A 230,686-nucleotide genomic window follows, 5' to 3' on the forward strand; every position below is an offset into this window, starting at 1 on the left:
TTCTTCTAAAAGCGACCAGTCGGGGCAAGGTCAATATCGCTATGTATCGTCTAGCACCATTTCTATGGTTAATGAGTATATCAGTGAAGCTAATATTGATCCCAAAACAAAAGCGCCCCGTCTTTCCTCTGATTTACGAGGAATTCGTAAAGGGGTCCTGTTCAGACGATTAACCAATCATAAAACCGCGCTTTTGCCGTTTAACGAAAACATTCCTAACCATCAAGCAAATGTACTCAACTACTCAAGCATTTACAGAATTTGGCAACGCATTGCCGAGCGCGCAGGCATCACCGAAAATATTACACCTCATAGCGGTCGTGTTGGAGGTGCCGTTTCGCTCGCAGAAGACGGCGCATCGTTACCCGAACTTCAACTTGCCGGGGGCTGGCATTCACCTGAAATGCCTGGTCACTATACAAAACAAGCTAACGTAAAACGTGGCGGTATGGCAAAATTATCAGAAAAGAGAAAACGATAAGTAGTTATAAAATATACATATATTTAAAATCATCGGTTACGCGTAATTTACAAATATACTATAACGTTATCGTTGCTGTCACCATATCGATCATTAGGAATCTGAATCTTGAGGGGGCTCGTACAACTTACATAGCCCGAAATAAAGAGCACTATTTCTCTTTAATTAAGGCTCACAAATTTATTACGCTAGAGTAAAAGGAGAGTTATATGAGTAGCGCAATCAATACAAAGCATGGAAAATTGCTCGCCGAAATGGTTGTTCCCTCCAATTCGTGGAAGCTTCAACCTGAAAAGCAAGACCCATTTACATCACAAAAAGAGGCAATAGAGTATTTAAGCGCTAACAACGAGCCGTTGTATTTGCATGTACCCTACGCTGTTTCACAAGATTACTTGCGTATTTGTGTCACGTCCCGCAGCGATGATGTGGTCTTCACTATTAAAGATATTGAGCAAGGTGGAGAAACTTCTTTGCATTATTCGCATATCAAGAACTTAGACAGTACCATTCGTACACTAGTATTAGAGTGTTGTGACAAAAAGATAACAGCCCTTTAATTTAGGGCTTTCGGCGTTGGTCACGCTACCAGAGAATACTAATCCAGGTAAATCCAGCCAGAAGAAGGCTTATAAATACTGCGGCCGAGCCAATGTCTTTAGCGCGGCCGATCAGTAAATGAATATCTGTACTAACATGGTCACAAAGTTTTTCTATCGCCGTATTTAGCAACTCCGTGATAAGAACAATTAATAAAGTGGCGATCAGTAGTATTCGCTCAACATTTGAAACGTCAGCTAAAAATGCTACTGGCATGAGTACTAGCAGAGTAACAACTTCTTGTCTAAACGCGGCTTCACTGTTGAATGCAGCGCGAAGTCCTTTAAACGAATAATAAGTGGCGTAGAATATCCGCGCAATGCCCGACCGTTTAGTTATCATGATGAATAGGTTTTAAAATTAGTTACACACCCGCTTTATGCTAATCATGTCGCGTTACATCTCGATGACGATTAATCTTTATTGCCAACGAAAATCGCACTGTTTTCAATTTAATTTTCTTATCTTAATGAAACACCACTATACCTGCGCTAGGTCGCCGCAATTATGCACAACTTAAGTTTCATTGAGTGGGTCTTTATATGCCAAACGCATAATTATATTTTTACCGCTAACACGTCTGTTTTGACACCGTGTAAGACAGCATTCGCTGTTGAACCAAGTAAAAGACGCAATCCACTTTGCCCGTGAGTGCCTAAAATAATAAGATCAGCGCTCAACTTATCAGCCATATGATGAATTTCATCCGCAGGCGAACCTATTTCAACGTTTACTTGGTTATGCGGAATATCGTGTTTTGCCGCTACATCTTTTAATAGCCTTAGCGCTTGCACTCTTACCTCTTCAGAAAAATCTCTTTCAAGAAACAAACCATATGGTTCGACATTTGTTTGTGGATAAGCAACGTATAAGAGATGTAACTTTCGACTATCACCTGCTATCGCAACCGCCTTGTTAACTACCAGTTCATAGTCGGAATATATATCAATAGGAACTAAAATTGTGTCGTAGTTCTGCATTTGTGTAACCCCTTAGTATTGGATAAAAGTTAGTTTCACTTTCTCGCACTTAATGCGTTAGCTAAATACTAGGGATACACAAATAAATATTCTTTGCGCTAGGTCAATATTACTATCTCAAAGTTGTTCATAATTAAATTAAGGCTCGTAGCTCAATATTTTCGAGGTATTAGATCATGAACAAAACAATACTGTTAACAATTACACTTCTTCTTTTTGGCTGTGAACAAGGCGCACAATCTCCCCGCGGTTTTAGTTTACCTGAAGGCGATATGGAGAAAGGTTACTTAGTTTTTCAGAAATACCAATGCCAGGATTGCCATAGGATCGCGGGTGAAAAAGAGTCAGAAGACACGCAATATTTAGTGGCTAAAGCTATACCTCTAGGCGGAAGTAGCGGACGGATCAAAACTTACGCAGAACTCGTGACCAGTATTATTAACCCCTCGCACAAACTTACGCCGCGTCAGCCCGCAAGCTTTACGAGTGAGGATGGGGTTTCACTAATGCGAGTGGTAAATGACGAACTCACTGTATCTGAACTTATTGATCTGGTTGCTTACTTACAGCCCAAATATAAAGTAACACCTTATAGAACTAGCGATTACCGACTGTATCAATTACGTGTTCCTAATACACAACCTGATGAATGATTTCGCCTAGATTACTCACATTGCTGCAAATCCAAGGGGCAAAAGTCATGCTTATTGGTTAATTTCAGCGATTATTTTCGCGGTGCCGCCTACGTTACGACACCGCTTTCGTTTCTTTTTCTATTTCGGCTAGTAGACTGCAGGGCATAAAACTATCCGCATTTGCTTCTTCAAGATGCAATTTGAATCTGTCGGGCACATCTTCAGTTAGAAAACTTCCAGTCTTAACCAATGGAAAAATCTCGTCGTACCTGGCCACCTGGCATTGATTCACCCGTCTAAATATATGGGTGCGATTTAATTCACTGGTTTTAGCATGGCCGGTTGAAGACAAAATATCCATTAGTGCGTGAATTGTCTTTTTGTGAAAACGGTATACACGCTCATATTTGTCGTCTACATTCAAGCCCTTGGCCAATTTTGGATCTTGTGTTGCTACGCCAGTCGGGCACTTATTGGTGTTACATGACAATGACTGTACGCATCCGAGTGCCAGCATCATTCCGCGAGCACTGTTACACAAATCTGCTCCCAGGCTTAGGTTTTTAGCTAATTGAAAAGCGGTTATTATTTTTCCAGAAGCAATAATTTTAATTTTATCTCGAAGACCAAATCCGGTAAGGCAGTCATCAACAAATGCCAACGCCTCTCGAAGCGGAAATCCAACGGAATTAGTGTATTCAAGCGGTGCGGCGCCGGTCCCACCCTCACCACCGTCAACCGTAACAAAATCGGGTGTAATTCCCTTTTCTACCATAGCTTTACACATGGCGATGAATTCACTTTTCCGTCCAAGCGCTAGCTTTATACCTATAGGTTTGTACCCGCTTAAAACACGTAATTGACTGATAAAATCCATCATTTCAAGTGGTGTAGAAAAGGCCTTATGTCTGGGTGGAGAATCAACTTGGGTTCCTGGCTCCACGCCTCTTATTTTTGCAATTTCGGGCGTATTTTTGTAAGCAGGAAGAATACCACCGTGTCCAGGTTTTGCGCCTTGGCTAAGCTTTATTTCAATCATTTTCACATTATCTAGCTTAGCTTTTTCTTCAAACTGAACAGGGTCGAATCCGCCGTTTTTAGTACGACAGCCAAAATACCCCGTTCCTATTTGCCAGACAATATCGCCGCCATTTTCAAGGTGGTATGGGGTTAACCCTCCCTCGCCCGTATTATGATAAAAGCCACCTTTAGCGGCACCTTTATTTAGTGCCAAAATAGCGTTTTTCGACAAGCTTCCAAAACTCATCGCGCTTATGTTGAGGACGCTTGCACGATACGGTTTTTTGCATTGCGGGCCGCCTACCGTAATACGTGGATCTTCATTCATATCTTCAACCTCTCGGGCAGATAACGAATGACCTATCCACTCATAGCCATCTTTGTACGTATCGAGTTGAGTACCAAAAGGCACTGTTTCTCTACTGTTTTTCGCACGCTGATAAACAATGGAGCGAAACATTCTAGAGATAGGCGCTCCACCAGTATCCGTTTCAATTATGTATTGTTGGATGTAGGGACGTAATCCCTCAATCGTCCAGCGCATTCGTCCCACAAGAGGAAAGTTTCGCAATATGGCATGTTTAATCTGCATCGCATCATAAAGGCCAAAAATCAACAGCGCGACACTTAGCATTAAAAACCACCAAATTGGGGCCCAAAGCAAACCTATTGCAACGTTAGCAGCAACGAGCAAACCCAGTGTGGTTAATATAGTTAAACGCATGAAGGTTCCTTCTTAAATTCAGCCATGTTTAAACACGATACTATGCCTAATCTGGTGTTCATTACACCGCAAATCGAGAATTAGATTTGTTTCAGCGATAAGCAACTGATTTTAAATATAATAGTGTAAATATACACGACACCAAGAAGTGATTACGCGTAACCATAGCGGTGCGTATCAATACTTTTTTTAGCTGCGAAAACAAACTATCGCATGTTAATCTATCATTTCTGTTCTGAAGAATTAGCTAAACGATTTGTCATTATCGATAGCTAGTAAAAGATGTGTTCTGTAAAACGTAACGTATTCTACGTTCAACAATTTGAAAGGTAATTCATGGAGTATGCATTTCTTGTTTTCGCATTTGTTTGTGGTTTAACGGTTAAACTTATCGGCATTCCTCCTTTAGTTGGCTATCTCGTGGCTGGCTTTTTGTTGAATTTTGCAGGTTACACACTCACTGACGATTTAACCCAAATCGCAAACTTGGGCATCACAATCATGCTCTTCACCATTGGATTGAAACTTAATATCCGTGATTTAAGTCGTCGAGAAGTTTGGGCAGGAAGTGTTTCACATACCTTAATATGGGTAGGCGTTATTACCTGTAGTGTTTATGCAATAGGTACGGTTGCCGCCAATTTCGTTGACGGTCTGACTTGGAAAAGTGCTGCGCTTATCGCATTTGCACTTAGCTTCAGCAGTACCGTGTGTGTAGTTAAAGTGCTAGAAGAAAGTGGCGAGAGTAAAACCCGCCACGGCCGCCTTGCCATAGGCATTTTAGTTATGCAGGACGTTTTTGCTGTCATTTTTCTTGTGGCTGCAACTGGAAAATTACCTTCTGTGTGGGCCCTCGCCTTGTTGGCCTTATTCCCAGCAATGCCTATCATAAACAAAATGATAAATAAGTCGGGCCATGGTGAACTGCTCCCACTCACTGGCTTTATCCTCGCTCTAGGTGGCTATCATTTGTTTGAACTGGTTAATATTAAAGGCGACCTAGGCGCGCTCATCTTTGGTATCATGTTAGCCCAGCATGAAAAAGCATCAGAACTTGCAAAGTCGCTATTAAGCTTCAAGGATCTTTTTTTAATTGGCTTCTTTCTCACTATTGGCCTCACCGCTCTGCCAGACCTTAGTATGATTATACTTGCTGTGGTGTTCTGTTTGTTTATTCCGTTAAAAGCAGTGTTGTTTTTCGGTCTATTTACCTCGTTGAGACTGCGCGGCCGAACGGCGTACTTAAGCAGTTTAGTACTTTCTAACTACAGCGAATTTGGGCTTATCGTAGGGGCGCTTGCAGTCTCCTTGGGTTTAATAGCAAACACATGGCTGGTCGTTATTGCCTTAGCAGTCTCAATATCATTTGTCATTACCAGTGTGCTCTATCGTAATTCACATTCTCAATATCATGACCACAAAGACACGATAAAACGTTTTGAAAAAAACGAACGTTTGAAAGAAGACGTCTACCCCACGCTTCACAATGCTGAATTTCTAGTACTAGGAATGGGGCGTGTTGGTCGTGGTGCATTCAATGCGCTTTCCAAACTCAGCGATGTGAATGTATGGGGTATGGATGCCGACCGCGTAAAAATAAAAGAAATGTCTGATGAAGGATTAAACGTAATTTGCGGTGATGGCGAAGATGTGGATTTATGGGATAACCTAGATATCAAACAGGTACAACTCGTTCTGCTTGCCCTGCCATCTATTCAGGATTCTATCAATATAACGCGCCAGCTTAAAAATGCCGGCTACACAGGAAAAGTTGCAGCGATTGCACGTTATGAGGATGAAGTATCATACTTACTTGAAAACGGCGTCGACAAAGTGTTTAACTTCTTTACAGAGGCGGGGCTAGGTTTTGCTGAAGAAAGCCTTGCTTATGCGCATTCACAACAGTAATGCAGTTCTAAATGCGAACAATGGATGAATTGAGAAACGTTATCGTTTGTAAATAACTGTTTTTCAAAGACTTTTTTGACATATCGCTTTGTCTGCGCTAGTATTTCGATAATTAGGTTAAAAGGGCTTTTCCAATGCAAGGCGATAAACAAGTTGTAGCAAAATTGAATGAAGTTCTGACATGCGAACTTACTTCTATAAATCAATACTTTCTGCACGCTAGGATGTTCAAAAACTGGGGTTTTTCTGAACTTAACGAGAAAAATTATAAAAAGTCCATCAAAGATATGAAGCAGGCGGACGACCTCATCGAACGCATCTTATTTCTTGAGGGCCTTCCTAACCTTCAAGCACTAGGAAAACTTTACATTGGTGAAGACACTGTCGAAATGTTGGCATGCGATGCGCGTTTTCAAAAAGAACAACTTCCCCTATTGCGCGATGCCATCGCGTTGTGTGAAGAAAAACAAGACTACGTATCTCGCGATTTACTAGAAGATCTTCTTGAATATGAAGAAGAACATTTGGACTGGATTGAAACGCAAGAATATCAGATTGATGCTATGGGTATTGAGAATTACCTACAAGCGCAAGTAATGGGAGATGACTAATGAAAGGCAACCAGGCGATCATCAACGGTTTAAATGACTTACTTTCCTACGAGTTAGCCGCGATGGACCAGTATTTCATTCACTCACAAATGTATTTGGATTGGGGGTTCAACAAATTATACGAACGTATCGATCACGAATTTGACGACGAACGTGGACACGCTACCAAGTTAATTGAACGCATGCTGTTTTTAGAAGGCACGCCTGATATGACCAAGCGTACAGGGTTCAAAGTTGGTAAAGATGTTCCAGAAATGCTTGAAAGCGACTTGCGCGTTGAATATGAAGTTGACGCCAAGCTTCGAGAAGTTATCGCACTTTGTGAAACTGAGAAAGATTACGTAACTCGAGATATGCTAATTGTATTACTAGATGATACAGAAATGGACCATGCGCACTGGCTAGAACAGCAGCTCGGTCTCATCAAGCGTCTAGGGCTACAAAATTATTTGCAGTCACAGATGTAAACCGGTAATCGCCGTACTTTACTTTTCATATTAAACGGCAAGGGCAACCGCGCTTGTCGTTTAATTTTTACAAGACCCCGTCCATATGCTGCTTATTATTGCTGCGCAGTAACAAAATAAAGATACGTAGGAGCCTCCTCTCCTTCTATATTCAAACGTAGTTGCCACTTCATAACGGGCTCACTGCAGCTTCCTAACATGAACCACCCCGTCCATGCGCCTTTGCCGTTGGAATCGAGTAACACTGGAATTTTTCCCATGTACATATTTACGCCTTCTATCCACGCGCTTTGTATTTTCATATCTTCTGGCAGCGCTATTGATAATGTGGTCGATTCTTCAGGTAAAGGCTGTACCGAAAATCTTGCAATGGCTAGCTGTTCGTCAATTAAGAATTCGCAAGTTTTGTTGACAAAATTACAGCTATTTCCTATTCCATTAGTAAGGTCACTGCCACCGAACGCTGATGACTGATATTTTTGCGCAAAATAGATACCTATAGCCACAATAATAATCGCTAGCAATGGAAGCTGCTTTTGTAAAATTTTTGTACTTTTATTGTTACCTTTATTTAGCATTTCTTAAATTTTATGTATTTCTTCATTGATGGAGATCAAGCTTCCGTAGTTTATGGTATCTTTTTGTTATCAAAAACCTTATCATCCGCGTACCAACTGGCTTGGAGACTATAATTATTACTCTTTCCAAGCTCGGTGTGAAGTGTTTATACCTTTTTAGTAGCACCCACATCGCACTATTTCGGCGGTTGGAGACCATAGTTCATTTGAAGTGGAAGATTCATTAAAATGAGTGAAATAAGCCAAGCACAACCTGATTACAATTATAAAGTGGTCAGGCAATTTACCATCATGACAATAGTCTGGGGTATCATTGGTATGGGTCTAGGGGTATTTATTGCTGCGCAATTGTTTGCTCCTATGCTCAACTTTGACACACCATGGCTAACATTCTCACGTTTGCGTCCGTTGCACACTAACGCCGTTATATTTGCCTTTGGCGGATGTGCACTTTTCGCGACGTCGTACTACATCGTTCAGCGTACCTGCCAGGTTAGACTGTTCAGTGACAAACTTGCCGCATTTACCTTTTGGGGCTGGCAAGCCGTTATCGTTCTAGCTGTTGTAACCCTGCCAATGGGACTTACCAGCTCTAAGGAATACGCTGAACTAGAATGGCCAATTGATATTCTTTTGGCATTGGTTTGGATTGCTTACATCATCAACTTTTTTGGCACGCTAGTTATACGTAAAGTTTCCCATATTTATGTAGCAAACTGGTTCTTAGGTGCCTTCATGCTTACTGTTGCGGTACTTCACATCGGTAATAGTATGGCAATTCCTGTTTCTTTCACTAAGTCATATTCACTTTATGCAGGTGCGGTAGACGCAATGATGCAATGGTGGTACGGGCACAACGCGGTAGGGTTCTTCCTAACAGCGGGCTTCTTGGGCATGATGTATTACTTCGTACCTAAGCAAGCTGGTCGTCCGGTTTATTCATACAGACTATCTATTGTGCACTTCTGGGCGCTGATTTCTTTGTATATTTGGGCTGGTCCTCACCACCTTCACTACACTGCCCTACCTGACTGGACTCAGTCTTTGGGTATGGTGATGTCCATCATCTTATTTGTTCCATCTTGGGGTGGTATGATTAACGGTATTATGACGCTGTCTGGCGCGTGGCATAAACTTCGCACCGACCCAGTATTGCGTTTCCTCATTGTTTCATTGTCTTTCTACGGTATGTCTACCTTCGAAGGCCCAATGATGGCAATTAAGACTGTTAATGCACTTTCACACTACACTGATTGGACAATCGGTCACGTACACTCTGGTGCCCTAGGTTGGGTTGCAATGGTTTCAATTGGTTCAATTTACCACTTAATCCCAGTGCTATTCGGTCAGCGCGCTATGTATAGCACCAAGCTAGTTAACGTACACTTCTGGTTTGCTACTATCGGTGTTGTTCTGTACATCGTAGCAATGTGGATGTCTGGTGTACTACAAGGTCTAATGTGGCGTGCGGTTAACGCAGACGGCACATTAACGTATAGCTTTGTTGAGTCATTAGAGGCGTCTAAGCCGTTCTATGTAGTTCGTTTCATTGGTGGTTGTTTCGTGGTTGCGGGTATGCTGGTTATGGCATACAACACATGGAAGACCGTTCGTGCACCTAAAGGCAGTATCGCTGCAGATCCAGCGACTCAGCCAGCGTAGTAAAGGAGACGAATAATGAAAAACGCACATGAGTTAATTGAAAAGAACGTTGGCCTGTTAACGGTATTAATTCTTATCGCTATCAGTTTTGGTGCCATGGTTCAAATTACGCCGTTGATGTTTCAACAGCAAGTAATGGAACCGGTAACGGGCCTACGTCCCTATACCGCGCTTGAGCTTGAAGGCCGCGACATCTACATCCGTGAAGGCTGTGTAGGTTGTCACAGCCAGATGATCCGTCCATTCCGCGCTGAAACAGAGCGTTACGGTCACTACAGCGTTGCTGGTGAATCAGTATGGGAACACCCTTTCCTTTGGGGTTCTAAGCGTACTGGTCCAGACCTAGCACGTGTAGGTGGTCGCTACAGCGATGAGTGGCACCGTGTTCACCTGCTAAACCCTCGTAACGTAGTACCTGAGTCGAACATGCCAGGTTTCCCGTGGCTTGCGGAAAACAAACTTGACGGCGATTTAACCGCTGAAAAAATGGAAGTGTTCCGTGGCTTCGGTGTTCCGTATACCGACGAAGATATCGCGGGTGCAAAATCGGCAGTACAGGGTAAAACTGAAATGCAAGCCCTCATTGCTTACTTACAATCTCTTGGCACACATTTGAAATAATATGGATCAAGGAATAGTAGGCAGCATTTTTACTGTCATCGTCTTTGTAAGCTTCATCGGTGTTGTGCTGTGGGCATTTAGCAGTCGCAACAAGAAAAAGTACGATGAAGCTGCAAACCTTGTGTTTGCAGACGAAGAAAAAGAAAAATCAAAAGAAGATTAGCAGGAGTCTTGAACTCATGAGTATGTTTTGGACAATTTGGATTTCAGTGATAACCCTTGGGTTAATCATTGGTTGCTACTTCCTTCTGCGCTGGTGCCTTTCTAACAAGACGGGTGTGCCAGAAGGTGAGTCAATGGGGCACGAGTTTGATGGTATCGAGGAGTTAAATAATCAACTTCCTCGCTGGTGGACAATTATGTTCTACATCACCATCGTTTGGGGTTTTCTATATTTAGCGCTTTTCCCTGGTTTGGGCGCCTACGAGGGGGTACTTGGCTGGAGAAGCTCTAACCAAGACATCCGCTCACTTGAGGAGTCTGCACAGGCTCGCGCTGACGCAAAAGAACAAGGTTACATTGTAAAGTACGATCGTGAGCTTGATTTTGCTGCTGACAAGTTCGACCCAATTTTTGAAGCGTATGCGCAAATTCCTGTTGAGGAACTTGCCAAAGACCCTGAAGCTAATAAAGTAGGTCAGCGTTTGTTCCTACAAAATTGCTCTCAGTGTCACGGTTCTGATGCACGTGGTCAAAATGGCGGCTTCCCTAACCTAACGGACAACGACTGGTTGTACGGTGGTTCAGGTGCGAAAATCGTTGAAACTCTTACGCTTGGTCGTAAAGCAGCTATGCCTGCATGGCTAGATGCTATGGGTGAAGACGGTATCGAAGAAGTGGTTAACTACGTACTTAGTTTAAGCGGTCGCGATGTAGACCCTCAGCTTGCTGAAGCAGGTAAAGCGCGCTTTGCAGCGTGTGCAGCTTGTCACGGTATGGACGGAAAAGGCAACCAAATGCTTGGTGCACCAAATCTTACCGATAACATCTGGTTATACGGCGGCAGCCACAGAGCGGTAACAGAAACGCTTACTTATGGTCGTAACGGTGTAATGCCTTCATTCAAGAAAACGTTGGGTGATGACAAAATTCACGTTGTTGCGGCATATGTTTATAGCCTTTCAAATGATTAATGATTTAAATCATTAAATATCTTAGAAAGCCTCGTTACTACGGGGCTTTTTTTATGAGAAAATACAGCGATATAGAGCGTGCGGTGTGAGCAAGCGTTGTTCACCTTAAATGTGTCTTGCCAACGCTATATTTATCATTATTGCTCGGCTTAACAAGAAGTTTTAGCAGTGAAAATAAATATGTTGTTAGTGAAGTAAATACGAGAAAATATTTCGATGAATAGACCCTGGTATAAAGAGTTCTGGCCCTGGTTTTTAATTGCTGTTCCTATCATTACCCTCATCATGGGTGGCGTGTTGTTAAACCTTGCTATTAGTACTGAAGATAGCCTAGTGGTAGACGACTACTACAAGGAAGGAAAAGCAATTAATGCCCGTCTGGACAAAGAAGCCATAGCCCGCCGCATGAATATCACCACCGATTTAACCATTGACGACGGTAGCATTGCGCTGCAGTTTCATTCAGGTGTTCCACAAGATGGGAACGCGGTAAAATTAAGCTTCTATCATGTAACGCTAGAAGAGCGCGATGTCAGCGTTTTATTAAGTCGTGACGCCAACGGCATTTATCGCGGCTTTGTCGAAGAAAACCTTGACGGTAAATGGCGCATATCGCTGACGCCAATTGATGATAGCTGGAAAATCCAAAACACGGTTTATCTGCCCCACTCTGGCAAAATGAAATTCAACCCATAATGGCGATGCACGACTGTTACCACTGCGGACTGCCTGTAGCAAGTTCCGACGAAGGGAAATTTACTACTGTTATATTAGGGCAACAACGAGACATGTGTTGCCCTGGCTGCCAAGCCGTGGCTGAAGCGATCGTTAGTAACGGTCTTGAAGATTACTATCAGTTTAGAACCGAACCGGCGCAAAAATCTGACGATAGTATTTTAGAAACCCTCGATAAACTTAAAGTCTATGACGACCCTTCTCTTCAAGAAGAGTTTGTTTTTGAAGAAGGTCAACACAAACAAATCCAATTAACCCTCGAAGGTATTACTTGTGCTGCGTGCGGCTGGCTTATCGAAAAGCAGTTGTCGAAAGTAGATGGAATAAAGCAAGTCGCGGTGAACGTTCAAGAGCGCCGGGCACTTGTCACATGGTTACCGCACGATATTAAACTTAGCCAAATACTCTCAACACTTAAGCGCATTGGTTATGTTGGGTCTCCATTTCACCCCGACGAACACGAAGCCAGTTATAAGCGTGAACAAAAAACATTTCTAAAGAAGCTTGGCCTTGCAGGCATTATGACCATGCAAGTGATGATGCTGATGACGGGCCTTTATTTTGATTGGTTTGGCGCCATAGAGTTAGAAACCCGACAATACTTTTATTGGGTTGCCCTTACACTAACCACACCGGTAGTACTGTATTCCGGCAGCATCTTTTATGTTGGCGCAGCCAAAGCGCTTAGCGCAAGAACAGTAAATATGGATGTGCCGGTTACGCTCGCCATATTTGGTACCTTTTTTGCGGGTATTCGCTCTACCGTTTTAGAGCAAGGCGAGGTGTATTTCGAATCTATTTGTATGTTCATCTTTTTGCTTCTGCTTAGTCGCTTCTTAGAGCACCGCAGCAGACACAGAGCGGCGCAAATTTCAGCCAATATGATGCAATATGTACCCGTCTCCGCTACTAAGTTACTGCAGGATGGGAGCATGACTGAGTGCTTAGCAAAGCAGCTAAAAGTAGACGATGTGGTTTTGGTTAAGCCTGGCGAAACCATTCCCATTGATGGCATAGTAATCGAGGGAAACGCAGCGGTTGACGAATCAATGCTTACTGGTGAATTTAATCCAGTACGCAAGTCAAACAATAGTACTGTATATGGTGGTACTGTATGTCAAGACGGCAGCCTGACCATTACAGTTACGCAAACCCTTAAAAATGCACTGGTAAATCAAATAGTAAGGTTACAAGCAAGTGCGATGGCGAGTAAGCCCAAAGCGGCGCAGATAGCGGATAATTTTTCTCGATACTTTGTTACCGCTGTATTGCTGATTTCTGCCTTAACCTATAGCTTTTGGGCATATCAGGGGAGCGACGAGGCATTTTGGATCACCATATCTGTGCTAGTGGCTACCTGTCCTTGTGCATTAGGGTTAGCAACCCCATCGGCACTCACTTGTGCTATGGCCAAATTAAATAGACAAGGTATTTTGCTTAAACGTGCTGATGCACTTGAACAAATTACTGATATTGACACCATCGCACTAGACAAAACCGGTACGTTAACTCAAGGCAAGTTCACCATTACAAACGCGTGGTACGCTGATGGCGTTGATAGTGACAAAGCCTTGTCAATTGCATGTGCGCTAGAATCCCGTTCAGAGCACCCTATCGCCAAGGCGTTTAATGGTGACAATGGATGTGACCAACGCGCCAAAAACGAATTACACAAAGTAACAAATTTTTCCGTAACACCTGGCGGGGGGATCAGCGGCGAAATTAACGATACCATGTTCTCCATGGGATCAGCTGCCTTTAGCGTGAGCGACATCTACATAACGTCTATTGAACAATATCCCACAGCTAACGTTTTTCTTACCGTTGAAGGGCGTATTATGGCAGCATTTGAGGTACGAGATTCACTGCGTGTCGATACAAAAGAAACCCTCAATTTGTTAAAAACAAACCATGAATTGGCTGTTTTAAGCGGAGATACACAACAAAACGTTGATGTGCTCACCAAAACCTTGCCAATTTCAACAGCTATAGGTGGGCTTACACCAGAGCAAAAATACCAAGCGGTTAAAACTTTGCAGCAAACCGGTGCAAAAGTAATGATGATGGGTGACGGTATCAATGACGCACCTGTTTTAGCCAGTGCAGATGTAGCAATAGCTGTAGGCAACGCAACAGATGTGGCTAAAACTGCTGCCGATGTAATATTGCTTGGCGATCAATTGCTTTCTGTGCCGGAACTTATACAAACCGCACATCAAGTGAAACAAAAAATACGTCAAAACATTGGTTGGTCGGTAGGTTACAATGTTCTTATCTTACCTTTCGCAGTCTCTGGGTTACTTTCTCCATGGATGGCGGTTGTAGGTATGTCGTTGAGCAGTATTATCGTTGTTACAAACTCAACACGATTATTGAGCAAATAACATGAGTATTATTTACGTACTAATTCCAATCGCCATCATTATCGTTGCTGTTGCTATCGTGATATTTTTCTGGGCGGTGAAAACCAACCAGTTCGAAGACCTTGATCGTCAAGGCTACAGCATACTATTTGATGACGACCTCTCGCCAGAAGAGAAAAAACTAGCAGAAGAGCGTAAGCAACTTCAAGACAACAAGTCAAACAAGCACAAAGCGCCGCATGGACGGGATTAATTACTTCTCGGCCTTTCTTATTGGCTTGGCAGGTGGCGTTCACTGTGTGGGTATGTGTGGGGGAATTGTTGCCGCACTGAGAATGGTCTCCCCAAAAGATGCAAGTGCACTCCCCTATACGCTTGCCTACAACATGGGGCGTATAGTGAGTTATACCATCGCTGGCGCGATGACCGGAACACTAGGAAAAATAGCAGCAGACTTTATCCCCTTAGCAAACTACGCCCTCTCTTTACTCAGCGGCGTGATGCTGTTGCTACTAGCCTGCTATTTAGGCAAATGGTGGACAGGATTATCAGTGTTAGAAAACGCTGGCAAAGGTTTATTCTCCAAAGTCCAGCCGTTCTCTAAACGTTTTTTGCCGTTCAAAACCCCTTTTAGCGCCATACCTTATGGGTTTATCTGGGGTTGGCTACCTTGTGGCTTAGTATATTCAACACTTACTTGGTCACTTGCGGCAGGTAATGCGCTAGAAGGCGCAGCTATTATGTTTTTCTTCGGTTTGGGTACACTACCTACGTTGCTTGCCGCAAGCGCCGGTAGCCAATATATCGTGCGTAGTTTTCAGCACAATCATTTTAGACAGATTATTGCAGCAATAATGGCCATATATGCCGCTTATCTTATTCATGGCGCAATCGTTTAAAAATGGGTGTATTATTATGAGGTATTCTTTTAGAGAGCGTGCATTATGAGCAAAGGAAGCCAATTTTCTATTCACTGTCAAAACTGTAGTTTTAGTCACTTGTGTTTACCCGTGGCGCTGAATAAAACAGAAATTGAATCTCTTGACGATATTATTGAGCGTAAAAAACCGCTTCATAAAGGTGATACACTTATACATACTGGCGACAAATTCCATTCGCTGTTCGCTGTCAGAACGGGTTCGTTTAAGTCATTCGTTACAAATAACGAAGGCGAAGAGCAAATTACTGGTTTTCATTTCCCTGGCGATATCATCGGCTTTGATGCACTGCGGGAAAATAAACATCAAAGCTACACGTCTGCACTGGAGACGGCCATGGTGTGTGAACTTCCCTATGAAACCCTCGATGAAATGTCGGTACAATTTCCAAAACTTCGCCATCAAATTTTGAGTTTCATGAGCGCGGAAATAAAACAAGATCACGACATGATCATGCTTCTAAACAAGCGAACTGCAGAAGAGCGTTTACTGTATTTTATTTCACATTTGTCTCAGCGATTTGAGGAACGTGGCTTCTCACACAGAGAGTTTCATTTGACCATGACGCGTAATGAAATAGGAAACTATTTAGGGTTGACCATTGAGACTATAAGTCGCCTCTTAAGCCGCTTCCAGAAGGATGGCATCATCAAGGTGGATGGCAAACTCATCTCGATTTTGGATTTTGACAGGCTAAATAACAAGTTAGAAGCGCTCAATGGTCCTAGCGTAGTCTGTGGATAATCACTCCTTACGTTAATATGCAGCGCGCCACGCGCGCTTGTACCCCACACGCCAGTTCATTATTTTAACTTTCTCTCCCTCACGCACTATTTTATTTACGTTGCCAGGTACACATATTTCACGTTGTGAAATTCTTGTTCTAAAACAACTTACGTTTTTCTTAATGTCGTTTATAGTTAATAAAAGCGACATTTAAAACAGTGCAACGTTGTCAGTCGCTACCGAACTTCACCGTTAGGGGGACGTTATGATTGAGTGTAAACGAATTCTAGCTGTTGTTGATGCCGAGCGCGATAACCAACCAGCACTAAGTCGCGCCTTTGAACTTGCATCGAAAACCGGTGCACAGGTTACCGCCATGATGGTGGTATACGATTTGTCTTACGATATGACAACGATGTTAAGCCCCGACGAACGCGAGTCCATGCGGCAGGCTGTCACGAATGAACATGCAAAATGGCTGGCATCCCACCTAAAAGAACAAGGTTTTGATGAAACTAACATTGTTGTTGAATGGAATAATCGCGCGTATGAGTCAATCATCTATTATGCTCTTAAGCATCATATAGATCTGGTAGTAAAAGCCACCAAAAACCATGATGACCTTGCTTCTGTAATTTTTACACCTACAGACTGGCATTTAATGCGCAAATGCCCTCGCCCAGTGCTGCTGGTGAAAGAGCACGACTGGCCGGAAAATGGTGAAATCATTGCCGCTGTAAACGTGGGTAGCGAAGATGACGAGCACGCAGCTCTCAACGATAAACTTACTCACATCGCTAACGACTATGCGTCACTATTAAAAGGAAATGTAAACTTAGTAAATAGTTTTCCTTCAACCCCACTTAACATCGCCATTGAAGTGCCTGAGTTTGACCCCGATACTTATCATGATGCAGTGAAAAACCACCATTTAAAGGAAATGCGCAGTCATGCGCTAAAGTACGGCATTCCTGAGAATAAATGCGTTGTAGAAGAAGGCCTTCCGGAAAAAGTCATTCCGCAGGTTGCTAAAACATTAGATGCCGAACTTGTAGTTATCGGCACCGTTGGACGCGTTGGTCTTTCTGCGGCGCTTATTGGCAATACAGCCGAACATGTTATTGATGAACTCAATTGTGATGTACTTGCCATTAAGCCCGATGGCTTCGTCTCTCCGCTATCGATTTAGCCTTTGAATGTTTTTGCCAACATCATTTATAAGCAGAAAATAAAGCGCCTTTCAGTGGCAGCCGCTTTACAATTTTAACGCCACAAGCGTAGTCGAGAAATAGCGCTTTAATGTATACTGTTGGCTTTATCACAAACCAAGCTAGTTAATTATGAGTGTAGGCACAAACAGTGCTGACGCGTCGCCGTTAAACGCTGCGCAAAGTAAGCAAAAGTACAACTTCAACAAACTTCAAAAACGACTTCGCCGCAACGTGGGTAAAGCTATTGGCGATTTCGGCATGATTGAAAACAACGACAAAGTTATGGTGTGTTTGTCTGGCGGAAAAGATAGTTACACAATGCTAGATATACTTATGTTTTTAAAGAAGATTGCGCCTATTCACTTTGATATTGTTGCGGTTAATCTTGATCAAAAACAACCTGGCTTCCCAGAGCATATTTTGCCTGAATATTTAGATAGCATTGGCGTTGAATACAAAATTGTAGAAGAAGACACCTACTCTATCGTTAAAGATAAGATTCCAGAAGGAAAGACAACCTGTTCGCTTTGCTCTCGTTTACGCCGTGGTATCTTGTATCGTACCGCAAAAGAACTGGGCGCAACAAAAATCGCATTGGGACATCACCGCGACGACATGCTCGAGACGTTTTTCCTAAATATGTTTCATGGTGGAAAGTTGAAGTCTATGCCGCCTAAGCTTGTCAGCGATAACGGAGAGCACATTGTCATTCGTCCGTTGGCATACTGTACTGAAAAAGATATCGAGAAATATTCACAAGCTGCTGAGTTTCCAATTATTCCTTGTAACCTTTGTGGCTCGCAGGAAAACTTACAACGTCAAAACATTAAAGCAATGCTTCAAGACTGGAATCGACGTTTTCCTGGTCGTATAGAGTCGATGTTCCGCGCGCTTCAAAACGTAGCGCCGTCGCATTTAGTTGACAGTAACCTGTATGACTTTAAGGCAATTACCACGCAAGATGGCCCTGTCGAAGATGGTGATATTGGTTTTGATGAGCCATCTTTTACCACAGAAAAGCATGCAGCGCTTGGTGTAAAAGACCATAGTGATGAAGATAATACTATTGATGTTGTAAACATAATGGAACCGAAGTAGATGAAAATAGGACTTGCGTTAGGAGCCGGTGCTGCACGGGGCTGGACCCATATTGGTATCATTGAAGCATTAGAGAAACTTGGCGTTAAAATTGACGTGGTCGCCGGCTGTTCTATTGGTGCTTATGTTGGCGCGGCCTATGCAAGCGGTAAACTAGAAGATCTTAAAGAGTGGGCTTGTTCGCTAAGCGACTGGCAAGTACTGGCGCTTATGGGCGTAGGACTTAGGCGCGGCGGCATTGCCAGTGGACAAAAAGTTTTTGACAAGCTTGCCAGCGAGTTTTGCGCTCCCTCCTACGAAGACATGCTGAAGCCATTTGCGTCGGTAGCTACCGATTTGTATACCGGCCGTGAAGTGGTATTTAACTCAGGTCCTATTGGCGATACCATTCAAGCATCTTGTGCAATTCCCGCGCTCTTCGCGCCCGTAGCACACGGCGATCGTTGGCTAGTAGACGGCGCTGTTGTTAATCCCGTTCCGGTTAACTTGTGTCGTCAGCTAGGGGCGGACTTTGTCATTGCAGTAAACTTGAATGCAGATTTCCGACCACTTCGGCTTGAAAAATTAAGGCAAGACCACGAAGAAAACCAACGCAAAACCGAGGACTTTTTTACTAAAAGCCAGAACGTGTTGCGCCAATGGTTTTCGCCTGATAGCAAGGAAGAAAAAGCACTTGAGAAGACAGACGAAAAAGAGGAAGTTTTGTCTGATACTAACGATGTTAAAACTGAAGAAGGTATTGCTTCTGAAGTGATAGAAAAAGTAGAAGAAGAATTCACTGAGGTTCCAGCTAAAGTGAGCAAGCGAAACCCACCTGGGATCATGAGCGTAATGAGCAGCTCACTTGAAATACTACAAGCTCGCGTTACACGCTCTCGCCTTGCCGGCGATCCGCCTGACATTCTTATTGAACCGCAACTTACTGACGTGGGTATTATGGAATTCCACAGGGCAGAAGAGCTCTGCGCAAAGGGTGAAGAAACCATCGCCCGTGTGGCCGAGCAAATTAGGTATCAGTTGCTCACCTGATACCTAAACCAATGGTACGTAATTAACTTGAAGCCATTGCGGTTACGCGCAGTGGCGCCTTTGGCAGCGTTAAACCTCTTGCGTTATCTATCCAATCTTGTTCTAAGTGCAACACGCCATTATTGATATGTACTCCCTGAGGCGTGATGAAGTCTAATTCCTTGTCATCAAATTGAAGCATTAAGCCTTTTACAGATGGCATCATAAAAGATAAAAAGCTTCCCATCTCATTAAAAAAAGCTTCGTACTGGTCATACAAGAAAGTAAGTTCGTCTTTTGTATAATACTGCTTTAGATATTCCGGTTTGGTCTCTAGCTGCACCGACATATCACATACATTTGCACGCTCATTTAAATCGATACGCACCAGTGCATTAGCGAGCTTCAGAGCCTTCTCTGTGGGTACAGTGAAGCGTCCTTCGCCGCTTACCTCAAGGGGCATTGTTTTTTTATCTGTCACAATTAACGCCTCATTAACCTCGCACAAACGACCCTCACCCACACGGACAAAACCAAATGCAAACTGAAGCGCTTGGGTATCTTCGTTATCTAGTTTTTTCACATGGCTGTAAAAACGGCTGTATTCTACATCGATTGTTTCACTAGCCACAGAAAAACTGCTTACAGCAATAAACAGCGATGAGGCACAAATTAAAGCAGCGCGTATCATTCGGATAAAAACTCCTCGTTAAATAGGATCATAGTTTGTAGCTCTTCAACATAAGCGGCTCCCCGCTCGGAATAGTTCATTAGCCCCTCAGCAAGCGCTACACCAGTAATTGGTATCTGGTTTGCTCGAAGTCGGCTGCGTATCTCTCTTAAATCAGCATAAGCGTCATGGCGATTTAAATTTCGCATGTAGGTATACGTTGCTTGAGATAAACTATCAAATTTAGCGACTTCGTGAGACGCCCCCTCGTTTCGACGGTTTGGTACAAAACCGCACCCTCTAGAGAAACACCACAAGCCAAAAAAGTTATAGCCTTTTTTTGCAAAACGACTGGTGCCCCACGCCGACTCATTAGCAGCCTGCACAAGCACAAGCTCTACGGGTAAAATATCAATCTTTTGCAGCAACGCGAGAAGTTTTGTTTTTAACGGCTGTGTTGGCTTAACACGATACTCTTGTTCTAGCCAATTAAGCCTTGTCATATCTTCATCTGAAAGTGACTCGTTGGCTAGCGCTTTGCGATACAACGTTTGTACGTAATGCCTTAGCGTAAGAAGATACGCATTTTGCTTCTCCACTTCTGGGCGTAGATAATTGAAAAACGCTTCTTTCTTTTCTTTTACATTCGTATAAGCTGAAAAATTGGGAACCGCCTTTTTGGCTTCTACCGTTTGTGGTATGTCCAAAACATCTGGTTCGTCCTTTGTGAAAATAATGGCGTTAATTACAATTACAGCTAAAACGCCCAGCGTTATAAGGACGATTTTAAAAGTTTCACGTTTATGCATCGAAGCTAGACTCATTCACACCGTTTTCAGATGCCTCCGTGCTTTCACCCTGTTCCCCAATCAGTTCCTGATAGAGCAAACCCATCATACTAAAATAAAAAGGTAACACCCAAATAAGTGAAAAACCAAAGGTGAGCGGTGCTGTCGCAAACAATAAGAAAAATACACCAAAAACACTGGCAATTTGAGCCCAGTAAGCATTAAACACACGACACGAGAGAATAATCGCACTGATTGGCGTAAGCTTCCTGTCTGCCACCAACATTAGAGAAAATGAAGACGCCAAATAAAAATATACACCGGGAATAATAAGCAGCATCATACCCAACTGCACAAGAATGCTATTTACCAATTGGGTTAAAGCCAATAAGAAAATAAGAGGAAAAAACTGAAAAACGGTAAATACTGATGTTTTTGTACCACGTGCTACGAAAACCCCCATCATATACAACCCGGTTAGCAGGGGGGCCACGACACATATTGCTACAATCTCAATAATGGACTGATGCTCGAATACGTAGGTCCCATCGTCATTTATTGTGATGTACTGCTGAGCAAATACACCCAACACGACAAACGTCAAAAATAGAACAACACTTCCCTGCAGCAATGATGAAAAGTTTGCCTTTGTTAAACCGGCAGCGCGGCGCAATAGACCTTTGGTATCAAATTGATACTGTTTAGACAACGTATTATTCAGGCGGTCTTGGTTTACGTCTTTCACACAACTCTCTTATCTTTTTGAAAAATCGGCGGGATTATACCAATTCACAAAAACAAATGCCTGTTTGTAAGGTAAACAAACGTTAACCTAGCACTAATTTCGCAGCTAAACCGACGAGTAGCACACCCATCGCACGGTCTAACCAATACCCTTTTTTACCAATAAGCTCAGCTACTTTACTGGTGCTCAAAAGGTATGAAAGAAAACAGAACCACAGTCCAGTAGCTATGGCTAAATAGATACCGTAGCCAAGTTTCACTACAAATGGGGTATCAATACTAATAATTGCAGTAAACAACGAGAGGAAAAACAGCGTTGCTTTTGGGTTAAGTCCATTTGTTAGAAAGCCCATCCAAACTGCGCGCTTTGCCGATATGTGGGATGTTTTCTTTTCAGCGTTAACTGCCTGGTCCTGCTTTACAGGCCCGCTTCTAAGCGCACCAAACGCAAGGTAAAGCAAATAAGCTGCGGCGGCATAGCTAAACGTGCTGAATAACCATGGAGTAGTTGCAATAACCACACTAAGCCCCACTAACGAGTAAGCCACATGCAGTAATATAGCTAAGCCAATCCCGATACTGGTGTACATGGCGATACGTCTGCCATAGGCTACGCTGTTTCGAACAACCACCGCGAAATCTGGCCCTGGGCTAGCAACAGCCACTAGGTGCACCAACGCAATGGTAAGAAACTCATTCATATACTGCATGATATGCGCCTCCTACAGCGCGTACTTTGATATTAATTGATCAACCCATTGTGGGACGATGTGAGAAGCAGGGCCTGTTAGCGATTCATCGAACAATGCATTAGTTACGCCCGGCTCCAAATTTGCCTCTATAGTGTGTGCGCCACTTTCTTTAGCGATCTGAACAAAACCCGCGGCAGGATAGACATTACCTGATGTGCCAATAGCAATAAACACATCAGCCTTCGAAAGCGCATTGTAAATCTCTTCCATGTACATGGGCATTTCACCGAACCACACGATATCCGGTCGTAAGGTTACTCTGCTACAACACGGACATTTAGTGGTGTGATCAAAACTATCTCGCCAATCGAAAGTCTGTTGGCTTATAGCGCATCGGGCTGATAACAGTTTACCATGCATATGATAAACAGACTGGCTGCCACCTCGCTCGTGTAAATCATCCACGTTTTGTGTAACCAGCATTACATTGCTACCGAACGCCTTCTCAAGTCTCGCAAGTGCCTCATGCGCTGCATTAGGATTCACGTCGTCTTGCTGTAACTGCGCACGTCGAGCGTTGTAAAAGCGATAAACTAAACTCGGGTTTTGCTCGAAAGCCTCTGGGGTGGCCACCTCTTCTACGCGATGATTTTCCCAAAGGCCGTCATTATCGCGAAATGTTTTTAAGCCAGACTCGGCTGAAATGCCTGCGCCGGTAAGGATAACAATGTTAGGTAAGGCTTGATTCGCTGACATTCTGCTGTTTTTTCTCTATCGTTGTACTACACATCTTTTACCACAGGGTATTGCGTATCTGCGCCCCACTCTGACCAAGATCCATCATACACTGAAACCTGTGTAGCACCGCACATGCGCGCTGCGACACCGATGACACAAGCGGTAACACCAGAACCACACGTACAAATAATGGGTTTGCGTAAATCGATATTAGCGCGATCAAAAACAACAGAAAGTTGGTCAACGGGTAAAAAACGCCCGCCTTTGAGTAAGGTGTCAAAAGGTACGTTAAACGCGCCTGGCATGTGACCAGAACGCACGCCTTCACGAGGTTCTGACACTTCGCCTTTAAAACGCGGTGTGCTGCGCGCATCGAGTAATTGTGCCTCGGTATTAATTGCCTGAAGAACGGCACTGGAATTTGCAAACCAACCTGGCCGTGGAGTAGCTTGATAAACCAACTTCCCGTATTGCTGCTGCTCAGCAACCGGTAATCCTGCTTTTTCCCACGCGGGTTGCCCGCCATCTAATATTTGCACGTCTTGATGGCCCAGTGCTTTTAGCATCCACCACACTCTCGGCGCAGAATACATTCCACGTGTGTCATAAACCACAATCGGCGTGTTTGCCGTAATACCTTGGCTTCCAAGATATAGGGAAAGCTGTTGTGCAGTTGGCATGCTGTGAGGAAGCCTTGTGGTATGGTCGCTTCCCTCGTTATCTAAATCAAAATCAACTGATGCAGGCAACACCATTGCACTACGTGTATCCAGTGTTTTTGAAACGGGGTCGTCCATTAACGCTCGTACAAGCGTTAACGGCTTTTGTTGCATTGCATTGGCTAATTCACCAGCTGAGAGCAAAACCGATTCCATGACATCCTCCTAGAAAGGCACCCAATTTACGAGTGCCTCGCACTATCTCGATAAAAACCAACCGCTACAAAAGCAAAACACATTCAATACGTTTGCTATTAAATTAGCTAAACGATACTGATGGGTTACCTACCCGAGCGAAGCAATAGCGGCGTCGTAGTTCGGCTCTTCTGTTGTTTCTGCAACTTGCTCTGTATAAACCACTTTACCTTCGGCATTGATAACCACTACTGAACGAGACAGCAGCCCAGTCAGCGGCGCTGACTCGAACGTCACGCCATAGTCATCACCAAAGCTTGAACGGAAAGTCGAGCCTGTAAGTACATTTTCAATACCTTCAGCACCACAGAAGCGACCCGCTGCAAACGGAAGGTCTGCCGATACACAGATAACTGTAGTGTTATCCAATTTTGCCGCTTCTTCGTTGAATTTACGCACTGACATTGCGCACGTGCCCGTGTCGATTGAAGGGAAAATATTCAATACAACATTTTTACCAGCAAGTTCAGACAATGTTACTTCACCCAAATCTGCTTTCACTAATGTAAAGTCTGGTGCAGATGAGCCTACTTCAGGAAGCTGACCTTTTGTCGTAACCGTATTACCTTGAAAAGTAACTGATGCCATTCGCTTTCTCCGTGGTTTGTTAATATAAAATAGTGGATGTAAAACAATACTTTCGCAAATAAAAGTGACACTTTTTAGACGTTACTTTTAACCTGAGACTCGGCAAAGGCAAGCTTGTGTTTCAAATGCGGCTTCCCCTTTAAGTACTCTCGTCTAAAAACGCTGAAGTAATGTGCTAATGTTTGTGCTCCCTGCTTTTGATTTGCAAGTGCTAGTACACTGATACCAACTTCAGCAGTACAGTGTTGAAAATCATGGGTAGATTCGCGTAGTAAGTAATCTGAAGCGACATCCATGCTCACGCCTAACACAGGAAAGTCATGCAAGTAAGGGCTCTTCACGAACATTTTTTTTGCTTCACGCCACGTTCCATCCAAGAAAATAAATAGTAACGTTTTTCCTGTATTCAATGGTGGCGTATCAATACAACGTTCAGTGTCAGCATACTCGTGTGGAAATACCACAATAGGAAAATATTTCTCGTTACGCAATAACGCCAATAGCGCCTCTTCTGGCTCGGTGCGCTTCCACAAAAATGCGTGGTTATCTTTAACCACGTCCGCAATTAAACGGCCAGTATTAGTAGGTTTATAATATTCGCCTTTGTACATCAAGAACAAGACCGCCACATCGGTGCCAGCCTCAGGCTTAAATTCACAAATACAGTTTTGCGTTGGAAGCAGACACGCGTCGCAGCGAATTACTTTACTCCCACGCGCGTGGAATGGACGCTCAGCACGAGATAACTCGTCTAAACGAAGTGACATTACAGAATTCAAAGGCAGTGCTTTCAGTGCAATAATAATGTAGGGAAATTTACCATATCTGAGGTTCTCCACATAGCTTGGTGAAAAGTTTTATTCATACGAGCCCTCAATATTACTGAATATACAAAACCCTTGAGTTCAATATGGCTATGTAGAAACGTAGATGTCAAAATCTTTGTACGTAGCTGTTTTATCGTTTTTTTTTACCCTTCGTTTACCCACCTTCTTGTAACGTAAAGCTCTACCCTTTCAATCAAAGAAGCGAGACAGGTAATGAAAGTTAAAACATTAGCAATAACTGGGCTATTCTCACTAAGTTTAGGTGTGCTTGGAGGCTGCGGTTCAAATAACGATGCTGAAACGCCAGTAACTACACCTCTAACATTGTCGGAAAGCCTACAAACGCTGCTGGATTCAACCGTTGGCAATGATGTTCCAGGGTTGATTTTACATGTAGAAGGACCAGATATTGATTTCACTGGCGTTGCAGGAGTATCCGATATAGACAGTTTTTCGCCTATGCAGCCGGATCACCAGATGCCAGTAGGAAGTGCGGGTAAAAAAGCAACTGCTTTACTCGTAGCTATGTTACATGAAGATCAGATGTTGGATCTTGACGACCCTATTTCGCAATACCTCCCCAGTGAGATCTTAAGCAGGATAGCGCACAGCGATCTAATCACCATTCGCCAGCTACTAAATCACACCGCGGGCGTACACGATTACCTTGACTCAGACACAGCTGGTGAGTGGTTTGACTATGCAATCGAAACGGTTGGCGAACTTAAAACCGACATTGACGCGCTTGCATTCATCTACGATAAACCTGCTTATTTCGCGCCTGGCACAGGTGTAAAGTATTCGAACTCAGGATATCTTCTTGTGGGACTAATACTTGATCAAGTGTTAGGTGAACACCACTCAACAGCTCTTAGAAATCGCGTTTTAATACCGCTTGGACTCAACAACACTTATTACAGCGGAATTGAGAACAGCCTCGGTACAGCAATTTCAGGCTACATAAGGGAAGATGGTGAGATGGAAAACACCAAACCATTTTATGAAAGTGTGGGTGTAGCAGACGCGCCATTAGTTAGTACAGCAAGCGACCTTAGCCATTTATTACGCGAAATAATCACTGATGATTCTGTGGTAACGGATGATATACGCAAACTATTACTCGGTGAATCGAGTGTAGTTGAAACCTCTTACGGATTTAATTTTGGTTTAGGTTTGTTCGTTGATTCAATAAATGGGCAACTTGCTTACCACCATGGCGGCGCAGAAGTGGGTTATGAGACGCGTAACATATACCTTGTAGAGCGTGATACAACAGTCACACTTTTTTCTAACTGTCATGGATATGACGAGTGTGATGATAAAACAGCGCTACTTGTTCAACAGATATTGGCAAGACTTTAGTTTTGCCAAACAGAGCCTTTGACAAATACCCCTATACCGTTCAATTATTATCAACTAACTTGCAAAAAAGGGTCAGTATGAAACGCAACTCGCTTTCCATTTTATTGATTGAAGACAATTTAGCTTTGGCTAAACAGATCTGTCAGTTATTGGAAAGTAAAGGCTGGCTTGTTGATTATGCTGAGACCGGTGAGCAGGGTCTGTTGCTTGCTTTAAGCCATCGCTTCGATGTCATTATTCTAGATTTAAATTTACCTGATATTGATGGACTTGAAGTGTGTGAAAGAATTAAGCAGCAGCAGACCCGCATTACACCTATTTTAATGCTGACCGCACGAGACGCTTTCAATGACAAAGCAAAAGGATTCATGTGCGGTACTGATGACTACCTGACTAAACCCTGTGATTTGAGAGAATTAGCAATGCGATGTGAGGCACTCGGTAGGCGCCATCAATTGCACACGGAGACCACAATAACGAAAGGGCTTCTTACACTTGATACTCGAGCCTTTACTGTTACTTGGGCAAACACACCGCTACATATCACTAAAACCGGTTTTAAAATTTTACAGCAGCTTGCCAAAGCATACCCTTACCCTGTGGCAAGAAGCGATCTGATTAACGAAGTGTGGGGAAATGACCCACCAGAAACTAATTCGTTAAAAGCACACTTGTACAACTTGCGCAAAGCGTTGGAGCAAGGTGATAAGCCGCCAGAACTTCAAACTATCAGTAATATTGGCTATCGTATTGTAGGGCTTGATGAAAAAAATTAGCGGTATTCGCGCTCAATTATTCTTTGGATTTGGTGGCCTTGTTCTGGTTATCAGTCTTTTTTATTCACGATTAACGTTTTTGTTTGTCGATGTTACGCAGGATATTGTGGGCGGTTACGTAGTCAATAGAGAGCTTACCCACCTCAATCCATCACTCGTAACAAACAACCAGGCTGAACACTTCATACATCAGCAGGTTGTTATTGTGGACAGCAAATTTCTCTTTTCACAGGAATCTCTGACAGCATCAGTTCACGACGAATCACTGTATAAATTGTCGATTAATAACGCAGTAGGATACGCTTCGAAGATACCTAATAATGACGATGCCTGGTTGTTGGTCAACTTAGAAAACACAACCCCTTTGTCTGCTTTTTATTCGGTGTTTCATGTATTCCTTTTTAGCATTTTCATCGCTGTTATTATTCTTTCTGTATTAAGTACGTGGTTCATCGCTTCAAAATTATCTCACCCCATTCGAAGTCTCACACATGCAGTATCGCAACAGCGCCGTGACGTTGATTGCGTAATGTATGAGGCCAGTCGTTTAGATGAGATAGGTCAGTTAGCAAATGCATTCGAAGAAACCTATGGGGAACTGCAACGTTCTTGGAAAAGAGAACACGATTTTGCCAGTGACGTTAGCCACGAATTGAGGACTCCTGTAGCCCTTATCAGAAATACCTTAGAGCTGAATCAGTCTACTCGCCTTAAAGCGGAAGAACGGCAACTCATTGAACAATCAACCTCAACATTACAATCTACGATAGAAGTTTTGCTGGCGCTAGCAAGAAAAGAAAACCTAATTTTTGAACGCACTCCCTTGTTGCCAATTTTGGAGCGCGTTGCCCTTGCTATTCACCACATACACCCCGAGCAAGTATTCGATGTTGAATTACATGTATCAGCAGATATACAGGTTTACGGCAATGCTAATTTGATTAGTCTACTTTGCCAAAATCTGCTCAATAACGGCTTTTATCATGGTGATGGGAAAAACATGAAAGTGTACCAGCGCGACCAAAGTATCGTGTTCGAAAACCCATTGGATAAGCATAAGTCTTCGGTATACCAAGGTATTGGACATGGTCAATATTTAGTAAAACGTGTTGCACAGGTCATGGGATGGCACCTAACTATTGAGTATGACCGTGATTATTATCGCGTTACTCTGTCTTCATTTGAATAACGTGTGGTGGTTTTGGCAGCGTTGTCATTATCAAGGCAATCCAAAAGAACCAGATAATTTGCAATAAACCAAACACAACCCCTGCATCTTGAAGTCTTGGAATAATCGTAAGACAACCAATCCCTCCTACAAGGAAACCAAAATAATGCAGCTTTCTAGGCCCTTTCTGGCTTCTGTGCATCTGAAAAGTGATGATACAAAGCCATACTCCCCCAATCCATTCAATACCGTCCCCCATCCCCATTTGAATGGCATAAATGACATACCACACTGAAGACTGTTGATGAGCGGGTAAAGAAAGTAAGTATTCGATGGTAAAAATTGCAATCAAACCACAGCTAAATGTATAGGAGGCCCAAATGAAGCCCACTAGTGTAGCAAAGTGAAAGGTTAAGGTTTCTTCACGCTTCGTCCATTGTTCAAGGCCATTAATTAACACCAGCAGGCTACTGCCAAAGATTACAAAAATAACAAAGTACCACGCTTGAAAGAACCGACCGTGGGACAGAATAAACTGAAGTCGTTGTGTTGGATTAAGATGTATTCCTGGTTCAATCCAAAAAATCATTATAAAGCCAACAACAAAGCACAACGCACAAACAAGCGATGCTATGCCTGTATTTACAAAAGCATATGTTTGTGAGCTGTTTCTAGGTTGTGAAAAAAGCAATGTCCCTAACCTAACGATTGGCATTTTCGTTTGAATAGATTAACACTAACGCAGTGCTCTTCGTATGAAGCAAAAATCTAAATTACCTACACTATGGATATATTGGCACTACAAGCGCACAATAATCTACGCCAAGGCGTATTAAATTGTAAATAATAGCGACACTCAGTATCAACGTACAGATATTGCTCAAAGGGGCTGTTATTAATGCGCAGTGATATAAGAGTCCGTTTTTATAAAGAGAAAGTAGGAAAAAGTGATGACTCTTCTTTCATTAATTCGGCTAGCTTCCTTTTTATTTCATTACGCTGAAATTCGTTGTTCACGTTATTTCTAATGTTCTGTAATGCCATAAAATAGGCTTTATTAAGCGCGTTTTCTGAATTAACACTTACGTGAGGAATAACGCCAACTCCCTCCCAGTTTGTTTCTGTAATTGGGTTTATTGCCATTGCAACAGGTATTCCCGCCCTATATCCATGTTCAATATCAAACCATTGCCACGGATTCGCTCCTCCTTTGCTCGGTTGCCCGACAAGCGTTGCACGCCCTAAGTGTTTAAAGTTATATGCAAATTCCTCTGCTGCAGAAAAAGTATTGTTACTGATGAGAATATAGACAGAGAACGGCGCCGGAAAAACCGTTTCAACATTTTCAAATGTCCAGAACTCCGACGTACTATCTGTCTGCCTAGTGTAAAAGCTATTTAGGTGTGTTTTTTTTGCAAAGAAATGACTGCTCAGATACTGAACCATCTCCGCACTTCCTCCCCCATTATTTCTTAGGTCAAGAATTAGCGCATCGGTATTTGATAAAAACGTTAAGGCACTGCTTACCGTTGCTTTTGACGCCTCGGTCAACGAAGCAAAACCCCAAAAGTCGATATAGCCAATGTTACCTTCTAGCACTTCTACTTTATTGAAGCCTGAGTTGTTTCTATTTAGCCGTTTAAACCAGCTTTCCTGTTGAGGGGCGCTTTGGTTTGTGTCTGAAACAAATTGAACCGTAAAATGTTTATCAAACGTGTTTAGCTCTCGAGTTAATTGAGAGGCTAAGTCGTTCGGCGTTTTAATTGCATAGAACGCTTCGCTATTTTGATAATCGAGTAACGCCTGTTTTATTTGGGAAGTATGGTCAGTTAACACATATTTTTCTTCTATTGTGGTCAATAGAGACAGGAGCACTGCGCTATTAACTCCTTCTTCACGAGCGACAGCTGCTGCACACCAAACACATGTGATGATTAAAAACCAATATTTCAAACCAATTCCTTTTCATTCCCTGTCATTTTTGTAGGCAAAAAGCCTGAACAATTTTAAATCGCTTTGCCGTACCGTCATCGCACTTATTGCAGATTATGGCTTTGTTATGTGAATGAAGACCAGAACCTATCTGGCCTCTTTTGGGTACACGCCTAATATTCGTAACGTACAAATAGACTGATGGCATCTGTATCAGAATATTTTGTATATTCTGCACCTACCAACATCCAATCAAATTCGTACATTGCGCCTAGGTGGTAGGCTTTTTGATCGGCGTTGTTGGGAAGGTTCTGCCATTCAAGCCCACCATACAAGTTTAACTTGTCTGAATAGTCATAATGGATAAAACCGCTAATTCCCTCGTACTTCGGCTTAGAAATAAAGTATTCTGTTGGGCTACTTCCCTCCAACTCTATCGAGCCGTAGTTTGCGCGAATATCCGCTCTAAGGTTTGTTGATAGCTTGTATGAGTACCCAAGACTGATATTCCATCGTTCATCTTCAAGCTTTCGATCTCCTGACGTATCATCTAATTTACGAAAACGAAACTCAGTAAATACATTTTTCCATCCAAAGCCGCCACGCACTTCTGCTCCGCGCAAATCAAAACCGGGTATATCGCCATATGTTGCTTGCATCCCGTGAATTTGAAGAAAATTCAAATCAGATGCCGATGCAGACATACAAAACGCCCCCACCAAAATTAACGAGAGGTTTCGATTACGATAAGACGTCAAACGATTCCGGGCTACCTTCATAATTGTGCTCCATAATATTTTTAATCGAGCACTAAGAATAAAATTAGATAGGTAAATTTAGAGTAAAAACACTACACAATATTGAAAACTTTCATCGCTTGACGTGTCACTTTGCGTAGCCACTTCACACGAATCATTTATTACACTCCAGAAAAAGCATATAAAAATATGAATATAATAACCTTGATGGTTTAGAGCTAAACGTTTGACAATATTCTTAAATGAATTTTCGCTGTGTTTAAATCACAGTAGAGAATAAGTATAAATGCGCTTCCACAACAAAATGGAAATGATATCAGAAAAGCGTATGGTTTTATAAACGTTGATAATTATCGAATAAGAGTGAAGACCCAGTGTGCTAATGCCGGTTACCGGATGGCATGGCGTTATCAATCGTGTAAGGTGAATGCTGATCCCCTTTTATGGGGTAGAAACTTTGAATAAAAGTAAATGGTGCCCGGGGCCGGACTTGAACCGGCACGCTGTTACCAGCGAGGGATTTTAAATCCCTTGTGTCTACCAATTTCACCACCCGGGCATCGGGTTGCTTTTCAGCAAAGGTGTCAGGCGTAGAACCTGATGCTGCGTTGCAGCGTTTGGAGGCGGAACCCGGAGTCGAACCGAGATAGACGGATTTGCAATCCGCTGCATAGCCATTCTGCCATTCCGCCAGATGCGTCTGGCGCGTGATTAAAACTTATCTCTAAGAGATTGGAGCGGGAAACGAGATTCGAACTCGCGACCCCGACCTTGGCAAGGTCGTGCTCTACCAACTGAGCTATTCCCGCACGTCTTAATCGAGCATTTCGTTTGGTTGATGTCCTCTCGAAATGTGGGGTGCATTCTACCTACCCATTCAAAACTGTCAACACAAAAAAGTGTTTAAATTGAGATAAATGCGGTTTTTTATGATCGTTTGCTATTTTTTTATTCACTTTGATTAAACCGCGATCAATTCTACTTTGCCGCGCCACCTCGAAGGTGTGGCCACGCCGCTTTTGTATAAACAAACATTGACCATATAGACAGCACCGCAGAGAAATATAAAAGGATATACCCCAAAGAAACCCAGTAAATAGTTATACCCATAAAGGTTTCTAACCCTGACAATAGCCCAATTAAGGCTAACATTTGTGCCGTTGTTTTTGCTTTGCCTATAAATGATACCTTAACAGCGTCCCTCACCCCGTTCGATCCCATCCATTCACGAAGCGCTGAGACATAAATTTCGCGAACCAAAAGAGCTATAGATGGCAAAGTTATCCAAAGGCTCGCATAGCTATGAGTAATCATGAGAAGAGCAGCACCTACAATAAGTTTATCTGCTACAGGATCTAAGAACGCACCGAAAGGGGTAGATTGCTGTAGTTTCCTTGCTAAATAACCATCAAACCAGTCGGTAATAGCCGCTAGCCAAAAAATAAATGCGCCCGCCTCATGTGCCCAACGCCAATCAAGAAAATAAACAACTACGAATACAGGAATAAGGATTACTCGGAACAAAGTAATACAGTTTGGAATAGTCCACATAAAAAGTACGTCTCGGTGTTATGCCTCTATGGGCGTTTTAGCGCGCAGCTTGCAAGCTCTGCATCTTTCATTTTTGTAACACATTACCCTAATTTGCAATGCATTGCTTGTAACTCGTTTATTTATTGATGAAGGTGGTCGTAAATTGTATCCGCCAATTCTGGGCTGATACCAGGTACGCTTGCAATTTCATCCTTGCTGGCCTTTTTAAGACCCTGTAATCCCCCCATGAATTTAAGCAACGTTTGTCTACGCTTAGCACCAATACCAGGTATGCTTTCTAAACTAGAGGTGGTTTTCACTTTCTGGCGGCGGTTGCGGTGCCCGGTTATAGCGAACCGGTGCGATTCATCGCGAATATGCTGGATAAGGTGTAGGCCTGGCGAATGACTATCCATCGGTAGTACTTGATGACTACCCGCTAATATTAACGTTTCTAAACCCGGCTTACGGGTAGTGCCTTTAGCTACCCCCAATAACATCGGCTTTTTATCATGGGGCCAATCTTCAAAAAATGCTTCTGCTTGGGCAAGCTGGCCTTTACCGCCATCTATTAATAAAAGATCGGGTATCTTTTGTACTTCTTTCACTGACTTATAGCGCCGTTTTAACGCCTGCGCCATAGCCGCATAGTCATCACCTGGGGTAATGCCTTCAATGTTATAGCGACGGTAATCGCTTTTATGTGGCCCTTCACGATTGAAGACCACACAAGACGCCACGGTTTGCTGCCCAGACGTGTGAGAAATATCAAAACATTCCATGCGTTGAATGGGTGTATCAACTTCCAGTGCCGCTTCTAAGTCCAGGTAACGAGCAAACACAGACTTTTGCTGGCTATATTGAGCATCTAGCGCAGTTTGCGCATTTGACTGTGCAAGCTGTAAATATTTGCGCTTTTCTTCCCTCGCTCCTTTGAAAAAGTGGACCTTATGCCCTGCTTCACTACCGAGCACGGCGGCAATAGCCTCTTCATCACTTAACGCGTTGCTTAGCACTATTTGCTTAGGAATCACTTTGTTTCCGGCTAAATAGAACTGTAGAAAGAATGACTCGAACACTTCTTGCTCGTCGGCAGTGTTAGGTACTTTAGGAAAGTACGCTTTACTACCTAACAGCTGACCTTCTCGAATAAACATTACCTGAATACAGGCCATATTGCCTTTGAACGCAAAACCAAAGACATCCATTTCATCTTGTGTTCCGGCAACCCACTGTCGCTCTTGCACTTTACGTAATGCATTTATTTGGTCGCGGTAACGAGCGGCAGCTTCAAAATTTAGTGCCTCGCTGGCTTTTTCCATTTTTTCCACCAGCCCGCCAATGACTTGCTGGTTTTTACCTTTTAGAAATAATCGCGCAAAGTTGACCTGTTCTTTATATTCCTCATCGCTTACGTAGCCTTCAACACAGGGCGCACTGCAGCGCTGCATCTGGTATTGAAGGCAAGGTCTACTGCGCGCGCGGTAATAGCTGTCTTCGCACTGGCGCACTGGGAATATCCGCTGCATGGAGCGCAAGCTTTCCCGCACCGACCATGCGCTAGGGTATGGGCCAAAATATTCACCCTTTTTCTTTTGCGGACCGCGATGGAAAGAAAGACGTGGATGTTCGTGATCGGACAGGAAAATAAATGGATAGGATTTGTCATCACGCATTACCACGTTGTAGCGCGGTTTGTATTTTTTAATAAAATTGTTTTCAAGCAAGAACGCTTCAGTCTCGCTGTTTACAACAGTGACGTCCATGTTCGCAATCTGACTGACCAACGAACGGGTTTTTGCGTTATCAAGATTAGTTCGAAAATAACTCGATACACGCTTTTTAAGGTTTTTGGCTTTTCCTACGTAAATAACCTCTTCCTGACTATTGTACATGCGATACACGCCAGGTTGAGAGGTTAGATTCTTAAGAAATGCTGCTGAGTCGAATGCAGACATAAATAATTTAATTCACGCGTGCTTGCGCTTAAAACGTGTTTGGGCTAATGAGCTTATGGCGATAAGCAAGGTGAGTAAGCTCAACTTCAGATTGCACACCTAACTTCTTAAACAAACGGTATTTATACGTATTTACCGTTTTTGCATTGATACTTAGTTCTTGCGCAATGTCAACGACCTTTTGCCCTTGAGTCAATCGCATAGCAATATTTATCTCTCGGCTAGATAACTCGTCAAATGGATTATCTGACGTTGGCGACAATTTTCCTATGGCGATGCTATTAGCGACGTCGCTATCTACGTATTTTTGTCCCGCCGCTACTTTTCGTATTGCTAGGATAACTTCCTGTGGTTCTGCGTCTTTAGTGAGGAAGCCGTATGACCCCGCTTCCATTACCTGCATGGGTATTGGGCTTTCCTTATGCATAGAAACACAAATAACTCGTGTATTTTCAGACATACGAACGATCTTTCGTGTCGCTTCTAAACCACCGATGCCAGGCATGTTCACGTCCATGAGTACCACATCCGGAGCATTTCTCCTGCACAGTTGAACTGCATCTTCACCATTTTTCGCCTCAGCGAGGATAGTAAAATCGTCAACATCTTCCAGAATTCGGCGTATCCCTGTTCTGACCAAATCATGATCGTCTGCTAGGATTATTTTTATCACTCTAGTATCTCACTGACTTCAGTTTAACTTACTTTAAATCTAAGGTGGTGTTCGAACTACGCTTTTTTAGCAACGACCACCCTAAATAATACTGAAGTCATCATACCATGTGTTTTGAATTCTTGTAGCGTTGATGCAGTGCTATCGAACAAATAATTGCATTTTCAGCCGTCATACGATTTTAGATTAAACGCTAGGCGGGTAATTCGAACCATAAAGCGATGAGCTGACTTTGTGCATGTATCGTAATCTCATCATTGTTAAAAATACCGACGGCATCACCTTTTCCAAGTGCGATACTGTTTTTTTCACTTTTCACGGTTATTAGTGCGCTGCCACTTACCACATGTAGATATCCGCTTCGCTCATTGGTTTGCAAAGCAACAGTGTCGTCGGTAGGCAAATTCAAGCGACTAATCGACGCATCTTGTTTTATGACCAGTGACCCTTTTCTGCCATCATTACTCACCAGTAATTCCAATCTATCTGATGCGCCGTGTGCTTGTGCATTTATATCATTACGTCCAAACGTTTTTTGAGCGTAGCTTGGCTCACCACCCTTTCTGTCGGGAACAATCCAAATTTGAAGAAAGTTGACGTCTTCTTCGGTGGATGCATTAAACTCCGAGTGCATTATACCGCGCCCTGCACTCATAACCTGAATGTCACCTTCTGGCACCACGTATTCATTACCGGAACTGTCTTTATGCTTAAGTGCGCCACTTACTACGTACGATACAATTTCCATATCTCTATGGCCGTGGGTTTCAAAACCACGACCAGGTGATACCACATCGTCGTTGATAACACGTAATGCTGAAAAACCCATATGCTTAGGGTCGAAATAGTGTCCAAACGAAAAGCTGTGTCGGCTCGTTAGCCAACCTAAATTCACGTTTCCCCTTTCGTTTGCTTTTCTCAAATATATCATTTTGCGTTCCTCGTACCGCTAGCCAAAAACCTGCTTCTTTAAGTCACAAGGTAAAACGTGACTCCATTGAAGATTCGATATCGGCTAATTACTCTTGGACCCATTTTAATTCCTTTAAAAAGAATTAAAATGCGAGATATTTGAGCCTATCGTTCTATTTATTAGAACTATAAGATGAGATATCGACGAAATAATCGCTAGACGTTAAAGCATATCCGCTGCAGCGCAGTTTCTATTGCTATTGGATGGCAAGCCAAATTAAGCCTGATGTGATGCGGCGAACCAAAGGGTGAACCATCGTTACCAATAACGCCTCGCTCTATACACTCTTGTACGCTATTCACAGGTGAATACTGAAGAGGTGGATGGTAATTTTGCCTTGAGGAGTGTTTATCCCAATTACCCACTGTTTTTACATGTGAAGAAAATGAAGAAAGATCTAGCCACAAAAAGTAGCCAGCGTTCCCCATTGTGTATTTTACTTGTATGCCATAATGTTCAAAAAAGCGTCTAACAAGCTTTCTGTTAAAGCTTAGGGCATTTTTTACGGTGTCTAACCAAGCACAACCTTTTTCGTAAGCAGCAATAAGCGCCACTTTACCAAGATGACTCGCGTTGAGGTGACGGGCATTAATCGCTTGAGCAAACCTTTCCCTTGTAATTTGGTCTTTTATAATGGCATACGATGCGCCGGGAATACTCGCTAAATTAAAGGCTTTTGAAACACTATTAATATGGATGATGCGTGGCAAGGCGGCAGCAATATCGTTTGCGTATTCATCAATGCCATCCTCTACGCTACTTTGCGCGCCAAACATTGGAATGTCCGATGGCTCATTGGATGAGTTAAACGCAAATTCACTATGCACTTCATCAGTAATTAACAAAATATTGTACTGCGCACAGAAATCTATAATTGTTTTCTGATCTTTCTCATTTAACACGGTGCCGGTAGGATTGTTGGGGTGGCACAAAACAAAAGCTGCTGCCGTTTTGTCCAACGCATTAACATCTATACCGGCACTGTTTTCGTCTACACCATGAGTTAGTGTATGTTTATGAAGATTGGTAGTCGGCTCTTCAGGTAATTTACCCTCAACGGAACATTGCGGCTGTAATAGTGGAAGGTACAAAGGCTGTAAGGCGTTGTTTTTAATCGACTCGGTTAAAGGTGAATAGGTAGGTGTAAGTACCATAACCTTTTGTCCAGGCTCACAAAATGTTCGAAGCGCCACGTCTACTGCGCCTATTACACTGGCCACATCAACTACATCAGTATGCACTACCCTAGACTTGCTGTATTTTAGTATATTGTGATTGTATCGCTTGGCGACTGCTTCTCCGATACCGAGAGATTGATAGCCATATGTAGTGCCAAGGTTTTGAGTGATCGCATTGAGAATGTCGTCACAAGGCGGTATGTCCATATCCGCTATCCACATGGGAATAGGTTCCTGCTTCGACGATTTCTCAGTAGCTTCGACCGAAGACGCACCTTCAAAACGAGATATCGCCGAATACTTAAGTCGGCTTTGGTCAAGCTTCAACTGAGCAGGCGTCTGCCATACATCCCTATATGGCAAAAATTCACGTTGAAGCGCATTAAATACGGAAAAACGTTTTGGCGCTTCGTTCACCTGCTCACAAACCTCTCCGTTGACTTTTTCATTAATAAACATGCTCATGAGCAACGCTTATTTAAACAACCATTGCATAATACGCCCATATCTTAAAGCTGGTACATAACGTCACGTTGTTCGCTTTTTAATTAGCTTAAGCAACGCGGCGCCACCTACTCAACTAAACGTCTTTCACCTTTTCAAACACGTTAAATTCTGAAAGCGTGTGTTGATATTTACGCTTAGTTTCGCGAATAACAAACGGTATCTCGACCGGCTCTCCAACGCGTTTAAAGTCATTTCCTAACGCATTTTCTAACGCTTGGGTAGAGCTAAGTGTTTCTCCATTTTCATCTTTATAACCGCCCAACCACTCATTTTTCTCAGTGTATTCTTCTAACCAAGTGAACGGGCTGGCAACAATAAGTAGGCCGCCTTTGTTTAAGCGTTTTGCCATGTCAGCAAGTACTTTTTTCGGGCTGTACACTCTATCTATTAAGTTGCCCATAAAAATAAGATCGTACCCTGTAAACTGCGGCTTCAAGTTACACGCATCGCCTTGTGCAAAAGCAACCTTTTCCGCACTTTCCGCTAACCCTAACGACGACAGTTTACGCGCCTTAAACGACGTTAATTCACCTTCTTCAATCAGGTTATAGCGAATTTCACCTCGTTCTTGCATATCAAAAGCTGTTTTAATGAAGCGAGCAGAAAAATCGATACCATCGACATGATCGAAGTATTTTGCAAGTTCAAAGGTAGACCGACCAACGGCACAGCCAAGGTCTAACGCTTTAACGTGCTGTCGCTCACCCATAGCATCAATACAGAACTGCGCACTGGCTTTAGCAAAATTAGGCACGCCGTAATATTCATCACCGTAGTGGAACTCGCTGTATTGGGATACCTGGGTATCGCTCTCATAATCAAAATCGTTCACTGCTATAACTCGCTTCCCTTGAACATATCTAAATCCGGCATGCTGGAAGAAATGACGCCTAAATGCGTAACGGCTATCTTTCATTGCCTCATTGCCCGTAGACACCCAACTTCCCCCTTTTATGAGGTTATGCTTATTATCGAATGTTGGTGTAGTGAAATCATCATACAGAGGATGAACTTTAAAGCCCTCAAACGGATAGATGGGTGTTTCTGTCCATTGCCATACGTTGCCAACGACATCATAAAACTCGCCGGACTTATTTACATTAACAGGTTCACTCGACGCATATTTTTGTAGCGCTACGTTGAATCCTTCGCCATATACAGTTTGTGTTATACCCGCCTGCTGACGTAACGCTTGCCATTCGTTTTCAGTAGGAAGACGAATAAGCTCACCTGTTTTTTCACTCAAGTAGTTACAAAACGCTTTCGCCTCATGATAATTCACATCAACTGGCCAATCTAAAGGCAATGGATGCTCTTCAAGCATACTGCGATACGCATAGTCTTCGCCCTTTTTTATCCAAAAGACAGGGTGCTGTGCCTGTGTATATTCACGCCACTTATTGCCTTCACCTTCCCAGTATTTTGCGTTGTTGTAACCACCATCTTTCACAAACGATAAATACTCACCATTACTTACAAGAAATTTAGACGCACTAAACTCGCTAACGGATTCTTGCTGAGCACCATATTCATTGTCCCAACCGTAATAAGCACTATCCCACGATTTATCGTTTATTACTTTCTGCGCCGGAACAGACACTAAAACATTGGCCTCTAACGCTTTAGCATTAGTTTGCATAGTGTTACATGCAGGCCATTCTGGGCAGGCGCGTACCGATGCAATGGGTAGCTGTCTGATTAGAACAGATGAGGTTTCTAAATGAATACGTTCATGCTCTATTCCCATAACAACGGGCCACATTGGACTTTCCCAGTCAATAGGCATGCTGAAAGACATTGTATCTATTAAATCGCATACCAATGTGCGCACTTGATTACGATATTGACGCACCTCTTCCACCTTCGGCCAGTCGTAATTTGCGTCATTGAGATCATCCCAACTCATTTCATCAACACCAATGGCAAATAGCGATTCAAATTTTGGGTTAATGCGCTCGTTTATTGCCTTAGACAGTACTAATTTATTAATAAAGAAAGTAGCAGTATGACCAAAGTAAAAAATTAAAGGGTGGCGCAGTTTTTCTGGACGTTGATAAAAAACATCATCGTTGGCAAGACAAGAAAATAGTGATTCGTATGTATTGAAGGAATCTAAGAAATACGCCTTTATTTCCTGTCTTTTTTGATCATCGGTTCCATCCCGTAAATTAAGTGTGGGCATTGCCTGCATAATGTCCTCTCGAATTCTTTTTATAACCACCAACTGCGTAGGACCAGCGAAACGTGCAAGCACGAATGACGCTTTTAAATGCCGTAATGATTTCAGTTGATTATTAACCTTTTTATATATATCAAGCTTTTGTGAACAAAGCGCGACACAGATAGGTTTTTATGAAATGTTCTGTAATTACAAGATACAGACAGGAAGAGATCAGAAAATATTTCAAACATAAAAAAACCCGCAACTAAGTGCGGGTTTTCGTAATATGGCGGAGAGTGAGGGATTCGAACCCCCGGTGGGTTTGACCCCACGTCTGATTTCAAGTCAGGTGCATTAAACCGGGCTCTGCCAACTCTCCTGAAGTGACGCTTATCTTAATGATTTACGTGACGCTGTAAAGCACTAATTTCAATTAAATCAATCAACTGGTGAAATATTCACCTTTTCGCAAGAATAATAACCATCTTGGTAGAAAATGGCCTGCGTACTCATTATTTAAAAACACTATTAGCGTTAACCTACTATAAATGCACGTAAAACATAAAACGAAGTTTTAAAAGCGATTGAAGTTCTCACTCAAAAGTTCTCATTAGGTATTCTATGCACGTCGACAGTTCATGATGCCAAAATGATAATGTTCGTTTAGCTTTGAACAACATAGTTTTGCGTAGGTTTCACTCTTTGCTATAACCATATACTAAAGCGAGTAAATTTAGCCCATAAAAAAACCCGCAACAATGTGCGGGTTTTTCGTATTTGGCGGAGAGTGAGGGATTCGAACCCCCGGTGGGTTTGACCCCACGTCTGATTTCAAGTCAGGTGCATTAAACCGGGCTCTGCCAACTCTCCTGAAGTGCTGCGTATCTTAATGATATTTTTATGACTGTAAAGCGAAAAATTAAAAAAGTTGTCTAAGTGCCGAGATTTCAATCAAATAAGCGGTTTAGCACGTATGAGAGATGTTTTTATATTCATCTGACACCATTTTCATCTGAAACTACTTGAAAATGGGAACTAAAACCCATACAACATACACTAAATAATTGTGTACCATTTTGGTCATATCATAAGTCCTGTTGGAGGAAACAATGGATCAACGTTCGATGTATTCAAGTGCATCTCAACCATCGGTATTGCAGACGAACAAGGTTCTACGCAACACCTATATGCTGCTTGCGATGACACTAGCGTTTAGTGCAGTATGTGCTGGTATAGCAATGGCGGTAGGCATTTCTCCTATGATGTCTCTTGGCATGACTATCGGCGCTTTTATAACTTTATTTGTTGTTCAGAAAAAGGCTGACTCAGCATCTGGTATTTACTGGGTGTTTTTATTTACAGGTTTAATGGGTGCATCACTTGGTTACACGCTTAATTTCTATTTAGGTGTAGCCGGTCCTGGTCTAATTATGGAAGCATTGGGTGCGACAGCACTTGTGTTCTTCGCGCTTTCTGGCTACGCACTTACCACTAAGAAAGACTTCTCGTTTATGGGCGGATTCTTGGTAGTAGGTCTAGTTGTAGTGCTTGTAGCTGCTATTGCGAACATCTTCTTCGCGGTACCTGCGGTAAGCCTAGCAATTAGCGCAGCGATTGTATTCATTATGTCAGGTTTCATCTTGTTTGATACAAGCCGTATCATCCACGGTGGTGAAACAAACTACATTCGCGCGACAGTTTCGCTATACTTGAACATATACAACTTGTTCACGTCTATCCTTCACCTTCTAGGTGCATTTGGCGGCGACGATTAATTTAGCGTTAAAGGTTAAAAAGATAAACACCCCTTAACCGGGGTGTTTTTATTTGTATGGCAGAATATTCAATACTTATTACCTCATCCCCATTTCAAGGCGATACCGCGTTACGCGCCCTCGCATTTGCGCAAGGTGTTATTGATAATGGTGATGTAATAAACAATGTTTTCTTCTATAGTGAAGGCGTACACCACACTAACAGCTTGATGCTGAAAACAGGTGACGAGCTGCATGCGCTTGAAGGTTGGAAGTCACTCGCAGCTGAACACAAAGTAAAATTACTTGTATGCATTACCGCTGCCGTTAAGCGTGGCATTGTGAGCGAACAAGAAGCAATGGAAAATGGCTTGGCTTACGCCAACCTAACCGCGCCGTTTGAACAGGCAGGCTTAGGTGAGTTTTTCACTGCACTTCACGAGTGCAACAAGCTGGTACAATTCTAATGGCACATTTATTAATTAGATTTACGCAAAGCCCCTTTTCTAATGCAAAAAGCCAAGACGGTTTAGATTTTGCGCTTGCTGCAACCAACTATGGGCACGACGTAAAAGTGCTCTTTGAAAACCAAGGCGTACTACAGCTTGTAAAAGCAGCGTCCATGAAGGGGATAAAGAATCATACGAAGCGGTTGGCCACTATGCCCTTCTTCGACATAGAAGATTGCTTTGTATGTAAAACCAGCGCTCATACATACAATATTGAAAGTGTACTTGCTAATACTGATTTAATCGACACGTTAGACTGCCAGTGGGTTACCGCTGTTGATAAACTCGCGCTTTTACAAAGCGTAGACCACGTGGTGACATTTTAATGCTTATTACTATTTCGACACCACACCTAAGTGCTACAGACAAACAATTTTTAACTGCCGCCTTTGAACAAACTACGTCTGACATTAGGGTTATTTTTAATGGCGACGGCGTATACGCGCCTACGTTGAATGGGACATTTTTTGATACACTAGCACATTTAGAAGAAAATGAATCAGCGCAACGCTTCGCATATGTTTCTAGTGATGCTGTTACACGAGGCGCATGCATCCCAGAGCATATTACACCAATTTCCTACTCAGAATTTGCGGCAATCTCGACTAAACATAAACACTGGGTATCCCTTTCATGACACAAGAAACCTATAGCTTCAATTACGATGGACAAGAGATCCCTACGGATAAAGCAGGCTATTTACTCGATTACACGCTTTGGGAAGAAGGTATGGTTGAGTTGCTCGCGCAAGAAGAAAACATTGAATTAACTGACGCTCACTGGGAAGTGGTGCGGTTTGTCCGTGCATTTTATGAGGAGTATGAAACCAGTCCGGCAATTCGAGCACTTGTCAAAGCTATGGCCAATAAATTTGGCCCTGAAAAAGGTAATAGTCGTTATCTACAGCGACTATTTAAAAAAGGCCCTGCCAAGCAAGCTACCAAACTAGCTGGATTACCTAAACCAGCTAAATGCCTGTAAAGTGAATAAAAACGATTTAAAAGGATGCTGCTGCATAATGTTAATTGGCTAATAAAGCATATTAGCCTTTTGCTTTTAGCGTATTTTATTCAACTTCTTTTAACGCTTATATCCATTATTTATCGCTTTTGCGTTGGTGTCGATATTGCAACCTTCCTGTTACATTAGCGTTTGATATAGGGTTTTAGGCACATTTTTCATACTCGCCAATACAAAACACCATAAACGTGAATGTTTTACATTAATGGACATAGGAGGCTGTATGACAGTTCAAAAACACTACGTAATAGTAGCCAACCACGACAACGCCAAAGCTTACACCTATACCAACCACGGAAGTGCACTCATTGAAGTAAAGAAATGGCACAACGAGTTTAGTGGCGCGAGTGACCAAGATATTTATACGGATAAACCCGGTAGACAGTCGGCTCCCGCTTCACAGGTGCAGGGCGTTGATAGCATGAACCGAAAAGATGCCGCTGAACTCGAAGATGAACGATTTGCCAGTGACATTGCTGACTGGCTAGATGGCGAGCGTAAACGAGGTGCGCTAGGTTCAATAGATATTATTAGCGGGCCAGGTTTTCTTGGCAAATTGAGAAACGGAATGTCATCTCAATGTGCAGATGTGGTCGATAAAGAAGTGAAAAAGAATGTTTTCGGTGCCAACGAGGAAACCTTGCTTTCCTACCTTAAATAAAATGGGATTTAGCCGGTAGCTTATCACAGGCGGCTGTTGTTATTGCCGCCTAACTTTACTAGCTTGTAAGCTTAAGTTATAGGTTTTCGTCGCCCTTTAATATATTACCTTCACCCATTGGCTCGGCGCTTTTAAACGTCTTTACTCGCGTGACTTCAAGGTCGGTATAAATACGAGGGTTATTCAAAATATACTCCACTTCATTATTCAACGAGCCATGTTTGTCTGCGGTTAGCCATGCATTAATCGCGTGACTATCGTGAGGAAGAAAGCATGGAATAGATTTTTCATGATACTGACTAAAGCCATATATTGGCGGTCGTGTCACCACCGCACAGGAAAACAGCCCATTACTAAACCGCCGGTATACCGCGCCAATAAGTAAGGCGCCGCTTGTGGCCTTCATTAAATAATGTGCTTTTCCTTTTCCAACCGGGTTAGACTCGCCCACGGCTGTTGCCACGACTATAGCCCGCCGTTCACGAATAAACTTTCCCCAATAAGGACTATCTAAGTTTCGGGCGTTAAATGTTGTTCTGTTACCAACCTCTAATGTGTTGCCAACGGGCTTAGCATCAAACCACCACGTTGCATCTATTGTGCTATCACTAGATACAATTAAATTGGTTATTCGCCGTTCAGCTGCTTTTCCAAATGCTGGATAAAAGTTAATGACATTGTTCGAGGAAGACTCATTGGCAAAAAGCGGTATCGTTTGTGTGAGCCCCACTTCTTCAAGCAGCGCGATAACATCAGGTGAATCAGTGATACGTTGTATAAATCCGCACATAAACCCACACTTTGCGTTAAAAAAATCCGATATGAAATCATATCGGACTTTAAGTTAACGTTTACTCAAAAGCAATGTAACGCGCAATGCGTTACTTGCTTGCTTTAATCACCTCTTGCCCAGCCATATAAGGCACAAGCGCCTTCGGAATTATTACGCTTCCGTCTGCTTGCTGATTGTTCTCTAAAATAGCTACAAGCGTACGCCCTACCGCTAAACCAGAACCATTCAATGTGTGAAGAAGTTCAGTTTTATTCGTCTCTGGGTTACGGAATCTAGCCTGCATGCGTCGTGCTTGGAAGTCCAACATGTTTGAACATGAAGAAATTTCACGATAGGTATTTTGCGCAGGCAGCCATACTTCAAGATCGTAAGTTTTACATGCACCAAAGCCCATATCACCAGTACAAAGCAACACTTTGCGGTACGGTAATTCTAGCTTTTGAAGAATAACTTCTGCGTGTCCTGTAAGTGCTTCTAGCGCGTCAAAGCTATCTTCCGGCTTAACTAACTGCACAAGTTCTACCTTGTCGAACTGATGCTGACGAATAAGGCCACGGGTATCTCGACCGTACGAGCCCGCTTCTGAGCGGAAGCAAGGCGTATGCGCTGTCATTTTCACAGGCAGCGTTTTCGCATCTAATATTTCATCGCGTGCAATATTAGTTAGCGGAACTTCCGCCGTTGGAATTAGGCTAAGCCCCTGTCCTTCTTCGGTGGCTGGCTTGGTGTGAAATAGATCTTCACCAAATTTAGGCAACTGACCTGTGCCGTAAAGGCTGTCAGCGTTAACTAAGTAAGGCACATACATTTCTTGATAGCCATGTTCTTGTGTATGGGTATCAAGCATGAACTGAGCAATTGCACGATTTAGGCGAGCAATATCGCCGCGCATCACTACAAAGCGGCTTCCTGTAAGCTTACTTGCGGTGGCGAAATCTAAGCCATTGTTTAAGCCTTCAGCAACATCTACGTGATCTTTAACTTCAAAATCAAATGTGCGAGGCTCGCCCCAACGGGAAATTTCCACGTTGTCGTCTTCGTCTTTACCTTCAGGTACAGACTCATGCGGTAAATTAGGAATGCCTTGAGTAAGGGTATTTATCTCTTCTAACAGTTCGCTAAGCTCAGCCTTGGCTGCATCTAGCTCGTCACCGAGCTTACCCACTTCAGCTAAAAGCGGTGCTATATCTTCGCCCTGCGCTTTTGCTTTACCAATGGACTTACTTCGTACGTTACGCTCGTTTTGCAGATCCTGTGTTCTGGACTGAAGTGTTTTTCTTTTTTCTTCAAGCGAACTGAAAGCTGCTACATCGAGGTTGAAACCGCGGGCAGCTAATCGCTTAGCTGTTTGTTCTATATCGCTTCGCAAACACTTTGGATCTAACATGTGTTTCTAATTATCCTTTCATTAATTGAATGGCCAGCCAACCTGCTACTAGGCAAGCGCCAACGTTAAGAAATACATTCGCTGCGGCTTTAAGCCACAACCCGTTTTCTAATAAAGTTAAGGTTTCAACAGAAAATGTTGAGAATGTAGTAAAGGCACCTAATAGGCCTACACCGATAAGCGCTCGGTAAGGAGAGTCGCTTAATTCATGACGTTCAATAATGCCGTACAGCAACACAAGTGCAAACGACCCAACCACATTCACCGTTAGTGTACCAAACGGCATGTGTTTTCCAAATAAGGAATCAACACTTGTGGTAACAAAATAGCGTAAACAGGCGCCGGTCGCCCCGCCAGCGGCAATAAAACAGTACAAAGCTAACCCTTGAGGCACGAAAAACTCCCTAGCGCGTTATTTTTATAGATAAATCCATGTCGCTCAAATGCGTTGAGGTACACCTTAACAACTTTACCTTTTATTGTTGCTTCTCGCATTAAGTGAATCGAGAAATTCACGCTTGGCTTTTAACGCTTTTTCTAAACCGCGTTCGTTAGGGTTGTACAGTCGCGTTCCAGCAAGGCTTTCTGGAAAATAAGACTCACCTGCTGCAAAAGCGTTAGGCTCGTTGTGGGCATAGCGATAGCCGTCACCATGACCCAATTCTTTCATAAGCGAGGTTGGTGCATTGCGTAAATGCATGGGGACCGGAGCGTCGGATGTTTTACGCGCCAATGCTTTTGCTTCATTAAATGCCATGTAAACCGCATTACTTTTTGCCGCTAACGCACAATATACCGCAGCTTGCGCAATAGCCCGCTCACCTTCTGCCGGCCCTACACGGTGAAAAGTATCCCATGCATTAACGCAAAGCTGCATGGCTCTGGGATCGGCGTTACCAATATCTTCTGACGCGATTGCCAGAAGCCGTCTTCCTACATATAGTGCGTCCCCGCCACCATCGAGAATTCTTGCGTACCAGTAAAGTGCGGCGTCAGGGTCTGAGCCTCTTACAGATTTATGAAACGCGGAGATTAGGTCGTAGAAGGTGTCGCCTTTGTTGTCGTAACTGGCAACCTTCTCGCCTACCGCATGCTCTATGTCAGTTACGGTGATATTGTTAGCACTTGTGAAGTCGGCAGCTAGCTCTAAGTAGGTAAGAAGGCGCCGGGCGTCACCGCCACTTAAATCGATAAGCGCGTTTCTGGCTGTGTCGTCAATACCAAGGGTCCTGTCGCCCAAGCCTTTTTCACTATCGCTTAGGGCTCTGCTCACTAATTCCGAGAGCGCATCGTGTTCTAAGGTCTTTAATACATATACGCGAACACGAGATAACAACGCTTTGTTTAATTCGAATGAGGGGTTTTCTGTGGTTGCGCCAATAAAAGTCACCACACCAGACTCTACAAACGGAAGAAACGCATCCTGCTGGCTCTTGTTGAACCTGTGTACTTCGTCAACAAACAATAAGGTTCGCTGGTTGTAACGGGCGTTTTCCTCTGCCGTATCCATAGCGGCTCTAATGTCTTTCACCCCAGAGGTAACCGCAGAAATACGCAGCACAGACGCATTCGTGTACTGTGCGATAAGCTCTGCAAGAGTGGTTTTGCCGGTGCCGGGCGGCCCCCACAAAATCATAGAGTGGCAGTGACCCGCCTCTAACATTTTACGAAGCGGCTTACCTTGGCCAAGTAAATGCTCTTGACCGCTGTACTGTTCGATGGAAACCGGGCGCATGCGCGCCGCTAGCGGCGCGAAGTCTTGATTAACGCTGGTCATCAATTATGAAGTTATCTGGAACATCAACTGCAAACGTATCCGCTGCCACAGGAAAACGGGTTTCAATATTGTTAAACACTAACGTACTAATTTGCTGTTGCGCATCAAGCATATTTAGTGAAGCGAGCTCGTCATCCTGATTAAACGTTAAGGTAAGCGTAACAATTTGGCCGCCCTCTTCCTTAGGCGTTATTTGGTAACTTTTTGTACCACTAACACTATTAACGTTGTTTGATGCGCTTGTTTCAAGTTTGACAGCCGATGGCCCGCTATTCATTTGACTAATAGTAAACTTCGACCACGTTGCTTCATCTGTAGACGTCAGCAAAACGATAGGATTATCTTTAATTGCAGCGGCTTGTGACAACACCGTTACTTGCTCTACGAAAGTATCAACGTTCCAAACCGCTTCACCATCGGCAACCAGCAACGTTTCGTCGGGCAACGTTGTCTCCCAGCGTAATTTGTTGGGGCGGGTCATAGTCAGCTTACCCTGAGCTTCATGCACAATATTTTGTTCGGCATCCACTACCGTTTGCGCAAAGGTTGCACGAAACTGTTTCATGTTCCCAAGCAGGACCTGTAATGCTGCGCTGTTGGCTTCGTTGGTGCCGGCAGCATTATTAGCATTGGTCACATCGACGCTGGTATTTGCACCTAAACTGTCAAGCTCTGCAGATGCATTGGCATTACTCACTACCGTATTAGACAATGCCAGTGCACTGACAAAATAAATCGAAACTGCTTTATTCATTATTCAATCCATTCTTTATTCTTTGTGGGGCGGCGGTGCAAGCACCTCACGGTTCCCGTTATGCCCCTGTGCACTTACGACACCGCTCATTTCCATTTGTTCAACTAAGCGTGCCGCACGGTTGTAACCAATTCTAAATTTGCGCTGCACACTTGAGACACTCGCGCGACGGGTTTCAGTAACAAACGCAACAGCTTCGTCGTAGAAAGCATCGAATTCTTGGTCTTCGCCCTCAGGTTGCTCACCTGGCAGCAGCACCTCAGCGGTTGCCTCCCCGTTAAGGATTTCATCAATGTATTCCGGCTCTCCACGCTTTTGCCAGTCAGCTACGACCGCATGTACTTCGTGATCATCAACAAATGCACCGTGAACACGGGTTGGTACAGGGCTTCCTGGTGGTAAGTAAAGCATATCCCCCATACCTAACAAGGTTTCTGCCCCCTGTTGATCAAGGATAGTTCTTGAGTCTATTTTACTGGAAACTTGGAACGCACAGCGGGTTGGAATGTTCGCTTTGATCAAACCAGTAATAACATCTACAGACGGACGCTGGGTAGCGAGAATAAGGTGAATACCGGCAGCACGCGCTTTCTGCGCGATACGCGCAATTAGCTCTTCTACTTTTTTGCCCACAATCATCATCATGTCGGCAAATTCATCAACTACTACCACAATAGCGGGAAGCTTGGCTAAGTCTGGTGCTTCAGCATCCATACTTTCTTCATTCTTCCAAAGCGGATCTTTAATCGGCGTGCCATTAGCAATGGCTTCTTCTACCTTGGCGTTATAGCCCTTTAGGTTACGTACACCAAGAGCGCTCATTAGGCGATAACGACGCTCCATTTCGCCCACACACCACCTAAGGGCATTGGCGGCTTCTTTCATGTCAGTAACCACTTCAGCAAGCAAATGCGGTATACCTTCATACACCGAAAGCTCTAGCATTTTAGGGTCAATCATTATCATGCGAACATCTTCTGGCGTACTCTTATAGAGCAAACTCAAAATCATTACGTTCACACCCACAGATTTACCTGAACCTGTAGTACCAGCAACCAAAAGGTGCGGCATTTTAGCTAAATCTACCACTACTGGCTGACCCGAGATGTCGGCACCCAATACCATGGTTAATGGCGACTTGTTCGACTGGAACGTATCGCAGCTAATCACTTCGCTCAAACGCACCATTTCACGTTTTTTGTTAGGAAGTTCTAATCCGATAACCGACTTACCCGGGATAACTTCCACAACCCGCACTGATATTGCTGACATTGCACGGGCTAAGTCTTTCGATAGCCCTGTAATTTTGCTCACTTTAACACCAGGCGCCAAATCAAGTTCGAAGCGCGTGATAACTGGCCCCGGATAAACACCCACTACCGTTGCTTCAATATTGAAATCAGCCAGCTTCTCCTCTACCAAACGAGAAATACCTTCAATTTCTTCCGGCGTGAGCGGGTTTTCATGTTTATCAGCGCGTTCAAGCAAGTCAAACGACGGCATAGGCGGCAGGTCAGGGTCTATTTGCCCAGCTCTGGCTTTAACAGGCTTCGCGCCAAGTGCAGCAGGGGTAAATGACTGCGTGCTACCTGCTACTTCGCTTTGCGAATACGTTGGTTGCACTTGAGAAACAGGCTCTGAAGACTGACTATCATCTGCTGTGGAAGTCGTATTGTTTACCGAAGCCACTGGCTTACTTCCTGTTTCGTAGGGCAAATCTTCGTCAAACTCTTCTAAATCGTCAAAATTAATATGCGGACTTTGCTGGCGTTGCTGAGCGTGCTCACTTTGTGTACCTTCAAGGTTTGAGTGCGCTTGCTCTTCATCATCTGATTTTCCCAGGCCTACTTTGTCTTTAATGCTACCGGCTACGGCGTTGCGCATTCCCGAAAAAGAAAAAGCCGACTTCTTGGTGTCAGCGTCATTATCAACCAACGTACTATCTTTCTCTTCTGCGATAGATTTATTATTAGTCTGATTTTGAACGGGTTCGTCTCTGTCATAAGCATAAAATGGCGGCTCATCTTCTCCGTCATCAATGCCGAAAGACGGCTCACTACGAGAAGACGTAACTTTTTGTGTTTGCTGTGGTTGGGCCTGTGCGGAAGGCGCCAAAGGCTCAGCGCGCATACTGGTAATATCTAACTCTTCGCTTTCGCCGCCTTCTTGTTTGGAAGACTTATTAGCTAACGCCAAACGCGGCATTTCAAGTGCTAACAAACTTTGAGGTGCTGCTAGGGTCTTGCGACCTAGCCACAACGTTCCCTCGCCTAAGCTGTCGATAATCGTAAGCCAGCTAATGCCTGTTAACAGAGTAAAACCAGTACAGAAGAAGCAAAGCAACAATAAGATTGTTCCAGCAGTGTTAAAGTAAGGTATAAGTGCCGAGCTAATGACGTCACCAACAAAACCGCCCGCTGAAAAGTTGTAGATATCATCGAAATTAATACTTGCGATACCCGTTGCACCGAGGGCCATAAGTAACCCACCAATAATGCGTAAACCAATGGTGAGATAATCGAATTCGTCTAGCTCTTTGATATGTTGAAATAAGAACCAGCCTAAGAAGGCAGAACCGAATGGCAGAAGATAAGCAAGAAAGCCAAACGAAAAAAGCAACAGGTCTGCAACCCATGCTCCCGTTGCGCCTACCCAGTTGTGTATGTCTAATTGTAAACCAGCCTGACTCCAGCCTGGGTCGCCCGGATGAAAAGATACTAGTGCCAGCAATAAGAAGAAGGCGAAAACACAGGCGATAATCATGCCTGCTTCCCACACTCGCTGAACCCCTGTTAATCGCGCCATAACCCTAAAAAACCTTAAAATTCTATCGCATGTAGTTTTGTATAAACGATTGGTATTAGCCTATACGTGCTATCTTTGCGCTAAACGCAGCAAAGAGCTTAGCGAACTCTTTGCAATCCCTACATTATTGTTAATTATTTAATTTATGGTAAGTCGTTGAGCATAGTGATAAAACTATTGGTCTACTCCCCTACCCTATGCCTGTGCAAAACAACAACTCCTTCGTTGTACACAAACACTGTATTTTTGCACAGCCTACCACAAAAATACGCTATTGAGCCACGCTTTCATTACTTCAAATTAATGCGAAGAGATGAAGTACTTTTCACTTCCTCCATTACCACATAGGTTCGCGACTCGCTCACGCCAGGCAGACGTAATAAAGTATCGCCTAGTAATTTCCGGTAGCTGCCCATATCAGCAACACGCGCTTTTAACAAAAAGTCGAAATCTCCAGACACTAAGTGGCATTCTTGTATATCGTCGTGCAGTTTTACGGCAGCAGAAAATTCTGCGAAGATATCGACCGATGTCTTTGTCAACGTAATTTCAACGAAGACGAGCATTGCTGCACCGAGCTTCTCAGGATCTACAACCGCATGGTAGCCCTTTATATAGCCCTGAGCCTCTAATCTCTTAACCCTTTCTAAGCAAGGACTTGGGCTAAGTCCAACTTCTTTGGCAAGCTCTACATTAGAGATTCGGCCGTTTTTTTGCAGCTGAACCAGTATATTCCTGTCTATTCGGTCAAGGTGTTTTGGTGTCTTTACCAGCATATTTAATTTCTTTAAAGAAGGCTTACTCAGAATTATATGCTACAAATATCTTTTCTTCAGCAGATAGTTCGCTTTTTTATCACGTATACTCCGCAAATATGTTCATTGGCGTCTCGGCCGAAAACAATCAATAAAAGTTCAACCAGAGCCATTAGAAGCTCACTGTAAAATTGAGGACTATGCATGTTAGTTGGTGTACCAAAAGAAATTAAGAACCATGAGTATCGTGTTGGCTTGACGCCTGCAGCAGTAAAAGAGTTTGTTAGCCACGGTCACCGTGTACTGGTTGAAACAAAAGCCGGTGAAGCTATCGGTTTCACTGACGAAATGTATGTAGAAGCCGGCGCTTCTATTGCACCTTCTGCTGAGCAAGTGTTTGCTGAAGCAGAAATGATTGTGAAAGTAAAAGAGCCTCAGCCAAATGAATGTAAGATGCTGCGTAAAGGCCAAACCCTCTACACTTACCTTCACTTAGCCCCCGATCCAACGCAAACAAAGTTACTTGTTGAGTCAGGTGCAACGTGTATAGCATACGAAACGGTGACTGACGACCGAGGCGGCCTTCCACTTCTTGCGCCAATGAGTGAAGTAGCAGGCCGTATGTCTGTTCAAGCAGGTGCGCATTATCTTGAAAAAGCGCACGGTGGCAGCGGAACACTACTTGGCGGCGTACCAGGTGTAGCGCCAGGTAAAGTATTGGTTATCGGTGGTGGCGTTGTTGGCACTAACGCTGCAAAAATGGCACTAGGCCTTGGCGCAGATGTCACTATTTTAGACCGTTCACTTCCACGTCTTCGCCAATTAGACGACATCTTTAACGGTCAAGTTAAAACCGTTTATTCTACAGTAGATGCTATTGAGCATTACTCATCTAAAGCGGACCTAGTTGTGGGTGCAGTACTTATTCCTGGTGCAGCCGCGCCTAAGCTTCTTACTCGCGAACAAATCAAGGCCATGAAGCCTGGTTCAGTGCTTGTCGACGTTGCTATCGACCAGGGTGGGTGCTTTGAAACCTCGAAAGCCACCACGCACCAAGACCCGGTTTATGTTGTTGAGGACGTGGTTCACTACTGTGTTGCAAACATGCCAGGCGGCGTTGCGCGTACGTCTACAATGGCACTAAACAATGCTACGTTGCCATTCGGCCTAGCCCTTGCGAACAAGGGCCCTGCAAATGCAATGCTAGAAGACAAGCACTTGCTTAACGGCCTAAATGTTCACGAGGGTAAAGTAACTTACAAAGCCGTTGTTGACGCACTTGGTGAAGAGTTAGGTTTAACGTATACGCCTGCTGAAATAGCGCTTAAAGGCGAATAAATTTTTAATATTATTTTCTGGTGGACGGTCACCCCTCTACCTGATTAAAAGGCCTTAATAAAAAAGCTCGGTATGTGAACACATCCGAGCTTTTTTGTATGTGAAGGTCAAAGGTCGCTAAATAGTCGCTGCTACACAAATGGAATGAATTAGCGTAGAAGTTAATAAACCTAGCCGTTTATCGACGCGTTAACCGCCCTCAGTACTGCAATCGGATCCTCTGCTTTAGTGATGGGTCGTCCCATAACTAAATAGCTCACACCCGCTTTCATTGCATCATTTGGTGTCATTACCCGCTTTTGATCGCCGGCATCTGCTCCGGCTGGGCGAATACCAGGAGTAACAAGCAGAAAGTCCTCGCTATGTTTTTCGCGTAACGCGCGGGCTTCTTGGGCTGAACAAACGATACCGTCAAGTCCTGCTTTTTCTGTTAACGCTGCTAAGCGCAACACCTGTTGCTCTGGCGTTACGCCACCTACCACATCAGCCAGTTGCACGTCATCCATGCTGGTAAGCACGGTAACCGCAATGAGCTTAGTTTGAGGGTTACTGCTTGAAGCAATTGCTTCTTTCGCTGCTTGCATCATAGGTAAGCCGCCTGATGCATGCACATTTACCATCCATACACCTAGCTCAGCCGCCGCTTTACACGCCTTGGCTACTGTGTTGGGGATATCGTGAAATTTAAGGTCAAGGAAAACATCAAAGCCTTTGGCGATGAGCGCTTTTACCAACTCTGGTCCAAATAAGGTGAACATCTCCTTGCCCACTTTTAGCTTACACAAGCTTGGATCTAATTTATCAACAAACGCCAATGCCGTGTCTTTATTGTCATAGTCTAATGCAACAATAACGCGTGGGTCATGCATGTTCTTTTATTCTCCGTCTAGCCCTTTAATAGGTTTTACAACGCCCCACTTCTTACAACTAGGGCATAGCCAATATAATTTTCGGCCTGAAAAGCCGCAGCTGCCACAGCGATATTTAGGGCGCTGCAACATTTGCTTTTCTACTAATTCTTTTAATAAGCGTAGGCTATCAGCTGTGGTTTTATCTGAAAGCTGGTCGATATAAAGCCCCATAAGAGTTTTAAAACCGCGCATGGTTGGACGTTTGCGAAGCTGCTCAAGTAAATACTCTGCCGCTTGTGCTGTTTCTCCGCGCTTCATTAAAACATCAACCATGGCCAAATAGGACGTGGCGCACTCTTGCCAGTGTGCTTCTAAGTTTTTTTGAAAACTTTCCCAGTTGTCTGTTTCATCAGCAATTTTCTCAAGACTAGGCACAGCTTCGCTAAACCAATTGATATCCCGTTCGGCCACTTGTGTAAAGTAAGCATTGGCATCGGTAAAACGTTTTTGATTTAGCGCGATTTCACCTAACATGAGCCAAGGTCTTACCGCACTTTCGTCAGCATTTACCGCTTTTTGCAATAGAGTGAGTGCTGCGCCCTGGCTGTCATTCTTAAGCTCTACGGCTGCTTGCTCACAGTAGAAGTGCGCCAAACGTTCGCACAAATCGTCGTTGTCACCATGGCACTGCACCATGCGCTCCGCTAATTCAATTGCCCTTTCCCATTCTTTCGTAGTTTGATAAATGCTAAATAATTGCTGTTGCGCAACAAGGTAGTGTTTTTCACTATTAAGCAATTGTAAAAATGCATTTTCAGCACGCTCTAGAAAACCAGCTTGTGTATAATCGTGACCAAGTTCTCTTAGCGCGTTCTCGCGTTGAGCAGGCTGTAGCTCGTCACGACTCACTAAGTTTTGGTGAACTTTAATTGCACGGTCAATTTCTCCACGGTGGCGGAAAAAGCTGCCCATAGCGATATGCGTCTCAACCGTATCGCTGTTCACGTTAATCATCTTGATTAACGTGTCTACCGCTTTATCAGGCTGGTCTGATAGAAGAAAATTAAGGCCTTTATAGTAGTGCTTAGATAGGATACTTGACTGTTTTCGCTGCGCTTGACGGACACTATTTCGGCCCATTATCCAACCGTACCCTGCCGCAACAGGTAAAAGGAGAAACAGCAGTTCGAGCATTAGTGGTCTTGTTCCAAACTCTGTATTTTAGATTGAGCCGACATAAGCTGCACCCGAAGATGTAGCCAACTAAATAGCATTATCAACACACCTATTCCTATGCCAATTGATAAGGTAATAGCGATAAGTGTGGAAAGTCGTAAATTAGCTTGAGCAATCAAATAATTTACAGTAACTAGCGACTCGTTTTGTGAACCAACAGTAAAAGCAATAGCCAATAGCACTAAAATAATTAAAAACAGTAGGATCCCTTTCAACACGTAAGCCTTTTTTATTAATTTACGGGTAAGAATAGCAAAATGCGAAAAGAGATAACACTAAAAAGCATGCATGAGGGCGTTTTACGCAACCCCTTCATCTTCCTTAATAGGTTTTTCCAATTTAGCAATGAGATCGTCAATGACAAGATCGTGATGAAGCGCCGACATGTTGGTTATAAAAATGCAGTGCGTATAGCCAGCCTGCATAGTTTCAAGCTTGTCATACATGGCTTTATCAAGCTTAGAAAGCTGAGCGAGTCGCTTTTTAGTTAGAGGAGTAATAGCGCCATGGCAGCGAATAGCAGTCACGTCTGTAGCGCTTAACTGAATTTTGTCTTGCTCCAACTGCGCTTTTATTTGCAAGCGCAGCCTTGAAAATAAAAAGTCTCGCTCTTTTATGTAAACCAAGCGGCTATCGCTCTTTCTTACGCAGTGGACAACCAGAGCCTGTTCACTCGTCTCTTTGAACATGGCCTCTAGTATTTGAGACTTCGGTTTCGCGTTGCCTTTGTCTGCAAAAAAGCCGTGCAGTGGAATAATATTCTGGGTACGAGAAAACGGGTAAAGATCGTCAGATGAATCACTTTGATATACGGTTTTTAGCCTATCTAATGTAAATCGATTCATAACGCAAAGCACAGCTAATGACGGCATATGTCTTACTGCAATTTCCCAAATGAAGCGGTGAGTTGAGCGTTGAATTCGTGCAATATCTCTTATTTTAAAATAAGCGGAGTTTTCCTCTACGATATGATCTACGTTAGAAACTACCTTTGCTTTTCGCGTGTCTTCGACAAGACAGAGCCTTAACACGCCAGTTTCGGCTTGATAATGGACAACCGTATACTTCTCAGCCTTTATCTTCAATTCAGGCACCGAAACGCGGATCTCTTTTTGCAAGTCGCTATATGGCGAAACCATTAACTTCATACCACTAGCACTCAAATCTACAACGCGGGCTTCCAGTGATGTTAGCAAGCCCACTTTGATAGACGCGGGCTTATCCATTAAATAGCGCGTTTCACTTCGTCTATCTAAATCCTCTTCCATCACATAATCTATTCGCCAGTTATCACCGCTTGCCCTTAGCACTTTAGACAGCGGTTTGAAGTCGCATTTTGCAGAGAGCGTTAAATTTGCAAGATAGCTTGAGACATCCTTGCAATACAAAACGTGTGAAACTTGCGATAAGTGCTCAAACTCTTTGCTTGCAATATCGTGAATAGCAAAAGCCTTTTGCTTATCTTCTCGAGTAACTGAGTCTAATCGACAATGGGTACAGATAAAATCGCCGCCCTTGGCCAGCAGATAAACCAAAGCATTGAGCTGCTTCAAGGCAAGGAGTTGTCTGTGCGTTGCCGTTATCTGAACATTGCCATTTTTCGTTTTAATGTTGCCATGAAATATGTAGGCTTCGTTATACTTACGCAACTCATCAACCAACGTCGCGAAGATCGGCTTGTCTTGCAAGCTAGCCAATAGCTTTTTAGCGTCATTGTGTTCAACGTTCGCCTTGGTAAAAAGTGCAATGAGTGGTTTAAGCGTATTCTTTTCTGGCGCGAGAAACACGGGCAACCATGGGCTATTTTCAAGGATACGATCGCGCTCTAATTCTTGCATAGCGCGTTCTATTTCCAAATCTCTCTGTAACGGTTGCTTGTATGACGTAAGCGTTATGTAGCGTTTTACCGTTTCTAAAAAGCCTTTATCAACATCATCTTGAAAGACAAATGACGTTTCGTACTTCCCTAAGTGCTTATTGTATTTTACTGACTCAAGTTCTAGCGTTATAAAAGTAGGCTCCTTAGTCAACCCTTTCACTTCTGGTACGGTAAAGGTAATAACGTCACCCGTTGATGCATTGGGCGGCCTCTTGGTCTCAAGCGCAAACCCACTATGCGACATAGAACTTATTGAACAGTGTCGACCTTTTTCAAATTCAGGGGAAGACAGCGTAAAGTTAGGACGAATAGCAATGTCATCACCAAAGTCGATATCCGTAAACGACTGACTTTCTACATTGAAGGCGTCAACTATTTTTTTGAACTGCTCTTTTTTAATTTGATTTTGATAAAAATCTGAGTTCATAACAGACTCAAAAACGCCAACCGTATAACGGTCTTGATAGAGCGAGGTTTCGTTTTTGAGAATTTGGGCGCCAACCTTATCTAGACGCATTTGCACGCCAAAGTGTTTGAACTTCATTACGGGGAATTGAGCGAAGGCTGAATTGTCAGCGGGGGCGTCCGTAAGCGATGTGAGCCTAACAACTTCTTCTTTAATTATTTTGCGGATATTGCTCGGCAGACGCTTTGAAAACTTATTTATACCCTCTAACAGCTTGTTTTGCTGTTCATAAGGAATAAGTGCGCGAATTAACGGCTGATATTGTTTTATTATTGCTTCTTCTTCGCCGGCTGACATCAAAACTATGAATACCGTTTATAATTATATGAATAATATATAATCGTTCGTAAGTTATGGTCAACATGTAATCATTTTTGATGCAATTTAATATCAATCGTATAGTTAATACCGTATATGGTATTGGACCAACGATGCTTGACTCATGCAAACAAAAAAGCCGCTTTTTAGCGGCTTTTAAAAATGCATTATGCGATTGAGGCGTCTACCCTTTCTCGAAGCTCTTTACCAGGCTTAAAGTGCGGTACATATTTACCGTCAAGTTTCACCGTTTCACCCGTTTTTGGGTTTCTACCGACACGTGGTGCGCGATAGTGAAGAGAGAAACTTCCAAAGCCTCTAATTTCAATACGCTCGCCCTTTTGCAGAGTTTGCGCCATTTGTTCTAGAAGTTCTTTAATAGCCAGTTCGAGTTCTTTCGCCGGAATATGACGCGCTTGATCCGCGAGCCGTTCAATTAATTCAGACTTGGTCATGCTTAACCTCATTGTCAATATTATTGTTTAAACAGCTATCGCGAATTGGGTGTGCAGGTGCACACCCACAAAAGCATTATTCGCCTTTAGCAGCTTTAAATGCTTCTGCCATCGCGTTAGCGAAACCAACATCTTCTTGCTGGTTAACTTTATCGATAGCTTCTTTTTCGTCAGCCTGATCTTTCGCTTTAACAGATAGGTTAACAGTGCGGTTCTTACGGTCAACGCCCATGAACTTCGCTTCGATGCTATCACCAACGCTTGCCGCTTCTGTTGCGTCTTCAACACGCTCTACAGCAAGATCTGCAACGCGGATGTAACCGTCAACTTCTTCAGCTAGGTTTACAGTAACGCCTTTCGCATCTACTGCTGTTACTGTACCAGTAACGATAGCACCTTTCTTGTTATCTGTCAGATACTTGTTGAAAGGATCTTCTTCAATTTGCTTAACGCCAAGAGAGATACGCTCACGCTCTGGGTCGACTTGTAGTACAACTGCAGAGATTTCGTCGCCTTTCTTGTAGTCGCGAACCGCGTCTTCACCAGACTTGTTCCAGCTGATGTCAGAAAGGTGAACTAGACCGTCGATGCCGCCGTCAAGACCGATGAAGATACCGAAGTCGGTGATTGACTTGATCTTACCAGACACTTTGTCACCTTTTTCGTGTGACTCAGCAAATGTTTCCCAAGGGTTAGCAATGCATTGCTTAAGACCTAGAGAAATACGACGACGCTCTTCGTCAATTTCAAGAACCATTACATCTACAGTGTCACCTAGGTTAACAACTTTAGATGGGTGGATGTTCTTGTTAGTCCAATCCATTTCAGAAACGTGTACAAGACCTTCAACGCCGTCTTCAATTTCAACGAAGCAGCCGTAGTCAGTAAGGTTAGTAACCTGACCGTTGATCTTAGTACCTTCTGGGTAACGAGATGCAATTTCTTGCCATGGATCGTTGCCCATTTGCTTCATACCAAGAGAAACACGCTGCTTATCTTTATCGAACTTAAGTACTTTAACGTTGATTTCGTCACCAACATTCACGATTTCACTTGGGTGCTTAACACGCTTCCAAGCCATATCAGTGATGTGAAGAAGACCGTCTACGCCACCAAGGTCAACGAACGCACCGTAATCGGTAAGGTTCTTAACGATACCCTTGATTTCATGACCTTCTTCAAGGTTAGCAAGAAGCGTTTCGCGCTCTGCGCTGCTTTCTGCTTCGATAACTGCACGACGAGAAACAACAACGTTGTTACGCTTAGCGTCTAGCTTGATAACTTTAAACTCAAGCTCTTTGCCTTCAAGGTGCGTAGTGTCACGTACTGGACGTACGTCAACAAGAGAACCTGGAAGGAACGCGCGTACACTGTTAACTTCAACAGTGAAACCGCCTTTAACTTTACCGTTGATAACGCCTTTAATTGTAGCTTTATCTTCGTAAGCTTTTTCCAGCTCAACCCACGCTTCGTGACGCTTCGCTTTTTCGCGAGAAAGGATAGTTTCACCGAAACCATCTTCAACTGCATCTAGTGCTACGTCTACTTGGTCACCGATAGCGATTTCTAGTTCGCCTTCAGCGTTCTTAAATTGGTCAGCTGGGATAGCACTTTCTGATTTCAAGCCTGCATCAACAAGAACGATGTCTTTGTCGATAGAAACAACAGTACCTTTTACAATTGAACCAGGACGTGTTTCTAGTTCTTGTAAGCTTTCTTCAAAAAGTTGTGCAAAATTTTCAGTCATAAGTCTCAAATAACTTTTAAGTTGATATCCACGCTTCTTATCCGGATAACGCGGGGTTATTAAAATTAGTTGCCACTTCCTGTAGCAACACTGCTTTGGATGCGATCAGCTCTCGTCATTAAAGGCGTGAGGAAATAATATCCATCGCTTTTTCAAAGACTTGGTCAATATCCAAGTCCGTTGAATCTATAATTACTGCATCTTGTGCCGGTACCAAAGGAGCCACTGCACGTTGTGTATCGCGCTCGTCTCTTGCCTTGATATCGGTTAAAAGGCGCGCAATATTAACATCCATGCCCTTTGCTTTCAACTGGCTATAGCGTCGCTCAGCACGGGCTTCTGCGCTTGCTGTAAGGAAAATCTTTACAGGCGCATCAGGAAATACCACCGTACCCATGTCGCGACCGTCAGCAACAAGACCTGGGTCTTGTTGGAAAGCGCGCTGTCTGCGAAGTAGTGCTTCGCGAACCCGGGGTAATGCCGCAACTTTTGACGCCACGGCGCCAACTTCTTCGGTGCGAATATCGTCAGTAACGTCTTCGCCTTCCAAAATAATGCGAGTGGTATCGCCATTCGTCTCGAAACTAACATCAAGACCGGTTGCTAGAGGAACAACACATTCTTCATCATCACACGGAAGGTCGTGGTGTAGTGCAGCAACTGCTAATACGCGGTAAATTGCGCCGCTATCTAGAAAGTGCCACCCTAATTTTTTTGCCAGCAAGCTACTTAATGTACCTTTGCCAGCACCACTAGGACCGTCAACCGTGACTACGGGTGTGGAATGCATACCTGCTCCATCATTTAAATTACTAAAAATCGCGCGCAATTATACGCTTTAGTGAGAGATAAGCAATGCCGCCTCGTATTGGCGGCATTGGACATTAGAATAAATCGCTTAGAATAATTGGGTTACAGAGGCTATAGCTCTTTCGCCTACCGCGATTTTTTAAGAGACATTTACCAAACTTTACGAACTATACAGCGTTTTAAAGCGAGTAAAGTAGTCAGGGAAGGTTTTACGCGTACAACCTGGGTCGTTTATTGTTACCGGCGTATCGCTTAGTGCAACTAGCGAGAAACACATGGCAATACGATGGTCGTTATACGTGTCTATTTCAGCGTGCTTCAACGAATCAGTTGGCCACACTTTAATATAGTCGTGCCCTTCTTCCACCTTCGCACCCAACTTTTGAAGCTCAGTGGACATAGCCGCAAGACGGTCTGTTTCCTTCACGCGCCAATTATAAATATTGGTCATCGTAGTTGGACCTTCAGCAAATAGGGCTGTTGTGGCAATGGTCATAGCCGCGTCTGGAATATGGTTCATATCCATGTTCACGCCTTTAAGCGGCGCACCGGTTATTTCAACATACTCATCGTTCCAAACCACCTTTGCGCCCATCGCCTCAAGCACATCAGCAAAGCGGATGTCACCTTGAATGCTGTTTTGCCCAATTCCGGTTACGCGTACCGTTCCGCCTTTAATAGCACCGGCTGCAAGGAAGTAAGATGCTGACGATGCATCGCCTTCAACCATAAATTTACCCGGCGCAATATACTTGGCGTCACCAGAAACCGTAAATGTTTGGTAGTTGTCGTTTTCAACAGTAACGCCAAACTTTTCCATGGTATCTAACGTGATATCGATATAGGGCTTAGAGACCAACTCACCTTTTATACGAATAGTCACATCACCTGAAAATAATGGTGCAGCCATTAAAAGCGCAGTCAAGAATTGGCTAGATACACTGCCGTCTACCGACATTTCGCCACCGCTTAATGTCTTGCCCTTAATTTGAAGCGGCGGGTAGCCTTCGTTTTTAAGGTAGGTGACGTCAGCATCAGCTTCTAAAAGCGCATCGACTAAGTCGCCAATTGGGCGCTCTTCCATACGCGGCTCACCAGTAAGTACGGTGTCAACGTTACTTGCAGCAAGTGCTGCGCATAAAGGACGCATTGCGGTACCGGCGTTACCTAAGAACAGCTCTAGTGGTTCAGCTACGTTAAACGCGCCACCGTTACCTTGTACAATGCATAGGGTTTTGTCCTCGCTTAAGCGATAGCTAATGCCTAACTTTGTTAGTGCGTTAAGCATATGCTCAATGTCTTCGCTATCTAACAAGTTTGTTAGTTCAGTTTCGCCTTCAGCTAACGCGGCAAGCAGTAGTGCGCGGTTAGACAGACTTTTTGAGCCAGGTACATTGACCTCTCCCGATACTTTTGCAATCGGGTCTAATGTTAACTGCTCCATTTTATCCATTCACTCTTTCAAATTCGCGCATAAATTCAACTAGCGCAACAATGCCCTCTACTGGCATTGCATTGTAAATACTGGCACGCATGCCCCCTACTGAACGATGCCCTTTAAGTGCAAGTAACCCTGCTTCTTGTGACTGCTTAAGGAACAGCCCATCAAGTTCGGTATTGGCTAAATGAAACGGCACGTTCATTTTTGAACGGTTGTCAGGGTGAACTTTGCTTGAATAAAAGTCAGAGCTGTCGATGGCTGAATATAATAACGCTGCCTTTTCAGCATTGCGTTTAGCCATAGCGTCTACGCCGCCCATATCTTTAAGCCATTCAAATACAAGCCCCGCTAAATACCATGAGAACGTTGGCGGTGTGTTGTACATAGAGTCAGACTTTGCCGCTAATGCATAATCAAAAATTGACGGCGTTTCTTTGCGTGCTTTGCCAACTAAGTCTTCGCGAACAATTACAACTGATAAGCCACTTGGGCCGATATTCTTTTGTGCGCCGGCGTATATGACGCCATGCTTTGCTACATCTAACGGCTGAGACAATATTGTCGAAGACATATCAGAAACCAGTGGCACCTTGCCCGACTCTGGTAGCCAATCGAAAGCAATTCCGTCAACGGTTTCATTTGGACAAAAATGGTAATACGCGGCTGACTGGTCTATGTCGCTCAACTGAGGTGGCGCAATATAATGTAGGCCATCTTTTTCAGATACTTCACCTACAACAACGGCACGATTGTATTTATTTGCTTCGTCTACTGCTCCCTTTGACCAAGAGCCACTGACTAAATGCAGACTAGTGTCATTGACAGTAGATAAGTTAAGAGGAACAGCTGCAAATTGCCCTCGCCCACCACCGTGCGTGAACAGCACATGGTAGTTTGACGGAATAGATAGTAGGTCGCGTAAGTCCTGTTCTGCTTTTGCGGCTATCTCAATGAAGTCTTTGCCACGGTGGCTCACTTCCATTACAGAGCAGCCTAGGTCGCGCCAATTTGTAAATTCTGATTGTGCTTTTTCCATGACTTCTTTTGGAAGCATGGCGGGGCCAGCACTAAAGTTAAAAACCTCTTTCATCGCGTTTTTCAACACCTGTAGATAATTACCGTTTAACTCGCTTTGTTTTCAACGTTTTGCGGGTCTATTAGGTAAACAAGCGGCTTAAGCCGCTTGTTTGAAAGAACACTGATAATGCGCAAGTATGAATACCTGCGCCCTATCCCTACTCTTCTGTCGTTGAGCCGTCACCGTCTTCTGCGGTGTTCTCTTGCTCTTGAACAGCAGTTTCTGCTTGTTCTGGCGCATCGTCTGAAATGATTGGGTTACCGTCTTCGTCGAATTCTTGTAACTCTTCCACTTCTTCAATACGCTGTAACCCTACAACGTGCTCACCTTCTACTGTACGTATCAAGCGAACGCCCTGTGTGTTACGGCCTACTACTGACACTTCGCCTACACGGGTACGAACCAGTGTACCTTGGTCACTAATAAGCATAATTTCGTTGGTCTCGTCTACCTGAACCGCACCAACCACTTTACCGTTACGCTCAGACACCTTGATTGACACAACACCTTGTGTCGCACGGCTCTTCGCAGGGTAATCTTCAAGCGGAGTACGCTTACCGAAACCATTCTCTGTCGCTGTTAGGATTGGGCCGTCGCCTTTTGGAACAATAAGTGATACCACTTTTTGTCCATCTTGCAGACGAATACCGCGAACACCTGTTGCCGTTCTTCCCATTGGACGAAGTGCCAGAAGCTCTTCACCCGTCTCTGGGTCACGCTTAACTTCACCGGTTTCGCTGTCGCGAAGCTTCTCGTTAAAGCGAACTACTTTACCCGCGTCAGAGAACAACATGATGTCGTCATCACCGTGGGTAATATCAACACCAATTAGCTCATCACCTTCATTTAGGTTAACAGCGATAATACCGCTTGAACGAGGGCGAGAGTATAGGCTTAGGTCAGTCTTTTTAACTGTACCGTTTGCCGTTGCCATCAGTACAAACTTGCCTTCTTCAAATTCTTTAATAGGAAGAATAGCAGTAATACGTTCGTTTTCTTCAAGCGGTAGAATGTTAACGATTGGGCGTCCGCGCGCATTACGGCTAGCAAACGGCAATTGATACACTTTCAACCAGTACAAGCGACCACGGGTTGAGAAGCAAAGTATGTGATCGTGGGTATTCGCTACCAGTAACCTTTCAATGAAATCTTCATCTTTCATCTTGGTTGCTGATTTACCACGGCCACCACGACGCTGTGCTTCGTAGTCTGTAAGCTTTTGATATTTCACATACCCTTCGCGAGAAAGCGTTACAACAACGTCTTCTTGCTCAATAAGATCTTCAATATCGATATCGTGACTTGCTGCCGTAATTTCAGTACGACGCTCATCACCAAATTCATCACGCACTTTTTCAAGTTCTTCTTGAATCACTTCCATCAAGCGCTCTGGGCTATTTAGGATGTGAAGAAGCTCTGCGATGATCTCTAGAAGTTGCTTATATTCTTCTAGAATTTTCTCGTGCTCAAGGCCCGTTAGCTTGTGTAAGCGCAGGTCAAGAATAGCTTGCGCTTGCTGCTCAGTAAGGTAGTACTTGCCGTCGCGAATACCAAATTCTGGCATTAGCCAGTCAGGGCGTGCAGCGTCATCGCCTGCGCGCTCAAGCATTTGTGCTACGTCGCCTAAGTCCCAACCTTGTGCCACAAGCGATTTCTTGGCATCTGCTGGGCTTTGTGACGCTTTAATCAACTCGATAATCGGGTCGATATTTGCAAGCGCGATTGCCAAACCTTCAAGGATATGAGCACGGTCACGGGCTTTACGTAATTCAAAAACAGTACGACGAGTAACCACTTCACGACGGTGAAGGATAAACGCTTCAAGCGTTTCTTTAAGGTTAAATACCTTTGGCTGACCGTTATCAAGCGCAACCATGTTAATACCGAATACCGTTTGAAGCTGGGTATTCGCGTATAAATGATTCAGTAGGACTTCGGCAGATTCGTTGCGTTTAACTTCGATAACAATACGCATACCGTCTTTATCAGACTCATCGCGCAGTGCAGAAACGCCTTCAATGCGTTTTTCTTTTACCAGTTCAGCAATCTTTTCAATAAGACGCGCCTTGTTAACCTGGTAAGGGATCTCGTGAACAACAATGGTTTCTTTGCCGTTGCTGTCAGTCTCAATTTCCGCTTTAGCACGAAGATAGATTTTACCGCGACCTGTGCGATACGCATCTTCAATACCTTTGCGACCGCTGATCATTGCTGCCGTTGGGAAGTCAGGACCTGGAATGTGGGTCATTAGATCATCAATGGTTATTGATGGATCTTGAATCAACGCTACGCAACCGTTGATCACTTCGGTTAGGTTATGAGGCGGAATATTCGTTGCCATACCAACCGCGATACCCGACGAGCCATTAACAAGAAGGTTAGGCACCTTCGTTGGCAACACTTCAGGGATATGCTCTGTACCATCGTAGTTAGGTACGAAATCAACGGTTTCTTTATCTAAATCGGCGAGTAATTCGTGCGCGATTTTTGCCATGCGAACTTCGGTATAACGCATCGCAGCAGCTGAGTCGCCGTCTACTGATCCGAAGTTACCCTGACCGTCTACTAGCATATAACGAAGTGAGAACGGTTGCGCCATACGAACAATAGTGTCGTAAACTGCAGAGTCACCGTGAGGGTGATATTTACCAATTACGTCACCTACCACACGGGCAGATTTTTTGTATGGCTTGTTAAAGTCGTTTTTCAGTTCGTTCATTGCGAACAGCACACGACGGTGCACTGGCTTCAAGCCATCTCTTACATCAGGCAAGGCTCGCCCGACAATAACGCTCATCGCGTAATCAAGGTAAGAATTTTTTAACTCTTCCTCAATATTAACGGGGAGGATTTCTTTAGCGTTATCAGACATAAACTGCTTAATCCCTTTATCTTGGTTTGTTCTGCGTTATCCAGCGCTTAGCTTCACATCATTGTGAAAACAAGGCATGGGCGCGCACTGTTATTATTATGTGGGTCATAATCGTACTTCGAGTGTACCACTTGATGACAGAATTATGTAGCGCTTAATTACGCTTATTAATCAACTAAAAGGCAAGCGATTATTTTTCACTCACACCTTGTTATATTTTGTCTATTTCTGATTAAAAACAGTAAAACGCAGCGTCAATTTACGATAATCTAAAAAGAGATGTATTAAGGATTAGTTTACTCATGACGAATGTCGATCAACAAGAAATTAATAAGTTCTCAGAGCTCGCTTCTCGCTGGTGGGATCCAGAGGGAGAGTTTAAGCCATTACACCTTATAAACCCGCTTCGTTTAGATTTTATAAACCAACACAGCAAAGGCTTGTTTGATAAAAGCGTTGTTGACATCGGCTGTGGCGGCGGCATTTTAGCAGAATCGATGGCACGTGCGGGAGCAACAGTGACAGGTTTAGATATGGCTGAGGCGTCGTTAGAAGTGGCAAAACTTCACGGTTTAGAATCGGGCGTTAAGGTTGATTACGTATGCTCTACGGCTGAAGCGTTTGCAGAAGCAAATGCAGGTAAGTTTGACGTAGTTACCTGTATGGAAATGCTAGAACACGTGCCTGAGCCAGCTTCTGTAGTTATGGCCTGTGCTAAATTAGTCAAACCCGGCGGCCATGTTTTCTTTTCCACACTTAATCGGAATCTCAAATCTTATCTGATGGGGATCGTAGGTGCGGAATATATTCTTAAATTAGTGCCTAAAGGAACTCACGATCACAGCAAGTTCATCAAACCGTCTGAACTTATGTCGATGACCGACAATGCCGGCCTGCTTCCACGCGACATGACAGGTTTGCACATGGACCCAATTTCGCAGGGCTTTTATCTTTCGTCTAATAATGTAGACGTTAACTACTTGCTATATACAGAAGCGCAAAGTTAATTTAACACTACATATTGGGTTGCGGCGATAATTTAAACACCATATATCGTGCTTGTATAAAAACTGAATTCTAAGAATAAATTAATTTTTACGTCGAAGATTTTGATTAAAACGCTTGCAATCCAGATATTTTACGCTTGTAGAACGCTAAAAAGTTAGCTGTTACTAACATAAATTTCGTGCCAATCTGAGTGCTGGAAATACCACCAGATATTGGGTTGCATTAAGTCTAAAACCTCACTATCTTGTGTTTAGTCCAGCGACGGATCCCAGATAAAAAACACCGGGATCGGCAGAGAAACAGATCTGCTGGAAAACCACTAGCAGTAAAAATTTATAAGCAGTCTATACGTATTACTTTCCAGTATGTGTTTGGGCCGCTTTTTTGCGAGTTGTTGATCTGGCGTGAGCCAAAAACGATAGCAAGTTCGCAAGGTAATAAAGCAATAATTTAAATATAAATGGGCACAAATAGCCCACGCATCAAGCGCTAACAGAGAAACGGCCAGTAACATGAACAACAACTTATTCGTCACCAAACGCAATGGTGAAAAAGAGTCCATCGACTTAGAGAAAATTCACAAAGTCGTTACATGGGCAGCAAAAGGACTTAAAAACGTTTCTGTTTCACAAGTCGAAATTAAAGCTCAAATCCAATTTTACGATGGCATCAATACTAGCGAGATCCACGAAACCCTGATCAAATCAGCGGCAGATCTTATCTCTACCGACGCGCCAGATTATCAATATCTTGCTGCACGCTTAGCCATTTTCCACCTTCGCAAAAAAGCGTACGGACAATTTGAGCCGCCTACTCTGTTAGAACATGTAGGAAAGATGGTTGATATGGGTAAGTACGATAAACACTTGCTTGAAGACTACACGCCTGAAGAATTTGCTGAAATGGACACGTACATTGATCATTGGCGTGACATGAACTTCAGCTATGCCGCAGTTAAGCAGCTTGAAGGCAAGTACTTGGTTCAAAACCGTGTTACTGGTGAAATTTACGAAAGTGCACAGTTCCTGTATATCTTGGTGGCGGCATGCCTTTTCGCAAATTACGATAAATCTACACGTATGGACTACATACGCCGCTTCTACGATGCAGCGTCAACGTTCAAGTTGTCACTGCCTACACCTATAATGGCTGGCGTACGTACACCAACTCGTCAGTTCAGCTCTTGCGTACTTATTGAAACGGGCGACAGCTTGGACTCAATCAATGCAACGGCAAGCGCCATTGTTAAGTACGTAAGTCAGCGTGCGGGTATCGGTGTAAACGCAGGCCGTATTCGCGCACTAGGTAGCCCTATCCGCGGCGGTGAAGCATTCCACACAGGTTGTATTCCGTTCTATAAATACTTCCAGACCGCAGTAAAAAGCTGTTCACAGGGTGGTGTTCGTGGTGGCGCTGCTACGCTGTTCTATCCTATTTGGCATATGGAAGTCGAATCACTGTTAGTGCTTAAGAACAACCGTGGTGTTGAAGAAAACCGAGTACGTCACCTAGATTACGGTGTTCAGTTCAACAAACTCATGTACCAGCGCATGATGAAAGACGGCTATATTTCACTATTTAGCCCGTCTGACGTACCGGGTCTTTACGATGCATTCTTCGCTGATCAAGATAAGTTCGAAGAGCTATACGTTAAATACGAAAACGACGACAGCATTCGTAAGAAGCAAATTAAAGCGATGGAGCTATTCAGCTTGTTCATGCAAGAGCGTGCAAGCACAGGTCGTATTTATCTTCAAAACGTTGACCACTGTAATACGCACAGCCCGTTTAACCCAGAAGTTGCGCCAGTTCGTCAGAGCAACCTATGCCTTGAAATTGCGCTACCTACTAAGCCGCTTCAGCACGTTAATGATGAGAACGGTGAAATTGCACTTTGTACGCTGTCAGCGTTCAACTTAGGTGCGATTAAGTCACTGGACGAGTTTGAAGAGCTGTCTGACCTTGCAGTACGTGCGCTAGATAACCTGCTTGATTACCAAGACTACCCTGTTCCTGCTGCGTATAACGCAACAATGGGGCGTCGTACACTGGGTGTTGGTGTTATCAACTTTGCATACTACCTTGCTAAAAATGGCGTTAAGTATTCTGATCACAGCGCGAACGGTCTCGTTCACCGCACATTTGAAGCAATGCAGTATTACCTACTTAAAGCGTCGAACAATCTTGCCAAAGAAAAAGGTGCGTGTCCTAAGTTTAACGAAACCACCTATTCTCAAGGCATCATGCCAATTGACAGCTACAAGAAGGATCTTGATAGCGTATGTAATGAACCACTTCATTACGACTGGGATACACTTCGTGAAGAAATCAAAACTCACGGTTTGCGTAACTCTACGCTGTCAGCATTAATGCCGTCAGAGACTTCTTCTCAGATTTCTAACGCGACAAACGGTATTGAGCCGCCACGTGGTTTTATCAGCATTAAGTCGAGTAAAGATGGTGTTCTTAAACAAGTTGTACCTGAGTACGAAACGCTAAGAGACCAATACGAGCTACTTTGGGATATTCCTTCAAACGACGGTTACCTGCAGCTTGTTGGTATCATGCAGAAGTTTATTGACCAAACTATCTCGGCGAACACAAATTACGACCCAAGCCGTTACGAAGGTAACAAAGTACCGATGAAGCTTCTTCTTAAAGATCTTCTAACTACGTATAAACTGGGTGTTAAAACACTTTATTATCACAATACCCGTGACGGTGCTTCTGACACTTCAGCGCTAGATGCAAAGGCAAACGAGCCAATGCCACGTCAAGAGGAAGTAGTTGTAGAGGAAGACGATGATTGTGCAGGCGGCGCGTGTAAAATATAAAGCACGCCCTTCTGTTTAGGTGGCAAGTGTGTAGAGAATGTATCTGCGCTTGCCATCAAAAGTTTTGAAGCAAGAACACAAACAATAATACGCGTTAATCACTAAGTTTTTAGTTAGGCCATCATGAAATACACTACGTTTAATCAGCAAAGTACTAATCCATTGATCGAGCCGATGTTTTTCGGAAATCCCGTAAACGTTGCGCGCTACGACCAGCAAAAGCATTCCATTTTCGAAAAGCTTATTGAAAAGCAAATTAGCTTTTTTTGGCGCCCGGAGGAAGTTGATGTGTCTCGCGATCGTGTTGATTTTCAAAAATTAACCGACCCAGAAAAGCACATTTTTATTTCGAACCTTAAGTATCAGACTCTGCTAGATTCGGTACAAGGCCGTAGCCCAAATATCGCATTTTTGCCTATTATTTCACTACCAGAGCTAGAAACTTGGGTTGAAACATGGTCTTTCTTCGAGACTATTCACTCACGTTCGTACACACATATTTTGCGTAACCTATTCTCAGATCCAAGTGAGATATTCGAAGATATCGTAGTGAATGACGAAATTAAGCGACGTGCTGCCGATATTTCTAAATACTATGACGATCTCATTTTTGCCACTCAACTATGGCAGACTCAGGGTGAAGGCATTCACACTGTTGACGGCATTGCATACACCGTTAACATGTACGAACTCAAAAAGAAGCTTTATCTGTGCATGAACTCTGTAAACGCACTAGAAGCAATCCGTTTCTATGTGTCATTTGCTTGTACCTTCGCTTTTGCTGAGCGTAAGTTGATGGAAGGTAATTCAAAGATCATTCGCTTGATAGCTCGTGATGAAAACCTCCACCTGTCTTCTACACAGCACATTCTAAACTTGTGGGCTAAGGGTAAAGATGACCCCGAAATGGCGCAAATTGCAGAGGAGTGTAAGGAAGAGGCTCGCGCTATCTTTATGAATGCGGTTGAGCAAGAAAAGCAATGGGCAGACTATTTATTCCAAAATGGTTCAATGATTGGTTTGAACAAAGAGATTCTTTGCCAATACGTTGAGTACATTGCTAATCAGCGCATGTCGGCCATTGGTCTAGACACCCCGTTCGAGATAAGCAGTAATCCACTTCCATGGATGAATAACTATTTGAATTCAGACAACGTGCAGGTGGCACCTCAAGAGTCTGAAATCAGCTCTTATCTTGTTGGTCAAATCGACTCTGCCGTGAGCGAAGACGACTTTGCTGATTTTGAGCTGTAACGCCGCAGCTTAATGAGCAGTAATGACAAACCCCTCCGCATCGACGTTGTCGACGTGGGGGCGGTTGTTGCCCCTTCCGATACAACCATTTTAAACGCCCTCGAATCAGCCGGCGTTCATATTCACTACCATTGTCGTGAAGGTTTTTGTGGTGCTTGCCGTACGAAACTTATTGAAGGCGAAGTTGAGTACACTACTGATCCCCTTGCCTTCATTGACGACGATGAAATTCTTCCTTGTTGTTGTATTGCCAAGTGTGCGCTGAAAATAAAAGTATCACTTTAGCGCTTAAACCGAATGGAAAATTGACCTCTCTCTTATAGCCCTTACGTATAAGCACTGTGCCTCTTTTAAAGTACAGATTATTTTTCTATTGCGTACAAGTCTTCATCAATCGACTGAATTCGTCTTTCTAGTACGGCTCGTGCGTCGGCTATTCCTTGGTTATAAACCGCGGGGCCAACTTTCTCAATTATAAAATCGAGTAGAAACTCTCCATCAAACTGGCCCAACTCTACATTTAACTCAGAATCAAAATAGTTTTGAAGCTCTCTGACAATGGTTTCTTTAATCGTTTTTTCTAACGTAATGTTACTCAAATCAATCTTCCCTATTTATCATTTTTGCGAAATTTAATAATCCAGTTAAGCATTTGCACGTAGCAATTTAACATCAATCAAACGTAAGGATAATGTTATGAGTGAAATTTCAGGAAAAGTCGTCATTATTACAGGTGCAAGCAGCGGTCTTGGCGAAGCTACCGCAAAGATGCTGGCCAACAAAGGCGCTAAACTTGTTTTGGGTGCGCGAAGAGAAGAACGCTTGAAGAAGCTAGTTGATGATATTGAAAGTAGCGGGGGCTCTGCCATTTACAAAACTGTCGATGTCACAAACAAAGATGAAGTGAAGCAACTTGCTGACGCTGCAGTTGGTGCATTTGGCCGCATTGATGTGCTGGTCAATAACGCCGGTTTGATGCCGCTAGCGCCCCTTGACGAATTAAAAGTTGATGAGTGGGACCAAATGATCGACGTCAATATAAAAGGTGTGATGTACGGCGTTGCGGCTGTGCTTAAAACAATGCGAGAGCAGAAAAGCGGTCACATTATTAATTTATCGTCCGTTGCAGGTCATGTAGTGTTCCCCGGCGCGACCGTATACTGTGCTACAAAGTTCGCCGTTAAAGCTATCAGCGAAGGTATTCGAAAAGAGTCAAATGGAGAAATTAGGGCCACAAATATTTCCCCAGGTGCTGTTGCAACAGAGCTTACCGACCATATTTCTCACAAAGACTCAAAGCAAATGGCAGATGATATGTATGATGATGCTATCGATGCTGATGCTATTGCTCGCGCTATAACGTTTGCCATTGAGCAACCTGGCGATGTAGACATAAATGAAATGGTTATCAGACCTACCAGTCAAGAGTTGTAGTTTAATATTGACTAATCCCACCCCCTAAAAGACCTGGCCTGTTTTCTAAACAATACAGGCTAGGTTGTTACTAAAGGCAAACAGAGCATGAACCACAATGGGGTTTGCACTATTTGTATTTAGAGGGTGGTTCGTTATACCAACTTACAAAAGCTCGCCGAAAATTCGAAGGGTCGGCATATCCAAGCTCTTCAGCGGTTTGCTGAACGCTCAACTGTTTTACGTGCAGCAGTTCGTAAGCCCTTAACTTAAGGAAAGCATCCCTTTCGTTTTTAAAGTTTGTCCCCTCTTTCAATAGCCTACGGTGCAACGTTCGCTTACTCATATTTAGCGCATAGGCAGCATCAGTTAGCGACAAAAGTGTCTTGTCACTTTGTTCAAAAATAAAGCGCAATTTGTTTTTAAGCGCTTCATGAGGCGCTCGTTCTCTTTCTTTTTCACAAATCGCTAGCGCATACTCATAGCTAACTGGGTCGCCACCTTTTAACAGAGATGTTGCGTTTTCTTTATTAAGTACAACGCCGCACATTGGTTGACTGAATCTGCATGTTATGTCGGCAAAAATGTTTTCTATAAGCGCGTTGTCACACGGTGAATAATCGAAAGAAAACGCTGTAATGATGGGGTTGTTTCCCGCTTCAATAATACTGCGTTGCAGATTTGCAAACGCCGACGTTAACACATCGACAAAAAACCGATGAGATTCTGGCGTCCAATATTCATCTAACAAGGTGACTACAATGCTTTGGCCTTCTTCACTCACCTTCAACGCGATGCCGGGTACAAATAAAGTGATAAAACGTTGAACCAGTAAAAGGCTATCTAACCCCGTTGGACTATTCATTATTGCAAGACCAAAAGAGCCATGATGAATGGGTTTCAATGCGTTTCCTAGCAGCAAACCCGGTGAAACAATCCCTTTATCGGAGACAAGGTCAGATATCAATGCATCAAATTTATTGGAAGGTATTACTGCGTTCGGTGCAGAGAGTGTCTGAATGTCTGTACCAATTGCATGCAGACAATCACTAAGAGAAAGCCCATGAGCTGCCAACACATTGCTAAACTGCATAATGTAAAACGTTGGTACGTTATAAATTTGCCTGCTCATATTGCTAACTCTGTGAAAAATGTCTTTTTCAAAAGAGTAATGTAATGACCTAGTCCTGGCAATAAATGACCGAACAATGACCTCTTTTACGCTCTTAAATTTTAAAAGCTTCAGTCACACTTATCCCTTGTAACCTTTGTATCCCTTTATAATTAAGAGGACAAAACAGTGTGGCATTATCTAAAATTTTTTAACTTTTATATCGCCGTATTGCTGGGCTTGTCATCAATATGGCTCGGTAACTATTTTATTGTGTATGGATACGCACTCTATCTTGCGCTCTACATATTGGGCGATGCACTATTAGGTGACGATATTTCAGAGCCGCCCTTGCTCAATCAACGCCTGCTCAGATATATGTTATATGGCGCTATGCCGATAGCTATTATGATTTATTTGTCAGCATTGTGGCTGGTATTGCCGCTTCACAGCACAACCGGTCAATGGATTATGTCTAACCTTCCCCTATACTTTGTAAATGCAAAACTAGATACATCGTGGTGGCAACTCGTCATTGCGGTTCCTTTCCTGGGGTTGATGTTAGGTGGAGTCGCTACTGTTGTAGCTCATGAACTTGTGCACAAGATCGGCAACCCTATAGCTGTTGCGGTAGGAAGATGGCTTCTTGCTTTTAGTTTTGACGCAAACTTTTCAATTGAGCATGTATACAACCACCATATCAAAGTAGCCACACCTGAAGACCCTGCTACTGCGCCGAGAGGCCGCAATGTTTATGTTCATTTTGTGAAGGCGTTTAGTGGTACACAAAAAGCAGGATGGCAAATAGAAAAAAAACGCCTTAAGCGAAAAAGCATCTCCATTTACAGCTGGCATAACGCCTTTCTTCGCGGTTGGGCTATGAGTATTATCTTGCTTACATTAGCGTATATTCTGTCGGGTGTCTTTGGCGCACTTATGTTTGTTGCAGTAGGCTTAAGCGCAAAATTTACGTTAGAGATTGTCAACTATATGGAGCATTACGGTCTTGTGCGCCACCCAAAGCAACCTGTGCGACCACGCCATTCATGGAACTCAAACCGCCGCGTAAGTTGTTGGACTATGTTCAATTTACCACGCCACAGCCATCATCACGCACAAGGCGCAGTACCATTCGAAAAGCTTAAGGCCATGCCCGACTCCCCAGAAATGATCGGTGGTTATATCTCAACAATGGCAATAGCACTGATCCCGCCTTTATGGTTTAAAGTTATGGAAAAAAAACTGGCACATTGGGATGCGAATTTTGCCAACAAAGAGGAATTAGAAATAATTAAACAGTTATAGTATTAAGAGACCTCAAGATGTTTCATTTATAACAATCCATCAATAAAGGTCAATTGACTGACTTAGTACATCTAATACACTCGTTTATATCTTAAAATAAAGAAATGAAACGTTAATGAATAAAACTACTCTTTTTTCCGATTTTAAATGCAAAAGCCTTTCATTAGACAACCGCATCGTTATGGCGCCAATGACTCGCCAGTTTTCTCCCAACGGAATTCCAACGCCTGACGTCGCAGGTTACTACAAACGACGCGCCGAAGGTGGAACAGGCCTCATCATTACTGAAGGTACAACAGTTAATGACAAGGTCGCTACTATGGATGCTAACATTCCACGATTTCACGGTGAGCAAGCCCTAGCTGGTTGGAAAAAGGTGGTAGAAGAAGTCCACAAAGCAGGAGGTAAAATAATGCCACAGCTGTGGCATGTTGGTATGGCACGTGTTGCAGAAAAGGCGCCCTACCCTGAACTTCCTAGCGCAGGTCCATCAGGGCTATTCAAACCTGGGAAGCAAGGCGCTGAACCAATGAGCGTCTCACACATTGAATCGGTAATCGAAGCCTTTGCCCAAGCCGCCAGTGATGCAAAAAGCATTGGAATGGATGGTATAGAAATTCACGGAGCTCATGGCTATTTAATTGATCAATTCTTTTGGGAAGGTACCAATCAGCGAGACGATAGCTGGGGTGGTAGCATGGAAAACAGAGGGCGCTTTGCTATTGAAATTATTAAGGCAATTCGCGCGTCAACGGATCCAGACTTCCCTATCATCTTACGCTACTCGCAATGGAAACAGCAAGATTATACCGCTCGCTTAGCGACTACACCTAAAGAACTAGAGCAGTTCTTGCTTCCACTTAGTGATGCGGGCGTAGATATATTTCATTGCTCACAGCGCCGTTACTGGGAAAACGAATTCGAAGGTAGTGAACTTAATCTGGCTGGATGGACCAAAAAGATCACGGGCAAACCAACAATTACAGTAGGGTCTGTAGGCTTAAGTGATGACTTTTTCGGCGCATTTAAAGGGCAAGATTCAAGCACTCGCTCGGTTGATGATTTACTCGAACGGCTTGATAATAAAGAATTTGACTTAGTCGCGGTAGGCAGAGCACTCCTTCAAGATCCAAATTGGGCTAATAAGATAAAAGAAAACCGAACCGAAGAATTAGCCACATATTCTGGGAAGGCCCTCGCTACACTTTCATAACTTCTTGTCGGTAATCAAACTTTACTTTCACAGGCTTCCATCTTAAATTGTAAAAACGTAGAGCCCTGTGCTCTACGTTTTTACATTGTGTAGTACCATAGCGCTACAAAATTACTCAACGTAAATTTCGTATCAACAGTGAGGATGTCCTTGTCGACTCCACATATTCAAAGTACGCAGAACGTCTTAATAAATGACTATTTTCAGAAAGTGGTGAAAAATTGACTATAAAAAAACACAACCATGCTGTAAGCGTTAAAAACGCGATAAAAATATCGATCGGCATTTCAAGCTTAGTCGCATTTCAATGTGCACAAGCACAAGAAGAACTTATACAATCAGCAACCAATGTAATTGAATGCAAAGCGCTAAGCTCTGATGAATTAAGACTAGCTTGTTTTGATAGTGCTACAGAAGCGCTCGAAAAAATTGTACCGGCATCGCTGCAAACGCCCAAAGTTAATGCTAATAGCACAACGCCTACTCTGGCGAAAAAACAACCTGATGCTGTGGTAGCAACAAACCCTAAAAAGGAAACGGATACAAAAACTTCAGCAGACGACCTGCCGACGTGGGCAGCAGGGCCAAGATATACAGAAGAAGAAGTAAAACAAGATGTTGCCGACTTCGAAGCGACCATCGTGAGGATAACGGTTAACGCAAAGGGCAGACATAAGTTTTACACGGATGACGGTGCGATATGGGAGCAGACACAAAATGTGAGATTTATAGCACCTGATGCACTGCCTGCTAAAGCTACATTTAATCGAAACTATACTGGTAATCCATCAATCAGTTTTGATGTTTCCAGACGAACATATCGTGTTAAGAGAATTAAGTAGTCGATTTGCGCCTAACGATGAACCAGCCATAAATACATGGCTGGTTCATTAGGAGACTTACCTAAACTTTATATATTACCTTTCAATTGCCGTTAAAACTTACACTTAGTATCAAAGAACTCAAACAGCTGTGGAAACCACTGCATATTTTGCTCGTAAAAATACGGACTGTGTTCCATATCTTCTATTTCAATATATTCAAAATCAGCATTAGCCTTTTCCAAGCCCTCGACATACATTCTGCTATGTTCAACTGGTACCGTACTGTCCAGATCGCCATGCACAATAAGCATTGGTACTTTAACCTTACTGGTTAAGTCTACGGGTGAAACACCATCAATGGTTGGCTTTTGGAATACACGCTGGAATCGACTTCCCGATATACCGCCGCGAATACGTGTAAGGTCAGAAACACCCGCTCCTGAAACAATACAATTGAACATGTTGTTTTCACGTGTAGCGGCAGTGAATGCTGCGTAGCCGCCGTAGCTCCAGCCAAACATCGCAAGCTTTTTAGGGTCGGCAATACCTTTTTTAATCAATGCATTAACGCCGTCTTCGATATCGTCTTGCATTTGATAGCCCCACTTCTTGTCACCGGCTAACCAATGCGATCTTCCTAAATCAACAGATCCTCTGTAATTAGGTTGGAACACCGCGTATCCCTTGTTTGCAAGCATTTGCGCCCAACGATCGTATCCGTAGCTATCTCTTACCCATGGGCCACCATGAGGCATAGCAATTAGCGGATACGGACCTTTAGTATTGCTTGGGATTGTTACGTACCCAGACATTTCTAGGCCATCGCGTGCTTTATACTTCAAGACTTCTACGGGTGAAAGTGCTGCACTTGTTATCTCGGTAGAGGCCGAAATAATTGGCGCCACTTTGCCATCTTTAAACAAATACCAACTTCCTGGATCTTGAGGGCCAGAGGTATAAATTAACGTGGTTTTTCCGTCTTTCGACACACGCTGCAGCGTAACGTTTCTGCCCGGAAATGCTTGCTGTAGACCTCTATAAAGTGGGCCATATGTGTCGTCAGTATAATATTTCTGGTACCCCTCTTCATCGGCATAACGATACCCGACTACCTTTGTACCATCTGCCAATCGCGGTGAAAGTACAACGCCAGTGGCATCGTAGTTTTCCGTTCTAAATACCATTTCTTTTGAGCCATCACGTATGTCCACAGTGTAAATAGCCGTGTACTCGCGATCATCAGTTTCAGCAACAACTGTCGCTAAATAAGGCTTATCTGTGTCGTAAAACCCTAATACTTCAAAACGGTCTCTATCAGCTGCTCTTAATCGACCTACTTCTTTCCAGTCATCCTCATCAGACTCTCGTGCTAACGACACAATGGCAATATCACCTGAGTCATATTCCATAGCGGCACGTGCCTTACCGTCTCTATCCCAAATATAGCCACTTAATCTGTAGTTACCTTTTAGAACTAGGCTACGTTCACCGGTATCAAGGTGAGTCTTGTAGTAGTTAGGCGCACTACCCCGCTCTTCGTTGTGCTCAATAAGTACATATTCTGGCTCATCAGGTAGAATACTTACAACGCGACCTATACCCAACCGGCTAAACAGATTACCGCCAGTATCACGAATATTTTTACGCGTAGTCGTTCTAATGAGGGGGGTCCATTCTTGCGTTTCAACGTTAAAAGACGCAGTACGGCTAAGTCGAACAGGAGTTCCCGCATCTTCTGTTTCAAAATAAAAGTTTACAACAAGGTGCTTTTCGTTTGCCCATCTAAGGGATGTAGGTGTCAGGCCTTCTGGTTGTATCGCTTGAAGTGTACTTTTTATATTGCTGGTTTCAAATATGAAAAGTTCAGGATCTCCACCGCGCTCTCTGCGCATTAGCATTGCAATACGTTTTGCATCTGGAGACATGTCTAGGTTACTGACTTGTAGAGAATCAGACCAAACTTCTACTGGTACGCTAGCAGGTGTGGCATGTAACGCTGTTGACGCAGAACACATCAACACAACTGCAGTGAGGGTCTTAATAAACTTCATTTAAACCTCCGTTTTATAACGAGTTTAATTTAATGTGCTGTCTTAATCAGATGAGAATAAATTCAATCTGTGACAGTAATAAAAAAGGGACCCCAGATGTTATCTAGAGCCCCTACTATAAATATTAGATTTTACTTGAAAGCTTCGTTTGAAGTTTTCTAATAATTAGAACCCAATAGTGATGTTACCGAACAACGTACGGCCACCGATGTCGTAACCTAGACCACCAAGTGAACCAAGGTTGTTGTTGTTAGTGTAAGGAGGAGCATCGTCAAATACGTTGCTGATACCAACACGAACAACAAGGTCATCACTGCGCCATGCTACCGTAGCATCATGAACCCAGTATGGGTCAAGGTTGTCATACTGAAGACAAGGACCGTCACCCGCTTGAACACATGGGTTAAAGCCTGATGTCGTTTCATCTTCTGGATCATCATTATCTTCAATCATCGAGCTGATGTAGCGCGACTGAAGTAAAATTGTCCAATCACCAAAGTTGAATACGTTTGTCAGGTTAACACGCCATTCAGGGTTACCGTATTCTCTTAACTGGTCGTTAAGGAAAGTTTCCGTTGCACGGAACTCTTCTTCTTCGTCAGTAAGAGAGTGCGTAGCACGAACAATAAAGTTGTAGTTAATTTGATCTTCTAGATCAAACGGGTTGAAGTCAGTACCAAACTCAAGGTTGTAATCGATACCTTCAACGCGCTGCTCACCAAGGTTTTGCTGAAGTGCTTCAACGAAAACAATTTCACCCGAGTTTGAGTCGCCGCTTACACGAGGCTCACGAGTAATAAATTGACATGTTTGATCGCTCAGACCTTCAGAGTTGTAACAACGCGCAACGATGGTATTAGCCGTTAACTGATCAACTTCGTCCTCGATTTGAATGTCGAAATACGTTGCAGATAAGTTAAGCGTGAAGTCGTCAGACCAAGGCTGCTCGAACACTACGCCAAACGTGAATGATTCAGACGTTTCTGCTTGAAGGTTTGGATTTGACCCTGAAGCAACCTGTGTTGGAGAGCCTAAGAAAACAGGGTTTTCTGTACCTAGGCCGCGAATACCCAACTCTGTAGGATCAGTACCCGGAATTCCGAAGGGACCACCACCTGCTGTACAGTTTGCAAGGATTGCTGGCTCACGATTATCCAAGTCTGGGTTGTATACGCGAATATCTGGCGTGTTAGGATCGTTATCGTGGTCAATGAACGGTACCGCAATACCAGGAACACGACATGGATCTGCTGGGTCAGCAAAACCTGTTACCTGACCACCAAACTGTTCGCCTAGGTTTGGTGCACGGAACGATGTACCAAATGAGCTTCGAACACGGAAGTAATCAACTGGCGCGTACTGACCTTGAATACGGTAAGTAGTCTCGCTGCCGAAGTTTTCTTCTTCAGTGTAACGTGCTGCCAAGTTAAGAGACAGGTCGCTAACAAGTGGCATATCGCCAAGTAGAGGTAAGTCTAGCTCGGTAAATGCTTCTTTGAACCAACGCTCACCATTAGAACCTGGGTCGCCAAAGAACCCTAGGAAATCACCACCAGATGCACCTGCATCAGTATCAGTACGAATAGCGTCTTCTCTGTACTCGAAACCAACAACTAAGCTAGCTGGGTAGCCAGAAGGCAGTTCAAATAGTTCACCTGCAACATAGGCGTTGAATACCGTCTGCTCTACTATCGTATTCGTCATACGATTTGGGAACAAGAAATTGTTGTCTGCTTCATCTGGGAAACGACCGGTCAATAGGAATTGAGGGTCAAAGAAGTTAAGCGGACGACAGGTAGCCTGCTGGCCTTCGCCTGGAACAACTATCGGATCACATACAGCTTCACCGGTTGTTTCATCTATACGTGTATTGTTAAGCGTTTGCGCTAAACGTGGGAAGAATGGGATACCGCCAACCAAATCTTGTCCGCTTGAGCGTGAGTAGCTTGCATATGCGTCGTACGTCCAGTTCGCTACAGAACCGAAATCTACGAACGGAAGGTCACCCTTAATACCACCAACTAAGCGCGTTTGTGCAACTTCAGTTTTGTTAACGAAACGGCTTGAGAAGAATAACGTCGCTGGCTGACCGCCAAAGTTACCTAACGCGTAGTCACCAGGTAGCTCGATAGCGCCTTGGCCTGCTGTGTTAGTGCTTGTGTCACGAGATGACCATGACGCCTCGAAGTAAGTAGTTGCGTCGCCATACCAACCCGGAGCATATTCACCGAATGTATAGAACGTAGTACGCTCGAAGTCTGGTGCAAATGCAGCGTCAAGCTCTTCTGGGAATAGCAGTAGCGCCTGACCATTTACACTGTCTGGCAATAGTAGGTCAGAACTAATTGGAATGCGGAAGAAGTTCTCTGGTAAACCGTCTTCTTTACGGCCTTGTTCAAAACCTAGGAAGCCGAACGCGCCCGAGCTAACTGAACCCGCACCAAATGAACCGGTACATGCTTCGTAAAGTTCGCCGCTTGCGCCTTGCGTTACCGTGCTACGACAGTTGCCAGCGTAAGGGCTGTAGAAATCTGCGAAAGCACGCTCGTTGTAACCTGAGCTTCTGCTGTGTTCAACAGCAAAACCCATAAAACCACGGTCAGAGTTCATACCCCACGTAGCAGAGATAACGTCTTGACCACCACCGTCAACGGTGCGAGGGCTGGTGCTGAAAACGTCTAACTGAAGACCGTCAAAGTCATTTCTTAAAACGTAGTTTACAACCCCTGCTACCGCGTCTGAACCGTAAACAGAAGATGCGCCGTCAAGAAGAACGTCAACACGCTCGATAAGAGAGCCTGGGATCAAGTTAAGGTCAGGTGCACTTGGCGCACCACGTACACCGGCAGGTGCCAGACGACGACCGTTAACCATAACAAGCGTTCTGCCTGGATCAAGGCCGCGTAGTGACGCTGTAGCAGAGCCTGGACCGCTATCAGAAAGTAGACCAGCAGAAGTAGAAACACCTGTTGTGAACTGTTGACCCTGAACAACGGTTGTTTGTGCAAGTAGATCAGCCGCGTCAACAAGGCCTAGGTCACGAGCAAACTGACCGTCAATTACTTGTACTGGAGATGCTGATGAGAATTCAGCACGAGCAACACGAGAACCCGTTACGACAACGCGTTCGGTTGTTTCCTCTTCTTCTACTACCTCAACTTTCTTTTCTGGCTCCTCAGGAACTTCGATTTCCTGAGCGTAAGCAAAGTTCATACTGACGCCAGTTGCTAGCGATGCCGCTACTGCAGAGTAGAGCATCTTTTTTTTGAATTTTATTGTTTTAGACACAATTTTTCTCCCAGCACATTCAGTTTGAATGAGAAAACTGTCTGTGACTGATTAAATTATAATTAGTTTCCCTGGATGCAAAAAGTACCCCTTGTAACAAAGTGAACTTTTCACACGTTGAAATTAGCACAAGCCCACACTTGTGTAAAGACATGTAAAGACGATAAACAATAAACCAAGTTACTGATTATTGGGGAAATTTTTATTTTTTCGACAAAGAGCGTCTGAAGCTATTACAATTTGTTACAACTTTGGTCAACAATTACACTGAACTTTTAAGCAACTTTTCGAACCTTTGCCTGTTTACCGGTTTAGAGAAAAAATAGCCTTGACCATAATCACATCCCATTTTCTTCAATATAGTTAGTTGCTCTTGACTCTCTATTCCTTCAGCAACGACTTTTATTCCCAACTTCTTGGCCATAACGATGATGGCTTCACACAGTACTTTGTCATTGCTCACATCTGTCATACTTTGTACAAAACTTTTATCAATTTTAATGACGTCGGTGGGATATTTCTTGAGATAAGAAATAGAAGAATACCCCGTTCCAAAGTCATCTAATGCGATCCCTACTCCCGCCTGCCGAAATTGATAAAGCTTGTTCGCTACATGTACATTTGCACCCATGAAAAGGTTTTCGGTTATTTCTAACAGCACTGCGTCAGGTGTTAAGCCTATATCTAACAAATAGTTGAGCCAGAATGTAATATCTGATTCAGAGCTATTGTATTGGCATGGAGACGTGTTGATAGTTAGCTGTAGATTTTCAGTGTATTTCTTGCGCCATAAGAGCGCGTCTTGACAGACTTGTTCAAAAACCCAGTTACTAATATCCAAAATTAGCCCAGATTCTTCAGCCAGCGGAATAAAGTCATCTGGGCTGATGAGTCCGTCTAACGGATGTTGCCAACGAATAAGCGCTTCTGCTTTTACTATTTTGTTCGTTTCTAGGTCGATTATAGGCTGATATTCGATAAAAAACTGTTTGGCAGATAATGCTTCACGCAAGTCACTCAATACACGTATACGCTTCATCGCGTCATCTTGCATTGACTTTGTATAGTAATGATAACTATTTTTTCCCTGCGCTTTAGCGCCATACATCGCTTGGTCTGAATTCTTTAACAAACTTGAAATGTCCGAACCATCGTTTGGATAAAGTGAAATACCGATGCTGGTACTACTATGAATAAGTTGATGTTGAATAGAATATGGCTCAGACACCGTTTTCAGCAGGCTCTGTACCAATGCCTCAAGTGAATAGGCATCGGTAACTCCCCCTACAATAATGACAAATTCATCGCCACCAAGCCTAGCAACAGTGTCTTCTTCCTTTAAGATTGTTTTGATTCTTCTAGAACACTCGATTAGGAGTTCATCACCGGCTCCGTGGCCTAGTGAATCATTCACATCCTTAAAATTATCAAGGTCTAAAAACAAAACGGCAACCTTGTTACGCTCTCTATCTGCCACTTTCAATGCTTGATTCAGGTGGTCTTCCATAAGGTTTCTATTCGGAAGACCGGTCAATGTATCAAAATTGGCTTGTCGCCAGATGAGTGCATTAGCGCGCTCTCGTTCGATCGCTATGCTCGCAATATGCGCAAACTGCTCAATCTGAAAAATTGCTTCTGCGCTTGGGCTTGATATACGGTCATGATAAATAGCAAATGTCCCTAAAACTTGGCCGTCTGCCCCTCTAATCGGTTGCGACCAACACGAGGCGAGCTGCGCTTGGGCAGCCACTGATTTCCAACCAGACCAATATGGATGCGTTTGAATATCATCTACGATGGTAAGTGCGTTGGTGAACGCGGTGTTCCCACATGAGCCGACGCCAGCGCCAATCTCGACGCCATCTATAGCGTCATTATAAAACGCAGGCAAAGATGGTGCAGCCCCCATCACCAGGCGATTTCCCTCTAAAAGCAATACGCTACACTTTCGGCCTTCGTACTCACGCTCAACTGCATTAACAATATCCGTTAATATGTTTTCAAGCGAAACTGAGATAACGATCTTTTCAAGTATGTCACTTCTAACTCTTGCTAATTTCTGCGCTTCCTCAAGCTGTTTGCGAATACACGTTAAACCTTTATTCGTTTGTAAAATTTGATCTCTAGCCAGTTCAGACTCTACAAGCGCCCCAAGGTCCCTCAGAGGGTTTTCATGTTCGTTAACGATGGCTTTTTCGCTTCTATCGAATGCGCAGAGCATTCCAATAACGCGGTGATCCAAATAAAGTTTAATTGCTGAAAAAAATACAATATCAGGTATACAGCTTATTAGTGGAATATTATCAAACCGCACGTCGCGATTTACGTTGTTAACAGATAAGAAATTATCTTCTATACGGTCGAAAGCATGGAAGGCTTCTATGATCGCACTCTCAGTTAACTCGAAATTACCACTAGACTTAACCCATTTTCCTGTCGCATCAACAACAAACAAAGCGGCGTTTTCACAATCTAGTGTTTGCTTCGCAAGCCTTATAATACGGTCTAAACACCCTACTGTTTCAGGCGCCAAATTACCTAAGCCGCTAAGCGTATTTAATTCCTTCTTTTCATTAGGCGAATGTGGAGGGTAAATCAATAGAACCTCTGACTAATCCGTATTTCTCCCCCATTATTAGACAAAGTGAATACATTTTATAGTATAAATTTTTACAAAAAGAATTAAGCACTAGTTTTTTGTTTTTGATTTTATGGTCAGAGATATTCCACCTAAGGTCACTAGTGACGCAATCACTATTTGCAACGTTAACTTTTCGCTTAATATGATCCACCCCATAAATGTGGCGATGACCGGAACGCTAAGCTGAATAGTAGCAGCTGTACTGGATGTTAATAACGGTAACACTGAATACCAAATAGCATAGCCACACGCGGAGGCGAACACGCCTGAGAGAAGCGCCAACGTAAGGCCATTGATATCGTAACTCAGTGAAAGTGTGTTCGTAACGAATAGTATAATTAGCATCAGTGCACACAATACGCCTGCATAAACAAAATTGCCGGCAGTGGTTATCAACGCATATTTACTTTTCTTACCCTCGATGGAATAAATGCCCCATGCAATTCCCGCTAACACCATCATGACCGCAGAACCTAAAGGTGGTGTAGTCGTGCTTGGAAACAAAAGTATAATGAGGCCCACAAACGCAATAGCTATCCCTACAGACTGAATACTGCCAAATGCTTCTCCCTTCATTTTTCCAGCACTTAACATGGTTAATTGAACAGAGCCGAATAACAGTAGTGCACCAGCGCCTGTGGACATATTGATGTAAGCGAAAGAAAACAGCGCAGCATACGCGAAAAGCGATATGCCTCCTACAACACTCGCACCTCTTTGCAACAAATCAATGGTAGAAAGACCTTTATTTTTTGCGAATTGTCTGTAAAAAATAAAAGATAAAATTAGCAGCGCCCACGCACCACCCGCAATGCGCGCTACAGTAAAGCTTACTGGATCAACATCAGTGTGCACCAATGCCATACGGCATAAAAGCGAGTTAGCGGCAAATGCAAACATTGCTAATGTAACAAGTGAAATAGTCTTTAACACATCATGCCTTTTTACGTTAACCCCGTTATTGAATATCGTTGAGCGTAAAATTTGATTGCAATTAATAGTATGGTTTTGAAAAAACAAAAAAGAGGACGTATAAGTCCTCTTTTAATGATTCAAAACTACCGTATTACAGCGATAAGCCTAAACGTTCAGCCACTTCGATGTATGTTTCAACAACGGATCCAAGCCCCTGCCTGAAACGGTCTTTATCCATTTTTTTGCGCGTTTCTTTATCCCATAGACGACAGCCGTCTGGAGTGAATTCATCGCCTAAAACTATGTTGCCCGCTTTATCGACACCAAACTCAAGTTTATAGTCAACCAGCAACATACCCGCCGCATCGAACAATGCTTTTAGCACATTGTTTACTTTAAACGTTAGCGATTTCATCTCCGCAATTTGCGCCTCGGTTGCCCAACCAAATGACAAAATATGAAAGTCATTTACCATCGGGTCGTGAAGCGCGTCGTTTTTGAGAAAAAATTCAAAAATCGGTGGATTGAGTTCTTTGCCTTCCTCGACACCAAGTCTTCTAACTAAAGAGCCAGCAGATAAATTTCTCACCACACACTCGACCGGTATCATATCAAGCTTTTTAACTAACGACTCAGTATCAGAAACCAGCGCCTCAACCTGTGTTGCAATACCAGCTTCCTCAAGTTTTGTCATGATAAAGTGGTTAAATTTATTGTTTACTTCACCTTTTCGGTCAAGTTGCTCAATCTTCTCACCGTCAAACGCTGAGGTGTCGTTTCTAAAGTGAAGTATCAGCTTATCACTATCATCAGTGTGATAAACCGTTTTTGCCTTACCACGGTAAAGTTCGTCGCGTTTTTCCATTCTCAGTCTCAGTTATATATCAAGGTTATCTTCTGACATGACCTCAGCAAATGCACTATAAAGGTCGGAAACTTGATTTGCCTCAAACGGTTTACTTTCATTATCCATAAAAGTGATAGATGTGCGCTCTACACCCGCTTTAGCAACTTTTAAGCGATAATCGCCTTTCTTCAAAAGTGCGTCTTCGCTTGAAAACAAGCCGTCCCACCAGCTAGCATCGCTACCTCGATAGGTGACAAACAAAAGTCCGTTAGACTTATCTAAATCTTTAACGTCAAATCCAAGCTTACGCAAAACAAGTAATGTTCGAGGCCAGGCTACATCGTACTTTGCTTCAACTAAATAAGCGGAGTCTCCATTGTCGTTGAAACCCATTTCAGTATTGATACCTTTTCTGATACGCGCAATACGTCGCGTTTCAGCAAGCTGAATTTGATATTCGTAGTGTCCAATAACCTGATTGAGTACTTCCACTTCTTCTCGGTGCATTTGCATTGCGTTCAGTTCAGAAGTTGATTTACCCCGTGTATTCTGCTTGTAGTCTTTAAGGTGAACGGTAAGCGCAGCGCTTCGTCCGTGGGGTTTAACATCAAGGTTAAATTCAAAACGTCGTGAAATCTCAGTCTCTTCACTTGAAAACTTATACCACGCGGTATCCACTTCTTTTTTAACGCTTATCCAATCAGTGAGGAGCGTTTTGTCTTCAGTACTAAACGACGCTACACCAATAGACTGTTCATCTAAATAACTCAGTAAAGAGTTCCAAACCGCTTGGCTGAGGGGCTGACTGTCATCAACTTGGTCAAACCAAATCGTCGCTGTATTTTTACCCTCTTCTACATGCGAACCAGTCACTAAAGGCAATACCAGTGATGGAGATTGAACAGGAATAGCCTTACCAACCAACGATGTATCGGCGGCATCACCAAGTTCAGGAATGGCGAATTCTCGTGCTTCTTCGGGGCGGTCTAAACCAGTTGGTACTTTAAAGCCGTTTTGCTCTTTTGTCTTGAGATATTCATAGCTGCCTGATGCAGCTTTTCTATCTGATTGGCTTGAACAACCTGCAAGTGCCACTATTACTACTGTACTTGCTATAGCCAGCGTTCTTTTCATCTGTGTTCCTTATTAACCAGAAATCAATTCGTATTTTTTTAATAGTTCTTCGATACGTTTTTGGCTTGAGAGTTCCGGAAGCACCATAGGTAATCGCATAACCGCACTTTCCATCATTCCCATTTTATATAACGCCCATTTCGGCATAACAGGATTAGGCTCTATGAAAAGTTCGCTATGAAGTAAGTTGATAGTACTGTCGATGCTTCGGCATTTTTCAAAGTCATTTTTCAACGCCGCTTCACACATTTGCGAAATCGCCTTCGGTACAATATTCGCAGTAACGGAAATGACACCGTGTCCACCTTCACACATAAACTCGCTGCTTGAACCATCGTCGCCGCTAAGCAGAACAAAGTCCTCAGGCACAAGTTTTTGGGTTTCTTTTAAACGCTGGATACTACCTGTAGCATCTTTTAGACCAACGATATTCTTATGGCTCGCTAATTCTGCCACCGTCGCCGGCAACATATCTGCTACAGTTCTTCCTGGAACATTATAAAGCAAAATAGGAAGTTCGCTGGCATCCGCAATCGCATTGAAATGCGCAACCATCCCTGCCTGTTGAGGCTTATTGTAATAAGGAACTACACTCAAAAAACCGTCAATTCCTAATTTGCCCAGTTGTTCAGTCAGGAAAATAGCTTCAGCCGTTGAGTTGGCGCCGCTTCCCGCAATAACAGGGATCGCACCTGAAGCCATCGCCACAGTTTCCTTGACCACATCGATATGTTCGTCAAACGGGAGTGTTGCTGACTCACCAGTCGTCCCAACCGACACAATGCCATGAGTCCCCTGCTCTATGTGAAACTTTACGAGCTTTTCTAAAGACTTGTAATCGATATCGCCGTTTTCGAACATCGGCGTGACCAGTGCTACATAACTACCAGTAAACATAATCTCTCCGCAAAATGTGAGCGCACATGGTAATTAGGTATATGCTTAAACACAAGTAAATGCGTGGGCAAAATGACAAGAAATTGACAATATCTTATTCTGCTTTGTTAAAAAGGCGCTGACTTATAAAAAAACTCTGTGCTAACATCGCGCCAAAGAGACTGAGTAAGTGAAATAAATGTCAAAACACCAACTTATCGTTACCATTGTAGGTACAGACAAGAGCGGTATTTTAAGCGAGATCGCAACTTCTGTAGCCGAGGCACAATGCAACATACTCGACAGCCGGCAAGCGATTTACGGTAGAGAATTTTCACTCACAATGATAATTGAAGGCACGCAAAGCGCGATTACCAAAGCTGAATGTACGCTCCCCGCGCTCTTCCAACGGCTCGATCTCCTATCTATGATGAAGCGCACAAGCCATCACGAAAAACAAAACTTAGCGAACCTGCTTAATGTTGAATTTAGCGGTGAAGACACCGCTGGGTTGATTAAAGCAGTAACGGGGTTCTTTGCAGAGCGTCACGCAATGATAAGTGCTTTTAGACAACGTACGTTCAAAGATAAAACGTCAGGAAAAGATACGATGCGCTGCAAGTTTGTTGTGTCTTTGCCTGCTTCTGAAGACTTATACGCGTTGGAATCTGATCTAATGGCCCTGTTTGAAACGTTAAACGTGACAGGCAAAGTAGTAAATAAACAGAAAAAGGAACACAATGAAAACGTTACAAGCTGGTGATAAAGCGCCACAGTTCTCATTACTTAATCAAAACGATGAAACCGTTTCATTAAGCGATTTTGCTGGGAAAAAAGTACTTATATATTTTTATCCAAAAGCAATGACGCCGGGCTGCACGGTTCAAGCACAAGGTCTACGAGACGTTAACGACGCACTTCTCGCGAAGAACGTAGTAGTCTTAGGTATCAGCCCTGATCCTGTAAAGCGGTTGCCAAAGTTCATCGAAAAAGAAAACCTTAACTTTACATTGTTATCTGATGAAGACCATGCTGTAGCAGATATGTTCGGTGTGTGGGGCCCTAAAAAATTCATGGGCAAAGAGTACGACGGTATTCATCGACTCACCTTCTTAATCGATGAATCTGGGACTGTTGAACATGTATTTAATAAGTTTAAAACAAAAGACCACCACACCGTTGTATTAGACTATTTGAATAGCTAATACCCGTGTGAATGGCCACGATGAATTAAACAAACCTAGTATCAAAGCCCTCATCAAAATGAGGGCTTTTTTGATAGTATTGTACAATATGAGTGCTTGACGATTTTCGTAAATTTATCTAGGTATTTTAGTTATTCAGGTACTTGAATTGGATTACTTGACCACGCAGTCACTACCGCTTTGACCAAAGTAGCTAATGGTATTGCAAAGAAAACACCCCAAAACCCCCATAGGCCACCGAACACCAACACCGCAATAATGATGTATAACGGGTGCAAGCTTACCGCTTCAGAAAACAATAGAGGAACGAGGAGATTTCCGTCAAGCGCTTGAATAATGCCGTATGCGACCATTAAATACCAAAACTCAGGCGATATTCCCCATTGAAACATAGCAACGACAGCTACTGGGATTGTCACTACGGCCGCACCAATGTACGGGATGAGTACGGAGAACCCTACCAACACTCCGAGTAAAATAGCATAACGCAAGTCCATCAACACAAATGTGACGCAACTTACTACACCCACGATAATTATCTCAATGACCTTACCGCGAATGTAATTGGCTATTTGCGCGTTCATTTCATGCCCTACTTGGGTAATAAGACGGCGTTCTTTGGGCAGCAGTTTTGAAATATTATCAAGAAAAAACAACTTATCCTTGAGCATAAAAAATACCATTAGCGGTACAAGTACCATATACACCAAAAGCGCTGCTACATTGGCAATATTACTAAATGATGCAGAGATAAGTGTTTCACCAACTTCGACAAGTTTATCGTTAAGTCCCTCCATCATTTGGTGAATTTGATACACCTGGACGTAGTCTGGGTATTTATCTGGCAACGTAAGGATCCATTCCTGCGCTTTTTGCCATATAAGGGGCGTCTCTTGAATCAAGTTTACACTTTGCTTAGAGATGATAGGGACTAAACCAATTAGCGTTACGATTGTTACCGTTACAAAACCAAATAGCACAACGGTACTAGCAAAGGTGCGCCCTATCCCGACATTAACAAGTCGAGTGACCAGCCAATCGAGCAAATAGGCAATAACCGCCGCGACTAACACAGGCATTATCAACTCGCCCCAGATAAGCAGTACTGCGGTTGACAAAAGAATAAGGATAAGAAGCATCGCTGCATCAGGGTCAGAAAATTTTCGCCTGTACCAACGACCAAAAACGCTAATCATAATAACGCCTAGAAATAGTTGTAGGGCATGCATGATAGTTGATTGGGACGCTCATTAGCAATAAGTTGTACTTAATATTCGTTCAAAATCAAACTGGTATGATGTTTTAAAAGTATAAACAGTAATTCTAGAGCCTGACTGCGCATGAATACTGCAACGAGCTTAATTTTTCTTTGCAAAAATACGAACGGATCATTTGCTTCGTGCTTAAAAAGCGTGTCAGGTTTGATGCACACTGTGACAACGTGATGTAATATCATTTAAATAAAGGCAGGTTTTAAACCACAAAATTGAAACTGTTTTGATACTTTGTGTTCTAACTTAAAAACCAATAACCACATGTACAATTATTGAAGGTTCATGATTAAAACGTTTTCTGCATTAGTTGCAGCCCTCTCTTTTGTTCTCTCTGGTAGCTTAGTAGCCGTTGCTCAAGACGCAAACTATAGCAATAAAAATGCTTTACCAGAAATCGGTGTTGTAGCGTCTGACGCCATTTCCTTAGACAAGGAAATGATTGTTGGCGATGCCGTCATGCGCCAAATGCGTGGCCAAAGTCCGGTTATATCCGATCCCGTTCTCGACGAGTACCTGCAGGATTTAGGCAACCGCCTTGTTATACATGCCGAGAATGCGAAATTTCCTTTTGAATTTTTCTGGGTAAACAACGATGCAATTAACGCGTTTGCTTTTTTTGGCGGCCATATAGGCGTGCATACCGGATTGATGCGACGTACTGAAAATGAAAGTGAATTGGCTTCGGTATTAGCACACGAAATTTCTCACGTTACTCAACGGCACATCGCTCGTCGAATGCAGGCCCAAAAGCGGTCTTCACCGCTTGCATTAGCATCACTTATTGGCGGTGTTTTAATCGCTCTTGCTAACCCAGAAGCAGGAATTGCGGCAATGCAAGCAGGCAGCGCAGCAAGCAGCCAACTACAAATTGACTATACCCGTTCTAACGAGCAAGAAGCCGACAGAATTGGTATCACCATGCTCGCTCGCGCGGGCTTCGATCCGAACGGTGCCGCAAGCTTTTTTGCAACAATGGCTGAAGAATATCGAATGGTGTCTCGTCCACCAGCCCGTTTGCTTACACACCCACTTACGGAATCACGGATTGCAGATGCCAGAAGCCGAGCAGCCAGTTATCCGCGGCGGTATCTGCCTATGAATAACCAGTATGAGCTGGCAAAAGCTCGTATCAAAGCGCGGTATGCGTTCGATACCAATTACGCAGTCGATTACTACGAAGCCGCGGTTAAGCAAAATAACAGGCGCAGTGCCAGTGCACAGCAGTATGGCCTGGTATTAGCCTACATGCGTGCAGAAAGAATAGATGATGCGGAAAAAATATTGCTTCCACTCATAAAGGAAGATAGCAGTAACCTATTTTATATCGATGCGTTAACCGATATCTATATTGCCCAAGGGAACGCGACTAAGGCGGTAGAAATGTTGGCACCTCACATTGAGCATAACCCTAGAAATCAAGTGTTGGCGCTAAATTATGCCAATGCGTTAATCAGTGCGCAGCAATATGATGAGGCTATTGCACTGTTGAAAGACTTTTTGTTAGTGCGTAAAGATTACCAAATAGCTTATCAGCTTATGACCGAAGCCCATCAAAAGGCGAAGCAATTTTCTCAGATGCATCAGAGTAAAGCGGAGGTATACGCGTTGTATGGTGCATACACGCGTGCGGTTGATGAGTTACAGTACGCGTACAACTTTGCAGGCGATGATCATCTGGAAAAGCAAAGGATACGGGCGCGTATTAAACAGTTCAGAGACCAGGAAGAGCGACTACAGCGTCTTTAATGATACAAGCCGGCGAGTGAGCGCTTCCTGTGTTATCTCGCCCATGATCGTGTCTACCACGGTCCCTTCTGGCCCCACGATGAAAGTAGCCGGCAGATATTGAGGTTTTTCCATTGGCATTCGCGTACCTTCATTTGCGAAAACGACCGGCACCTTAATATCAAACTTTGTCACCATTTCTTTTAGCGCTGTCTTTGTTTGCCTGTCATAATTCACAGCAAAGATATGCGTATTTTCTGGTAGATTTTGACTGAATTTTGCAAGCTCGGGCATTTCACGCAAACATGGAGCACACCAGGGAGCGAAGTAATTTATTACAACCCACTGCCCCTCGAACGACTTCCATTGATATTTAACGCCATCAAGAGTTTCAAAATCACTTGCATTCACTCTATTTAACGCCACGTTTGTTTGCCAACCCGCGATAATAGCAAGCAAAACCACACCACCAAATACTGTATATCTCAAAACCGTGCTCATCTTATTTGCCCTATCGCCAATGCTATTGTCCAATTGCAGCAATGGAAAGATATAATACTGCCAGAACATAATGCCAGCCTCCACAAGAAGCTGTTAATATCTCATTTATTGAGTTTATCGCTTGATCTTCCATAGTAAAAACGCAATAGTCTGCGCCCTATTACTCTATGAAAGAATAAGAAGCTAAACATGGAAAAAGTATCGATTATTCATAATCCACGCTGCTCTAAAAGTCGTCAAACACTTGCCCTTTTACAAGAAAAAGGCATTACCCCTGAGGTGATTGAATATTTGAAATATCCTCTAGATAAGCCAACGCTGATAGATATATTTAAAAAACTTAACCTTGAATCGGTTCGATTGATGATGCGTACAAAAGAGCAAGAGTATAAAGACGCGAATTTGGCGGCAGATTCAGTCTCTGACGACGAGCTATTTAACGCAATGGTGACAACACCAAAACTCATTGAACGCCCTATCGTTATTAGTGGCCAACATGCTCGTATCGGGAGACCGCCTGAAAACGTATTGGACATTTTATAGTGAAACCTGTACTTATTCTCTATTATAGCCGACATGGAAGTACAAAACGCCTTGCGAATGCCATCGCTCAGGGAGTGACGAGTGTCGACGTGCCCGTTATGGTGCGAACTGTTAATGCGTCGGATGGACAAGCTAGCGATGATGCTCCTGTTGTCACAAGTAAGGAGTTAACCGAATGCAGTGCACTTGCGCTAGGCAGCCCCACACGTTTCGGCAATATGGCTGCCCCGCTAAAAAGCTTCTTAGATTCAACAAGTGACTTGTGGCTCAAAGGCGCGCTCATCGACAAGCCAGCTTGTGTATTTACCTCATCAACGTCCATGCACGGTGGGCAAGAGTCAACGTTACTTTCAATGATGCTACCGCTTTTGCACCATGGTATGGTGATGTGTGGTGTTCCTTATAGTGAACCTGAACTTCACAATACTACAACAGGGGGAAGCCCTTATGGTGTTACGCATGTGGCCCACGCTTCTTTTGACAATCAGCATCAATTAAGTGAAGACGAAAAGAACCTTTGCCTAGCACAAGGCAAACGGTTAGCTCAATTTGCAAAAAAATTAGCGCAGTAAAACTGGAGATAAAAATGGCACCCGATACGCGTTTTTTTCGCTATCTCGCATTAATTTGCCACACGCTACTTATAGTGTGGATAACGTTATGGCAGTTTACATTCACAAAAGAGCACACCTATTCGGTGGCGTTTATTCTGTTGTTTTACATTTTGCCACTATTACTGCCCTATTGGGGCGTTTTAAAAGGTAAGCCATATACTCACGCATGGGCTAATTTTGTTGTACTTTTTTATTTGATCCACGGCTGCACTGTTGCCTACGCGGTACCGGCAGAGCTGTGGTTTGCCATCGTTGAGATAATCTTATGCACCGGTATGTTCGTGGGTTGTAGTGCTTTCGCCCGAAAACGTGGAAGAGAACTTGGCCTAGGATTGAAAAAATTAAAAGACGAAATGAACGAAGAAAAAGCACGCTTTGAAGGCGGCCAATAATTCATAAGCAAACCATGAATGACTGCTTCGCAAGCGTAAAAACCCCTGTTTTTGCGCTTTATCTGACCTTTATAGGTTTAACTCCCGCTTAACCATCGCTACGGAAAGGCGTTTTTTCTCTTGAAGGGAGCGAGTATCCAATCTGGCTAGCGTTGCCATAAGGCTTTTTAAGTCTCTTTTACTATGATTAAGTAGAAAATGAAGCGCCTGATCGGACAGAGAAAGACCTCGCTCATTTGCCCTTCGCTTTACTGCTTCTTCACGGCTCATGTCGTCGAGTTGGTTCATGTGGTAAATAACACCCCATGCTAACCTTGAGCGCAAGTCTGGCAGAGTGAACGCTTCGTTGGACGGCCCCATATGACTTGTACAAACAATAATGGCATGTTGCGTCTCTATCACTCTGTTAAACAGATCAAAAATTGCTTCTTCCCATGCAGTATCCCCCGCAATCGCATGAATATTATCAAGTGCGATCAAGGTTAAATTTTCTAACCCTTCTAGGATATCGAGTGACCAAGAAGAATAGTCATTCAAATTAAGATAAAGATGACTAATTGATTTACGCGCCAACTGGTGGCACGCAGCAAAAAGCAGGTGACTTTTGCCCGTTGACGCGCCTCCCATTAGTGTAATTAGCGGTAGCTGAAGGGTCGACAAATGCCCAAGTACGTTTGACTTTCGCCACAAAGGCAGCGCTTTCACGATATGTTCTAGTACGTCAACAACTTCTTCATTACCAGTTGACACAAAACTGTCAAAGTTTTCATCTACCGGCAATGTAACGGGCAAAGGCAACTGCATTACGCTTAATTACTCCAATAAAAACTGTGCCCTTTTACTTTCTGTCCATTGGCATCAGTAACACGCTTTAATTTGCTTTCAAGTTTAATGCTGTTGAGAAAGTCATCTATTGTCCCTAAAAGCGTTACGGAGTAAGTAGCGACAGTTCCTTGTTGTTCCACTAATGTGGCGCTGTCTATCACACTCAAGCTATTGAGGTATGACGTAGCGCTGGCATAACTGCTAACAGAACCGATATTAGCGACCGAAATTTCAACAACTTCTCTTTTTGATTCTTCTATTCCGACGATAGCATACAGTGAAGAAAGATAATTTGAATACGCTTCAATTAATTGAAATCCCAGTGCTTGCGGAGAGTCTCCGTAAATGCTGCCATAACTAACCTTCTTTTGTCCGATAAACACCCAATCTAAGGCATATTCACCGTGGTCAGCGCGTTTGGCATGTTCAGCAAATTCATCCATGCTGAAGGGCATAATGTTTGTCTCTGTTTGCTCGGGATCTTCACCGTTGTCGCCGCTCTCTTCACGTATTTGTACGCTTGCGACGCCCTCGGTCGCCCCACTTTCTTCAACGATAGACGATACAGCGTTTCGCTGCTTCTCCTCCTGTTCTTTCTCTAACGCAACGGCTAATGTTTCAACAGTGCCCGGTGTAACATTGTCATTGAGCAGTTTTGGTACGTTGCTCGGATCATTGCGATAGATGCGTGCCCCAATGATATTATCAACAGTGTATCTCACTGACGCATTGCGAAGCGGTTCAATAAACCGTCCCCAAACGTCGTAGGTGGTTATATTTACGCTGTCAGTTAAATCCATAAGCGGTAGGCTGACCGGCACTCCCCTCTGTTTTGCCGTTTGTATCAGTGAGTTTTTTAAGTCGCTATCCATTGATTCATCTAATATGGTGCGATTATCACTAGCGCCTTCTTCTACTAACCAAACAATGGTTTCAGGTCTGCGGTCGCCCCACAATGGCAACAATTCTTGCTGTATTAAGGTTGTCAGTTTTTGTTTGTCAAACTCCGCAACGTAATATGTTTTGGCGTTCTCAAACGCAAATCGGTATGAACGAAGAAACGATTGAGGAGAAGATAGTGCAGCACGTATCCCTTCATTGTTTAAGACTGACGAACTGCCTGTCATTTTAAGGAAAACTTGGCTTAATGCTTGTTTAAGCGCTTTTTGCTGTGTACGCTGTGATTGGTCATCTACCATTACCTGTGCTTCATTGACCATGACTTGTTGCGCTGCATTCACCGCCCCGGAAGCGAAAAGTACTGTGACACTGAGTGCCCAAAGAACTTGAATAGTCGGTTTAAACGACGTCCAGTTAATAACAAACATTTTTTTTACAGCTGCTAACATTCTTACTCCATCGACTTCTACATTTCCTTTCACTTTGTAAATTAACGTGGTTGATTAGCGACCGCATTCAACTGATAAAGTGATACTCTGTCTAACTACAAGCAAAAATAACATCCCAACTTGTGGCATGTATTCTCTTTTATATCGCGTTTAATTTCATCCTTAAAATAAAAAAGATCAAAAAGCGCATAAAATAACCCCCACAAATTGGACTTGTGCCGACTTGCTGGTAGAATTCGCGGTTTTCTACCTCTTAGTTCCAGGGCCCAACCGTGAGCGAAAATAAAACCTCTTTAAGTTACAAAGATGCAGGCGTAGATATCGATGCAGGTAATCAACTTGTCGAACGCATAAAATCTGTCACCAAGAAAACCCATAGACCTGAAGTAAAAGGAAATCTGGGTGGTTTTGGCGCACTTTGCGAACTTCCTACAAAATACAAAAAACCGCTACTTGTTTCGGGTACTGACGGCGTGGGTACAAAATTGAGAGTAGCTATGGATGCTAATCGTCATGACGGCGTGGGTATCGACTTAGTAGCAATGTGTGTAAATGACCTCATCGTACAGGGTGCTGAACCACTATTTTTCTTAGACTATTATGCCACTGGCAAACTTGATGTAGACGTTGCAGCTTCGGTTGTTACGGGCATTGGCGCTGGGTGTGAACAGGCAGGTTGCGCGCTTATTGGTGGTGAAACTGCCGAAATGCCTGGCATGTATCACGACGGCGACTACGATATTGCGGGTTTCTGCGTAGGTGTTGTTGAAGCAGATAAAGTGATTGACGGCACTAACGTTAAACCAGGTCAAAAACTAATTGCGCTCGGTTCCTCGGGTCCTCACTCAAACGGTTACTCATTAGTTAGAAAGATTATCGAAGTTAGCGGTGCTGATGTGAATGCAAACCTCAACGGTAAGCCAATCATCGACCAGCTTCTTGAGCCAACTCGCATCTATGTCAAATCGGTATTGGCACTACTCGAAGAAGTTCAGGTAAGTGCCATCTCCCACATTACAGGTGGTGGTTTCTGGGAGAACATTCCTCGCGTGCTACCTGCAGATGCGAAAGTAATTATTGATGAAAGTACTTGGAAATGGCCTGCTGTTTTCTCGTGGTTGCAAGAAAACGGCAACGTTACACGTCATGAAATGTACCGTACCTTTAACTGCGGTGTAGGCCTTGTGATCGTGGTAGATGAAAACGACACTGACACGGCGTTAAATATCCTTAAGCAACATGGTGAAAATGCATGGGTAATTGGTGATATTGCAGCTAAAGACGGTCAAGATCAGGTAGAGATTATCGCGTGAGTAACAGTGTAACCCAACTATGTGTACTTATTTCGGGTAACGGCAGTAATCTACAAGCCATTATCGATGAAATTAAAGCAGGTCGCCTTAATGCACAAATTAGCGGTGTAATTAGCAATCGCCCTGGCGCATATGGCCTTGAACGCGCAAAAGAAGCAGGGATTGATGCAGTATGTCTAGATCACACGGATTTCGACAAGCGAGAATCTTATGATGAAGCGTTAAAGGCACAAATTGAGGCGTTCGGCGCAGACTGTGTTGTCCTTGCTGGTTTTATGCGTATCTTAACACCAGAGTTTGTTGATAGCTTTGCTGGAAAATTAGTGAACATTCATCCATCTTTGTTGCCAAAGTACAAAGGCTTGAATACACATCAACGTGCAATCGACAATGGCGACAAAGAGCACGGCGTAAGCGTGCACTTTGTCACACCTGAACTCGATGGCGGCCCAGTTATCATTCAAAGCCGTGTGCCTGTGTTTGACGAAGACACAGCAAGCGAATTGGCTGAACGGGTTCAGGAACAAGAACGCCGCATCTACCCGCTTGTACTATCGTGGTTCAGTGCGGGGCGACTATCGATGCGAAACAATAAGGCAGTTTTAGATGAGCAAGAACTACCAGAATCTGGCTATGCGAGCGATTAAACCATTCTCGCTATGCGCATTGGTACTGACATTGACGGCACCCGTGCAAACGTTAAATGCAGAGGAGCTTAACCTTCAACCATACAAAGCCAGTTACACGGCATATAAGTGGGGTGATGATGTTGGTGAAGCTAACATTGAGCTTTCAAAGTTAAACGAGAATCAATATTCGCTTATTTACACGTCCAAAGTTTCTAAGTTTTTCTTATCAGACAAACGCAGTGAGCACTCAATATTCTTAGTTCACGACAATGAAGTAGTACCCTCGCAGTACTTTTATACACGGACAGGTACCGGCCCTGACAAAGAGTTAAAAGTATCCTTCAGTTCTGAGGGCAAAGGCGCTATTTCTGTTGATGGAAACCAAGCGTTTGAATGGAACGGTGAATATGACAATCAAATTTACCGTTTAGACCTAGCAAAGCAGCTTGCTGGAGGCAAAAAGTCATTAACCTACGATTTTGTTAATTATCGAGGTGAGTTACGCCAATATGGTGTTGAAGTTATTGCTGATGAGACGCTCGCTTTACCGTTTGGCAGTATTGAGGCAGTGAAAGTAAAGCTCATTCGTGACTCCAAGAAACGCGAAACCTTTGCGTGGTTTGCTCCTTCTTTAAATTACGCGCTTGTTAGGCTTCAGCAATTCAAAGAAGGCGATGAACAAGGTGATATAAAACTTAAGTCTTTTGAAATACTTGAGTAACGATGTTGACAAGACATCATATTAAGAGAGCAGCATTTACGTGCTGCTTTTTTGTTTCTTTTTAAAACAGCTATCCACGCTACCTTCTTTTTACAATAGCAATGGCACAGATCATTGGTAAGTTCGACTATAATTTATACACAAGAAAGCGGCGGGAATTATTAACGTCGTTGTTAATACATTATTCATGTAAAAATCTTGATCTTTTATGTATTAAAATATAGGTTTACAGCAAGCTGGTCTGACCTCAGTTGAAGACTGTTTTTGGGGTATTTCTCACTAACGATTAACATTGAGCAGATTGGCGAAACGTTTAACGCCTTTTCAGGAGTGAAGTATGGCAGATTTTATATGGTTTTTACTGGTCGTCCTGTCACTAGCAGTCGCTAGTTATCAGCGTACCAGTTTGGCAACTGCGGTTGCCATTGGCGCAGGTGTCATGATACTCGGCACCATTTTCGGGGATATCGGCCTTGTTGGTTGGGTAGTCTACCTTGCACTAACACTTCCTTTCACATTGCCAAATGTTAGACAACAGCACATTTCCAAAAAGCTTTTAGCTTTTTATCGCAAAGTAATGCCTGAAATGTCTAGTACGGAACAAGAGGCAATTGACGCTGGTACAGTATGGTGGGACGGTGATATATTCAGCGGCAAGCCAGACTGGGACAAGCTGCACCGCATCCCAAAAGGCCGTTTAACGGCGGAAGAGCAAGCCTTTTTAGATGGTCCTTGTGATGAAGTTTGCTCAATGGTAGATGAGTGGCAAATTAACCATAAAGACGCCGACCTTTCTCCAGAAATCTGGCAGTATCTAAAAGACCACAAATTCTTCGCCATGATCATTAAAAAGGAATATGGCGGCCTAGAGTTCTCTGCGTATGCGCAATCACGTGTTCTGCAAAAACTTGCAGGCGTGAGTGCTGTGTTATCAAGCACTGTTGGTGTGCCTAACTCATTAGGACCAGGCGAGTTGCTACAGCACTATGGAACGAAAGAGCAGCAAGACCATTACCTGCCTCGACTAGCGGCTGGTGAAGAGATCCCCTGCTTTGCGCTAACTGGGCCGGAAGCAGGCTCTGACGCTGGTGCAATTCCCGATGTAGGCGTTGTGTGCAAAGGTGAATGGAATGGCGAAGAAGTGTTAGGCATGCGTCTGACATTTAACAAGCGTTATATCACCCTCGCTCCTGTTGCAACGGTTATCGGACTTGCGTTTAAACTACAAGACCCCGACGGTCTTCTTAGCGACAACAAAGAGCCAGGCATCACTTGCGCTCTTATCCCTCGCGATACAAAAGGTTTAGAAATAGGGCGTCGTCACTTCCCTCTTAATACACCGTTCCAAAATGGACCTATTAAAGGCGAAGAAATTTTTGTGCCCATCGATTACATTATCGGCGGTCCTAAAATGGCCGGTCGCGGCTGGCGCATGCTTGTTGAATGTCTGTCGGTAGGACGTTGTATTACGCTTCCTTCGTCTGCTGCGGGCGGAGCAAAGTCAGTGTCTCTTGCAACAGGCGCATATGCGCGTATTCGTCGTCAGTTCCGCATGCCAGTGGGCCACATGGAAGGTGTTGAAGAGATGCTTGCACGCATTGGGGGTAACGCATACCTGATGGATGGCGTAACGCGTTTCTCTACTGTGGGCGTTGATTTAGGTGAAAAACCTTCGGTTATCTCCGCCATTTGTAAGTACCATTTGACTGAAAAAATGCGCCAAATCATCAATGATTCGATGGATGTGCATGGTGGTAAAGGCGTTATGCTTGGGCCAAATAATTACCTGGGCCGCGGCTATCAGGGCGTTCCGGTATCTATTACTGTTGAAGGGGCGAACATTCTGACCAGAAACATGATGATATTCGGTCAAGGTGCGATGCGTTGTCATCCGTATGTTCTTAAAGAGATACAAGCTGCGTCTATTGATGATAAAAAAGAGGCACTTCAAGCGTTTGACAAAGCCGTATTCGGTCACATTGGATTTGCCGTTGCTAACACCGTTCGCAGCATTTGGTTCTCGTTAACCAATGGTGCATTTAGCAGCGCACCCTTTACCGATGAAACCGCCCGTTATTACAAGCTACTTCAGGGCTACAGTGCGAATTTAGCGTTACTGACTGACGTGTCTATGGGCGTACTCGGTGGCGATTTAAAACGTCGCGAACGTTTATCTGCGCGCTTGGGCGATATTTTAAGTGGCCTTTATATGGGTAGCACAACGCTTAAGCGTTTTGATGAAGAAGGCCGATTGAAAGAGGACCTTCCGCTACTTCATTGGGCAATGCAAACCACATTGCACGACATCGAGACAGCGATTGATGACTTCCTCGCTAATTTCCCGAACCGTGCAATTGCAGCAGCACTTCGTGTTATGGTACTTCCGTTTGGCCGCCGTATTGGCAAGCCGTCGGATAAAACCGAACATGCTATTGCTCAGATGCTTCAAACGCCTTCAACGGCTCGCAGCCGTCTTGGCTACGGTCAATACCTAACGCGTGAAGAAGGTAGCCTGTTCGGTGACCTTGAGCAAACGCTTGACGATGTACTTGCAAGTGAGCCAATTTTTGAGCGCATCTGCAAGCATAAGAAAGCTAAGCTTCCGTTTACACGCTTAGACGTACTTGCTGACGAAGCACTAGCCGATGGCATTATCAACGAGGAAGAAGCGACCCTTCTGCGCAAGACTGAAGCAGGAAGACTTCGCACAATTAATGTGGATGACTTTGACCATGAAGAGCTTGTAGCGAAAGTGAATTCTGCAGCCACAGCTAAAAAGCGCCGTACTAAGGCAGCCTAAAGGAATGACATAGTTAAATGCTATGTTTAAGAGGTCGGGTTTTTACTCGACCTTTTTTATAGGCAAAAAAAACCGAGCAACTTTGCTCGGTTTTATTAGTTACGACGCTACAGCTTTTAATTAAGCTGTAATTTATCCATTAGCAACACCGCTTGAGTACGCGTGTTAATCTCAAGTTTGCGCAGTATAGCGCTAATATGTGCTTTGATAGTTGCCTCTGTTACGTTCATCTCGTGAGCAATTTGTTTATTCATTAGCCCAGCGCGAAGGTAAGACAATACTTGAATTTGTTTTGGCGTGAGTTCTCTAAAGCGCTGAAGCAATACTTTGAGCTCGTCGTCCACTTTCTCAAGCTCTTCTTCCATCCCCTCTGGAAGCCATTTTTTACCGCCAATAATATCGATAATGGCTTGAGCAATTTCGCGTGTTGCTGATACTTTTGGTATAAAACCACTAGCACCTAAACTCATTACCTGGGCAACAACTTCAACCGTGTCGCTTCCCGATACCACTGCTACAGGTATATTTGGAAATTGCTCACGAAGGCTTATTAAACCATTAAAGTATTCACCACCTGGCATGTTCAAATCTAGAAGAACCAGTTGAACGCCGTCAAATTCGTTTAACTTTTCAATCGCTGTATCTAAGCTTCCGGCTTCGATAATTTGTGCATTGTCAAAGTAAGGTTCCAACGCGCCGCTCAATGCTTCGCGAAACAATGGGTGATCGTCTGCTACTAGAATTCTGGTCATTAGCGTTACTGCTTCCTTATAGTGTTATAGATCATAGATTAATACTTTAGATTAGCAACGAAAAGCCCTAATCCGCAAAAATGGTACAAATATTTACAAAATCTCGGTTTTTCGTTGGCATTTTCGAATCAAAAGGTAAAATTGCCCCCCATAAGACACTAGGAAAAATACAGTGAAAAAACACGACAACATATACGCAAACCCGCTTGAAAAAGTAGCTGACTTTACATTTGATGAGTCTGTGGTCGATGTTTTCCCCGATATGATCCAGCGTTCTGTTCCGGGATACGAGACCATCATCCACACCATTGGTGAACTCGCTAAATCGTGGGTGTCGGAAGGTTCAAACGTGTATGACTTAGGCTGCAGCCTAGGTGCCGCAAGTTTATCTGTCGCTCGCGCCACCCAAGACAGAAAGTGCAATATCGTTGGCATAGATAGTTCAGGTGCGATGGTAGAAAGGTGCAAACGTGTTGTGCAAGCTTTTACGTTAAATAATCCTATAATTATTGAGCAACGCTTGGCTCAAGACGTAACTATAGATAACGCGTCTATGGTAGTCATGAATTTTACACTTCAATTCATTCCGCCATCTGATAGAGAAGCACTTTTAAAAACAATATTCGACGGTCTGAACCCGGGTGGCATTTTGGTATTGTCTGAGAAAATTCGCCACCCCACTCTCTCAGGTAATGAAATTCTGATTGATCTTCACCATCAGTTTAAACGCGATAACGGCTACAGTGAACTTGAAGTAAGCCAAAAACGTGCAGCACTAGAAAAAGTGATGCTAACAGATACGTTCAATGAGCATGAACAGAGACTGAAATCGGTGGGCTTCTCAGACGTCGTTATGTGGTATAAGTGCTACAACTTCACCTCAATGATTGCCGTAAAACCTTAGTAAAGCAATGCTATTTCTCACTAGTTTGTAAAATAGCAAAAGAGAAGATTCATGAGTAAACTTGAAAACACATGGTTTAACGACTGCTACAAATCGTTATTAGAAAGTCCTCTTTCTCATTGGCTACAAACGCTGCCCGCCCAAATGAATGAGTGGCAGGGCAACGCAAAGCACGGTGAATTCGACAAATGGTGTCGAATTCTAAGCAAATTACCAACGGTAAAAACGTCCTATAGCGACATTGAAACACGTGTATCAGTCGGAAGCCATGATGATGTTGATGAATACACCCAAAAGCAAATTGAAGGGTTATTAAAAAATTTTATGCCTTGGAGAAAAGGCCCTTTTCATATTCATGGTGTCCACTTAGATACTGAGTGGCGCTCTGACTGGAAATGGGACAGAGTTGCTCCACATATTACGCCCTTAAAAGGACGCACTGTGCTAGATGTAGGTTGCGGCAGTGGCTATCATATGTGGAGAATGCTGGGAGAACAGGCTTCGCGCGTAGTAGGTATTGACCCAACCCAGTTGTTTTTTATTCAATTTCAAGCCATAAAACACTTCTTTAACGCTACCGATACGAAAACAGAAAACATTCATTTCTTGCCACTTGGTATTGAACAAATGCAGCCTCTGAAAGCGTTCGACACTGTTTTTTCCATGGGTGTGCTCTATCACCGAAAAGATCCAATGGCGTTTCTTACGCAATTAAAAGACCAACTTCGAAAAGGCGGCGAATTGATACTTGAAACCCTGGTGGTAGATGGTGATGAAAATACAGTGCTTATGGCGGGTGAGCGTTATGCCCAAATGCGTAATGTTTGGTTTTTGCCCAGTACAAGTGCGCTTAAAGTGTGGTTATCTCGTCTTGGCTTCGAGGATATTCAGGTCGTAGACGTCAATCATACAACCCTTGATGAACAGCGTGCTACACCGTGGATGGAGACACAGTCTTTGAAAGATTTTCTCGACCCGGAAGATATTACTCGTACGATTGAAGGATACCCTGCACCACAAAGAGCCGTTTTAGTTGCGCACAAGCGATAATTTGCGCACTCATTCTACCTCGCTTTTTTGGCATAAATGTTGTTACCTTAATTAAGTTAGCATGTGTAAAAACTGCATTAATTAAGGTGACAACATGGACATAGATGGTTTTCTCGCTACTCAGCAATTACCGAAGGATTATGCAGATACCGCACTAAAATGGTTCACTCCGTTATGTGAACATCTACTGGCGCACCATAATGATGCAAAAAAACCATTCATTATTGGCATTAATGGGTGTCAGGGCTCGGGGAAGTCTACTCTGACCAGTTATATTGAGGGGTACTTGACGGCGGTACACAAAAAACGAGTGGTGTCGCTGTCGATCGACGATTTTTATTATGATAAGTCCCAGCGCCATGCACTGGCGATTAAAGTGCATCCTCTGCTGTCAACACGAGGTGTTCCTGGTACCCACGACGTTGCGCTTGCGATAAAAACTATACAAGATCTTAGTGATGGAACGTCAACGGCTCTGCCTCGGTTTAATAAAGCGACAGACAATCCATTTCCCCGCAATCAATGGCCAGTAGTGAATGAAACACCCGACTTCGTGATATTAGAAGGTTGGTGTGTAGGTGTTCCTTGCCAGTCGGCACCTGAACTCAGACAACCGGTTAACACTCTAGAAGAAACTGAAGATCCCCTTGGAACATGGCGTTCTTTCGTCAATACTGAACTTTCTCGTCAATACCAACAGCTCTTTCAGAAAATTGACTATCAAGTGATGCTTAGAGCGCCAAGTTTCGATTGCGTGTACCAATGGCGTTTAGAACAAGAACATAAATTGCTGAAAAACGTGAAAGGCAATCAGGACGCCATAATGTCAGATGAAGAAGTGGCAAACTTTGTGCAACACTACCAGCGACTTACAGAGCACGCGCTTCGCTGTTTACCTGAGAAGTGCGATACCGTGTATTACCTTGATGATAAAAGAACCATAACAAAAAAGGACGGTAAACCATGACCAAAACGCTTGTTTTCACCGACATGGATGGCACGTTATTAGACCACCATACTTACTCTTTCGAGGCGGCGAAACCAGCTTTGGCAGCGTTGAAAAAACACGATATACCTGTCATACCGACTACCAGTAAAACCTTTGCCGAGCTGCAGCCGCTTCGTGAAAACATAGGACTAGACGGGCCGTTTATTATTGAGAACGGCGCTGCCATTTTTATTCCACATGGTTTTTTTAAGCAAAAACCCAGTGGTACTATCTGGATTGATGGGTATTGGTGTAAAGCATTCATCTCTAATAAAAATTATTGGATAAAACTGCTCGAAAAGCTCGGCAGCGAATTCGATGGCAAATATAAACAGTTTTCTAAAATGTCGATAAGCGAAGTTCAAGAAGCCACCGGGCTGGATGAGCATTCAGCAAGCTTAGCGTCGAAGCGACAATTCGGTGAACCTATCTTGTGGTTGGGCACTGATGAAGAAAAGCTTCGTTTTATCAAAGTGGTTAAAGATAGAGGCGCTTATCCACTGGAAGGTGGACGGTTTATTCATGTTTCTGGTAACTGTGATAAAGGCCAAGCCCTTAAGTGGCTTGCGAGTGAATATCAAAAGCAGCATACCACCAAAGTTAATACTATCGCCCTTGGCGATGGTAAAAATGACGTAGCAATGCTTGAAGCAGCGCACGTCCCCATTCGCGTTTTATCACCGGTAAATCCTCCACCAGAAGTACAAAAAGAAGAGGTATATACCAGCACCCTAACCGGCCCTGAGGGTTGGAATGAAATGTTAACTCAATTGCTTTCCCTATGATCAGGAGGACACATGGCTGATTTTTATCAAAATGGTGTGGTTACTACGTTACATAATTTGGCTCGTCGTCCTACCGAAGAGCTCGAAGCTGAACTTTTACAATTTTCTCAAAAACGCCCTATGGCACTGATATTGCCGTCGTTGTTTTCTGAACTTGAAGGCGACGCACTACCTCATATAGTGAACGAGCTAACTGATGTTCCCTATCTTTCAGAAATTGTTATAGGCTTGGACCGCGCAAACGAGGCGCAATATAAACACGCACTAAAGTTTTTTGGCAAGCTACCTCAGCACCACAGAATTTTGTGGAACGACGGCCCACGGCTTAAAGCTCTCGATGAAGAGCTTCAAGCACAAGGGCTGGCACCTAAAGAGTTAGGAAAGGGACGTAATGTATGGTATTGCATGGGCTATGTGCTTGCATCTAACCGTGCAGAATCTGTAGCGCTGCATGACTGCGATATCGTGACGTATGAGAAGGATCTTCTGGCGAAGCTCATTTACCCTGTTGCCAACCCCATGTTTAACTATGAATTCTGTAAAGGTTACTATGCGCGTGTCGCAAATGGAAAAATCAACGGGCGCGTTTCACGGTTACTTGTTACACCGTTACTTCGCGCGCTAAAGCGCATTATGGGTGACAATGAGTACCTAGAATTTATGGACAGCTTCCGCTATCCGTTAGCAGGTGAATTTTCCTTCAGACGTGATGTACTGAATGATATACGTATACCCAGCGACTGGGGTCTAGAAATTGGCGTATTGTCAGAAATGCATCGAAATTATTCACACAACCGTCTGTGCCAAGCTGACATCTGTGATATTTACGACCATAAACATCAAGATTTATCGTTGAATAACGACCAAGGTGGCCTGTCGAAAATGTCAATCGACATTACGAAAGCAATCTTCAGAAAGCTAGCTACCCAAGGCTACACATTCAGCAACGAAATGTTCCGCTCAATTAAGGCCACTTATTTCCGCATAGCACTAGACTTTATTGAAACCTATCACAACGATGCGGTCATGAATGGCTTAAACTTAGACATTCACAGCGAGGAAAAAGCGGTAGAGATGTTTGCGAGCAATATCATGAAAGCGGGACAAAACTTCTTGGAAAATCCCATGGAAACACCGTTTATCCCTAGCTGGAACCGAGTAACCAGTGCTGTACCTGACATTTTGGAGCGACTCTTAGAAGCCGTTGAAGCCGATACCGCAGAATATATGGAGTAAGTAATATGGCATGGGACCATCTCCATGACAAAGTGAAACACCATTTAGAAAGTATTTACGCAGATGTAGCGCTAGACGTCTCCTTTGAGACGCTAGCGACTGATTTGATGAATACAATAGGTATTCAGCAGCAAACAGACATTGCTTCACCTCAGTCTCATTACAATTATTGGAATGAAGAAGACATCATCATGATTACCTACGGTGATAGTGTTATTGATGAAGGTGAACGCCCTTTGGTCACGTTGAACAAGTTCTTGCACCGCTATTGCAAAAACACCATTAACAACGTGCATATTCTACCCTTCTTTCCCTACAGCTCTGATGATGGGTTTTCGGTTATCGATTACTCAACCGTGAATGAAGCATTAGGTTCATGGGACGATATCGAGGTTATCGCTGAAGACTATGGTTTAATGACCGATTTGGTAATAAATCACTGCTCTGCAAGAAGCGTGTGGTTTGACAATTTTGTGAAAGGTGAAGGTCCAGGTTCTGACTTTTTCTTTACGGCAGATCCTACCGACGATCTTTCTATGGTAACCCGCCCTCGTGTATCTCCATTACTGCGTGAGACGGAAACCGCCAACGGCACCAAGCATGTATGGTGCACCTTCAGCCACGATCAGGTCGATTTTGACTTTAGAAATCCAAAGGTGTTGTTAGCGTTTATCGATATCATCAAGCTGTATATTGACAAGGGCGCTAAACTCTTCCGTTTGGACGCCGTGGCTTTTCTTTGGAAAATTGTTGGCACAAGCTGTATTAATTTGTCCCAAACCCATGAAGTCATACGTCTGATCAGAACGCTCATTGAACATGTGGATCCGTCAATCATAATCATTACCGAAACTAATATTCCAAACAGGGAGAACCTAACGTACTTTGGTAATGCTAACGAGGCCCATGCTATTTATAACTTTTCGCTTCCGCCGTTACTCGTAAATACTCTTGTAACGGGTGATTGTACCTATTTAAAAAGTTGGATGATGAGCATGCCACCAGCACAAAATGGCACAGCCTATTTCAACTTCATCGCCTCGCATGACGGCATTGGCTTGCGCCCGGCGGAAGGTCTGCTTAGCGATGAAGAAATTTCAGAGCTAGTGCATACAATGCAGCATTTCGGTGGCAAGGTGTCGTGGCGGGCTTCCGATCACGGACAGCAAAAACCCTATGAGATAAACATCACCTTATTCGATGCTCTGCAAGGAACCATAAAGGGGCCAGATAAGTACCAGGTTGACCGTTTTATTTGCGCTCATGCCATAATGCTAGGTATGGAAGGTATTCCAGGTATTTACATTCACAGTTTGCTTGGTACGTCGAACGACTATGAGAAGGTGGCAAACACGGGGCAAAATCGTTCAATAAATAGAAAGCGATGGGACTTTAACGAACTAGAGGCTTTATTAGACTCACCGTTCTCACAGCATCATAAAGTACTCACTCGAATCTCGCAGCTTATACGCATACGTAAAGCGCAGCCTGCGTTTCACCCCAACGCTACACAATTTACGTTGCAGCTTGGTAATCAAATATTTGGATACTGGCGTCAAAGCTTAGATAGAAAACAAAGTATCTTCTGTATCAGTAATATTTCAGACGAAGAACAAACTATTTTGTTGTCTGATATCAACCTTATCGGTACAGATAACTGGATCGATCTCATTACCCGAGATGAGATAGCTCTTTCTAGTGGTTTCTTACAAATGAAACCTTATCAAGTTCTTTGGATAAGCAACCAGGATTTTGAGTAAATACTTGAGATTAAACACTTCGATGACAAAAATATACCGCGGTAAGGACACTGTGGTGTTATCCTTCGGCAATAAATAGTTAAACACATTTACAATGCAAGAGATTAATACCTTCTTTTTCGACTTGGACGGAACCCTTGTCGACTCTGTGCCCGATCTGGCGACCGCCTTAAATCAGATGCTAAGCCATTATCAACTACCGACTTATGACGAACAGACAATTAGACACTGGGTGGGAAATGGCGCCCGTGTTTTAGTAGAGCGTGGGTTGAGCGGCAGCGCAGAAGCAACCCACAAGTACACGTCGAACGAAGTTGATGCCGCACTAGAAATGTTCCTTCACTTCTACCGAACGTTAGAAATAAAACGCACCGCACTGTACGACAGTGTCTTCGACACGTTACATGCGCTTAAACATCGTGGTTCTACGCTAGCATTGATCACTAATAAACCTGCAGAGTTTATTGCGCCTATTTTGTCTACATTTTCACTGTCTCCACTGTTTTCGCTAACCATAGGCGGAGATAGTTTACCGGAGAAAAAGCCGTCGGCCCTGCCCCTTCTTTATGCCTGCCAACAATTTAGGGCCGCGCCTTCACAGTGTGTAATGGTAGGTGATTCTAAGAACGATATTCTTGCCGCTAAAGCCGCCAAAATTAAAAGTATCGGACTCACCTATGGATATAATTACGGTGAGTGCATTTCGACCTATCAGCCTGACTGGGTATTAGAACGTTTTGGTGAAATACTAACCTTGAATTTGTAATTTCGTTTTAATGATAACGTTACGCCATTACACCGCAGCACTTGCGATACTCATCGCGCCTTCTTTCTTTTAATTCACGCTTTAACCTTTGGTATAACAACGCTTTTTTCTGTAATATTCGTGCGTTGAATTATTTTTAGGAGTTGTTGGTATGTCATCAAAATGGCTTTCACTCGAAGAGGCCCTCACCAAAGCGTTAAACGCCGCACAAGCGATAACCGAAATCGAACAAGTGAGTATTTTTGACGCCAACAACCGCATCTTGGCGGAAGACGTTATCGCCCATGTTGACGTGCCGCCATGGGATAATTCAGCCATGGACGGCTACGCTGTTAACGTAGAAGACCTTGCACTTAGCGCTGAACTCGACGTACAGGGCGTTATTACCGCAGGCATGAGTGCTGATGTGCCGCTTGAAAAAGGCAAGGCATTTAAAATTATGACCGGCGCACCAATACCACTTAACGCCAATGCAGTTGTGATGGTAGAAAATACTGAAAACCGCGACAGCGCAGTCGTCATAAAAAAACGTCCTTCAGCTAACGAGAATATTCGCAAAAAAGCCAATGATATTGCCTGTGGCGACACGCTAATTAGTAAAGGCACGTGCCTTCACGCTGAACACCTTATGCTGCTCTCCTCACAGGGAAAGAGCACCGTAGCAGTTTACCGAAAGCTACGCGTTGGTGTGGTAGCAACCGGTTCTGAACTCGCTGCCCCTGGTGATACTCTAAAATCAACACAAATTTTCGAGTCGAACCGCGTTGGTGTAAGTAGCATCTTAGGCAACGAAAACGTAGAGCTTGTTGATTTTGGCATTGTAGAAGACGACGAAACCTCTCTGCGTAAGCTATTTAATGAGGCCAGCGAGCGTGTAGACGTGATGGTAAGTAGCGGCGGCGTTTCAGTTGGTGACGCTGATTACGTAAAAGATATTATCGCTGAATTAGGCGCTATCGATTTTTGGAAAGTTGCGGTTAAACCGGGTAAACCTTTTGCTTTAGGCAAAATCAATAACACCCTGTTTTGTGGTTTACCGGGCAACCCCGTGTCGTCTTTTGTTACCGCCAAGTTACTGGTTGTGCCCGTTATTAAAAAAATGCAAGGCCAAGTTCAAAGCCATGAGCCTTTCTTCGTTAACGCTACAATTACCACGCCGCTTAAATGTCGTGCGGGCCGACGGGATTTCCAGCGTGCAACTATGGTAAGAAACGGCCAAGGCGAATGGGAAGTTACCCCGTTTAAATCTCAAAGCTCTGGTGTTATGACGTCAATCACCTCTGCCAACTGCCTTATGGTAGTGCATGAGGATATAAGTGAGTTAAACGTTGGCGACAAGGTTCCCGTTATGCCGCTTCATTTTTAGAACGACTGGTTCTAAGCGCGTTGCACTACAGTATGTCTTTTCAATGTAGTTTTGCTGCTTTTCCTAATTGAAGGCGTGATCGCAACATTACCCGAAGCAATTAGTCATTATTTTCGTCACCGATGGCGACCCGTATAGAGACACATTACCGTGAATAAGAAACGCTTTCTTTTAGAAGGAAGAGACATTTTAAAACTAGCATGGCCTCTGCTAGTTGCGCAGATAACACAAATGCTTATGGGTGTTAGTGATACCATAATGGCAGGGCGTTACAGTGCTACCGACATGGCAGCAGTGGCGCTTGGGTTTAGCATAACCGTGCCGCTTCTTTGTTTTATTCAAGGTATAGCCCTAGCGCTTCCGCCCATTATTTCCCGGCTACAGGGTAATAAAAATATAAGCAGCATTGCAGATGCGAGTCAGCAGGCTGGCTACCTCATTTTCTTCGTAGGCATTATAGTAGCAGGGTTCATTCCTTTTACCGAAAATATGGTTGCCTTATTCCCTATGGCGCCTGAGCTGCACAGCATTACTGTAGACTACGTGCTATACGTGTTGTTCGCTATGCCCGGTTTCGCGCTTTATCAATGGCTAAGAAACTATTGTGAAGGCTTAGGAAAAACCAAACCGACGATGATCATTACCGTCATCGGCTTAATGGCAAACATTGTTGGAAACTATCTGTTTATTTATGGTATTGGCCCACTGCCCGCCATGGGTGGTGCAGGTTGTGGTATTGCTACGGCTATTGTTATTTATACCATGCTGATTGCGACTTTCATTTACGTACGTTTTGCCCCAGCCCTGCAAAAATACAATTTGTTTGGAAAGCTGTATAAACCAAACATGGTGACCATAAGCCGAACCTTTAAGATGGGTTTACCTATCGCCATGACGATTTTATTTGAAGTCACGCTATTTTCAGTGGTTGCGCTGTTATTGGCTCCGTTCGGTGCTACAACGGTCGCAGCCCACCAAGTGGCACTAAATTTCTCAGCGCTTATGTTCATGTTTCCTATGAGCATTGGTATGGCAGCAGCAATTCGTATTGGATATCGCATAGGGCAAAATAACCAGCGTCAGGCAAAAATTGCGGCCCGTACGGCAATTTTAATCGGCTTTTTTACCGCAGCCTGCACGGCTAGTTTCACTCTGCTGGCTAAAAGTTTCATTATTGGCTTGTATACCAGTGACGATGCTGTTTACACACTAGCGAATGCGCTTTTAATTTATGCGGCCTTATTCCAGCTGTCTGATGCGGTTCAAGTCATTTCGGCGAATGCATTACGCGGTTACAAAGACACAACAGCGATGTTTATTATTACCTTTGTGTCCTACTGGTTAATAGGTCTACCTACAGGCGTTATTTTAGGTAGAACAAACTGGATAACTGCAGAACCAATGGCCGCAGCAGGGTTTTGGATTGGCTTCATTGTAGGTTTGAGTGCCGCAGCAGTAATGCTTGGGGCGCGCCTTCTATATATTCAACGACCAACTGCAGCCCATCGCATAGCGAATGCGTAAACGCGTTTAACGTTTTGACTAAATAAGAAAGGCGGGGCCGTCAATTCCGTCTTTTGAATTTTTCCCAATCTTGCGGGGTGTCTATATCAAATTGTGCATTGGGTATAGGCACAGCCGTTACTTTTCCTAACTTCGCGTACTTTTCAATGATTGGTTTAGCACCGGTATCCCCTCTTAGCGCCAATAGTTCACTAAACATGGCCTCAGGAAATATGGCAGGCACAGTAAGACGGTTATCGGTATCGCCTTCCTTGACCCATTCACTGCACACTATATGGTCCGGGGAACCTTTAGAAACATCGATAAGGCGACCAAAGTCATGTGCACTAAGACTTGGCAAATCGGCCAGCGTAAAGAGTACGTGAGTAAGATTTGCACTCAACCCATCTGCTAACGGAGAAACTGATGTCGGTAGTGCTGAAAGGCTTAATAGATGCTCGAGTCCAGTGCGAATACTTGATGCAAGGCCTTCATCCCAATTAGCGTTGTGAACGATACTGATGGGTAGTTCAGAAACCTTACAAGAAGATTGTTTTAGCTGCGTATTTACGGAATCATGCCATTTACCCGTAACAACAGTAATGGGTAATTCACTAGTTAACGCTATGTCATTGCGCGCACTAACTGCCTCCCCCACACTGTGTTGTATAAGAGAAAGTGCAGAAATTGGGTGTTCCGATAAAAGCTTATTACCCTTGTAGCGAGCGCTCTTTCCGCCCGCCAACACCACAAGTGCTACCGCATAATTTTCCGACTTCAATTCAACATCCGTTAATTCAAAGAAATAAAACGTTACACGTCAAAGGGCTTAGCGGCTTCTGCTAAGCCCTTTGATTGCAGCCGTTAACCCTTCAAGCGTGAGCCCATACATTCTGTCTTCCATTATGTCGCGAATAATTTTGATAGACGAATAATACGGCCAATAATTCTCAGCCTGCGGATTCAGCCACACAGCATTGTTAAAGTGGTTAAGCAGTCGCTGCATCCACACGCTGCCTGGCTCTTCGTTCCAATGTTCTACACTGCCCCCTGGGTAGGTTATTTCATAGGGCCCCATGGTAGCGTCACCTACAAAGATAACCTTATAGTCTTTTCCGTAGCGATGAATGATATCCCAGATAGGAATGCGCTCCTTATTACGGCGAAGGTTATCTTTCCACACCTCCTCATACACGCAGTTGTGGAAATAAAAGTACTCTAAGTATTTAAACTCGCTTTGCACCGCAGAGAAAAGCTCTTGAGTACTTTTTACGTGTGGGTCCATAGAGCCGCCCACATCAAAAAACATCAACACTTTTACCGCGTTATGACGCTCTGGTGCCATATGAATATCGAGTAAACCGCCTTTTTTTGCGGTTTCACCTATGGTTGTCGGCACATCAAGCTGCTCGCTGGCGCCAGTGCGAGCAAACTTGCGTAGCTTCCTAAGGGCCACTTTTATATTACGCGTACCCAGTTCTACATCAGAACTTAGGTTTTTAAACTCGCGTTTATCCCACACTTTTACTGCCGAAAACTTTCTATTGCCCTTTTGCCCTATTCGCACACCTTCTGGATTGTCGCCATAAGCGCCAAACGGCGATGTTCCGCCGGTGCCCACCCATTTATTTCCACCTTGATGACGCTTTTCTTGTTCCTCTAAGCGCTTTTTCAACGTTTCCATCAGTTCTTCAAGGCCACCGGCTTTACGCAGTGCCTCACGCTCTTCAGGGCTTAAATTTTTCTCAATTTCCTTACGCAGCCATTCTTCGGGAATGTCTTTACCGAACAAGTCGATAGACTCCACCCCTTCGAAGTACTCTGCAAACGCCCTATCGAACTTATCGTACTGAGTTTCGTCTTTCACCATAATGGTACGAGCCAAGCTGTAGAAAGCTTCAATGTCGGCATATACCACGTGATGCTCTAACGCTTTAAGTAAATCAAGTAATTCGCGCAGCGTGGTTTTAACCTGATATTTTCGCAGCGTATAAAAAAACTGAATAAGCATTAGCGACGCGCCATAAAGACCAGTTTTTCAAACAGATGTATATCTTGTTCGTTTTTAAGTAATGCGCCGTATAATGGCGGTATTGCTGCTTTACCGTCTTTTGAATGCAGCGCTTCTGGCGGAATATCTTCAGCAACTAAAAGCTTCAACCAGTCGATAAGTTCAGAGGTAGAAGGCTTTTTCTTAAGCCCTGGTACATCGCGAATTTCAAAGAAGGCCTTCAATGCTTCATCAAGCAACTTTTTCTTTAGATCTGGGAAATGTACGTTAACAATTTCTTGCATTTCCTCTGGATTCGGGAACTGAATGTAGTGGAAGAAACAGCGGCGCAAGAAAGCATCTGGCAGCTCTTTTTCGTTGTTCGATGTAATAATAACAATGGGACGCTGCTTCGCGACGACACGTTCTTGGGTTTCGTATACGAAAAACTCCATTTTATCGAGCTCTAGCAACAGGTCATTAGGAAATTCAATGTCTGCTTTGTCGATTTCGTCAATCAGCAGTACCGGGCGCTTTTCTGCGCTAAATGCTTCCCACAACTTACCTTTTACAATGTAGTTGCTGATATCGTGAACGCGATCATCGCCTAATTGAGAGTCGCGAAGACGCGACACCGCGTCGTATTCGTACAAACCTTGCTGTGCTTTGGTGGTTGATTTAATGTGCCACTGAATTAATTCAGTACCTAAACTCTCGGCCAACTCTTCAGCAAGCATGGTTTTACCCGTGCCCGGCTCACCCTTAATTAAAAGCGGACGCTCTAGCGTAATAGCTGCATTAACGGCCAGCTGTAAGTCTTTAGTTGCGATATAATTAGACGTGCCACTAAAAGCCATTATTGTTGTACTCCGTATAATTTTTCGTCTTTGCAATTTTAACTATAATATCAAGGCCTTCTCATGATTGCCCATAGATATAACATATAGCTAAAAAGCACTTTGCATTTTACTGATTGGGACCAATGATATAGGGGTATGACGAAATCCCCTAATTCAGGCTGTGAATTATTAACTATCACATTCGTTGAATTATTAACTACTAAAAAGGTCGTACAGATCACGACAGACGGGGTTTCCTGTAAAATAAGGAACAAGGTAAGGATTTATAATGAACGTATTTGACGACAATTCCCTATCTATTGGCCGCACGCCACTAGTTAAGCTAAATCGCGTAACATCAGGTAATGTATACGCAAAAATTGAATCGCGTAACCCAAGCTTCAGTGTTAAGTGCCGCATTGGCGCAAACATGATTTGGGATGCTGAAAAGCGCGGTGTCCTTACCGAAGGCAAAGAAATTGTAGAGCCTACCAGTGGTAACACAGGTATTGCATTAGCTTTTGTTGCAGCGTCTCGCGGTTACAAGCTAACGCTAACTATGCCGAGCAGCATGAGCCTTGAGCGTCGTAAACTTTTAAAAGCACTGGGCGCAAACCTTGTTCTTACCGAAGCGCCGAAGGGCATGAAAGGTGCCGTTGCCGCTGCACAAGAAATTGTGGCATCAGATCCAGACAAATACGTATTGCTTCAACAGTTCGACAACCCTGCTAACCCAGCTATTCACGAAAAAACCACTGGCCCTGAAATTTGGGACGACACAGACGGTAAAGTTGATGCGTTTGTAGCAGGTGTGGGCACAGGCGGTACTATTACGGGTGTAAGTCGCTACCTTAAGAACACAAAAGGTAGAGCAATTACCTCTATTGCCGTTGAGCCTACAGACTCTCCAGTAATTACCCAAGCGCTTGCAGGTGAAGAACTAACCCCGGGACCACACAAAATTCAAGGTATTGGCGCAGGTTTCATCCCAGGCAACCTGGACCTAGACCTAATCGACGAAGTTGAACAAGTTACCAACGAAGAATGTATGGAAATGGCGCGCAAGCTAATGACCGACGAAGGCATTCTAGCGGGTATTTCTTCTGGTGCTGCCGTTGTTGCTGCCAAGCGTTTTGCTGAACGCCCAGAAAATAAAGACAAAGTAGTTGTCGTGCTTCTAGCAAGTGGTACAGAACGTTACCTTAGCAGCCCTCTTTTTGCTGGTGCGTTTGACGAACAAGAAGAAGTTCAATAGTTGCCAAAATGTTTTCAATCATTTAGAAACGAGGCCTTGCGCCTCGTTTTTTTTGAACATAAAAAAGTTGTTTCGTTTCCACGTCCCTTTAGCTATTGGCTAAACGTTTCGTATAAAAACTTTTTAACGCTGTCACCACAGTCGAAGTCGTGTAAACACAAAGGCAGTACTGTTAGTTAGCATCACCTCTAGCACGAACAGTTTAGCTGTCCCGTTATTTAACAAAGTGAATTTCAAATGGAACTATTACTCGGCATTCTTGTCTGCACATGTGTGGCTGTGTGTATATACATTGAAATACAGTTTAGAAACCATATTATATCTAAGCACCCAGAAATATGGCTGGCTTTAAGTGAAGAAAAGATGGGTGTTAAAGCTTTTTTAAGCAGGCCTATTGCAATAAGCGATTCCGCCAGATTTGGTGCACTATCTAAAACGAAAGACAAGGAAGTGAAAAACTACGTTTCCTATCAAAATTCGGTTTGTGTTGTGCTATTTCTACTTGGCTTGGTCTCGTTAATTTTAAACTAAAAATTGTAGGGTTTGTTTGAAAAAAGCACCGAAAGAGAAGCCGTGTTTTTATATTGTCTATACTTAAAACGCGCATGTTAGTCGGTATTTCGTTCAAGTTAAAACATGGTAAACAAGCTGCGACAGTCGCTCGCGGACATAGATAGGGAAAATTCTACATGAAAGGCATATATCGAATTCTCATCGCTGTGATTCTTCTTATGGCAGCCATTGCATCTTACAGTTTTGGAATTCAATCGGGCGTGTTTTTATTCGTTGTCTTGGGCTTCATTTTAGAAGGCTTGTTTTGGCTTGGTTTATTTCCCACCAAAAGACAAAAAAAGCTTAATCCTTCCTGAGAATTATTCGTTAGTCGATAAACAACATTTTTGATGTGGCGTGCTTGAGCGGCTTCATTTATTCGCTCTGTAAGCCGTGGCGCTACTTTTCACGCTAACACCAAACAATGCAGCGCGGCTTTGATACGTTCGCGCCACCTCATCATGTGTACTTAACTACCGGCGCCGCAAGGACTACGCAAACAATGTTGAAAAGGACTTTCTTACTTGCAAGCTTAATGGTGATTTGTTTTGTTGCTTCTGTGATAATTCATGAAGCGGGTCACGCTGTTGCGGGAAAACTATTCGGGCTTGGTAATCCCATTATTAACGTCTGGCCTGGCATTGAGCTATTTCCTAGTATTGGAAAAACAGTGTCTACAAATCCATGGCCAGCAAATGCTGTTGCCTACGTCACTTTTATTCCCGAGACACCTACTTTTGCAGTTGAATTCCCTGCCTCAACGCAGTCTTTGCTTCTCGATGCGAAGTTAAAACTGATCGATACACATACTTACCACGATAACATTTTCCTTCCAATTGTCGGGCTCATGGGTAGCGGTACTACCTACATAATGTCACTTTTTTGTACTCTTTATCTGTACCTACTTAAACCTAAAGGCGTTTTAAGAGCAGTTATTGCAACTGGCACATTTCTTTTTTACGACATTCTTTGCTACACGGTGTTTCCCGTATTTTTCGGCATGTCGCACCTTGTTTTCATCGGTGGGGCTCAACCAGAGCCAATAATCAGTCTCGTAAACATGGGAATGTCTTTTAATATCGCGGTGACGTTAATTTTGGGAGTCTGTGGTGCTCACATTTTGGCAATATATTACGTGGCGAGAAAAAAAGGGCTTTTTTTCGCCAAAAGCACCTAAAATTGATATGCCACACGAGGCAAAGAATGAAAGGCAGAAAAATGCTCGCGCCACATGAGTTATTGCCTACATAGCAGCAACGCTTAATTAATTATTGACTGTCTTTAAAATGCATGGCAATTTCATGTTGTTGCTATAGCCTACGAAGCTATAAATCAAGACAAATAAGGGAGATGTAAACATGGATTCAACGGTTAAAAGAGAATTATATCGCCAGAAGACGTTCATTGCTGGCGGCGTTTGTTCTGGTTTGGCTGAACGCTTCAATCTTAACAAAGGTGGCATTCAAGCTGCTTTTGTCTTAGGAAGCTTCTTTTTAGGCGCAACTATTCTTATCTATTTATTGCTGTGGATGACAATACCTAAAAATCCCTCTCTTTAAACGACTAATGTAGCTAAAACATGTATCTACGCGGTAAATGCCCCATGATGCCTCGCACTGCTGTTTAAAAAGATGCGCCTGTCATTTAAAAATTAGGAACAACCTTAAAAAAGTTTAGATTAAGTCATCTCTATTAGATAGATATTATAGAATGGCTGCTTCTGCCACCGATTAAATGACGTGTGATGCATAACAAAACCATTGTTTTTGCTTTAGTAATTTCAATAGCGATCTTCATATGGGTTGCTTCTCTTGCTGATGCACCTGTTGAGCATAAGATACATCATCCAGATAGTCGTGAAATGAAAATCGTTCACCCTGAAAAAAGTAATTATGCACTAACTTCCACGAGAGAAAACAACAGCAAAGAAATACAAGCACCTATCTCTGGGATTGCGCTTAGACAATGCAGAAATATTCCACACACCAAAGATGCCCTAAATTCATTCCTAAATCATGCCAATGAGGGTGGTGAGCCCGCACAATACATAAACGACGTAGTAAATCGCTTTGAATTCTGTAAAAAATTTGCAGATATCAAGGTAAACTACATTCAACGCTTAATAAACGAAGCAGAGCAAGGTTCAGTAGAGTCACTCAACGAGTTTTGGAAAATTCCAGAAACAGAATATGCTGATGTTATGGGGCTAGATCCTCAATCTAGAAGCGACTTTATTGTCAATAGGCGGACATTTTTAAGTACGAAATATAGACTAGCCGAAAAGCTTGCGTTATTGGGTAATGAAGATGCGACCTTAAAGCTGGTTAAGTCTTATCAGAGTTACGATCCCGCCAGTTTGAAGCCTAGCTATGTTAAGTCGCTCGCCTACGCAGACTTCGGGCTGCAAACCACTCAAGATAATGAATATTATCTGAAGCTAAATTGGTTCAAACAAAGGCTCTTAGTTAGCGCTACACCAGACGAAATCGAACTGGCGAACTCAATAACTTACCAGCTATTGAGTAAAGCCAACAATGAAGTAAAAAAACAAATAGATTAAAGGTAATTTCTTTGTTTACCTAAAAGTAAAACAGTTAGGGATCTTGTGAAACTTCACAAAACAGCGTTAAGGCAGAAAGTATTTGAGTTCAATGGTAATTTGACGCGCTGCACAATAGCAGCTGCATGCGATTATCACGTAGTTTTCTCACTGAACAATAGCTTATATTGAGGTAACATCGAAACTTCTGTCTTGCTTATTATCACTGAGCGTTAATGTGACTCTCCTCTTATTCGAGGAACAATAGTAAAGGAAAAACATGGTAGTTATTTACGGGATCGATACTCAACTAAACCCTATTAAACGTAAACTGTCAGATGTGATCCACACCTGTATGCAATCGGTGTTAGGCATGCCTGAAGACAAACGTGCTCACCGATTTGTTCCTCTTTCGGTTGACGACTTTTTCTACCCCGGCGGGCGCTCAGATGCATATACCGTAATTGAAATAAACATGATGAAAGGTAGAGAACCGGAAACTCAAAAATTGCTCATAAAATCTCTATTTAACGAGATTTCCTCGACGTTAGGCGTTAACCCCATCGACATCGAAATTACAATAAAAGAACAGGAAAAGTATCAATGGGGATTTCGTGGTATAACAGGAGACGAAGCGCAAGATTTGACGTACAAAATAGAAGTGTAGTAGCGTAAAGGGATAGGTTCGCCTTGTCCTAGAGGCGTGAAGCGTAGCGCGCCCTATCCAGCAAAGCGCTGCAATGCCGAGTAACAACGCAGGGAAATACGATGAAAAAGGAAGTTATTGGAAAATATGTTGCGGTTCTGGGCGTCGTTTTTTTTTGGGCGCCGCTTTGGGGGATTGTTGAGAGCTACCTTGTTTTATCTCCTTCATTTCAAGAGATATCGTTATTTTCAAATAATCAGCCCGAAATTTCACAGGAAGAATTGTCATCAGCATCGCTGTCTTTTTTGATAGGAACCTTCTTGTTCTTAGTGGCACTCTGTCTTTTAACTTTTTCAGTGGTGGGTTTACATTATCGAGCAAAATGGCTTTATTGGGTGTTGGTAATCTATTCAACAATGTTAATCTTTGCGTTTCCCATTGGTACATTTATCGGAATAGCTGTATTGGCGACACTAGTATTTAGTCGAAGAAAGTTTGGGCAAAGCGAAGACGCTTTGCAACAAAACTTCTGAAACACCTCTGCTGTAGCAGTATCTTTTACAATCTTTTGCGCCGGTAGCACTGTATGTACACCGCACCTTTTAAAAGATTGCCCTACATAAGTTCGTAATTTATGAGAAATAAAATAGGTGTTGTTCTTTTGCTGTTAGCGGCATCAATTGCAATATTGACGGCAGTAGCGCATCTGTCCTGTATTTTCTTAGGTGCTCAATGCTACGAGGCCCAGATGGCACCGCTCATTATCGTTCAGTCAGCGCAAGCTGGTACGCTACTGGCTCCGCTTGCCACGGTGGTAATAGCGGCAATATTTATTCTCTTGGGTTGTTACGCACTATCAGGTGCGCGATTAATTAAGCAACTCCCATTGCTTAGCGTTGGCATATATACAATATCTGCTGTATGCATTACGCGCGGTATATTACCTATACAGCTGTGGTTCAGACACCCTAACAAGGTCACAGCCATGGTATTAGCAATAGGTTTAGCGTGGTTATTTGTTGGTCTGTGCTATTTGCTTGGGTACAAAGCAATGAAACCGAACCGTTTACAGCCAAAATAAGCGCGCGTAAACATACAAACATTTCAAGATGCTCTGCAATTACATACTATGTCATGCTGCGTTAACACGAGAATTTTGATAAACCTCGACATTTAAGCTTAAAACCGTCGCGAGTTTATATTATGTTGTAGAAGGGCATTGAGGATAAAAGGAATTATTTATGGCAATTAATGCAACATTTGCAGGACAAATTGGCGCTATCTTAGCTGTTTTTATAGTTTTTTCGAGCTATTATTTGGGAACGCGTAAAACAGAAAGTCCTAAGCTAACCCTCGATTTGGCTTTTATCTTGGCTTTCGTCCCACCATTAGCGCTCATATTTTTAGCCACCTTAGTACTTAAAATAGACATCGCACCTCCTCCATATAGCTAGCGCTATAATAACGGAACGGAAAAACGTCCTCACTCTTAGTTTAAGCGCTATACTTTAATTATTATCAAACGATAGGTATTACTAATGAAAACGTGTAAGTGGTTCACCCTACTAGGGATGTTTACAGTTTTAATTTTAACTGCATGTGGTAAGAAGGAAGAAGGAATTGGCCGCTATGGTATGCTTGATAAAAGTACACCTGAATATACAACTGTCATGTTTTTAAAAAGCATTTACGAAGAAGACAATCTAGACAAAGCAATTAGTTTATCAAGTGACAAAATGGCAAAACTCCTCACTCGATACCACACCAATAGTAATGCGCAACGTCATTTGCTTAACCTAAAATATGACACTGTTGAAATTACGCCACAGGCAGCAGGCAAAATTGGGCGCAGTGAATTTTCTGAGAAATCGACAATTACAGTGTTCTTAAGCGGTACGTATGGTGAAGATAAAATAGAAGACCTTCGCAGTATTGACCTGATAAAAGAAGATGGGGAGTGGAGAGTAAATAAAATTCACCCCGACACTTACCTCTAGTGAAATCAATAGACGTGCTGTAACACTACCGCCCCTTTCAATCTGTACAGAAGTAGAATAGGTTTGACATCACGTACAATTCTGTTTCATTTATTGGTAGTTTTCTTCGCAAGAAAAGGGAATTTATATGCGCTGTACACTGTTTTTCACTTTCACTTTCTTTTGTTGCTTTGCATTTTCAGAGCAAGAGCTACGGCCGACTAAAGCAGGAATGTTTGACGTAGGCGGCTTTAGCCTTTATTTGGAATGTTATGAAAATGACAACCCAGTCTTAATTTTAGAACAAGGTTTTGGACGCGCAGGTTCAGACGGCGCGTGGATAAGCAACATCAAGAAGCTAAAAGAACACTATAGTGTTTGTCTTTATGACCGTGCTGGACTGGGCAAAAGTGAAAAAGGCTACGTTCCTTTCACAGTGAATGATAACGCTGAACGCCTCCACACATTACTCTCAAAAGCAAACGTTTCTCCTCCCTTCTACTTCGCTGGTGGCTCCTATGCGTCTTACATCATTACTGCTTACAACAATTTATACCCTAATGAAGTACTAGGCGCAGTTTTTATAGCGCCACCAACGCTTGGTTATTTTTATACAATGGGAACGCGCTGGCCCGAAAACTTTAAGTCTGAAAATAAAGAACTTATACGTTACAGAGACTTTGAGCGAAGTGTGTTAGACCCAATGTACAAAGGTGTTCCAGAAAACGTCGACCATATGAAAAGCTACCAACAATTGCTGAACGCTAAAAGTTTTGGCGAAAAGCCAATAATTGTTGTTCGTTCAAAGCCATCTGAAGAGCCTTACGACCCTGCTTTTGTACCCGAAGTAATTGCTGAAAAAATGGATCATTTGGAGCAAAAGTCTGAACATTATTTTAGCTCACTTTCAGCTAACGTTGACATTGTCTATTCGACATCGGAAAAACATCATTTGCATTTAGCAGACTCAGACTTGGTAATTGCTAACATTAAAGCGCTAAAGTTAAAGCGCTAGAAATTAAAATGCTAACCGCACCGTGAACTGCGACTGATAGCATTTAAAACGCTATACAGCAACGCGTCACTTGCACTGACCAGGGAGCGTTATTAACGCTCGATAACATCGTCACGCTTGGAAATTTCATGCGTTTAGGCTGAAGGAATTATATTGAATATATCAATAAAACACTGTGAAAATCTTGAATGCGCCGCTGATATCACGTTTGATAACATGCGTATTTATTATGAAAAATATGCACCGCAATGGACTGCAAAAAAAGTACTAGAAGTGACAGAAACACTCGATAATTACGACGTTGTTTACAATGATAACGTAGTCGGCGTAATGCGATTGGACTTTGAACAAAACCATTGCATTTTGCGTGACCTCCAAGTTTTGCCAGTAATGCAAAATAAAGGAATTGGGAAGACATTGATAAATAAGGCCAAAGAACTGGCCGTTGAAAAAGGCTACGCTAGCCTCACTTTGAGAGTGTTTAAAATAAGCCCCGCAGCAAAGCTCTATCTTCGCAACGGATTTCTTATACAAAGCGAAGACGATCGTTTCTACTCTATGCTGGCAAAATTAACGTGACTTCGTGCATGCATATTTTCATAACATACTAGTAGGTAACAGTTGCGTTTATGTTTTACTGTAAATTCGAAACTAAAAATGCAGTATCACGCTGTATCGTTAAATGAAAAATAAATGGCTAGGAACACAAATTGAATCTTGCGCTCTTCGATTTTGATGGAACAATCACAACACACGACACGTATACGAAGTTCGTGTTATCCCATACAACCACCTTTAGGTTAATTTGCGGAGCAACTATTCTTACCCCTTTTATACTCCTCTACAAATGTAAGCTCTTACCGTCCTCCTTATTGCGAATTTTAATCACAAAAACTGCATTCAAAGGCGTAAAGGTCAATACATTAGCATCAAGAGCTAAAAAATATGCGAACGAATATCTTCCAACCGTAATGCGAAATGAAATGGTCGAAAAAATAAAAGCGCATCAAAAAAACGGCGACCGTGTCATTATAGTTTCTGCATCGCTTTCGCCTTATTTAGTGCACTGGAGTAGCAATATGGGAGTGGAATTAATCTGTAGCGAATTAGAGGAAAAAGATGGCAAATTTACTGGCACTTACGTCAATGGTGACTGTAGTGGTAAAAGAAAGGTGGTAAACATTAAAAAACATGTAGACCTTTCCTCTTTCGAAAACATCATCGCTTATGGAGACACAAAAGAAGACTTAGAAATGCTTGCGCTCGCAAACATTAAGTTTTATAGAGGCGTAAAGATGTAATTTTTAACTACCTGTCATTATGTTTTTCACAGCTTTCGATTTTCATTTATTACGACACACTAATACAAGTTCGCCAAAAACACCCGCCTGTCGGCTTTTTGTCGTTACCGACAGAAGCATCTGTAATATATACTCTAAGACAAATAAGCCTATTAGAGCAGTACTAATGAAATCTTTAAGACTTAAACACCGCTGGTCGCAAGAAGAAGTGGCACAATTGAGCAATTTGAACGTGCGCACCATACAAAGAGTTGAAAAAGGTGAAAAGGTGGGCAGCGAAACGTTAAAAGCTCTGGCGTCCGTTTTTCAAATTTCAACACAAGAACTTGTAGAGACAATAAGGTGCGACACATCTGGCGATTGCAACAACGAAAGCAACCGCGAAACCGTCGATAATCGACAAGAAAAAGCCCTCGAAAAAGCAAAAGCAATTAAATATTTTTATGCTAATGCCGTGTTTTTGCTAAGCACCTTCGTGCTGTTTATGTTGCCGAACTATAACGGTGGAGAAAATGCAGGTGCATTGTTTGGTGTGTTTCTATCTTTTAGCGCTATTGTGATCATGCACGCCCTATTTGTTTTTCAGCCATTTGGAAAAAATTGGGAAAAACGGAAAGTGGCAGAGTTGCTAGAAAAGGATAACGTTTCAAGTCATTCAGATCCGAATGAAAAAACATGACGTTGTCGACGCCGCTGGTTTAAAAAGCACTATTAAACAAACAGTTGAAACATCAGGCTTGGTTGATTATTATTCAATAACTAGCTTAATACCACATACAGTAGTGATCCAACGCACTTTAGGACACATGAAAATAAGGAAGTTCCCTGATGCAGCGTATTGTCGAGTTTAAAGCGCGCAACTTTTGGTCAAGTAAAATTGACATCTCTGAGCTTAACGAGAAAATCCAACAGTATAACAGTGAGGGTTGGCGTGTATTACAAGCTACGCCCATCTCAACTTTTGCAGGTGTTGTTGCAGGATACAGTCTTCTTCTTGAGAAAAACTAAAATGCGTTTGCAATAAAAAAGCGGAGAATGCTCCGCTTTTTTATTGCATGACGCTAACGCCCCACCGCTATTCCCTCACGCCGTGGATCTGCCCCACCAATCAACTTATCCGACTTAACTTGGATACCATGTAAACCACTATTTAAGTCGATAATCTTCACTTTGTGACCAAGCGCCTTTAACGGTTCTTCCAAAGCCGTAATCGCCGTGCCTTTCTCAAGTGCCGTGTAGTCGTTTCTGTTGGTAATTTTAGGAAGGTTGATGGCTTGTTGAACGTCCAACCCAAAATCTATTATACCAATCAACGTCTGGGCAACATAGCTAACTATACGGGAACCACCGGGAGAACCAACCACAACCTCTAGATTGCCTTTTTTATCAAATACCATCGTTGGACTCATTGCGCTTCTTGGACGTTTTCCAGATTCAACGCGGTTGGGCACAGGATAACGATTGCGTGTTGGCGAAAAAGAAAAGTCAGTTAACTGATTATTGAGCAAAAAACCATCAACCATAATACCGGAACCGAACATAAACTCGATACTTGTGGTCATTGAAACAGCGTTGCCCTCTTTATCTACAATAGAAACATGCGACGTATTGGGCAATTCGAAAGCACTCCCAATGGCAACATTCGCGTCAGCATAGGGCTTACCTGCGCGAGCTCTCTGCCAATGCTTATCTACCGCAATATTTTCTGCACGCCTTTCTAAGTAAGCGGTGTTTATCATTGCTGCGAAAGGCAGGTTGGTGAAATCACTGTCGGCGATAAACTTATCCCTGTCTGCGTAAGACATTGCACTTGCTTGAGAATATAAATGTGCAAATTCGACTGATTCTGGAGAAATCTCGCTCAAGTCAAATTTCTCTAACATTTTTAAAATTTGATATACATTAACACCACCAGAACTGGGCGGTGCCATGCCGCAAATACGCTTTTCCCTGTAAAGCCCACATACTGGCTCACGCTTGACCGGCTGATAGCTAGCTAAATCTTCAAGCGTCATACTTCCCGGATTGATTTGAGCACTATTGACAGCATCTACAATCTTTTGCGCAACCTCTCCCTTCAATAAATAATCACTGCCCTCTTCGGCTATCCCCTGTAATGTTTTTGCGAGCTTCTTATTTCTTTTAATTGTCCCCTCTTTTAACGGTTCTCCCGCAGGAAAAAAATAAGTAGCACTTGAGGGAAATTGCTTTAAACCAGGGTGATAATCGAGCGCCACAAGTTTTGCTAGTCGAGGAGAAACTTTAAAGCCTTCTTCAGCCGTTTTTATAGAGTCATCGAAAAGCGTACGCCAAGGAAGCCGACCAAATTCTGACTGTGCAAGCTCCAATGCTTTTACTGCACCAGGTACGCCAACCGATTTCCCCCCTACCACGGCATCTAACCAGCGCATTGGCTTGTTTCCCTCGATAAACCAATGCGCATTGACTGCTTTAGGCGCGGTCTCGCGGCCATCATAGGTGTGTAAAACCTTGTTTTTATTATCCCAGTAAAGAATGAATGCTCCACCACCTATACCAGATGATTGAGGCTCTACCAACGAGAGCATTGATTGAACCGCCACCGCTGCGTCTATCGCACTGCCGCCTTTTTCAATCACATTTTTACCTGCCCATGACGCGTAGGGGTTAGCCGCCACAACCATATATTCTTTTGCTTCAAAAGCCTTTTTAACCGAAAAACCGGTGGCAGCCTCAGGTTCACCCACTTCGCGCGTTTGCTTTCCAAAAGCGCCAAATGATAGAAAACTAATTAACACTAACGATAGTACTGACGTACTCATATAAGCACTGCGTCTCAAAATTACTCTTCCTCTTTTTCGAACCTGCTTCATTTAAATTTTTCTGGGTTGATAGGACGTTTATTTAAAAATGCATCAAACGCCTCTTTCGCCGCGCCTCTCCCCAATGCTTCTAAAAATATATCAAATTCCTCATTAATTTGCTGGCTGACATTGTCAGCATCGCCTTTTAGCAGAGATTTAGTTTGGCGAAGTGAGAATGAAGGTTTAGCAATTAACTTTTCAGCGGTCTGATTAACTTTTTCATCAATGGCACTTTGTTCGACTATTGCGGTTAAAAGACCAAATTGATGCGCTTCAGATGCACCGAAGGGTTCGCCTAATAAAAGCCATTCTGACGCTTTAATATGCCCAGCAATTTTCGGTAAGAGATAGCTAGATGCGTATTCGGGAACAAGCCCTAAGTTTATAAAGGGAAGTACAAACCGAGTGTCAGGTGTTGCGTAAACGAAGTCACAGTGTAAAAGCAGCGTAGTACCAATGCCTACTGCTAAACCGTGAACTTGAGCAATTACAGGAACCTCGCACGCAGCAAGGGCGCGCATGAACGCTGCCGTTTCAGGAACTTCCGCATTGTCACCTTGTTTAGCAAAATCATTGATGTCGTTTCCGGCAGTAAAGCAGTCTCCATCGCCTTTAATTATCACCGCTTTTGTCGAACCATCATTTTTAATCGCTATAAGGCTATTTGCCATATCCTGATACATTTCTCTTGTTAACGCATTTTTCTTGTCCTTGCGACTAAGCGTAATGGTAAGGCAGTGTTGGCGTATTTCAGTAATAATATGAGACATCGTGACTCCTTGAATGATGTTGTTTTTATTTTCGTCTTACTTCGGTTTTCACCCTTCAGGCAATTTCTGTATCATAGCGAGCAAATATGGAATTAAGAAATAACTAACACTGATGATATCACTGCCGTTTTCGCCTAAGTATAGCGCAGGCCCCTTACTCGTTGCGCTTTGTTCTATTATTGCGTTTTTCTTAGAACCAATGTCCGGCGATTATTTAGCCTACGACCGCTATGCCATTCAAGGCTTAGAAACATGGCGATTGTTAAGTGGAAATATCGTTCATACCAACGGTTATCATTTACTTTTAAACCTCGCAGGCCTGGTGCTTTTATGGGCATTGCACGGCGAACACTATCGCACTGGCTTGTACTTAAAAGTATTTATATGGTGCTGCCTTGGAACAAGCGCAGGGCTTTATTTCTTTTCATCAGATCTTATTTGGTATGCCGGTTTATCAGGTGCCCTGCACGGCATTTTTGCATGGGGGGCGTGTGTTGATATCAAAGAATCTATGAAGTCAGGCTGGCTGCTGCTTATTGGATTGGCATTAAAAGTGGGGTACGAACAACGAGAAGGAAGCAGTGAACAAGTTGCAAATCTCATTGATGCTAACGTTGCCATAGACGCCCATTTATTTGGTGCTTTGACTGGGGTAGTCATTTTTATGCTCATGTTCATAACCGCAAAACGCAATTAACTTTTTCCGCCTTTATTAGTTTAGTATCCGCTACTTCTGCCTTATACCAGTCACGCTTTACACAAAAGCCCAAATGTGATTTGGGCTTTTGTGGTTTTAGCGTAACCAACACTTCATGCTCATTGTGCATGTCGCACATTGCATGTCGCACATTACGCGTTTATTTTTTACAAGTTTTCCTCAAACAACTTATAAATTCTACGGTATTCATCGAGCCATGAACTAGGCTGTACGAAACCATGCGGCTCTACCGGATAAATAGCTGTTTCAAAATCTTCTTTTTCCAGTTCGATTAGGCGCTGAACAAGTCTTACCGTATCGTGGAAAAACACATTGTCATCAACCATTGGTGCGTTAATAAGCAATGGTTTCTCCAGCCCTTCTGCGAAATAGATTGGCGAGCTACGCTCATAAGCGATTGGGTCAATATTTGGAGTATTCAATATATTTGCTGTGTACGGCGTGTTGTAGTGTGCCCAGTCAGTCACCGGACGAAGTGCAGCTCCAGCTGCGAATAAATCCGGAGCAGTAAACATGGACATGAAGGTCAAAAAGCCTCCGTATGAGCCACCATAGGTACCTATGCGGTTTCGGTCTACATTCGCATTTTCAACTAACCAATTCACACCGTCGCGCAAATCTTGTACCTCAGGGGTGCCCATTTGACGGTAGATAGCGGTGCGCCAGTCACGTCCATAACCAGCACTTGCTCGGTAGTCCATATCGAGTACTACGTAGCCTTGTTGTACCAGCATACTGTGGAACATATATTCCCTGAAATATCCAGACCATCCCATATGGGCGTTCTGTAAATAACCTGCACCATGATTAAACACAACGGCTTTATTCGGTGCTGACTGGTCGTAGTTCTCTGGCAAATACACACGAGCGTAAATAGGCGCTTCAGCATATGACGATTCAATGGCAACAATATTAGGGACCGCCCACGGCAGTGCGTTAAAGTCTGCACTGGTGCTTTGCGTAATTTGCGTAGCCGCTGCCGATTCATATGCTGGCTTGATGTAGAGTTCTTGTGGTTTATTTACCTTGCTATGACTTAAAAGCAAGTGTTTTCCGTCAGGGCTAAGTGAATAGTCAGTCATGCCGTTCAAGTCCGACAAAGCGTCAACGGTATTATCAGTTAAATCTGCTCGGTAAATTTCATAAAGCCCTGGATGCTCCATATTAGCTTTGAAATAGATAAACCTGTCATCACTTGAAAGCGTTAAATCATCTACGATAAAGCGGCCGCTGGTAAGTGCCAAAGGTTCCATACCTGGGGTTTGAACGTACAAATGAGAATAGCCAGTATGCTCTGACTGATAAAATAGCTTTTCACTGTCATTTAGCCAGCCAAATGCATTAAAACGATAGTTCACCCATGCGTCGTCATGCAGCCTGTGTTGGTTGTTCAATTTCTTGTTCGCCAAGTCAACGGTAGCAATCCAGCGATCTTTGTTATCCCACGCTTCAAGCATCACCGCAACAGCATTGCCGTTTTTATGCCAGCGTATCGACGGCTTAGTCCAGTACCAGCTTTGCAACAGAGTAATGTCTCGGGGCAAGCGGTTAATTTCATAAGTCTCGCCTTTTGCCTTGGCGTTTTCTGCTTTTACATTAGCCAGCACATCATCATTATATCCGGGTAAATCGAAATATTTGAGTTCGCTTTTCTCACCCGTTTTTAAATTTAAAAGCCACAAAACATGGTTTACAGACTCTGCATCTGCCACACGTTGGCGCACTGGTTTTGCCGCAATACGGCTGTCTTCTTGAATATAATGAGGCATGATATCGCTATCATCACGGGTAGGTTTGCTTTCAGTAGTCGCGACCACAGCAAAATTGCCCGCTGGCGATACACTTATTCCAGCCAGTCTGTGTGATTTGTCAAAGTAAAAAGGCGTCGGCGCCACGCTATCGTTTTCCTTTGCCAAGGCTTGTTGCGCCTCTTCCCTATCCTGCCTATTTTTGCGCTGCAGTTTGATGTATTCAACCAGAGACTGCTGCTGCTCAGCAATGTAGTCTCTGGGCGCTTCAACTGCTTTCGGCTTGTCGTTAAACTCCCAACTCAGCAGTTCTTCACGCATGCCGTTAGACAAATTTATAGCGATGAACTTATTTGCGCTCAATGCCATTAAACGGCCATCGGTCATAAACGAAAGGGTAGATAATTTATTCCCTCCCTTCACAATGCGCACTGTTTCGCCATTATTAAACTGCACATAAACACTATCTTTGAATGAGTAGGCAACGACGCCGTCGTCTCTTACTACTCGCTCGTCATAACGATACTTGTGCAAATCTGCTAGTGGGGCTTTTACTGCATTTGCAGGGTTAGATAGTTCAGCGATGTAGACGTCTGTTAACGTGCTATTTTGTCGCTCTTTCTCAAATACAATTTTATCGCCAGTGACTGACCAGCCCATAGACGTGGGCAGTGCTCCAATCCACTGTGGATCAGCCATAATCTGCTTTAGCGTAATTTCATCGTTTTGAGTACTACTCACCGCGGCAACATCGGGGGTTACAATTTGTTGAACAGAGGCAGTGGAAGGCTCTATAGACGCCGATTTGGCAGACGGTGCGCTGGATGTACTGGCACACCCGCCTAAGGCAACCGCGACACTAGTCGCAATGAGTAAAGAAGCATATTTTTTCATTATTTTAAATCATTGTTATGTGAAAATCGTTAACATTATACGCAGAGCAGCTGCTAAAGCGCCATCGTTCATCGATAGTGCTAGTGAACCAAACGTAAAGTATCCCCGTTTATGCTTGTGGGGAAAGGGTCAATTGACCTTTAACAAAATAACAAAAATTAACGAATGAGGTGAATCACAATGAAAGCAAAAGGTATTGTACCAGTGTTACTCGCACTTAGCTTTTTCACATCAACAGGCTTTGCCAACGAGTGCCCTAGCGTGTTGAAGTTTATGAAACGTAAACTCAACTCACAGGAAACGGTTAACCTGTGTAGCGAATATGCCGGAAAAACTCTGCTTGTTGTTAACACTGCAAGCTACTGTGGGTACACGCCACAATTTGAGGGGTTAGAAGCGCTTTACAGTGACTATAAAGACAAAGACTTCGTTGTACTTGGCTTTCCGTCACACGATTTCAATCAAGAAGACAGCGATGAAGGTAAGACCGCCGAACTTTGTGAACTCACCTACGGTGTTAAGTTTCCTATGTTCGAGCCTATTTCGGTAAAAGGTGAAGACGCAGACCCAATGTATCGGATGCTTAAAACTGCCACTGGCAAAGCGCCATCTTGGAACTTTAACAAATACCTAATCGATAGTTCAGGAAAGCAAATCACCCACTACCCTAGTTCTACAAAGCCAACAGACCCTGCATTTATCGCTGACGTGGAAGCTTTGCTTAACGGCGAATAGCGCCAAGTATTTTTATATTTAATCGTAGCTGTGCCCTGAAACGCCGGACTACATTGCATAAAAAAGCCCCGCGTACTACGCGGGGCAAACAAGCACACTCAACTTGGAACACACTTTAGCCAAAACCTTATTTCCTATGTTTTCGCTAACTGCATTAATTTAGTGTGTCTAACGGTTAGTTAGTTCAATAATTTTTTCATTTGCTTTTGCAAAAGCGCTATTGGCTTGTTCTTCGCCCATGTTAAGTCCCTCAGCATAAACGAAATTTACATCGCTGATACCGATAAAATTTAAAAAATGTTTTAAATAAGGCGACTGGGTATCAAAATCAGACCCAGCGTATACGCCACCGCGAGCAGCAAACACTAGGGCTGACTTATTCTCTAATAACCCAACGGGACCAGTCTCGGTGTACTTAAATGTAATGCCCGCTCGCGCAACACGGTCGAAGTAAGCCTTAAGACTTGAAGGGATCCCAAAATTATACATTGGCACCGCCAGCACAATCTCGTCAGCCTCTTTTACCATCTCAACAATGTCATCAGATATTTTTGCGAGTGCGGCTTGTGAAGCGTTTCTTTCTGACGGTTGAGTCATCCACGCCTGCATTTCTTCACCGCTTAAGTGAGGCAATGCTAGTGAAGCAACGTCTATGCGATTTACACTTACATCGTCGCCCTCTATTCTTGATAGATAATCATCTGCAAGTTTTGATGAATTACCGTTGCTTCCATTTATACTTGAAAATAGCGCTAGAACCTTCTTCATTTCATTTTCCTCAAACTGTTAAGTTTTCTTACACACCTCTAATGTTAATCAAACTTACAAGAATAAAAATAAGAAAATTACGCAACATTTGTTCTATTTTATAGAACGATGTTGAGGAAATATGTTAAACAAAAGGTGTAATTACATTAATTTAATGTTTCTTTTATGTTGAACTTTTCGCATCGACAGGGCGTAAATCGAATGGTTATTACACTCACACGAGGATCTACCAAATGAAAAGGACCAAAGCGCTCCTTGCAAGTGCAATCTTGCCAATGTTTCTGATAGGCTGTTCCGACGACGATGACAATGTGGTTGTTGAACCAACACCTAGTCCTGAATTCGCGAACGTAAGAGTTATCCATGCGGCCTCTGACGCGCCCAGAGTAAACATTACCGCAAACGATGCCATTTTAAACAATTTAGAGAACATCGATTATCAACTTGCATCTTCTCGATTTGAAGTTGAAACAGGGTCGTACGACATAGGCGTAACCGGTATTTTACCCGATGATACCGCAGAAGTATTACAAGCCGACGTCGTGTTAGACGCTGATGTTAACTACGACATTTTTGCCGTTGGTAACGTGAGTGATGGTTCGCTGGCACTGCTTACTGTAACCAGTTCGGAAACAGCGGTTGAATCAGGAAATGCACAAGTTCAGATTGTTCATGCAGCATCAATGGCGCCAGCAGTAGATATTTATGTAACTGAACCTGGTACCGAACTTTCGTCTGAGCAACCCTTAGTAACAGCGTCGTTTACAGATGCCACCGATTTGCTTCAGGTCACAGCGGGCGAGTATCAAATTCGCATCACCGTCGCTGGCGAGACCACTGTCGTATACGATTCTGGGACAGTTTCGCTGGATAATGGTGCAGACCTGCTCATCGCTGCGACAAACAATGTAGGAGCAGGCGATTCTCCCGTCACATTGCTTGTTGCTAATGGCTCAGAAAGCTTTAAATTGTGGGACACCGATGCTGGAGCAGACATCCGTGTCGTTCATGGCATTAGCGATGCGCCAGCAGTAGACATACTCGCTAACGGTGAGTTGTTGGTTGACGGTATTCAATTCCCTCGCGCTACCGGGTATGTCAACGTACCCGAGGGCGATTATCTTATTGATGTTGTTGCAGATGCCAACAACGATATTGTTGCAGTTAACGATGCAGAGTTAACACTGGACATAGGTATGTCATATACCGCTATCGCAAACAACACGCTAGACGCTGCCGAACTTGATGTGCTGGTCGACATCCCTCGTTCTATTGCTACAGAAGCACAAGTGCGCATTATTCACGCGTCTCCTAGCGCGGGCAACGTAGATATTTACGTTACTGCCGATGGTGAAATCGACAACGTTGAACCTGTCTTTACTGATATTGCTTATTCAACTGAAGAACTGGCTGAAACAGGCTATGTAAGTCTTGTAGAGGGCGATTACGTTGTGACCGTTACGCCAACAGGTACCAAAACTGAAGCCATTGAAACGGGCATACTACGTTTAGAAAACGGTGGTATCTACACCGCGATAGCGCTTAACGGTAACGTAGAGGGCGACCTTCCTCAGCTTGCGCTACTGGATGACTTAGCACCACCTCCTCCTGCTTTCAACGCTGACATTACTTACAACGTACAACTTAGCGGTGCTCAGGAAGTGCCTGTGGTTGATACGATGTCAACTGCTACCGCGGTAGTTGAAATTGATGAAGACTTACCAGCGTTTTCTGTGAGTGTAGATGTCTCTGGCCTAACCGACGTCACAGGTGTACACGTTCATGATGGCGGGATTGGTATGAATGGTCCGGTTGCGTTCCCACTTAGCGATGCAGGAAACGGAACATATACGCTAGATGAGACTGACATCTCACCAAGCAATTTAGCAGCCCTCACTAATGGTGAATGGTACTTAAACGTCCACACAGCAGCAAATCCAAGCGGTGAAGTACGTGGTCAGATTGTTCCAGACACGACTGCAGTAGTTACATTCCCGTTAAGTGGCAATCAAGAGGTACCCGCTGTAAATACCATGGCGATGGGTTCTGGTTATGCCTTGTTTGATACCACCAACAACAATGTATCACTGGTAGCAGTAACCACAATTGAGAATGCAACGATGGCCCATATTCACAGTGGCTTCGCTGGTGAAAACGGCGGTGTTCTTGAGACCTTAGTTGAAAGTGCATCTACACCGGGTGTGTGGATGACCGATGGTACCCTTGCTTTGGATGAATCAACAGCAGCACAATTACTGGCTGGCGGTCACTATGTTAATGTGCATACCGCCGCTTTCCCTAGCGGCGAGATTCGTGGCCAAATCACGCCTAGCAATATACAAGTCTATGGCATTATCGCCAGTGGCGCTCAAGAAGTTCCGGCAGTTACAACAACAGCAAGTGGCGCTGGCGCATTCACACTAAACACATCGACAGGTGCATTATCTGGCAGCGTAACCATAACCGGCATGACCGCTAACATGGCGCATATTCACGAAGGTGTGGCGGGTGTAAACGGTGGCGTATTACTGGGTTTAACTGGTGGTAACGATGGAAAGTGGTCAGTGCCAGCAAACACAGTGCTCAGTGCCGAAGAAATGAGTGTGATGGCAGAGAGTGGTTTGTACACTAACTTTCATTCAGATGCATTCCCAAGTGGCGAAATTCGCGGTCAAATTACACTAGGTTTTAACTAATATAAAGTTGAGTAGATTGGCTTAAAAAACGAAAGGGGCTAAAGCCCCTTTCTTGTTTACATCCAGTAAGCTTAATTAAATGGTTTTTAGCGCAGCTTCAAAATCGGCAATCAAGTCTTGGGTATCTTCTATTCCAACCGATATGCGTAACATGGAATCAGAAATCCCCATTAGTTTGCGCTCTTCTGCCGTATTTTCGAAGTAAATGGTAGGTGCAACAGGCAGTGCAAGCGTGCGATTATCCCCCAAATGTGTAGCGCAAATTACCAACTTCATCTCATTTAAAAACGCGACCGGATCTGCTCCATCGACAAGATCAAAACTTAAAATAGCGCCATACCCACCATTTAAATAATCTCGCGCCATAAAATGTTGAGGGTGATCGGCAAGACCAGGATAAAACACCTTTGATACCTTTGGATGGTTAGCTAAAAACGTGGCGAGTTGCATCGCATTATGCTGGCTTCGCGATAAACGTAGCTCTAAGGTTTCCATGCCAAGTGCGATAGCCGTTGCTGACTGCGGTGCTAAAGTTGCGCCAAGATCGCGCAACCCTTTCTTTTTGATCTGGGTAATACCCCATTGTGATTTGTCTGCAACTTGATAAGCAGGCTTTAGATTGTCAAACTTCGACCAGTCAAAGTTACCAGTATCGACAACCGCGCCTCCTAATACGTTCCCATGACCCGCTATGTATTTTGTCAATGAACAGAACACGAGCGACGCATTAACGTCTGTTGCATAAAAAACAGGGGGCGGGGTCATGGTATTGTCAACCATGAACAACATGTTTTTCTCTTTACAGAATTGGCCAATGGCGTGAAGGTCAGCAACTTGAGTCACGGGGTTAGCAACTGTTTCGGTGTAAACACCTTTTGTATTTGGCTGATACGCGTCTTTTATTTGCTCGATGTCCGTTACATCGGCGTAAGTAACCTGCACACCAAAGTCTTTGATGGTTTCAAAAAAGCTTCGCGTATTGCCAAAAAGGTATTGGCTAACAATTAAATGGTCGCTTGACTTTAAAAGTGCAAATAAAGTGCTACTGATAGCTGCCATGCCAGTTGCATAACACAGGGTGCCTACCCCCCCTTCTAAATCATTGAGCATATTTTGCAGTGCAGCTACAGAAGGCGAAGAAGAACGAGAATAAACATGAGCTGCTCGTTTCCCCTGAAACGCATCAATTATGCCTTGTGCATCTTTAAACTCAAAAAGCACTGAATTAGATGTGCTGCTGTGAACACCACCATGCTCTGGGGTATTTAGCATACGATCAGAATGAACCTGACGGGTTGTGAATCCCAATTTTGTCACGGGTGAAGCTCCGAAAATAGATGTTTGCGACTGAGCCAAGTGCGCATAGGTACGTTAAACTGGTACCGGTGCGTATTTACCATTTCAACGGAAATGATTATGGCTTTGTTATGCAGTTTTTTGGATATTTTGCGCAAACATTATCATAAAATGTATAAATAGTTTGCATTTGTTCATCTATATTAGTCACTTTCTGAATAATTGGCCCAAGTACAATTACCTTTCTTTCATAGTCTAACCCTATGACTTGTAAAGGGATTTCGGCTTCTCGCGCAATGTGCAAAAACCCTGTTTTCCACGGATAAATAGGGCTACGTGTACCCTCTGGCGCCAACGCGAGAATTAATTGGTCAGCTTCTTTTATCTTATTTGCTATAGACGTGACTACCCCGTGTGCTTTGCTTCTCTGTATGGGAATGCCGCCTAACCTTTTAACAATAGCGCCTAAAGGCGGTACAAAAATGGTGTGCTTTCCGAAAAAACTAATATTCAGCCTAAATGAAAAGACCACGAATAGCCCAATAAAGAAATCCCAGTTCGATGTATGCGGCGCTACCGCAAGAATAGCTTTTTTTTGGTTAATGAGTTCGCCTTCTACACGCCAACCTCGTTTTGTAAGCACCCATGAAGCAAACCGTGACAGCCATATTGGCCATTTCCGAGCAATATGCTCCCCTACAATAACGTTAATAGCTAATTGATGATCGATGTTAGTGTGTGAAGAGTCTGTCATTATTATTTTGCTCTTGGTTACTGCGTTCAATTATTTTTAGCGCGGTTGGATTGCTATGGTTTCAATTTACAACCCGCTATAAATAAACTTCTGGCTTTGCGCTTTTTTGCACTGATTGCGAAGTTCACTAAAAGGATCACGAGGGTTAAGTCCGCAAATTTTGGCGAAGAGTAATAAAAAAAAAGTTGTAACGCAATTGTTAACAGCTTTTAAGCTGTCACAAAAGATACTCGCGAACTCAACTCCGAAGTGTCCCACCTCTTAAACCCGGTAGCCTTGCGTAATTCGTCGAATACCACTGAAGGTTGTCTTAAGCCTATACATTTTCTCAACAAGCATTTAATACCCGGTTAAATGTCGTAGTTCTGTTTACCGTTACAGCGCTTAAATCAGTACCTTTAAGTTTATCGTCGCAGTAATGGTAGTAACGTGGCCCTGAAAATTTCACAGCATGCTAACCATAGCGCGGGCTACATCAGCCGCTCTTTTCGCTGGCACTTTTCATATCAAAATATGGCGGATAATAATCCTATCTAAAAAACGATGATTAAAATTAAAGGTATCAATTAAAAAATAGGGTAAATTATTGAGCCGCTTAATTAAGAAAAGGTCTCACCGTCAGCCATGTGTATTTTATTTATTGCAAACAATATGCGAGAAGACTACCCATTAATTATTGCTGCAAATCGAGATGAGTTTTACGCTCGCCCCACTGCCCCATGTTCATTTTGGAAGGACCACCCGCATGTACTTGCTGGGCAGGATTTGGAAGCTAACGGCACATGGATGGGTGTTACACGCAACGGCAATATTGCAGCACTTACTAATGTGAGAGACCCGCACAACATCAATAAAAATGCAGTATCCCGCGGCGAATTAGTTGCTAACTGGCTAAAGCAACGCCCAGCTCAAAAGGAATATACTGAACAGTTAGCATATCTTGCTAAGCTTGAAAGTACTCGTCACCAGTACAATGGCTACAACTTACTATTTGGAAACGTAAACACACTTCGCATTTACAACAATGTAAACAATTCGACCCATACGGTTGATACCGGTGTGTATGGGTTGTCAAATGCTGATATTGCTACTCCTTGGCCAAAAGTTACTCAAGGGGTCACTGCTTTAAATGATTATGTACAGCAGCAAAGTACCATCAATTCTGACGATTTATTTGATATTTTACGCCACGACAATAAAGCAGAGGATGGCCTGCTACCCGACACGGGTATAGGCTATGAATGGGAAAAAGCATTGTCTTCAATTTTTATACAAACCGAAAAATACGGAACGCGCACGTCCACACTGCTAGTAGTCGATAAAAATAATACACTCACTTACAAAGAGCGCCGCTTCTCAGAAAGTGGCAAAAACTTAGAAACTCGTACTTTTTCTCTTTCAATTTAGCTTATTTTAGAAATGAAACTTTCGTTTACGGCTTATAAAGCAGATTAATTGAAATATTTTCAACCTTAAGGGGTCGTTTTTTCTACCATCAGTGGCATAATGCCTGCCTGCAACCTTTTGCACACCAACGTAACGTGAGGAAAAAACGTGTTTGAAGTATTACCCCATCTAGCCCCAGATCCTATTCTTGGCCTGTCAGCTGCTTTTCGTGAAGACACCAACCCAAATAAAATCGATTTAGGTGTTGGCGTATATAAAGATGAGCAAGGTAATACCCCTATTCTTACCAGTGTCGCGAAAGCACAAAAAGTACTTTTAGACACGGAAACCAGTAAAACCTATATCACGCCTCAGGGAAACCAAGGTTTCATTGACGGAATGCTATCGTTGCTTCTAGGTAAGAATAGCCCTGTTCTTTTAGCTGATCGTGTTGCTGCTGTTCAAGCACCCGGCGGTTGCGGCGCGCTGCGTATTCTTTCAGAACTACTTGCCCGTTGTAACGACAATGCGAAAGTATGGGTAAGCGATCCAACATGGGCAAACCACATTCCACTTATCGGCTCTGCAGGCCTTAAAATCGAAACCTATCCATACTTCGATAAAGCGTCAGCAAGTATTCGCTTTGACGCTATGATGGAAACCCTTCGCAAAACTGAAAAAGGCGATATCGTTCTCCTTCACGGTTGCTGTCACAACCCTACAGGTGCTGATCTTACTAATGCACAATGGGATGAAGTACTAGAAGTAGCGAAAGAGCGCGAATTCCTGCCTTTCATCGATGTGGCTTACTTGGGCTTTGGTGAAGGCTTAGAAGAAGATGCGTACGGCATGCGCTTGTTGGTAGAAAACCTACCAGAGGTTATTGTTGCAGCGTCTTGCTCCAAAAACTTTGGCCTTTACCGCGAGCGCGTTGGATTAGCAGCCATCATTACTGAAGATTCAGCTACCCGTAAAATTGCACAGGGCCAAATTCAGTCAATCGCTCGCGGAATTTATTCAATGCCACCGAGCTACGGCGGCGCGTTAGTAGACATCATCCTAGCTGACGAAGCGCTTAACAACGAGTGGGTATCTGAAGTAAATGAAATGCGCGATCGCATGAAATCACTACGCGCAATGCTTGTTCAAAACCTTCACGACAACGGTTCCCCTAAAGACTTCAGTTTTGTGAATGACCAAAAAGGGATGTTCTCATTCTTATGTATTACACCAGAGCAAGTACGCGAAGTACGCGAAAAGCACAGCGTGTACTTTGTTGATTCTAGCCGTGTGAACATTGCGGGCATCAACCAAGAGAATGTAGAAACACTAGCGAAAGCATTAGTATCGGTGCTTTAAGCCCATTTTAAATAGTTTTAAAGAACACAAAGGTAGAGTGAAAACTCTGCCTTTTTTTGTTTTTTCACTTCGTTCAACCTTATTAAAACCTGCCTCATTTCCGACGAAATCCCGTTACACTAAAATTCACAAGCCTTTTTACATTGTGTGTACCCGTATGGTAAACCTGTCTTTCAGCACTTCTATGTGCACGCGATAACATGCGGTACTCCGTATGATTTTCTTGCGATGAAATACATTTAAGTGCTTTAAACGACGCTCAGTTACACTTGTTAACAAATTTACAGTCGTAGATCCGCGCTTTTTCGTATGGAGAGCACACAATAATCGTTAAACTAACGCAATGTTGACGTTCACGTTAACTTAGTATTTATTAAGACGAGTTTATAATAATTAGGCTAACGACAAGAATAAGGAATACCAATGTCTAAAGTAAGCACACTGTGTATCACGGCTGCTCTGGTAGGCGCTGCGATGCAGGTTAACGCAAAGGAAGGCATGTTCACACCAGAACAGCTCCCTTCAATTGCAGGTGATTTAAAAGCAACAGGTTTAGCTATCCCTGCCGATAGTATCAACGATTTAACAGCGTTCCCTATGGGGGCCATTGTTTCACTAGGCGGGTGTTCTGCATCATTTGTGTCAGAAAAAGGCTTAGCTGTAACTAATCACCACTGCGCACGCGGCTCGGTACAGTACAACAGCACTCCTGAAAACAACTATCTAAAAGATGGTTTCTTAGCAAAAGAATTTGGCGAAGAACTTCCTGCAGCACCAGGAACACGTATGTATGTTACGGTGGATTTTTCTGATGTTACCGACCGAATCATTGGTGGAATAAAAGAAGACGTTCAAGGCCGTGAACGTTACGACCTTATTGCAGCGAATCGAAAAGCGCTGATCGCTGAGTGTGAATCTGAGCCAGGCTTCCGCTGTTCAGTTCCCTCTTTTTTCCAAGGTCTTGAGTACAAACTCATAAAACAAATGGAAATTCGCGATGTACGTATCGCCTATGCGCCCGCGGATTCTGTCGGAAAATACGGCGGTGATGTTGACAATTGGATGTGGCCTCGTCATACAGGCGACTTCTCTTTCTACCGCGCTTACGTTGGAAAAGACGGTAAACCCGCTGATTTTAGTAAAGACAACGTTCCGTTTGAGCCGGAACATTTCTTAAAAGTGTCTGCTGCTGGACTAAAAGACGGGGATTTTGTTATGGCGGCCGGGTATCCTGGCTCAACTAACCGTTACGCGCGTTTGTCACAAGTATCTTATACATTCGATTGGCTCTATCCCACCTACCTAGAGTTAGTTGATACATGGATTAAGACTATTGAAAGTGCATCTGAAGAAGGTAGCGATGCGCGTATAAAGTACGAATCCCTTCTGGCGGGGTTAAATAACTTCCATAAGAACACACTTGGTCAGCTATCTGGTGCAAAAAGAGTTGGCCTTGTTCCTCGTCGTGCAGAGCGTGAGAAACAACTTGCAGCTTGGTTAGACAAGAATAACAAGGGTGAATTAAAACAGGCACTTGCAGATTTGGACGCCGTAAGCGCTGAACAAATGCAAATGAACAAACAAAACTTTTGGTACAACAACTTAAATCGCGCTCAACTTTTATCGTCTGCGCAAACGTTGTATCGAAACGCGATAGAAAGGACAAAACCTGACGCTGAACGTGAAGCTGGATTCCAAGAACGTGACCAAATACGCTTGAAAGAAGGTATTGAACGTATTGAACGTCGCTACGACCCTGTAGTCGACCAAGCTGTTTGGCAAAAAATGATAAGCATGTATCTTGAACAGCCTGAAGAAAACCGTGTAGCAGCTTTTGATAAAGCGGTGGGTATTAACGGTGACACAGATAGCGCAACACTTAAGAACATACTGACGTCGTACTATGAGAATACCTCACTCACCAGCACAGAAAGTCGGTTAAAATGGCTTACCGCTAGTCAAAAAGACTTTGAAGAAAGCAGTGATCCCTTCATTCGTTTGGCGGTCGCTTTATTCGATACGGAAATGGCGATTGAAAACAAAAGCAAAGCGCTAAGTGGCAAAGCAGCGGCACTTCGTCCTAAGTACATGAGTGCTATTATTGAGTGGCAGAAATCTATGGGTAGCCTGGCTTATCCAGATGCTAACAGCACCTTACGCGTGACTTATGGCAACGTAATGGGTGGTTCACCAAAAGATGGCCTCATCTATGAACCCTTCACTCGCCTTGAAGGGATAACGGAAAAGGACACCGGTGAAACGCCATTCGATTCACCGAAAAAACAGCTTACACTAATAGAAGAAAAACAATACGGTCCGTATAAACTTGATGCTATTAACAGTGTACCTGTTAACTTCCTTACCGACTTAGATTCGACCGGTGGTAACTCAGGCTCTGCAACACTTAATGCCAATGCTGAACTGATTGGACTACTTTTCGATGGCACATTTGAAAGTGTAAACTCGGACTGGGATTTCGACCCGAAAACCACGCGGACTATTCACGTAGATAGCCGCTATATGTTGTGGGTCATGGAATATGTTGACGGTGCGACGAACCTCATTGAAGAGATGACTATAGTCAAGTAGTCATCAAAATTCAGACTAGGGCAGAGTCCATACTCTGCCCTTTTTCAATAAAAAAGGTAAGTGTTATGAAGCTACTAGTAAGGCTCGTGAGTGTCGCAGTTGCCGCATACGCTTTGTATGTTGGCGCAACAACTAACGAGTGGAAGGGAGCTATCGCTACTGTTTCTCTCTGTGCGTTGGTTGTTTTAATTTCATTTGTCACCCAGCGTGTCGGTAGCAAGCCGGGCTCACATGGTGATAGTGGTGCAGCCATTTACCCGTCAAGTATCGACTCAAGCTCATCGTGTAGTAGTGACGGTGGCGGTGGCGGTGACTGCTAAAATTCGGGTTGGATCAGAGCACTTTTTCAGTGTTTACGTACTCTGATCCCGTCATCTTGTTTGAGGGCACGGAGTCCTTGAGTTAGGAGCCGGTCTAACGCATTGGCGAAGTTTTGTTTGTCTCGTTGCGAAAAGGCTTTTGGACCACCAGTATGTTCACCGCTTGAACGCATCGTCTCCATGAAATCTCGCATACCCAATATCTGCTTTATAGACGACTTGTCGTATTCTTCACCACGGTTATTTAACGCTAACGCATTTTTCGCTAAAACATCAGCGGCTAATGGAATATCGTTGGTTATAACCAAATCGCCAGCGTTGCACTTTTCTACGATATAATCATCCGCAGCGTCAAAGCCTGAAGGTACTTGTGTTAAGGTTATATGTCTGTCCGGAGGAACAGACATGGAATGATTGGCCACCAAAGACAAAGGCAGCTTAGTTCTTCTGGCTGCCTTAAATAGTATGTCTTTGATCACTGCAGGGCACGCGTCTGCGTCAACCCAAATATGCATATTCTTGTCTCTTTAGCGTATCGTGTTATGCAAGCATACCACCATCTACCACGACTGTCGTGCCGGTCGTATAGGTTGACGCATCAGATACCAGATATAACACTGTACCAGCCATTTCATCAGGATCAGCAACACGCCCAAGCGGAATTACTTTTAACGCGTGCTTCAAAATTTGTTCATTAGTGGTTAACGCAGAAGCAAACTTTGTGTCTGTCAGACCAGGCAATAGTGCATTAACACGGATATTCAATCCACCACACTCCTTTGCAAACGACTTGGTCATACTGATAACCGCCGCTTTCGTAATAGAGTAAATCCCCTGCATATCGCCCGGCGTGACACCATTAACTGACGCCGTATTTAAAATGACACCGCCGCCCTGCTCTTTCATCATTTTTCCTGCCTCAATAGACATGAAGAAATAACCTCGAATGTTTACATCTACTGTTTTGTTATAGGCGCCTAGGTCCGTATCTAAAATATGGCCGAAATATGGATTAGCCGCTGCATTATTCACAAGTATATCCAGTTTACCGAAATCACGCTTTATAGCGTCAAATGCCTGGGTAATTTGCTCCATTTCACCCACATGACAAGCAAGTGCCGTAGCCTTTCCACCCGCATCGCGAATTGATGATGCAACCGCTTCGCAGCCATCTATTTTGCGGCTTGACACTATTACGTGGGCGCCGTATTGCGCGAGCAAACGAGCAATAGACTCTCCGATACCGCGGCTTGCTCCCGTTACTAGTGCAACTTTTCCAGTGAGATCAAATAAATTTTTCATCATCTTATCCTTAATTCTTGTTTTCAACCTGCGTTATGTTTGGTTCTAAAACGTTGGTGAGAGGTAAGAACGCGGCTACTATGCCAGCATTCCACCATCAAGCACTACCGACTGCCCCGTCATAAAAGACGACTCATCACTGCATAACCACGCAATAGCGTTAGCAATCTCTTCGGGCTTGCCCAATCGTTTCATTGGATTTGCGCCAATCAACCCTTTTTGCCCGCGTTCATCGAGTTTTGAAAGCACTCCTTGGACCATCGGTGTATCCACAAAACTTGGGCAAACCGCATTTATGCGAATGTTTGCTCGCGCATATTCTACCGCTGCTGACTTCGTTAAGCCCACTACCCCATGCTTCGATGCACTGTAGGCACTTATCATAGGCGCCGACCGTAATCCCGCTACTGAAGCAATGTTAATAATGTGCCCACCTCCCGTTGTAGTCATATGCTTAAGCGCATTCTTCATGCAATACCATACGCCAGCTAAATTGACGTGAATATTTTTCATAAACATCGCGTCGTCTACTTCTGTAAGGGGGGCTGGAAAATGGTCAATACCAGCATTATTTATGATTACATCAATTTTTTCGTGATGTGATAGCGCAGTATCGAACATAGCCTTGACTTGCGTTGGATCAGTAACATCTACCGACACCGCATATGCTTTACCGCCAGAAGCAATAATTTCTTTAGCCAAAACGTGCGCATTATTATCATTTAAATCTGCGATACCAACGATTGCACCTCTTGCGCTCAACACTCTCGCAGATGCGGCGCCTATACCTGAGCCACCGCCAGTAATAAGAATATGTTTACCTTCAACATTTGCAGCTACATTCATTAGCCCTGCTCCAATTTAGTGAACATTCGCAGCCCCTTCATCAAGTGGTCACTGCGTGTTTTTTTGGTTTTAACGATTAGAAATAACTCGCTTTAACGTTATTGCATGTCGCGTCACGAGAAGACAGGACTTCAATGTCGCGGCTAACAAGCGGCAATTCCCAATTTAAGAAGTACTCTGCCGCTGCTAATTTACCTTCATAGAAATCAGTATCCTGGCCGCTGACACCGTTAAAAAGTGCTTGTTCAGCAACATTTGCTTGGCGTAGCCAAATCCAGCTAACAACACAACTTGAAAAGATGTTCAAAAAGCAGCTCGCGTTGGTAAGAAGCACCGGCTGTTTATCAGAGCGTAGATCTGCGGCTGCTTGTTGAATTAAACCGCCAAGCTGATCGAGGTATGGTTTTAGTTTCCCAGCCAGCACTTGTGCTCTTGGCGTTTCTGCGCGCTTCATATCGGTAGTGACACGAGACAGTAACACTTGGAGACCTTTACCCTCGTGCTGCCATAGTTTTCTGCCAAGTAAATCTAACGCCTGAATACCGTTCGTCCCCTCATGAATAGGGTTTAAACGGTTATCACGCCAACATTGCTCCACTGGGTATTCTCGTGTGTAGCCAGCACCGCCCAAAATCTGAATGGCCAAATCGTTTGCTTTAGGGCCAAATTCCGAGGGCCATGCCTTGAACACTGGTGTGAGTAAATCTAAGAGTTGAGAAAGTTCAGCGCGCTTTTCACTGTCCGCTTCTGTTTCCATTTCATCAATCAACATACTGCCGTATAAACATAGCGACATTCCACCTTCACAATAGGCTTTTTGTGCAAGCAACATTCGGCGAACGTCACCATGATTGATGATCGGCGTTGGCTCGTCCTCTGGTGCAAGGCGGGGTGCAGCCCTTCCTTGAGTGCGATCTTTTGCGTAGTCTAGTGAATAACGATACCCGCGATACCCTATCATGGCAGCGCCATATCCAACGCCAATGCGCGCTTCGTTCATCATCATGAACATATAACGCAGCCCTTGGTGTGGTTCACCTATCAGATAGCCATGACAATCACCATTCTCACCAAACGTGAGCGCCGTTGACGTTGTACCTCGGTAGCCCATTTTATGGATAAGACCAGCAAGGGTAACATCGTTGCGCACGTCTGGATTGCCGTCAGCGTCAAGGCGATATTTAGGTACGGCAAACAAGGAAATGCCCTTAACGCCAGCAGGACCTCCCGGTATTTTCGCTAACACCAAATGCACAATGTTGTCCGACAACTCATGCTCGCCGCCCGAAATATAAATCTTGCTACCTTTGACTCGGTACGTACCGTCTTCTTGAGGTCTTGCTGTGGTACGAATATCGGCAAGTGACGAACCTGCGTGCGGTTCGGTTAGCGCCATAGTGCCGGTAAAGTCACCTGTTAGCATTTTGCCTAAAAACGCATTTTTAATGTTTTCTGACGCAAAATGCTTAATCACATTGGCAGCCGCTGCCGTTAAAAATGGATAAGCCGTAGAGGAAGGGTTTGCTGCTAAAAAATAGCCTGCGCAGGCATTCATGACAGTAACAGGAAGCTGCATGCCGCCATCTTCAAAATCAAAATGCCCCGCAATAAAACCCGATTCTCTATATGTATCGAACGCAATTTTTACGTCATCGATCATAGACACTTTATTGCCATCGAAAGTGGGTTCGTTTTTGTCAGCAGTCGCGTTATGGGGGAGAAACAGCTCTTCTGCCATTTTTTCCGCCATATCGATCACTGCATTGAAAGTCTCAACGTTGTGCTCTTCAAAGCGAGGTTTTTCACATAGTGCTGCGGTATTTAACACTTCGTACAGTTGAAATTGCATTTCACGGCGGGGGATCAATTGGTCAGCCATCGTGTTACTTCCTCTAAATATAGGTGTTAACACATTGTGTCATATTCGTTACTGTGCCATTATTGTCATTAATGACACATTTATGGCCATTCCTGCCATCTATTAATTTTAGTAATAAATAAAAATAAATAACATTATTTCAATGAATGAGAGACCTTTCACCGTAACTGTATTTGGGTTCGAGCAAGCGCTTGCGTCGGCTATAACCGGAGCACTCGATGTCTTTGCATTTGCCGGAGTAAGTTGGCAGCGCATTCACAGCCTACCTACTGTGCCGAAATTTAAAGTACAGCTAGCGAGTGCCCATGGTCAGCCGTTCCTTTGTTCAAATCAAGTAACACTCACACCACATATCGCCATTGAAGACGTATCTCATACCGACATTTTGTTGATCCCAACCATTGGTGGCAACATTGACGATGTATTAGCTGACGCTCAGCCACAGCTTGTTCACATAAAACGTTTACACAAAATGGGAGCGGATATAGCCGCAAACTGTACGGGCACATTTTTACTAGCAGAAACAGGTATTTTAAACGGTAAAGTCGCAACAACTCATTGGGGCTATGCTGAGAAGTTCACCGAGCAATTTCCCCATGTGTTGTTGCATCCAGAGAAAATGGTGACTGAGCAAGATGCCCTATATTGCGCCGGCGGTGGAATGGCATGGATTGACCTTTCAATTTTACTTATTGAGCGATATTGTGGTCATCAAATCGCAAGCGATACCGCAAAATCTCACGTGCTTGATTCATCCCGTACGAATCAGACGGCTTATGCCAGTAGCCGCCAAAGACGCTTTCATACCGACAAAGATATAATTTCCGTGCAAAGCTTTCTTGAAGAAAACTTTGAAAAGAAGATTTTATTGGCTGATTTAGCGCACCGTCACAACATGACTGAGCGCACCTTAATGCGAAAATTTAAAAGCGCATGTGACACAACGCCTTTACAGTATCTACAATCGTTGCGAATTGAACACGCAAGAAAACTGCTCGAAACTACGGCCCTGCCGTTAGAAAATTTAATCAACAAAGTGGGCTATGAGGACACAAGCTCATTTACGCGATTATTTAAAAAAACCACTGGCCTTTCTCCATCCCAATACCGCATAAAATTCAAACGTCATTAAGTCGCTACTCAATAGCCCATCTCATATAGTTAAAATTTGTACACTTGGTCAAATACTTGCATTCGTTCTATTCTTTTATTTTCAGCAGGTTAAGTGAATACAAATAAAAACTGTAACAAATTTGAAGTTTTTAAATTTAACTTTGTGTAAAATGTCGCGCCAAGCATAGATCGTCAAATTTTATGCCTAAAACACTACAAAAGTATAAATTTACAATCATCTTGGTGAAAACATGAGAACTTATAAAATTGCTTCACTAGCGCTTGCAGTTAGTGCAGCGTTCAGCTCATCCGTTCTTGCACAAGAGGCCGCTACGACAGAAAAAAAAGAAGCCTCTCTCGAACAAATTACTGTAACCGCACAAAAACGAACGCAATCTATTCAAGAAGTCCCTATTTCTGTTGCTACGCTCAGCGGTGAAAAATTTGAAAGCCTTTTTTCTGGTGGCGAAGACATTCTCGCTTTGGCTGTTCGCGTACCAGGTCTTTACGCAGAATCATCAAATGGACGTGTAGCGCCGCGCTTCTATATCAGAGGCTTGGGCAACACTGATTTCGATCTAGCGGCATCACAGCCTGTTTCTATTATCATGGACGAAGTGGTAATGGAAAACGTGGTACTAAAAAGCTTCCCTCTTTTCGACGTACAGCAAGTTGAAGTTTTACGTGGCCCTCAGGGCACGTTATTTGGCCGAAATACCACTGCGGGTATTATTAAATTCGATACAGTTAAACCAACTCAGGATGTTGAAGGCTATGCGAAAGCAGGCTTCGGCTCTTACGGCACCATGAATTTTGAAGGTGCTATTAGTGGTGGACTGACTGATGAACTGTCTGCTCGTCTATCGGTACTATCTCAAGAGCGCGACGACTACATTGATAATGCTTTCACAGGACAAAATGACGCTATCGGTGGCTATGACGAAAAAGCATACCGCTTGCAGCTACTTTGGGAGCCTTCAGCTGATTTCTCTGCATTACTTAATGTTCATGGTCGTGACCTAGAGGGCACCGCATCAATCTTTAGAGCGAATATCTTCGACAAAGGTAGCAACAAACTGAACGCGAATTATGATCGCACAACAGTGTTTTACGATGGTGACCTTGGCAACAACGGTATCGATAACAATCCTCAAGAATATGACGGATTTGGAACGTCTTTAAAACTTGAGTATGACATGGATGACGTAACCTTCACCTCCATTTCAGCACTTGAAACAGCCGAAGGTTCTAGCTTAGGTGATATCGATGGCGGTTTTTTAGTAGACGTTGATTTTGATGGTGTTGCAGAAGAGACAGGGCCAGGCTTTATTCCTTTTGGCGCAGTGACACAAGACCGCCTTAACGACCTTGAGCAATATACACAAGAGTTCCGATTTGCTAGTAACACTACCGATGCGCTTAACTGGCAGGTAGGTGCTTTCTATTACGATGCATCGTTCAACGTTACTAGTATTGACGGGCTGTTCGGCGCAAGCACCGTGTTTCATGAAAACCAAACGTGGGCCCTATTTGGTCAAAGCTCATATCAGGTAAATGAAAAGCTAAATGTTACCGGTGGTATTCGCTACACACACGACTCAAAAAGCCTTGTTGTGGGTGATCAAAATGTTAACGGTCCATGCTTAACACTAGACTTCAACAATGACGGAATAAAAGAGTGTCAAATTCAAGACTATGACGATATCAGCGTAGATGATGGTCAATACAGTTTTGAGTTAAGCGCAAACTATCGCGTTACAGACGACATGTCAGTATTCGCGCGTTATGCAAATGGTTTCCGCGCACAAACTATTCAAGGCCGTGATGTCGCCTTTGAAGGTGCGCCATCAGTTGCCGATGCAGAAACAATCAATTCATTCGAACTTGGTATTAAGTCAGATCTCCTTGACGATACTCTACGCCTAAATGCAGCGGCGTTCTTCTACACTGTAGACGATATGCAATTCTCAGCTATTGGCGGCGGTAACAACTTTACATCGTTAGTAAATGCAGACAAAGGCGAAGCGTACGGATTTGAGGTGGATGCACAGTGGCTAGCTACAGATGAGCTTACGTTTACTGCAGGCTATAGCTATAACCATACTGAAATTAAAGATGATACGTTAACAGTTTCGCCATGTGGTACTAACCCTACCTTCAATTCTACAGGCAACTGTACAGTGACCGACCCTCGCCCAGACGGATTCGTCGCATCTATTGACGGTAACCCCTTCCCGCAGGCGCCAGAGTCAATCTTCAACTTCACGGCTCGTTACACCATTCCTATGGGTGATGACGGTGAGTTCTTCGTGTTTACCGATTGGGCATTCCAAGGCGAGACAAACATCTTCTTATACGAAGCTGTAGAGTTTACTACCGACGATAACTTTGAAGGTGGCTTACGCATCGGCTACGAAAACTTCGCCCACAACTACACTGTAGCGTTATTTGGCCGTAATATTACAGACGAAGATAACGTAAAAGGTGCTATCGATTTCAATAACCTTACAGGTATTGTAAACGAGCCTCGTATTTGGGGTGTTGAATTTAAGTACACGTATTACTAATCGAGAAACCGACAATATCATTTAAGATACTGTTGATATAAACCGGTTAAATAAGTAGAAGCGGTAACGTTTAAAAGCGATACCGCTTTTTTGTAACTAAAGCGCCCCTTGATAGAGGCTGCTTTTTAGGCTGCTAAATTAAAGTTGGTAACACTGTGCTTTTGTACTAACACTTGCAGTTTCCGGCATACATTAACCCACCTTACTACGCGCTGATAATATACCTGCTCCACAAGCTGCCCTTTTGCATCAAACAAAAAACTCGCCAGCCTGTTTTTAGTACCCGGCATATAAAAGTGATGAACCGTAAAAAAATGAGACATCGGCGCATTCATTATTTTTTGATACATACAAAAAGGTAGCGAATTTGCTCGCTCATCACCACCTGGTAAACGCGCACGACGTTGAAAATCGTCAAAGCCTGATTCAGTCAAAATGCCATGCTTTGATAAAAGTTCGTCTACTGCTTTTACACCTGTTTGCATATTTACACTCCTAGCTGGACATGCCGAAGATAAGATTTATTTTAAACCATACTGATATTTATACAGTATATTGTCATTTGTTTAAAATGCAAACAAAAAAGCCGCTAAAAATAGCGGCTTTGCAAAATTAGTGCTTAAGTACAGGATTAATCGAGTGCTGCCTCAAGGAAAGCCCATTGGTCGGCATATCCTTCTATGCGCATCCAAGTTGGGGTGCCTGCACCGTGCCCTGCTCTCGTTTCCACGCGTAGAAGAATCGGATTATCACAGCCTTGGTCGGCTTGTAACTGTGCAGCAAACTTATAACTGTGCCATGGCACAACTCGGTCGTCATGATCACCTGTAGTTACCAATGTTGCAGGGTAACATTTACCCGCTTGAGTATTGTGTAAAGGTGAGTAAGCATACAATGCCTCAAACTCATCCTTATTCTCACTCAGTCCATAATCTGACGACCACGCACGCGCATTTGCACTGGGCGTGTGATAACGCAACATGTCAAGCACGCCTACCGCTGGCAATGCCGCACCAAATAAGTCTGGGCGCTGTGTTAATGAAGCAGCGACAAGCAAACCGCCATTTGAGCCACCTTGGATCCCAAGTTTTTGTGACGACGTGTAGCCTTTGTCAATTAAAAATTCCGCTCCGCTAATAAAATCATCGAAAACGTTTTGCTTACGGAGTTTTGTTCCTGCTGCATGCCATTGCTGACCGTATTCACCACCACCGCGTAAATTGGCAATCGCCAGAACATTTCCCTGCTCAAGCCAAACCATCCGTGAAACCGAATAACTCGGAGTAAGTGAAATATTAAAGCCGCCATAGCCATACAACAATGCTTTATTGCTACCGTCTAGCGTTAACCCTTTTTTATGCACAATGAACATCGGGATTTTTGTACCATCTTTACTCTGGTAAAAAACCTGTTTGGTGATGTAATCCGCATAATCTACACCGGTATCAATAGTCTTGAACAGGGTGGACTGACCGCTCTCAACATCGTAAGCATACACTTGTCCTGGGTTAGTGAACCCTGTCAATTTGTAGAAGGTCGTATCGCTGTCGGCGCTGCCGTAAAAACCACTTACGTTACCGATGTCGGAAAATGCGATGTCGTCGACTTTGGTACCATCTAAGTCAAAAACACTCACTTGCGCTTTTACATCTTTTAAATATTGCGCAAACAGTTTTTCGCCCATTAGCGACACATTTCTTAAGGTTTCTTGCTTACTTTCAATTACGGTGGTGGTTTTTTTAACCTCAGCATCAAAACGAACCTTTATCACCTTTCCGGTGGGCGCATTTGCTGTGGATGTAAAAAACAAATCGTTTTCTTGCTCTCCTACCAGATCGTAACGACCGTCCCAACGGTCAAATATAGGAACGATTTCTGCGTTCGCCTCAGTCAACGATTTCGCATACACGCCATTGGCTTGGTAACCTTCAAATACCGATATAAGTAACGTCTTGCCGTCCTGGATCACCGACGGATAAGGATTCCACGTTGGTTTGTCGTCAAACGAAAATACGTGAGTATCCTCGCTTTGCAGCGTGCCTAGTTTATGAAAATAGATGGAAACACTTTGGCTGTCATCGTAGCCCGCCTCACCATTCTCAGGATACCGAGAATAGAAAAAGCCTGTTTCATCGGGAAGCCATGCAATATTTGAAAACTTCACTCCCTTGATAATATCAGGCAAATCGCTTTTGGTAGCGGTATTTCTAACATGTATTGTCTTCCAGTCAGTGCCGCCATCTGAGAGCATATAAGCAAGGTAAGATGCCTCAGGGCTGACTTCACTCGACGCTAACGAAACCGTTCCATCGTCGCTCAACGTATTTGGATCTATTAGTACTTCTGGTTCAGCGTTAATACTGTCGGCGATGTAAAGAACATATTGATTTTGCAAGCCATCGTTATAGCTGTAGAACAATTTATCGTTAACCATATACGGCGTTGAGTACTTTTCATAATCCCAAAGCTCAGTTAATCGGGTTTTATATTGCTCTCGCGTATCAAGCGTACTGAGATAAGGGCGTGCTAATGCGTTTTGCTCACCAACCCATGATTTCACTTGCTCAGATTTTTCGTCTTCTAACCAACGGTATGGATCAGCGACTTTAGTACCATGATAATCGTCAACGTGGTCCACTTTTTTAGTCGTTGGATACCCCGTTAATATTGGCAATGCTGCACTATCTTGTTGCATGCTAGTTTGTGAAGCACTAGGTACAGACTCATTATTTGCACATGCCAATATTAGCCCCGTTGCAGCAGCACACACTGCCCCCTTCAACAATGTCTTTTTCATAACTATTCCTTTAAAGGTAAAACGTATTTGCTAACCAGCATTTTCAGCTTCAGTATTGCCAGCCGCTTGGCTGTTTTTTCTGCCCTTGAGCACATTTTTTAAATCATTAAGGATCAAATACAATGCTGGAACTAATAACAGAGTAATCACTGTCGCAAATAAAATGCCGAAAGCGAGTGATATCGCCATAGGAATTACAATTTGCGCTTGTAGACTTCGTTCAAAGACAATTGGCATAAGGCCCATAAAGGTAGTCAATGAAGTAAGGATAATTGCCCTAAATCGTTGCGTGCCGGCACTAATCGCCGCTTCCATGAGTGATAAGCCTTCTTTTCTTGCACGGTTGACAAAGTCCACCATAATCAGACTGTCATTCACCACAACACCAGAGAGCGCTATAATGCCACAAATAGATAACACACTTACGGCCATTCCAAGGACCCAGTGACCTACAATGGCGCCTACGATACCAAAAGGAATGACTGACATAATTATCAAAGGTTGACTATATGAACGCAGCGGTATCGCTAACAAGGCATAGATTGCAAACAGCGCAAAGAAAAAGCCTTGAAGCAAGCTAAAAGTAGCATCATCTTGCTCTTTCGCATTTCCCTGCAGTTGGAACTCAACATTAGGATATCGCTCAAGCAATGTAGGCATCACATTATCGATTATCTCGCCGGTTATCTCAGAGGGATCCATGACGGCTTTATCAACAACACCTGTTACCGTAACTGAACGCTTACCGTCTACGCGAATAATTGAGTCAAAACCCTTTCCGATGACGAAGGTTGCCACTTCCTCGAACGGCACGTCCTGTCCGTTAGGTGCTCGAACCCTCATGTTCTCTAGGTGTTCTATTGAACTGCGCTCGGTTTTCGGATATCTCACCATCACGCGAATTTCTTCATCGTCACGCTGTATACGCTGCACCTCTGCGCCGTAAAACCCAAAACGTACCTGCTGTCCAAGCTGCTGCAGCGTGATGCCCAACGCATCGGCTTGCGGTTTTAGGGCCAGCTGTATTTCTTCACTACCACCAGAAAAGGTATCATTAATATCTGTTACACCCTCGTAAGTATCCAGGGCGTCTTTCAATTCTTCGCTTACCGCGCGAAGTGCAACAATATCACCCGAGCTAAACACAAAGCTCAAATCCGAACCACCACCTGGGCCGCCTGGAGAGTTTATGTTGAAAGACTTTACACCAGGTATTTCGGGCAGTTCTTCTCGCCACATTTCTTGTACTTCAAAATCAGTCAATGCACGCGTTTCGCCTTTCGTGAGTTCAGCGAAAATCTCACCGCCTAAGTTGCCGTTATCAAATGCGATAGCGTGCTTTATAACGCCCTCGCCTGTATCAGCCGCCACCCTCTCATCCATTCTGCGCATTGCTTCGCGCAATGTGGTTAATACTTTATCTCGTTGCTCGAGAGAAGATCCTGGTTCTAGCTCAAAGCTCGCCACCATAAAGTCGCTCGGAATGCTCGGGAAAAACACAAACCTCACAATGCCACCACCAAACAACCCTATGGTTAATATAAGCATAGCGAGGAATACCGCTACGGTGGTATAGCGGTTACGAATGGCTTTTGCTAAAAATGGCGCATACTTAGTATTGATAAAACGTTTTATGCCTTCGCTGAAAAAATCGCGAAACTTTTGAAAGCCGTTAGCCTTTTCAGGGTCGTATGGCTTGAGTTTCATGTGCACTAAATGTGCCGGCAGGATCAGTTTGGACTCAATTAATGAGAAAACTAAGCAAACAATTACAACCACGCCAATAGTTTTCCACACAACGCCGAACGGCCCTGAAACCATTAACATTGGTGAGAATGCTGCTATCGTTGTTAGCACCCCAAACGTGGCGGGCATGGCTACTTTTTTTACGCCTGCAATAACATTGTCGGCACTATGCCCCTTCTTATCGATTTCCGAATATGCTGATTCCCCCATGATAATGGCATCGTCAACCACTATCCCTAGTACCAATATAAACGCGAAAAGCGACAACATGTTGATGGAAACACCAACCATGTCTAGCGGCATAACTAATAGTGTCCCCAGAAAACAAACCGGTAATCCTACAATGACCCAAAAGGCGAGCTTAATTTTTAAAAATAGTGACAACACAAAGAACACGAGTAACGCGCCGAAAAACATATTTTCAAGCATCATGTTAAGGCGGTCAGCTAGATAAAACGAGCTGTCTCCCCATGTATCTACACTAATATGCGCTGGAAATTCGCTTCTATTGTTTTCAACATAGTTGTTTACCTGCTCGGAAATCTCTAGCGCGTTCTGATCGCCCACAGCTTGCACACGCAAGCTTACTGCAGGTTTACCATCAAACAAGGCATACTGGTTGTTCTCAATAAAACCATCGTTGATATAAGCCACGTCGCCTAACGTTACGCGAGTGCCATTGGCATTGGTAAGTAAAACAATTTGCGAGTAATCCCAACCGGTATAAGCCTGCCCCTTTGTGCGCAGTAGAATGTCGCCATTTTCAGTTCTTATGGATCCACCAGGTAAGTCAATACTTGTCTGGCTAAGGCGGGAAACCACATCGGCAAAAGTAAGGTTGTATTTTTGAAGGTCAACTTCGGAAAGTTCTACCGAGATTTCATAGTCTCGAGCACCAACAACTTGTACGCTTGAGATACCAGATAAGTTAGCGATGTCATCACGTAACGCCTTCGCAAACTCTTTTAACTCGCGTTCTGTTGCGTCACCATAGACCGAAAGCCAGATAACGTCTTGTTGCATTTTTTGTCGATATACAACCGGTTTTTCTGTGTCGCCAGGAAACGTTGGTATGGCGTCAACTTGTACTTTTACCTCATCAAGCAAAGACTGAACATCGTAGTCTTCTTCCACCTGAATGCTAACTGTTCCCATACCTTCAACAGCGGTAGAATTAATTTGCTTTATACCATCAAGGTCTTTTATCGCCTCTTCTACCTTAAGTAGAACACCCTCTTCAACTTCCTGAGGTGCTGCTCCTAGGTAAGGCACTCGCACATTTATGACATCAAATTCAAAATTAGGGAAAACTTGTTTTTGGATACTAAATGCGCCGAATATGCCACCAACTATTAAAAGCCACATTAATAAATTAGCAGCGACATTATTGCGTGCAAACCAAGCAATTAAGCCTCTTTGTGTATCAGTGCGACTCATTGTTCGCCTCCAGTTGAAGCTTCACTGACAACAGCGCCTTCGTCATTGGTATTGTCTTCACTGTCTTTAGAAGAAATCGGAGCATCACCAGGCAATCGGACCTTCATGCCATTAAACGGGTTGGGAACCGCACTTGTAACAACAAGGGTGCCTTCATCAAGTCCGCCGCGAAGATACACTTTACTGGCAGTTGTGCGCGCTACTTCTACATCCTTTATTTCAATTTCACGCTCATCGTTAACTGTTAGCACAGTATTATCTAGTCGAAGATTGTTACGCGGTATAACAAACATTTTTTCAGTTTGACGAGACGTTATCTCAGCTTCGACAAACTGACCAAACCTTAAAGGTGCACTATGCGATGCTTGAAGGTTGTACGGATCCTCGACTTCGACAACAGCATAAATAACACGACTTTGGGTGTCTAATACCCCTTCTGAACGGATAAGCGTGCCTTGCCATGTTCGTTTTACGCCTCCAACATTTGCACTAAGCGCAACAGGTGCACCTTGCTTTGATTGTCCAGCGATGTCTACAAACATTAAATCGCTGTCTGTAATCGGAAGCCTCACTTCTGCCGTGTCCGTTGAGTATAGCGTTCCTAAAGTTGCGCCTGTCGTTACGAACTGGCCTAAATCAATGTTACGTTCAACCACGATGCCGTTGTAGGGCGCCTTAATTTGCGTTCGAGATAAATTCCGCTTGGCGCGTTCTAGTTTTGCCTCTGCAGCTTTAACATTTGCCTGCTCTTTGGCTAGCTGAGGTTTTCGCAGTCCTAATTCTGGTGGCGCGACGTTTCTAACGGATAGCCACTCCTGTTCTGCAACTTTTCCTCTTGCAATCTCTTCTTGCAACGCGGCTTGCGCTTGCGCGAGTTCGGCTTCGGCTAGTTTTAAATCGGTTCTGTAGTCATCTTGCTCGAGCGTCGCCAGAATTTCACCTTTTTTAAACGTACCACCAGCGATAAATGCGTCAGATAAACTGACCAATTGCCCACTTACCTGAGAACTCAGTGCTGTGCTATTTTTCGGTACGACATTGCCTTGTGATTTAACAACGAAGCTTACCTCTTCAGCTTTTATGGGCTTAGCATCAACCAAAAATGCGGGGACCTCTACCGGGAGCTGTTCAGGCGGTTTGCGTGATTTGATCATCACAGCAGCAGCGACGAAAGCGACGATAATAATCAGTAACGGGAGGCCACTCTTAACCAATATGGAGTTTTTCATTTACTTTCCCTGGAACAGCGTGACAGTAGAATTTGGACGCATAGATACAGAAGCGATCCAAATCATTGCCAAGCAAAAATTGTAGTTGTTATGTTCGTTATTTTATCGATTTTTATTCATTGAAGCGCTAAGAAGTTTGTTAGATTTTGTGAATGATATGTCATTCATCGCGACTTAACGTTCGGTTAACCTAATATAAAAAAATACCAAGAAATTACCAACTTAAGTTTGCCAAATGATTGCTTTTCGATGATTATTTAAACACCTTTAATAAAAAAGGTAATCAATTCGCAGTAGCCGCAAGCGGTTTAGTTGATTTTGTTCGTTCTGTTTTCAAGTCACATTGATGAATGGGAATACTCATGAGCCTCAAGAAGCAATATTTAAAGTCTAAACCTTTGTGTAAAGTCACATTTCGCCTTAATGCAGAAGCAGCGAAAGATGCGCAAAAAGCAGAATTATGTGGCGATTTTACTGACTGGAAATCACAGTCCCTCGATATGAAAAAATTGAAAAACGGTGATTTCACACTCACCGTAAACCTCGAAAAAGATCGCGACTATCAGTTTCGTTATCTTTTAGATGGAGAGAATTGGGAAAACGATTGGGAGGCTGATGCGTACATGCCATCTTTTGTAAGCGTAGAGGAGAACTCTGTCGTTCGCGTATAGAATATAACGCTACCACAATTTCGCTTAAGAATGCATTCATCCTGCTAAACGAAAAAAGGCTGCTTTAAACAGCAGCCTTTTAATTTCGATACGATTAGCGACGCAATTAAAGCGAGCCTTCCAGTTCTGGAAGTACATCGAACAAGTCGCCTACTAGCCCGTAGTCTGCTACCTGGAAGATTGGTGCTTCTTCATCTTTGTTGATAGCAACAATAACTTTAGAATCTTTCATACCTGCAAGGTGTTGAATAGCGCCCGAAATACCTACAGCAATGTAGAGTTGAGGCGCAACAATTTTACCGGTTTGACCGACTTGCATGTCATTCGGAACGAAGCCTGCGTCTACAGCAGCGCGAGACGCACCAATTGCAGCACCTAACTTATCTGCAATACCTTCAAGAAGCTTGAAGTTGTCGCCATTTTGCATACCGCGGCCACCCGAAATAACCACTTCCGCCGCCGTTAGTTCAGGACGTTCTGACTCGGTAAGTTCAGCCGATACGAAGTCAGACTTATCACTACCTTTCACAACATCTACAGAAGCAACCTCTGCACTGCCGCCCGTTGATGCAGCGTCAAATGATGCGGCACGAACTGTTATCACTTTTTTCGCATCAGATGATTGTACAGTAGCGATAGCGTTACCCGCGTAAATTGGGCGAACAAAAGTATCTTCACTCTCAACGCCAATGATATCAGAGATTTGAGCAACGTCTAAAAGCGCAGCTACGCGAGGCATGAAGTTTTTGCCGGTAGTGGTTGCTGCAGCAACAACATGGCTGTAATCGCCAGCAAGTTCTACCACTAGGTCAGCCGTATTCTCAGCAAGCTGGTGCTTGTACGCAGCGTTATCGGCAACCAATACTTTTGAAACACCGTCAATTTGAGATGCTGCTTCAACTACCGCTTGGCAACCTTCACCGGCTACAAGTACGTGGATATCACCGCCCATTTTCTGTGCGGCATTTACAAGCTTGTGCGTTTCTGTCTTTAAGCTTGTATTATCGTGTTCTGCATATACAAGTACGCTCATGAGATCACCTTTGCTTCATTTTTTAACTTGTCTACCAGTTCAGCAACGTCTGCCACTTTGATGCCACCCTCGCGCTGAGGTGGTGGGGTGACTTTTAGCACTTTTACGTTCGATTCTAATGAAACACCAAAATCTGCCGCTGCTTTTACATCGAGCGGCTTGCGTTTGGCTTTCATGATATTTGGTAATGATGCATAGCGCGGCTCGTTTAGGCGAAGGTCTGTGGTCACTACTGCCGGAAGCGTCAGAGCAACGGTTTGAAGACCACCATCGATTTCACGAGTTACATTTACTTTTTCGCCGTCTACGACTACTTCTGATGCAAATGTTCCTTGCGGCATGCCGGTTAACGCAGCAAGCATCTGACCCGTTTGGTTATTGTCAGAGTCAATGCTTTGCTTACCAAGGATAACTAGCTGAGGTTGCTCTTCTTCGACAACTTTAGATAGAAGCTTCGCCACTTGAAGCGAATCAAGATTTTGGTCGGTATCAATTTGAATACCGCGGTCGGCCCCCAAGGCAAGTGCAGTTCGTATTTGTTCTTGGCAGCTTTTATCACCAATTGAAACAACAACGATTTCTGTGGCTACGCCTTTTTCTTTAAGACGCACGGCTTCTTCAACCGCAATTTCACAAAAAGGGTTAATCGCCATTTTCGCGTTAGTAAGGTCTACGCCTGTCTCATCGGCCTTTACTCTTACCTTAACGTTGTAATCGATCGCGCGTTTGACCGGTACAAGTATCTTCATATTTACCTCAATTGTTGAGTTCGTCGGTGACTATTACGTTTCATTAATAATTAACTATTAAAAATTAAAAACGTATTACTTCACCACGCTTTTAGAAACTTTAACAATGTACTCTACGTTAAAAATATGCCGTGGAACGTACGTTTTCTATAGGCTAGCCTCAAAACGACGTTAACACCACGTTTACGAGCGTATATAATGCATCGTCAGTTAACGTTAACGTAAATTGCCCTGCAATGTACTTACTGTTGACGTAAACGTCAACCTGCATTACCTTGCAGGTCGACAATTAATTTACATGTTTTTGACACAAAGCATTATTTGTTTCATCTATAGTGCATTATAAAAATATCAACAAAAGGAGCCTCCCGTGGAACGAGAATCGATGGAGTTTGACGTAGTCATCGTCGGTGCCGGCCCAGCTGGATTATCAACCGCGTGCAAGCTGATGCAGCTTGCGAATGAAAAAGACCAAGAACTAATGGTTTGTGTGGTCGAAAAAGGCTCCGAAGTAGGTGCGCATATCTTATCAGGTGCCGTATTCGAACCTCGCGCTATGAATGAACTGTTTCCCGATTGGAAGGAGAAAGGCGCACCACTTAACACACCCGTTACCGAAGACCATATTTATCTGCTAAAAGACGAGGCTTCATCGAAGAAATTACCTAATGGTATTACGCCAAAAACCATGCATAACGACGGTAATTATATTGTGTCGATGGGCAACGTGTGTCGATGGTTAGCCGAACAAGCAGAGCAGCTAGGTGTAGAAGTATTTCCTGGCTTTGCAGCGTCTGATGTTATTTACAATGAGGATGGTAGCGTTGGCGGCGTGCTTACCGGCGACATGGGTGTGGGCGAAAATGGCGAGCCAAAAGATGGTTACATGCCGGGGATGGAGCTTCGTGCAAAATACACCGTTTTTGCGGAAGGGTGCCGTGGCCACTTAGGCAAAGAATTGATCTCTCATTTCAAACTTGATGCAGACAGCTCGCCGCAACACTATGCTATTGGCTTTAAAGAAATCTGGGATATCGACCCTGCGAAACATCAGCCGGGTCTTGTAGTACATAGCGCAGGCTGGCCGTTAGATGACGCCACCGGAGGAAGCTATCTTTACCACGCCGAGGACAATCAAGTTTTCGTCGGGCTCATTGTTGACTTAAATTATGACAACCCTTATTTGAGCCCATTTGATGAGTTCCAACGTCTTAAGCATCACCCTGTATTTAAACAATACCTTGAAGGTGGAAAGCGCGTCTCTTACGGAGCCCGAGCTATTGCCAAAGGTGGTTTCAACTCCCTCCCTAAAATGACGTTTCCAGGTGGGTTATTAGTTGGATGCGACGCGGGCACGCTTAACTTTGCTAAAATCAAAGGCAATCACACTGCAATGAAATCTGGAATGCTTGCTGCAGAAAGCATTTTTGAGGCCTTATCGGAAAATGCAGAAGCACCAACGAAAGAATTAACGAGCTTTACTGAGAAATTTAAATCGTCTTGGTTATTTGATGAGTTATTCCGCTCTCGCAATTTTGGCCCTGCTATTCACAAACTAGGTAATTTCTGGGGCGGAGCGTTTAATACGCTAGAACAAAACTTCTTTAATGGTAATTTGTTTTTTACTTTGAAAGATGAACACAAAGACTACGCACAGTTAAAAGAAGCGAAAAATGCCAAAGAAATTAACTATGCAAAGCCAGACGGCGTTTTAAGCTTCGACAAATTATCTTCTGTATTCTTATCAAATACGAATCATGAAGAAGATCAGCCTTGTCATCTGCAGTTAAAGGACCCGTCAATACCGCTACAAGTGAATCTACCCAAGTATGCCGAGCCAGCGCAGCGTTATTGCCCAGCTGGCGTTTACGAGGTAATTGAAGAGGAAGGTGAGAAGCGCTTCCAAATTAATGCGCAAAACTGTGTTCATTGTAAAACGTGCGATATTAAAGACCCTAGCCAAAACATTCGCTGGGTTGTACCCGAAGGGGCTGGTGGTCCGAATTATCCAAATATGTAAATTACAGAAAACGTTATTAAACGTATAAATTTCAAAAGCGGGCGTTGCCCGCTTTTTTTTTATGCTAAGTTTAATTATTATGCCATCAAAATTCAGTACACGTATTTAAGGTTATATTATGAGCGAATTTACAGATATTTTAACTCATGGAAGACGTTTGCAAGGTGCTGTAAAGGAATTAAGCATTGAAGAACTCGAAACAGTGGTAGAAAAACTAACTAACATTGTCGAAAAACGAAAAGAAAAAATGCTTGAAGAAGAGAAAGCTAAAAAAGAAAAGTTAGAAAAATTAGCAGCAATTAAAAAACAAATGGAAGATGCCGGTCTAGAAATAGAAGATTTTAAGGCATTAAATACAGAAGCTACAAAGAAAACGGGAAAAAAGCGCCCTGTAAAATACAAGCTCGTAGATGAAAATGGTGAAGAGCATCTATGGACTGGCATCGGTCGCATGCCTCGAGTTTACAAAGATGCGCTTGACGGCGGCAAAACGCTCGATTCGTTTGCCATCAAATAAAGCGGATCGAATGTGCAGTTAAATTATACATTATCAGAAACCGACTTATCGAAGCCATGGCTCGTACTTATTCATGGTCTGTTCGGTAGTGCAGACAACCTTTCAATTGTCAAAAGGCATTTTGAACCTCGCTTCAACATACTAAGCGTCGATTTACCTGATCACGGCGAATCACCGTGGACGGAAGCGTTTGATATTAGCAGTGCTGCAAACTCAGTGTTTAATATTTTACAGTCTTTAGACATCAAAAAAACGGCGATTTTGGGGCACTCTCTAGGCGGCAAGGTGGCCATGAGACTGGCGTTATCTCACAGCGAAGCTATTACCCACTTAATCGTGGCAGATATCGCCCCATCCGCTTACAACCATAGCCACCAAACGGTGTTCGATGGGCTAAATGCGGTACCACTCGATAGTATAAATAGCAGAAAAGAAGCCGACGCCATTATGGCGGAACATATAAGAGAAGCCGGTGTTCGGCAATTTTTGCTCAAAAGTCTATTTAAAAACGATGACGGCAATTGGGCATGGCGATTTAATATTAAAGGCCTCATGAAAAGTTATGAGCATATTATTGACTGGGAAACAACAGACCAAACCTTTACGGGTATTACGTTGTTTATTAAAGGCGCTGAATCAGACTACATTACGTCGGCCAACCGTCAAGACATTGCCAAATACTTTCCCAATGCCAAAGCTCATATTATTGAAGGTACGGGACACTGGCTTCACGCCGAAAAGCCCCGCGCTTTCAATTCGGTGGTAGAACGTACGTTAACCACAGAATAAGTAAAGCAGGCGAGACAAGCTTGTGAAACACCCACATTGTCTCGTTTTAAGACATTAACAATTACATTATTTTGAACGTTTAGGACTCTGACACACGTATATACTGTGTTATAGTTGCGCCAGAATTATTTAAGTAACAAAACTATGCTTGCAGAAAACTACGAACTCTTTGAAACCATTATGCTATACGGCGGATTGTCGATACTGTTTGTACTAATGGGTTTTGCGGTTCACGACGTTCTGAAAAAGAATGACGTACCGTTCATTGGGCGTGTGGTGACGTATGGTGTACTTGGGTTAGGCGCGCTTGGCTTCCTAGCTAAAGGCATTATCGAATGGTTCTGGTTAAGCACAGGCGTTTAGTACATAACGATTTATAGAGGTTTTATATGGCAAGCGTTGGCCTATTTTTCGGAAGTGACACGGGTAACACCGAACATGTTGCGAAAATGATCCAAAAGGAATTGGGTAAACAGCTAATTGATGTAAAAGACATTGCCAAGAGCAGTAAAGAAGACATCGCAGAGTTTGATTTGCTTATCTTTGGAATACCTACCTGGTACTACGGAGAAGCACAATGCGATTGGGATGACTTTTTCCCTGAGCTTGAACAAATAGATTTTGATGACAAACTTGTTGCTATTTTCGGCTGTGGCGATCAAGAAGACTATGCTGAGTACTTCCTTGACGCAATGGGCATGGTGCGCGACATAGTTGAAGCAAAAGGTGCTATTTTGGTGGGCCAGTGGTCAACAGAAGGTTACGATTTTGAGGCATCTAAGGGTATGGCAGACGACAATCATTTCGTTGGCCTAGGCATTGATGAAGATCGCCAACCTGAGTTAACAGAATCGCGCGTTAAAGCATGGTGTAAACAGATACACGATGAACTTTGCTTAGCTGAATTAGCATAAATAAAAAAGCCGCTGACGTAAGCGGCTTTTTTTTCTCATAAATTTACTAGCTATAACTGAAAACGTTCTACTGCCTTCCTCAGGCTTTCTGTTTGCGCATCAAGCATCATTGTAGATTCATTAGACTGCCTAGTACTTTGTGCACTCGCGTCTGCCAACCCAACTATTTTATTGAGGCTTTCAGCGACATCGCCTAATAAAATATCTTGTTGCTGTGTATCAGAAACAATAAGTTCATTGATATCGCTTAACCGCTGAATAATTGTGCGAACATCATCAACCTGCTTTGCAACTTGTTGCGTTATCTCAACGCCCTCTTGCGCTTGTTCTCTACCAGACTTTATAGCGCCAACGGCTTCTGCGGCATCTTTTTGTAAATTACCAATCATTTGTTCAATCTCTTCCGTTGAGTCATGTGTCCTGTTGGCCAACGTGCGCACTTCGTCGGCAACAACCGCAAACCCCCTTCCCTGTTCACCGGCTCGCGCTGCTTCAATTGCCGCATTCAATGCTAATAAATTTGTTTGCTCTGCTATCGTTTTGATGACGTCTAGAATACTCCCAATGTTACGGGAGTTATCTTCTAGCCTACCGATGATTTGCGCCGACGTGTCAGCCTGTTTTGCTTGGCTATTCACTTGTTGTCGATTGCGCTCTACCAGTTGCCCTATATCTGTACTTCGCTGAGTAACATCCCTAAGAGACTCCATCGCATCATTTATCTGCGCAAGGTTGCTTCTACTTTTGTCTTGGACATCTTTGGTATTGCTTGACGTGATAGTGACGAGTTCTTGTTGTTTATCAACCTCTGCCAAGCTTTTATTGCCGAGCTCTACACTTTCCTTTGTGATTTCTATAAGGCGTTTTTCTTGTTCAAGAATATTGCCGACCAATTCACGTAAACTATCAGTAAGGCTATTCACTTTTCCCGACAGCGCAGAAAATTCATCATTTCCTTCTTCAGGCAGCTTCGTGCTCAAGTCGCCTTTACTCAACAAACTTAGCCCTTTATTGATACGCCCAAGCGGTTTTGAAATGCTGCGCGTCACAATGACCGCCAAAAATATCGCTGCAACAAGTCCTAATACAGCAACAATCATATTTCTGACCAAATTAGCTTGAACCGACTCTAAAATGGCGTTTTGCCCCTGGAGCGATTGTAGTTGCACCGTTTCAAACAAAGAATTAATGTCCTCTAACGCCGTTTGCAATGCGCTGTTTGCCGCGTTTCTTGCATTTGAAGCTTGAGCGATAAAGTCGAGCTTTTCATTTTGTAGTGCGACTAACCCAGCGCTTCCATTAATTGCCTCAATCAACAAATCGTATTGCTCGTTAAATGCGCTCACTGTACCGCCGTCATCTACGCCAACCGCAAGTCGATTTACGTAGTCTTTATCAACTTGAAGATTGCTGATTTGGTATGAAAGATCTTCGACAATATTATCTGTTTGTGTCTTGTCATTAGACGCCGCCAACTCAATAAATGAATCGTTCATTGTAAGGAGTTTATTGTCGATAGCGGTTCCAGCGCCAATCAGTGTTTCGATGCTTGGGTCACTACCTTCTAGGTATGACAAATCAAGCATAAGCGCACTTGCCTCATCGGCAATAAGCAATACGCTTTCTAATTTGGCTTGTAAGGATGTCTCAACCGACATTCTGCTTTTGATAGCGTTATACATCGCATTGCTGTTATCAACATACGACGTGCTTACCTCGATAGCGTTAAGCGCTGTTTTATTATTAGGGATGTGTGACTTTAGCGTGGATAAATCGTCGCGAAAAATCGCAGATAATGAATCAAAATTACCTTTATTCGATGAAAGCGCCTGTTCATCTTCAACGTGGTAGCCATTGGCGGTAATGACAGATAAAGACAGGATCTCTGTTTTCACTTTAACCATACTAGTTTGTACTGGCATTTTTTGTTCTACGACATCTCGAGCCGAGTCTTTGATACTGCTTAGGCCAAAGTAAGAGAGGACACTTGTAAGTAATAGCAAACAGCCAAATAGCCCGAAGCCTAACGTGATTTTATTTATTATTGTCAACTGCATGAGACATCCACCAAAAACATGCTAAAAACCAATTAGTTTTATCGACCTAATCCCAGTTTAGTTTAACAGAATGTTAATACAATACTTCATTAGTTTTATTTATCCCATTTATTCTTAACTATTTTTCAAAACGCGGATCCGATTAATTCATTGTTTGAAGACAAACAAACAACTTGTCCATTTCATCCGCTTAACGTGTGCGCGAATTTTAGACGAGGGGGAACAAGAATCCACGGTTTTACTTTTAAATTGTGTCAACTTACCTATAATAGCCAGCAAATGAATATTTAATCGTTCTCAGTAGGTCGCAATGGATCAAAATAAAGAATTGAAAAAAGCAGGGCTGAAAGTCACTCTGCCTCGCCTTAAAATTTTACAAATTTTGCAAGAGCCAGAAAACCAGCATATTAGTGCTGAGGACGTGTACAAGATCCTTATTGAACAAGGCGAAGAAATCGGTCTTGCTACTGTATACCGCGTCCTAAACCAATTCGATGATGCAGGCATTCTAAACCGCCATCATTTCGAAGGTGGAAAATCTGTTTTTGAAATCAGCCATAAAGATCACCACGACCACCTTGTATGTTTAAAGTGTGGCAAAGTGATTGAGTTTGAAGATGAAATCATCGAAGAACGCCAAGAGATGATTGCAAAGCAACACAAGATGAAATTGACGCATCACAGTCTTTACCTATACGGTGAATGTACAGACGGTAACTGCGACAACTTACCTGAATAAGAAACATATAATTACAGCAAAAGGCCCGCATCATGAAGTGACCCCATAAAGTTGGACTCATTTCTAAGCAGCAACTAAGGCCTGATTTCGATACTGTATCGGACTCAGGCCTTTTAGTTTCAGCTTAATACGTTCATTGTTGTAATAGTCGATGTATTCTTTGATGTTTTCAATGAGTTCATTTGCGTCCTTGAACGTCTCATTGTGATACATCTCAGTTTTTAATATGCCGAAGAAGTTCTCGGCAACGGCATTGTCTAAGCAGTTTCCTTTTCTGGACATACTCTGAAGCAGTCCATGTTCTTTAATATGCTGTTGGTATCGTTTGTTTTGATATTGCCAACCTTGGTCGGAGTGTATGAGCGGTCTCTCATGCTTCAGTAGCTTTGCTGTTGCGGCTTTAAGCATATCAGTGACTAAAGGTAACGTTACAGATGTCCGTACCTCATAGCTGACCACTTCTTGGTTAAACAGGTCTATTATCGGCGACAGATATACCTTCTGGCCATTGACCTTAAATTCAGTGACATCGGTCACCCATTTTTGATTAGGCTTCTTTGCCGTAAATTCACGTTGAAGAACATTTTCAGCGATTCTACCGACTTCACCTGTGTAAGACTTGTAGCGTTTAGGTCTGACTTTTGATTTCAAACCAAGCTCGCCCATCAAGCGCTGTACACGCTTATGGTTAACCACTAAGCCCGCACCTCTTAGCGCACAAGTAATCCTACGATAGCCGTATCGCCCTTTATGCTTGTGATAGATATCACGTATTTTTACGCGTAAGTCAGCATTGGAACAAGGCCGATTCAGTGTATTACGATGGTAGTAATAAACGCTCTTGGGAAGCCCTGTGACCTTTAATAAGTGTTGTAAGCTGTATTTTGCCTTGAGCTCTTCGACAACTATCGTTTTGTCTTTGTTTTTTTCTTTCTGGCTTGAGCCAAGGCTTCTAACTTTTTTAAGACTGCGTTCTCTGCACGTAGATAATCCAATTCTTCTCTGAGTTCTTTTTCAGTCATCTCAGATGACGGTTTAGGAGTAGAAGAATGATTAATCACGCGAGGCCTACCTATTTTTTGTGGTTTTAGACGGGTTATACCTTCGTGAGCATAAAGCTTTTGCCATTGAAATAAAATACCAGGGGATGATAAGTCGAAATAGGCACTGGTATAAGTAAGAGACCAATTATGCACTGACATAGTTTTAAGCACATGAATTTTAAATTCGAAAGAGTAAGGACGTTGCTTGTGAGTAAAACTCTCAGCGCCATTGATGCGATAAACTTGAGACCAATAACGAATAAGGTTAGGCCGTACTTCAAACTTTGGGCCTAAGGTCCCTGAACTCTCTTCTTGCGCTAGTCGCGCTAGTTTTAACTTAAATGCTTTGTGATATTTGGACATAAAAAGACCCCCAGTAATTGGATTGTCCAACTATTGGGGGTCACTTCATCAAGCGGGCCTTTTTTGTTACGCTTTAAATTTATATGCATGGTAAGCGTTAATTGCTTTCTCCCACACGTCACCGACTTCTCCTGTGCCGATAGGTTTACCGTCTACTTCAACAACAGGAGCGACTTCTTTGCTTGAAGAGGTTAACCATACTTCTTCGGCTTCTAGCAACTCATCTTTACTAAACCAAGTTTCGGTAACAACCAAGCCTGTCTGTTTAAATGCTTCAATGGCAATAGCACGCGTAATACCAGGAAGCAGTTCATGATTTAATGGCGGCGTATAAATACACCCTTCTTTCACCATAAATACATTGCACGAACTGGCCTCGGTTATCATGCCTTCATTGTTGTACAAAATAGTCTCGTTAACACCAGCATCCACCCCCGCTTGATAATGCATGACATTGCCTAGCAAAGACGTAGATTTAATATGGCAGCGTTGCCACCTTTTATCCTGCTGCAGCGCAACTTTGAACGGCTTTGCATCCGCTTTTGTAGTGGGCTGAGGCGGTGCTATTTCAAAGGCGAAGCCAAATACTGTAGGGGCTATATTCTTGGGGTATGCATGAAAACGCTTTGTATCGGTTCCTCGACTCACATGGAAATAAACGCCTATATTTCCACTTTCAATACATGCTCTGTTTTTCTCAACCAAACTAGACAAAATGCCTTGCCATTCATCTGCTGTGTAAGGGTTGGCGATTTCAATGGCTTTAAGGCCTTGTGACATACGGGCAGTGTGGCCTTTGAAACCTACCGCTTTGCCAGCATAGGTCGGAATGACTTCATAAATACCATCCCCAAAAAGAAAGCCTCTGTCCATCGGAGAAATCTTCGCCTCAGAAAGAGGCATATACTCACCGTTTAAAAACGCAATTGTCACAATATTTCTCCTTGTATGCGGCGCCTCCGGCTTGTCATCAGTAGCCAGTCTGCCCTTGCTTCTTCTTCATGTTGAAAAACAAAATTCACTTTTTCACCCGGAACGGCTTGGGCCAAGCGACTTATATCGCAGGGGCTTACGCAGCCAAGTTTTGGATAGCCCCCCAGTGTTTGTCTGTCGCGCATCATTACAATAGGCTGCCCATCACCGGGGACTTGAATAGCGCCTAAATGAATGGCTTCAGAGCGCATATTTTCTATATCGGCGGTGACCGGTTCACCAGTAAGCCTAAACCCCATACGATCGATAGCTGAAGAAACCGTATAACTACTCGTTTCAAAGGTACGCATGGCAACAGTACTAAAACTCGAAAACTGATACCCTGGAATAACGCGAATAGACTCTAAGAATCCATAGTCATCGATATGTTGCTGAGGAAGCGTGCGCATTTTAGCGCTATCTTGGTTTCTAGTGTTAGCTAAAACCTCTATGCAGTCTCCCACTTTTAACACGCTTCCCTTGTTATCTAACCCGCCTAACTGTTCACGAACCACGGTACAAGCACTGCCCACCGCTTTCGGAACCTGCCAGTTTCCACCAACCGCTAAATAAGCTTTGCAACCAAGTGATGTACTGCCAAACGTAATAGTTGCACCTGCCGGTACTTTTTGACTTTGGTATGTTGTTTTTGCGTGTCCATTTATATCAAGCGAGGGGTTCCTGCCAGTTACCGCAATTATACAATCTTCATCAACCCGTAATCGCATTTCACCAATGGCTTCAATGCATGGCGTGCCATCTAAATTGAAGGCAAGAAAATTGGCCCAGTCATAGGCGTTACTATCCATAGGACCAGATTCACAAAAACCATCCCGTTGTCGCCCTACCCGTCCGTTATCAATGATAAGGCTAAACAGTCCTTTACTGAGTACTTCGATTCTCATCGTTCAACCTGCAATCCTGCTCTATATTCCTGTTCAGTAACTGAAACAAACCTAACCTCATCACCTGCTTTTAAACGGGCTTCAGTTTGCTCTTTTTTATGAATGAGCATGTCGAATGCCGTAAGCCCCAATAGATTCCATCCTCCAGGCGATTCACTGGGGTAAACGGCAGTTTGCCTATCAGCGATTGCGACCGCACCTTTGGGTACTCGTTTGCGCGGTGTGCCTAGTCGCGCACATTCGAGCGCTTCTGGAATATCGCCCATATAGGCAAAGCCCGGGGAAAACCCCACTGCGTATACTTTATAAGTCGTGCTTGTGTGCAATTCGATAACTTCTTCAATAGACAGTGACGTTTTTTTACTCACTACACTCAAATCACTTGCATTAGGTGCACCGTACCAAACGGGAATATCAATCACTGCGCTACTTTCGTTTTCTTTTGCTTGTGAAGAGTCTGACTGCTGGTATATGTCTTCAGTACTTAAGTTGCTTAGGGCACGGTACACACCGTGGCTATCAATTAATGTCATGTCAAAAACAATTAATAAACTGTCGTAGGACGGCACACATTCACGCAGCCAAGCCCACGAATTGCTTCCCTTTTTGCTATCTATCGCTGCCAGCATGTGATGACAAGCGTTATTGGCGTCATCCAGGTTTGCGCCATCAAAATACAAAATAATGGCGTCTGCACTTGCTGTAACTATTCGCTTAATGCGACCGAACGCTTGCATCTGCTGTCCTTGTTGTCTTAACGGCCATAACTATTGCTAATGAGCGCTAGATAATAGGTATCTAACACCTGGTACAACAAAGGTTAACAGCCTTTTATATTGTTCTTTTAAATTGTGTTTTTAATGAGGCAAATTTATAGAAATGTTCTGATTTTTTTTGCAATACTCACCGCCCCTTTAGTATCACCATGTACACACAGAGAATCCGCTTCTATTGCAAGTGTTGCTCCCGAAGCTGTGGTTACCGTACCCGACGATATAAGTTGTTTAGCTTGAAGTAGTGCGTCGCTCTCGCTTAACACGGCACCTTCAAGTAAGCGAGATTGTAGCAAACCTTCATCGGTATAACGTCTGTCTGAAAATGCTTCAAAATACAACGGCAGTCCCCACTCTTGCGCAGCGTCTTTAAGCGCGGCATTGTGCGACGTAGCCTGCACCATTAACGCAAGGGGCGAATTTGAAAACTGCATATTTATTTCAGCGATGCTTTGCATGACGGTGCGCATGACTGCAGTATCTTTCATCATGTCGTTGTAAAGCGCACCATGAGGTTTGACATAGCTCACTTTAGCTCCGCAAATTTCTGCCATTCCACTTAACGCGCTTACTTGATATTGGATCATAGCGCTAAGTTCATCGGCGGCAATCGCCATACTTCTGCGGCCAAAGCCCTGTAAGTCTGGATAGGCTGGATGTGCTCCTATGACCACGTCATGTTGTTTAGCTGACAGAATAGCCTGCTTCATGACTAATGGATCGCCCGCATGAAAACCACATGCAATGTTAGCCTGATCAATTTCTGCCATAATGGACGATTCCACCGGCATAGACCATGCGCCAAAACTCTCACCTAAATCGCAATTTAACTTCATAATGGTTTAGCTCTTACGTTCATTCCAGTATCATGTTACCTGTTCTTTTTAAAAAGTCAGTGCTGATGATACATATTGGAAAAATTAATACATTACGCGTGGTAGCCCAATACCCTTTTGGCTACGCTCTAGCGCCACTTGTCGAAAACGACAGCGTAATAGAAATAGATGATACTGAAGAGGTACAAACTGTTACCCTTGCTATTGACGAAGTAGAAACTTCGCTCACCGAAGGCCAACAGGTAGACGTATTTGTAGCCACAGATCAGCGCGGCGATCTTTATGCCACCCTGAAAAAACCGTTGATTCAAGTTGGTGAAACCAAAGTACTTAAAGCGGTATCTGCCACTAATTTTGGTGCATTTTTCGATTGGGGCTTAGACAACGATCTTTTAGTGCCTAACGATTATCAAGCCCAACCTGTTAACCCAGGTATGTTCTACGTAGTTCACACCTTTTTCGATGATAAAACCCAGCGTATTTTAGGGGCAACCAAACTTCACTATTTTCTAAAGGAAAGTAGTGCCTATCTGAATGAGGGCGACACGGTAGAATGCTTGGTGTACGCCAAAACTGATTTAGGTTTTAAGGTAGTTATCAATGAGAAAAGCTTAGGTCTTATTTTCCATAGCGATGCCTTTAAGCCACTTAAAGTCGGGCAAGCTACTGAAGGGGTAATTAAAACCATTCGTGACGACGGCAAAGTGGATGTAGCCCTTCAGCGCATAGACAAAGGTGGCCGTGATGCACTTCAACAAGCTATTTTGGATGACTTAGACGCCCACGGTGGGATTTCTACGTTAACAGATAAGAGTGCGCCAGAAGCCATTTACTCTCATTTTAACGTGAGTAAGGCGGCGTATAAAAAAGCGTTAGGGGCGCTATATAAGCAAAAGAAAATCACGCTTAGCCCAGATGCAGTTCGCCTTAACAAATAAACGCACATGTTACAGCTGCATTGAAGCGCTAAACTAGCCTGCCTTGCAGCTTCCTTTTTTTATTCTTATGACATTAGGACAAACAATGAAAGCACGTGTTTCTTGGGACCAGGATTTAACGTTTACCGGTACAACAGACAGCGGATATAAAACGGTAATGGACGGCAGCGGTAAGGCCGTGTCACCAATGGAATCAGTACTGTTGGCAGTGGGTGCGTGTTCAAGTATTGACGTGGTAGATATCCTTAAAAAAGGACGCTTTAACATTGAAGCCTGCAACTGTGAACTAGAGGCTGAACGCGCTGAAGAGCCACCACGTGTATTTACTAAAATCCATGCACATTACACGGTATCAGGTGACGGCATTAGCGAAAAGGCGCTTGCTCGCGCTGTTCAGCTTTCTGCAGAAAAATACTGTTCCGTTATGCTGATGCTTACAGGTAATGTTGACATCACTACAAGCTATACTTTGGTTTAATCAACTTTAGTGTAAAACACCTCTGGTTAGCAATTATGACTAATCAATCGCGAATAAGGCTAACCTGTAGGGATAGCCTTTTCTTTTTTATCGCCAATATGACGCCTATCTTATTGATTAATAGAGGATTTAACAAAATTTAAAAATTTGGCACACCCCGTGCTGTAAGAGGTCAATATTGTACAAAGACTATAATGTCAGGGTTATTGACCATGGAAACTACAACTCGCCGCTCTTCCGCTTTACCACTCAACGTTCGCCTACTTGCTACAGCAGGCCTAATATCCTTATCTTTATCAATGACAGCCTGTTCAGATGCTGACGCTGTCGACGCTAACGACCAAGCCAATGAAATCGACGAGGTCGTATTTGCGGTTCCCGTTGAGACTGAAACAGTGGCAACGGGAGACATCACCTCAACTTACGATACCACAGCCATACTTGAAGCTCGTGAAGAAGCATTTGTAGTCGCAAGAGCTTCAGGAATAGTGGAGGAGATATACGTAGAAGAAGGTGATTTTGTTGAAAAGGGTCAAGTATTAGCCCAACTTGATAAACGCCGTTACGAACTAAACTTATCGAAAGCACAGGCTGAGCTTACCGGAATAGAGCGCGAGCTAGAAAAAATAAATAAAGTGTATTCGAAAAAACTCATCAGTGACGATACATATGACAAACTCACATCTCAATTTGAATCTGCTAAAGCATCGGTGCGTCTTGCCGAGCTAGACCTAAAAGAGGCGACCATCACAGCTCCAATTAGCGGTTTTGTCGCCGAGCGAAATGCAAAAGTTGGAAATTTAACCGAGTCATTTCAACGAGAGCGCATGTTCCACATCGTTCAACAGCGCAATCTTCAAGGTATTGTTTACCTACCAGAGAACGAGCTATCAAACGTTACTGTGGGTCAATCAGCCATGCTGACTGTTGCTGCCCTTAACGATCGCGCAATTACTGCAACAGTCGAGAGAATTAGTCCGGTAATTGATGCTACCACAGGTACTTTCAAGGTCACTTTAAAAGTGCCTAATAATGATAATCGCTTGAAAGCCGGAATGTTCACCGATGTATCGCTTGAGTATGCCACACATGCAAACGCCACACTGCTGCCACGACGCGCCCTTATTACTATTGACGACAATCATAGTGTCTTTGTTGTAGATAACGGAAAAGTCAAGAAAGTGGACGTTTCCACAGGGTTTGAAACCAATGACGTTGTTGAAGTTATTAGAGGGTTAAGCGGCACGGAAGAAGTGGTCACGGCAGGTCATCAAAATTTAAAAGACAGTGCACCTGTTGAAGTTGTAAACAGCTAACTCCGCTTTATCATCAAGGAATAAAACAATGCGTATTGTAGATATTGCTGTAAAGCGCCCTGTTGCCGTGAGTATGTTTACGTTTGCGGTGTTACTTTTCGGTATGGTCTCTTTAGGTCGCCTATCTGTTAACCTTTTACCCGACCTATCTTATCCAACCCTTACTATACGAACAGATTACGATGGTGCAGCGCCAGGAGAAGTCGAACAACTCGTATCAAAACCTATTGAAGAAACTATTGGCGTAGTCAAAGGAGTACGAAAAGTTACGTCTACGTCGCGTGCTGGGCAATCTGATGTTGTCCTGTCATTTTCATGGGGTACTGATATGGACTTCGCAAGCTTAGAAGTTCGAGAAAAATTGGATGTACTACAACTTCCTTTGGACATAGATAAACCAAGACTTCTTCGCTTTAACCCCAGTTTAGACCCTGTGATTAAGCTTGGCCTTACTGCAACATCAGAATCAAACTCGTTAACTACACCAGAAATCAAGCGCTTACGTCTATATGCTGAGCAGCAAATAAAACGGAATCTAGAGTCTGTGGAAGGTGTCGCGGCTGTGCGCGTGGGCGGCGGCTTAGAAAATGAAATTCATATACTAATAGACCAACGAAAAGCAAGTCAGTTATCAATTCCTATTACCCGTATCATCGAACGCGTCAGCGCTGAAAACATTAATGCTGCTGGCGGCCGGATAAACAACGTTGCTCAAGCTTTTCTGGTAAGAACATTGAATCAATTTGAAACGCTATCCGATATTGAAAACCTCTATATTGGGCGTTTCGAAGGTAAAAACATTCAGCTTAAAGACATTGCGACCGTAGAAAATGCGTATAAAGATAGAGATGTAATCACCCGCTTTAACGGGAGTGAAGGGGTTGAAATTGCTATATATAAAGAAGGTGACGCTAATGCTGTAACTGTCGCAACAAAAATCGAAACTAGGTTGCAAGAAGTCAACCAGAATCTGCCAACAGGTTATGCACTAACCAAAGTTTACGACCAAAGTTTGTTCATTGAACAAGCCATCGAAAATGTTAAATCTGCGGCTGTAATTGGCGGTATCCTTGCCATGCTTGTGCTTTATCTTTTTCTTAAAGATTTTTGGGCAACAGTCATTATATCAGTTTCTATCCCCGTTTCTGTTATCGCAACTTTCAATTTAATGTACGCCAACGATATTAGCTTAAACATGATGAGCTTAGGTGGGATTGCGCTGGCAGTTGGTCTATTAGTCGATAACAGTATTGTCGTGCTTGAAAATATTGACCGACACAAAAAACAAAAAGTACCAAGAACGTTAAAGCAAGACGAAGATGCCGTGGACACTGCTGCACGTAAAGGTACCAAAGAAGTATCCGGCGCTATCGTTGCCTCTACCCTTACTACGATGGCAGTTTTTGTACCGCTTATTTTTGTTGATGGAATTGCAGGGCAACTATTTAAGGATCAGGCTCTAACCGTTTCGTTCGCGCTAGCTGCCTCGCTCATCGTAGCACTGACAATTATTCCGGCGATGGCTCACAGAAAGAAAAAGCCGAACTTAGACCATGAAGATGTATTTACCCCAACAGCGGTAACTAAGCGCCCTTCAAACTTTTTCGGCAAATGCGTATTTTATCTTACGCTTCCTCTTCGCTTTGTCTTTAAATTTGTTTTTGTTTTTCTGCCTGCAGCATTGTTTACGCTAGTCATTGGCGCGTGGCACTTGGCTGCGAAGATTTTGGGTTTTGCTTTTAAACCTTTCGTACTGACCTTCAATAAAGCATTTGATCTACTATCGCGAGGTTACGAAAAATTACTCTATTTCAGCCTGAATGCGCGTTTACTGGTCGTAGGTATTGCCATGGTATTTGCAATAGGTGCGGTAACTTTAGTTCCTAGGTTGGGCATGGAGCTTATTCCGACGTTGTCACAAGGGGAATTTTCGGTAGAGGTTACATTACCAGCAGGCTCTCCTCTTGAGCGTACCGATGAGGTAATAAGCGACCTTGCTGCGTTTACAATGGCTCCCTTGGAAAACGCAGATTCAACAAAGGTTGCACGTACTTATGCAATGTCGGGTACAGGCAGCCTGATAAGTGCTGCACCCAACCAAGGCGGTGATCACTGGGGTAAATTAAACATAGTTATGGTACCCGGCGCTACTGAAAGCGACATGGAAAACTTGAAAAATGAACTCCGAAAGTACCTTGCATTAAAACCACAGGTTCAATCGGTTTTTACCGAGCCCGAGCTTTTTAGTTTCGCCTCTCCTATTCAGATTGAACTGGCAGGTTACGATTTGAAACAGCTACAACAATATGGCGATGCCATAGCTACGAAGTTAGCAAGTTATCCAAATTTTGCTGATGTAACAACGACGGTTCGAGACGGTAATCCAGAACTTAAAATTACATTTCAAGACGCGAAACTAGCACGACTTGGATTGGATGCTGCAACGGTATCTGAATTAATTAGTGCCAAGATAGGCGGACGTGTGGCGACGCAATACAGTGTCGGCGATCGAAAAGTTGACGTTTTAGTTAGAACCATTGAAAGCCAGCGAGATGATATTGCAAGCGTGCGTGCTATCGTTGTAAACCCAGGCTCTTCTCAACCTATACCATTAAGTGCAATAGCAGACGTTTACATGAGCGTAGGCCCTAGCGAAATAACAAGAGTGGGGCAACAGCGAGTAGCGCTTGTCTCGGCCAATGTACGCCAAGGAAAATTAGATGAGGCCGTTGCTGTAGCACATGATATTTTGCAAGATACCGCGCTTCCTTTGTCGCTTACGGCAACAGTTGCAGGACAAAGTGAAGATATGCAAAACAGTTTCCAAAGCCTTCAATTTGCTCTCGCATTAGCCATATTTATGGTTTATGTCGTCATGGCTTCACAATTTGAATCACTTTTGCACCCACTGCTTATTTTATTTGCGGTTCCACTTGCAGGTGCTGGTTCAGTCTATGGGTTATGGCTTACCAACACACCGCTTAATGTCGTCGTTTTCATCGGCCTTATCATGCTTTGCGGTATTGTGGTAAACAACGCAATAGTGCTGGTAGATAGAATAAATCAGCTACGCCGCTGCGGTATGGATAAGCACAGCGCTATCATTGACGCAGCAAAAACGCGCTTACGTCCAATTGTCATGACCACGCTAACGACAATATTGGGGTTATTACCAATGGCATTTGGTTTGGGTGAAGGCGCTGAAATACGCACGCCCATGGCGATAACCGTGATATATGGTCTACTTTTTGCGAGCATGCTTACGCTAATCTTACTGCCGGTTTTATATAGCTTGTTCGATACTAAGAAGCGAGCAGTGAACGTTACGCACAACGCAGAAACCGTTCAAGCACGAGGTGTGCTATGAATACTCCGCATCAATCAAAAATAGCAGGTTTTGGCGCTAGCTTAGCTCGTCTTGCACTTAAAAAGCCGGTCACGGTTGGTATGCTGTTTCTTTCTATGTTGCTATTTGGAATAGTGTCCAGCCGTTTATTGCCGCTAGAAAAATTTCCAGGGATAGATATTCCACAAATGGTCGTGCAGATACCCTACCCCGATGCAACACCCGTTGAAATAGAAACGATGATTACCAGGCCCGTTGAGGAAGCCGTTGCTACCATGTCAGGTATTAAGCGTTTACGTGCGCGTTCGTATGACAACATGGCAGAAGTTATCGTTGAATTTGATTGGGATGAAAATCTAAAAGCAAAAAGCATAGAAGCACGAGAGAAAATTGACGCCATAAGACACGAGTTGCCCGACGATATTGAACGCATAATGGTATACAAGTTTAACACCAACGATATGCCAATTTTTCAGCTTCGCGTGTCGAGCGACCGCGACCTATCGAGCGCTTATGATCTTCTCGAGCGAAACCTTAAACGCCCTCTTGAGCGCGTGGCGGGGGTATCTAAGGTTGAACTGTACGGCACGATGAAGCGGCAGATTACTATTAGGCTTGATCCTAAAAAGCTTGCGATGTACAAAATAGATGCGGGGAAACTCGAACAGAAACTCCAAAAGGCTAACTTTTCTTCAACAGCTGGCTACATGTTTAACAATGGTGAAAAAGTGTTGGTCAACCCAACAGGTGAATTCACTGACATAAACGACTTTAAAACAATGTGGGTCAGTTCCAATGTACGCTTATCTGACGTCGCAAGCGTTAACTACGAACTTCCTCAGCGCAACGAAGGCCGTCACCTCGATAGAACGTTTGCAGTAGGTTTCAATATTTTCAGAGAATCAGGTAGTAACTTAGTTGACGTATCAAACGCCGTATTAGACGTCATTGAGAATGCAAAGGAAGACCCCGAATTTAATGGCATTAATTTGTTTATCATGGATGATACAGCAAAAAGTGTTACCTCTTCGTTGAGCGATTTACTGTACGCAGGTTTGATTGGCGCATTACTTTCGGTCGTTGTGTTGTACTTGTTTCTGCGGCAATTGACGACAACATTAATCGTTGTTTTATCCGTTCCATTTTCAATTTGTATTACGCTAGGCGCTATGTATCTTTTAGGGTATACGCTTAACATCCTGTCGCTAATGGGCTTAATGCTTGCGGTTGGTATGTTGGTTGATAACGCAGTTGTGATTACAGAAAGCGTGTTTCAAGAGCGGCAGCGAAACACGAATACAAATGAAGCAACACAGATTGGCGTGAACAAAGTAAGTTTGGCGGTCATCGCTGGGACTGCAACCACCGCTATCGTTTTTTTACCCAACATTATTGGCGTAAAAATTGACGTAACCATTTTCCTAGAGCACGTTGCGGTAGCAATATGTATTTCGTTATTCGCTTCGCTTTTTATCGCTAAAACACTCATACCGCTTCTGACAACAAAAGTTAGAATTCCTATAGTGAGAACGCCGACAATACCATGGTACATTCAAGGCTACAGTAAGGCACTTCATTGGATGCTTAAACATCAACGCACGACGTGTGTAATTGCTCTTTTATTGCTTTGTTCTACGGCAATTCCTATGCAAGCGGTCACCTCTGATGACGAAGGCAACGACAACCGTGAACGTATATGGCTCAACTACCACGTTACGCAGAACTTTACCTTAGAAGAAGTAGAAAAAACCGTCGATAAAATGGAAGCGTATTTATATTCCAATCAACAGCGGTTTCATATTAAACAAGTCTACACGTACTTTACAGCAGGACACGCGGTAAGCGGCATAACGCTTAACGATAACTTACCTGTTAGCGTGGCAGAAATTAAAGAAAATATCCGTAAGGATATGCCTGCATTTGTTAGGGCAAGGCCTTCTTTTCAGTGGGACAGCGGCAACGGTGGTGGTGTCAGAATTACCCTATTAGGAGAATCTTCTGATACGTTACTTACACTTTCAGAACAAATTGCACCGATACTTGCTGCGGTAAAAGGACTAGAAGACGTTAAAGCTGACACGGGTTCAACGCGAGACGAAGTACAGATCCGTATAGATAGAGAAAAAGCCAATCGATTTGGGATCCAAGTTAACAGTGCCGCTAACTTAATATCTACAGCACTGAGAGGGAATAACTTACGTACGTTTCGCTACGGTGATGCCGGTGAGGTTGCAGTACAAGTTAAGTTTGGAAGTAACGTAGATTCTTCCCTTCGAGAACTGAAAAATATTAATATTGGATTTGCACAAGGTCAGTCGATCACGCTTGATATGATTGCCGACTTTTCTGTAAAGCCGCAACTTTCCCAGATCAATCGTAATTATCGCCAAACTGCACTCGCGATTGGCGCTAATTTAGCTGATGAAACGACCACCGAAGAGGCACGTGAGCGAATTGAGAATGCGCTAGCAAATGTTTCCCTTCCGACCGGATACACATGGACGTTAGACGGGAGTTTTTCCCGACAAAACGAAGCGAATGCGGTCATGCAAATGAACATGTTGCTTGCATTGTGTATGATTTATGTTGTGATGGCAGCACTGTTTGAATCGCTCATTCTGCCTACCTCTGTCATCACTTCATTATTGTTCTCTTTCACCGGCGTGTTCTGGGCATTTTTTATCACAGGCACCCCGATGTCAGTAATGGGAATGATCGGCATGTTGATTTTGATGGGGATAGTGGTAAATAACGGAATTGTTTTGGTAGATAGAATTAATCAGCTTATCAATGAAGGTTTATCGCTTTACGATGCAGTAGTTGAAGGTTGTTCAACACGTATAAGGCCTATTTTAATGACAGTAGCAACGACAGTACTGGGCTTAATACCACTTGCATTAGGCAGCACACGTATCGGTGGCGACGGGCCTCCATACTCTCCCATGGCCATTGCCATTATCGGCGGGTTGGTATTTTCCACGCTTACCAGTTTGTTCTTAGTGCCGCTTGCATATGTTCTTCTTCTAAAAGTTAGATTTAAAACGCAGCGTTTAATAAAACAAAGTAAAGCGCGAGTTGCCACGCTAACCAATTTGACACAATAACGAAAAACGCGGGCACGACATTCAGCACAGTGCAAAAAATTATGCTGTATTTGTGCCCGCCACACGTGACCTACTGCTGGCAATATCAACGCCTTAACTACGCGACGTTAGATATTCATATACAGCGTTTGCATCTCGCTCAACAGAAAATTCAATTAAGCTACTACCGTTACACGTTAACCCTTCATCTGCAGTAACTAACCGCAGTACTTCTCGTTGACTAGCGCCAATTCTGCCAACGTTTCGAGAAAGGCTCGAGCGAAGCACTCTTACATCGTCATTTACCACCGCTTTGCAAAAACCAGCAAATTGAGTTTCTCCGGTAAAGCGTATGGCCTTTTCAGGTTCTGCTGCATTCACGTTAATACTCAATACCATGGTTGCTGCTGCGGTGGCCGCGTTCAATAAATTCATTCGTTTCATAGGTTAATCCTCAAACTAGATGGTAAAACAAGCTTTTATGCGACAACACTTTCTACACACTTGAGCCAACGCTTTGATGCGTCGACATCTTGTTTATGCATCAGTTTTGAGAAATTTTCTGTTGAAATATTGTACAAGGGGAGTAAACACAACGTGAATGAGGATGTAACAAGAATGTCAAAACATAAACCTATGATTTATATGCTTTTTTTAAATTCTATATTTCTAATATTTATATCAAACGGGCTGCTCAAAAACAATTATTCTAATACTAAAGACTAAAAGAGGCGCTGTTACGCGCCTCTTTTAGTAAATTTAACAAAAAAGCACACCAAATTGATAAATGTTGAGCAGATAAATCGTATGGTGTAGCTAGATTTCATTTACTCGTACTTTCTTTCCCGCTTGGTTTCTATAGCGTCAATGTAGGCGTGCCAAGACGCATAGCCAATGATGGGCATAAGTACTACAAAGCCGATAAAGTACGTGACAAAGCCTATCGCTACGGTGCTAAAAATGATTGCGCCCCAAATTAACATGGGTACTTTGTTTAGCCATACCGCATTAATGCTGGTGAGCACGGCAGTTGCTAAGTCGACTTTTCGTTCCATCAAAATTGGTTGTGTAAACGCAGTTATGAAAAGCATCACGAGTGTAAAACCTGCCCCGACAATGGTACCTAAAGCGAGAAATGGTAATAGGCTGGTTAAATCATTCTCGATGTACGGTGGATAAAGCGCGTGAATGAGTGATGCAACACGCAGCCAAAATATCATCATAACCATAAGTAATACGGCGAAGCCCCACTCGTTGAACGCGTTTCTACGCATTGCTCGCAACGAATGTCGCAATGTCGGTTTATGACCTTTTTCCATTTCCCAACTTACGTCATATAAACCTGCCGCTAAAAAAGGTCCAACCAACATAAAGCAAACAATTGCAGGTAATATAACGAGATGCCAACCGGTCATTTGAACCAAATACATGATAAGCCAAGGAATAACTGCAAATAAAACGCCATAAAATACGGTTAATACCGGGGCTCGCGTGGCGTCACGTAGCGCCAATGACAACCACTTAATAGGGTCGCCAATATCAAGTTCTTTACATGGAATTACTCGGGCAATGCCACTTTGCGTTATTGCGTTTTCAGGTGTCTCTTTAAAATGGTGCGACATGCTCTACTCACCTCTGCTTGTTAGCCTGTTTATTATGAGCGCGTTTTCAACACGCCTTACTAGTACGATAGGCGCAGATTGAAAAGTTCACAAGAAATTAACATTATTTTTATATTCCATCGCCATTTGAAACAAACGTGTTTTTTTGTGGCTATTAATTCATCAATTAGATAAAAAAATAATGTCAAAGAAGAAAATACTGCAACAATGTCATCGCATAAGGTGCGCGATTGCGATAATCTCAAGGTACGTAAATCAACCAGATAGACCATGAAAACTGTATCTCGCTCACATAAATTAGATAACGTTTGTTACGACATTAGAGGCCCAATCGCTGCGCAAGCCCGCAAGATGGAAGATGAAGGACACCGCATATTAAAGCTAAATATCGGAAACCCTGCCCCGTTTGGATTTGAAGCCCCTGACGATATCGTAAAAGACGTTATTCATAACCTGCCTACGTCACAAGGATATTCAGACTCGACAGGAATTTATGCCGCTCGTGTAGCCGTAATGCAGTACTATCAACAGCGCAATATTAAAGACATCCGTGTCGACGATGTTTATATCGGTAATGGCGTATCCGAATTAATCATGATGGCAATGCAAGCCTTACTTAATCATGGCGATGAAGTACTTATTCCAAGCCCTGACTACCCCCTTTGGACGGCTGCAGTTAGCCTGTCATCAGGTTCACCCGTTCACTATCGCTGCGACGAGCAAGCAGGCTGGTTCCCAGACATTGACGACATTAAAAGTAAAATCACCAGCAAGACTCGCGCAATCGTGCTTATCAACCCCAATAACCCTACTGGTGCAGTATACGACAAAGCCCTTCTGCAAGAGGTGGTCGAAGTAGCTCGTGAACATGGACTGGTAGTATTTAGCGACGAAATTTACGACAAAATTCTTTACGATGAAGCAAAGCACACCAGTATTGCTTCACTGGCTGATGATGTATTTTTTGTCACCTTTGGCGGCTTGAGCAAAAACTATCGCGTGGCCGGATTTCGTTCAGGTTGGCTAGTTGTCAGCGGTAATAAGCGCTTAGCCTCGGACTATATTGAAGGGCTTAACATACTGTCTTCAATGCGGATGTGCGCAAACGTGCCTTGTCAGAGCGCTATTCAGACAGCGTTGGGCGGCTATCAAAGTATTGACGATTTAGTAAAAGAAAACGGACGCTTGCGTATTCAGCGCGATGTTACAACCGATATGTTAAACGGCATTGATGGTATTTCTTGCGTCAAACCTAAAGGTGCCATGTACTGTTTTGCTAAGGTAGACGAGAAGAAGTTCAACATTCATAACGATGAGCAAATGGTACTTGACCTGCTCAGTTCCGAAAAAATTTTGCTAGTCCACGGTAGAGCCTTTAACTTAAACGAAGGTACTTATTTCAGGCTGGTATTTCTACCTCACAGCGATGTTCTGGTTCCTGCACTGCATAGGATTGGAAATTTCTTTAGAACGTATAAGCAAGGAGCGTGACGTGTCGGATAAAAGTCACTTCTTCGCCCACTTAGCGCGCATGAAGCTTATTAATCGCTGGCCGCTTATGCACAATGTTCGCACGGAAAATGTTCAAGAACACAGCTTGCAGGTGGCTATGGTAGCCCACGCGCTTGCTTTAATTAAAAATAAATTTTTTGGCGGCACATTAAACCCTGATCGCATTGCCACCATGGCAATTTTTCACGATGTTTCTGAGGTACTCACGGGAGACCTCCCTACCCCAGTGAAATACTTCAACCCTGCGATTAAAGAAGAGTATAAGAAGATCGAAAAAATTGCAGAGAACAAGCTCATTGAAATGGCACCAGAAGCGTTTCGAGAAGACTACGCAGCGCTTATTGATCATCACTACCACAGCGAAGAAGAAGCCTTTATCGTGAAAGCAGCAGATGTGCTTTGCGCCTACCTTAAAACACTTGAAGAATTGGCTGCTGGCAACCAAGAGTTTAAGTTGGCAAAAAAGCGGTTAGATAAAACCCTAAAAGAATATCACTCTGAAGAGGTTGATTACTTCTTAACGCGCTATGTTCCGAGTTTTTCTCTTAGTCTTGATGAAATCGCGCTAGACGATATGTAATGATCTCATCGCCAGTTTAAACATTACAATGGGCAACATGGAATAACGAGGTAGCAGTGGCAACAAGTAGGTGGGAATTAGCATTACACGAACGCCGTTTGCCCCGCAGCGAAACGCGCGACGGCGATCACCGCAATCCGTATCAACGAGACAAAGCGCGCGTGCTTCACAGCGCTGCATTTCGCAGATTACAGGCGAAAACCCAAGTGCTCGGCGTGGGGCTGAGTGATTTTTATCGTACGCGGCTCACGCACTCTCTTGAAGCGGCTCAAATTGGTACAGGTATTACCGCCCAGCTTTGCGGAAAATTTCCGGATATTGCTACAACGTTAGCACTCGACGCTACGTTAATCGAAACCCTTTGTTTAGCGCATGATATTGGTCACCCACCTTTTGGTCATGGTGGTGAAATTGCGCTTAATTACATGATGCACCAATACGGCGGCTTTGAAGGAAACGGGCAAACTTTCAGGATCATAACTCAGCTAGAGCCCTACACCGCCGAACACGGTATGAATTTGTGTAGAAGAAGCGTATTAGGCTTAGTTAAATACCCGAACTTTATTGACGCTCTTCATAGCGAAGGGCCTGCGCCCGAGCGCCCTGTTTCACTTCGTCAGGTTAAAGCCCACGACTGGCTCCCTCCCAAAGGGCTTTTTCGCTGCGACGAACCTTTATTAGACTGGCTTCTCGCGCCATTTAGTAATGACGATAAAGATACGTTCATGCAGTTTCACGCTAAACCCAATGGCCATAGTAAAACGCAATTTAAATCGTTCGACTGCTCAATTATGGAGCTTTCCGATGATATCGCTTATGGTATTCACGATTTGGAAGATGCCATTGTAATGGACATGGTCGACAAGCAACACTTTGTCGAAGATGTAACTACCCCACTAAAATCTCTTGATGTACCGTGGCTGTCAGACAATATAGAAGTGCTAACCAATAAGCTGTTCAGCGCTGAACATCACGAACGGAAAAATGCAATAGGTGCTCTGGTAAACAGCTTTATTACAGCCATTGAAATACAAGGCGTTGAGGGTTTCGCACACCCTCTACTTGCGTTCAACGCGGTAATGCCTGAAAAATTTGCACACGCCCTTGAGCTTTTCAAACGCTTTGTGTTTAACAAAGTAATCCGCCGACCTGATGTTCAGCTTCTTGAATATAAAGGACAACTGGTAGTTATGGAACTTTTTGAAGCCTTTGCATCAGATCCCGACCGCTTACTTCCGGAAAACACCCAAGTTCGCTGGCGTAAAGCCTGTGAAGACGATAATGGAATGCGCGTTCTCGCCGACTATATATCGGGTATGACGGATGAATTCGCATCTCGCCTATACAGCAATATCTTTTCACCAAAACAAGGCGGTATTCAAGATAGTTTGCATATGTAGAATATTTTCACCTAATTATTTGAAATGAAAAGGCCGTATTCTCGGTCTTTTTTATTATGTTGAACTTACTCGTTACATTAACGTAGCTAATAGCACTGGGCGAAGTGACGACCATTTCTTATAGTCTCATCATAATTTAGGTGACGTGATGCCAAAACCATTTAAACCCTCTGTAAAACTAACTGATAACGACGTAACTAATGAAGACGTTTACAAAAGTCGTCGCTCATTGCTCAAATCTATGGGCTTTTTGGGAGCATCTACGTTACTTGCGAAATCGGCAGGCGCTGCTGGTTGGTTTTGGGAAGATGAGGAAGAGAAGGCAGCATTTAAAAGAGAAGCGCTTGAGTTTAGCCAACCGCCTAAGTTTCAAATCGCACAAACCCGAACGCCTGAAGATAAAGTCATCAGCTACAACAATTTTTATGAGTTTGGCACATCTAAAGATGCACCAGCCAAAAATGCGACTGAATTTCAAACTAATCCATGGACGTTAAAAATTGACGGAATGGTGAAAAACCCCATTGAGCTTGATCACGATGCGTTAACGAAGCGTTTTCCCCTTGAAGAACGTATCTACCGTTTGCGCTGCGTTGAAGCGTGGTCAATGGTAGTGCCATGGATTGGGTTTGAATTGGGAGCGTTATTAAAACAAGCCGATCCGTTGATGTCTGCCAAGTATGTGGCGTTTGAAACCTTATACGACCCTGAGCAAATGCCCGGTCAACGAAGCCGCTTCACCGGTGGTGGTATTGATTATCCATACGTGGAAGGTTTGCGCCTTGATGAAGCCATGCACCCGTTAACGCTCATGTCAGTTGGCCTTTACGGGAAGACCTTGCCACCTCAAAACGGCGCGCCTATAAGGCTTGTGGTACCGTGGAAGTATGGTTTTAAAAGCATTAAATCTATAGTGAGAATTCGCCTTACCGATAAGAAGCCACCTACTACGTGGAACAGACTGGCCGCCAATGAGTATGGCTTTTATGCCAACGTGAATCCGAACGTATCGCACCCTAGATGGAGCCAAGCCAGTGAGCGTAGAATAACCACAGGTGGGCTACTTGCCAGAAATCGAATCGACACCCAAATGTTTAACGGCTATAGCGAAGTCGCGCCGCTATACAAAGACATGGATTTATCTCGTTATTACTAGGTGGTATTTTTTTATAGGGCTACGGGCAAATAGCCAGCCCTCCATAACCCATGCTTCTCAACTGAAGTTTTTAACCATTATTATTGAGTTGTTCATTTAATGTCATTAAGAAAAAAACCGTTTCGGTTCTCTGTTTGGCAACGCCGTAGTTTGAAAGGTCTTATTCACCTTTTCGCATTAGGTTATATCGCCTGGTTGTTTTTTGCTGGCGTTACCGATCAGCTGGGTCCAGACCCTGTAAACACGCTCATCAATGAAACTGGAACCTGGGCAATTCACTTTCTTTTACTAACGCTGACTCTTAGCCCACTTGCTAAATGGCTACCAAGCCCAGAACCGATGCAATTCAGACGTATGATTGGCGTATACACCTTTGTTTACGCCTTTGCACACCTGCTCACATACATTGTGTTTGAACTTCAGCTTGATATGGCACTGGTGGCTAGCGAGATAGTAAGCAGGCCCTACATAATTGTTGGCATGGCAGCGTTACTTCTTCTTTTTGCTCTCACTGCTACGTCGTTTAAGCGAATCCAGCGCAACATGGGAAGAAAGTGGCAGAAGCTTCATAACAGCGTTTACCTGATCCTGCCTCTTGCACTACTTCATTTCAGCTGGTCGCAGAAGACGTTTTGGCAAGAGCCCGTATGGTACTGGATGATTGGACTACTATTAATGAGCCCAAGAATGAAGCAATGGTATGTGACGTATCAGAAGAAAAGCCAAAAGAAGTCGAGAGACAAAAACGCAGTGGCGTGAGAAAACTAACGCCGAAGAATCGTTTAAACAAGTACGTAAAGCAGCGCGGCATAACGCGCTGTTTTGCTAAGCGTTACCGCGAGAATAAAAAACCAAAGCGGGCTTCTAAGTACACCTGCTACTAACGTAATAGGGTCGCCAATAATAGGTACCCAGCATAAAAATAAACTCCACTTCCCCCACTTCGTAAAGGTATGACTTGCACGATCAAACGTCGCTTTGCTTACCTTTAACCTTTGCGTCGCAATTTCTTTTCCAAACTTAAAGCCCAATGCATAGTTAACCGCAGAGCCGAGCACGTTACCGAGCGATGCAACAATAAGCAGTGACAAACCATTCAAGCCACTACTGTATAAAGCACTAAGCACAATTTCAGAGCTAAAAGGCAATATAGTGGCAGCCAAAAATGCCGATAAAAACATCCCCAAGTAGCCTAAGTGTATTAACGCGCTCAACGCTCCTCCAGCTTTATACAGTGGTTTTTTATGTAAAATTCGCACGCATCTTACCTCAATCGGAGTCTTAATACTTCCTTCAGAATTCGATAGAACAAAAAAACTATTATTTTTTATATGGTTACTAAAAAAACAACAGTTTGTGTGAAAAAAGTACAACTAAATACTTGCCAAAGACCTCTTTTACGAATACTGTATAGACATACACACTGTATATGAAACCAGTATCAATTAACAGTTCTCCTAAAGTCCGATTTATGAACTTTAGGGCAATGCATAAAGGGTTTTACTATGAACACTTCTTCAGTTTCACGATTCAATGCTTTGCGCGCTTCAGTTTCAAATGTTGTTCAACTACCTTTACCGATAGAAGGCTTTCCTAGCGAAAAATCAGGGAGTGGGAAAGGAAATAACGACAAAGGTTGGAATTATTTGCTTTCAAACACGGTGTCGTTTTCGAAGAACGTAGATCACGCTATCCGTATTCAAAAACCTGAAAAAGAAAAAATGCCCGAATGGATCAGTAAGCTGATTACAGGTGGCCAGTGTAGAACATTGTATGTAGAAAATATCGATTTGGACCTTCAACCAACAGACAGCGACATGATCAGAAAACTGTGTGAGCTTTATTCTGTCAGCTTGGTGAATGTGCGCGTTAACAATAATAATAACGAGCAAAATGTTGCATTAGGTCCTTGGTAATTCTTAACCTTTTTAGGGTTAACTCCAGCTCTGGGCGAAAGAAAGTGACACAAGCCAACACTCAACGCTTATTTTAAAACAGCTTGTTGGCATGGACTCTTAGGCACATGCAGACATTAACGTATTAAACATCGCGAACCTTACGCTTAAAAAAACTTGGGGCTCTGGCCACTTATACTTATACTGTCGCGCTTCGTTATACTCATAAACTGCGAGTTATCTTATGCGCTGTTACTGTTGTTCATCAAAATCTTTCGACGAATGCTGCGAACCTTTCATTAAAGGCGATAAACGCCCTATTTCAGCAGAACAACTTATGCGCTCGCGCTTTGCAGCCTACGCTACTGCACATTACCAGTATGTTCTTAACACCTATATCAAAGAGAAACAAAGAGCTCTTTCTGTAAAGGACTTGGCGCAAGGCGCAGAAGGAGCAAGGTGGTTTGCGCTTAAGGTACACAATTCTGAGATTGCCCCTACGCCCCGTGACAAAACCAACATGGCCGTTGTTGAATTCACAGCTTATTACTTTGAAAACAAAAGCGTATTCCAGCTTCACGAAACATCGAGCTTCATCGTTGAAGAGGATGAATGGCGCTATCGCGACGGTGTGTTACATGACGACTGTGGAAAAATTAAATATGGGCGGAATCTGCCCTGCGTTTGTGGAAGCAATAAAAAGTTTAAACAATGTTGCGCATTAAAGCAGCGCTAAACCCAAATGATGTGCATTGAAAGTGCAAACTAATGCACGAAGCAAAGATAGGCTAACCACCTACAGCATTTCCACTAACTACAAAAATGTAAATAGCTTTTTTTGTTCTTGCCGCTCAAATGCCGTTTGAGCGAACATGACCAATTATCGCGCGTACGTTACTTTCACATCGGGTCGGTTTGAGCAACATACAGCATGCCCTTAAATCTGTTAATAATGTAATGATGCTCCCCTATATCGTTTTCAGAAATAACGCTTTATAGTAGTGACTAGATGTATTTAAAAGTTAAGTAGTATGTTAAAAGTTGCTTTGAGTTTAATTGTTGTAATAACCGTTGCCCTGTTTGTTTTTATAAAGATGCACTCAGCCCAAGATATCCCCTTGGAGCAACTTAAACCCCGCTGGGCATCTTCAGCATCATCATTTATAAATATTGACGGACTGACGTTACATGTACGTGATGAGGGCCCTAAAAGTGACACTACACCTATCGTTTTAGTCCACGGCACGGGCGCCTCTCTTCATACTTGGGATGGCTGGGTAACAGGGCTAAAAGGCGAACGCCGCATTATTCGTTTTGACCTGCCAGGATTTGGTCTAACAGGGCCTGAACCTCAAAACGATTACACGATAGAAAAGTACACTGACTATCTAGTTAAACTGCTCAATCATTTGGATATTGAGCACGCCATAGTGGCAGGCAATTCACTAGGTGGCTACATTGGGTGGGCAACTGCAGTTCGTTATCCTGAAAAAGTATCGCAGCTAGTGCTCATTGACGCTTCTGGTTATCCCTACAATGCGGAATCTGTGCCTATTGCATTTAAGCTATCTCAGAACAAATTTGCGAAGTTTTTTTTGAAAGACTTCATACCAAAATTTATCGTAAGAAGTAGTGTCGAGAATGTATATGGAGACCCATCATTGGTTTCTGATGAATTGGTCAATAGGTATTATGAACTCGCACTTAGAGAGGGCAATCGAGCGGCTATATCGGAGCGTTTTGTGCAAACCCAACCCGGAAAGCTTCGCCATGAACTCAATACATTGTCTGTTCCTACGTTATTAATTTGGGGTGGCAAAGATAAGCTGATACCGCTTGAAATGGGTAAACAGTTTGAGCGCGATATTCCCAATAGCACACTCGTTGTTTTCGACGATTTGGGGCATGTGCCCCACGAAGAAGATCCCGAGGCAACGCTAGCAGCTACCCTAGCTTTCATAGATAAGCATTAGAAGTCTAAAATACTAAATGTTTTTTCTACCAATAAAAAAGCGCTATAGACATTGTGTTTGTCTATAGCGCTCGACTGTTATTTTATACAAAACGGTCATTTTCAAATTGTTAGGGCACAAGCACCATTTTGCCTTTCACCTCTCGACCCATGACTTTTGCCATAGCCTTAGTTGCTTGTGCCAATGGTAATGCTTCATCCACGACAACTTTGACCTTACCTTGTACATACCAGGTTAAAAGCTCTTGCATGTTTTCAGCAAAGCCTTTTGGGTCGTGTTGCGTAAACGATCCCCAAAACACACCCATAACAGAGTAGCCCTTTACCAGTGCTAAATTAACGGGAAACTTCGGAATTTCTCCCCCCGCAAAGCCAACAACCAATAAGCGCCCCTCCCATGCCATGCTTCGGCTACACGCATGGAAGGTATCGCCGCCAACGCATTCATAAACTACGTCAACACCTTTACCGCCGGTTACTTCTTTAAGCGTTTCTTTTAAGTCTTTTTCTTTGTAGTTGATTAGAACATCAGCACCATATTCTTTGGCAAGGGCTAATTTTTCTTCTGTCGAGCAAACCGCAATAACTTTAGCGCCCATGATCTTGCCAATCTGCACTGCTGCTAGACCAGTACCACCAGCTGCGCCAGTTACAACCAAGGTTTCACCTAGCTGTAGTTTTGCACGCTGCTTCAACGCGTGATGCGCCGTCGCATGGGCAGTGACAAGTGCAGCCCCCTCGTTAACATGAATGGGATCAGGTAGCGGCATAACGTGCGAGGCGGGGATCAGCGCCTTTTCTGCGTAGCCACCTAAGTTAGACAGCGCAATTACTCGTTGCCCTTCTTTTAAATGGCTTACGCCCTCACCTACTTCAGATATAGTGCCCGCCACTTCATTGCCAGGAATAAACGGAAAATCTGGCTGCATTTGATACAGGCCTTGCACTAATAGGCCGTCTGGAAAGTTTACCCCTGCCGCTTCAACGTTTACGATTACATGCCCTTTTTTAATTTCAGGGTCTGCAACGTCTTTAAATTGAAGCTCTTCAAGTGGCCCAAAAGATTCGCATACAATTGCTTTCATACTGTCTCCAGTTGCTTTGTTCGACGTTCACGCTAATCAATAGCGTGGCATGTCATTAAGTACGTTATATGGCGCTTATTCGCTTTGGTGTATAGTTTGATTTGCAATTTGCGCTAAAGGGCGCACCATCGCACCTAACTGCATAGCCTTCTCGCTCGACGCATTGCCATCGTGAGCACGTTTTACTACACCTTGTAAAATAGCGGCTAAACGGAAAAAACTGAACGCGAGGTAAAAAGTCCAATTGCTAATGCCATCAATACCCCTTCGCTCACAATACGCGTTAATATATTCTTGCTCGCTCGGAATGCCTAACTGCTTTCTATCTAACCCCCCTAATCCAGCTGCATGCGCAATATCAGAAGGAAGACGCAACTGCATGCATTGATATGCCAAATCGGCATAAGGGTGTCCTAATGTTGACAGTTCCCAGTCGAGTACCGCAACTACTTTTGGATTTTCAGCGTCAGACATATCAAACATCATATTATCTAATCGAAAATCGCCATGAACCAAGGAGACTTGTCCATCATCTTCAGGGAGATTCTCCTCTAGATACTGAATAAGGCTTTCAATTTCTTCTATATTCTCTAGTTCTGACGCACGATATTGCTTTGTCCACCTACTTAACTGACGTTCAAAGTAGCTGCCGGGTTTGCCGTAATCACTCAGACCTGCGCTTTCAATATCTACACTGTGAAGCGCTGCGAGAACACGGTTCATCTCTGCGTACATGGCACCGCGTGTTTTTGAAGAAGTTACTTCGGGCAGCGCGCTGTTCCAAAAAATATCCCCTTCTACGAACGCCATAATGTAAAACATGCTGCCTATGACGCTAGCATCCTCACATAAGTGATACGCTTTTGGCACAGGTACGTCAGAGCTTTGCAACGCGTTTATGACGCGAAATTCACGATCTACCGCATGGGCAGATTTTAGTAGCTTACCCGGAGGTTGACGGCGTAATACGTACACGCCGCTATCCGTAGTAAGTTTAAATGTCGGGTTCGATTGCCCACCGGCAAATTTCTCAGCGTTTGTAACGTGCCCTATGCTCGGACACGCGGTAGATAAGTATGAATTCAGCACTGATAAATCTATTGCGTGTGGGGCTTTCGCATTGTCTTGAGACACATCCACTCCTTACCCGTATTTTCTGTATTGTTAAGGCTATGTAGCTAGCTACTGAGCTACTGCTTTTTCTGCAATAAGATTGCGACCTAACTGCATCATATGTACTTGATCAGGTCCATCTGCCAGCTTAATTGTGCGCGCATAAGCGTACATGGCTGACAATACAAAATCTTGACTCGTCCCGGCAGCGCCGTGCATCTGTATAGCTTGGTCAATAACATTACAAGCCATCGTAGGCGCCACAATTTTGATAGCCGCAATAAGGTCGCGAGACACTTTGTTTCCGTAACGGTCCATCTTGTCAGCCGCTTTAAGCGTTAGCAATCTTGCCTGCTCGATATCACAATGCATCTGCGCAATACTCTCTCTAACTGATTGCTGCTTTGACAACGGCTTGCCAAAAGCCACACGACTTTCAACGCGTTCGCAAGCCATATCAAGCGCGCGCTGCGCACAGCCAATAAGACGCATGCAGTGGTGAATACGGCCTGGGCCCAAGCGACCTTGCGCAATTTCAAAACCACGCCCTTCGCCAAGCAGTAAGTTTTCAGCCGGAACCCGTACATCTTCAAATAAGACTTCAGCATGTCCAATCGGCTCATCGTAATAACCCATTGCAGCCATAGGACGAACAACGGTTACACCCTTGGTATCCATTGGCACTAAAATTTGTGACTGCTGCTGGTGACGCGGCGCATCAAAGTCAGTTTTTCCCATCACCACCATAATTTTACAATTTTCGTTCATGGCACCACTGGTGTACCACTTTCTTCCATTGATGACATATTCGTCACCATCGCGCTTAATTGAAGTTTCTATGTTTGTCGCGTCACTCGATGCCACCGCAGGCTCTGTCATAGCAAAAGCTGAGCGTATTTCACCGTTTAGAAGGGGCTCTAACCACTGCTTTTTCTGACTTTCGTTGCCATACTTGGCCAATACTTCCATATTGCCAGTATCTGGCGCGCTACAGTTAAAAATTTCAGAGCTAAATAAAACTCGGCCCATTTCTTCGCAAAGTGGGGCATATTCAGCATTCGTTAAACCTGCACCATACGGTTTGTATTCTTCAGGTAAAAACAAATTCCAAAGGCCCGCGTCTTTTGCACGCTTTTTCAAAGTATGCATCATTTCAGGCGTTTTCCAACGACCTTCACCATTATTGGCTGAGCCATTTTCTACTGCATGAATGTATTCCTTTTCAATGGGATACACTTCTTCATCCATAAATGCTTTAAGTTTTTCTAAAAGGCTTTGCGTTTTTTCATTATATTCGAAGTTCATAACTGCCCCATTTAGCTGTAGGTAATGGCGTGTAACCTGTCAATCACATCCAGGTGAGGTACGCTGTTGAAGTTATTTAAGTGAATGCCCCGCGGATTAGCAAAGCATTGAGAAAAACTGGCGTTGCGAATTTGTAAATTCATGTTGATGACCGTAGACGAGTCATAACCTAAGATGTGCTTTAGCATCATTGCGATAGCGCCGCCAGACGTCACAACGAGTATGCGCTTCGCGTTTGTGCTTTGCATTTTTTCTAATACGGACTTTGTTCGAAGCGAAAACTCTGACCATGTTTCATCAAGATGAGCGTGCGCCAACTGGTCTTTTGACCACGCCAGCATCGCTTTTTTCAAGAGTCGATAATATTCAGAGGAGGCAGCACCATCGGCAACTTTATCTTGCGGATGTTGGATAAGGTAAGCCTTTGCAACAGCCTGAAAGTTAAATTCATTCAAGGCGCTATCTACTGTAGCTTGAGGGAGCTTTTCCTGTGAACTGGCAATTCCTTCAGCAATGCCTTCCTGCGTTTCGCGATGGCGGACCATATCCCCTCTGTAAACAGCATCAAAGCGAATATCCCGTTGTTTAAAATAATCACCTAACCAAATAGCTTGTTGTCCACCCAATTCACTTAGCTTGTCATAATTAGCTTTACCAAAGGAAGCTTGTCCGTGGCGAACTAAATAGATGTCTGTCATTGCGCTGCCTGATGTTATCAACATGTTAAAACCGTAAGCGCTCATACTAAGGAAATCAGAGATATAAGTTTAATTGATATTTTGAATAACCATTCATCATATCAAACTATTTGGAAAGCAAGCTTGAACAAGCAAATTAGATGACAACGGGTGATGTGCTTTGAGACGAAGCCCATGTAGTCAGCGAATACAATTGTAGATTGAGGACGGGTATATTGTCAGTGTTCTGACCTTTGTATCACTAAATTATACCAGTCCTCAAACAAAGAAGGCAGATAGAATATATAAACGTGGCAGTTGTCTTCGCTATCACTTCATTAAATGAGACGACTTTCCATGAAAAATTGCATGACACTGCGCAATTACTGAAAGCGCAATGTGTTCCGGTAACTCGCCGCCAATGTCATAACCTGCCGGACTGGCAAAATACTGGCAGAAGTCCGTATTATCTAGGCCGGCTAGTTCAAGTATTTCCCGTTTTCTATGCACAGGCCCTAACATTGCCACGTATTCAAGCGAATACTGACTTAGTGTGTTAAGTGCTTTAGCGTCAACTTCTCTATGATGAGACATCAATACCGCGGCCTGTATATTATGCTGTGCAATGTGGCGCGCCAGTGCATCAGGAGAAGGGTCGTCAACAAGATAGTTAACTTCAGTAAAATGCTCTACTCTTGCCTGGGCTGGGCGAGGATCCCATAAACTGATTAGCCACCCTTGTAAATTTGCTAGCTTTGTCAAAAATGTCGCATCGTATCCACCGCCAATAACGAGTATATGGATGGGTGGTTGTAAAAAAAGCGTGAGCGTTTGCAAACCGCCATTATTTGCCAGTGAGGCCCGTTTAGGTATTTGAGAAACCACCGAACTTTCAGCATACGTGGCACTTAAGCCTTTAATGTCCGCGGTCCACTCGCATGCTTTACCTTTTGAAAGTAATGCACAAGCTTCATGCAAATACAGGTAATTATTTTGTTCACTTATAGGTACGAGCGCTAAATGAACCACACCACCGCAGCCAACGCCCAGCTTAAATGCAATGTCTTCTTCGTCTTCATCGTCATAAACTGCCGTGCGGCTAACGCCATCTGACATAACGCGCTGTGCTTTCTTCACAATATCACTTTCAAGACAACCACCGCTTAAGATGCCTAACTGGTGGCCAGCACTGCTAAATAACATCATAGCACCCGCTTTGCGATAGCATGAGCCTTCAGTTTTATAGATGAAACCTAGCACCCATTTATGCTTATCTTTTAGCGGTAACCATTGTGCTAGCAAGTGGTTAATATGATTACTCATTGCCATACCTTAATTTTGCGTTAATGTTGCATGCTGTTCACTAGCAGCTTGTTGAATAAATGCAGCTAATGTAGAGGGCTCTTGAGCGCCTGCTACGCCTTGGTTTCCAATGACGAAAGTGGGCACGCTCTGAATGCCTCGGCGCATCCAAAGCTGCTCGTGTTCGCGAACAACCTCTGCATATTTGCCAGTACTAAGCGCACTTTCAACCGCTTGTTTATCAATTCCCACTTTGGCGGCTTCTGCAATTAAAATTGAATCGTCATTGATATTCTTTGATTCAGTAAAGTACGCGTGAAACAGACGCAGCTTCATTTCTTCTTCGAAGCCATATTCAGCCGCCAAATGAACAACTTGATGAGCTTTAAACGTGTTTTGCATACGAGAGTCATCATTAAAATTAAAAGAGAAACCCAATGATTCGCCAGCCTCTACTAACCTTTTTCGGTTCTCAGTGCTTTGTTGCTCGCTTATCCCATATTTTTCCATTATGTGCTCGCGGAGATTTTGTCCCTCTTCAGGCATGTTCGGATTTAACTCGAACGGATGAAACTTGATGCTTACGTCAACATCCTCAACCATTTTTACCGCTTCTTGTAAACGTTGATACCCAACAATGCACCACGGGCAAACAATATCGGAAACAATGTCCACTGTTACTTTTCTCGTCACTTTACTCTTTCCATTTCTTTTGATGGTCACACTTCAAGATAAGGTTACAAAAAGAAACTTCAAGTGAAAAACACGAAACAAAGCTCAACGCGCAAATTTTATCGACCGACGTCACGTCAACGTCAGTTAGCGTTATCAGCTACGTGTTTAATGCGCTCAGCAACTTGCTGTGCCCATAACGTGTAGCCTTTCGGCGATGGATGAAACCCATCTTCTGCCATCAGACCACTTTTATGCAGCTGGTTTACATCCATATCAGGCCGCATGAGTTCTACATTCAGTACCTCTGCTTTTAGGAATGAATTTACATGACTTTCTAACACGAAATTCAATAATCGAGCTCTTGCACCCAGCACATAACGAAGAGGTTGAGGAATAGCAGGAAACGCATGCATAGGAGGCAAAGCTGAGAAAATTACGTGCTGACATGAAAATTCATTGTGTAAAAGATGATAAATAGCACGTATATTTTCACTAAACTGACGAGTGGAAATGAACTTTGTCACATCATTCACACCAACTGACACCAAGGCTACATCGACGGGTTTCGGCGCCAGTAGGGACAATCGTTGTAATACATCGCTACTGGTAAAGCCTGTTGTAGCTTCAACGTCTAGGGTTACCATAACATCTGAACAGTAAAGGCCGGTTAAACACCGAAACAACGCACCAGATAGCGCGTCATTTTGATGCGCTGCACCGACGCCAGCAGCGGCTGAATCACCTATGATTAATACGTCGAAATCTTTACCTGCTTGGCTAACCGCTGGTGTATTACATGCAGTAGATTGACAAGGGACCCCGGGCACTTGAAACTTTCTGCTACCTTCAGCTTCGGGTAACCGCAATGCATGGCTTCTCACCCACAATGCCTGCGGAATAAGAATGGGAAGCATGGCTAAAAGCGCTAAATTAAGTGCAAATAGTTTGAAGTAGATCAATACCCCTTCCTTCTAGGCAACATAAACTGTGAGCATAAACCGTATCATCATGGTATTGCAAAAGCGTGCGCGATTATGAGGCCGAGGTATTATGAGCACAATTGAAAAAGACAACGTTACAACAACAACGATTACCAAATATGCTCAACACGCGCCGCGTTATACTTCATACCCTACTGCACTGAAATTTGAACCAGTACAAGACGACATACTGACAATTGCCAACCATCAATCACAAAATAAGGTTGCTAGCCTATACGTACACATACCTTTCTGTAAAACGCTTTGCTATTACTGTGGGTGCAACAAAATAGTAACTAGGCACAACAGTAAAGCGGACGAGTATTTAGACTACATCGAAAAAGAGATGCTAGCTAAGCGCCAGTTGACCGAACAAAAGCAAGTGGTAGCGCTGCATTTAGGCGGAGGCTCTCCCAGCTTTTTAACTGCTCTTCAGCATACTTATCTCATGTATTTACTCAAGAAGCACTTTGCCTTTACAACGGATGCCGAGTTGTCAATTGAACTTGACCCACGACATGTCGACGAAGCGTATTTAGACAACCTCAAATCGCTAGGCTACACACGTATTAGCTTTGGCTTGCAGGATACTGATTACAATGTACAGCACACAATAAATCGCGTTCAAAGCACATCCCACATCGCGAAAATGGTGTTCCATGCACGCACTATTGGCTTTAGCTCTATTAACTTAGATTTGATTTACGGTTTACCTCACCAAACAGAAGAAACATTCACACAAACCGTTGCTGCAACGAAAGCAATGTTGCCAGATAGAATTTCTTTATTTAGCTACGCGCATTTACCTGAGCGATTTGCCGCTCAACGAAAATTTTCAGACGACATTTTGCCAAACGTAGAGCTAAAGGCAACGCTGTACAAGCAGGCAGTGCGTAGCCTCACTAAAATCGGTTATGTGATGATTGGCTTAGATCACTTTGCACTTCCCAATGACAAGCTTGCAATAGCCAAAAAAGAAGGTCAATTACATCGCAATTTTCAAGGCTATACCCTACGTGGCGACGCAGACTTAATAGGCTTAGGAGTGTCAGCTATCAGCACCGTAGGCAACGCGTTTGCGCAGAATCCTAAGGAACTAAAGCACTATTTCGAAAGAATTAACAATGCTCTACCGTGTGCTACCGTAGGGCTTAGGTTAAGTGAGGATGACCTAATTCGCCGTGATGTGATTTCAAGCTTGATGTGTAATTTGGCAGTAAACAAAAAAGAAATATCGCGAAAATATCATATAAACTTCGACGAATATTTTGCTAGCGCACTGGACAATTTAACGCCCCTGCTTAAAGACGGTGTTGTTATCTTATCGGAAAACCGAATTGAAGTGCCGGAACATGCACGCATATTCATCCGTGCTATATGCGCACGGTTTGATGCTTATTTAAATGATAACCAAGCGTTTAATCGATACTCTAGAGCAATTTGAAGCGCGCTATCACCTGCATACCCGTTTGTAATTTGAGTCGCTTAGCTGATATCTCACTAATGCTTGCATAAAGGCTTTGCCGTGAATGTTGAAGGGTCATAAACAGTAAAACTTTTCCGCTATGCAGTGCAGATATTTTAGTAATTATACAGGGCAATGCATTTAAGATACTTGACGTATTTAGCACTTCAACATTTTCGGCCATGGACGTAGTACAGATATCAACACTCACATCGCACGCCTTAACAACAAACTTAACCTTCACTGAGGGTGAGAAAGCACTCGAAGAAGAATCGCGTGCCTCCTCTACAAGTGCGCTGCTTTCAGAATCATTTGTGCGTAACGCCGCGCTTGAAACATACAGCTCGCTGTCAGCCACTGCCACCCTAAACACGTCAGGCCCCCTCGCATGCGCAGCCGTTAGCTCTTTACTTTCTTTCTCGCCGTCTTTGGTTACCACAGTTTCTAAAAGATCACCTTCCAGCACACTACTAGGGCTATCGTTTTCCAGTTCACTAAACACACTGTTTAACACAGCACTTGTGGTTCCTTGATAAGACACCTCTCCCTTTTTTATATAAATAAGGTGGTCGCTGTAAACCGCAAGGTCGTCAAGGTCGTGCGAAACAACCAAGCACTTTATGCCATGCGTATGCGTGAGGCCTTTTAAGAACTGATAGATCTTCGTACGTGTTTGTCTGTCGATGGCACTTAACGATTCATCTAGTAATAAGATCTTAGGGCCGTTGATTAGCGCCCTTGCAATTGCCACTCGCTGTGCCTCACCGCCCGACAATTCACTTACCTTCTTGTCAACGAGGTGTGCACAGCAGCATCCTTCTAGACTCGCCTCAACAGAAAGCGCATTATCACCTGGGTGACACCTAGCTAGCGCAAAATTCCCTCTGACATCGGTATGGGTAAAAAGCATTGGCTGCTGAAACACCATACCCACTTTCAACTTGTGACTATTACCTGGATTTACAGCCCAATCGACTTTTACCACTGCATTTTTTTCTGCGCCAACTAAACTGCGGAAAAAACTACTCTTACCGGCGCCAGACGGCCCAGCAACCCCAATAAAGCCTGCATTTTTGCTTATATCTACACTGATATTTATTCGATTTGGTATATAAACTGAAAGCTTCACATGAGTTACCTTAGTTTGATTGGCTATCAACGTTTTGACGTTGCGCTTCAGGAGACGTTTGCGTCAGTCCAGCACTATTAAATCGATACAATAAAGCAAGTAAGACAAAGGAAAATATAAGTAGCGCGAAAGACAACCTGTGTGCACTTTCATATTCGAGGGCTTCAACTTGCTCATAAAGTGCGATGGAAAGCACCTGAGTTTCGCCAGGTATATTGCCACCAATCATTAGCACCACACCAAATTCTCCGATGGTGTGCGCAAAACTGAGGCCTAGCGCTACAACAATAGGTGCTTTGCACATTGGCAGCACAATTCTAAAAAACGCTTCAGCTGTTGAGAAACCAAGGGTACGGGCCACATCGAGATAGCGCTTATCTAGCTGCACGAAACCGCTATACAGCGGCTGCATTGCAAAGGGCAATGAATATATGACAGACCCCAATACCAAGCCTTCGAAGCTAAACGCCAAAGATGTACCAAAAACTGCCTGCCACCCTTGACCAATAAAATGTTGCGGTGAAAACGCTACCAGTAAGTAAAACCCTAAAACAGTAGGCGGAAGCACTAGAGGCAGTGCCAGTATAGCCATGACAAGTGGCTTAGCTCGGCTTTGCCAGTTTGCCAACCACCACGACAAAGGCAGCGTAATAGCCAGCAGTAGTAAACTTGTCACTATGGCTAGCTGTAATGTAAGGCCGATTGCCCCCAGCGTGGTTCCGCCAAAAAAAGACGACAGCCATGCCATTAGCAACTTACCTTTTCAGGCACTGCATCACCGTTTTCATGCATTGTATTTCTCACAGCCATAGCAGGCTTGTAGCCCCATTTGGGCAACGCACACTGCATGAAGTCAGACAAAATAAACTGTACAAACAAACTCGCATTATCAACTTCACTCGTAATCGCTATGGTGTTATCGCCACTATTTTCGTTAAACCAATTAGGCGTTAGCACCGCGGGTTGTTTACGGTTTACGGACAGCCCTTGCATAATAGGAGAATAAAAATCGACGGGTACCGAGACCACCGAATAAGCGGTCTCAAGTTGTTGCTCAAGCCCTGGTAACACAGATTTGGCAATAAATGCGCTGCTTGCACTGCCAGTGGTAAAAAACTGTAGCGTTTGTAGAACATTTTTTCCTGTTACTCGACTAGGTGACGTTGCGCTGTTATGCCACAAAGAAAGGTTTTCAAGGGTTTGCTTTGCTGCTAAACCATAGGGAGCTAGCTTAGGGTTTGCTATCGCGACCTTGCCTTGCTGCTGCACCAGTGCATCAAGAGTTGAACGAAGCACATCCTCAGGGCTCTGCATATCATCGTTCATATGGTCACGACGACGGTATATGTAGACCAACTCACCCTCTGCATAATTCACCACATTGCCTGCGTGAATAACACCCTTGTCGATGAGCGCATTTGGCCGGTTAACATCGGCTGATAAAAATACGTCAAATGTTGCGCCATGTAAGATTTGTGCGAACAACGTACCACTAGAGGACACCGTTGTAACAACGTCTACCCCAGTAATCTTTGTAAAGGCTTGCGTAATGCTGGCAAGCGGTTTGGCAAAATTCGCCGCAACACCAACGTGAATACGTCCCTGCCTTTTTGGCGTAAATAACGCTGAAAATTCCGCCTCTTGTTGTTTACGCTCTGCCGTGTTTGTATAGACATCGGTATCGTCAGCTATTTTGGCCTGTGTATTATCAACAATGAAAATACACAGCACTATGACGAAGGCAACAAACATGTAGGTGTGTAACTTACACATTATTGATGTTCAACGTCTTTTTCTGGCTCAAGAGCATTTTCTTGCGGCGAAGGTGACATCCACTTTAGCGCTGCTTTATCGTCAGACGCTTTTGCAGCGACCCATTCAGATTTATCACCCTTGAACTCTTTCTTCCATAGAGGCACAGACTGTTTGAGCATGTCCATTAGAAAGCTGGCTGCGTCGAATGCCGCCTGACGATGGGGAGCTGCAGCGCCTACCCATACGATATGTTCGTTATTGTATATGCGCCCTACTCTGTGTAGTGCGCCAGCACTGTTAAGTGAAAAGCGTTCGATAGCTTGTTCAACAAGCAGCATCAACGCTTTTTCAGTCATACCCGGATAGTGCTCTAATTCAATACCGTCTATATCGCCAGTATTATTAAAATCTCGTACTAACCCCGTAAAACTGACGATAGCGCCGGTGTTGCCGCACGCTTTTTCTTCTGCCGACTGTTTTAGCATGGCGTACAGCTCGCCTTGGTCGAAGTCTTCAGCTTGAACTAACGCAAACATAGCTAGCCCCCTGTTACAGGTGGAAATAACGCCAATTCATCACCGTCGCTCAGTACGGTTTTAATATCGCAAAGCTCTTGGTTGCGAGCAGTAAGTACACTGCCCTCTAGCGCTAACGCCCATTTGTCGCTGCGTGTTTCAAGCTGCATAATCGCGTTTTCAATGGTGCTGTTCTCGCTGAGGCTAAGCACGATGTTATCCTCACCCGTAATCTCTCGGGTTTGTGCGAATGTTTTTACTGTTATCTGCATACTTTGCCTTATCTATACTCTGTTAGCATCGCAACGTATATGTTTGCTGATGAGTCCTATCTGACAAACCAACGTCGTTGAATTTAACATGCGATTTCTCACGCCCAATGCCTATTAGGCGCGACGCTTTTTGCACTATCAGCAATTCAGGCTTACTAGGTGCTTGATTGCCAGTGGCCTGTTTTACCGCCCTTTTTCTCAAGTACTCGTATCCCTTCCATATGCATAGCTGGATCAATGGCTTTACACATATCAAACAAGGTTAACAGCGCAACATTTACGCCCGTTAGTGCTTCCATTTCAACGCCGGTTTTACCGCTTAGCTTGCAATAGCACGTGGCTTTAATTCGGTTTTGGTCGGCTTGAATATCAAAGTTAATGTCCACCTTGGACAGCGCTAATGGATGGCACAGTGGAATCAGGTCTGCGCAGCGTTTCGCCCCTTGGATACCCGCTACTCGGGCAACCGCAAATACATCACCTTTGGCAATTCTTGCTTCAGAGATTTGGCGAATAACGTCTTCGCTTACGTATAAAAAACCCTCTGCTGTGGCTTCTCGTTTGGTAACGTCTTTGTCGCTAACGTCAACCATGTTGGCTTCGCCGCCAGCGTTCAAATGGCTAAAAGAACTCATGCTTCCACCAAATGTTTTACAAAGTTACACGGTCTAAAGTCGGCATCAAGTTGGCTAGCAATAATCTTTTCCCACGCCGTACGACACGCGCCTGTAGACCCTGGTAAACAGAAAATAACCGTATTATTAGCAAAGCCCGCTATCGCACGAGATTGAATGGTTGATGTACCAATCTCTTCATAGCTAATTTGACGGAATAGCTCACCAAAACCGTCGACTTCTTTATCGAACAATACGCTAATGGCCTCTGGCGTTGAATCGCGGTGGGTAAAGCCTGTACCGCCGGTAATTAATACCGCGTGAATGTTTTTGTTGGCAATCCATTTCGACACCACGGCGCGCTGCTGATAAATATCGTCTTTCACCAAATCGCGGTCGTAAAGGTTATGGCCAACCGAGGTAAGCGCCTCTTTCAGGTAGTCTCCCGACTTGTCGTTTTCGAGGGTGCGCGTATCTGAAATAGTGAGTACGGCAATATTGAGGGGTTGGCTAACAGCTGACATATGAAATCCTAATTTGATATGCGACATTTTGGTGGTTTTTGATAAAGTACCAGCCAAAATACTATTTGGTAATCACTTTATAAGGGTGCATGCCATGAATTCAACAACAAAGTTGGCATAAACTATGTCTAAAAGCCTAACGCATCAGCAGGCTATGCGCTATAACCGCCATATTGTGCTTCCCAAAGTAGACCTAGATGGTCAAGAAGCGCTGCTAAACGCAAACGTGTGTATTATTGGCATCGGCGGGCTTGGCACCGCGGCCGCTACCAGTCTATGCGCCAGCGGCGTAGGTTCACTCACGCTTATCGATCACGACACGGTTGAGGCCACCAACCTGCCAAGGCAAACCTTGTTTAGCGAACAAGATGTAGGCACAAGCAAAGTAGAAGCTGCTAAAGCAAGGCTTAACGCTGTAAATAGCGATTGCAACGTTACTATAATGGCAGAGCCCTTTTCAGCGTCTAGCGCTGACCAGCTACCCCCTTCGCTTAAGAAAGCCATTGAGCGCGCCGACGTTGTGCTAGATTGCACCGACAATACAGACGCGCGAGATTTGATTAACGTAATGTGTTTCAAATTAAATACTCCGCTCGTATCGGGCGCGGCCATTCGCTTTGAAGGTCAGCTTTTTGTTGCTATTCCCGGTAAAAGCCGCTGTTATGCCTGCTTGAGAACGCTATTTGAATCACCGGATTTAAGCTGTGTTGAGGCAGGTATATTCTCGCCTGTCGTAAACATTGTTGGCACTTACCAAGCCATGTTAGCGATGCAAGTATTGATGGATTTCGACAACATTCCTACAAACACGTTAATGACATTTGATGCGCTTTCTCATGAATGGCGAAACTGGAAGCTACCTAAAGGCGTAGATTGCACGCTTTGTGCGTGTTAACGGATTTCGTAAACGGGCAACGCGAACAAAAGTTGAGCCGGAAACAACGCAACGTAGTAACGGCTCATTTCGGTCAGAAAACAAGACCACCTTTTTGGGTGCAACCTTTTAATTAGTACTTAAAAACTATTATGTATCATTTGCCCTTTAACACTTCTTGGCGCTCACGTTCATAGGTGTCATAGTCTTTTTGATACTGCGCTTCACATTCATCTCTTTGTGCGCCTTGTAATTCACTGCATTGCTGTAGACGGTTCTGCTGTGCAGCATTGTACAACTGTTTTGACGTGCACCCTGATACCGCAACCAGCAAAGCCAAAACCAGCAAATGAGTTATGGGCGTTATTTTTGAGAGCTTCATTACCATTTCATCCTTTATATAATTTGCTTTTTAAGACGCTTCGATTTGGAAATAGTTTCGCTGAACAATCGGCAAAATGTTACGATTTGTTTATGTAAAGCAAATATTTGAAAACGCTGGTTCTTTGCCTGAACGCCAGCCGTAAAAGAAACCGCGTTTTTTTAAAACAGACAGATAATAGGTTGAGTTACATGACAACCCAAGTTGTAAAAAAGCATATGGTAGTGGCGCAAAACGCGTCTGGCCGTAACATGAACGTGCCCATATATCGAATGAAAGGAGCGCGCCCAGGCCCTACAGTGTATATTCAAAGCTCTATTCACGGTGCGGAAGTTCAGGGTAACGTGGTTATCTATCACCTTATACAACGCCTGAAGGATATGGATATTTGCGGCGAAATTATCCTTGTGCCTAACTGCAATCCCATCGGCACTAACATTAAAGCAGGTGAATACACATTAGGCCGTTTCGACCCTGTAAATGGCACAAATTGGAACCGAGGCTATTTTTTTGACAAAAATGCGGTAGAGCATTTTGCTAAAACGGTGACCCGCGAAGAGTCGATTGACGGTATAAAGCAGCGTTTTCGCGCACACCTATCTAACGCTATAAACAACAAACTTGCCGAACCGTGGGGGTTAGGCCTAGCACAGCAGCTAAACCTTAAGTTACAACAAATAGCGGTGAATGCAGACTTTGTGCTAGACCTTCATAATGGCCCGGTATCTACTCGTCACATTTACATTCCTGAGTATGCTAAAGACAGTGCAAAGTTGTTTAATATTCCCCACTGTATTTTTATACCAAATGTATTTGCAGGCGCGTTAGACGAAGCGACATTCTGCCCATGGTGGACATTGCAAGAAAGTATAAAAACCAATTTAGATCGCGAAATAAACTTTAACGTTGAAGCCTTTACTCTGGAAATGGGTAGCCAAGAAGTGATCGACTTTAATGAAGGCAATATAGACGCCACTAGCATTCTTAGCTACCTAAATGCCAAAGGCGTGCTGCACGAATGCGATATTAAACCGAAAGCAATGCCGCGCTTAGGTGTGTATTTGAAAGACTACAAAACCCTATTTACTAATTGGGGCGGCATGGTGGAATACATAGCAAAACCGGGCCAAACGGTGAAAAAAGGCGAACCGCTGGCGCAAATTCTAAATATAGACGATTTAGACACCGACAGCGGCAGCAGAACCCTAGAAGCGCCTTGCGATCTGATCCCTATTTTGCACTTTCCTTCGGCTTCAGTATTAAGCGGAACACAGCTTTATAAGGTGTTTACAAATTATCAGGAACTGTAGTTTTTGTATGCAAATTGATAGAGTAAAGTTTCAATTACAGCATGGTTGATAAGGGTACGTAGAAACGTTTCGCGCAAGCTACTGGTTTATTCTTTGAATTCCGACCTGCCGTTCAATTTAGTTTATTGAGCGGCGGCGTATTACGATAAGCTGACAATGGATAATTGTAGTTTAAGCGGCAGCTATGAGCGTGACGCGGACCTCGGGACAAGGAATTTTTCCACCTCAAACGACAGTAGACCAAACCCAACTTCATCTGCACATTGAAATACCAATCCTTGGCAAGGATGCATTTACTAGTAGCTCAATACTCCACCTATAAACGACACCGGCCAGAGCAGACATTGCTGTATCAATTAGTCGAAAGTCACTATCCAGAATTTATAAAGCAGCTTTCGGATCAAGGAAAATCGTTACCACGCCATGTGGAAAAAGAGTTTGCCGAATTTCTTGAGTGTGGTCGTCTTGAACACGGATTTTTGCGTGTTAATTGTGACGACTGCAAACATGAGAAGCGGGTCTGTTCAGTTGCAAAAAAGGCACCTGTTTAAGTGCCTTCTAACGTTTGAGTTGTGTTTATAAACGTTACTCAATCATTCGCTCTCATTTAAAGAGTAGGAACGGCTTGTATACGCAGCAAAGCTTAACTGCCCACATCAAACTCAATTGTTCCTCCGGCTGTATTGTTCATAAAGCCGTAACTTAGAAACACACTTTGTGGCCCAGAAAATGAGTGGAACCGCCAATCCATCAGACTGCTGCCTTTGGGGGCTTCATATTCAACATAAATAAAGTCTGTTGGTAACGCATAATCTACTGGTGTTATATCTTCATTTTGTTCAGAGCTGATGCTCAGCACCATTGAAGATTCAGTTTCGACACGACAAGCGTTAAACTCCCAATTAGTAGAGCAATATGTATTCAGCTCCCCGTTAGCATCACTTCGTTTGGCGCTACTCATACTCGGAAACATTCCTTCCAGTTCCCACCTGTAATAACACGGGCTAGGCTCCAAATTACCAAATTCATCTAAATATTCGCCAGGGAATAAGTTGGCTAACGTGGAGCTAAATTCGGCTCCATCTTCGAGTGCGTTATATTCGGCATAAATTTCATCTACGCGTTCGGCGGAAATATTACTCGGAAATAAGTTAATAAACAGTTGAACAAATTCATCTCTTTTCACGAACGTTTGAGCGTCTTTTAGAATATCGCCACCAGGTAGTGTAGCGGTGACTTCTAACCGGTATACCCACGGAGTGGTATCAACATTAAAGGCAAGTGTTTGTGCTTCAACCTCGGTTAAACCAGACATAGCGCCAATCTGATCATCATGGAGTACGTCAAATTCTTCTGTGGTGTTATTCCACTTCAACAAACGATAAGCCACATTTTCTAGTACAACACGTTCACGGTGAGGGGTAATGCCAGGGCCAAACTGAACAACTTGCTTAATACCTTTCACTTCATGTGACGGGTCGGTTGTGACATCGGCCCCACCATAAATAGTATTTACAAACATGCGGACATTTATGTTAGTGGCGCGCTCAAATGAAAGCATTAAGCTTTCACCAACACTCTGGGTATTTCCACTAACCGTTACCGAATCAAACGTGTTTTCAGTTAAACGCGAGACTTGCTGTACAGAGAATTCTTCAAAAGGAAAGCTGTCGCTTGCTGAAAAGATAACTTGTGCTTCGTTGGTAGCAGGGAATCGAACTCGTCCGGTGCCGCTGGAAAATTCACCATCTTTTGTTTGAATGGTGGCAGTTACTCCGGTATCTAAGCTAAAGTTCACACCGTCAATGGGTGTGTCAGCCAAAAGCGTACCGTTACAGGTAGACACACCACAAGCATCACTTAATAAATCCAAGCGGGCATTCGCCAGCGGTACTGTAAATTCAACGTCTGCGGTGGTATCTGCCGAATAAGCTGTACCATTAACGATAAAGATATCAACGCCTAGAGTGAGCGTTTCTCCAACGGAGTGAGTCACGTACAACTTAAATGACTGACTGGCCGTAAAGGTAACCGTTCCATCGGTCTCAACAGGCACGCGTTCGCCGTCTATATCAACTTCTGCGCTATCGACACCACCTAAACTCAAAGTTGCCCCGGTAGCCCTTTCACTTGCCTGAGCACTTAGCACCAGACACTCTTTGCTTACTTCACAAGAGCTGTTTTCTTGCGTAACAGTGATTGTTGGATCGGGTTGCGATTGTGCTGGAGGAGGGGTCACAGGCACAGGGGTACTGCCACCACCTCCGCCTCCACCACCGCAGGCCGTCAGGATAAATGAAAACGTCGTAACGACCAGCGATATTCTAATTCGATTTATACAGTTCATTGGGCTATCCGTAGTGTTTGTTTTTGCAACTCAGCAAAGCTGATTAATTAATTTGCTATTAAAACATCAGGATGAAAATCAATCCTTCCCTGCATCGAACATTAAAAATTTTTTTTATTGGAAAAATAAACGCCATTTTCGGGGTAGTTAACATTTGCTACATACCAACAATAGAGTGCATTCATTAAACACGGGTGTATTTTCTATGGCCAGGCCAAAACGCTTTAACACAGCACAAGACTTTGAGTTGCAGCTAAGCCGCATTATTGAAGGGCTTATTGACTACCACAGCCGTTTGCCGGAGCTAGAGAGGAAGGACATACAGGTTGCGCAAATCGCTGAGAAGCTTGGTGTTTCAATCAATACGCTCAGGCGCTGGTGCCAAGAATTTTCTGGCGTTTCAGCGCGAGAGTTTTTGGCTATCTATCGCGTAGAGAAAGCAAAATTACTACTTAAAAGTGGCTTCAAATCTTCTGATGTTGCTCACCAGCTTGCTTTTACTGAACACAAAACGTTTTCAGCTTTGTTTAAGCGTCATGCTCATAAAACGCCATCAAATTTCGCGAATTATTTGTTTAGTGCTGAGACATCTTTTCTCCTTAGTACACGTAATTATAAAGCAATTAAGTGTCTAGAGTAGTCTGGTCGATTCAGGGTGAATCGACCAACCTTTTAAAACATGGAATGCAAGCATATATGCCCATCGGCATTGTGGACAAAGGCACCACATCTGAACAGCGTGTCATCACGTCAACTTTAGCAAAACTTGATGCATCGGCGGTTTTCGCTCAGCTTCAAGAGCCGGCTTTAGTCTATGTAGGCGAAGTGGTAAATCAGCGTCAACCAGTCGACTTAGCGATGCTTGAAGTGGGTGCGCAATCACTTAGCATTTAATATTGAATGGGCTGAGCTTTAGCATCATCTTCGGTTGCTGCCAATTTGAACTGTTCGAGCACTTTCTCGTGTTCGGGCGTCCAGCTCTCTGCCATCTTTTCTTTTAAAGAGTAGGCTTGGGCAAGGGCCAAGGCAGCATCACCCTTTACTAGCGTTAAATGCGCATTGATAAAAACGTAACCAGAGCGTTGATCACTCCACTCTCCCTCCAACTGGGTCAGTAATGCTTCTGCTTTGCCGGCGTTACCCAACATTAAATAAGCTTTTGCGCCCAAGTGGATAGCATGATTCTTTAAGTAAGAGAGTTCAGTTTTCGCTAGGTTTTCAAGCGCTTCCTCCGCTCTTTGTGCAGCTTGTTCATAGTTCTCTTGTACCATGCTAACCAAGGCTAAATCGTTGTAAGCCGTCATTTCGCCTTCCATATCACCATTGCCTTGGTAGGCTTGAATCAGTAACTTGAGCTCGTTTTCGACGTTTAACACATCACCGCGCTGCAAATTTGTGGTTGCTATTTGATGACGGGCGAACAAGGCATAGCCTGTTAAGCCATAACGGATAAACACGTCTTTCGCCTGTTGATAGTGATCGACGGCACTTTCCAAATCCATTTGCGATAAATACACATTGCCCAAGTTAAATAACACCTTGCCTTCACCACTGCCATAGCCCGCGGCTTGATAATACTCTCTGGCTTTGACCAATTGCGGGATTGCATCGTCTAATCGGCCAAGCGCTTGCATACTGCTGCCTGAATTAAGGAATTGATTACCCATAATTAAAGGGTCTTTCATGACAAAGGGGTTTACTTGTAAAGCAAGCGTGATGGCCAGTGAGTCGTTAAGTTTGCCTTCGCTGTAGAGAATATTTGATTGTATGTTTCGTATAAAAAAGGCCTGAGCATCGGTTAACTCAATCATCTCCAACTCTTCGACAAATGCGCTAGATTGCTCTAGCTCTCCGGTCCTATAGGTGAGGTCGGCTAAGTAGGCTTTTGCCCAGAAGAATTCCGGCTCTTTTTCTAGGGCCATGTTCAAATAGTTACGCGCATCTTTAAGTTCGCCACTGAAAAGCTCATGCACACCGATGGCGTAGTCGCGGTTGGCTTTTTCATTGCTGCTGAAAGTGTTTGCCAATGGGATGATGTCTTGATCTCTTGGAATTAAATTAGCCGCTAGTACTTCAAGCATTTTGTTGGCACTGTCTATGACATCCACGCCGACAAATGGGATAGACAAAGACTCGCCTTTCTCGTCGGTGAGCACAAATTGTATTTGTGGTTGGTTGTTGTCTAAAGAGAAGGTCATGGCGACCATCTTAGAGCAACCTAGTTGTCCACATACATCGTCAAAGGTTGCCGTTGTTGAATCGGGTACCAAGGCGACCACTCTGTCCACTGGGATGATTTGTATACTGGGGTATTGGCTTAACTGTTCAGCAACCAATGCCATAACACCATATTCCACCCAATTGTGTACATTGGAGTCTGCTTGACTGGCTACGGGGAGCACGGCAATCCGTTCAGGATTATTGGCATTCGCCATTCCCTGTTGAGGATCTAAATAAAAGTGTGCAAATGCAGCGACAAAGAGTATTGCGATAACACCAACACTGGCTACCCATTTGAATATTTTAGCAGGAGGCTGCTTAGTTTTGGTTCTCGATGTTGTGTTGGTAGTGGCTGGAGGTACTTTGGGCGTCACTTCTATTTGAGGTGAGGCTTGGCTCACCGGGGTATTCATTCTAAATCCTTTGCCCCTGACTGTCTTGATATAGCCTTGATCTTTGCCATTGTCGCCAAGCACCTGGCGAATCTCGGAGATCAGTTTAGAGACAGACCAGTCTGTGACGACTTGCGATGGCCATAAGGTTTCAAGCATGAGGTCTTTGTCGACAGCTTCAGGGTAATGCTCACAAAGTAGGTTGAGCGCTTTGACAATTTTGTCATCGTTAGACACCACTACCCCGTCACGAATAAGCCGAGTATTCCCCATATCCAGCGAAAAATCGCCAAATTGAAAATGTAACGAGTCTTGCATGGTGCTGATGTCCTATCGGCCCTAGAGGAGCGGTCAAAAAGTAATCTATAGGGTACTGCTAAATGGATGTGAATCGCAAACTTTTCGCTGAAACATTTCAAAGCTATTACCAGTAACGTACTGAATCTAAAAACTTTCAAGTTTCTTCAAACTGTTTCCAAACGAATTCAAGCTACTTGATTTGTATACCACTAATCTAAATCTCGACAACGTGTGCCTAGTTCAAATTGGCATAGGGTTTTTATCGACTTTACTAGGAAGTTTGTTCATGAAAATTATGATATTTACGCTAGTGTTTTGCTTATTTTCATCGGTTAGTGTTGCTCAGCTTAGTAAGCAGGACACCAACAAACTTACCAACACCCGAGTGAAAACTTCACCAAAAAGTTCGCTCAAGATTGAATATGTGGTGCCAGGTAATGTGGCGATTGCTGCTGCCAAACGCTACGGCTTTGAATTTGACGCCAGTAATCCGATGAATGCTGCGATGCGAGCCAATTGCAAACAAGAAGGCTATCACTGGACGGCAAAGGAAAATTGGTGCTTCCTTACTGGTTTTTATCACTCGGGTCCTGGTCGGTGCAAAATCTTAAAAGAGGGGTGGACGATTAAAGAAATCGTGCTGTCCGGGGGCCCAGTTACGTGGGAAGTTCGACCACGAAATAGCAACTATCCGTTTTTCAGGGTCAAAACCATGGCAAACGGTAAACGCGTTAATACCTACACGATTAAACAAGTCAAAATGATGGGGCCTGAAGGACCGTTTAAGAGCTTTGAAGAGGCATTTAAACGATGCGCCTAATAGGCTTTAGACATTCATAAGAGATAAACATAAGTTCACTAAGCCCTGATCAATAGAGGTCATTAAAATTTTTCTTCGATTTTAAATGGCCTCTATCTTATTGATAAATGTGCATTTCAAACTTCTTCAAACTCTTTCCAAGCTAATTCAAGCACAGATTTCTGTGGCTTTCTAATCTAGAGCTCGACATCAACCAACAGCGTTTTTTTACCCAAAGGACAGGTTATGAAAATCAACGTAGCACACACACTCGCAATGCTTTTTTTGTTGTTCCCGATGACAAGCATTGCCCAAGAAGAAAGACATATTCATGTAAACGGTGAACATCTGAATGAAGAGGAAATTCAGTTGATGGACACCTTGTTTGAGCAACAGGTTCCCAGTGGCTTTTATTGGCTGAATTTCAACGACGCTACTTGGGGCTATGAAGGCAATGATCAAACCCAAGGTTTAGTACCACTAATTGCAAGGCAGATTCAGGCCCAAACACAACAGCAGTCGCAGTCAGGTTCAAACGGGGGGTATACCCGAGGCGAAATTAATCAGTCTCAAAACGGCAGTGTAGTGACAGGCAACATTGACGGGAAGTCGTGCACTTTCGCTTCTGTGGGTGGAACCACAGTTAAGTTGTGTGATTAGGGGGCGGGTATGAAAAAGCATCGCCTGGCATAGGCCATTGCACTGGGCTTGTCATCATATTCGGCGGCCGCTACCAGTGCTGCACTATATCAGTTGGAAGGCGTGGTACCTGACAGTGAATCGCAGCAGGCCATTCAGTTTTACAATCGTGGAGAGCGAGCCAACAAATGGGATATGCCAGACTATTTGATACAGATGCAATTTGGTCAGCATCAGTTCAACTTGGCCACACCTCTTATGGTAATCACAGCCTACTGATAGATATCCTGTCTCGACGGGGGATAAAGTGGCAATAGGATGCCACTGGCAACATGCAAATTAGCCGTGCTTTGTTAAGTGGTAGCTACTGGTTGGGGTGAAAAATTTCACCGGTCTGGATGATAGTAGCAACAACTATGTTCGCGGTGCAGGCATGAACGCCAAGATCTTTGAGGGCGAACGTTTTTCTATGGACATGGGCGTGACCTATCTGGATGCGCAAAAGCAAACCATTGATGACTTTGCTACTGCTGGTATTTTGAGTGCAGAGAAAAACCAAGGCGCAGGGTTCACCGCATCATTGAATGGTAATCTGGGAGTTTGGCAGGCTAATCTTGCCTGGAGTACCAGTTGTTATGAAAATCCCACCGACGAATTTGATAGTGATGATCTGGGTTTGGTGGAGCTTATTGACGGTACGGCCAATGCCTATACCTTTGACTTTTCTTATGTGGAGTATGAGTAACTTGAGCTCAGCAAGGACCTCTATTTTTCATTGTCACTCTTTGCCAACCATAAAAATGTAGCGCCGCTTTATCAGACGTTAACGTCTTATGTGCAATCGAATATTCGCTCTAGCGAGGCGGGCGCCAGTTTCCAGCTAGGTAATGTTAACGGAGGGGCTGTCTTTAGCACCGCCAGAGACAATCTTGATGACATAGCCAGCCTACTTACAACACAAACCAAACAACGCAGCTTTAATGTATCAGTACCATTGGCTCAGATGTAGCAAGAGGTCGCTTACCTGCCGTCATTGTCTTATCAATACTTTGCGACGCACCAATATGCGATTAGCAATCCTGATCAGCAGGAAAGAAGGATCCGCACCGTAGTAAAAGATAGTGTGCTCGTAGAGCTCATGTCCGATGACGTCCGCCAAGCCACGCTTGACTTAACTGGCTATACCTACATCACGAGGGTTGATGTGCTTCCTATGAGTGAATATTTAGTCGTTTTAATAAAACTTAGGGCCACTTCAAGAAGATCAATGCTCTATCTATTCAACACAGAATTTAATGTTATTTATCAAGAAATGTTGGAAAGATGCAACGGTCCCCACCAGCTCATTGGATTGGTAAAAAAAGGTGGATCAGACAAATTACTTATTGATTTGTGCGAGCCATTCGAAATAACAGGCCATCGCGATTAATGACCAAGAAGCCTAGCGCAAGCCCCTGCCCCGCTATAGGTCTGCAAGATAAAAACTATTGGTCATTGCCGTCCCCATTCTTGTCCACCCATTTCTACCAGTCTAGACGCTGCTCGCCCAAAGGAAAAAGCGAGATCATTGGCAGACGAAAATTGTGCCAACGACACGCCCACTCGCCCCGTCGCCGACCACTCATAATATTCCCCGTTTTTGGTGCGGATCATAGTCGTCGCGAAAGAGCTCGAGTTGCCCCCCTTGTCACTAACAATCAATTCTCCGTCGCCATCGCTACTTTCAACATGTGCTTCGAAATCAACAAACAGCTTGTTGAGCGGGACTTGTGCCGACAGCACTAAGCGAGTGCGAGATTCATAACATGCATCAATAAGGGTCACGAACCGTCGCGCTTCGTTTAGGTAATTGGCGTCCAGTTGCGGGACGCGCTCTATGATGATGACCGGAAATCGGTGGCAAAGGGAAATATAATCGGCTGCTCCGAGCGGTTGGTAACATAACTCTGAAAAGTCAAACCAAGCGCACCGATCATTTAATCGGGCAACCTTAACAGCGCGACCAAACAGAACAGGAATGATCTCGGCCTCAGCTTCAGACGCAGGGCCACCAAATATTTCTTCCAATTGCGCCTGTATATTGTCATTAACACTGTCATCAGCATCGTTGTTCGACCAAAAGTAAGATTGACCATCCGCTCGAGTTTCGAGTCGATAATCCACACTGGAATCGTCCATTGAAACAATGTCGAATGTGTCTTTTAACATGTCGATGAAAGGCAAAAAGAGGGAGCGGTTGATACCCCCTTCATACAATGTCTCAGGGGAGCGATTAGAGGTGGCTACCACCACAACGTTTAAATCCAATAATAGTGAAAACAGTTGCTTCAAAATCATGGCATCGGCAATGTCTGTCACTTGAAATTCATCGAAACAAAGAAGCTGGGCTTCTTGTGCCAATTGTTGTGCAATTATCGGTAGTGCATCATCTCTTGGGTGCTGTTGGTTATATACAAATATTCGGTGATGGACGTCTAACATGAATTCATGAAAGTGGACGCGGCGTTTGGTTATTCTTGCGTGTTTGTAACTACTGTTGTTACAGCGATAATTATCATCAGAAACAACAACCGACGCGAAAAAAAGATCCATTAAAAAGCTCTTACCAACCCCGACAGGGCCATGAATATAAATACTTCGCGGTGGCGAACCGAAATACCACAAACCGCATTTCTTTCGAAAAAAGGACTGGGCAGATATCAAGGCTCGCTGCAATGACATTAACAGCGAACTGCGGCCTTTAAACCTGCTTGCTGGTTTATTGAAGCGCACTCGTTTTGGTGGGAGCGAGGCTAGAGACTCGTGCAGAATATCGAGTTTTGCCGCCAGAGCAACTTGAGCGTTGTCTCGTCGCACCTCGCCAGCATCAACCATACGTTCATACGCTTTTGTCACTGGGCCTTTAGGAAGTAACTGCCGTGCGGCGCGATGTTGTACTGCTATATTCTTCACAACCGTCTTCATCATGAACCTGAAGAGTTTATCAACATGGCAATGTAGTACGTTAATTTTCTTTATGGGTATCAATTAAGTTTGCAACAAAACCTCAAATTTCCCCCTTGGAAAAGGAGGTTAATAAAGATGAAAAGCTTGTTATCGTCACCTTTTGCCTGGGTTTAACGTTCTTTTTTGATGCTCTCAATACCTCTTTTCTACCCAAAAGTAACTCGATAAATACAAGACTGCGCCGCAGCATTGTTCTGCGGCGCTAGCTACTCATCAACATTGCTCTACACTGCCCCTCACCCACTCTTATATGGGCGAACCTGGCGGTAGCGGCTCTACGTTAAAGGTACTTGGCCATGCCTTGCTAGCCCAATAAGTATCGAACTGTTCTTTCAGTATTTCATACTGATTGTTGTCAGCTTCATCATCTAACCACTCGTTGAATTCAAGTAAAGCAAGTTCTGCTTCCATTCTTACTTCTGGCGCCAGCTTTTCGTTCGTTATCGCTTTCATCACTGCGTTTAACGCTACTAGCTGTAAGCGTTTTGCTAATGGGCTTTGTGACTTATTTTTATACCAGTGAACGTTAAGTATTTGCTTCACAAGCATAGAAACGCCTACTTTTTTACGTCTGTCGTCGGCACTTTTAGCTTGCCACTCTAAACGGTTTAAGCGCTCTGGGTGCAATAGTAATTCAAACGCAAAGTTAGATGCTGAAGCAGCGGCGGACAGAGGATCTAACATTAAGCCCATTTTGCCTTTAAAGTGCTCGCGAGTTATATCGTCGCCATAAGCTGTTGGTGGAATAAGGGCGAGTACCGATTCAGGTATGGTCAGGAAATCAGCGGTAGTAGCAGTAATTAATTGCTGCATCGCGCGCTGTTGCACCGCGGGTGCTACAAACTGCTGGCCCTGCGCTTGGGTGTAGTCACCTTTGCGCTCGTATTCATACACTAAACCGCCGACCTGTTTTGCAACGGCTTCTAACTGATAACGGTGGAGCAAGTAAATAGGCACTAAAGCATTTTCAAGTGACGACAAGCTGCTGTTTGGGCTTAAGGTGTCTAGACCTAAATTGCTTAACGCCAGCTCGCGCACTTGGGAAATGTCATCGAAGGCATCTAGCGGGTTGCTTCCATTTTCCCACATATGACCATTTGCCGATGCATGGCGACTGCTGCGGGTATCGGGGTCTGACTTAAAGCTTAAGCCCTCGTTGCGACCTTTTACGATAATCTTTGCTAAGGCTTCGGCTTCTTCTACGTCGCTGGCAAAGTCTTGGTAACCATATGCTACGGCGTGTATATCCCATGCGCCTATGCCTTTATCATAAGCGCCCTCCAAGCTGATTTTGCCGTTTTTAATACTAATTTTAGGGTGAGGATAATCCATTACCGACGCACGGTTGTTTTCACTTGCCGCAAAATTATGTGCTATGCCTAACGTATGCCCTACTTCGTGGGCAGACAGCTGCCTAATACGATCGAGTGCCATTTCTTGCTGCACGGTGGTGTCGGTATTACCCTCTTTAAACGGGCTGGTTAGGCCAAGGGCAATTAAATAATCTTGTCTTACGCGCAGTGAGCCTAACGTGACATGGCCTTTAATTATTTCGCCCGTTCGCGGGTCGACAACCGACGAACCATACGACCACCCCCGTGTTGCGCGATGCACCCAGTTAATAACGTTGTAGCGCACGTCCATTGGGTCGGCCCCTTCTGGCAATACTTTTACCTGAAACGCATCTTTATAGCCTGCGGCTTCGTAGGCTTGGTTCCACCAGCTCGCTCCTTCTTTAAGCGCGGTCATTACCGGCTCTGGAATACCTGGGTCTAGGTAATACACAATAGGCTCTACTGCTTCACTCATTGCAGCATGCGGCGTTTTTTTATGTAAACGATGGCGGGTAATAAAACGCTGTTCAGTAGGTTCACTAATAGGCGTGGAATAGTCAAAGTAGCTGAATTTCCAGTAGCCTGAGTATGGGTGGTACTCTCTAGGCGTGTAGTTATCATCAGGCAATGCAACGAACGAATGATGCAAATGCACGGACACGCTCTCTGGGTCGGGCGTAACTTGCTGCACGTATTCGCCCGCCTTTTTACCTGCAAAAGTGACTAAAGCTTCTAACTCAGTATTTTTTTCAAAGCCTTTAGTTTTAGGTAAGTACACACCGCTTCGCATTTTATCTACGCTGAAGCTGCCTTGATTGGTGCGTGCCATACGGTTTCCGATACCGTGAATATCACTTAACAGAAAAGGTGTATAGTCGATAAGGCTAGCACTATCGCTTTTAGCTACCAGCGTAAAACCGGCAATAACCGAATCAGCAAAGGCTTCATCAATACTCTGCTTTTCAGCGTCACTGCCGTGGGCCGCGCGGTATTTGGTGTTGTGCTGCTTTAATAAAATCTTGTTGCCAAATTTTTCAAAGCTGACTAAGCGCGTATCGCCCAACTGGCCGCGATCAAGGCCAATGTCATTTGAGCCTACACCATAAGGCAAACTGCTTTGAAACAGGTATTCGGCGTTGTCTGTTGGTACCGCCAAGTAAACTTTGTCGCTTTCATCGTCATAGTAAACAGGAATTAACCCCTCTTTTTTGGTCATATCGCTGGTGAATTCACCAATGCTTGGCAGTGCAGCCAATGCGGAAGACGTAGACACGACAAATAATACCGTAATCGCAATGGCTGATTTAGCCGATGCTTTTACTTGTCGCGCCGCTTTATGAAAAATGTTCAATTGCAGCATGCAGTTAGTCCTTATTAGTGTGAATTTCTAGCCTACCCTATGTGGTGAGTTTTGCCCATGTTAATTCATCGTTTAGTGCGCTCTTTTGGCTTGTTATTTAGCTGTGAACGGGCTTGGTTTTTACTACCGAAGGTAATGCACTGATAACGCAACCATATGGGATAAAACAGCTGGCATTGACTCTGCTCAATTGCCGTTTAAACGTTCAAAAACACAAGCGACAACAAATTATTTGATCTTGGTCAACACCAAGCTTTGTTTGAGTTGTAGAGGTATTTTACCGCTTATAAAATCCGCCGCCTTGTTTATAGCGTCTAGTAGCGGTTTTTATCTATGACTTCAAAATTATCACCTAATCGCAGCTCTTCTAACCTACATGAAGACCCAGATTCAACATTACCAAACCAAATGTTAATCGCGCCAGAGCTACTTGCACCTGCGGGTAGCTTACGCAACATGCGCTACGCTTTTGCCTATGGCGCCGATGCTGTTTATGCTGGGCAGCCACGCTACTCACTTCGCGTAAGAAACAACGAATTTAGCCTTGAGAACTTAGCGATAGGCATAAAAGAAGCACACGCTCTAGGTAAAAAGTTCTACGTAGTCAGCAACATTGCCCCCCACAACAGTAAGCTAGGTACCTACTTGAAAGATATTTCACCAGTAATTGCAATGAAGCCCGATGCGTTAATTATGTCAGACCCAGGGCTTATTATGATGGTGCGCGACGCCTTCCCTGAAATGCCTATTCACTTGAGTGTACAGGCCAATGCGGTGAACTACGCCACGGTGAAGTTTTGGCAGAAACAAGGTATTGAGCGCGTTATTTTGTCTCGAGAGCTCTCTTTGGAAGAAATTGAAACAATTCGTGAACATGTTCCAGACATGGAGTTAGAAGTGTTTGTGCATGGTGCGCTTTGTATGGCGTATTCGGGCCGCTGCTTATTGTCTGGATATATGAATAAACGCGACCCAAACCAGGGCACTTGTACCAATGCTTGTAGATGGTCTTACGATGTTAAGACGGGCGAAGAAAACGAAACCGGTGAAATTGTTCAAGCTATTCAGATTGATAAGGCAGGTGAAGCGCCTGAAATTGTAACTCCTACCCTTGGCGAAGGCACGCCAAGTACGCAAGTGTTCATGTTAGAAGAAAGGGAAAAGCCCGGTGAACTGATGCCCGCTTTTGAAGACGAACATGGCACCTATATTATGAATTCTAAAGATTTGCGTGCCGTGCAACATGTTGACAGGTTAACCCAGGTGGGCGTGCATAGTTTAAAAATAGAAGGCCGCACTAAATCGCATTACTACTGCGCTAGAACAGCACAAGTTTATCGCAAAGCAATTGACGACGCGGTAGCAGGAAAGCCATTCGATAGTGCATTAATGGGAAGATTGGAAACTTTAGCTCATCGAGGTTATACCGAAGGTTTCTTGCGTCGCCATGCGCACCACGCGTATCAGAACTATGAGTATGGCCACTCAGTCAGCGACAAACAGCAATTTGTTGGTGAAGTGATTGATCGTTGTGAAGAGTCTGGCTATGCAATTATAAACGTTAAAAACAAATTCTGTGTAGGTGACTCACTCGAGTTGATGACGCCAAGCGGCAACATTACCTTTACTCTAAATGAGATGCTGGATAAGAGGAACCATTCTATTACAGATGCTAAAGGTTCAGGGCACCTAGTAAGAATACCGATACCCAGCGATGTGTCTTTAAATTTTGCCCTACTGCTGCGAAACCTCGATGAAGGCGTTGATACCCGCAATCCGTTTCAAAAAGCACTTAATACAGTAACACCCGAAAACGTGAGCGAGGCATAATTTATGGCACTGCTTATTCTTGATAGCTGCATTAACTGCGACATGTGCGAACCTGAATGCCCTAATGCCGCTATAAGCATGGGCAATAAAGTGTATGAAATAGACCCGTTACGCTGCACAGAATGCGTGGGGCATTACGATGCGCCAACTTGCGTAGCGGTATGCCCTATTGATGTTGTTAAGCCCGACCCGCACAATAAAGAGTCACTAGACGAGCTGGCCGAAAAGTTTGTTCGTTTAAACAGTTAGCAAAAAGTAATTCAGCGAGTTAGTTGTACTTCTCGAAGAATTCCCTTGAATCATAACCAAGAGTGATCCCTAATTGCGGTAAAGTTTGAATTGGCACTACTAATAAGGGGTTTATTTTGAAGTTTGCCTCTCGCGCTACGGCGATTTCTCCGTTTCTTGCTATGACCTATGGCGAAAAAGCCACGGCACTAGAACAGCAAGGTAAAGATGTTATAAGACTTAATTTAGGCGAGCCTGATTTCGGCGCACCCGCGGCAGTGCTCGCGGCAATGAAAGAAAGCTTGAGTGCCCCAGATTTTCCCTATACCTCGGCGCTGGGCATGCCTGAACTACGTGAAGCCATTGCACGCTTTTATGAATTGAAACATGGCGTAGCGGTAAGCCCTTCTAGAGTGGTAGTGACCGCTGGGGCTTCTGGCGCTTTACTTTTGGCAAGTGCTGCCTTGGTTGAACCAGGCGACAACGTGATATTGGGCGACCCTTCTTACCCCTGTAACCGACGTTTTTTAAACGCATTTGGCGCAGAGGTAACGTTGGTGCCAACACGCAGCGAGGATAACTTTCAGCTAACCGCTGCAAGTGTCGCCGATAATTGGAAGCACAACACAAAAGGTGTACTTATTGCCACACCGGCCAATCCTACAGGCACGGCGATAGAGACAGACGAGCTGATTAAGATTGGACAATACTGCAAAGCTAAAGGTGGCTTTTTAATTGTTGATGAAATTTATTTAGACCTAGCACTTTCATTGGATGGTCGAATCAATACTAGCGAATCTCAACCCAATGAGAACAAGGGAGCAACACTCCAAACTGTACTTGCATTCGAAGAACTGCAGGACACTGTGGTAGTCATAAACAGCTTTTCAAAATACTTCGGCATGACTGGCTGGCGTCTTGGTTGGTGCGTGGTGCCTGAGACCATGACCCCAATAGTCGAAAAGCTCGCGCAGAATTTGTTTATTTGCCCCTCTACCCTTTCTCAAAAAGCCGCACTTGCGTGCTTTAAACCTGAAGCGTTGACGCAGTGCGAGCAAAACCGCCATACGCTGATAGAGCGTGCATCTCTTGTTTTTAATGCGCTCAAAAATATGGGGCTTGGTTTGGATGCAAAGCCTGACGGCGCGTTTTACGCTTACATCAACATTAAGCATACGGGCTTAAGTGCTATCGAATTCTGTGATGCTCTGCTGTCGCAGTATTATGTGGCGCTAACACCAGGCAATGATTTTGGTGAGCACAATGCCAACCATTACGTAAGGCTGTCTTTTGCCACCAGCATTGAACGCCTTAGCGAAGGGCTTTCACGACTGGCTAAGTTTATCGAGTCACTAAGATAGCTCGTTTTATCGGCTGCTATTTAATTTTGTGAATAGACAAATATTACCGAAAAAAATGATAGATATCGTTGCTTGTGCGTATATTGGGTAATACATATTGATGACACGTGTCGAAACGATATAAAACAGGACAAAACAATGAGTAACGAACGGGAATTTGATGTAGTTATTTTCGGTGCCACTGGTTTTACGGGCAAACTAGTAGCTGAGTATTTTCAGGCTCAATATGGCAGCGATAGCAGCGTTAAATGGGCAATAGCAGGCCGCAACGAAACCAAGTTGAACGACGTAAAACAAGAGTTAGGGATTAGTGACAATGTTGAAAGCATTGTCGCCGACGGTGATGATGCCGATGCACTTGACGCTATGACAAAGCGCACGGCGGTAGTACTTACCACTGTAGGTCCATACCAAATTTACGGCGAAAAGTTACTTTCTGCATGTGTCGATAACGGCACCGGCTATACAGATCTTTGCGGTGAGCCTGCCTGGATGCACCAAATGATCAACAAGTACGAAGCGAAAGCTAAAGAAACCGGCGCAAACATTGTATTTTCTTGCGGATTCGACTCAGTGCCGTTCGATTTAGGTGTTCACTACTTACAAGAGCACGCTAAGAAGCAAACCGGCGATGTCATTGAGTATGTAAAGGGTCGCGTTCGTAAGATGCAGGGTACGTTCTCTGGCGGCACCGCGGCCAGCTTGAAAGCAACCATGGCGGCTGCGCACAAAGATAAGTCTGTGATGGCGGCGCTTATTAATCCGCACTCATTAACCGATGGCGCGTCAAATCAGCCACAACCCGACGGCAATAAACCTTACTTCGATGAACAATTAGGCACATGGGTGGCACCATTTATTATGGCGGCTATTAATACGAAAAACGTTCATCGCACCAATTATCTGGGCGGATATAGCTACGGCAAAAACTTCCAATACGATGAAATGATGATGACTGGCCCAGGCGAGAAAGGTGAAGCCATGGCGAATCACGTTGCAAAAGATAAGTCACTTGCAAGTGATGATGGTCCTAAACCTGGAGAAGGCCCAAGCAAAGAAGAGCGTGAGAACGGTTTTTACGATGTAATGTTCGTAGGCACAGCCACCAATGGCGATATGCTAGCTGTGTCGGTTAAAGGCGATAAAGATCCGGGTTACGGCTCTACTAGTAAAATGATTTCTGAATCAGCACTGTGTTTATGCAAAGACGTGCAGTTGTCTGGCGGATTCTTCACGCCTGCGTCCGCACTTGGTAATAAGCTTATTAGCCGATTGGAAGCAAATGCAGGATTGTCATTTGCAATAGAAAAGTAAAGTAGAACAAAAGGTTAAGCACCGTTTGAAAGGCGGTTGCCGCTTTAAAATAGCAGTTTAACCTCAAATTCGCGATAAGAAGCGACACGCACTACAGAGAAGGCCAAGTACGTTTGTATTTGGCCTTTTACGTTTAACGGCCGCGCAAAGGGCTAAATATGCGCTTCGAAAAAGCAGCGTCATTTTCTTAAAAAAGCGAAGATAAACATAAACCAACCTCACAGTCTCGGCGTACCAGATGTAAGAATAAAATGAATGCATCGAACACATCTACTTTTAAAGTACAGGAGTAAACCATGTCGAAGGATCACGGTAACCAAATAAAAAATGATGATACATATGAGGCATTACGAGACGAAGGTTACAGTAAAGAAAAGTCTGCGCGAATTGCCAACGCACAAGCAAACAGTACACAAACCCCTTCTCGTGACGGCGGAAAGGGCAAGCCCTACGAAGACCGTACAAAAGATGAGTTGTACGACAAAGCAAAAGAAATTGGTATTGAGGGGCGCTCTAAAATGAGTAAAGACCAACTGATCAAGGCACTTCGAAACCACTAACAGTGCCAACCTGAAGCGTGGTACATGCCTATTTACTTATGCCGAAACTCATTGCCAATCACATATAGCTAAAAAACGACGCCTCCTTTCACAATTAAAAATCTACGCGGGGGCTAAGTGACATCGAACTCTCCCTATAGAAAACACGTGGTGCCTTTGCATTAATAGAGGCTTCAAGATCATTTAAGGGGAATGCCACAAAAAACAAACCTTTTAGTCCCCCCTATCAACAAAATACAAGCAGCGTTAACAAACCACACAAATAATTAGTGCTCAATCAATATGCATAGAATTACTTATCAATTGCGAATAATTCATTAACCTAGAAAACACACAAAAATAATAAAACCCTCAATTTATCAGATACATATCCGACACCCATCCGTTATTTCACAAACAAAGAGACGTACAAATAAATACCACTTACATTCAACTCTAATTTTTATTTATTAACAACGGGGTGCGTTAGCCGTTGAACTATTTGAGCTATTGTCATATCATTTATTTTAATTGAACGTCCATTTAACAAAAAATAACAATTTCTAACGAGCCGCAAACAGGCTTAGTGGAGCAATAGCGACACTGAACGTTATTAGATTAGATCAAGTTCATTCTGGCTAATGACGATTTGTTGGAATTATGGATTTATCAAGGCAAGTGTTAACACCAACTTAAACAAGACACGACTTATAAACGATAAGGAAAACACATGACAATTTATGTGCCGAAGAAGATAAACATTATTGCTTTATCTGTGCTTTCTGCCATATCGCTTTCTGCGACTCACGCTTATGGCCAAGAAACCACGACAAAGGGTCAAATAGAAAAAGAAGAAAAAGATGTTGAAAGCATTGTTGTAACTGGTCGAAATGTTTCTTATGCCAACAGTGCCGCGTCGGAAGAAATGAAAAAGCAACAAACATCGATGACAAGCGTTTTAGCGCTGATTGATAATCTACCCGGCGTGCTTGTGACAGAAGGCGACCCGTTCGGATCTGATGAATGGTCTACAAGCATATCTATCCGTGGTTTCCAGCTGAACTTAGAATCTCAGCAAATTGGTATGACTGTTGACGGCATCTCAAACGGTAACTCGAATTACGGTGGCGGCACAAAGGCAAGCCGATATATAGACACTGAAAACCTGCGCAGCACAGAAGTGTCTCAGGGTACCGCTGACATAAGCTCCCGGTCAAATGAGGCACTAGGTGGAACAATGGATTTCACCACTATCATGCCTGCGTTTGATGAACAGTTCACCGTTAGCACAACGTTGGGCGAAAACAATGCGAGTAAATACTACGTTCGTTATGACACTGGTGAGGTGGCTCCAGATACATTCGCTTGGATTTCACTTTCTTCACAACAGAACGATGATTACATGGATGGTTCAATCACCAACACACGTGATCATTTAGAAGGAAAGTTGATATCAAGAATTGGTGAAACTGATATTACCGCATATGTATCTTATGATGATGCGCAAGAATACACCTACCAAAGAATTTACGGATTAGCGCAGTATGAACAGAATTCAGAATGGGATGGTTTAACAGAAGATTGGTCTGGCATTCCATACCAAGATCAGGTTTTTCGTGAGGGTTGGGTAACCGAGCGAGAGAACTTTTTCACCTATTTGAAAGCCGATTTCACCGTTTCAAATATAGACTTCAGCACTAATGTTTACTACCACAAAAACAAAGGTGCCGGTAAATGGATCCCCTATTACATTGCAGACGTGACCGATGATGGCGCGGGGAACCCTAACTCAGAATTAGACGCATCAACGACTGCATATGGCGGTTCGTCACAAGGCTTTATTTACTTCGTTGACCGTAATGGTAATACCCTTTCTCCGATTGATGGATGTACAAGCTCTATTGGTTTTCCGTATGGCGGTGGCGGCCCTGAAATCGATCCTGGTTGCTATGAGCAAGGCGCTATACCCGTAAGCTCACAGCGTCATACGCATTATGACAAAGAGAGATTCGGTATTAATGGCGATTTTGTATGGTATACAACCGTCTCTGATATGGACAATGTGCTTCGTGGTGGATTTTGGTACGAAGATTACGAACGCTCTGAATATCGTGACTGGCATAAGACCATTGACGCCGCTACTGGGCCCCGCGCTGAAAAAAATCCTTACTGGATCCAGTATGATCGAGAGTTCCCTGTTGAAACATTAATGTACTACATAGAAAATGAGCTTGATGCCGGATTTGCTAAGCTTCGCCTTGGTGCCAAACAGTTCAATGTTGATGTTTCTAAAGAAGACCAATTTGTTCCCGAGAACGACCTGAATGTATCGTCAGATTCTGATGTTCTTATTTCAGCTGGTTTCGTTGCGCCGCTGCCAGTAGAGGGACTTGAACTATTTGGTGGTTATGCCGAAAACTTCGCGGCAGTAAAAGATGCTGTACTTGAACGAGATGATACAGACGTTAGCGTTGTTGAGCCTGAAACCGCAGACAATATTGATATAGGTCTTCGCTATTCAACCCCTGGCTTTAACGCAAGCTTAACCTATTACAACATTAAGTTTGAAAACCGCATTACGTTCGTAAGTAATGAA

The 230,686-nt window shown here is 43.6% G+C and carries 216 protein-coding genes, 5 tRNA genes and 1 pseudogene (2 of these 222 cut by a window edge); 117 read left to right on the forward strand and 105 right to left on the reverse strand.

Going from position 1 to position 230,686, the window contains the following annotated elements:
- Together BK026_RS04975 and BK026_RS04980 are read left to right on the forward strand one after the other, a co-directional pair.
- Window positions 1-481 carry the 3' portion of a tyrosine-type recombinase/integrase gene (locus BK026_RS04975; protein ID WP_071814832.1) on the forward strand. The gene continues 698 nt to the left of window position 1, outside the view, so the window shows 481 of its 1,179 coding nt (coding positions 699-1,179); the start codon falls outside the window, past its left edge; it ends in the stop codon at window positions 479-481.
- 209 nt (window positions 482-690) lie between these two features.
- On the forward strand, window positions 691-1,041 hold the full coding sequence (locus BK026_RS04980; protein WP_071814833.1) for a hypothetical protein: 351 nt from the start codon (window positions 691-693) through the stop codon (window positions 1,039-1,041).
- Between the two features lie 25 nt (window positions 1,042-1,066).
- On the opposite strand, the gene BK026_RS04985 is transcribed toward BK026_RS04980, so the two are convergent.
- Both BK026_RS04985 and BK026_RS04990 read right to left on the reverse strand, forming a co-directional pair.
- The gene (locus BK026_RS04985) at window positions 1,067-1,423 is read right to left on the reverse strand and encodes a diacylglycerol kinase (protein ID WP_071814834.1); all 357 of its coding nucleotides are present in this window, start codon (window positions 1,421-1,423) and stop codon (window positions 1,067-1,069) included.
- A gap of 215 nt (window positions 1,424-1,638) precedes the next feature.
- Window positions 1,639-2,061, reverse strand: a complete 423-nt coding sequence (locus tag BK026_RS04990; protein ID WP_071814835.1) for a universal stress protein — start codon at window positions 2,059-2,061, stop codon at window positions 1,639-1,641.
- Window positions 2,062-2,237: 176 nt separating this feature from the next.
- Here BK026_RS04990 and BK026_RS04995 point away from each other — a divergent pair, with 176 nt between their 5' ends.
- A complete protein-coding gene (locus BK026_RS04995) occupies window positions 2,238-2,714 on the forward strand; it encodes a c-type cytochrome (RefSeq protein ID WP_071814836.1) in 477 nt (158 codons plus the stop codon).
- A 94-nt stretch (window positions 2,715-2,808) separates the two neighbouring features.
- Here BK026_RS04995 and BK026_RS05000 read toward each other — a convergent pair whose 3' ends face one another.
- The gene (locus BK026_RS05000; protein WP_071814837.1) at window positions 2,809-4,440 is read right to left on the reverse strand and encodes an FMN-binding glutamate synthase family protein; all 1,632 of its coding nucleotides are present in this window, start codon (window positions 4,438-4,440) and stop codon (window positions 2,809-2,811) included.
- Between the two features lie 336 nt (window positions 4,441-4,776).
- Here BK026_RS05000 and BK026_RS05005 point away from each other — a divergent pair, with 336 nt between their 5' ends.
- The 3 genes from BK026_RS05005 (at window position 4,777) to bfr (BK026_RS05015) (ending at window position 7,426) form a co-directional block, all read left to right on the forward strand.
- Window positions 4,777-6,348 (forward strand): cation:proton antiporter family protein, encoded by a 1,572-nt coding sequence (locus BK026_RS05005; RefSeq protein WP_071814838.1) that lies wholly within the window; start codon window positions 4,777-4,779, stop codon window positions 6,346-6,348.
- Window positions 6,349-6,482: 134 nt separating this feature from the next.
- Window positions 6,483-6,959 (forward strand): bacterioferritin, encoded by a 477-nt coding sequence (gene bfr, locus BK026_RS05010; RefSeq protein ID WP_071814839.1) that lies wholly within the window; start codon window positions 6,483-6,485, stop codon window positions 6,957-6,959.
- Window positions 6,959-7,426 (forward strand): bacterioferritin, encoded by a 468-nt coding sequence (gene bfr, locus BK026_RS05015; protein WP_071814840.1) that lies wholly within the window; start codon window positions 6,959-6,961, stop codon window positions 7,424-7,426. Before bfr (BK026_RS05010) ends, bfr (BK026_RS05015) begins: the two co-directional genes overlap by 1 nt.
- A gap of 95 nt (window positions 7,427-7,521) precedes the next feature.
- Here the strand turns inward: bfr (BK026_RS05015) and BK026_RS05020 are convergent, their stop codons facing one another.
- Window positions 7,522-7,950, reverse strand: a complete 429-nt coding sequence (locus tag BK026_RS05020; protein WP_256253680.1) for a hypothetical protein — start codon at window positions 7,948-7,950, stop codon at window positions 7,522-7,524.
- 282 nt (window positions 7,951-8,232) lie between these two features.
- Between BK026_RS05020 and ccoN the strand changes: the two genes are divergently transcribed.
- The 12 genes from ccoN (at window position 8,233) to BK026_RS05085 (ending at window position 19,520) form a co-directional block, all read left to right on the forward strand.
- Window positions 8,233-9,666, forward strand: a complete 1,434-nt coding sequence (gene ccoN / locus BK026_RS05025) for a cytochrome-c oxidase, cbb3-type subunit I (protein ID WP_071814842.1) — start codon at window positions 8,233-8,235, stop codon at window positions 9,664-9,666.
- Between the two features lie 15 nt (window positions 9,667-9,681).
- A complete protein-coding gene (gene ccoO, locus BK026_RS05030) occupies window positions 9,682-10,287 on the forward strand; it encodes a cytochrome-c oxidase, cbb3-type subunit II (RefSeq protein WP_071814843.1) in 606 nt (201 codons plus the stop codon).
- A gap of 1 nt (window position 10,288) precedes the next feature.
- Window positions 10,289-10,450 carry a cbb3-type cytochrome c oxidase subunit 3 gene (locus tag BK026_RS05035; protein ID WP_071814844.1) on the forward strand — a complete coding sequence of 54 codons (162 nt, stop codon included), beginning with the start codon at window positions 10,289-10,291 and terminating at the stop codon, window positions 10,448-10,450.
- Window positions 10,451-10,466: 16 nt separating this feature from the next.
- The gene (gene ccoP, locus BK026_RS05040) at window positions 10,467-11,420 is read left to right on the forward strand and encodes a cytochrome-c oxidase, cbb3-type subunit III (RefSeq protein ID WP_071814845.1); all 954 of its coding nucleotides are present in this window, start codon (window positions 10,467-10,469) and stop codon (window positions 11,418-11,420) included.
- A gap of 216 nt (window positions 11,421-11,636) precedes the next feature.
- Entirely contained in the window at window positions 11,637-12,116 is a 480-nt protein-coding gene (locus tag BK026_RS05045) for a FixH family protein (protein ID WP_071814846.1), read from the forward strand.
- Entirely contained in the window at window positions 12,116-14,539 is a 2,424-nt protein-coding gene (locus BK026_RS05050) for a heavy metal translocating P-type ATPase (RefSeq protein ID WP_071814847.1), read from the forward strand. The genes BK026_RS05045 and BK026_RS05050 overlap by 1 nt, the downstream gene beginning before the upstream one ends.
- Window position 14,540: 1 nt before the next feature.
- On the forward strand, window positions 14,541-14,771 hold the full coding sequence (gene ccoS, locus BK026_RS05055) for a cbb3-type cytochrome oxidase assembly protein CcoS (RefSeq protein ID WP_071814848.1): 231 nt from the start codon (window positions 14,541-14,543) through the stop codon (window positions 14,769-14,771).
- Window positions 14,758-15,417, forward strand: coding sequence for a sulfite exporter TauE/SafE family protein (locus tag BK026_RS05060; RefSeq protein ID WP_071814849.1), 660 nt, complete (start codon window positions 14,758-14,760; stop codon window positions 15,415-15,417). Before ccoS ends, BK026_RS05060 begins: the two co-directional genes overlap by 14 nt.
- 45 nt (window positions 15,418-15,462) lie before the next feature.
- Window positions 15,463-16,200 (forward strand): fumarate/nitrate reduction transcriptional regulator Fnr, encoded by a 738-nt coding sequence (gene fnr / locus BK026_RS05065; protein ID WP_071814850.1) that lies wholly within the window; start codon window positions 15,463-15,465, stop codon window positions 16,198-16,200.
- 247 nt (window positions 16,201-16,447) lie between these two features.
- Window positions 16,448-17,371, forward strand: a complete 924-nt coding sequence (gene uspE / locus BK026_RS05075) for a universal stress protein UspE (protein WP_071814852.1) — start codon at window positions 16,448-16,450, stop codon at window positions 17,369-17,371.
- 151 nt (window positions 17,372-17,522) lie between these two features.
- A complete protein-coding gene (gene ttcA, locus BK026_RS05080; protein WP_071814853.1) occupies window positions 17,523-18,491 on the forward strand; it encodes a tRNA 2-thiocytidine(32) synthetase TtcA in 969 nt (322 codons plus the stop codon).
- Window positions 18,492-19,520, forward strand: a complete 1,029-nt coding sequence (locus tag BK026_RS05085; protein ID WP_071814854.1) for a patatin-like phospholipase family protein — start codon at window positions 18,492-18,494, stop codon at window positions 19,518-19,520.
- 22 nt (window positions 19,521-19,542) lie between these two features.
- Here BK026_RS05085 and BK026_RS05090 read toward each other — a convergent pair whose 3' ends face one another.
- From BK026_RS05090 to BK026_RS05125, 8 genes are all read right to left on the reverse strand, one after another.
- Window positions 19,543-20,190: a DUF2987 domain-containing protein gene (locus BK026_RS05090; RefSeq protein ID WP_071814855.1), complete on the reverse strand. Its 648-nt coding sequence runs from the start codon at window positions 20,188-20,190 to the stop codon at window positions 19,543-19,545.
- Window positions 20,187-20,978, reverse strand: a complete 792-nt coding sequence (locus BK026_RS05095; protein ID WP_071814856.1) for a glucosaminidase domain-containing protein — start codon at window positions 20,976-20,978, stop codon at window positions 20,187-20,189. Before BK026_RS05095 ends, BK026_RS05090 begins: the two co-directional genes overlap by 4 nt.
- Window positions 20,971-21,702, reverse strand: a complete 732-nt coding sequence (locus tag BK026_RS05100) for a stress protein (RefSeq protein ID WP_071814857.1) — start codon at window positions 21,700-21,702, stop codon at window positions 20,971-20,973. Before BK026_RS05100 ends, BK026_RS05095 begins: the two co-directional genes overlap by 8 nt.
- A gap of 82 nt (window positions 21,703-21,784) precedes the next feature.
- Entirely contained in the window at window positions 21,785-22,411 is a 627-nt protein-coding gene (locus tag BK026_RS05105) for a LysE family translocator (protein ID WP_071814858.1), read from the reverse strand.
- 12 nt (window positions 22,412-22,423) lie between these two features.
- Complete coding sequence (gene cobB / locus BK026_RS05110) at window positions 22,424-23,149, reverse strand: Sir2 family NAD+-dependent deacetylase (RefSeq protein WP_071814859.1); 726 nt, start codon at window positions 23,147-23,149, stop codon at window positions 22,424-22,426.
- A 26-nt stretch (window positions 23,150-23,175) separates the two neighbouring features.
- Entirely contained in the window at window positions 23,176-24,006 is an 831-nt protein-coding gene (locus tag BK026_RS05115) for a sulfurtransferase (RefSeq protein ID WP_071814860.1), read from the reverse strand.
- Between the two features lie 129 nt (window positions 24,007-24,135).
- The gene (gene tpx, locus BK026_RS05120; protein WP_071814861.1) at window positions 24,136-24,633 is read right to left on the reverse strand and encodes a thiol peroxidase; all 498 of its coding nucleotides are present in this window, start codon (window positions 24,631-24,633) and stop codon (window positions 24,136-24,138) included.
- A gap of 74 nt (window positions 24,634-24,707) precedes the next feature.
- The gene (locus BK026_RS05125) at window positions 24,708-25,400 is read right to left on the reverse strand and encodes a tRNA-uridine aminocarboxypropyltransferase (protein ID WP_071817503.1); all 693 of its coding nucleotides are present in this window, start codon (window positions 25,398-25,400) and stop codon (window positions 24,708-24,710) included.
- A 273-nt stretch (window positions 25,401-25,673) separates the two neighbouring features.
- Here BK026_RS05125 and BK026_RS05130 point away from each other — a divergent pair, with 273 nt between their 5' ends.
- The 3 genes from BK026_RS05130 (at window position 25,674) to BK026_RS05140 (ending at window position 28,787) form a co-directional block, all read left to right on the forward strand.
- Window positions 25,674-26,822, forward strand: a complete 1,149-nt coding sequence (locus tag BK026_RS05130; RefSeq protein WP_071814862.1) for a serine hydrolase — start codon at window positions 25,674-25,676, stop codon at window positions 26,820-26,822.
- Between the two features lie 77 nt (window positions 26,823-26,899).
- Window positions 26,900-27,598 (forward strand): response regulator transcription factor, encoded by a 699-nt coding sequence (locus BK026_RS05135; RefSeq protein WP_071814863.1) that lies wholly within the window; start codon window positions 26,900-26,902, stop codon window positions 27,596-27,598.
- Window positions 27,585-28,787 carry a HAMP domain-containing sensor histidine kinase gene (locus tag BK026_RS05140; protein WP_071814864.1) on the forward strand — a complete coding sequence of 401 codons (1,203 nt, stop codon included), beginning with the start codon at window positions 27,585-27,587 and terminating at the stop codon, window positions 28,785-28,787. Before BK026_RS05135 ends, BK026_RS05140 begins: the two co-directional genes overlap by 14 nt.
- Here the strand turns inward: BK026_RS05140 and BK026_RS05145 are convergent.
- The 14 genes from BK026_RS05145 to BK026_RS05210 form a co-directional block, all read right to left on the reverse strand.
- A complete protein-coding gene (locus BK026_RS05145) occupies window positions 28,765-29,355 on the reverse strand; it encodes a hypothetical protein (protein WP_143142086.1) in 591 nt (196 codons plus the stop codon). The two genes, BK026_RS05140 and BK026_RS05145, sit on opposite strands and share 23 nt — an antisense overlap.
- 335 nt (window positions 29,356-29,690) lie before the next feature.
- A complete protein-coding gene (locus BK026_RS05150; protein ID WP_177247882.1) occupies window positions 29,691-30,719 on the reverse strand; it encodes a S41 family peptidase in 1,029 nt (342 codons plus the stop codon).
- Between the two features lie 152 nt (window positions 30,720-30,871).
- Window positions 30,872-31,477: a hypothetical protein gene (locus BK026_RS05155; protein ID WP_143142087.1), complete on the reverse strand. Its 606-nt coding sequence runs from the start codon at window positions 31,475-31,477 to the stop codon at window positions 30,872-30,874.
- A gap of 451 nt (window positions 31,478-31,928) precedes the next feature.
- Window positions 31,929-32,015, reverse strand: a tRNA-Leu gene (locus tag BK026_RS05160).
- Between the two features lie 59 nt (window positions 32,016-32,074).
- Window positions 32,075-32,148: transfer RNA gene (locus tag BK026_RS05165), tRNA-Cys, on the reverse strand.
- Between the two features lie 41 nt (window positions 32,149-32,189).
- Window positions 32,190-32,265 (reverse strand) — tRNA-Gly (locus BK026_RS05170).
- A gap of 169 nt (window positions 32,266-32,434) precedes the next feature.
- Window positions 32,435-33,007: a CDP-diacylglycerol--glycerol-3-phosphate 3-phosphatidyltransferase gene (gene pgsA, locus BK026_RS05175; protein ID WP_071814868.1), complete on the reverse strand. Its 573-nt coding sequence runs from the start codon at window positions 33,005-33,007 to the stop codon at window positions 32,435-32,437.
- Between the two features lie 122 nt (window positions 33,008-33,129).
- Window positions 33,130-34,947 (reverse strand): excinuclease ABC subunit UvrC, encoded by a 1,818-nt coding sequence (gene uvrC / locus BK026_RS05180; protein ID WP_071814869.1) that lies wholly within the window; start codon window positions 34,945-34,947, stop codon window positions 33,130-33,132.
- A 28-nt stretch (window positions 34,948-34,975) separates the two neighbouring features.
- On the reverse strand, window positions 34,976-35,620 hold the full coding sequence (gene uvrY / locus BK026_RS05185) for a UvrY/SirA/GacA family response regulator transcription factor (protein WP_071814870.1): 645 nt from the start codon (window positions 35,618-35,620) through the stop codon (window positions 34,976-34,978).
- A 193-nt stretch (window positions 35,621-35,813) separates the two neighbouring features.
- The gene (locus BK026_RS05190; RefSeq protein ID WP_071814871.1) at window positions 35,814-36,551 is read right to left on the reverse strand and encodes a pirin family protein; all 738 of its coding nucleotides are present in this window, start codon (window positions 36,549-36,551) and stop codon (window positions 35,814-35,816) included.
- Window positions 36,552-36,748: 197 nt separating this feature from the next.
- Window positions 36,749-38,236 carry an aminotransferase class I/II-fold pyridoxal phosphate-dependent enzyme gene (locus BK026_RS05195; RefSeq protein ID WP_256253681.1) on the reverse strand — a complete coding sequence of 496 codons (1,488 nt, stop codon included), beginning with the start codon at window positions 38,234-38,236 and terminating at the stop codon, window positions 36,749-36,751.
- Between the two features lie 115 nt (window positions 38,237-38,351).
- Window positions 38,352-40,469, reverse strand: coding sequence for a 5-histidylcysteine sulfoxide synthase (ovoA, locus tag BK026_RS05200; RefSeq protein WP_071817505.1), 2,118 nt, complete (start codon window positions 40,467-40,469; stop codon window positions 38,352-38,354).
- Between the two features lie 257 nt (window positions 40,470-40,726).
- Window positions 40,727-40,818, reverse strand: a tRNA-Ser gene (locus tag BK026_RS05205).
- 399 nt (window positions 40,819-41,217) lie between these two features.
- Window positions 41,218-41,309, reverse strand: a tRNA-Ser gene (locus tag BK026_RS05210).
- 239 nt (window positions 41,310-41,548) lie between these two features.
- Between BK026_RS05210 and BK026_RS05215 the strand changes: the two genes are divergently transcribed.
- The 6 genes from BK026_RS05215 (at window position 41,549) to BK026_RS05240 (ending at window position 44,383) form a co-directional block, all read left to right on the forward strand.
- Complete coding sequence (locus BK026_RS05215; protein WP_071814872.1) at window positions 41,549-42,214, forward strand: Bax inhibitor-1/YccA family protein; 666 nt, start codon at window positions 41,549-41,551, stop codon at window positions 42,212-42,214.
- Window positions 42,215-42,270: 56 nt separating this feature from the next.
- Window positions 42,271-42,660, forward strand: a complete 390-nt coding sequence (gene tusD / locus BK026_RS05220; protein WP_071814873.1) for a sulfurtransferase complex subunit TusD — start codon at window positions 42,271-42,273, stop codon at window positions 42,658-42,660.
- Window positions 42,660-43,028 carry a DsrE family protein gene (locus tag BK026_RS05225; RefSeq protein ID WP_071814874.1) on the forward strand — a complete coding sequence of 123 codons (369 nt, stop codon included), beginning with the start codon at window positions 42,660-42,662 and terminating at the stop codon, window positions 43,026-43,028. The genes tusD and BK026_RS05225 overlap by 1 nt, the downstream gene beginning before the upstream one ends.
- Window positions 43,028-43,339, forward strand: coding sequence for a DsrH/TusB family sulfur metabolism protein (locus BK026_RS05230; RefSeq protein WP_071814875.1), 312 nt, complete (start codon window positions 43,028-43,030; stop codon window positions 43,337-43,339). The genes BK026_RS05225 and BK026_RS05230 overlap by 1 nt, the downstream gene beginning before the upstream one ends.
- A complete protein-coding gene (locus tag BK026_RS05235; protein WP_071814876.1) occupies window positions 43,336-43,683 on the forward strand; it encodes a TusE/DsrC/DsvC family sulfur relay protein in 348 nt (115 codons plus the stop codon). The genes BK026_RS05230 and BK026_RS05235 overlap by 4 nt, the downstream gene beginning before the upstream one ends.
- 262 nt (window positions 43,684-43,945) lie before the next feature.
- Entirely contained in the window at window positions 43,946-44,383 is a 438-nt protein-coding gene (locus BK026_RS05240; RefSeq protein ID WP_071814877.1) for a host attachment protein, read from the forward strand.
- A 76-nt stretch (window positions 44,384-44,459) separates the two neighbouring features.
- Here the strand turns inward: BK026_RS05240 and BK026_RS05245 are convergent, their stop codons facing one another.
- The 7 genes from BK026_RS05245 to lrp all read right to left on the reverse strand — a co-directional run bounded on the left by BK026_RS05245 (window position 44,460) and on the right by lrp (window position 52,675).
- Window positions 44,460-45,173, reverse strand: a complete 714-nt coding sequence (locus tag BK026_RS05245) for an SOS response-associated peptidase family protein (RefSeq protein WP_071814878.1) — start codon at window positions 45,171-45,173, stop codon at window positions 44,460-44,462.
- A gap of 91 nt (window positions 45,174-45,264) precedes the next feature.
- The gene (gene serS / locus BK026_RS05250) at window positions 45,265-46,563 is read right to left on the reverse strand and encodes a serine--tRNA ligase (RefSeq protein ID WP_071814879.1); all 1,299 of its coding nucleotides are present in this window, start codon (window positions 46,561-46,563) and stop codon (window positions 45,265-45,267) included.
- 10 nt (window positions 46,564-46,573) lie between these two features.
- Window positions 46,574-46,957: a fluoride efflux transporter CrcB gene (crcB, locus tag BK026_RS05255; protein ID WP_071814880.1), complete on the reverse strand. Its 384-nt coding sequence runs from the start codon at window positions 46,955-46,957 to the stop codon at window positions 46,574-46,576.
- Between the two features lie 75 nt (window positions 46,958-47,032).
- Window positions 47,033-48,340, reverse strand: a complete 1,308-nt coding sequence (locus tag BK026_RS05260) for a replication-associated recombination protein A (protein ID WP_071814881.1) — start codon at window positions 48,338-48,340, stop codon at window positions 47,033-47,035.
- The gene (gene lolA / locus BK026_RS05265) at window positions 48,327-49,094 is read right to left on the reverse strand and encodes an outer membrane lipoprotein chaperone LolA (RefSeq protein ID WP_071814882.1); all 768 of its coding nucleotides are present in this window, start codon (window positions 49,092-49,094) and stop codon (window positions 48,327-48,329) included. The genes BK026_RS05260 and lolA overlap by 14 nt, the downstream gene beginning before the upstream one ends.
- 15 nt (window positions 49,095-49,109) lie before the next feature.
- The gene (locus BK026_RS05270) at window positions 49,110-51,899 is read right to left on the reverse strand and encodes a DNA translocase FtsK (RefSeq protein WP_071814883.1); all 2,790 of its coding nucleotides are present in this window, start codon (window positions 51,897-51,899) and stop codon (window positions 49,110-49,112) included.
- A gap of 290 nt (window positions 51,900-52,189) precedes the next feature.
- Window positions 52,190-52,675, reverse strand: coding sequence for a leucine-responsive transcriptional regulator Lrp (lrp, locus tag BK026_RS05275; protein WP_014949635.1), 486 nt, complete (start codon window positions 52,673-52,675; stop codon window positions 52,190-52,192).
- Window positions 52,676-52,858: 183 nt separating this feature from the next.
- Between lrp and ald the strand changes: the two genes are divergently transcribed.
- Window positions 52,859-53,992, forward strand: coding sequence for an alanine dehydrogenase (gene ald, locus BK026_RS05280; protein ID WP_071814884.1), 1,134 nt, complete (start codon window positions 52,859-52,861; stop codon window positions 53,990-53,992).
- Between the two features lie 170 nt (window positions 53,993-54,162).
- Here ald and pyrF read toward each other — a convergent pair whose 3' ends face one another.
- The 10 genes from pyrF to gyrA form a co-directional block, all read right to left on the reverse strand.
- Window positions 54,163-54,861, reverse strand: coding sequence for an orotidine-5'-phosphate decarboxylase (gene pyrF, locus BK026_RS05285; protein ID WP_071814885.1), 699 nt, complete (start codon window positions 54,859-54,861; stop codon window positions 54,163-54,165).
- A 6-nt stretch (window positions 54,862-54,867) separates the two neighbouring features.
- The gene (lapB, locus tag BK026_RS05290) at window positions 54,868-56,037 is read right to left on the reverse strand and encodes a lipopolysaccharide assembly protein LapB (protein WP_071814886.1); all 1,170 of its coding nucleotides are present in this window, start codon (window positions 56,035-56,037) and stop codon (window positions 54,868-54,870) included.
- Window positions 56,037-56,297 (reverse strand): LapA family protein, encoded by a 261-nt coding sequence (locus BK026_RS05295; protein WP_256253682.1) that lies wholly within the window; start codon window positions 56,295-56,297, stop codon window positions 56,037-56,039. Before BK026_RS05295 ends, lapB begins: the two co-directional genes overlap by 1 nt.
- An 81-nt stretch (window positions 56,298-56,378) precedes the next feature.
- Entirely contained in the window at window positions 56,379-58,721 is a 2,343-nt protein-coding gene (locus BK026_RS05300; protein ID WP_071814888.1) for a PilZ domain-containing protein, read from the reverse strand.
- 188 nt (window positions 58,722-58,909) lie between these two features.
- Entirely contained in the window at window positions 58,910-59,197 is a 288-nt protein-coding gene (ihfB, locus tag BK026_RS05305; RefSeq protein ID WP_014949641.1) for an integration host factor subunit beta, read from the reverse strand.
- A gap of 76 nt (window positions 59,198-59,273) precedes the next feature.
- Entirely contained in the window at window positions 59,274-60,944 is a 1,671-nt protein-coding gene (gene rpsA, locus BK026_RS05310; RefSeq protein ID WP_071814889.1) for a 30S ribosomal protein S1, read from the reverse strand.
- 118 nt (window positions 60,945-61,062) lie between these two features.
- The gene (gene cmk / locus BK026_RS05315) at window positions 61,063-61,734 is read right to left on the reverse strand and encodes a (d)CMP kinase (RefSeq protein ID WP_014976668.1); all 672 of its coding nucleotides are present in this window, start codon (window positions 61,732-61,734) and stop codon (window positions 61,063-61,065) included.
- A 180-nt stretch (window positions 61,735-61,914) separates the two neighbouring features.
- Complete coding sequence (gene aroA / locus BK026_RS05320; RefSeq protein ID WP_071814890.1) at window positions 61,915-63,198, reverse strand: 3-phosphoshikimate 1-carboxyvinyltransferase; 1,284 nt, start codon at window positions 63,196-63,198, stop codon at window positions 61,915-61,917.
- 1 nt (window position 63,199) lies between these two features.
- Window positions 63,200-64,285, reverse strand: a complete 1,086-nt coding sequence (serC, locus tag BK026_RS05325) for a 3-phosphoserine/phosphohydroxythreonine transaminase (RefSeq protein WP_071814891.1) — start codon at window positions 64,283-64,285, stop codon at window positions 63,200-63,202.
- 145 nt (window positions 64,286-64,430) lie between these two features.
- Window positions 64,431-67,145: a DNA topoisomerase (ATP-hydrolyzing) subunit A gene (gene gyrA / locus BK026_RS05330; RefSeq protein WP_071814892.1), complete on the reverse strand. Its 2,715-nt coding sequence runs from the start codon at window positions 67,143-67,145 to the stop codon at window positions 64,431-64,433.
- 302 nt (window positions 67,146-67,447) lie between these two features.
- Here gyrA and ubiG point away from each other — a divergent pair, with 302 nt between their 5' ends.
- From ubiG to yfaE, 4 genes are all read left to right on the forward strand, one after another.
- On the forward strand, window positions 67,448-68,152 hold the full coding sequence (gene ubiG, locus BK026_RS05335; RefSeq protein ID WP_071814893.1) for a bifunctional 2-polyprenyl-6-hydroxyphenol methylase/3-demethylubiquinol 3-O-methyltransferase UbiG: 705 nt from the start codon (window positions 67,448-67,450) through the stop codon (window positions 68,150-68,152).
- Between the two features lie 513 nt (window positions 68,153-68,665).
- A complete protein-coding gene (gene nrdA, locus BK026_RS05340) occupies window positions 68,666-70,987 on the forward strand; it encodes a class 1a ribonucleoside-diphosphate reductase subunit alpha (protein ID WP_071814894.1) in 2,322 nt (773 codons plus the stop codon).
- Between the two features lie 123 nt (window positions 70,988-71,110).
- Complete coding sequence (nrdB, locus tag BK026_RS05345) at window positions 71,111-72,241, forward strand: class Ia ribonucleoside-diphosphate reductase subunit beta (protein ID WP_071814895.1); 1,131 nt, start codon at window positions 71,111-71,113, stop codon at window positions 72,239-72,241.
- Window positions 72,242-72,253: 12 nt separating this feature from the next.
- A complete protein-coding gene (yfaE, locus tag BK026_RS05350; RefSeq protein ID WP_071814896.1) occupies window positions 72,254-72,526 on the forward strand; it encodes a class I ribonucleotide reductase maintenance protein YfaE in 273 nt (90 codons plus the stop codon).
- Window positions 72,527-72,603: 77 nt separating this feature from the next.
- On the opposite strand, the gene BK026_RS05355 is transcribed toward yfaE, so the two are convergent.
- Window positions 72,604-72,840, reverse strand: a complete 237-nt coding sequence (locus tag BK026_RS05355) for a DUF2164 domain-containing protein (RefSeq protein ID WP_071814897.1) — start codon at window positions 72,838-72,840, stop codon at window positions 72,604-72,606.
- A gap of 97 nt (window positions 72,841-72,937) precedes the next feature.
- Between BK026_RS05355 and BK026_RS05360 the strand changes: the two genes are divergently transcribed.
- Window positions 72,938-73,675, forward strand: a complete 738-nt coding sequence (locus BK026_RS05360) for an SDR family oxidoreductase (protein ID WP_071814898.1) — start codon at window positions 72,938-72,940, stop codon at window positions 73,673-73,675.
- Window positions 73,676-73,784: 109 nt separating this feature from the next.
- Here BK026_RS05360 and BK026_RS05365 read toward each other — a convergent pair whose 3' ends face one another.
- The gene (locus BK026_RS05365; RefSeq protein ID WP_071814899.1) at window positions 73,785-74,786 is read right to left on the reverse strand and encodes an AraC family transcriptional regulator; all 1,002 of its coding nucleotides are present in this window, start codon (window positions 74,784-74,786) and stop codon (window positions 73,785-73,787) included.
- Between the two features lie 168 nt (window positions 74,787-74,954).
- On the opposite strand from BK026_RS05365, the gene BK026_RS05370 reads away from it, so the two are divergent.
- The 3 genes from BK026_RS05370 to BK026_RS05380 all read left to right on the forward strand — a co-directional run bounded on the left by BK026_RS05370 (window position 74,955) and on the right by BK026_RS05380 (window position 78,125).
- Entirely contained in the window at window positions 74,955-76,070 is a 1,116-nt protein-coding gene (locus BK026_RS05370; protein ID WP_071814900.1) for an alkane 1-monooxygenase, read from the forward strand.
- Between the two features lie 115 nt (window positions 76,071-76,185).
- Complete coding sequence (locus tag BK026_RS05375; protein WP_071814901.1) at window positions 76,186-77,283, forward strand: NADH:flavin oxidoreductase; 1,098 nt, start codon at window positions 76,186-76,188, stop codon at window positions 77,281-77,283.
- A 221-nt stretch (window positions 77,284-77,504) separates the two neighbouring features.
- Window positions 77,505-78,125, forward strand: coding sequence for a hypothetical protein (locus BK026_RS05380; RefSeq protein ID WP_071814902.1), 621 nt, complete (start codon window positions 77,505-77,507; stop codon window positions 78,123-78,125).
- 92 nt (window positions 78,126-78,217) lie between these two features.
- Here BK026_RS05380 and BK026_RS05385 read toward each other — a convergent pair whose 3' ends face one another.
- The 7 genes from BK026_RS05385 to dapA all read right to left on the reverse strand — a co-directional run bounded on the left by BK026_RS05385 (window position 78,218) and on the right by dapA (window position 89,880).
- On the reverse strand, window positions 78,218-80,158 hold the full coding sequence (locus BK026_RS05385; RefSeq protein ID WP_071814903.1) for a S9 family peptidase: 1,941 nt from the start codon (window positions 80,156-80,158) through the stop codon (window positions 78,218-78,220).
- A gap of 165 nt (window positions 80,159-80,323) precedes the next feature.
- Window positions 80,324-83,446 (reverse strand): TonB-dependent receptor domain-containing protein, encoded by a 3,123-nt coding sequence (locus tag BK026_RS05390; protein ID WP_143142088.1) that lies wholly within the window; start codon window positions 83,444-83,446, stop codon window positions 80,324-80,326.
- 262 nt (window positions 83,447-83,708) lie between these two features.
- A complete protein-coding gene (locus tag BK026_RS05395) occupies window positions 83,709-86,045 on the reverse strand; it encodes an EAL domain-containing protein (protein WP_071814905.1) in 2,337 nt (778 codons plus the stop codon).
- Between the two features lie 90 nt (window positions 86,046-86,135).
- The gene (locus BK026_RS05400; protein WP_083575020.1) at window positions 86,136-87,020 is read right to left on the reverse strand and encodes a DMT family transporter; all 885 of its coding nucleotides are present in this window, start codon (window positions 87,018-87,020) and stop codon (window positions 86,136-86,138) included.
- 133 nt (window positions 87,021-87,153) lie between these two features.
- Window positions 87,154-87,867, reverse strand: a complete 714-nt coding sequence (purC, locus tag BK026_RS05405) for a phosphoribosylaminoimidazolesuccinocarboxamide synthase (protein ID WP_071814906.1) — start codon at window positions 87,865-87,867, stop codon at window positions 87,154-87,156.
- 12 nt (window positions 87,868-87,879) lie between these two features.
- Window positions 87,880-88,983 (reverse strand): outer membrane protein assembly factor BamC, encoded by a 1,104-nt coding sequence (gene bamC / locus BK026_RS05410; RefSeq protein WP_071814907.1) that lies wholly within the window; start codon window positions 88,981-88,983, stop codon window positions 87,880-87,882.
- 12 nt (window positions 88,984-88,995) lie between these two features.
- A complete protein-coding gene (gene dapA / locus BK026_RS05415) occupies window positions 88,996-89,880 on the reverse strand; it encodes a 4-hydroxy-tetrahydrodipicolinate synthase (RefSeq protein ID WP_071814909.1) in 885 nt (294 codons plus the stop codon).
- 178 nt (window positions 89,881-90,058) lie between these two features.
- Here dapA and BK026_RS05420 point away from each other — a divergent pair, with 178 nt between their 5' ends.
- Both BK026_RS05420 and bcp read left to right on the forward strand, forming a co-directional pair.
- Window positions 90,059-90,622 carry a glycine cleavage system protein R gene (locus BK026_RS05420; protein ID WP_071814911.1) on the forward strand — a complete coding sequence of 188 codons (564 nt, stop codon included), beginning with the start codon at window positions 90,059-90,061 and terminating at the stop codon, window positions 90,620-90,622.
- On the forward strand, window positions 90,600-91,064 hold the full coding sequence (gene bcp / locus BK026_RS05425; protein ID WP_071814913.1) for a thioredoxin-dependent thiol peroxidase: 465 nt from the start codon (window positions 90,600-90,602) through the stop codon (window positions 91,062-91,064). The genes BK026_RS05420 and bcp overlap by 23 nt, the downstream gene beginning before the upstream one ends.
- A gap of 131 nt (window positions 91,065-91,195) precedes the next feature.
- Here bcp and BK026_RS05430 read toward each other — a convergent pair whose 3' ends face one another.
- Complete coding sequence (locus BK026_RS05430) at window positions 91,196-92,260, reverse strand: AI-2E family transporter (RefSeq protein ID WP_071817507.1); 1,065 nt, start codon at window positions 92,258-92,260, stop codon at window positions 91,196-91,198.
- A 360-nt stretch (window positions 92,261-92,620) separates the two neighbouring features.
- On the opposite strand from BK026_RS05430, the gene BK026_RS05440 reads away from it, so the two are divergent.
- Window positions 92,621-94,084: a M48 family metalloprotease gene (locus BK026_RS05440; RefSeq protein WP_071814915.1), complete on the forward strand. Its 1,464-nt coding sequence runs from the start codon at window positions 92,621-92,623 to the stop codon at window positions 94,082-94,084.
- On the opposite strand, the gene BK026_RS05445 is transcribed toward BK026_RS05440, so the two are convergent.
- Complete coding sequence (locus BK026_RS05445; RefSeq protein ID WP_256253688.1) at window positions 94,070-94,633, reverse strand: TlpA disulfide reductase family protein; 564 nt, start codon at window positions 94,631-94,633, stop codon at window positions 94,070-94,072. The two genes, BK026_RS05440 and BK026_RS05445, sit on opposite strands and share 15 nt — an antisense overlap.
- Window positions 94,634-94,753: 120 nt before the next feature.
- On the opposite strand from BK026_RS05445, the gene arsC reads away from it, so the two are divergent.
- From arsC to BK026_RS05460, 3 genes are read left to right on the forward strand one after another with little or no spacing between them, the layout of a single operon-like run.
- On the forward strand, window positions 94,754-95,107 hold the full coding sequence (arsC, locus tag BK026_RS05450; RefSeq protein ID WP_071814916.1) for an arsenate reductase (glutaredoxin): 354 nt from the start codon (window positions 94,754-94,756) through the stop codon (window positions 95,105-95,107).
- Window positions 95,107-95,679 (forward strand): NAD(P)H:quinone oxidoreductase, encoded by a 573-nt coding sequence (gene wrbA / locus BK026_RS05455; RefSeq protein ID WP_083575021.1) that lies wholly within the window; start codon window positions 95,107-95,109, stop codon window positions 95,677-95,679. The genes arsC and wrbA overlap by 1 nt, the downstream gene beginning before the upstream one ends.
- 14 nt (window positions 95,680-95,693) lie before the next feature.
- Window positions 95,694-96,113, forward strand: a complete 420-nt coding sequence (locus BK026_RS05460; RefSeq protein WP_071814918.1) for a DUF2069 domain-containing protein — start codon at window positions 95,694-95,696, stop codon at window positions 96,111-96,113.
- 69 nt (window positions 96,114-96,182) lie between these two features.
- Here the strand turns inward: BK026_RS05460 and hda are convergent, their stop codons facing one another.
- Both hda and BK026_RS05470 read right to left on the reverse strand, forming a co-directional pair.
- Entirely contained in the window at window positions 96,183-96,917 is a 735-nt protein-coding gene (gene hda, locus BK026_RS05465; RefSeq protein WP_071814919.1) for a DnaA regulatory inactivator Hda, read from the reverse strand.
- Window positions 96,918-96,922: 5 nt separating this feature from the next.
- A complete protein-coding gene (locus tag BK026_RS05470) occupies window positions 96,923-98,287 on the reverse strand; it encodes a DUF2066 domain-containing protein (RefSeq protein ID WP_071814920.1) in 1,365 nt (454 codons plus the stop codon).
- Window positions 98,288-98,559: 272 nt separating this feature from the next.
- On the opposite strand from BK026_RS05470, the gene purM reads away from it, so the two are divergent.
- The 4 genes from purM (at window position 98,560) to fadE (ending at window position 103,750) form a co-directional block, all read left to right on the forward strand.
- Window positions 98,560-99,600 carry a phosphoribosylformylglycinamidine cyclo-ligase gene (gene purM, locus BK026_RS05475; protein WP_071814921.1) on the forward strand — a complete coding sequence of 347 codons (1,041 nt, stop codon included), beginning with the start codon at window positions 98,560-98,562 and terminating at the stop codon, window positions 99,598-99,600.
- Window positions 99,597-100,247 carry a phosphoribosylglycinamide formyltransferase gene (gene purN, locus BK026_RS05480; RefSeq protein ID WP_071814922.1) on the forward strand — a complete coding sequence of 217 codons (651 nt, stop codon included), beginning with the start codon at window positions 99,597-99,599 and terminating at the stop codon, window positions 100,245-100,247. The genes purM and purN overlap by 4 nt, the downstream gene beginning before the upstream one ends.
- Window positions 100,207-100,950 carry a DUF3108 domain-containing protein gene (locus tag BK026_RS05485; protein WP_256253689.1) on the forward strand — a complete coding sequence of 248 codons (744 nt, stop codon included), beginning with the start codon at window positions 100,207-100,209 and terminating at the stop codon, window positions 100,948-100,950. The genes purN and BK026_RS05485 overlap by 41 nt, the downstream gene beginning before the upstream one ends.
- A 337-nt stretch (window positions 100,951-101,287) precedes the next feature.
- Complete coding sequence (gene fadE / locus BK026_RS05490) at window positions 101,288-103,750, forward strand: acyl-CoA dehydrogenase FadE (protein WP_071814923.1); 2,463 nt, start codon at window positions 101,288-101,290, stop codon at window positions 103,748-103,750.
- A 116-nt stretch (window positions 103,751-103,866) separates the two neighbouring features.
- Here the strand turns inward: fadE and BK026_RS05495 are convergent, their stop codons facing one another.
- Window positions 103,867-104,502, reverse strand: coding sequence for a response regulator transcription factor (locus BK026_RS05495; protein WP_071814924.1), 636 nt, complete (start codon window positions 104,500-104,502; stop codon window positions 103,867-103,869).
- A gap of 172 nt (window positions 104,503-104,674) precedes the next feature.
- Here BK026_RS05495 and cmoA point away from each other — a divergent pair, with 172 nt between their 5' ends.
- The 9 genes from cmoA to BK026_RS05540 all read left to right on the forward strand — a co-directional run bounded on the left by cmoA (window position 104,675) and on the right by BK026_RS05540 (window position 114,881).
- The gene (gene cmoA / locus BK026_RS05500; RefSeq protein WP_071814925.1) at window positions 104,675-105,406 is read left to right on the forward strand and encodes a carboxy-S-adenosyl-L-methionine synthase CmoA; all 732 of its coding nucleotides are present in this window, start codon (window positions 104,675-104,677) and stop codon (window positions 105,404-105,406) included.
- A 51-nt stretch (window positions 105,407-105,457) separates the two neighbouring features.
- Window positions 105,458-106,456 carry a tRNA 5-methoxyuridine(34)/uridine 5-oxyacetic acid(34) synthase CmoB gene (cmoB, locus tag BK026_RS05505; RefSeq protein ID WP_071814926.1) on the forward strand — a complete coding sequence of 333 codons (999 nt, stop codon included), beginning with the start codon at window positions 105,458-105,460 and terminating at the stop codon, window positions 106,454-106,456.
- Between the two features lie 94 nt (window positions 106,457-106,550).
- The gene (locus BK026_RS05510; RefSeq protein ID WP_071814927.1) at window positions 106,551-107,423 is read left to right on the forward strand and encodes a kinase; all 873 of its coding nucleotides are present in this window, start codon (window positions 106,551-106,553) and stop codon (window positions 107,421-107,423) included.
- On the forward strand, window positions 107,420-108,229 hold the full coding sequence (locus tag BK026_RS05515; protein ID WP_071814928.1) for a mannosyl-3-phosphoglycerate phosphatase: 810 nt from the start codon (window positions 107,420-107,422) through the stop codon (window positions 108,227-108,229). The genes BK026_RS05510 and BK026_RS05515 overlap by 4 nt, the downstream gene beginning before the upstream one ends.
- A gap of 12 nt (window positions 108,230-108,241) precedes the next feature.
- Complete coding sequence (locus BK026_RS05520) at window positions 108,242-109,465, forward strand: glycosyl transferase (RefSeq protein WP_071814929.1); 1,224 nt, start codon at window positions 108,242-108,244, stop codon at window positions 109,463-109,465.
- A 5-nt stretch (window positions 109,466-109,470) separates the two neighbouring features.
- Complete coding sequence (locus BK026_RS05525; protein ID WP_071814930.1) at window positions 109,471-111,225, forward strand: sugar phosphorylase; 1,755 nt, start codon at window positions 109,471-109,473, stop codon at window positions 111,223-111,225.
- A gap of 94 nt (window positions 111,226-111,319) precedes the next feature.
- On the forward strand, window positions 111,320-111,991 hold the full coding sequence (locus tag BK026_RS05530; protein ID WP_071814931.1) for a phosphoglycolate phosphatase: 672 nt from the start codon (window positions 111,320-111,322) through the stop codon (window positions 111,989-111,991).
- 151 nt (window positions 111,992-112,142) lie between these two features.
- Window positions 112,143-113,357, forward strand: a complete 1,215-nt coding sequence (gene glp / locus BK026_RS05535) for a gephyrin-like molybdotransferase Glp (protein ID WP_071814932.1) — start codon at window positions 112,143-112,145, stop codon at window positions 113,355-113,357.
- Window positions 113,358-113,507: 150 nt separating this feature from the next.
- Complete coding sequence (locus tag BK026_RS05540; protein WP_071814933.1) at window positions 113,508-114,881, forward strand: MATE family efflux transporter; 1,374 nt, start codon at window positions 113,508-113,510, stop codon at window positions 114,879-114,881.
- Between the two features lie 40 nt (window positions 114,882-114,921).
- Here the strand turns inward: BK026_RS05540 and BK026_RS05545 are convergent, their stop codons facing one another.
- Genes BK026_RS05545 through BK026_RS05555 form a run of 3 tightly spaced genes read right to left on the reverse strand, consistent with a single transcriptional unit; the run spans window position 114,922 to window position 117,707 of the window.
- Complete coding sequence (locus tag BK026_RS05545) at window positions 114,922-115,641, reverse strand: NTP transferase domain-containing protein (protein WP_071814934.1); 720 nt, start codon at window positions 115,639-115,641, stop codon at window positions 114,922-114,924.
- A gap of 48 nt (window positions 115,642-115,689) precedes the next feature.
- The gene (locus tag BK026_RS05550) at window positions 115,690-116,871 is read right to left on the reverse strand and encodes a VWA domain-containing protein (protein ID WP_071814935.1); all 1,182 of its coding nucleotides are present in this window, start codon (window positions 116,869-116,871) and stop codon (window positions 115,690-115,692) included.
- Complete coding sequence (locus tag BK026_RS05555) at window positions 116,871-117,707, reverse strand: MoxR family ATPase (RefSeq protein ID WP_039220753.1); 837 nt, start codon at window positions 117,705-117,707, stop codon at window positions 116,871-116,873. Before BK026_RS05555 ends, BK026_RS05550 begins: the two co-directional genes overlap by 1 nt.
- A gap of 271 nt (window positions 117,708-117,978) precedes the next feature.
- Here BK026_RS05555 and cysK point away from each other — a divergent pair, with 271 nt between their 5' ends.
- From cysK to BK026_RS05635, 15 genes are all read left to right on the forward strand, one after another.
- Window positions 117,979-118,944 (forward strand): cysteine synthase A, encoded by a 966-nt coding sequence (cysK, locus tag BK026_RS05560; protein ID WP_071814936.1) that lies wholly within the window; start codon window positions 117,979-117,981, stop codon window positions 118,942-118,944.
- 237 nt (window positions 118,945-119,181) lie between these two features.
- Window positions 119,182-119,475, forward strand: coding sequence for a hypothetical protein (locus BK026_RS05565; protein ID WP_071814937.1), 294 nt, complete (start codon window positions 119,182-119,184; stop codon window positions 119,473-119,475).
- A gap of 523 nt (window positions 119,476-119,998) precedes the next feature.
- The gene (locus BK026_RS05575; protein ID WP_143142089.1) at window positions 119,999-120,673 is read left to right on the forward strand and encodes a hypothetical protein; all 675 of its coding nucleotides are present in this window, start codon (window positions 119,999-120,001) and stop codon (window positions 120,671-120,673) included.
- A gap of 181 nt (window positions 120,674-120,854) precedes the next feature.
- A complete protein-coding gene (locus tag BK026_RS05580) occupies window positions 120,855-121,055 on the forward strand; it encodes a PspC domain-containing protein (RefSeq protein WP_071814940.1) in 201 nt (66 codons plus the stop codon).
- A 185-nt stretch (window positions 121,056-121,240) separates the two neighbouring features.
- Complete coding sequence (locus BK026_RS05585; protein ID WP_071814941.1) at window positions 121,241-122,056, forward strand: hypothetical protein; 816 nt, start codon at window positions 121,241-121,243, stop codon at window positions 122,054-122,056.
- Window positions 122,057-122,315: 259 nt separating this feature from the next.
- Window positions 122,316-122,702 (forward strand): tautomerase family protein, encoded by a 387-nt coding sequence (locus tag BK026_RS05590; RefSeq protein ID WP_071814942.1) that lies wholly within the window; start codon window positions 122,316-122,318, stop codon window positions 122,700-122,702.
- Between the two features lie 101 nt (window positions 122,703-122,803).
- Complete coding sequence (locus BK026_RS05595; protein ID WP_071814943.1) at window positions 122,804-123,214, forward strand: hypothetical protein; 411 nt, start codon at window positions 122,804-122,806, stop codon at window positions 123,212-123,214.
- 101 nt (window positions 123,215-123,315) lie between these two features.
- Entirely contained in the window at window positions 123,316-123,762 is a 447-nt protein-coding gene (locus BK026_RS05600; protein ID WP_071814944.1) for a hypothetical protein, read from the forward strand.
- Window positions 123,763-123,922: 160 nt separating this feature from the next.
- Window positions 123,923-124,135 carry a hypothetical protein gene (locus BK026_RS05605; protein ID WP_071814945.1) on the forward strand — a complete coding sequence of 71 codons (213 nt, stop codon included), beginning with the start codon at window positions 123,923-123,925 and terminating at the stop codon, window positions 124,133-124,135.
- 84 nt (window positions 124,136-124,219) lie between these two features.
- Window positions 124,220-124,678, forward strand: a complete 459-nt coding sequence (locus BK026_RS05610) for a hypothetical protein (RefSeq protein WP_071814946.1) — start codon at window positions 124,220-124,222, stop codon at window positions 124,676-124,678.
- A 127-nt stretch (window positions 124,679-124,805) separates the two neighbouring features.
- Window positions 124,806-125,672 carry an alpha/beta hydrolase gene (locus BK026_RS05615; protein WP_071814947.1) on the forward strand — a complete coding sequence of 289 codons (867 nt, stop codon included), beginning with the start codon at window positions 124,806-124,808 and terminating at the stop codon, window positions 125,670-125,672.
- A 153-nt stretch (window positions 125,673-125,825) separates the two neighbouring features.
- Complete coding sequence (locus BK026_RS05620; RefSeq protein WP_071814948.1) at window positions 125,826-126,251, forward strand: GNAT family N-acetyltransferase; 426 nt, start codon at window positions 125,826-125,828, stop codon at window positions 126,249-126,251.
- Window positions 126,252-126,382: 131 nt separating this feature from the next.
- Window positions 126,383-126,973, forward strand: coding sequence for an HAD-IB family hydrolase (locus BK026_RS05625; protein ID WP_071814949.1), 591 nt, complete (start codon window positions 126,383-126,385; stop codon window positions 126,971-126,973).
- Window positions 126,974-127,139: 166 nt separating this feature from the next.
- Entirely contained in the window at window positions 127,140-127,652 is a 513-nt protein-coding gene (locus BK026_RS05630; protein WP_177247883.1) for a helix-turn-helix domain-containing protein, read from the forward strand.
- Between the two features lie 149 nt (window positions 127,653-127,801).
- Window positions 127,802-127,981: a DUF4177 domain-containing protein gene (locus tag BK026_RS05635; protein ID WP_071814951.1), complete on the forward strand. Its 180-nt coding sequence runs from the start codon at window positions 127,802-127,804 to the stop codon at window positions 127,979-127,981.
- Window positions 127,982-128,034: 53 nt separating this feature from the next.
- On the opposite strand, the gene ggt is transcribed toward BK026_RS05635, so the two are convergent.
- Complete coding sequence (gene ggt, locus BK026_RS05640; RefSeq protein WP_083575150.1) at window positions 128,035-129,792, reverse strand: gamma-glutamyltransferase; 1,758 nt, start codon at window positions 129,790-129,792, stop codon at window positions 128,035-128,037.
- 29 nt (window positions 129,793-129,821) lie between these two features.
- The gene (locus BK026_RS05645; protein ID WP_071814952.1) at window positions 129,822-130,586 is read right to left on the reverse strand and encodes an enoyl-CoA hydratase; all 765 of its coding nucleotides are present in this window, start codon (window positions 130,584-130,586) and stop codon (window positions 129,822-129,824) included.
- A gap of 112 nt (window positions 130,587-130,698) precedes the next feature.
- On the opposite strand from BK026_RS05645, the gene rrtA reads away from it, so the two are divergent.
- Window positions 130,699-131,283: a rhombosortase gene (gene rrtA / locus BK026_RS05650; RefSeq protein WP_071814953.1), complete on the forward strand. Its 585-nt coding sequence runs from the start codon at window positions 130,699-130,701 to the stop codon at window positions 131,281-131,283.
- Between the two features lie 167 nt (window positions 131,284-131,450).
- Here the strand turns inward: rrtA and BK026_RS05655 are convergent, their stop codons facing one another.
- Window positions 131,451-133,946, reverse strand: a complete 2,496-nt coding sequence (locus BK026_RS05655) for a prolyl oligopeptidase family serine peptidase (protein ID WP_071814954.1) — start codon at window positions 133,944-133,946, stop codon at window positions 131,451-131,453.
- 180 nt (window positions 133,947-134,126) lie between these two features.
- Between BK026_RS05655 and BK026_RS05665 the strand changes: the two genes are divergently transcribed.
- Window positions 134,127-134,681 carry a glutathione peroxidase gene (locus BK026_RS05665; protein WP_071814956.1) on the forward strand — a complete coding sequence of 185 codons (555 nt, stop codon included), beginning with the start codon at window positions 134,127-134,129 and terminating at the stop codon, window positions 134,679-134,681.
- A gap of 168 nt (window positions 134,682-134,849) precedes the next feature.
- Here BK026_RS05665 and BK026_RS05670 read toward each other — a convergent pair whose 3' ends face one another.
- Complete coding sequence (locus BK026_RS05670) at window positions 134,850-135,449, reverse strand: FMN-dependent NADH-azoreductase (RefSeq protein WP_071814957.1); 600 nt, start codon at window positions 135,447-135,449, stop codon at window positions 134,850-134,852.
- A gap of 233 nt (window positions 135,450-135,682) precedes the next feature.
- Here BK026_RS05670 and BK026_RS05675 point away from each other — a divergent pair, with 233 nt between their 5' ends.
- Window positions 135,683-138,145: a CHRD domain-containing protein gene (locus BK026_RS05675; protein WP_071814958.1), complete on the forward strand. Its 2,463-nt coding sequence runs from the start codon at window positions 135,683-135,685 to the stop codon at window positions 138,143-138,145.
- Between the two features lie 75 nt (window positions 138,146-138,220).
- Here the strand turns inward: BK026_RS05675 and BK026_RS05680 are convergent, their stop codons facing one another.
- Both BK026_RS05680 and BK026_RS05685 read right to left on the reverse strand, forming a co-directional pair.
- Window positions 138,221-139,462 carry a cystathionine gamma-synthase family protein gene (locus BK026_RS05680; RefSeq protein ID WP_071817511.1) on the reverse strand — a complete coding sequence of 414 codons (1,242 nt, stop codon included), beginning with the start codon at window positions 139,460-139,462 and terminating at the stop codon, window positions 138,221-138,223.
- A gap of 97 nt (window positions 139,463-139,559) precedes the next feature.
- The gene (locus BK026_RS05685; protein WP_071814959.1) at window positions 139,560-140,195 is read right to left on the reverse strand and encodes a 1-acyl-sn-glycerol-3-phosphate acyltransferase; all 636 of its coding nucleotides are present in this window, start codon (window positions 140,193-140,195) and stop codon (window positions 139,560-139,562) included.
- Between the two features lie 624 nt (window positions 140,196-140,819).
- Between BK026_RS05685 and BK026_RS05690 the strand changes: the two genes are divergently transcribed.
- The 4 genes from BK026_RS05690 (at window position 140,820) to BK026_RS05705 (ending at window position 145,849) form a co-directional block, all read left to right on the forward strand.
- Window positions 140,820-141,602: an NRDE family protein gene (locus BK026_RS05690; protein WP_071814960.1), complete on the forward strand. Its 783-nt coding sequence runs from the start codon at window positions 140,820-140,822 to the stop codon at window positions 141,600-141,602.
- Window positions 141,603-141,749: 147 nt separating this feature from the next.
- The gene (locus BK026_RS05695) at window positions 141,750-142,940 is read left to right on the forward strand and encodes an amino acid aminotransferase (protein WP_071814961.1); all 1,191 of its coding nucleotides are present in this window, start codon (window positions 141,750-141,752) and stop codon (window positions 142,938-142,940) included.
- Between the two features lie 423 nt (window positions 142,941-143,363).
- Entirely contained in the window at window positions 143,364-145,529 is a 2,166-nt protein-coding gene (locus tag BK026_RS05700; protein ID WP_071814962.1) for a S46 family peptidase, read from the forward strand.
- Window positions 145,530-145,594: 65 nt separating this feature from the next.
- Window positions 145,595-145,849, forward strand: coding sequence for a hypothetical protein (locus BK026_RS05705; RefSeq protein ID WP_071814963.1), 255 nt, complete (start codon window positions 145,595-145,597; stop codon window positions 145,847-145,849).
- 26 nt (window positions 145,850-145,875) lie between these two features.
- Here BK026_RS05705 and BK026_RS05710 read toward each other — a convergent pair whose 3' ends face one another.
- The 4 genes from BK026_RS05710 to BK026_RS05725 form a co-directional block, all read right to left on the reverse strand.
- The gene (locus BK026_RS05710; RefSeq protein ID WP_071814964.1) at window positions 145,876-146,364 is read right to left on the reverse strand and encodes a YaiI/YqxD family protein; all 489 of its coding nucleotides are present in this window, start codon (window positions 146,362-146,364) and stop codon (window positions 145,876-145,878) included.
- 25 nt (window positions 146,365-146,389) lie between these two features.
- Window positions 146,390-147,154: an SDR family oxidoreductase gene (locus BK026_RS05715; RefSeq protein WP_218163403.1), complete on the reverse strand. Its 765-nt coding sequence runs from the start codon at window positions 147,152-147,154 to the stop codon at window positions 146,390-146,392.
- Between the two features lie 75 nt (window positions 147,155-147,229).
- On the reverse strand, window positions 147,230-147,997 hold the full coding sequence (locus BK026_RS05720; protein WP_071814966.1) for an SDR family NAD(P)-dependent oxidoreductase: 768 nt from the start codon (window positions 147,995-147,997) through the stop codon (window positions 147,230-147,232).
- 76 nt (window positions 147,998-148,073) lie between these two features.
- On the reverse strand, window positions 148,074-149,876 hold the full coding sequence (locus BK026_RS05725; RefSeq protein WP_071814967.1) for an acyl-CoA dehydrogenase: 1,803 nt from the start codon (window positions 149,874-149,876) through the stop codon (window positions 148,074-148,076).
- A gap of 142 nt (window positions 149,877-150,018) precedes the next feature.
- On the opposite strand from BK026_RS05725, the gene BK026_RS05730 reads away from it, so the two are divergent.
- Both BK026_RS05730 and BK026_RS05735 read left to right on the forward strand, forming a co-directional pair.
- Window positions 150,019-151,008, forward strand: coding sequence for a GlxA family transcriptional regulator (locus BK026_RS05730; protein ID WP_071814968.1), 990 nt, complete (start codon window positions 150,019-150,021; stop codon window positions 151,006-151,008).
- A gap of 232 nt (window positions 151,009-151,240) precedes the next feature.
- Complete coding sequence (locus tag BK026_RS05735) at window positions 151,241-153,556, forward strand: TonB-dependent receptor (protein ID WP_071814969.1); 2,316 nt, start codon at window positions 151,241-151,243, stop codon at window positions 153,554-153,556.
- A 125-nt stretch (window positions 153,557-153,681) separates the two neighbouring features.
- Here BK026_RS05735 and BK026_RS05740 read toward each other — a convergent pair whose 3' ends face one another.
- The 4 genes from BK026_RS05740 to BK026_RS05755 all read right to left on the reverse strand — a co-directional run bounded on the left by BK026_RS05740 (window position 153,682) and on the right by BK026_RS05755 (window position 160,765).
- Window positions 153,682-154,041 carry a hypothetical protein gene (locus BK026_RS05740; protein WP_071814970.1) on the reverse strand — a complete coding sequence of 120 codons (360 nt, stop codon included), beginning with the start codon at window positions 154,039-154,041 and terminating at the stop codon, window positions 153,682-153,684.
- Between the two features lie 146 nt (window positions 154,042-154,187).
- Window positions 154,188-156,353, reverse strand: coding sequence for a prolyl oligopeptidase family protein (locus BK026_RS05745; protein WP_071814971.1), 2,166 nt, complete (start codon window positions 156,351-156,353; stop codon window positions 154,188-154,190).
- 30 nt (window positions 156,354-156,383) lie between these two features.
- A complete protein-coding gene (locus BK026_RS05750; RefSeq protein WP_071814972.1) occupies window positions 156,384-159,536 on the reverse strand; it encodes an efflux RND transporter permease subunit in 3,153 nt (1,050 codons plus the stop codon).
- On the reverse strand, window positions 159,533-160,765 hold the full coding sequence (locus BK026_RS05755) for an efflux RND transporter periplasmic adaptor subunit (RefSeq protein WP_071814973.1): 1,233 nt from the start codon (window positions 160,763-160,765) through the stop codon (window positions 159,533-159,535). The genes BK026_RS05750 and BK026_RS05755 overlap by 4 nt, the downstream gene beginning before the upstream one ends.
- A gap of 362 nt (window positions 160,766-161,127) precedes the next feature.
- On the opposite strand from BK026_RS05755, the gene BK026_RS05760 reads away from it, so the two are divergent.
- Window positions 161,128-161,436, forward strand: a complete 309-nt coding sequence (locus tag BK026_RS05760) for an isoamylase early set domain-containing protein (RefSeq protein ID WP_071814974.1) — start codon at window positions 161,128-161,130, stop codon at window positions 161,434-161,436.
- 106 nt (window positions 161,437-161,542) lie between these two features.
- Here the strand turns inward: BK026_RS05760 and BK026_RS05765 are convergent, their stop codons facing one another.
- Window positions 161,543-162,469: an electron transfer flavoprotein subunit alpha/FixB family protein gene (locus BK026_RS05765; protein ID WP_071814975.1), complete on the reverse strand. Its 927-nt coding sequence runs from the start codon at window positions 162,467-162,469 to the stop codon at window positions 161,543-161,545.
- Window positions 162,466-163,218 (reverse strand): electron transfer flavoprotein subunit beta/FixA family protein, encoded by a 753-nt coding sequence (locus BK026_RS05770; protein ID WP_071814976.1) that lies wholly within the window; start codon window positions 163,216-163,218, stop codon window positions 162,466-162,468. Before BK026_RS05770 ends, BK026_RS05765 begins: the two co-directional genes overlap by 4 nt.
- A gap of 370 nt (window positions 163,219-163,588) precedes the next feature.
- Between BK026_RS05770 and BK026_RS05775 the strand changes: the two genes are divergently transcribed.
- From BK026_RS05775 to fldA, 5 genes are all read left to right on the forward strand, one after another.
- The gene (locus tag BK026_RS05775; RefSeq protein ID WP_071814977.1) at window positions 163,589-165,238 is read left to right on the forward strand and encodes an electron transfer flavoprotein-ubiquinone oxidoreductase; all 1,650 of its coding nucleotides are present in this window, start codon (window positions 163,589-163,591) and stop codon (window positions 165,236-165,238) included.
- Between the two features lie 118 nt (window positions 165,239-165,356).
- Window positions 165,357-165,755: an H-NS family nucleoid-associated regulatory protein gene (locus tag BK026_RS05780; protein WP_071814978.1), complete on the forward strand. Its 399-nt coding sequence runs from the start codon at window positions 165,357-165,359 to the stop codon at window positions 165,753-165,755.
- Between the two features lie 12 nt (window positions 165,756-165,767).
- The gene (locus BK026_RS05785; protein ID WP_071814979.1) at window positions 165,768-166,544 is read left to right on the forward strand and encodes an alpha/beta fold hydrolase; all 777 of its coding nucleotides are present in this window, start codon (window positions 165,768-165,770) and stop codon (window positions 166,542-166,544) included.
- Window positions 166,545-166,688: 144 nt separating this feature from the next.
- Complete coding sequence (locus BK026_RS05790) at window positions 166,689-166,907, forward strand: DUF2788 domain-containing protein (RefSeq protein WP_071814980.1); 219 nt, start codon at window positions 166,689-166,691, stop codon at window positions 166,905-166,907.
- 26 nt (window positions 166,908-166,933) lie between these two features.
- Window positions 166,934-167,458 (forward strand): flavodoxin FldA, encoded by a 525-nt coding sequence (fldA, locus tag BK026_RS05795; protein WP_071814981.1) that lies wholly within the window; start codon window positions 166,934-166,936, stop codon window positions 167,456-167,458.
- A gap of 50 nt (window positions 167,459-167,508) precedes the next feature.
- On the opposite strand, the gene BK026_RS05800 is transcribed toward fldA, so the two are convergent.
- Window positions 167,509-169,515 (reverse strand): methyl-accepting chemotaxis protein, encoded by a 2,007-nt coding sequence (locus tag BK026_RS05800; RefSeq protein ID WP_071814982.1) that lies wholly within the window; start codon window positions 169,513-169,515, stop codon window positions 167,509-167,511.
- A 310-nt stretch (window positions 169,516-169,825) separates the two neighbouring features.
- Between BK026_RS05800 and fur the strand changes: the two genes are divergently transcribed.
- Window positions 169,826-170,254 carry a ferric iron uptake transcriptional regulator gene (fur, locus tag BK026_RS05805; protein ID WP_071814983.1) on the forward strand — a complete coding sequence of 143 codons (429 nt, stop codon included), beginning with the start codon at window positions 169,826-169,828 and terminating at the stop codon, window positions 170,252-170,254.
- A gap of 63 nt (window positions 170,255-170,317) precedes the next feature.
- On the opposite strand, the gene BK026_RS05810 is transcribed toward fur, so the two are convergent.
- The 6 genes from BK026_RS05810 to BK026_RS05835 all read right to left on the reverse strand — a co-directional run bounded on the left by BK026_RS05810 (window position 170,318) and on the right by BK026_RS05835 (window position 175,146).
- The gene (locus tag BK026_RS05810) at window positions 170,318-171,250 is read right to left on the reverse strand and encodes an IS3 family transposase (protein ID WP_143142090.1); all 933 of its coding nucleotides are present in this window, start codon (window positions 171,248-171,250) and stop codon (window positions 170,318-170,320) included.
- Complete coding sequence (locus BK026_RS05815; protein ID WP_071817512.1) at window positions 171,160-171,660, reverse strand: transposase; 501 nt, start codon at window positions 171,658-171,660, stop codon at window positions 171,160-171,162. The genes BK026_RS05810 and BK026_RS05815 overlap by 91 nt, the downstream gene beginning before the upstream one ends.
- A 66-nt stretch (window positions 171,661-171,726) precedes the next feature.
- Window positions 171,727-172,593, reverse strand: coding sequence for a D-amino acid aminotransferase (locus BK026_RS05820; protein WP_071814985.1), 867 nt, complete (start codon window positions 172,591-172,593; stop codon window positions 171,727-171,729).
- Window positions 172,590-173,537 carry a biotin-dependent carboxyltransferase family protein gene (locus BK026_RS05825; RefSeq protein ID WP_071814986.1) on the reverse strand — a complete coding sequence of 316 codons (948 nt, stop codon included), beginning with the start codon at window positions 173,535-173,537 and terminating at the stop codon, window positions 172,590-172,592. Before BK026_RS05825 ends, BK026_RS05820 begins: the two co-directional genes overlap by 4 nt.
- Window positions 173,534-174,274, reverse strand: a complete 741-nt coding sequence (locus BK026_RS05830; RefSeq protein WP_071814987.1) for an allophanate hydrolase subunit 1 — start codon at window positions 174,272-174,274, stop codon at window positions 173,534-173,536. Before BK026_RS05830 ends, BK026_RS05825 begins: the two co-directional genes overlap by 4 nt.
- A gap of 134 nt (window positions 174,275-174,408) precedes the next feature.
- Complete coding sequence (locus tag BK026_RS05835) at window positions 174,409-175,146, reverse strand: 5-oxoprolinase subunit PxpA (RefSeq protein WP_071814988.1); 738 nt, start codon at window positions 175,144-175,146, stop codon at window positions 174,409-174,411.
- 65 nt (window positions 175,147-175,211) lie between these two features.
- Here BK026_RS05835 and BK026_RS05840 point away from each other — a divergent pair, with 65 nt between their 5' ends.
- The 5 genes from BK026_RS05840 (at window position 175,212) to BK026_RS05860 (ending at window position 184,328) form a co-directional block, all read left to right on the forward strand.
- Window positions 175,212-176,084, forward strand: coding sequence for a S1 RNA-binding domain-containing protein (locus tag BK026_RS05840; protein WP_071814989.1), 873 nt, complete (start codon window positions 175,212-175,214; stop codon window positions 176,082-176,084).
- 85 nt (window positions 176,085-176,169) lie between these two features.
- Complete coding sequence (locus tag BK026_RS05845; RefSeq protein WP_071814990.1) at window positions 176,170-176,562, forward strand: OsmC family protein; 393 nt, start codon at window positions 176,170-176,172, stop codon at window positions 176,560-176,562.
- A gap of 212 nt (window positions 176,563-176,774) precedes the next feature.
- Complete coding sequence (locus BK026_RS05850; protein WP_071814991.1) at window positions 176,775-177,878, forward strand: efflux RND transporter periplasmic adaptor subunit; 1,104 nt, start codon at window positions 176,775-176,777, stop codon at window positions 177,876-177,878.
- A gap of 28 nt (window positions 177,879-177,906) precedes the next feature.
- Window positions 177,907-181,245, forward strand: a complete 3,339-nt coding sequence (locus BK026_RS05855) for an efflux RND transporter permease subunit (protein WP_071814992.1) — start codon at window positions 177,907-177,909, stop codon at window positions 181,243-181,245.
- The gene (locus BK026_RS05860) at window positions 181,242-184,328 is read left to right on the forward strand and encodes an efflux RND transporter permease subunit (protein ID WP_071814993.1); all 3,087 of its coding nucleotides are present in this window, start codon (window positions 181,242-181,244) and stop codon (window positions 184,326-184,328) included. The genes BK026_RS05855 and BK026_RS05860 overlap by 4 nt, the downstream gene beginning before the upstream one ends.
- Before the next feature lie 93 nt (window positions 184,329-184,421).
- Here BK026_RS05860 and BK026_RS05865 read toward each other — a convergent pair whose 3' ends face one another.
- On the reverse strand, window positions 184,422-184,751 hold the full coding sequence (locus BK026_RS05865) for a DUF3718 domain-containing protein (protein WP_071814994.1): 330 nt from the start codon (window positions 184,749-184,751) through the stop codon (window positions 184,422-184,424).
- A 383-nt stretch (window positions 184,752-185,134) separates the two neighbouring features.
- Window positions 185,135-185,929 (reverse strand): DUF2189 domain-containing protein, encoded by a 795-nt coding sequence (locus BK026_RS05870; RefSeq protein WP_071814995.1) that lies wholly within the window; start codon window positions 185,927-185,929, stop codon window positions 185,135-185,137.
- Between the two features lie 270 nt (window positions 185,930-186,199).
- Between BK026_RS05870 and BK026_RS05875 the strand changes: the two genes are divergently transcribed.
- From BK026_RS05875 to BK026_RS05895, 5 genes are all read left to right on the forward strand, one after another.
- The gene (locus tag BK026_RS05875) at window positions 186,200-187,420 is read left to right on the forward strand and encodes a pyridoxal phosphate-dependent aminotransferase (RefSeq protein ID WP_071814996.1); all 1,221 of its coding nucleotides are present in this window, start codon (window positions 186,200-186,202) and stop codon (window positions 187,418-187,420) included.
- A gap of 1 nt (window position 187,421) precedes the next feature.
- Window positions 187,422-188,021: a 5'-deoxynucleotidase gene (gene yfbR / locus BK026_RS05880; protein ID WP_071814997.1), complete on the forward strand. Its 600-nt coding sequence runs from the start codon at window positions 187,422-187,424 to the stop codon at window positions 188,019-188,021.
- Between the two features lie 56 nt (window positions 188,022-188,077).
- Window positions 188,078-189,421 carry an anti-phage deoxyguanosine triphosphatase gene (locus tag BK026_RS05885; RefSeq protein WP_071814998.1) on the forward strand — a complete coding sequence of 448 codons (1,344 nt, stop codon included), beginning with the start codon at window positions 188,078-188,080 and terminating at the stop codon, window positions 189,419-189,421.
- Window positions 189,422-189,569: 148 nt separating this feature from the next.
- Complete coding sequence (gene msrP, locus BK026_RS05890) at window positions 189,570-190,577, forward strand: protein-methionine-sulfoxide reductase catalytic subunit MsrP (RefSeq protein ID WP_071814999.1); 1,008 nt, start codon at window positions 189,570-189,572, stop codon at window positions 190,575-190,577.
- A 99-nt stretch (window positions 190,578-190,676) separates the two neighbouring features.
- On the forward strand, window positions 190,677-191,336 hold the full coding sequence (locus BK026_RS05895; RefSeq protein WP_071815000.1) for a sulfite oxidase heme-binding subunit YedZ: 660 nt from the start codon (window positions 190,677-190,679) through the stop codon (window positions 191,334-191,336).
- 23 nt (window positions 191,337-191,359) lie between these two features.
- Here the strand turns inward: BK026_RS05895 and BK026_RS05900 are convergent, their stop codons facing one another.
- Window positions 191,360-191,758, reverse strand: coding sequence for a YqaA family protein (locus BK026_RS05900; protein ID WP_071817513.1), 399 nt, complete (start codon window positions 191,756-191,758; stop codon window positions 191,360-191,362).
- A gap of 324 nt (window positions 191,759-192,082) precedes the next feature.
- On the opposite strand from BK026_RS05900, the gene BK026_RS05905 reads away from it, so the two are divergent.
- The 3 genes from BK026_RS05905 (at window position 192,083) to BK026_RS05915 (ending at window position 194,445) form a co-directional block, all read left to right on the forward strand.
- Window positions 192,083-192,493, forward strand: a complete 411-nt coding sequence (locus tag BK026_RS05905) for a deoxyguanosinetriphosphate triphosphohydrolase (protein ID WP_071815001.1) — start codon at window positions 192,083-192,085, stop codon at window positions 192,491-192,493.
- Window positions 192,494-192,716: 223 nt separating this feature from the next.
- Window positions 192,717-193,208 carry a YchJ family protein gene (locus BK026_RS05910; protein WP_071815002.1) on the forward strand — a complete coding sequence of 164 codons (492 nt, stop codon included), beginning with the start codon at window positions 192,717-192,719 and terminating at the stop codon, window positions 193,206-193,208.
- A gap of 295 nt (window positions 193,209-193,503) precedes the next feature.
- The gene (locus tag BK026_RS05915; RefSeq protein WP_071815003.1) at window positions 193,504-194,445 is read left to right on the forward strand and encodes an alpha/beta fold hydrolase; all 942 of its coding nucleotides are present in this window, start codon (window positions 193,504-193,506) and stop codon (window positions 194,443-194,445) included.
- Between the two features lie 109 nt (window positions 194,446-194,554).
- On the opposite strand, the gene BK026_RS05920 is transcribed toward BK026_RS05915, so the two are convergent.
- The 7 genes from BK026_RS05920 to BK026_RS05950 all read right to left on the reverse strand — a co-directional run bounded on the left by BK026_RS05920 (window position 194,555) and on the right by BK026_RS05950 (window position 201,560).
- Entirely contained in the window at window positions 194,555-195,529 is a 975-nt protein-coding gene (locus BK026_RS05920; RefSeq protein WP_071815004.1) for an NADPH:quinone oxidoreductase family protein, read from the reverse strand.
- A gap of 75 nt (window positions 195,530-195,604) precedes the next feature.
- The gene (locus tag BK026_RS05925) at window positions 195,605-196,663 is read right to left on the reverse strand and encodes a phosphotransferase family protein (RefSeq protein ID WP_071817514.1); all 1,059 of its coding nucleotides are present in this window, start codon (window positions 196,661-196,663) and stop codon (window positions 195,605-195,607) included.
- A gap of 48 nt (window positions 196,664-196,711) precedes the next feature.
- The gene (locus BK026_RS05930) at window positions 196,712-197,947 is read right to left on the reverse strand and encodes an acyl-CoA dehydrogenase family protein (RefSeq protein ID WP_071815005.1); all 1,236 of its coding nucleotides are present in this window, start codon (window positions 197,945-197,947) and stop codon (window positions 196,712-196,714) included.
- A gap of 11 nt (window positions 197,948-197,958) precedes the next feature.
- Window positions 197,959-198,645: a histidine phosphatase family protein gene (locus BK026_RS05935; protein ID WP_071817515.1), complete on the reverse strand. Its 687-nt coding sequence runs from the start codon at window positions 198,643-198,645 to the stop codon at window positions 197,959-197,961.
- A 309-nt stretch (window positions 198,646-198,954) separates the two neighbouring features.
- Window positions 198,955-199,947 (reverse strand): XdhC family protein, encoded by a 993-nt coding sequence (locus tag BK026_RS05940; protein WP_071817516.1) that lies wholly within the window; start codon window positions 199,945-199,947, stop codon window positions 198,955-198,957.
- A gap of 9 nt (window positions 199,948-199,956) precedes the next feature.
- Window positions 199,957-200,619, reverse strand: a complete 663-nt coding sequence (locus BK026_RS05945) for a DsbA family oxidoreductase (protein ID WP_256253693.1) — start codon at window positions 200,617-200,619, stop codon at window positions 199,957-199,959.
- Window positions 200,620-200,741: 122 nt separating this feature from the next.
- Window positions 200,742-201,560, reverse strand: coding sequence for an SGNH/GDSL hydrolase family protein (locus BK026_RS05950; RefSeq protein WP_071815007.1), 819 nt, complete (start codon window positions 201,558-201,560; stop codon window positions 200,742-200,744).
- Between the two features lie 91 nt (window positions 201,561-201,651).
- Between BK026_RS05950 and hemN the strand changes: the two genes are divergently transcribed.
- Window positions 201,652-203,025: an oxygen-independent coproporphyrinogen III oxidase gene (hemN, locus tag BK026_RS05955; RefSeq protein ID WP_083575025.1), complete on the forward strand. Its 1,374-nt coding sequence runs from the start codon at window positions 201,652-201,654 to the stop codon at window positions 203,023-203,025.
- Here the strand turns inward: hemN and BK026_RS05960 are convergent.
- The 7 genes from BK026_RS05960 to moaB all read right to left on the reverse strand — a co-directional run bounded on the left by BK026_RS05960 (window position 203,012) and on the right by moaB (window position 207,855).
- On the reverse strand, window positions 203,012-204,175 hold the full coding sequence (locus BK026_RS05960) for an ATP-binding cassette domain-containing protein (RefSeq protein WP_071815008.1): 1,164 nt from the start codon (window positions 204,173-204,175) through the stop codon (window positions 203,012-203,014). The two genes, hemN and BK026_RS05960, sit on opposite strands and share 14 nt — an antisense overlap.
- A 10-nt stretch (window positions 204,176-204,185) precedes the next feature.
- Window positions 204,186-204,923 (reverse strand): molybdate ABC transporter permease subunit, encoded by a 738-nt coding sequence (gene modB / locus BK026_RS05965; RefSeq protein ID WP_071815009.1) that lies wholly within the window; start codon window positions 204,921-204,923, stop codon window positions 204,186-204,188.
- Complete coding sequence (gene modA / locus BK026_RS05970) at window positions 204,923-205,948, reverse strand: molybdate ABC transporter substrate-binding protein (protein WP_071815010.1); 1,026 nt, start codon at window positions 205,946-205,948, stop codon at window positions 204,923-204,925. Before modA ends, modB begins: the two co-directional genes overlap by 1 nt.
- The gene (locus tag BK026_RS05975) at window positions 205,948-206,466 is read right to left on the reverse strand and encodes a molybdenum cofactor biosynthesis protein MoaE (RefSeq protein ID WP_071815011.1); all 519 of its coding nucleotides are present in this window, start codon (window positions 206,464-206,466) and stop codon (window positions 205,948-205,950) included. Before BK026_RS05975 ends, modA begins: the two co-directional genes overlap by 1 nt.
- A 2-nt stretch (window positions 206,467-206,468) precedes the next feature.
- Window positions 206,469-206,717: a MoaD/ThiS family protein gene (locus BK026_RS05980; RefSeq protein ID WP_071815012.1), complete on the reverse strand. Its 249-nt coding sequence runs from the start codon at window positions 206,715-206,717 to the stop codon at window positions 206,469-206,471.
- A 155-nt stretch (window positions 206,718-206,872) separates the two neighbouring features.
- Complete coding sequence (gene moaC / locus BK026_RS05985) at window positions 206,873-207,352, reverse strand: cyclic pyranopterin monophosphate synthase MoaC (protein WP_071815013.1); 480 nt, start codon at window positions 207,350-207,352, stop codon at window positions 206,873-206,875.
- Entirely contained in the window at window positions 207,349-207,855 is a 507-nt protein-coding gene (moaB, locus tag BK026_RS05990) for a molybdenum cofactor biosynthesis protein B (protein WP_083575026.1), read from the reverse strand. Before moaB ends, moaC begins: the two co-directional genes overlap by 4 nt.
- A gap of 124 nt (window positions 207,856-207,979) precedes the next feature.
- Between moaB and BK026_RS05995 the strand changes: the two genes are divergently transcribed.
- Window positions 207,980-208,750, forward strand: coding sequence for a HesA/MoeB/ThiF family protein (locus tag BK026_RS05995; protein WP_071815014.1), 771 nt, complete (start codon window positions 207,980-207,982; stop codon window positions 208,748-208,750).
- A gap of 136 nt (window positions 208,751-208,886) precedes the next feature.
- Here BK026_RS05995 and BK026_RS06000 read toward each other — a convergent pair whose 3' ends face one another.
- Window positions 208,887-209,111, reverse strand: a complete 225-nt coding sequence (locus tag BK026_RS06000) for a hypothetical protein (protein ID WP_071815015.1) — start codon at window positions 209,109-209,111, stop codon at window positions 208,887-208,889.
- 191 nt (window positions 209,112-209,302) lie between these two features.
- Between BK026_RS06000 and BK026_RS06005 the strand changes: the two genes are divergently transcribed.
- Window positions 209,303-210,421 carry a succinylglutamate desuccinylase/aspartoacylase family protein gene (locus tag BK026_RS06005; RefSeq protein ID WP_071815016.1) on the forward strand — a complete coding sequence of 373 codons (1,119 nt, stop codon included), beginning with the start codon at window positions 209,303-209,305 and terminating at the stop codon, window positions 210,419-210,421.
- Between the two features lie 287 nt (window positions 210,422-210,708).
- Window positions 210,709-210,974: pseudogene (locus BK026_RS06010) on the forward strand (transposase zinc-binding domain-containing protein); the annotation flags it as partial.
- Window positions 210,975-211,064: 90 nt separating this feature from the next.
- Here the strand turns inward: BK026_RS06010 and BK026_RS06015 are convergent.
- On the reverse strand, window positions 211,065-212,768 hold the full coding sequence (locus BK026_RS06015) for a hypothetical protein (RefSeq protein ID WP_071815018.1): 1,704 nt from the start codon (window positions 212,766-212,768) through the stop codon (window positions 211,065-211,067).
- A 205-nt stretch (window positions 212,769-212,973) separates the two neighbouring features.
- On the opposite strand from BK026_RS06015, the gene BK026_RS06020 reads away from it, so the two are divergent.
- The gene (locus tag BK026_RS06020) at window positions 212,974-213,408 is read left to right on the forward strand and encodes a helix-turn-helix transcriptional regulator (protein WP_071815019.1); all 435 of its coding nucleotides are present in this window, start codon (window positions 212,974-212,976) and stop codon (window positions 213,406-213,408) included.
- Window positions 213,396-213,662, forward strand: a complete 267-nt coding sequence (locus BK026_RS06025) for a hypothetical protein (protein ID WP_143142091.1) — start codon at window positions 213,396-213,398, stop codon at window positions 213,660-213,662. Before BK026_RS06020 ends, BK026_RS06025 begins: the two co-directional genes overlap by 13 nt.
- Here BK026_RS06025 and BK026_RS06030 read toward each other — a convergent pair.
- Window positions 213,659-215,698, reverse strand: a complete 2,040-nt coding sequence (locus BK026_RS06030; RefSeq protein ID WP_071815021.1) for a winged helix-turn-helix domain-containing protein — start codon at window positions 215,696-215,698, stop codon at window positions 213,659-213,661. The genes BK026_RS06025 and BK026_RS06030 overlap by 4 nt on opposite strands.
- A gap of 268 nt (window positions 215,699-215,966) precedes the next feature.
- On the opposite strand from BK026_RS06030, the gene BK026_RS06035 reads away from it, so the two are divergent.
- The 6 genes from BK026_RS06035 to BK026_RS06060 all read left to right on the forward strand — a co-directional run bounded on the left by BK026_RS06035 (window position 215,967) and on the right by BK026_RS06060 (window position 218,547).
- A complete protein-coding gene (locus BK026_RS06035; protein ID WP_071815022.1) occupies window positions 215,967-216,500 on the forward strand; it encodes a hypothetical protein in 534 nt (177 codons plus the stop codon).
- 225 nt (window positions 216,501-216,725) lie between these two features.
- Window positions 216,726-217,139 (forward strand): hypothetical protein, encoded by a 414-nt coding sequence (locus BK026_RS06040; RefSeq protein ID WP_071815023.1) that lies wholly within the window; start codon window positions 216,726-216,728, stop codon window positions 217,137-217,139.
- A 48-nt stretch (window positions 217,140-217,187) separates the two neighbouring features.
- A complete protein-coding gene (locus BK026_RS06045) occupies window positions 217,188-217,397 on the forward strand; it encodes a hypothetical protein (protein ID WP_071815024.1) in 210 nt (69 codons plus the stop codon).
- A 97-nt stretch (window positions 217,398-217,494) separates the two neighbouring features.
- A complete protein-coding gene (locus tag BK026_RS06050; RefSeq protein WP_071815025.1) occupies window positions 217,495-217,863 on the forward strand; it encodes a hypothetical protein in 369 nt (122 codons plus the stop codon).
- A 30-nt stretch (window positions 217,864-217,893) separates the two neighbouring features.
- Entirely contained in the window at window positions 217,894-218,127 is a 234-nt protein-coding gene (locus BK026_RS06055; RefSeq protein ID WP_071815026.1) for a hypothetical protein, read from the forward strand.
- Between the two features lie 129 nt (window positions 218,128-218,256).
- Complete coding sequence (locus tag BK026_RS06060) at window positions 218,257-218,547, forward strand: hypothetical protein (RefSeq protein WP_071815027.1); 291 nt, start codon at window positions 218,257-218,259, stop codon at window positions 218,545-218,547.
- A 62-nt stretch (window positions 218,548-218,609) separates the two neighbouring features.
- On the opposite strand, the gene zapE is transcribed toward BK026_RS06060, so the two are convergent.
- Both zapE and BK026_RS06070 read right to left on the reverse strand, forming a co-directional pair.
- Window positions 218,610-220,070, reverse strand: a complete 1,461-nt coding sequence (gene zapE, locus BK026_RS06065; protein ID WP_256253694.1) for a cell division protein ZapE — start codon at window positions 220,068-220,070, stop codon at window positions 218,610-218,612.
- Between the two features lie 300 nt (window positions 220,071-220,370).
- Window positions 220,371-222,818: a zinc-dependent metalloprotease gene (locus BK026_RS06070; RefSeq protein ID WP_071815029.1), complete on the reverse strand. Its 2,448-nt coding sequence runs from the start codon at window positions 222,816-222,818 to the stop codon at window positions 220,371-220,373.
- Between the two features lie 408 nt (window positions 222,819-223,226).
- On the opposite strand from BK026_RS06070, the gene yegQ reads away from it, so the two are divergent.
- The 6 genes from yegQ to BK026_RS06100 all read left to right on the forward strand — a co-directional run.
- On the forward strand, window positions 223,227-224,648 hold the full coding sequence (gene yegQ / locus BK026_RS06075; RefSeq protein WP_071817519.1) for a tRNA 5-hydroxyuridine modification protein YegQ: 1,422 nt from the start codon (window positions 223,227-223,229) through the stop codon (window positions 224,646-224,648).
- Between the two features lie 3 nt (window positions 224,649-224,651).
- Window positions 224,652-224,897 carry a YfhL family 4Fe-4S dicluster ferredoxin gene (locus tag BK026_RS06080; protein WP_071815030.1) on the forward strand — a complete coding sequence of 82 codons (246 nt, stop codon included), beginning with the start codon at window positions 224,652-224,654 and terminating at the stop codon, window positions 224,895-224,897.
- A 116-nt stretch (window positions 224,898-225,013) separates the two neighbouring features.
- Complete coding sequence (locus BK026_RS06085) at window positions 225,014-226,237, forward strand: aminotransferase class I/II-fold pyridoxal phosphate-dependent enzyme (protein WP_071815031.1); 1,224 nt, start codon at window positions 225,014-225,016, stop codon at window positions 226,235-226,237.
- A gap of 138 nt (window positions 226,238-226,375) precedes the next feature.
- Entirely contained in the window at window positions 226,376-227,551 is a 1,176-nt protein-coding gene (locus BK026_RS06090) for a trans-acting enoyl reductase family protein (RefSeq protein ID WP_071815032.1), read from the forward strand.
- A gap of 296 nt (window positions 227,552-227,847) precedes the next feature.
- A complete protein-coding gene (locus BK026_RS06095; RefSeq protein ID WP_071815033.1) occupies window positions 227,848-228,111 on the forward strand; it encodes a Rho termination factor N-terminal domain-containing protein in 264 nt (87 codons plus the stop codon).
- Between the two features lie 709 nt (window positions 228,112-228,820).
- On the forward strand, window positions 228,821-230,686 hold the 5' portion of the coding sequence (locus BK026_RS06100) for a TonB-dependent receptor domain-containing protein (protein ID WP_071815034.1). It continues 498 nt past the right edge of the window; 1,866 of the gene's 2,364 nt are visible here — the first part of the coding sequence; it begins with the start codon at window positions 228,821-228,823; its stop codon lies beyond the right edge, outside the window.

The sequence above is a fragment of the Alteromonas sp. V450 genome (genome assembly GCF_001885075.1).
Lineage (GTDB): Bacteria > Pseudomonadota > Gammaproteobacteria > Enterobacterales > Alteromonadaceae > Alteromonas.

What these genes read in the sequence shown, in the direction of transcription:
- BK026_RS04980 (WP_071814833.1), top strand. Translation starts at nt 691, where the DNA reads ATGAGTAGCGCAATCAATACAAAGCATGGAAAATTGCTCGCCGAAATG.
- BK026_RS04985 (WP_071814834.1), bottom strand. Translation starts at nt 1,423, where the DNA reads ATGATAACTAAACGGTCGGGCATTGCGCGGATATTCTACGCCACTTAT.
- BK026_RS04990 (WP_071814835.1), bottom strand. Translation starts at nt 2,061, where the DNA reads ATGCAGAACTACGACACAATTTTAGTTCCTATTGATATATATTCCGAC.
- BK026_RS04995 (WP_071814836.1), top strand. Translation starts at nt 2,238, where the DNA reads ATGAACAAAACAATACTGTTAACAATTACACTTCTTCTTTTTGGCTGT.
- BK026_RS05000 (WP_071814837.1), bottom strand. Translation starts at nt 4,440, where the DNA reads ATGCGTTTAACTATATTAACCACACTGGGTTTGCTCGTTGCTGCTAAC.
- BK026_RS05005 (WP_071814838.1), top strand. Translation starts at nt 4,777, where the DNA reads ATGGAGTATGCATTTCTTGTTTTCGCATTTGTTTGTGGTTTAACGGTT.
- bfr (WP_071814839.1), top strand. Translation starts at nt 6,483, where the DNA reads ATGCAAGGCGATAAACAAGTTGTAGCAAAATTGAATGAAGTTCTGACA.
- bfr (WP_071814840.1), top strand. Translation starts at nt 6,959, where the DNA reads ATGAAAGGCAACCAGGCGATCATCAACGGTTTAAATGACTTACTTTCC.
- ccoN (WP_071814842.1), top strand. Translation starts at nt 8,233, where the DNA reads ATGAGTGAAATAAGCCAAGCACAACCTGATTACAATTATAAAGTGGTC.
- ccoO (WP_071814843.1), top strand. Translation starts at nt 9,682, where the DNA reads ATGAAAAACGCACATGAGTTAATTGAAAAGAACGTTGGCCTGTTAACG.
- BK026_RS05035 (WP_071814844.1), top strand. Translation starts at nt 10,289, where the DNA reads ATGGATCAAGGAATAGTAGGCAGCATTTTTACTGTCATCGTCTTTGTA.
- ccoP (WP_071814845.1), top strand. Translation starts at nt 10,467, where the DNA reads ATGAGTATGTTTTGGACAATTTGGATTTCAGTGATAACCCTTGGGTTA.
- BK026_RS05045 (WP_071814846.1), top strand. Translation starts at nt 11,637, where the DNA reads ATGAATAGACCCTGGTATAAAGAGTTCTGGCCCTGGTTTTTAATTGCT.
- BK026_RS05050 (WP_071814847.1), top strand. Translation starts at nt 12,116, where the DNA reads ATGGCGATGCACGACTGTTACCACTGCGGACTGCCTGTAGCAAGTTCC.
- ccoS (WP_071814848.1), top strand. Translation starts at nt 14,541, where the DNA reads ATGAGTATTATTTACGTACTAATTCCAATCGCCATCATTATCGTTGCT.
- BK026_RS05060 (WP_071814849.1), top strand. Translation starts at nt 14,758, where the DNA reads ATGGACGGGATTAATTACTTCTCGGCCTTTCTTATTGGCTTGGCAGGT.
- fnr (WP_071814850.1), top strand. Translation starts at nt 15,463, where the DNA reads ATGAGCAAAGGAAGCCAATTTTCTATTCACTGTCAAAACTGTAGTTTT.
- uspE (WP_071814852.1), top strand. Translation starts at nt 16,448, where the DNA reads ATGATTGAGTGTAAACGAATTCTAGCTGTTGTTGATGCCGAGCGCGAT.
- ttcA (WP_071814853.1), top strand. Translation starts at nt 17,523, where the DNA reads ATGAGTGTAGGCACAAACAGTGCTGACGCGTCGCCGTTAAACGCTGCG.
- BK026_RS05085 (WP_071814854.1), top strand. Translation starts at nt 18,492, where the DNA reads ATGAAAATAGGACTTGCGTTAGGAGCCGGTGCTGCACGGGGCTGGACC.
- BK026_RS05090 (WP_071814855.1), bottom strand. Translation starts at nt 20,190, where the DNA reads ATGATACGCGCTGCTTTAATTTGTGCCTCATCGCTGTTTATTGCTGTA.
- BK026_RS05095 (WP_071814856.1), bottom strand. Translation starts at nt 20,978, where the DNA reads ATGCATAAACGTGAAACTTTTAAAATCGTCCTTATAACGCTGGGCGTT.
- BK026_RS05105 (WP_071814858.1), bottom strand. Translation starts at nt 22,411, where the DNA reads ATGCAGTATATGAATGAGTTTCTTACCATTGCGTTGGTGCACCTAGTG.
- cobB (WP_071814859.1), bottom strand. Translation starts at nt 23,149, where the DNA reads ATGTCAGCGAATCAAGCCTTACCTAACATTGTTATCCTTACCGGCGCA.
- BK026_RS05115 (WP_071814860.1), bottom strand. Translation starts at nt 24,006, where the DNA reads ATGGAATCGGTTTTGCTCTCAGCTGGTGAATTAGCCAATGCAATGCAA.
- tpx (WP_071814861.1), bottom strand. Translation starts at nt 24,633, where the DNA reads ATGGCATCAGTTACTTTTCAAGGTAATACGGTTACGACAAAAGGTCAG.
- BK026_RS05125 (WP_071817503.1), bottom strand. Translation starts at nt 25,400, where the DNA reads ATGTCACTTCGTTTAGACGAGTTATCTCGTGCTGAGCGTCCATTCCAC.
- BK026_RS05130 (WP_071814862.1), top strand. Translation starts at nt 25,674, where the DNA reads ATGAAAGTTAAAACATTAGCAATAACTGGGCTATTCTCACTAAGTTTA.
- BK026_RS05135 (WP_071814863.1), top strand. Translation starts at nt 26,900, where the DNA reads ATGAAACGCAACTCGCTTTCCATTTTATTGATTGAAGACAATTTAGCT.
- BK026_RS05140 (WP_071814864.1), top strand. Translation starts at nt 27,585, where the DNA reads ATGAAAAAAATTAGCGGTATTCGCGCTCAATTATTCTTTGGATTTGGT.
- BK026_RS05145 (WP_143142086.1), bottom strand. Translation starts at nt 29,355, where the DNA reads ATGATTTTTTGGATTGAACCAGGAATACATCTTAATCCAACACAACGA.
- BK026_RS05155 (WP_143142087.1), bottom strand. Translation starts at nt 31,477, where the DNA reads ATGAAGGTAGCCCGGAATCGTTTGACGTCTTATCGTAATCGAAACCTC.
- pgsA (WP_071814868.1), bottom strand. Translation starts at nt 33,007, where the DNA reads ATGTGGACTATTCCAAACTGTATTACTTTGTTCCGAGTAATCCTTATT.
- uvrC (WP_071814869.1), bottom strand. Translation starts at nt 34,947, where the DNA reads ATGTCTGCATTCGACTCAGCAGCATTTCTTAAGAATCTAACCTCTCAA.
- BK026_RS05190 (WP_071814871.1), bottom strand. Translation starts at nt 36,551, where the DNA reads ATGATATATTTGAGAAAAGCAAACGAAAGGGGAAACGTGAATTTAGGT.
- BK026_RS05195 (WP_256253681.1), bottom strand. Translation starts at nt 38,236, where the DNA reads ATGAGCATGTTTATTAATGAAAAAGTCAACGGAGAGGTTTGTGAGCAG.
- ovoA (WP_071817505.1), bottom strand. Translation starts at nt 40,469, where the DNA reads ATGCAGGCAATGCCCACACTTAATTTACGGGATGGAACCGATGATCAA.
- BK026_RS05215 (WP_071814872.1), top strand. Translation starts at nt 41,549, where the DNA reads ATGGATCAACGTTCGATGTATTCAAGTGCATCTCAACCATCGGTATTG.
- tusD (WP_071814873.1), top strand. Translation starts at nt 42,271, where the DNA reads ATGGCAGAATATTCAATACTTATTACCTCATCCCCATTTCAAGGCGAT.
- BK026_RS05225 (WP_071814874.1), top strand. Translation starts at nt 42,660, where the DNA reads ATGGCACATTTATTAATTAGATTTACGCAAAGCCCCTTTTCTAATGCA.
- BK026_RS05230 (WP_071814875.1), top strand. Translation starts at nt 43,028, where the DNA reads ATGCTTATTACTATTTCGACACCACACCTAAGTGCTACAGACAAACAA.
- BK026_RS05235 (WP_071814876.1), top strand. Translation starts at nt 43,336, where the DNA reads ATGACACAAGAAACCTATAGCTTCAATTACGATGGACAAGAGATCCCT.
- BK026_RS05240 (WP_071814877.1), top strand. Translation starts at nt 43,946, where the DNA reads ATGACAGTTCAAAAACACTACGTAATAGTAGCCAACCACGACAACGCC.
- BK026_RS05245 (WP_071814878.1), bottom strand. Translation starts at nt 45,173, where the DNA reads ATGTGCGGATTTATACAACGTATCACTGATTCACCTGATGTTATCGCG.
- serS (WP_071814879.1), bottom strand. Translation starts at nt 46,563, where the DNA reads ATGTTAGATCCAAAGTGTTTGCGAAGCGATATAGAACAAACAGCTAAG.
- BK026_RS05260 (WP_071814881.1), bottom strand. Translation starts at nt 48,340, where the DNA reads ATGACCAGCGTTAATCAAGACTTCGCGCCGCTAGCGGCGCGCATGCGC.
- lolA (WP_071814882.1), bottom strand. Translation starts at nt 49,094, where the DNA reads ATGAATAAAGCAGTTTCGATTTATTTTGTCAGTGCACTGGCATTGTCT.
- BK026_RS05270 (WP_071814883.1), bottom strand. Translation starts at nt 51,899, where the DNA reads ATGGCGCGATTAACAGGGGTTCAGCGAGTGTGGGAAGCAGGCATGATT.
- lrp (WP_014949635.1), bottom strand. Translation starts at nt 52,675, where the DNA reads ATGCTGGTAAAGACACCAAAACACCTTGACCGAATAGACAGGAATATA.
- ald (WP_071814884.1), top strand. Translation starts at nt 52,859, where the DNA reads ATGTTAGTTGGTGTACCAAAAGAAATTAAGAACCATGAGTATCGTGTT.
- pyrF (WP_071814885.1), bottom strand. Translation starts at nt 54,861, where the DNA reads ATGCATGACCCACGCGTTATTGTTGCATTAGACTATGACAATAAAGAC.
- lapB (WP_071814886.1), bottom strand. Translation starts at nt 56,037, where the DNA reads ATGCTCGAACTGCTGTTTCTCCTTTTACCTGTTGCGGCAGGGTACGGT.
- BK026_RS05300 (WP_071814888.1), bottom strand. Translation starts at nt 58,721, where the DNA reads ATGTCAGCCGGCGAAGAAGAAGCAATAATAAAACAATATCAGCCGTTA.
- ihfB (WP_014949641.1), bottom strand. Translation starts at nt 59,197, where the DNA reads ATGACCAAGTCTGAATTAATTGAACGGCTCGCGGATCAAGCGCGTCAT.
- rpsA (WP_071814889.1), bottom strand. Translation starts at nt 60,944, where the DNA reads ATGACTGAAAATTTTGCACAACTTTTTGAAGAAAGCTTACAAGAACTA.
- cmk (WP_014976668.1), bottom strand. Translation starts at nt 61,734, where the DNA reads ATGCATTCCACACCCGTAGTCACGGTTGACGGTCCTAGTGGTGCTGGC.
- aroA (WP_071814890.1), bottom strand. Translation starts at nt 63,198, where the DNA reads ATGGAGCAGTTAACATTAGACCCGATTGCAAAAGTATCGGGAGAGGTC.
- serC (WP_071814891.1), bottom strand. Translation starts at nt 64,285, where the DNA reads ATGAAAGAGGTTTTTAACTTTAGTGCTGGCCCCGCCATGCTTCCAAAA.
- gyrA (WP_071814892.1), bottom strand. Translation starts at nt 67,145, where the DNA reads ATGTCTGATAACGCTAAAGAAATCCTCCCCGTTAATATTGAGGAAGAG.
- ubiG (WP_071814893.1), top strand. Translation starts at nt 67,448, where the DNA reads ATGACGAATGTCGATCAACAAGAAATTAATAAGTTCTCAGAGCTCGCT.
- nrdA (WP_071814894.1), top strand. Translation starts at nt 68,666, where the DNA reads ATGAACAACAACTTATTCGTCACCAAACGCAATGGTGAAAAAGAGTCC.
- nrdB (WP_071814895.1), top strand. Translation starts at nt 71,111, where the DNA reads ATGAAATACACTACGTTTAATCAGCAAAGTACTAATCCATTGATCGAG.
- yfaE (WP_071814896.1), top strand. Translation starts at nt 72,254, where the DNA reads ATGAGCAGTAATGACAAACCCCTCCGCATCGACGTTGTCGACGTGGGG.
- BK026_RS05360 (WP_071814898.1), top strand. Translation starts at nt 72,938, where the DNA reads ATGAGTGAAATTTCAGGAAAAGTCGTCATTATTACAGGTGCAAGCAGC.
- BK026_RS05365 (WP_071814899.1), bottom strand. Translation starts at nt 74,786, where the DNA reads ATGAGCAGGCAAATTTATAACGTACCAACGTTTTACATTATGCAGTTT.
- BK026_RS05375 (WP_071814901.1), top strand. Translation starts at nt 76,186, where the DNA reads ATGAATAAAACTACTCTTTTTTCCGATTTTAAATGCAAAAGCCTTTCA.
- BK026_RS05385 (WP_071814903.1), bottom strand. Translation starts at nt 80,158, where the DNA reads ATGAAGTTTATTAAGACCCTCACTGCAGTTGTGTTGATGTGTTCTGCG.
- purC (WP_071814906.1), bottom strand. Translation starts at nt 87,867, where the DNA reads ATGGAAAAACGCGACGAACTTTACCGTGGTAAGGCAAAAACGGTTTAT.
- bamC (WP_071814907.1), bottom strand. Translation starts at nt 88,983, where the DNA reads ATGAAAAGAACGCTGGCTATAGCAAGTACAGTAGTAATAGTGGCACTT.
- dapA (WP_071814909.1), bottom strand. Translation starts at nt 89,880, where the DNA reads ATGTTTACTGGTAGTTATGTAGCACTGGTCACGCCGATGTTCGAAAAC.
- BK026_RS05420 (WP_071814911.1), top strand. Translation starts at nt 90,059, where the DNA reads ATGTCAAAACACCAACTTATCGTTACCATTGTAGGTACAGACAAGAGC.
- bcp (WP_071814913.1), top strand. Translation starts at nt 90,600, where the DNA reads ATGAAAACGTTACAAGCTGGTGATAAAGCGCCACAGTTCTCATTACTT.
- BK026_RS05430 (WP_071817507.1), bottom strand. Translation starts at nt 92,260, where the DNA reads ATGATTAGCGTTTTTGGTCGTTGGTACAGGCGAAAATTTTCTGACCCT.
- BK026_RS05440 (WP_071814915.1), top strand. Translation starts at nt 92,621, where the DNA reads ATGATTAAAACGTTTTCTGCATTAGTTGCAGCCCTCTCTTTTGTTCTC.
- BK026_RS05445 (WP_256253688.1), bottom strand. Translation starts at nt 94,633, where the DNA reads ATGTTCTGGCAGTATTATATCTTTCCATTGCTGCAATTGGACAATAGC.
- arsC (WP_071814916.1), top strand. Translation starts at nt 94,754, where the DNA reads ATGGAAAAAGTATCGATTATTCATAATCCACGCTGCTCTAAAAGTCGT.
- BK026_RS05460 (WP_071814918.1), top strand. Translation starts at nt 95,694, where the DNA reads ATGGCACCCGATACGCGTTTTTTTCGCTATCTCGCATTAATTTGCCAC.
- hda (WP_071814919.1), bottom strand. Translation starts at nt 96,917, where the DNA reads ATGCAGTTGCCTTTGCCCGTTACATTGCCGGTAGATGAAAACTTTGAC.
- BK026_RS05470 (WP_071814920.1), bottom strand. Translation starts at nt 98,287, where the DNA reads ATGTTAGCAGCTGTAAAAAAAATGTTTGTTATTAACTGGACGTCGTTT.
- BK026_RS05485 (WP_256253689.1), top strand. Translation starts at nt 100,207, where the DNA reads ATGAGCAAGAACTACCAGAATCTGGCTATGCGAGCGATTAAACCATTC.
- fadE (WP_071814923.1), top strand. Translation starts at nt 101,288, where the DNA reads ATGGCAGATTTTATATGGTTTTTACTGGTCGTCCTGTCACTAGCAGTC.
- BK026_RS05495 (WP_071814924.1), bottom strand. Translation starts at nt 104,502, where the DNA reads ATGACCAGAATTCTAGTAGCAGACGATCACCCATTGTTTCGCGAAGCA.
- cmoB (WP_071814926.1), top strand. Translation starts at nt 105,458, where the DNA reads ATGAGTAAACTTGAAAACACATGGTTTAACGACTGCTACAAATCGTTA.
- BK026_RS05510 (WP_071814927.1), top strand. Translation starts at nt 106,551, where the DNA reads ATGGACATAGATGGTTTTCTCGCTACTCAGCAATTACCGAAGGATTAT.
- BK026_RS05515 (WP_071814928.1), top strand. Translation starts at nt 107,420, where the DNA reads ATGACCAAAACGCTTGTTTTCACCGACATGGATGGCACGTTATTAGAC.
- BK026_RS05520 (WP_071814929.1), top strand. Translation starts at nt 108,242, where the DNA reads ATGGCTGATTTTTATCAAAATGGTGTGGTTACTACGTTACATAATTTG.
- BK026_RS05525 (WP_071814930.1), top strand. Translation starts at nt 109,471, where the DNA reads ATGGCATGGGACCATCTCCATGACAAAGTGAAACACCATTTAGAAAGT.
- BK026_RS05530 (WP_071814931.1), top strand. Translation starts at nt 111,320, where the DNA reads ATGCAAGAGATTAATACCTTCTTTTTCGACTTGGACGGAACCCTTGTC.
- glp (WP_071814932.1), top strand. Translation starts at nt 112,143, where the DNA reads ATGTCATCAAAATGGCTTTCACTCGAAGAGGCCCTCACCAAAGCGTTA.
- BK026_RS05550 (WP_071814935.1), bottom strand. Translation starts at nt 116,871, where the DNA reads ATGCTTATTCAGTTTTTTTATACGCTGCGAAAATATCAGGTTAAAACC.
- BK026_RS05555 (WP_039220753.1), bottom strand. Translation starts at nt 117,707, where the DNA reads ATGGCTTTTAGTGGCACGTCTAATTATATCGCAACTAAAGACTTACAG.
- cysK (WP_071814936.1), top strand. Translation starts at nt 117,979, where the DNA reads ATGAACGTATTTGACGACAATTCCCTATCTATTGGCCGCACGCCACTA.
- BK026_RS05565 (WP_071814937.1), top strand. Translation starts at nt 119,182, where the DNA reads ATGGAACTATTACTCGGCATTCTTGTCTGCACATGTGTGGCTGTGTGT.
- BK026_RS05575 (WP_143142089.1), top strand. Translation starts at nt 119,999, where the DNA reads ATGTTGAAAAGGACTTTCTTACTTGCAAGCTTAATGGTGATTTGTTTT.
- BK026_RS05580 (WP_071814940.1), top strand. Translation starts at nt 120,855, where the DNA reads ATGGATTCAACGGTTAAAAGAGAATTATATCGCCAGAAGACGTTCATT.
- BK026_RS05585 (WP_071814941.1), top strand. Translation starts at nt 121,241, where the DNA reads ATGCATAACAAAACCATTGTTTTTGCTTTAGTAATTTCAATAGCGATC.
- BK026_RS05590 (WP_071814942.1), top strand. Translation starts at nt 122,316, where the DNA reads ATGGTAGTTATTTACGGGATCGATACTCAACTAAACCCTATTAAACGT.
- BK026_RS05595 (WP_071814943.1), top strand. Translation starts at nt 122,804, where the DNA reads ATGAAAAAGGAAGTTATTGGAAAATATGTTGCGGTTCTGGGCGTCGTT.
- BK026_RS05600 (WP_071814944.1), top strand. Translation starts at nt 123,316, where the DNA reads ATGAGAAATAAAATAGGTGTTGTTCTTTTGCTGTTAGCGGCATCAATT.
- BK026_RS05605 (WP_071814945.1), top strand. Translation starts at nt 123,923, where the DNA reads ATGGCAATTAATGCAACATTTGCAGGACAAATTGGCGCTATCTTAGCT.
- BK026_RS05610 (WP_071814946.1), top strand. Translation starts at nt 124,220, where the DNA reads ATGAAAACGTGTAAGTGGTTCACCCTACTAGGGATGTTTACAGTTTTA.
- BK026_RS05615 (WP_071814947.1), top strand. Translation starts at nt 124,806, where the DNA reads ATGCGCTGTACACTGTTTTTCACTTTCACTTTCTTTTGTTGCTTTGCA.
- BK026_RS05630 (WP_177247883.1), top strand. Translation starts at nt 127,140, where the DNA reads ATGAAATCTTTAAGACTTAAACACCGCTGGTCGCAAGAAGAAGTGGCA.
- BK026_RS05635 (WP_071814951.1), top strand. Translation starts at nt 127,802, where the DNA reads ATGCAGCGTATTGTCGAGTTTAAAGCGCGCAACTTTTGGTCAAGTAAA.
- BK026_RS05645 (WP_071814952.1), bottom strand. Translation starts at nt 130,586, where the DNA reads ATGTCTCATATTATTACTGAAATACGCCAACACTGCCTTACCATTACG.
- rrtA (WP_071814953.1), top strand. Translation starts at nt 130,699, where the DNA reads ATGATATCACTGCCGTTTTCGCCTAAGTATAGCGCAGGCCCCTTACTC.
- BK026_RS05655 (WP_071814954.1), bottom strand. Translation starts at nt 133,946, where the DNA reads ATGAAAAAATATGCTTCTTTACTCATTGCGACTAGTGTCGCGGTTGCC.
- BK026_RS05665 (WP_071814956.1), top strand. Translation starts at nt 134,127, where the DNA reads ATGAAAGCAAAAGGTATTGTACCAGTGTTACTCGCACTTAGCTTTTTC.
- BK026_RS05670 (WP_071814957.1), bottom strand. Translation starts at nt 135,449, where the DNA reads ATGAAGAAGGTTCTAGCGCTATTTTCAAGTATAAATGGAAGCAACGGT.
- BK026_RS05675 (WP_071814958.1), top strand. Translation starts at nt 135,683, where the DNA reads ATGAAAAGGACCAAAGCGCTCCTTGCAAGTGCAATCTTGCCAATGTTT.
- BK026_RS05685 (WP_071814959.1), bottom strand. Translation starts at nt 140,195, where the DNA reads ATGACAGACTCTTCACACACTAACATCGATCATCAATTAGCTATTAAC.
- BK026_RS05690 (WP_071814960.1), top strand. Translation starts at nt 140,820, where the DNA reads ATGTGTATTTTATTTATTGCAAACAATATGCGAGAAGACTACCCATTA.
- BK026_RS05700 (WP_071814962.1), top strand. Translation starts at nt 143,364, where the DNA reads ATGTCTAAAGTAAGCACACTGTGTATCACGGCTGCTCTGGTAGGCGCT.
- BK026_RS05705 (WP_071814963.1), top strand. Translation starts at nt 145,595, where the DNA reads ATGAAGCTACTAGTAAGGCTCGTGAGTGTCGCAGTTGCCGCATACGCT.
- BK026_RS05710 (WP_071814964.1), bottom strand. Translation starts at nt 146,364, where the DNA reads ATGCATATTTGGGTTGACGCAGACGCGTGCCCTGCAGTGATCAAAGAC.
- BK026_RS05715 (WP_218163403.1), bottom strand. Translation starts at nt 147,154, where the DNA reads ATGATGAAAAATTTATTTGATCTCACTGGAAAAGTTGCACTAGTAACG.
- BK026_RS05720 (WP_071814966.1), bottom strand. Translation starts at nt 147,997, where the DNA reads ATGAATGTAGCTGCAAATGTTGAAGGTAAACATATTCTTATTACTGGC.
- BK026_RS05725 (WP_071814967.1), bottom strand. Translation starts at nt 149,876, where the DNA reads ATGGCTGACCAATTGATCCCCCGCCGTGAAATGCAATTTCAACTGTAC.
- BK026_RS05730 (WP_071814968.1), top strand. Translation starts at nt 150,019, where the DNA reads ATGAATGAGAGACCTTTCACCGTAACTGTATTTGGGTTCGAGCAAGCG.
- BK026_RS05735 (WP_071814969.1), top strand. Translation starts at nt 151,241, where the DNA reads ATGAGAACTTATAAAATTGCTTCACTAGCGCTTGCAGTTAGTGCAGCG.
- BK026_RS05740 (WP_071814970.1), bottom strand. Translation starts at nt 154,041, where the DNA reads ATGCAAACAGGTGTAAAAGCAGTAGACGAACTTTTATCAAAGCATGGC.
- BK026_RS05745 (WP_071814971.1), bottom strand. Translation starts at nt 156,353, where the DNA reads ATGAAAAAGACATTGTTGAAGGGGGCAGTGTGTGCTGCTGCAACGGGG.
- BK026_RS05750 (WP_071814972.1), bottom strand. Translation starts at nt 159,536, where the DNA reads ATGAGTCGCACTGATACACAAAGAGGCTTAATTGCTTGGTTTGCACGC.
- BK026_RS05755 (WP_071814973.1), bottom strand. Translation starts at nt 160,765, where the DNA reads ATGAAAAACTCCATATTGGTTAAGAGTGGCCTCCCGTTACTGATTATT.
- BK026_RS05760 (WP_071814974.1), top strand. Translation starts at nt 161,128, where the DNA reads ATGAGCCTCAAGAAGCAATATTTAAAGTCTAAACCTTTGTGTAAAGTC.
- BK026_RS05765 (WP_071814975.1), bottom strand. Translation starts at nt 162,469, where the DNA reads ATGAGCGTACTTGTATATGCAGAACACGATAATACAAGCTTAAAGACA.
- BK026_RS05770 (WP_071814976.1), bottom strand. Translation starts at nt 163,218, where the DNA reads ATGAAGATACTTGTACCGGTCAAACGCGCGATCGATTACAACGTTAAG.
- BK026_RS05780 (WP_071814978.1), top strand. Translation starts at nt 165,357, where the DNA reads ATGAGCGAATTTACAGATATTTTAACTCATGGAAGACGTTTGCAAGGT.
- BK026_RS05790 (WP_071814980.1), top strand. Translation starts at nt 166,689, where the DNA reads ATGCTTGCAGAAAACTACGAACTCTTTGAAACCATTATGCTATACGGC.
- fldA (WP_071814981.1), top strand. Translation starts at nt 166,934, where the DNA reads ATGGCAAGCGTTGGCCTATTTTTCGGAAGTGACACGGGTAACACCGAA.
- BK026_RS05800 (WP_071814982.1), bottom strand. Translation starts at nt 169,515, where the DNA reads ATGCAGTTGACAATAATAAATAAAATCACGTTAGGCTTCGGGCTATTT.
- fur (WP_071814983.1), top strand. Translation starts at nt 169,826, where the DNA reads ATGGATCAAAATAAAGAATTGAAAAAAGCAGGGCTGAAAGTCACTCTG.
- BK026_RS05815 (WP_071817512.1), bottom strand. Translation starts at nt 171,660, where the DNA reads ATGTCCAAATATCACAAAGCATTTAAGTTAAAACTAGCGCGACTAGCG.
- BK026_RS05825 (WP_071814986.1), bottom strand. Translation starts at nt 173,537, where the DNA reads ATGAGAATCGAAGTACTCAGTAAAGGACTGTTTAGCCTTATCATTGAT.
- BK026_RS05830 (WP_071814987.1), bottom strand. Translation starts at nt 174,274, where the DNA reads ATGCAAGCGTTCGGTCGCATTAAGCGAATAGTTACAGCAAGTGCAGAC.
- BK026_RS05835 (WP_071814988.1), bottom strand. Translation starts at nt 175,146, where the DNA reads ATGAAGTTAAATTGCGATTTAGGTGAGAGTTTTGGCGCATGGTCTATG.
- BK026_RS05840 (WP_071814989.1), top strand. Translation starts at nt 175,212, where the DNA reads ATGATACATATTGGAAAAATTAATACATTACGCGTGGTAGCCCAATAC.
- BK026_RS05845 (WP_071814990.1), top strand. Translation starts at nt 176,170, where the DNA reads ATGAAAGCACGTGTTTCTTGGGACCAGGATTTAACGTTTACCGGTACA.
- BK026_RS05850 (WP_071814991.1), top strand. Translation starts at nt 176,775, where the DNA reads ATGGAAACTACAACTCGCCGCTCTTCCGCTTTACCACTCAACGTTCGC.
- BK026_RS05855 (WP_071814992.1), top strand. Translation starts at nt 177,907, where the DNA reads ATGCGTATTGTAGATATTGCTGTAAAGCGCCCTGTTGCCGTGAGTATG.
- BK026_RS05860 (WP_071814993.1), top strand. Translation starts at nt 181,242, where the DNA reads ATGAATACTCCGCATCAATCAAAAATAGCAGGTTTTGGCGCTAGCTTA.
- BK026_RS05865 (WP_071814994.1), bottom strand. Translation starts at nt 184,751, where the DNA reads ATGAAACGAATGAATTTATTGAACGCGGCCACCGCAGCAGCAACCATG.
- BK026_RS05870 (WP_071814995.1), bottom strand. Translation starts at nt 185,929, where the DNA reads ATGTCGCACCATTTTAAAGAGACACCTGAAAACGCAATAACGCAAAGT.
- BK026_RS05875 (WP_071814996.1), top strand. Translation starts at nt 186,200, where the DNA reads ATGAAAACTGTATCTCGCTCACATAAATTAGATAACGTTTGTTACGAC.
- msrP (WP_071814999.1), top strand. Translation starts at nt 189,570, where the DNA reads ATGCCAAAACCATTTAAACCCTCTGTAAAACTAACTGATAACGACGTA.
- BK026_RS05895 (WP_071815000.1), top strand. Translation starts at nt 190,677, where the DNA reads ATGTCATTAAGAAAAAAACCGTTTCGGTTCTCTGTTTGGCAACGCCGT.
- BK026_RS05900 (WP_071817513.1), bottom strand. Translation starts at nt 191,758, where the DNA reads ATGTTTTTATCGGCATTTTTGGCTGCCACTATATTGCCTTTTAGCTCT.
- BK026_RS05905 (WP_071815001.1), top strand. Translation starts at nt 192,083, where the DNA reads ATGAACACTTCTTCAGTTTCACGATTCAATGCTTTGCGCGCTTCAGTT.
- BK026_RS05910 (WP_071815002.1), top strand. Translation starts at nt 192,717, where the DNA reads ATGCGCTGTTACTGTTGTTCATCAAAATCTTTCGACGAATGCTGCGAA.
- BK026_RS05915 (WP_071815003.1), top strand. Translation starts at nt 193,504, where the DNA reads ATGTTAAAAGTTGCTTTGAGTTTAATTGTTGTAATAACCGTTGCCCTG.
- BK026_RS05920 (WP_071815004.1), bottom strand. Translation starts at nt 195,529, where the DNA reads ATGAAAGCAATTGTATGCGAATCTTTTGGGCCACTTGAAGAGCTTCAA.
- BK026_RS05930 (WP_071815005.1), bottom strand. Translation starts at nt 197,947, where the DNA reads ATGAACTTCGAATATAATGAAAAAACGCAAAGCCTTTTAGAAAAACTT.
- BK026_RS05935 (WP_071817515.1), bottom strand. Translation starts at nt 198,645, where the DNA reads ATGACAGACATCTATTTAGTTCGCCACGGACAAGCTTCCTTTGGTAAA.
- BK026_RS05940 (WP_071817516.1), bottom strand. Translation starts at nt 199,947, where the DNA reads ATGAGTAATCATATTAACCACTTGCTAGCACAATGGTTACCGCTAAAA.
- hemN (WP_083575025.1), top strand. Translation starts at nt 201,652, where the DNA reads ATGAGCACAATTGAAAAAGACAACGTTACAACAACAACGATTACCAAA.
- modB (WP_071815009.1), bottom strand. Translation starts at nt 204,923, where the DNA reads ATGGCATGGCTGTCGTCTTTTTTTGGCGGAACCACGCTGGGGGCAATC.
- modA (WP_071815010.1), bottom strand. Translation starts at nt 205,948, where the DNA reads ATGTGTAAGTTACACACCTACATGTTTGTTGCCTTCGTCATAGTGCTG.
- BK026_RS05975 (WP_071815011.1), bottom strand. Translation starts at nt 206,466, where the DNA reads ATGTTTGCGTTAGTTCAAGCTGAAGACTTCGACCAAGGCGAGCTGTAC.
- BK026_RS05980 (WP_071815012.1), bottom strand. Translation starts at nt 206,717, where the DNA reads ATGCAGATAACAGTAAAAACATTCGCACAAACCCGAGAGATTACGGGT.
- moaC (WP_071815013.1), bottom strand. Translation starts at nt 207,352, where the DNA reads ATGAGTTCTTTTAGCCATTTGAACGCTGGCGGCGAAGCCAACATGGTT.
- moaB (WP_083575026.1), bottom strand. Translation starts at nt 207,855, where the DNA reads ATGTCAGCTGTTAGCCAACCCCTCAATATTGCCGTACTCACTATTTCA.
- BK026_RS05995 (WP_071815014.1), top strand. Translation starts at nt 207,980, where the DNA reads ATGTCTAAAAGCCTAACGCATCAGCAGGCTATGCGCTATAACCGCCAT.
- BK026_RS06000 (WP_071815015.1), bottom strand. Translation starts at nt 209,111, where the DNA reads ATGAAGCTCTCAAAAATAACGCCCATAACTCATTTGCTGGTTTTGGCT.
- BK026_RS06005 (WP_071815016.1), top strand. Translation starts at nt 209,303, where the DNA reads ATGACAACCCAAGTTGTAAAAAAGCATATGGTAGTGGCGCAAAACGCG.
- BK026_RS06015 (WP_071815018.1), bottom strand. Translation starts at nt 212,768, where the DNA reads ATGAACTGTATAAATCGAATTAGAATATCGCTGGTCGTTACGACGTTT.
- BK026_RS06020 (WP_071815019.1), top strand. Translation starts at nt 212,974, where the DNA reads ATGGCCAGGCCAAAACGCTTTAACACAGCACAAGACTTTGAGTTGCAG.
- BK026_RS06030 (WP_071815021.1), bottom strand. Translation starts at nt 215,698, where the DNA reads ATGCAAGACTCGTTACATTTTCAATTTGGCGATTTTTCGCTGGATATG.
- BK026_RS06035 (WP_071815022.1), top strand. Translation starts at nt 215,967, where the DNA reads ATGAAAATTATGATATTTACGCTAGTGTTTTGCTTATTTTCATCGGTT.
- BK026_RS06040 (WP_071815023.1), top strand. Translation starts at nt 216,726, where the DNA reads ATGAAAATCAACGTAGCACACACACTCGCAATGCTTTTTTTGTTGTTC.
- BK026_RS06060 (WP_071815027.1), top strand. Translation starts at nt 218,257, where the DNA reads ATGTCCGATGACGTCCGCCAAGCCACGCTTGACTTAACTGGCTATACC.
- BK026_RS06070 (WP_071815029.1), bottom strand. Translation starts at nt 222,818, where the DNA reads ATGCTGCAATTGAACATTTTTCATAAAGCGGCGCGACAAGTAAAAGCA.
- yegQ (WP_071817519.1), top strand. Translation starts at nt 223,227, where the DNA reads ATGTTAATCGCGCCAGAGCTACTTGCACCTGCGGGTAGCTTACGCAAC.
- BK026_RS06080 (WP_071815030.1), top strand. Translation starts at nt 224,652, where the DNA reads ATGGCACTGCTTATTCTTGATAGCTGCATTAACTGCGACATGTGCGAA.
- BK026_RS06090 (WP_071815032.1), top strand. Translation starts at nt 226,376, where the DNA reads ATGAGTAACGAACGGGAATTTGATGTAGTTATTTTCGGTGCCACTGGT.
- BK026_RS06095 (WP_071815033.1), top strand. Translation starts at nt 227,848, where the DNA reads ATGTCGAAGGATCACGGTAACCAAATAAAAAATGATGATACATATGAG.